Source organism: Arthrobacter sp. StoSoilB22 (genome assembly GCF_019977315.1).
Classification (GTDB): Bacteria; Actinomycetota; Actinomycetes; order Actinomycetales; family Micrococcaceae; genus Arthrobacter.
This window is the reverse complement of record NZ_AP024652.1, coordinates 1,081,071-1,311,756: the sequence shown is the minus strand read 5'-3', so window position 1 is coordinate 1,311,756 and position 230,686 is coordinate 1,081,071. Positions and strand designations below refer to the sequence as shown.

At 62.1% G+C, this 230,686-nt stretch carries 214 protein-coding genes, 3 tRNA genes, 3 pseudogenes and 1 riboswitch (2 of these 221 only partly in view); of the genes and pseudogenes, 95 read left to right on the top strand and 125 right to left on the bottom strand.

Annotation, left to right across the window (positions count from 1 at the left end):
* Together LDN70_RS06375 and LDN70_RS06370 are read right to left on the bottom strand one after the other, a co-directional pair.
* On the bottom strand, positions 1–285 hold the 5' portion of the coding sequence (locus LDN70_RS06375; protein ID WP_142939876.1) for an NUDIX hydrolase. 192 nt of this gene lie to the left of the window's left edge; only the first 285 of its 477 coding nucleotides appear in the window; it begins with the start codon at positions 283–285; the stop codon falls past the left edge of the window.
* A 126-nt stretch (positions 286–411) separates the two neighbouring features.
* Entirely contained in the window at positions 412–963 is a 552-nt protein-coding gene (locus LDN70_RS06370) for a prepilin peptidase (protein WP_166841440.1), read from the bottom strand.
* Positions 964–1,024: 61 nt separating this feature from the next.
* Between LDN70_RS06370 and LDN70_RS06365 the strand changes: the two genes are divergently transcribed.
* Together LDN70_RS06365 and LDN70_RS06360 are read left to right on the top strand one after the other, a co-directional pair.
* Positions 1,025–1,786 carry a hypothetical protein gene (locus tag LDN70_RS06365; RefSeq protein ID WP_166841441.1) on the top strand — a complete coding sequence of 254 codons (762 nt, stop codon included), beginning with the start codon at positions 1,025–1,027 and terminating at the stop codon, positions 1,784–1,786.
* A gap of 32 nt (positions 1,787–1,818) precedes the next feature.
* Complete coding sequence (locus LDN70_RS06360; RefSeq protein ID WP_223942081.1) at positions 1,819–2,463, top strand: GNAT family N-acetyltransferase; 645 nt, start codon at positions 1,819–1,821, stop codon at positions 2,461–2,463.
* A gap of 127 nt (positions 2,464–2,590) precedes the next feature.
* Here LDN70_RS06360 and phoH2 read toward each other — a convergent pair whose 3' ends face one another.
* Together phoH2 and LDN70_RS06350 are read right to left on the bottom strand one after the other, a co-directional pair.
* Positions 2,591–3,985, bottom strand: coding sequence for an RNA 5'-3' helicase PhoH2 (gene phoH2 / locus LDN70_RS06355; protein WP_142939880.1), 1,395 nt, complete (start codon positions 3,983–3,985; stop codon positions 2,591–2,593).
* Positions 3,986–4,222: 237 nt separating this feature from the next.
* The gene (locus LDN70_RS06350) at positions 4,223–4,984 is read right to left on the bottom strand and encodes an isoprenyl transferase (RefSeq protein ID WP_223942606.1); all 762 of its coding nucleotides are present in this window, start codon (positions 4,982–4,984) and stop codon (positions 4,223–4,225) included.
* 150 nt (positions 4,985–5,134) lie between these two features.
* Between LDN70_RS06350 and trhA the strand changes: the two genes are divergently transcribed.
* Positions 5,135–5,776, top strand: coding sequence for a PAQR family membrane homeostasis protein TrhA (trhA, locus tag LDN70_RS06345; protein WP_223942080.1), 642 nt, complete (start codon positions 5,135–5,137; stop codon positions 5,774–5,776).
* A gap of 47 nt (positions 5,777–5,823) precedes the next feature.
* On the opposite strand, the gene LDN70_RS06340 is transcribed toward trhA, so the two are convergent.
* Both LDN70_RS06340 and mca read right to left on the bottom strand, forming a co-directional pair.
* Entirely contained in the window at positions 5,824–6,108 is a 285-nt protein-coding gene (locus LDN70_RS06340) for a hypothetical protein (RefSeq protein WP_166841444.1), read from the bottom strand.
* Positions 6,109–6,214: 106 nt separating this feature from the next.
* A complete protein-coding gene (gene mca, locus LDN70_RS06335; protein ID WP_223942079.1) occupies positions 6,215–7,120 on the bottom strand; it encodes a mycothiol conjugate amidase Mca in 906 nt (301 codons plus the stop codon).
* Between the two features lie 73 nt (positions 7,121–7,193).
* Here mca and LDN70_RS06330 point away from each other — a divergent pair, with 73 nt between their 5' ends.
* Positions 7,194–7,652: a DUF4307 domain-containing protein gene (locus LDN70_RS06330; protein WP_223942078.1), complete on the top strand. Its 459-nt coding sequence runs from the start codon at positions 7,194–7,196 to the stop codon at positions 7,650–7,652.
* 154 nt (positions 7,653–7,806) lie between these two features.
* Positions 7,807–8,301, top strand: coding sequence for a transcription elongation factor GreA (gene greA / locus LDN70_RS06325; protein ID WP_142939885.1), 495 nt, complete (start codon positions 7,807–7,809; stop codon positions 8,299–8,301).
* 153 nt (positions 8,302–8,454) lie between these two features.
* On the opposite strand, the gene LDN70_RS06320 is transcribed toward greA, so the two are convergent.
* From LDN70_RS06320 to LDN70_RS06305, 4 genes are all read right to left on the bottom strand, one after another.
* Positions 8,455–9,072: a rhomboid family intramembrane serine protease gene (locus LDN70_RS06320; RefSeq protein ID WP_142939886.1), complete on the bottom strand. Its 618-nt coding sequence runs from the start codon at positions 9,070–9,072 to the stop codon at positions 8,455–8,457.
* A 14-nt stretch (positions 9,073–9,086) separates the two neighbouring features.
* Positions 9,087–10,325: a threonine ammonia-lyase gene (gene ilvA / locus LDN70_RS06315; RefSeq protein WP_142939887.1), complete on the bottom strand. Its 1,239-nt coding sequence runs from the start codon at positions 10,323–10,325 to the stop codon at positions 9,087–9,089.
* 3 nt (positions 10,326–10,328) lie between these two features.
* Positions 10,329–11,609, bottom strand: coding sequence for an AI-2E family transporter (locus LDN70_RS06310; protein WP_142939888.1), 1,281 nt, complete (start codon positions 11,607–11,609; stop codon positions 10,329–10,331).
* Between the two features lie 105 nt (positions 11,610–11,714).
* On the bottom strand, positions 11,715–12,665 hold the full coding sequence (locus LDN70_RS06305) for an aldose 1-epimerase family protein (RefSeq protein ID WP_223942077.1): 951 nt from the start codon (positions 12,663–12,665) through the stop codon (positions 11,715–11,717).
* Between the two features lie 98 nt (positions 12,666–12,763).
* On the opposite strand from LDN70_RS06305, the gene galT reads away from it, so the two are divergent.
* From galT to LDN70_RS06290, 3 genes are all read left to right on the top strand, one after another.
* The gene (gene galT, locus LDN70_RS06300) at positions 12,764–13,912 is read left to right on the top strand and encodes a galactose-1-phosphate uridylyltransferase (RefSeq protein WP_142939890.1); all 1,149 of its coding nucleotides are present in this window, start codon (positions 12,764–12,766) and stop codon (positions 13,910–13,912) included.
* A complete protein-coding gene (galK, locus tag LDN70_RS06295; protein WP_223942076.1) occupies positions 13,909–15,069 on the top strand; it encodes a galactokinase in 1,161 nt (386 codons plus the stop codon). The genes galT and galK overlap by 4 nt, the downstream gene beginning before the upstream one ends.
* A gap of 63 nt (positions 15,070–15,132) precedes the next feature.
* A complete protein-coding gene (locus tag LDN70_RS06290; protein ID WP_223942075.1) occupies positions 15,133–16,371 on the top strand; it encodes an acetyl-CoA C-acetyltransferase in 1,239 nt (412 codons plus the stop codon).
* Between the two features lie 103 nt (positions 16,372–16,474).
* On the opposite strand, the gene LDN70_RS06285 is transcribed toward LDN70_RS06290, so the two are convergent.
* Entirely contained in the window at positions 16,475–17,386 is a 912-nt protein-coding gene (locus tag LDN70_RS06285; RefSeq protein WP_142939893.1) for a Bax inhibitor-1/YccA family protein, read from the bottom strand.
* A 312-nt stretch (positions 17,387–17,698) separates the two neighbouring features.
* Between LDN70_RS06285 and LDN70_RS06280 the strand changes: the two genes are divergently transcribed.
* Genes LDN70_RS06280 through LDN70_RS06265 form a run of 4 tightly spaced genes read left to right on the top strand, consistent with a single transcriptional unit; the run spans position 17,699 to position 21,824 of the window.
* Positions 17,699–19,096, top strand: coding sequence for a branched-chain amino acid ABC transporter permease (locus tag LDN70_RS06280; RefSeq protein ID WP_142939894.1), 1,398 nt, complete (start codon positions 17,699–17,701; stop codon positions 19,094–19,096).
* Positions 19,097–19,105: 9 nt separating this feature from the next.
* Entirely contained in the window at positions 19,106–20,074 is a 969-nt protein-coding gene (locus LDN70_RS06275; protein WP_142939895.1) for a branched-chain amino acid ABC transporter permease, read from the top strand.
* On the top strand, positions 20,071–21,054 hold the full coding sequence (locus LDN70_RS06270) for an ABC transporter ATP-binding protein (RefSeq protein ID WP_142939896.1): 984 nt from the start codon (positions 20,071–20,073) through the stop codon (positions 21,052–21,054). Before LDN70_RS06275 ends, LDN70_RS06270 begins: the two co-directional genes overlap by 4 nt.
* The gene (locus LDN70_RS06265; protein ID WP_017198706.1) at positions 21,051–21,824 is read left to right on the top strand and encodes an ABC transporter ATP-binding protein; all 774 of its coding nucleotides are present in this window, start codon (positions 21,051–21,053) and stop codon (positions 21,822–21,824) included. The genes LDN70_RS06270 and LDN70_RS06265 overlap by 4 nt, the downstream gene beginning before the upstream one ends.
* A gap of 79 nt (positions 21,825–21,903) precedes the next feature.
* Here the strand turns inward: LDN70_RS06265 and LDN70_RS06260 are convergent, their stop codons facing one another.
* The 25 genes from LDN70_RS06260 to LDN70_RS06140 all read right to left on the bottom strand — a co-directional run bounded on the left by LDN70_RS06260 (position 21,904) and on the right by LDN70_RS06140 (position 47,951).
* Entirely contained in the window at positions 21,904–22,842 is a 939-nt protein-coding gene (locus tag LDN70_RS06260) for a lipid kinase (protein WP_142939897.1), read from the bottom strand.
* Between the two features lie 123 nt (positions 22,843–22,965).
* Entirely contained in the window at positions 22,966–24,321 is a 1,356-nt protein-coding gene (locus tag LDN70_RS06255; RefSeq protein ID WP_142939898.1) for an ABC transporter substrate-binding protein, read from the bottom strand.
* A gap of 223 nt (positions 24,322–24,544) precedes the next feature.
* Positions 24,545–24,618 (bottom strand) — tRNA-Leu (locus LDN70_RS06250).
* 21 nt (positions 24,619–24,639) lie between these two features.
* Positions 24,640–25,560, bottom strand: coding sequence for an N-acetyltransferase (locus LDN70_RS06245; RefSeq protein WP_223942074.1), 921 nt, complete (start codon positions 25,558–25,560; stop codon positions 24,640–24,642).
* Positions 25,561–25,664: 104 nt separating this feature from the next.
* On the bottom strand, positions 25,665–27,119 hold the full coding sequence (locus LDN70_RS06240) for an NAD(P)/FAD-dependent oxidoreductase (protein WP_223942073.1): 1,455 nt from the start codon (positions 27,117–27,119) through the stop codon (positions 25,665–25,667).
* 38 nt (positions 27,120–27,157) lie between these two features.
* Positions 27,158–28,564 (bottom strand): S8 family serine peptidase, encoded by a 1,407-nt coding sequence (locus LDN70_RS06235; RefSeq protein WP_223942072.1) that lies wholly within the window; start codon positions 28,562–28,564, stop codon positions 27,158–27,160.
* Positions 28,561–29,526, bottom strand: a complete 966-nt coding sequence (locus LDN70_RS06230) for a Ppx/GppA phosphatase family protein (protein WP_223942071.1) — start codon at positions 29,524–29,526, stop codon at positions 28,561–28,563. The genes LDN70_RS06235 and LDN70_RS06230 overlap by 4 nt, the downstream gene beginning before the upstream one ends.
* Positions 29,523–30,206 carry a DUF501 domain-containing protein gene (locus LDN70_RS06225; RefSeq protein WP_223942070.1) on the bottom strand — a complete coding sequence of 228 codons (684 nt, stop codon included), beginning with the start codon at positions 30,204–30,206 and terminating at the stop codon, positions 29,523–29,525. The genes LDN70_RS06230 and LDN70_RS06225 overlap by 4 nt, the downstream gene beginning before the upstream one ends.
* Before the next feature lie 69 nt (positions 30,207–30,275).
* Positions 30,276–31,082: an FtsB family cell division protein gene (locus LDN70_RS06220; RefSeq protein WP_166841453.1), complete on the bottom strand. Its 807-nt coding sequence runs from the start codon at positions 31,080–31,082 to the stop codon at positions 30,276–30,278.
* Positions 31,083–31,230: 148 nt separating this feature from the next.
* Positions 31,231–32,511 carry a phosphopyruvate hydratase gene (gene eno / locus LDN70_RS06215; protein WP_142939905.1) on the bottom strand — a complete coding sequence of 427 codons (1,281 nt, stop codon included), beginning with the start codon at positions 32,509–32,511 and terminating at the stop codon, positions 31,231–31,233.
* Positions 32,512–32,627: 116 nt separating this feature from the next.
* Positions 32,628–33,317 (bottom strand): MazG nucleotide pyrophosphohydrolase domain-containing protein, encoded by a 690-nt coding sequence (locus LDN70_RS06210; protein ID WP_142939906.1) that lies wholly within the window; start codon positions 33,315–33,317, stop codon positions 32,628–32,630.
* The gene (locus LDN70_RS06205) at positions 33,295–34,437 is read right to left on the bottom strand and encodes an adenosine deaminase (protein ID WP_223942069.1); all 1,143 of its coding nucleotides are present in this window, start codon (positions 34,435–34,437) and stop codon (positions 33,295–33,297) included. Before LDN70_RS06205 ends, LDN70_RS06210 begins: the two co-directional genes overlap by 23 nt.
* Before the next feature lie 28 nt (positions 34,438–34,465).
* Positions 34,466–35,158: a DedA family protein gene (locus LDN70_RS06200; protein WP_142939973.1), complete on the bottom strand. Its 693-nt coding sequence runs from the start codon at positions 35,156–35,158 to the stop codon at positions 34,466–34,468.
* Between the two features lie 192 nt (positions 35,159–35,350).
* Positions 35,351–36,001, bottom strand: coding sequence for a DedA family protein (locus LDN70_RS06195; protein ID WP_142939908.1), 651 nt, complete (start codon positions 35,999–36,001; stop codon positions 35,351–35,353).
* A gap of 89 nt (positions 36,002–36,090) precedes the next feature.
* Positions 36,091–37,401 (bottom strand): thymidine phosphorylase, encoded by a 1,311-nt coding sequence (locus LDN70_RS06190; RefSeq protein WP_223942068.1) that lies wholly within the window; start codon positions 37,399–37,401, stop codon positions 36,091–36,093.
* Entirely contained in the window at positions 37,398–37,802 is a 405-nt protein-coding gene (locus LDN70_RS06185) for a cytidine deaminase (protein ID WP_142939910.1), read from the bottom strand. The genes LDN70_RS06190 and LDN70_RS06185 overlap by 4 nt, the downstream gene beginning before the upstream one ends.
* Positions 37,803–37,804: 2 nt before the next feature.
* Positions 37,805–39,094 carry an ABC transporter permease gene (locus LDN70_RS06180; RefSeq protein WP_223942067.1) on the bottom strand — a complete coding sequence of 430 codons (1,290 nt, stop codon included), beginning with the start codon at positions 39,092–39,094 and terminating at the stop codon, positions 37,805–37,807.
* Positions 39,091–40,446 carry an ABC transporter permease gene (locus tag LDN70_RS06175; protein WP_223942066.1) on the bottom strand — a complete coding sequence of 452 codons (1,356 nt, stop codon included), beginning with the start codon at positions 40,444–40,446 and terminating at the stop codon, positions 39,091–39,093. Before LDN70_RS06175 ends, LDN70_RS06180 begins: the two co-directional genes overlap by 4 nt.
* Positions 40,439–41,956 carry an ABC transporter ATP-binding protein gene (locus LDN70_RS06170; protein WP_142939913.1) on the bottom strand — a complete coding sequence of 506 codons (1,518 nt, stop codon included), beginning with the start codon at positions 41,954–41,956 and terminating at the stop codon, positions 40,439–40,441. Before LDN70_RS06170 ends, LDN70_RS06175 begins: the two co-directional genes overlap by 8 nt.
* 134 nt (positions 41,957–42,090) lie before the next feature.
* On the bottom strand, positions 42,091–43,197 hold the full coding sequence (locus tag LDN70_RS06165; RefSeq protein WP_502773776.1) for a BMP family lipoprotein: 1,107 nt from the start codon (positions 43,195–43,197) through the stop codon (positions 42,091–42,093).
* Positions 43,198–43,442: 245 nt separating this feature from the next.
* On the bottom strand, positions 43,443–44,462 hold the full coding sequence (locus LDN70_RS06160; protein WP_142939914.1) for an NADP-dependent oxidoreductase: 1,020 nt from the start codon (positions 44,460–44,462) through the stop codon (positions 43,443–43,445).
* The gene (locus LDN70_RS06155) at positions 44,459–44,890 is read right to left on the bottom strand and encodes an organic hydroperoxide resistance protein (protein ID WP_142939915.1); all 432 of its coding nucleotides are present in this window, start codon (positions 44,888–44,890) and stop codon (positions 44,459–44,461) included. Before LDN70_RS06155 ends, LDN70_RS06160 begins: the two co-directional genes overlap by 4 nt.
* Before the next feature lie 54 nt (positions 44,891–44,944).
* Positions 44,945–45,379, bottom strand: a complete 435-nt coding sequence (locus LDN70_RS06150; RefSeq protein WP_223942065.1) for a MarR family winged helix-turn-helix transcriptional regulator — start codon at positions 45,377–45,379, stop codon at positions 44,945–44,947.
* Positions 45,380–45,501: 122 nt separating this feature from the next.
* On the bottom strand, positions 45,502–46,707 hold the full coding sequence (locus tag LDN70_RS06145; RefSeq protein ID WP_166841459.1) for an amidohydrolase: 1,206 nt from the start codon (positions 46,705–46,707) through the stop codon (positions 45,502–45,504).
* A gap of 110 nt (positions 46,708–46,817) precedes the next feature.
* Entirely contained in the window at positions 46,818–47,951 is a 1,134-nt protein-coding gene (locus LDN70_RS06140; RefSeq protein ID WP_142939918.1) for a mannose-1-phosphate guanylyltransferase, read from the bottom strand.
* Between the two features lie 299 nt (positions 47,952–48,250).
* Between LDN70_RS06140 and sdhC the strand changes: the two genes are divergently transcribed.
* From sdhC to LDN70_RS06115, 5 genes are all read left to right on the top strand, one after another.
* Positions 48,251–48,586 (top strand): succinate dehydrogenase, cytochrome b556 subunit, encoded by a 336-nt coding sequence (sdhC, locus tag LDN70_RS06135; RefSeq protein ID WP_014921082.1) that lies wholly within the window; start codon positions 48,251–48,253, stop codon positions 48,584–48,586.
* Between the two features lie 3 nt (positions 48,587–48,589).
* Positions 48,590–49,066, top strand: a complete 477-nt coding sequence (locus LDN70_RS06130; protein ID WP_142939919.1) for a succinate dehydrogenase hydrophobic membrane anchor subunit — start codon at positions 48,590–48,592, stop codon at positions 49,064–49,066.
* A gap of 100 nt (positions 49,067–49,166) precedes the next feature.
* On the top strand, positions 49,167–50,966 hold the full coding sequence (gene sdhA, locus LDN70_RS06125; protein ID WP_142939920.1) for a succinate dehydrogenase flavoprotein subunit: 1,800 nt from the start codon (positions 49,167–49,169) through the stop codon (positions 50,964–50,966).
* A complete protein-coding gene (locus LDN70_RS06120) occupies positions 50,966–51,748 on the top strand; it encodes a succinate dehydrogenase iron-sulfur subunit (protein WP_142939921.1) in 783 nt (260 codons plus the stop codon). Before sdhA ends, LDN70_RS06120 begins: the two co-directional genes overlap by 1 nt.
* Before the next feature lie 147 nt (positions 51,749–51,895).
* The gene (locus LDN70_RS06115) at positions 51,896–52,672 is read left to right on the top strand and encodes an alpha/beta hydrolase family protein (protein ID WP_223942064.1); all 777 of its coding nucleotides are present in this window, start codon (positions 51,896–51,898) and stop codon (positions 52,670–52,672) included.
* Positions 52,673–52,725: 53 nt separating this feature from the next.
* Here LDN70_RS06115 and LDN70_RS06110 read toward each other — a convergent pair whose 3' ends face one another.
* Genes LDN70_RS06110 through LDN70_RS06085 form a run of 6 tightly spaced genes read right to left on the bottom strand, consistent with a single transcriptional unit; the run spans position 52,726 to position 57,141 of the window.
* Entirely contained in the window at positions 52,726–52,878 is a 153-nt protein-coding gene (locus tag LDN70_RS06110) for a glycine zipper domain-containing protein (protein ID WP_223942063.1), read from the bottom strand.
* 13 nt (positions 52,879–52,891) lie between these two features.
* A complete protein-coding gene (locus LDN70_RS06105) occupies positions 52,892–53,977 on the bottom strand; it encodes a YihY/virulence factor BrkB family protein (RefSeq protein WP_223942062.1) in 1,086 nt (361 codons plus the stop codon).
* Positions 53,904–54,581, bottom strand: a complete 678-nt coding sequence (locus LDN70_RS06100) for a 2'-5' RNA ligase family protein (RefSeq protein WP_166841463.1) — start codon at positions 54,579–54,581, stop codon at positions 53,904–53,906. The genes LDN70_RS06105 and LDN70_RS06100 overlap by 74 nt, the downstream gene beginning before the upstream one ends.
* A gap of 4 nt (positions 54,582–54,585) precedes the next feature.
* The gene (gene trpS, locus LDN70_RS06095; RefSeq protein ID WP_223942061.1) at positions 54,586–55,710 is read right to left on the bottom strand and encodes a tryptophan--tRNA ligase; all 1,125 of its coding nucleotides are present in this window, start codon (positions 55,708–55,710) and stop codon (positions 54,586–54,588) included.
* Between the two features lie 20 nt (positions 55,711–55,730).
* On the bottom strand, positions 55,731–56,564 hold the full coding sequence (locus tag LDN70_RS06090; protein ID WP_142939932.1) for an exodeoxyribonuclease III: 834 nt from the start codon (positions 56,562–56,564) through the stop codon (positions 55,731–55,733).
* A gap of 10 nt (positions 56,565–56,574) precedes the next feature.
* Positions 56,575–57,141 carry a hypothetical protein gene (locus tag LDN70_RS06085; protein WP_142939933.1) on the bottom strand — a complete coding sequence of 189 codons (567 nt, stop codon included), beginning with the start codon at positions 57,139–57,141 and terminating at the stop codon, positions 56,575–56,577.
* 130 nt (positions 57,142–57,271) lie between these two features.
* On the opposite strand from LDN70_RS06085, the gene LDN70_RS06080 reads away from it, so the two are divergent.
* Together LDN70_RS06080 and LDN70_RS06075 are read left to right on the top strand one after the other, a co-directional pair.
* The gene (locus LDN70_RS06080) at positions 57,272–57,721 is read left to right on the top strand and encodes a pyridoxamine 5'-phosphate oxidase family protein (RefSeq protein ID WP_142939934.1); all 450 of its coding nucleotides are present in this window, start codon (positions 57,272–57,274) and stop codon (positions 57,719–57,721) included.
* Between the two features lie 52 nt (positions 57,722–57,773).
* Positions 57,774–58,262: a pyridoxamine 5'-phosphate oxidase family protein gene (locus tag LDN70_RS06075; protein WP_223942060.1), complete on the top strand. Its 489-nt coding sequence runs from the start codon at positions 57,774–57,776 to the stop codon at positions 58,260–58,262.
* A 5-nt stretch (positions 58,263–58,267) separates the two neighbouring features.
* Here the strand turns inward: LDN70_RS06075 and LDN70_RS06070 are convergent, their stop codons facing one another.
* The 5 genes from LDN70_RS06070 to glyA all read right to left on the bottom strand — a co-directional run bounded on the left by LDN70_RS06070 (position 58,268) and on the right by glyA (position 63,380).
* Positions 58,268–59,101, bottom strand: a complete 834-nt coding sequence (locus LDN70_RS06070) for an ABC transporter permease (RefSeq protein ID WP_142939936.1) — start codon at positions 59,099–59,101, stop codon at positions 58,268–58,270.
* A complete protein-coding gene (locus LDN70_RS06065) occupies positions 59,098–59,937 on the bottom strand; it encodes an ABC transporter permease (protein WP_187697261.1) in 840 nt (279 codons plus the stop codon). The genes LDN70_RS06070 and LDN70_RS06065 overlap by 4 nt, the downstream gene beginning before the upstream one ends.
* Before the next feature lie 16 nt (positions 59,938–59,953).
* Positions 59,954–60,883 (bottom strand): ABC transporter ATP-binding protein, encoded by a 930-nt coding sequence (locus tag LDN70_RS06060; RefSeq protein WP_223942058.1) that lies wholly within the window; start codon positions 60,881–60,883, stop codon positions 59,954–59,956.
* Between the two features lie 158 nt (positions 60,884–61,041).
* Positions 61,042–61,935: a bifunctional methylenetetrahydrofolate dehydrogenase/methenyltetrahydrofolate cyclohydrolase gene (locus LDN70_RS06055; RefSeq protein ID WP_011773960.1), complete on the bottom strand. Its 894-nt coding sequence runs from the start codon at positions 61,933–61,935 to the stop codon at positions 61,042–61,044.
* Positions 61,936–62,084: 149 nt separating this feature from the next.
* Positions 62,085–63,380 carry a serine hydroxymethyltransferase gene (gene glyA / locus LDN70_RS06050; protein WP_142939938.1) on the bottom strand — a complete coding sequence of 432 codons (1,296 nt, stop codon included), beginning with the start codon at positions 63,378–63,380 and terminating at the stop codon, positions 62,085–62,087.
* A gap of 116 nt (positions 63,381–63,496) precedes the next feature.
* A riboswitch (ZMP/ZTP riboswitch) is annotated at positions 63,497–63,582 on the bottom strand.
* 35 nt (positions 63,583–63,617) lie between these two features.
* Here glyA and purU point away from each other — a divergent pair.
* From purU to LDN70_RS06035, 3 genes are all read left to right on the top strand, one after another.
* The gene (purU, locus tag LDN70_RS06045) at positions 63,618–64,469 is read left to right on the top strand and encodes a formyltetrahydrofolate deformylase (protein WP_223942057.1); all 852 of its coding nucleotides are present in this window, start codon (positions 63,618–63,620) and stop codon (positions 64,467–64,469) included.
* Between the two features lie 21 nt (positions 64,470–64,490).
* Positions 64,491–65,156: a class I SAM-dependent methyltransferase gene (locus LDN70_RS06040; RefSeq protein WP_223942056.1), complete on the top strand. Its 666-nt coding sequence runs from the start codon at positions 64,491–64,493 to the stop codon at positions 65,154–65,156.
* A gap of 82 nt (positions 65,157–65,238) precedes the next feature.
* Positions 65,239–65,757 (top strand): gamma carbonic anhydrase family protein, encoded by a 519-nt coding sequence (locus LDN70_RS06035; RefSeq protein ID WP_089594121.1) that lies wholly within the window; start codon positions 65,239–65,241, stop codon positions 65,755–65,757.
* 75 nt (positions 65,758–65,832) lie between these two features.
* Here LDN70_RS06035 and LDN70_RS06030 read toward each other — a convergent pair whose 3' ends face one another.
* Both LDN70_RS06030 and LDN70_RS06025 read right to left on the bottom strand, forming a co-directional pair.
* Complete coding sequence (locus tag LDN70_RS06030; protein ID WP_223942055.1) at positions 65,833–67,533, bottom strand: flavin monoamine oxidase family protein; 1,701 nt, start codon at positions 67,531–67,533, stop codon at positions 65,833–65,835.
* Positions 67,530–68,960 (bottom strand): amino acid permease, encoded by a 1,431-nt coding sequence (locus LDN70_RS06025; protein WP_223942604.1) that lies wholly within the window; start codon positions 68,958–68,960, stop codon positions 67,530–67,532. The genes LDN70_RS06030 and LDN70_RS06025 overlap by 4 nt, the downstream gene beginning before the upstream one ends.
* A gap of 194 nt (positions 68,961–69,154) precedes the next feature.
* Here LDN70_RS06025 and alr point away from each other — a divergent pair, with 194 nt between their 5' ends.
* Together alr and LDN70_RS06015 are read left to right on the top strand one after the other, a co-directional pair.
* The gene (alr, locus tag LDN70_RS06020; RefSeq protein ID WP_223942054.1) at positions 69,155–70,387 is read left to right on the top strand and encodes an alanine racemase; all 1,233 of its coding nucleotides are present in this window, start codon (positions 69,155–69,157) and stop codon (positions 70,385–70,387) included.
* Positions 70,377–71,993 carry a PucR family transcriptional regulator gene (locus LDN70_RS06015; protein WP_223942053.1) on the top strand — a complete coding sequence of 539 codons (1,617 nt, stop codon included), beginning with the start codon at positions 70,377–70,379 and terminating at the stop codon, positions 71,991–71,993. Before alr ends, LDN70_RS06015 begins: the two co-directional genes overlap by 11 nt.
* Here the strand turns inward: LDN70_RS06015 and LDN70_RS06010 are convergent.
* Entirely contained in the window at positions 71,990–72,829 is an 840-nt protein-coding gene (locus LDN70_RS06010) for a carbon-nitrogen hydrolase family protein (RefSeq protein WP_223942052.1), read from the bottom strand. The genes LDN70_RS06015 and LDN70_RS06010 overlap by 4 nt on opposite strands.
* Before the next feature lie 305 nt (positions 72,830–73,134).
* Between LDN70_RS06010 and LDN70_RS06005 the strand changes: the two genes are divergently transcribed.
* The 7 genes from LDN70_RS06005 (at position 73,135) to LDN70_RS05975 (ending at position 82,160) form a co-directional block, all read left to right on the top strand.
* Positions 73,135–74,325, top strand: a complete 1,191-nt coding sequence (locus LDN70_RS06005; RefSeq protein ID WP_142939947.1) for an ROK family transcriptional regulator — start codon at positions 73,135–73,137, stop codon at positions 74,323–74,325.
* Between the two features lie 129 nt (positions 74,326–74,454).
* Positions 74,455–76,011 (top strand): multiple monosaccharide ABC transporter ATP-binding protein, encoded by a 1,557-nt coding sequence (gene mmsA / locus LDN70_RS06000; protein WP_142939948.1) that lies wholly within the window; start codon positions 74,455–74,457, stop codon positions 76,009–76,011.
* A gap of 44 nt (positions 76,012–76,055) precedes the next feature.
* Positions 76,056–77,327: a multiple monosaccharide ABC transporter permease gene (gene mmsB, locus LDN70_RS05995; RefSeq protein WP_024820035.1), complete on the top strand. Its 1,272-nt coding sequence runs from the start codon at positions 76,056–76,058 to the stop codon at positions 77,325–77,327.
* Positions 77,328–77,380: 53 nt separating this feature from the next.
* A complete protein-coding gene (locus LDN70_RS05990; RefSeq protein ID WP_142939949.1) occupies positions 77,381–78,478 on the top strand; it encodes a substrate-binding domain-containing protein in 1,098 nt (365 codons plus the stop codon).
* Positions 78,479–78,671: 193 nt separating this feature from the next.
* The gene (locus LDN70_RS05985; protein ID WP_223942051.1) at positions 78,672–80,108 is read left to right on the top strand and encodes an ABC transporter permease; all 1,437 of its coding nucleotides are present in this window, start codon (positions 78,672–78,674) and stop codon (positions 80,106–80,108) included.
* A gap of 2 nt (positions 80,109–80,110) precedes the next feature.
* The gene (locus LDN70_RS05980) at positions 80,111–80,803 is read left to right on the top strand and encodes an ABC transporter ATP-binding protein (RefSeq protein ID WP_166841475.1); all 693 of its coding nucleotides are present in this window, start codon (positions 80,111–80,113) and stop codon (positions 80,801–80,803) included.
* Positions 80,804–81,089: 286 nt separating this feature from the next.
* Positions 81,090–82,160: a Gfo/Idh/MocA family protein gene (locus tag LDN70_RS05975; RefSeq protein ID WP_166841476.1), complete on the top strand. Its 1,071-nt coding sequence runs from the start codon at positions 81,090–81,092 to the stop codon at positions 82,158–82,160.
* A gap of 135 nt (positions 82,161–82,295) precedes the next feature.
* Here LDN70_RS05975 and LDN70_RS05970 read toward each other — a convergent pair whose 3' ends face one another.
* Positions 82,296–82,736, bottom strand: a complete 441-nt coding sequence (locus LDN70_RS05970) for a DoxX family protein (protein WP_223942050.1) — start codon at positions 82,734–82,736, stop codon at positions 82,296–82,298.
* A gap of 197 nt (positions 82,737–82,933) precedes the next feature.
* Between LDN70_RS05970 and LDN70_RS05965 the strand changes: the two genes are divergently transcribed.
* Positions 82,934–84,043 carry an FAD-dependent oxidoreductase gene (locus tag LDN70_RS05965; RefSeq protein ID WP_142939954.1) on the top strand — a complete coding sequence of 370 codons (1,110 nt, stop codon included), beginning with the start codon at positions 82,934–82,936 and terminating at the stop codon, positions 84,041–84,043.
* A gap of 103 nt (positions 84,044–84,146) precedes the next feature.
* Here the strand turns inward: LDN70_RS05965 and LDN70_RS05960 are convergent, their stop codons facing one another.
* Positions 84,147–86,366, bottom strand: coding sequence for an NADP-dependent isocitrate dehydrogenase (locus LDN70_RS05960; RefSeq protein WP_223942049.1), 2,220 nt, complete (start codon positions 86,364–86,366; stop codon positions 84,147–84,149).
* A gap of 217 nt (positions 86,367–86,583) precedes the next feature.
* Here LDN70_RS05960 and LDN70_RS05955 point away from each other — a divergent pair, with 217 nt between their 5' ends.
* Positions 86,584–87,693, top strand: a complete 1,110-nt coding sequence (locus tag LDN70_RS05955; RefSeq protein ID WP_223942048.1) for a trypsin-like serine peptidase — start codon at positions 86,584–86,586, stop codon at positions 87,691–87,693.
* A gap of 107 nt (positions 87,694–87,800) precedes the next feature.
* On the opposite strand, the gene purH is transcribed toward LDN70_RS05955, so the two are convergent.
* Positions 87,801–89,471 carry a bifunctional phosphoribosylaminoimidazolecarboxamide formyltransferase/IMP cyclohydrolase gene (gene purH, locus LDN70_RS05950; protein WP_223942047.1) on the bottom strand — a complete coding sequence of 557 codons (1,671 nt, stop codon included), beginning with the start codon at positions 89,469–89,471 and terminating at the stop codon, positions 87,801–87,803.
* A gap of 410 nt (positions 89,472–89,881) precedes the next feature.
* A complete protein-coding gene (locus LDN70_RS05945) occupies positions 89,882–90,421 on the bottom strand; it encodes an endonuclease domain-containing protein (RefSeq protein WP_223942046.1) in 540 nt (179 codons plus the stop codon).
* 700 nt (positions 90,422–91,121) lie between these two features.
* Here LDN70_RS05945 and LDN70_RS05940 point away from each other — a divergent pair.
* From LDN70_RS05940 to LDN70_RS05930, 3 genes are read left to right on the top strand one after another with little or no spacing between them, the layout of a single operon-like run.
* Positions 91,122–92,069, top strand: coding sequence for an N-acetylglucosamine kinase (locus LDN70_RS05940; protein WP_223942045.1), 948 nt, complete (start codon positions 91,122–91,124; stop codon positions 92,067–92,069).
* On the top strand, positions 92,044–92,991 hold the full coding sequence (gene murQ / locus LDN70_RS05935; protein WP_223942044.1) for an N-acetylmuramic acid 6-phosphate etherase: 948 nt from the start codon (positions 92,044–92,046) through the stop codon (positions 92,989–92,991). The genes LDN70_RS05940 and murQ overlap by 26 nt, the downstream gene beginning before the upstream one ends.
* Positions 92,992–93,042: 51 nt before the next feature.
* Positions 93,043–94,395, top strand: coding sequence for an MFS transporter (locus LDN70_RS05930; RefSeq protein WP_142939961.1), 1,353 nt, complete (start codon positions 93,043–93,045; stop codon positions 94,393–94,395).
* A 25-nt stretch (positions 94,396–94,420) separates the two neighbouring features.
* Here LDN70_RS05930 and purN read toward each other — a convergent pair whose 3' ends face one another.
* Positions 94,421–94,987, bottom strand: coding sequence for a phosphoribosylglycinamide formyltransferase (purN, locus tag LDN70_RS05925; protein WP_223942043.1), 567 nt, complete (start codon positions 94,985–94,987; stop codon positions 94,421–94,423).
* 11 nt (positions 94,988–94,998) lie between these two features.
* Between purN and LDN70_RS05920 the strand changes: the two genes are divergently transcribed.
* A complete protein-coding gene (locus tag LDN70_RS05920) occupies positions 94,999–95,448 on the top strand; it encodes a hypothetical protein (RefSeq protein WP_142939963.1) in 450 nt (149 codons plus the stop codon).
* A gap of 28 nt (positions 95,449–95,476) precedes the next feature.
* Here the strand turns inward: LDN70_RS05920 and LDN70_RS05915 are convergent, their stop codons facing one another.
* From LDN70_RS05915 to LDN70_RS05900, 4 genes are all read right to left on the bottom strand, one after another.
* Positions 95,477–96,808 carry a cell division protein PerM gene (locus LDN70_RS05915; RefSeq protein ID WP_223942042.1) on the bottom strand — a complete coding sequence of 444 codons (1,332 nt, stop codon included), beginning with the start codon at positions 96,806–96,808 and terminating at the stop codon, positions 95,477–95,479.
* A 328-nt stretch (positions 96,809–97,136) separates the two neighbouring features.
* Positions 97,137–97,514, bottom strand: coding sequence for a hypothetical protein (locus tag LDN70_RS05910; RefSeq protein ID WP_142939965.1), 378 nt, complete (start codon positions 97,512–97,514; stop codon positions 97,137–97,139).
* A complete protein-coding gene (locus LDN70_RS05905; RefSeq protein WP_166841488.1) occupies positions 97,511–97,900 on the bottom strand; it encodes a J domain-containing protein in 390 nt (129 codons plus the stop codon). The genes LDN70_RS05910 and LDN70_RS05905 overlap by 4 nt, the downstream gene beginning before the upstream one ends.
* A gap of 228 nt (positions 97,901–98,128) precedes the next feature.
* A complete protein-coding gene (locus LDN70_RS05900; RefSeq protein WP_142939967.1) occupies positions 98,129–98,551 on the bottom strand; it encodes an Hsp20/alpha crystallin family protein in 423 nt (140 codons plus the stop codon).
* A 143-nt stretch (positions 98,552–98,694) separates the two neighbouring features.
* Here LDN70_RS05900 and LDN70_RS05895 point away from each other — a divergent pair, with 143 nt between their 5' ends.
* Positions 98,695–99,156, top strand: a complete 462-nt coding sequence (locus tag LDN70_RS05895; RefSeq protein WP_223942041.1) for a MerR family transcriptional regulator — start codon at positions 98,695–98,697, stop codon at positions 99,154–99,156.
* 78 nt (positions 99,157–99,234) lie between these two features.
* Here the strand turns inward: LDN70_RS05895 and LDN70_RS05890 are convergent, their stop codons facing one another.
* Entirely contained in the window at positions 99,235–99,783 is a 549-nt protein-coding gene (locus LDN70_RS05890) for an excalibur calcium-binding domain-containing protein (protein WP_223942040.1), read from the bottom strand.
* Positions 99,784–100,118: 335 nt separating this feature from the next.
* On the opposite strand from LDN70_RS05890, the gene LDN70_RS05885 reads away from it, so the two are divergent.
* Positions 100,119–101,288 (top strand): glycosyltransferase family 4 protein, encoded by a 1,170-nt coding sequence (locus LDN70_RS05885; protein WP_223942603.1) that lies wholly within the window; start codon positions 100,119–100,121, stop codon positions 101,286–101,288.
* A complete protein-coding gene (locus tag LDN70_RS05880; RefSeq protein ID WP_223942039.1) occupies positions 101,285–102,676 on the top strand; it encodes a UDP-glucose dehydrogenase family protein in 1,392 nt (463 codons plus the stop codon). Before LDN70_RS05885 ends, LDN70_RS05880 begins: the two co-directional genes overlap by 4 nt.
* A gap of 2 nt (positions 102,677–102,678) precedes the next feature.
* Here the strand turns inward: LDN70_RS05880 and LDN70_RS05875 are convergent, their stop codons facing one another.
* The gene (locus LDN70_RS05875) at positions 102,679–103,932 is read right to left on the bottom strand and encodes a plasmid pRiA4b ORF-3 family protein (protein ID WP_223942038.1); all 1,254 of its coding nucleotides are present in this window, start codon (positions 103,930–103,932) and stop codon (positions 102,679–102,681) included.
* Positions 103,933–104,038: 106 nt separating this feature from the next.
* Between LDN70_RS05875 and LDN70_RS05870 the strand changes: the two genes are divergently transcribed.
* Positions 104,039–104,452 carry a hypothetical protein gene (locus tag LDN70_RS05870; RefSeq protein ID WP_223942037.1) on the top strand — a complete coding sequence of 138 codons (414 nt, stop codon included), beginning with the start codon at positions 104,039–104,041 and terminating at the stop codon, positions 104,450–104,452.
* A gap of 229 nt (positions 104,453–104,681) precedes the next feature.
* On the opposite strand, the gene LDN70_RS05865 is transcribed toward LDN70_RS05870, so the two are convergent.
* From LDN70_RS05865 to LDN70_RS05850, 4 genes are all read right to left on the bottom strand, one after another.
* Positions 104,682–105,944, bottom strand: a complete 1,263-nt coding sequence (locus LDN70_RS05865; protein WP_223942036.1) for an APC family permease — start codon at positions 105,942–105,944, stop codon at positions 104,682–104,684.
* A 21-nt stretch (positions 105,945–105,965) separates the two neighbouring features.
* Positions 105,966–108,521 (bottom strand): helix-turn-helix transcriptional regulator, encoded by a 2,556-nt coding sequence (locus LDN70_RS05860; protein WP_223942035.1) that lies wholly within the window; start codon positions 108,519–108,521, stop codon positions 105,966–105,968.
* A 389-nt stretch (positions 108,522–108,910) separates the two neighbouring features.
* The gene (gene cspE / locus LDN70_RS05855; RefSeq protein WP_011773907.1) at positions 108,911–109,114 is read right to left on the bottom strand and encodes a transcription antiterminator/RNA stability regulator CspE; all 204 of its coding nucleotides are present in this window, start codon (positions 109,112–109,114) and stop codon (positions 108,911–108,913) included.
* A 301-nt stretch (positions 109,115–109,415) separates the two neighbouring features.
* A complete protein-coding gene (locus LDN70_RS05850; protein ID WP_142939985.1) occupies positions 109,416–109,616 on the bottom strand; it encodes a hypothetical protein in 201 nt (66 codons plus the stop codon).
* A 135-nt stretch (positions 109,617–109,751) separates the two neighbouring features.
* On the opposite strand from LDN70_RS05850, the gene LDN70_RS05845 reads away from it, so the two are divergent.
* Positions 109,752–109,910, top strand: a complete 159-nt coding sequence (locus LDN70_RS05845; protein ID WP_223942034.1) for a hypothetical protein — start codon at positions 109,752–109,754, stop codon at positions 109,908–109,910.
* Positions 109,911–109,964: 54 nt separating this feature from the next.
* A pseudogene (locus tag LDN70_RS05840) lies at positions 109,965–111,210 on the top strand (flavin-containing monooxygenase).
* Between the two features lie 122 nt (positions 111,211–111,332).
* On the opposite strand, the pseudogene LDN70_RS05835 reads toward LDN70_RS05840, so the two are convergent.
* Positions 111,333–112,206: pseudogene (locus LDN70_RS05835) on the bottom strand (IS3 family transposase); the annotation flags it as partial.
* A 257-nt stretch (positions 112,207–112,463) separates the two neighbouring features.
* On the opposite strand from LDN70_RS05835, the gene LDN70_RS05830 reads away from it, so the two are divergent.
* Complete coding sequence (locus LDN70_RS05830) at positions 112,464–113,513, top strand: IS110 family RNA-guided transposase (protein WP_223942033.1); 1,050 nt, start codon at positions 112,464–112,466, stop codon at positions 113,511–113,513.
* Positions 113,514–113,533: 20 nt separating this feature from the next.
* On the opposite strand, the pseudogene LDN70_RS05825 reads toward LDN70_RS05830, so the two are convergent.
* Positions 113,534–113,812 (bottom strand): annotated as a pseudogene (locus tag LDN70_RS05825) (transposase); the annotation flags it as partial.
* Between the two features lie 741 nt (positions 113,813–114,553).
* Between LDN70_RS05825 and LDN70_RS05820 the strand changes: the two are divergent.
* The 6 genes from LDN70_RS05820 to LDN70_RS05790 all read left to right on the top strand — a co-directional run bounded on the left by LDN70_RS05820 (position 114,554) and on the right by LDN70_RS05790 (position 122,051).
* Positions 114,554–114,709: a hypothetical protein gene (locus LDN70_RS05820; RefSeq protein WP_223942032.1), complete on the top strand. Its 156-nt coding sequence runs from the start codon at positions 114,554–114,556 to the stop codon at positions 114,707–114,709.
* A 322-nt stretch (positions 114,710–115,031) separates the two neighbouring features.
* On the top strand, positions 115,032–116,063 hold the full coding sequence (locus LDN70_RS05815) for a DNA adenine methylase (RefSeq protein ID WP_223942031.1): 1,032 nt from the start codon (positions 115,032–115,034) through the stop codon (positions 116,061–116,063).
* Positions 116,064–116,308: 245 nt separating this feature from the next.
* Positions 116,309–117,652, top strand: coding sequence for an McrB family protein (locus LDN70_RS05810; RefSeq protein ID WP_223942030.1), 1,344 nt, complete (start codon positions 116,309–116,311; stop codon positions 117,650–117,652).
* 3 nt (positions 117,653–117,655) lie between these two features.
* Positions 117,656–119,032 (top strand): McrC family protein, encoded by a 1,377-nt coding sequence (locus LDN70_RS21220; protein WP_223942029.1) that lies wholly within the window; start codon positions 117,656–117,658, stop codon positions 119,030–119,032.
* Positions 119,029–121,404, top strand: coding sequence for an Eco57I restriction-modification methylase domain-containing protein (locus LDN70_RS05800; protein ID WP_223942028.1), 2,376 nt, complete (start codon positions 119,029–119,031; stop codon positions 121,402–121,404). Before LDN70_RS21220 ends, LDN70_RS05800 begins: the two co-directional genes overlap by 4 nt.
* A gap of 571 nt (positions 121,405–121,975) precedes the next feature.
* A tRNA-Lys gene (locus tag LDN70_RS05790) sits at positions 121,976–122,051 on the top strand.
* A gap of 1,265 nt (positions 122,052–123,316) precedes the next feature.
* Here the strand turns inward: LDN70_RS05790 and LDN70_RS05785 are convergent.
* Both LDN70_RS05785 and LDN70_RS05780 read right to left on the bottom strand, forming a co-directional pair.
* The gene (locus LDN70_RS05785; protein WP_223942027.1) at positions 123,317–123,847 is read right to left on the bottom strand and encodes a serine hydrolase; all 531 of its coding nucleotides are present in this window, start codon (positions 123,845–123,847) and stop codon (positions 123,317–123,319) included.
* Positions 123,848–124,012: 165 nt separating this feature from the next.
* A complete protein-coding gene (locus LDN70_RS05780; protein ID WP_223942026.1) occupies positions 124,013–125,023 on the bottom strand; it encodes an EamA family transporter in 1,011 nt (336 codons plus the stop codon).
* 84 nt (positions 125,024–125,107) lie between these two features.
* Between LDN70_RS05780 and LDN70_RS05775 the strand changes: the two genes are divergently transcribed.
* The 9 genes from LDN70_RS05775 (at position 125,108) to LDN70_RS05735 (ending at position 132,246) form a co-directional block, all read left to right on the top strand.
* Entirely contained in the window at positions 125,108–125,614 is a 507-nt protein-coding gene (locus LDN70_RS05775) for a MarR family winged helix-turn-helix transcriptional regulator (protein ID WP_223942025.1), read from the top strand.
* 23 nt (positions 125,615–125,637) lie between these two features.
* The gene (locus LDN70_RS05770) at positions 125,638–126,231 is read left to right on the top strand and encodes a hypothetical protein (protein ID WP_223942024.1); all 594 of its coding nucleotides are present in this window, start codon (positions 125,638–125,640) and stop codon (positions 126,229–126,231) included.
* Positions 126,232–127,229: 998 nt separating this feature from the next.
* Positions 127,230–127,568 (top strand): hypothetical protein, encoded by a 339-nt coding sequence (locus LDN70_RS05765; RefSeq protein WP_223942023.1) that lies wholly within the window; start codon positions 127,230–127,232, stop codon positions 127,566–127,568.
* 4 nt (positions 127,569–127,572) lie between these two features.
* Positions 127,573–127,878: a pore-forming ESAT-6 family protein gene (locus LDN70_RS05760; RefSeq protein ID WP_223942022.1), complete on the top strand. Its 306-nt coding sequence runs from the start codon at positions 127,573–127,575 to the stop codon at positions 127,876–127,878.
* Positions 127,879–127,909: 31 nt separating this feature from the next.
* On the top strand, positions 127,910–128,248 hold the full coding sequence (locus LDN70_RS05755; protein WP_223942021.1) for a DUF6507 family protein: 339 nt from the start codon (positions 127,910–127,912) through the stop codon (positions 128,246–128,248).
* A gap of 2 nt (positions 128,249–128,250) precedes the next feature.
* The gene (locus tag LDN70_RS05750; RefSeq protein ID WP_223942020.1) at positions 128,251–130,185 is read left to right on the top strand and encodes a restriction endonuclease fold toxin 5 domain-containing protein; all 1,935 of its coding nucleotides are present in this window, start codon (positions 128,251–128,253) and stop codon (positions 130,183–130,185) included.
* A gap of 26 nt (positions 130,186–130,211) precedes the next feature.
* On the top strand, positions 130,212–130,961 hold the full coding sequence (locus tag LDN70_RS05745) for a hypothetical protein (RefSeq protein ID WP_223942019.1): 750 nt from the start codon (positions 130,212–130,214) through the stop codon (positions 130,959–130,961).
* 44 nt (positions 130,962–131,005) lie between these two features.
* A complete protein-coding gene (locus tag LDN70_RS05740) occupies positions 131,006–131,785 on the top strand; it encodes a hypothetical protein (protein WP_223942018.1) in 780 nt (259 codons plus the stop codon).
* Positions 131,758–132,246, top strand: coding sequence for a hypothetical protein (locus tag LDN70_RS05735; RefSeq protein ID WP_223942017.1), 489 nt, complete (start codon positions 131,758–131,760; stop codon positions 132,244–132,246). Before LDN70_RS05740 ends, LDN70_RS05735 begins: the two co-directional genes overlap by 28 nt.
* Positions 132,247–132,262: 16 nt before the next feature.
* Here LDN70_RS05735 and LDN70_RS05730 read toward each other — a convergent pair whose 3' ends face one another.
* Together LDN70_RS05730 and LDN70_RS05725 are read right to left on the bottom strand one after the other, a co-directional pair.
* A complete protein-coding gene (locus LDN70_RS05730) occupies positions 132,263–132,568 on the bottom strand; it encodes a winged helix-turn-helix domain-containing protein (protein ID WP_142939997.1) in 306 nt (101 codons plus the stop codon).
* Positions 132,565–133,008 carry a hypothetical protein gene (locus LDN70_RS05725; protein WP_142939998.1) on the bottom strand — a complete coding sequence of 148 codons (444 nt, stop codon included), beginning with the start codon at positions 133,006–133,008 and terminating at the stop codon, positions 132,565–132,567. The genes LDN70_RS05730 and LDN70_RS05725 overlap by 4 nt, the downstream gene beginning before the upstream one ends.
* A 181-nt stretch (positions 133,009–133,189) precedes the next feature.
* On the opposite strand from LDN70_RS05725, the gene LDN70_RS05720 reads away from it, so the two are divergent.
* On the top strand, positions 133,190–134,377 hold the full coding sequence (locus tag LDN70_RS05720) for a TerC/Alx family metal homeostasis membrane protein (protein ID WP_142939999.1): 1,188 nt from the start codon (positions 133,190–133,192) through the stop codon (positions 134,375–134,377).
* 31 nt (positions 134,378–134,408) lie between these two features.
* Here LDN70_RS05720 and LDN70_RS05715 read toward each other — a convergent pair whose 3' ends face one another.
* From LDN70_RS05715 to LDN70_RS05705, 3 genes are read right to left on the bottom strand one after another with little or no spacing between them, the layout of a single operon-like run.
* Positions 134,409–135,011 carry a TetR/AcrR family transcriptional regulator gene (locus tag LDN70_RS05715; protein WP_142940000.1) on the bottom strand — a complete coding sequence of 201 codons (603 nt, stop codon included), beginning with the start codon at positions 135,009–135,011 and terminating at the stop codon, positions 134,409–134,411.
* Between the two features lie 28 nt (positions 135,012–135,039).
* Positions 135,040–135,885, bottom strand: a complete 846-nt coding sequence (locus LDN70_RS05710; RefSeq protein ID WP_223942016.1) for an alpha/beta fold hydrolase — start codon at positions 135,883–135,885, stop codon at positions 135,040–135,042.
* Positions 135,886–135,911: 26 nt separating this feature from the next.
* Positions 135,912–136,907, bottom strand: coding sequence for an NADP-dependent oxidoreductase (locus tag LDN70_RS05705; RefSeq protein ID WP_223942015.1), 996 nt, complete (start codon positions 136,905–136,907; stop codon positions 135,912–135,914).
* A gap of 90 nt (positions 136,908–136,997) precedes the next feature.
* Between LDN70_RS05705 and LDN70_RS05700 the strand changes: the two genes are divergently transcribed.
* Positions 136,998–138,200 (top strand): hypothetical protein, encoded by a 1,203-nt coding sequence (locus LDN70_RS05700; RefSeq protein WP_223942014.1) that lies wholly within the window; start codon positions 136,998–137,000, stop codon positions 138,198–138,200.
* Positions 138,201–138,237: 37 nt separating this feature from the next.
* Here LDN70_RS05700 and LDN70_RS05695 read toward each other — a convergent pair whose 3' ends face one another.
* From LDN70_RS05695 to LDN70_RS05685, 3 genes are all read right to left on the bottom strand, one after another.
* Entirely contained in the window at positions 138,238–139,602 is a 1,365-nt protein-coding gene (locus LDN70_RS05695) for an MFS transporter (protein WP_223942013.1), read from the bottom strand.
* Between the two features lie 122 nt (positions 139,603–139,724).
* Positions 139,725–139,985 (bottom strand): SHOCT domain-containing protein, encoded by a 261-nt coding sequence (locus LDN70_RS05690; protein WP_223942012.1) that lies wholly within the window; start codon positions 139,983–139,985, stop codon positions 139,725–139,727.
* A 114-nt stretch (positions 139,986–140,099) separates the two neighbouring features.
* Positions 140,100–140,834: an ANTAR domain-containing response regulator gene (locus LDN70_RS05685; protein ID WP_166841538.1), complete on the bottom strand. Its 735-nt coding sequence runs from the start codon at positions 140,832–140,834 to the stop codon at positions 140,100–140,102.
* Positions 140,835–141,102: 268 nt separating this feature from the next.
* Between LDN70_RS05685 and LDN70_RS05680 the strand changes: the two genes are divergently transcribed.
* Complete coding sequence (locus LDN70_RS05680) at positions 141,103–141,513, top strand: hypothetical protein (RefSeq protein WP_223942011.1); 411 nt, start codon at positions 141,103–141,105, stop codon at positions 141,511–141,513.
* A gap of 140 nt (positions 141,514–141,653) precedes the next feature.
* Entirely contained in the window at positions 141,654–142,154 is a 501-nt protein-coding gene (locus LDN70_RS05675; RefSeq protein WP_223942010.1) for a GNAT family N-acetyltransferase, read from the top strand.
* A gap of 144 nt (positions 142,155–142,298) precedes the next feature.
* Here LDN70_RS05675 and LDN70_RS05670 read toward each other — a convergent pair whose 3' ends face one another.
* Positions 142,299–142,988, bottom strand: a complete 690-nt coding sequence (locus LDN70_RS05670) for an SDR family NAD(P)-dependent oxidoreductase (protein ID WP_223942009.1) — start codon at positions 142,986–142,988, stop codon at positions 142,299–142,301.
* Positions 142,985–143,674 (bottom strand): hypothetical protein, encoded by a 690-nt coding sequence (locus LDN70_RS05665; RefSeq protein WP_223942008.1) that lies wholly within the window; start codon positions 143,672–143,674, stop codon positions 142,985–142,987. The genes LDN70_RS05670 and LDN70_RS05665 overlap by 4 nt, the downstream gene beginning before the upstream one ends.
* Before the next feature lie 81 nt (positions 143,675–143,755).
* Between LDN70_RS05665 and LDN70_RS05660 the strand changes: the two genes are divergently transcribed.
* On the top strand, positions 143,756–144,187 hold the full coding sequence (locus LDN70_RS05660; RefSeq protein ID WP_223942007.1) for a VOC family protein: 432 nt from the start codon (positions 143,756–143,758) through the stop codon (positions 144,185–144,187).
* A complete protein-coding gene (locus LDN70_RS05655; RefSeq protein ID WP_223942006.1) occupies positions 144,184–144,699 on the top strand; it encodes a DinB family protein in 516 nt (171 codons plus the stop codon). The genes LDN70_RS05660 and LDN70_RS05655 overlap by 4 nt, the downstream gene beginning before the upstream one ends.
* 302 nt (positions 144,700–145,001) lie before the next feature.
* On the opposite strand, the gene LDN70_RS05650 is transcribed toward LDN70_RS05655, so the two are convergent.
* The 3 genes from LDN70_RS05650 to LDN70_RS05640 form a co-directional block, all read right to left on the bottom strand.
* Positions 145,002–145,286 (bottom strand): acylphosphatase, encoded by a 285-nt coding sequence (locus tag LDN70_RS05650; protein ID WP_223942005.1) that lies wholly within the window; start codon positions 145,284–145,286, stop codon positions 145,002–145,004.
* 93 nt (positions 145,287–145,379) lie between these two features.
* Positions 145,380–146,291, bottom strand: a complete 912-nt coding sequence (locus LDN70_RS05645) for a pullulanase X25 domain-containing protein (RefSeq protein ID WP_223942004.1) — start codon at positions 146,289–146,291, stop codon at positions 145,380–145,382.
* Between the two features lie 145 nt (positions 146,292–146,436).
* The gene (locus LDN70_RS05640) at positions 146,437–147,468 is read right to left on the bottom strand and encodes an adenosine deaminase (protein ID WP_223942003.1); all 1,032 of its coding nucleotides are present in this window, start codon (positions 147,466–147,468) and stop codon (positions 146,437–146,439) included.
* Between the two features lie 83 nt (positions 147,469–147,551).
* Here LDN70_RS05640 and LDN70_RS05635 point away from each other — a divergent pair, with 83 nt between their 5' ends.
* From LDN70_RS05635 to LDN70_RS05625, 3 genes are all read left to right on the top strand, one after another.
* A complete protein-coding gene (locus LDN70_RS05635; protein WP_223942002.1) occupies positions 147,552–148,472 on the top strand; it encodes an MSMEG_6728 family protein in 921 nt (306 codons plus the stop codon).
* A 136-nt stretch (positions 148,473–148,608) separates the two neighbouring features.
* Positions 148,609–148,971, top strand: a complete 363-nt coding sequence (locus tag LDN70_RS05630; RefSeq protein WP_142940015.1) for a DUF1622 domain-containing protein — start codon at positions 148,609–148,611, stop codon at positions 148,969–148,971.
* A complete protein-coding gene (locus LDN70_RS05625; protein ID WP_223942001.1) occupies positions 148,968–149,999 on the top strand; it encodes an alpha/beta hydrolase in 1,032 nt (343 codons plus the stop codon). Before LDN70_RS05630 ends, LDN70_RS05625 begins: the two co-directional genes overlap by 4 nt.
* 3 nt (positions 150,000–150,002) lie before the next feature.
* On the opposite strand, the gene LDN70_RS05620 is transcribed toward LDN70_RS05625, so the two are convergent.
* The 3 genes from LDN70_RS05620 to LDN70_RS05610 all read right to left on the bottom strand — a co-directional run bounded on the left by LDN70_RS05620 (position 150,003) and on the right by LDN70_RS05610 (position 153,645).
* On the bottom strand, positions 150,003–152,462 hold the full coding sequence (locus LDN70_RS05620; RefSeq protein ID WP_223942000.1) for a Tex family protein: 2,460 nt from the start codon (positions 152,460–152,462) through the stop codon (positions 150,003–150,005).
* Between the two features lie 164 nt (positions 152,463–152,626).
* Positions 152,627–153,061 (bottom strand): CBS domain-containing protein, encoded by a 435-nt coding sequence (locus LDN70_RS05615; RefSeq protein ID WP_223941999.1) that lies wholly within the window; start codon positions 153,059–153,061, stop codon positions 152,627–152,629.
* A gap of 131 nt (positions 153,062–153,192) precedes the next feature.
* Positions 153,193–153,645: a nucleoside deaminase gene (locus tag LDN70_RS05610; RefSeq protein WP_142940019.1), complete on the bottom strand. Its 453-nt coding sequence runs from the start codon at positions 153,643–153,645 to the stop codon at positions 153,193–153,195.
* A 145-nt stretch (positions 153,646–153,790) separates the two neighbouring features.
* Between LDN70_RS05610 and LDN70_RS05605 the strand changes: the two genes are divergently transcribed.
* On the top strand, positions 153,791–157,387 hold the full coding sequence (locus tag LDN70_RS05605) for a TM0106 family RecB-like putative nuclease (RefSeq protein WP_223941998.1): 3,597 nt from the start codon (positions 153,791–153,793) through the stop codon (positions 157,385–157,387).
* On the opposite strand, the gene LDN70_RS05600 is transcribed toward LDN70_RS05605, so the two are convergent.
* The 12 genes from LDN70_RS05600 to LDN70_RS05545 all read right to left on the bottom strand — a co-directional run bounded on the left by LDN70_RS05600 (position 157,384) and on the right by LDN70_RS05545 (position 168,574).
* On the bottom strand, positions 157,384–158,181 hold the full coding sequence (locus LDN70_RS05600; protein WP_223941997.1) for a triose-phosphate isomerase family protein: 798 nt from the start codon (positions 158,179–158,181) through the stop codon (positions 157,384–157,386). The genes LDN70_RS05605 and LDN70_RS05600 overlap by 4 nt on opposite strands.
* Positions 158,182–158,187: 6 nt before the next feature.
* Positions 158,188–159,537, bottom strand: coding sequence for an MFS transporter (locus tag LDN70_RS05595; protein ID WP_166841551.1), 1,350 nt, complete (start codon positions 159,535–159,537; stop codon positions 158,188–158,190).
* A 156-nt stretch (positions 159,538–159,693) separates the two neighbouring features.
* On the bottom strand, positions 159,694–160,458 hold the full coding sequence (locus LDN70_RS05590; RefSeq protein ID WP_017197721.1) for an SDR family NAD(P)-dependent oxidoreductase: 765 nt from the start codon (positions 160,456–160,458) through the stop codon (positions 159,694–159,696).
* Between the two features lie 19 nt (positions 160,459–160,477).
* Positions 160,478–161,467 carry a 3-hydroxyacyl-CoA dehydrogenase family protein gene (locus tag LDN70_RS05585; RefSeq protein WP_142940023.1) on the bottom strand — a complete coding sequence of 330 codons (990 nt, stop codon included), beginning with the start codon at positions 161,465–161,467 and terminating at the stop codon, positions 160,478–160,480.
* A 2-nt stretch (positions 161,468–161,469) separates the two neighbouring features.
* The gene (locus LDN70_RS05580) at positions 161,470–161,952 is read right to left on the bottom strand and encodes a ribose-5-phosphate isomerase (protein ID WP_223941996.1); all 483 of its coding nucleotides are present in this window, start codon (positions 161,950–161,952) and stop codon (positions 161,470–161,472) included.
* Positions 161,949–163,703, bottom strand: a complete 1,755-nt coding sequence (locus LDN70_RS05575) for a dihydroxyacetone kinase family protein (RefSeq protein ID WP_223941995.1) — start codon at positions 163,701–163,703, stop codon at positions 161,949–161,951. The genes LDN70_RS05580 and LDN70_RS05575 overlap by 4 nt, the downstream gene beginning before the upstream one ends.
* A 3-nt stretch (positions 163,704–163,706) precedes the next feature.
* The gene (locus LDN70_RS05570) at positions 163,707–164,708 is read right to left on the bottom strand and encodes a sugar phosphate isomerase/epimerase family protein (RefSeq protein WP_223941994.1); all 1,002 of its coding nucleotides are present in this window, start codon (positions 164,706–164,708) and stop codon (positions 163,707–163,709) included.
* 279 nt (positions 164,709–164,987) lie between these two features.
* Positions 164,988–165,686, bottom strand: coding sequence for a GntR family transcriptional regulator (locus LDN70_RS05565; RefSeq protein WP_142940027.1), 699 nt, complete (start codon positions 165,684–165,686; stop codon positions 164,988–164,990).
* Positions 165,687–165,840: 154 nt separating this feature from the next.
* Entirely contained in the window at positions 165,841–166,911 is a 1,071-nt protein-coding gene (locus LDN70_RS05560; protein WP_166841556.1) for an alkene reductase, read from the bottom strand.
* 108 nt (positions 166,912–167,019) lie between these two features.
* A complete protein-coding gene (locus tag LDN70_RS05555) occupies positions 167,020–167,565 on the bottom strand; it encodes an SIS domain-containing protein (protein ID WP_223941993.1) in 546 nt (181 codons plus the stop codon).
* A 98-nt stretch (positions 167,566–167,663) separates the two neighbouring features.
* Complete coding sequence (locus LDN70_RS05550) at positions 167,664–168,179, bottom strand: hypothetical protein (protein ID WP_223941992.1); 516 nt, start codon at positions 168,177–168,179, stop codon at positions 167,664–167,666.
* Positions 168,180–168,316: 137 nt separating this feature from the next.
* Entirely contained in the window at positions 168,317–168,574 is a 258-nt protein-coding gene (locus tag LDN70_RS05545; RefSeq protein ID WP_446698067.1) for a hypothetical protein, read from the bottom strand.
* A 236-nt stretch (positions 168,575–168,810) separates the two neighbouring features.
* Here LDN70_RS05545 and LDN70_RS05540 point away from each other — a divergent pair, with 236 nt between their 5' ends.
* Entirely contained in the window at positions 168,811–169,986 is a 1,176-nt protein-coding gene (locus tag LDN70_RS05540) for a zinc-dependent alcohol dehydrogenase (RefSeq protein WP_223941991.1), read from the top strand.
* A gap of 113 nt (positions 169,987–170,099) precedes the next feature.
* Positions 170,100–170,285, top strand: coding sequence for a CsbD family protein (locus LDN70_RS05535; RefSeq protein WP_142940032.1), 186 nt, complete (start codon positions 170,100–170,102; stop codon positions 170,283–170,285).
* A gap of 160 nt (positions 170,286–170,445) precedes the next feature.
* Here LDN70_RS05535 and LDN70_RS05530 read toward each other — a convergent pair whose 3' ends face one another.
* Positions 170,446–172,173 (bottom strand): purine-cytosine permease family protein, encoded by a 1,728-nt coding sequence (locus LDN70_RS05530; RefSeq protein ID WP_223941990.1) that lies wholly within the window; start codon positions 172,171–172,173, stop codon positions 170,446–170,448.
* A gap of 195 nt (positions 172,174–172,368) precedes the next feature.
* On the opposite strand from LDN70_RS05530, the gene bioB reads away from it, so the two are divergent.
* Genes bioB through LDN70_RS05520 form a run of 3 tightly spaced genes read left to right on the top strand, consistent with a single transcriptional unit; the run spans position 172,369 to position 174,145 of the window.
* Positions 172,369–173,394: a biotin synthase BioB gene (gene bioB, locus LDN70_RS05525; RefSeq protein ID WP_223941989.1), complete on the top strand. Its 1,026-nt coding sequence runs from the start codon at positions 172,369–172,371 to the stop codon at positions 173,392–173,394.
* Entirely contained in the window at positions 173,391–173,663 is a 273-nt protein-coding gene (gene bsaP / locus LDN70_RS21285) for a biotin synthase auxiliary protein BsaP (protein WP_502773769.1), read from the top strand. The genes bioB and bsaP overlap by 4 nt, the downstream gene beginning before the upstream one ends.
* A 41-nt stretch (positions 173,664–173,704) precedes the next feature.
* Complete coding sequence (locus tag LDN70_RS05520) at positions 173,705–174,145, top strand: very short patch repair endonuclease (protein ID WP_223941988.1); 441 nt, start codon at positions 173,705–173,707, stop codon at positions 174,143–174,145.
* Between the two features lie 69 nt (positions 174,146–174,214).
* On the opposite strand, the gene LDN70_RS05515 is transcribed toward LDN70_RS05520, so the two are convergent.
* Positions 174,215–174,391, bottom strand: coding sequence for a hypothetical protein (locus tag LDN70_RS05515; protein ID WP_165450215.1), 177 nt, complete (start codon positions 174,389–174,391; stop codon positions 174,215–174,217).
* A 188-nt stretch (positions 174,392–174,579) separates the two neighbouring features.
* Between LDN70_RS05515 and LDN70_RS05510 the strand changes: the two genes are divergently transcribed.
* Entirely contained in the window at positions 174,580–174,966 is a 387-nt protein-coding gene (locus LDN70_RS05510) for an Hpt domain-containing protein (RefSeq protein WP_223941987.1), read from the top strand.
* A gap of 67 nt (positions 174,967–175,033) precedes the next feature.
* On the opposite strand, the gene LDN70_RS05505 is transcribed toward LDN70_RS05510, so the two are convergent.
* Entirely contained in the window at positions 175,034–175,777 is a 744-nt protein-coding gene (locus tag LDN70_RS05505; protein ID WP_142940038.1) for a response regulator transcription factor, read from the bottom strand.
* Between the two features lie 99 nt (positions 175,778–175,876).
* Here LDN70_RS05505 and LDN70_RS05500 point away from each other — a divergent pair, with 99 nt between their 5' ends.
* Positions 175,877–177,547, top strand: coding sequence for a sensor histidine kinase (locus LDN70_RS05500; protein WP_223941986.1), 1,671 nt, complete (start codon positions 175,877–175,879; stop codon positions 177,545–177,547).
* 3 nt (positions 177,548–177,550) lie between these two features.
* Here LDN70_RS05500 and LDN70_RS05495 read toward each other — a convergent pair whose 3' ends face one another.
* The 14 genes from LDN70_RS05495 to speB all read right to left on the bottom strand — a co-directional run bounded on the left by LDN70_RS05495 (position 177,551) and on the right by speB (position 198,483).
* The gene (locus tag LDN70_RS05495) at positions 177,551–177,802 is read right to left on the bottom strand and encodes a PLDc N-terminal domain-containing protein (RefSeq protein WP_223941985.1); all 252 of its coding nucleotides are present in this window, start codon (positions 177,800–177,802) and stop codon (positions 177,551–177,553) included.
* Between the two features lie 33 nt (positions 177,803–177,835).
* Positions 177,836–179,044 (bottom strand): 5-methylcytosine restriction system specificity protein McrC, encoded by a 1,209-nt coding sequence (locus tag LDN70_RS05490; RefSeq protein WP_166841564.1) that lies wholly within the window; start codon positions 179,042–179,044, stop codon positions 177,836–177,838.
* A gap of 157 nt (positions 179,045–179,201) precedes the next feature.
* On the bottom strand, positions 179,202–181,436 hold the full coding sequence (locus LDN70_RS05485; protein WP_223941984.1) for an McrB family protein: 2,235 nt from the start codon (positions 181,434–181,436) through the stop codon (positions 179,202–179,204).
* Positions 181,437–181,532: 96 nt separating this feature from the next.
* On the bottom strand, positions 181,533–182,135 hold the full coding sequence (locus tag LDN70_RS05480; protein ID WP_223941983.1) for a DUF1349 domain-containing protein: 603 nt from the start codon (positions 182,133–182,135) through the stop codon (positions 181,533–181,535).
* 87 nt (positions 182,136–182,222) lie between these two features.
* On the bottom strand, positions 182,223–184,160 hold the full coding sequence (locus LDN70_RS05475; protein ID WP_223941982.1) for a DUF5107 domain-containing protein: 1,938 nt from the start codon (positions 184,158–184,160) through the stop codon (positions 182,223–182,225).
* Between the two features lies 1 nt (position 184,161).
* The gene (locus LDN70_RS05470) at positions 184,162–187,275 is read right to left on the bottom strand and encodes a glycoside hydrolase domain-containing protein (protein ID WP_502773768.1); all 3,114 of its coding nucleotides are present in this window, start codon (positions 187,273–187,275) and stop codon (positions 184,162–184,164) included.
* Positions 187,276–187,460: 185 nt separating this feature from the next.
* A complete protein-coding gene (locus LDN70_RS05465; RefSeq protein ID WP_142940045.1) occupies positions 187,461–188,225 on the bottom strand; it encodes a copper homeostasis protein CutC in 765 nt (254 codons plus the stop codon).
* An 80-nt stretch (positions 188,226–188,305) separates the two neighbouring features.
* Positions 188,306–188,722, bottom strand: a complete 417-nt coding sequence (locus LDN70_RS05460) for an acyl-CoA thioesterase (protein ID WP_166841664.1) — start codon at positions 188,720–188,722, stop codon at positions 188,306–188,308.
* Positions 188,723–188,778: 56 nt separating this feature from the next.
* Positions 188,779–190,857, bottom strand: coding sequence for an ABC transporter ATP-binding protein (locus LDN70_RS05455; RefSeq protein ID WP_142940046.1), 2,079 nt, complete (start codon positions 190,855–190,857; stop codon positions 188,779–188,781).
* Positions 190,854–192,587 (bottom strand): ABC transporter ATP-binding protein, encoded by a 1,734-nt coding sequence (locus LDN70_RS05450; RefSeq protein ID WP_142940047.1) that lies wholly within the window; start codon positions 192,585–192,587, stop codon positions 190,854–190,856. The genes LDN70_RS05455 and LDN70_RS05450 overlap by 4 nt, the downstream gene beginning before the upstream one ends.
* Before the next feature lie 311 nt (positions 192,588–192,898).
* On the bottom strand, positions 192,899–195,019 hold the full coding sequence (locus LDN70_RS05445; RefSeq protein WP_223941980.1) for an MDR family MFS transporter: 2,121 nt from the start codon (positions 195,017–195,019) through the stop codon (positions 192,899–192,901).
* An 8-nt stretch (positions 195,020–195,027) separates the two neighbouring features.
* Entirely contained in the window at positions 195,028–195,510 is a 483-nt protein-coding gene (locus tag LDN70_RS05440; protein ID WP_142940049.1) for a MarR family winged helix-turn-helix transcriptional regulator, read from the bottom strand.
* A gap of 202 nt (positions 195,511–195,712) precedes the next feature.
* Positions 195,713–197,416, bottom strand: coding sequence for a thiamine pyrophosphate-binding protein (locus LDN70_RS05435; protein WP_223941979.1), 1,704 nt, complete (start codon positions 197,414–197,416; stop codon positions 195,713–195,715).
* Positions 197,413–198,483, bottom strand: a complete 1,071-nt coding sequence (speB, locus tag LDN70_RS05430; protein ID WP_223941978.1) for an agmatinase — start codon at positions 198,481–198,483, stop codon at positions 197,413–197,415. Before speB ends, LDN70_RS05435 begins: the two co-directional genes overlap by 4 nt.
* 217 nt (positions 198,484–198,700) lie before the next feature.
* On the opposite strand from speB, the gene LDN70_RS05425 reads away from it, so the two are divergent.
* Positions 198,701–200,674, top strand: coding sequence for an APC family permease (locus tag LDN70_RS05425; RefSeq protein WP_223941977.1), 1,974 nt, complete (start codon positions 198,701–198,703; stop codon positions 200,672–200,674).
* 142 nt (positions 200,675–200,816) lie between these two features.
* Positions 200,817–201,632, top strand: coding sequence for a DUF559 domain-containing protein (locus tag LDN70_RS05420; protein WP_223941976.1), 816 nt, complete (start codon positions 200,817–200,819; stop codon positions 201,630–201,632).
* Between the two features lie 83 nt (positions 201,633–201,715).
* Here the strand turns inward: LDN70_RS05420 and LDN70_RS05415 are convergent, their stop codons facing one another.
* Positions 201,716–202,291 carry a helix-turn-helix domain-containing protein gene (locus LDN70_RS05415; protein ID WP_024819844.1) on the bottom strand — a complete coding sequence of 192 codons (576 nt, stop codon included), beginning with the start codon at positions 202,289–202,291 and terminating at the stop codon, positions 201,716–201,718.
* A 266-nt stretch (positions 202,292–202,557) separates the two neighbouring features.
* On the opposite strand from LDN70_RS05415, the gene LDN70_RS05410 reads away from it, so the two are divergent.
* Positions 202,558–204,075: a sodium:solute symporter family protein gene (locus LDN70_RS05410; protein ID WP_187697267.1), complete on the top strand. Its 1,518-nt coding sequence runs from the start codon at positions 202,558–202,560 to the stop codon at positions 204,073–204,075.
* Positions 204,076–204,267: 192 nt separating this feature from the next.
* Positions 204,268–204,498, top strand: a complete 231-nt coding sequence (locus LDN70_RS05405) for a hypothetical protein (protein ID WP_223941975.1) — start codon at positions 204,268–204,270, stop codon at positions 204,496–204,498.
* Here the strand turns inward: LDN70_RS05405 and LDN70_RS05400 are convergent.
* Positions 204,495–204,686: a hypothetical protein gene (locus LDN70_RS05400; protein ID WP_142940054.1), complete on the bottom strand. Its 192-nt coding sequence runs from the start codon at positions 204,684–204,686 to the stop codon at positions 204,495–204,497. The genes LDN70_RS05405 and LDN70_RS05400 overlap by 4 nt on opposite strands.
* Positions 204,687–204,912: 226 nt before the next feature.
* Between LDN70_RS05400 and LDN70_RS05395 the strand changes: the two genes are divergently transcribed.
* From LDN70_RS05395 to LDN70_RS05385, 3 genes are all read left to right on the top strand, one after another.
* Positions 204,913–206,070: a VIT1/CCC1 transporter family protein gene (locus LDN70_RS05395; protein ID WP_223942602.1), complete on the top strand. Its 1,158-nt coding sequence runs from the start codon at positions 204,913–204,915 to the stop codon at positions 206,068–206,070.
* Between the two features lie 143 nt (positions 206,071–206,213).
* The gene (locus LDN70_RS05390) at positions 206,214–207,050 is read left to right on the top strand and encodes a matrixin family metalloprotease (RefSeq protein ID WP_223942601.1); all 837 of its coding nucleotides are present in this window, start codon (positions 206,214–206,216) and stop codon (positions 207,048–207,050) included.
* Positions 207,051–207,116: 66 nt separating this feature from the next.
* The gene (locus tag LDN70_RS05385; RefSeq protein WP_142940055.1) at positions 207,117–208,118 is read left to right on the top strand and encodes a matrixin family metalloprotease; all 1,002 of its coding nucleotides are present in this window, start codon (positions 207,117–207,119) and stop codon (positions 208,116–208,118) included.
* Positions 208,119–208,122: 4 nt separating this feature from the next.
* Here the strand turns inward: LDN70_RS05385 and LDN70_RS05380 are convergent, their stop codons facing one another.
* Positions 208,123–209,256, bottom strand: coding sequence for an LOG family protein (locus LDN70_RS05380; protein WP_223941974.1), 1,134 nt, complete (start codon positions 209,254–209,256; stop codon positions 208,123–208,125).
* Between the two features lie 191 nt (positions 209,257–209,447).
* Between LDN70_RS05380 and LDN70_RS05375 the strand changes: the two genes are divergently transcribed.
* Entirely contained in the window at positions 209,448–212,366 is a 2,919-nt protein-coding gene (locus LDN70_RS05375; protein ID WP_223941973.1) for a chitobiase/beta-hexosaminidase C-terminal domain-containing protein, read from the top strand.
* 138 nt (positions 212,367–212,504) lie between these two features.
* Here LDN70_RS05375 and sucD read toward each other — a convergent pair whose 3' ends face one another.
* The 5 genes from sucD to LDN70_RS05350 form a co-directional block, all read right to left on the bottom strand.
* Positions 212,505–213,407: a succinate--CoA ligase subunit alpha gene (gene sucD, locus LDN70_RS05370; protein ID WP_062070672.1), complete on the bottom strand. Its 903-nt coding sequence runs from the start codon at positions 213,405–213,407 to the stop codon at positions 212,505–212,507.
* A 12-nt stretch (positions 213,408–213,419) separates the two neighbouring features.
* A complete protein-coding gene (gene sucC, locus LDN70_RS05365; protein ID WP_089593935.1) occupies positions 213,420–214,589 on the bottom strand; it encodes an ADP-forming succinate--CoA ligase subunit beta in 1,170 nt (389 codons plus the stop codon).
* 264 nt (positions 214,590–214,853) lie between these two features.
* The gene (locus LDN70_RS05360; RefSeq protein WP_142940057.1) at positions 214,854–215,552 is read right to left on the bottom strand and encodes a hypothetical protein; all 699 of its coding nucleotides are present in this window, start codon (positions 215,550–215,552) and stop codon (positions 214,854–214,856) included.
* Between the two features lie 14 nt (positions 215,553–215,566).
* On the bottom strand, positions 215,567–218,113 hold the full coding sequence (pcrA, locus tag LDN70_RS05355; RefSeq protein ID WP_142940058.1) for a DNA helicase PcrA: 2,547 nt from the start codon (positions 218,111–218,113) through the stop codon (positions 215,567–215,569).
* Positions 218,114–218,191: 78 nt separating this feature from the next.
* A complete protein-coding gene (locus LDN70_RS05350; protein WP_166841577.1) occupies positions 218,192–219,037 on the bottom strand; it encodes an inositol monophosphatase family protein in 846 nt (281 codons plus the stop codon).
* A 33-nt stretch (positions 219,038–219,070) separates the two neighbouring features.
* Here LDN70_RS05350 and LDN70_RS05345 point away from each other — a divergent pair, with 33 nt between their 5' ends.
* Complete coding sequence (locus LDN70_RS05345; RefSeq protein WP_166841578.1) at positions 219,071–219,697, top strand: hypothetical protein; 627 nt, start codon at positions 219,071–219,073, stop codon at positions 219,695–219,697.
* A 61-nt stretch (positions 219,698–219,758) separates the two neighbouring features.
* On the opposite strand, the gene LDN70_RS05340 is transcribed toward LDN70_RS05345, so the two are convergent.
* Entirely contained in the window at positions 219,759–220,556 is a 798-nt protein-coding gene (locus LDN70_RS05340) for a hypothetical protein (RefSeq protein ID WP_223941972.1), read from the bottom strand.
* A gap of 108 nt (positions 220,557–220,664) precedes the next feature.
* On the opposite strand from LDN70_RS05340, the gene LDN70_RS05335 reads away from it, so the two are divergent.
* The 3 genes from LDN70_RS05335 to LDN70_RS05325 all read left to right on the top strand — a co-directional run bounded on the left by LDN70_RS05335 (position 220,665) and on the right by LDN70_RS05325 (position 221,607).
* Positions 220,665–220,737 (top strand) — tRNA-Arg (locus LDN70_RS05335).
* A gap of 1 nt (position 220,738) precedes the next feature.
* Entirely contained in the window at positions 220,739–221,197 is a 459-nt protein-coding gene (locus LDN70_RS05330; RefSeq protein WP_223941971.1) for a DUF6314 family protein, read from the top strand.
* A complete protein-coding gene (locus LDN70_RS05325) occupies positions 221,194–221,607 on the top strand; it encodes an NUDIX hydrolase (protein WP_142940063.1) in 414 nt (137 codons plus the stop codon). Before LDN70_RS05330 ends, LDN70_RS05325 begins: the two co-directional genes overlap by 4 nt.
* A 9-nt stretch (positions 221,608–221,616) precedes the next feature.
* On the opposite strand, the gene LDN70_RS05320 is transcribed toward LDN70_RS05325, so the two are convergent.
* Both LDN70_RS05320 and LDN70_RS05315 read right to left on the bottom strand, forming a co-directional pair.
* On the bottom strand, positions 221,617–223,530 hold the full coding sequence (locus LDN70_RS05320; protein ID WP_223941970.1) for an ABC transporter ATP-binding protein: 1,914 nt from the start codon (positions 223,528–223,530) through the stop codon (positions 221,617–221,619).
* A gap of 3 nt (positions 223,531–223,533) precedes the next feature.
* Positions 223,534–225,195, bottom strand: coding sequence for an ABC-F family ATP-binding cassette domain-containing protein (locus tag LDN70_RS05315; RefSeq protein ID WP_223941969.1), 1,662 nt, complete (start codon positions 225,193–225,195; stop codon positions 223,534–223,536).
* Positions 225,196–225,404: 209 nt separating this feature from the next.
* Between LDN70_RS05315 and LDN70_RS05310 the strand changes: the two genes are divergently transcribed.
* The 7 genes from LDN70_RS05310 to LDN70_RS05280 all read left to right on the top strand — a co-directional run.
* Positions 225,405–226,127 (top strand): hypothetical protein, encoded by a 723-nt coding sequence (locus LDN70_RS05310; protein ID WP_166841584.1) that lies wholly within the window; start codon positions 225,405–225,407, stop codon positions 226,125–226,127.
* Positions 226,124–226,831, top strand: a complete 708-nt coding sequence (locus LDN70_RS05305; protein ID WP_223941968.1) for a hypothetical protein — start codon at positions 226,124–226,126, stop codon at positions 226,829–226,831. The genes LDN70_RS05310 and LDN70_RS05305 overlap by 4 nt, the downstream gene beginning before the upstream one ends.
* 228 nt (positions 226,832–227,059) lie before the next feature.
* Positions 227,060–227,875 (top strand): amino acid ABC transporter substrate-binding protein, encoded by an 816-nt coding sequence (locus tag LDN70_RS05300; RefSeq protein ID WP_223941967.1) that lies wholly within the window; start codon positions 227,060–227,062, stop codon positions 227,873–227,875.
* The gene (locus tag LDN70_RS05295; RefSeq protein WP_142940074.1) at positions 227,876–228,535 is read left to right on the top strand and encodes an amino acid ABC transporter permease; all 660 of its coding nucleotides are present in this window, start codon (positions 227,876–227,878) and stop codon (positions 228,533–228,535) included.
* A complete protein-coding gene (locus LDN70_RS05290; RefSeq protein ID WP_142940075.1) occupies positions 228,522–229,328 on the top strand; it encodes an amino acid ABC transporter ATP-binding protein in 807 nt (268 codons plus the stop codon). The genes LDN70_RS05295 and LDN70_RS05290 overlap by 14 nt, the downstream gene beginning before the upstream one ends.
* Before the next feature lie 66 nt (positions 229,329–229,394).
* A complete protein-coding gene (locus LDN70_RS05285; RefSeq protein WP_223941966.1) occupies positions 229,395–230,291 on the top strand; it encodes a hypothetical protein in 897 nt (298 codons plus the stop codon).
* 2 nt (positions 230,292–230,293) lie between these two features.
* Positions 230,294–230,686 carry the beginning of a hypothetical protein gene (locus LDN70_RS05280; RefSeq protein ID WP_223941965.1) on the top strand. Its footprint extends 615 nt past the window's final position, so only the first 393 of its 1,008 coding nucleotides appear in the window; its start codon is at positions 230,294–230,296; its stop codon lies off the right edge, out of view.

The following is a 230,686-nucleotide window of genomic DNA, read 5'->3' as shown; positions in this document are numbered from 1 at the left end:
GTCGCCGTTGGGGAAGGTCACCGGCCCCACAACTCCGACGCCGATGATGCGCTCAGTCTCGGCCACCACCGCTGTTTCCTCGAAGATTTCCCGCACGAGCCCGGGTGCAGGATGCTCTCCCGGTTCCAGCATTCCGGTGATGAGCGTCCAATGGCCGTTGTCGGCGCGTTGACCCAACAACACCCTGCCATCGTCATCAAACACCACTCCCCGCACGGCCGGCAGCCAGAGGGGGTCGTTACCGATCTTCTCCCGTAATCTGAGCACGAACTCGGGTGCACCCATGGTGTCAGTTTTCCTTCAATTCGATGGTGGCCTTGCCTAAAGCATGACCCAGCACGGTTAACACCGAGAAGACGGGGAGCGTTGCAATTTGGCCGCAGTTAGCCCGGAACGAGCGCTTGCATGGTTTCACGCTGGAAGGATCAGCATTGCGGCAGCCGCGCCTGCCAGCATGAACGGGCCGAACGGGATGGCCGAGCTCAGCGTGCCTCGCCGGGCCACCAGGATACCCAGGCTCCACAGCCCTCCCAACAGGAAGGCCGCGAACGTCCCCGCAAAAATGTGGCTCCATCCCAGGTAGCCCAGATAGAGGCCCAGCACTCCGGCCAGCTTCACGTCGCCGAAGCCCATCCCCGGCGGGTGAACGAGCCGCAGCACGAAGTAGAAGAGCCAGAGCACGGCACCGCCGGCAATCACACCCAGGCCGGGCACACCAAAGAGCACAGCCGCCGATGCGCCCTCCGTGGGTGCATCGGCGAAGTACGCCAGCAGGGCCGCAGCCAGCAAGAGCGTCCCGGCGACCGCATAGGCCGGGAACACGATGCGATCGGGCAACAAGTGGCTCCGGACATCTATCACCGTCAACCGCACTGCCGTGACCACGAAGTACACGCACGCGGCCACCACCAGCCAAAAGCCGAGCGGGCTGTCCGTCCAGAGGTCTGAGAGTCGTCGAATCACCTTCGGATGCTATCCCGCTTTGGCCGTCCGGCCCGCTTGAACGCTTGGGTAAACTGTGGATATGGGGCGCTATAGTGCAGCAGGACCGGATTTTGACTTGTCCTCCACGTTCCGCAATCTTTGCCGTTCTTCGCCGTGGAAGTGGACCAGCCTCCGCTTCGAGTACCTTGAACGGTCCGCGCCCAAGGCCACCTTGGTCCGGGCATGGCTCAGGCGCCCGGGTGCACTGCGCCTCGAAACCCCGGACGGCCAACTTCTGCACAGCACCACCGGCATCAACGACTCCCGGGATGATCTTTACGTCAGTTCCACGCGCCGTTCGTGGCTTCTGCCGGCTCATCTTGTGACGCCCGTTTATGACGACGCCGGCCTCGTCCGCCGGCGTCCCGAGGCCGCCTACGGGGAACCCTCCTTTGGGAATGGCCGCCTCGCCGCCGCGCTGGATCCCGTGGAACTTGCCGGCAAGGCACCGGTCCCCCTGGAATTCCCGGACACCAACCCCGTCTTCCTCGAGCAACCCCGCGAGGTGGACCATGAGGGCCGGCTGGCCCTGGAAACCATCGTCACGCCCAGCCGCACGTACGTCCCCTCGGACCCAACGGAACCCTTGGCACACCCCGGCCGGACCATGATCAGGATCGACACCGCCACCGGCGTTTGCGTCGCCAGTGAAAGCCTGGACGGAGACTCCGCAGGCAAGGGCCACTGGCTCAGGATCCTTGCCGTGGACGAGTACATGCTGGACGACCTTTTCCTGGCGGAATCGATGAACCTCACGGACGTCCGGCGCCACATCTCCTGGGACATAGGCCCCGCCGCCTAAGAGCCACACGCCATCCGCGCTAAGCTACGGCGATGACATCGCTGGCAGAAATATGGCCCCCGTTCGGACTCACCCTCACCACCCCGAGGCTGACCCTCCGTCCCGTTCTGGACGACGACATCCCGGCCGCCGTGGCTGCGGCCCGCTCCGGCGTGCACCGACCCGGCAAGAGCCCATTCAGCGTGCCGTGGGCAGAACTTCCAGAGGACGAGCTCGCCCCGAACATGGCCCAGTGGTACTGGCGCTGCCGGGCGAACTTCACGCCTGAGTCTTGGACCCTCCTCCTAGGAGTCTGGAACGACGATGAGCTCCTGGGCGTCCAAGACATCGGTGCCAAGAACTTCAACACCCTCAAAACAGTCAGCACGGGCTCATGGCTCAAGGAGTCCGCACAGGGCCAGGGCTTCGCCAAGGACATGCGTGCCGCCGTCGTCAGCTACGCCTTCGATTACCTGAATGCGGAAGTAGCCGCCTCCGAGGCAGCCGTCTGGAACCAACAATCTCTGGGCGTCTCCACCGCTTTGGGCTACGAATTCAACGGCATCTTCCGCGATGGCTGGGGCGAAAAAGTGGAAGAAGTCCAAAGGGTCCGCCTCACCCCCACCACCTTCAAACGCCCCACCTGGACCGTCACAGTCCAAGGCCACGAAGCCTTTTCCCAATATATAGCCATCTAGCAACTTCCGGCGGCGCGCCTGACAAGGCGAAGGCCAGGCATCCGGCAGCGTGCGTCAAAAGCGAGGAACGAGCTAGCACGCAGAGGATGTCTGGCCTTCGCCGTAGGTGGGCAAAGCGTCGATGGGGTTAGATTTCAGCCCCTTCGAGCAGTTCCGTGACCAGGGCCGCAATAGGCGACCTCTCGGACCGGGTCAGCGTGATGTGCCCGAACAGCGGGTGGCCCTTGAGCGTCTCCACTACGGCTGCGACGCCGTCATGCCGCCCAACGCGGAGGTTATCGCGCTGGGCGACGTCATGGGTGAGGACAATCTTGGAGTTTTGTCCGATGCGGCTCATGACGGTCAGAAGCACATTCTTCTCCAGTGACTGGGCTTCATCCACGATCACGAAGGCATCGTGCAGGGATCGTCCGCGGATGTGGGTCAGTGGCAGGACTTCGAGCATGCCCCGGTCCATGACTTCTTCCACGACTTCCTGGCTGACCAATGCCCCGAGGGTGTCGAACACGGCCTGCGCCCACGGGTTCATCTTTTCCGATTCGGAGCCGGGGAGGTAGCCGAGTTCCTGGCCGCCTACCGCGTAAAGGGGACGGAACACCACCACTTTGCGGTGTTCCTGGCGTTCCAGGACGGCTTCCAGGCCCGCGCAGAGGGCTAGTGCGGACTTGCCGGTGCCTGCGCGGCCACCGATGGAGACGATGCCCACGGCGGGGTCCATGAGGAGATCGATGGCCAACCGTTGTTCTGCTGAACGTCCGTGGAGTCCGAAGACGTCACGGTCGCCTTTGACGAGCCGGACCTGCTTGTCTGCCCCAACCCGGCCCAGCGCGGAGCCGCGGTTGGAGAGGAGAACGAGTCCTGTGTTGACGGGCAGTTCCGCGGCTGCGGGGATAAAAGCTGGTTCGTGGCCGTAGAGGGTAGTGATTTCTTCCTCGGTGGCGTCCACTTCGGCCATGCCCGTCCAGCCGGAGTCTTTGACGAGTTCGTTGCGGTACTCGTCAGCTTGAAGTCCCATGGCAGAGGCTTTGACGCGCATGGGGAGGTCTTTGGACACGACGGTTACGTTGTGGCCCTCGTTGGCCAGGTTCTTGGCGACAGCCAGGATGCGGCTGTCGTTGTCTCCCCCACGGAATCCTGCGGGCAACACTTCCGGGGAGATGTGGTTCATTTCCACCCTGAGCATTCCGCCGTCTTTGCCGATGGGGATGGAATGGTCCAGTCCGCCGTGTTCGATTCTGAGGTCATCCAGGAGCCTCAGCGCTTTCCGGGCAAAGTAGCCCAGTTCGGGGTCGTGGCGTTTCCCTTCCAGTTCGCTGATGACCACGATGGGGACAATCACCTCGTGTTCGGCGAAGCGCAACAGTGCGTGTGGATCGGATAGCAGGACGGACGTATCGATCACGTAGCTGCGGCCTGTGGCGGATGGTGTGGTCCGCCCTTGTGGTGAGACCCGCTTGGCGCGAGAGGTAGCTGCACTTTCCCCGTCGGAAACCATTGCGGGCAGTTGCTCAGAAATAGCCACATCGACTCCAGCCCCGGGCAGTTCGCCCGGCCTAATGGTGAAGCGGCTCGGCCGGAAGGCCGGGCGTGGCCTCCCATGTAACTGGTGCGATAGTCCGCTCCATATACTGGCCTCCCCGATCAGCGGGCGGTTTTGCCTGCTGATGGGATTAACGTAATCCTCAGCACATTCATTTCCGCAATCCACGCCCGGCAAGTCGCATGTCCGACTCGTTAAATTTTGGTAAACCGGGGTCGCTTACGCGCCGAACCGCCGCTGGCGCCCGGCATAGTCCCTGAGCGCACGGAGAAAATCGACCTTCCGGAAGGCCGGCCAGAGAGCTTCGCAGAAGTAAAACTCGCTGTAGGCGCTTTGCCACATGAGGAAGCCTGAGAGCCGCTGCTCGCCTGAGGTTCGGATCACGAGGTCCGGATCGGGTTGGCCGCGGGTGTAGAGGAACCTGGAGATGTCGTCCACCGAAAGGTCATTTGCGACGTCGGACATGCTGCGTCCTTTGGCGTCGGCGTCGTGCAGGAGTTCGCGTACGGCGTCGACGATTTCGCGGCGGCCGCCGTAGCCCACGGCCACGTTCACGTGGATTTTTTCGTGGACGGGGGTGCGGGCGGTGAGTTTGTTGAGGCGCTCGGCCAGGTAATCCGGGAGGAGTTCCGGTGCGCCCATGGCGTGGACGGAGACGTCTTCGTCTTCGTCAAGGCGGTCCATGGTGTTGGCGATGATGCCCATGAGCAGGTCCAGTTCTTCGCCGGAGCGGCTCATGTTGTCCGTGGAGAGCATGTAGAGGGTGACTACCTTGACGCCGAGTTCCTGGCACCAGCCGAGGAACTCGTGGATCTTGTCGGCCCCAGCCTGGTGTCCTTGGCTGGTGGGCGCATTGAACTGCCGGGCCCACCGACGGTTTCCATCCACCATGACGCCGATATGCCGCGGGATTCTGTCTTGCTTGAGGGAACGCAGTAGCTTGCGCTCGTAGAAGCCATAGAGGAAACCGGGCAGCTCCACCGGACTCACCTGACTTCCTTACTTGTACGACGACGGCGCACATCCAAGGCTACCGTCCCCAGCTGCCGCCCCGGTGCAGTCGCCAGTCAAATTCGGCCCGCTCTTTGTTACCAGTGGGTAACTTACCGAAACGTAAGTTATTCTTGTCCCATGGCTGAGATCCTCGAAACCAAGCCCCTTTGGCGTGGCTGGATCCACGCCGTCGCCGCTCCCTTCGCACTCGCTGCAGGGATAATCCTGGTGACCGTCGCCCCTACCCCGGACCGCAAGATCACGTCAGCCATTTACGCGTTGACGGGCTTTCTGCTGTTTGGCGTCAGCGCCGTTTACCACCGCGGAAACTGGTCACCCAAGGTCCGGATGCTGCTCAAGCGACTGGACCACACCAACATCATGCTGGTGATCGCTGGTAGCTACACGCCTCTAGCGTGGTCCCTCCTGGAACGCTCACAGGCCGTGACCCTGCTGTGGCTGGTGTGGTCCGGAGCCATAGTTGGCGTTCTCTTCCGCATTCTGTGGACGCACGCTCCCCGCTGGCTCTATGTTCCGGTCTATATTGCCTTGGGCTGCGGAGCTTTGTTCTATCTGCCCCAGTTCTTCACTGCCAACGCCCCTGCAGCGATTCTCATTTGCGTGGGCGGCGCGCTGTACATTGCCGGCGCTGTCTTTTACGCCATCAAGAGACCGAACTTCAGTGCCCGGCACTTCGGCTTCCACGAGCTCTTCCATGCCTTCACGGTGCTGGCATTCGCCGCGCACTTCGTGGCGATCATGATGGCAGTGCTGAGCTAGGCCTGCTGCGCGCCCTGGCTCGCTGCTTCAGTCCCCTGGAGCCGGATTCAGCGGCCTCGAGGGCCGCTTTCGCCGCTCTCCTCAGCCGAGCTGCCGGCGTCGTCTCCAGCTTCGGCAGCCAGGCGCGCTTCCTCAACCTGTGCGCGGTAGCGGACCCGCCGAATCCTGCGAACCATGTCCACAATCAAAAACGTGGTCAGAATCACAATGAAGGCCGTGAGGACGAAGCCCCACGTACCGGGCGTCACCTGATCCTCGGACAGGCCAGGCCGCAGCGTGCCCGTGGGATCAGGCGACGGAGTGACGGTCAGGGCAAGAATCAAGTGATGCACTTTCAAACCTTCTATGGGAGCTGATGCGTGCCGACTGGCAGCGCGTGGCCGGTAAGCCGGCTGGTCACACAGTAATTTCTACGAGCGATAGAAACTACCGGCTTTCCTATCTTATCCCCGCGAACAGGTCCTTTTCCGGCAGCTCTGAAGGGACCCGGGACTTGATCAGGGTGTAGTCCTCCCATGGCCACGTCGACCGCTGCAGATCCGGTGACACTGCGAAGAAGAAGCCGAGGGGGTCGATCTGGGTCCTGTGTGCACGGAGAGCGTCATCCCGGGCCTCAAAGAAATCACCGCATTCAACCTGGGTGGTGGTCCGGTGCCCTGCCTCCGGTGCAGTGTGGCCTTCTGCGTCGGTTTCCAGCCACGCAGCCAGCCGCTCGGCGTAGGGAGATTGCAGGCCCGCTGCTTCCAACGCAAAATGCAGCGCACGGAACCGATCCGGGCTGAAGGCGCGGTCGTAGTAGAGCTTGCTGGGCGCCCATGGCTCACCCACGCCGGGATAGCGCCCGGCATCGCCAGCGGCCTCAAAAGCTTCCACGGCAACCTTGTGGGCCATGATGTGGTCCGGGTGCGGGTAACCACCGTTTTCGTCATAGCTGAGGATGACGTGCGGCTTGAAGTTACGCACCAGCCGCACCAAGGGCGCAGTGGCGCGCTCCAGCGGCTGCAAGGCAAAGCAACCGGGCGGCAGCGGCGGGAGGGGGTCACCTTCGGGAAGGCCCGAGTCCACAAAGCCCAGCCAACGCTGCTGGATTCCCAGTACGGCGGCTGCGTTTGCCATCTCGATGCGACGGGCGCCGGCCATGTCCCGCTTGGGGTGGGGGGCCTCTTCCATGGCGGGGTTCTGGATGTCTCCGCGCGAGCCATCCGTGCAGGTGGCAACCATGACGTCCACTCCGGCAGCGGCGTACATCGCCATGGTTGCAGCGCCCTTGCTGGACTCATCGTCCGGGTGGGCGTGGACGGCGAGCAGCCGGAGCTGCTGGTCGGAACTGCTGGACGCTGTCACGTGACGGCTCCTCTTTCATGGATCGAGCTTGGGGGCGGTGATGGGGCGCCGGGATCGGCACTAAACTGGATGGGTGACTTCAGAGGACCTATCGGCCACCCGAGTACCGGCAAGCTCCAGCCTAGCCAATCGTTACGGCGGTCAAAAGCGCGCCATGACGCGCAAGACCAAGCGGAACATCGTCATCGCCGCCTTGGTCCTGGGGATTGGGTTCGCCGCCTACGTGGCAACGGGCTCCGCGCAGGCCCCGGTCACGTTCAAGGACATTGGGTACAGCACGGTGGACGACACCCAGGCAGAGGTTGATTACCAGGTCACAAAGTACCCCGGAGCTACAGCCAAATGTGCCATCAAGGCCTTGGATTCGAAGTTCGCGGTGGTGGGCTGGAAGGTAGTGGAAATCGGGCCCAACGATCCCCAGGATGATCCCGACGGCGGCAGCACCACCGCGCAGCGAACTGTCCTAAGGACCGAGTCCCCGGCCGTCTCGGGAGTGGTGGACAACTGCTGGATCGAGGACAGCGGCAAATAGCATCTCGTGTGAGCCAGGACTCAACCGGTTTGGGTTCGTCCAAAGGATTTACTACAATGGATGAAACCTTCACCCCGTTAAGTTGGTTACTGAGTATCACGAGTGGCCACCTCGGCGGGGTCTTTTTGCATTGTCAGATCTAGAGGAGAAATCCGTGTCTACCACCAACAGCGCCACTGCAGCTTGGCTCACCCAGGAAGCATTCGATCGCTTGACGGCTGAGCTGGACCACCTTTCCGGCGCTGGCCGGGCGGATATTGTCCAGAAGATCGAAGCTGCCCGCCAGGAAGGCGACCTCAAGGAAAACGGCGGCTACCACGCAGCCAAAGAGGAGCAGGGCAAGATCGAGGCACGTATCCGCCAGCTCACCGCCCTTCTGCGCGACGCCCATGTGGGCGAGGCCCCGGCAGATGACGGAATCGTTGAGCCCGGCATGCTGGTTATTGCCCGCATCGCCGGTGACGAAGAGAAGTTCCTTTTGGGTTCGCGTGAAATCGCCGGTGACTCGGACATTGACGTCTTCAGCGAGAAATCGCCCCTGGGCGCAGCGATCATCGGACACAAGGAGGGCGACAAGCTCAGCTACATCGCTCCCAACGGTAAGGAAATTCCGGTGGAGATCGTTTCGGCCAAGCCGTACGCAGGCTAAGCGGCGGCTCACCCGGCCTGAAAACACGACGCCGGCCCACCCCTTTTCGGGGCGGGCCGGCGTTTTTCGTGTGCTCACCCAACTGGTCGTCGTGCGCTCACCCAACTGAGTAGGGGCACACGGGTGGGGGCGGTTGGGTTAGTGGCGGTTGGGTTAGAGTACGGCGGGCTTGGGCTTGGGACGCAGCAGGATAGCAGCAACGACGCCGCCTATTGCCCCGCCGAGGTGCGCCTGCCAGGAGATGTAACCCATGACCGTGGGAAGCACGCCGAAGAGGATGCTGCCGTAGGCCATGAACAGCACCACGGAGAGCAGGATTTGCCACCAGCTGCGGTTGAAGAATCCACGCACCAGCAAGAACGCGAAGAACCCGAACACCAGTCCGGATGCCCCCACGGTCACCCCTCCCCCGCCGATCAGCCACACCGCCAGCCCTGACCCGAGCCAGCTGAATGCCAACGCCGTGATGAACACGCGGATGCCGGACAGGAACACCAGGAAGCCGAAGATGATCAGCGGCAGCGTGTTGGACAACAGGTGGTTAAAGTTGGCGTGCAGCAGCGGAAAGGTCAGGATGTCCAGTACCCCGTCAATGGAGCGGGAGCGCAGACCAAAGGTGGAGTTCAGTCCGTGGCGCATCAAGGTATTGAGGATCTCTATGACGTAGAGCAGGACAACGAAGCCGCCCATAAAGAGCAGGCCGCCTTTCGCCCGCCCGGCCAAAGATTCGCGCGCCTCTTCCTTTGATTCCTCAGGCATTCCAAGCACCATGGGCGCCCCTTCCGTCAGTGCACCACGATCGGCTGGAAGCCCTCGGCCCGCAGTGCACCGAGAACCTGCTCGCCGTGTTCGTGGCCTTTGGTTTCCAGGTTGATAGTGATGGAGACGTCCCCCATGCTGATGGAACCACCCAAACGGGTGTGGTCCAGGCCGGTGACGTTGGCATCGTTTTCAGCGATGATGCGGGCTATGGTGGCCAACGAACCCGGCCGGTCATCGAGCATCATGCGGACCGTCATGAAACGGCCTGCGGCCGAGAGACCGCGCTGGATGACTTTGAGCATGAGCATGGGATCGATGTTGCCGCCGGAAAGCACGACGGCGGTGTTCCCCGGGTTGTCGATCTTGCCGTCCATCAGTGCGGCTACTCCGACCGCCCCGGCTGGCTCCACCACCATCTTGGCGCGCTCGAGGAGGAAGATCAGGGCACGGGCGAGCGAGTCCTCGCTCACGGTGACTACGTCGTCAACAAGCTCGCGGATGATGCTGAAGGGCAGTTGCCCCGGACGTCCTACCGCAATGCCGTCGGCCATGGTGGTGACCTTTTTCAGTGGCACCAGGGCATCGGCGGCAAGTGAGGGCGGGTAGGCGGCGGCGTTTTCTGCTTGTACGCCGATCACCCTGATCTCGCGGCCAAGTTCCTTGGCCCTGGCCTTGATGGCCACAGCTACGCCTGCCAGCAGCCCGCCGCCGCCAACACCCATGAGGATGGTGTCTACGTTGGGGATCTGGTCCAGGATTTCGAGCCCGATGGTGCCCTGTCCGGCAACAACATCCACGTTGTCAAAGGGGTGGACAAACACTGCGCCTGTCTCGTTGGCGTAGCGTTGCGCTTCCGCCAAGGCCTCATCCACGTTGTGGCCGTGCAGGACCACCTCGGCGCCGTGGCTCCTGGTGGCCGCCAGCTTGGGCAGGGCCACACCCAGGGGCATGTAAATGCGGGCATTGATGCCCAGGCTCTTGGCCGCCACTGCTACACCTTGGGCGTGGTTACCGGCTGAGGCCGCCACGACGCCGCGCTTCTTTTCCTCGTCCGTCAGGCGCGCCATGCGCACGTAGGCGCCGCGAACCTTGAAGGAGCCTGCGCGCTGCAGGTTCTCACACTTGAAAAAGACGTTGCCGCCCACGAGGCTGCCCAGCGCACGGGACGACTCCACAGGAGTCTTGGTAATAATGCCCTCGAGGAGCTCCTGCGCCTTGAGGACATCGTCCAGCGTGACGGGCAGGGTTTCGAGGGTATTCACTGACTATTCTCCTTTGTTGGTGTCGGCTTGAGGCTCCTCAACAGAGGCGCTCCCCGAAGCCTTGGTCTTGCCGGTGACGCCTTTGGCGAGGCGCGATTCGGGCCGTGGGAGGTGGACCTCCTTGAAGTTGGCATCACTGTCCGGCCCCGCCGAAGCGGCAGCCGGCTGGAGTTCCACACCGCCCAATCCTTCATCATGTTCCCACGTCCGGCCCGCAATGTAGCGAACTGCCGTGTTTACTACGGCGAGCAACGGAACCGCGAACAGGGCTCCGGGGATACCGGCCAGGTACGATCCGGCGGCAACTGAGAGGATCACTGCCACCGGATGAAGTGCCACGGCCTTGCCCATCACCAGGGGCTGCAGGATGTGGCTTTCAAGCTGCTGCACCACCAGCACGATTGCCAGCATGATCAGTGCGTTGATGGGCCCGTTGGCCACGAGGGCGAGCAGGACCGCGATGGCACCGGTCACCAAGGCACCCACCACCGGAATGAACGAGCCGATGAACACCAGCACCGCCAAGGGCAGGGCCAACGGGACCTGGATGATGGCTGCGCCGACGCCGATGCCCACAGCATCCACGAACGCGACGAACATTTGAATACGCACGTAGCTGACCATGGACGTCCAGCCCCGGCGCCCGGCGCCGTCAGTGGCCCTCCGTGCGCTCCTGGGCAGGAGCCGGACCATGAAGGCCCAGATCCGGGGTCCCTCCAGGAGGAAGAAGATAAGTATGAACAGTGCAAGGACAAGACCGGCCGCGAAGTGACCGGCGGTGCTGCCGAAGGACAACGCACCGCTGAGGATGCTGCTGCTGTTGTTCTGGAGAGCGTCCGCGCCGTCGGAAATGTACTGGTCAATCTGGTCTGCGGTCAGGTGCAGCGGCCCATCGGCCAACCACGTCTGAATCTGCTGGATGCCTGCCAGCGCCTCCTGCCAGAGGGCACCAAAGCCTGTCACCAGTTGCCTGCCAACCAGCGCGAGGGCACCGCCGATCACGCCAATGAAGCCCAGCACTGTGATGGCAACCGCTCCCCCGTTGGGTACCTTGCGGTTGCGCAGCCACTTCACTACCGGGTGCAGCAAGCCGGCCAACAGCGCAGCAACCATCACCGGGATAATGAGGAAGCTAACTTTACCCAGCAGCCAGACAAGGGCGCCGATCATGAGCAGGATCAGACCGGCCCGCCAGGACCAGGCTGCTGCAATGCGCACCCCATACGGGATGTCTTCGGCAATTTGGCGGTCAGAACGTGTTTTGGCGTCCGGTGTTGGCGTCATGAACCCATAATTCCGCAGGGCGCGCCGTAAGGGAAACCGGCTCTCACTTCCGGGACATTTCCAAGCCCGTCGGAGCCATTCCCAGGCTTTTCCGAGTCCAGGGAGCTATAGGGATGCTGCGATTCCCCAACGCATGGTGAATGCCTCGCCGGGTGCCAACCAGCGGAGGCCATCACCGCTGTTGAAGGCGTTGGCCGGCCCGGTCATGGGTTCAAGGGCAACGGCTTTGGAACGGCCCGGGAAGGTGTCGGTGACGAAGACGTGAACATACTGGCAGTTTTCGTCCTGCTCCAGGCTCACACTGCGGCCATCCGGTGCGGTCAGCGTATGGCGCGCCGAGCCGCCGTCGAACGCCAGGTCAGTCAAGGCGACGTCCACCAGCAGGCCGCCTACTCGGGCACCACCGGAGAGGTCGTACTCACCGTCCGCAGGCGCGGTGCTGCGCGGAATGAGGCGCTCGTCCGCCACCAGCCGGGTGGCAGCCCGGACGGTCAGGACCAGGTCCTCGGGGGCTACATCGCCGATCCGCAGGTACGGGTGCGCGCCCAAGACGAAGGGGGCATTGCTTTGGGAATCGTTGATCAGCGTCTGGGAGACGCGGAGATCAAGGTTCTGGTCCAGTTCGTAGCGCACCTTGTGCCGCACCAGGAACGGGTAGCCGTGCTGGGGAAATACTGTGGCTTCCAGCGTCACGAAGAACTCGGATTCGTCCACCAGCACGTACCCGGTGTTGCGCAAGAGTCCGTGGCTGGCGTTGTTGCGTGAGGCCTCGGTGATGTCCAGTTGCTGCTTCTTGCCGTCCAGGTACCAGATCCCGTCCTCTACCCTGTTGGCCCACGGCGCCAGGGTGATACCCGTGGCACCGGGGGCAATGTGGTCGTCGCCGTAGCTTTCAGTCAGCTCGACGCCGCCACGGGAGTAGAGTCGCAGGCCGGCGGCGAGCTCGGTAATGACGGCGAGAGCATCGCCCCGGCGGAGCTCGAACTGTCGGCCCGTGGCGAAGCGGCGGGACTCGGACTGATGGGCGTTATCGGCTGGCGACGGGGAGACAGACATGGCAATACCGTACTGCATTGCCTGACCTTCACGGCGAGATGAATGTTAGCTTTTGTTAGAAACTATGCGTTTTTGGTCACTTGTGAAATACTGAACCTATGAGCCGCATCACCAGCACCCGCCTCGCGGACAGCCGAGAGCTGATCTACTTCGACGACCCCGGAACGCCGGAGCGAACACCGGATTCCCTGGTGGACCACCGCGAGCTTCCTGCCCGTGGCGAGCCAGGCGAGGTGCGCTACGACGCTTTGTCCGGTGACTGGGTGGCGGTAGCTGCCCACCGCCAAACCCGTACGCACCTTCCCCCTGCTGATCAGTGCCCCATCTGCCCCACCACGGCTGCTAACCCTTCGGAAATCCCGGCATCGGACTATGACGTGGTGGTGTTCGAGAACCGCTTCCCTTCATTGGGTCCGGCCGTGGGTGATATCCCCCCGCTTCCTGCACCCGGGCACTCCGGCCACAGCCTCAAGGGCCCGGCGTACGGCCGCTGCGAGGTTGTCGCCTTCACACCTCAGCACACCGGCTCCTTCGCTGAACTGGGCGAAACACGTGCGCGTACGGTCATCGAAGCGTGGGCCCAACGCACTGAAACTCTGAGCGCCCTCCCCGGCATCAAGCAGGTGTTCCCGTTCGAGAACCGCGGCGCGGACATCGGCGTCACCTTGCACCACCCGCACGGCCAAATTTACGCTTACCCCTACGTGACCCCCCGCGCCGCCCAGCTCGGTGCGGTAGCGCGAAAGTACTACGACGACGTCGACGCGAAGGAAACGCTCGGGGCCTCCCTCCTCAAGGCCGAACGTGAGGACGGCAGCCGCATGGTCCTGGAGGCCAAGCACTTCAGCGCCTATGTGCCGTTCGCTGCGCGCTGGCCTTTGGAAGTCCACCTCGTTCCGCACCGCAGCGTCCCGGATCTTGCCGCGTTGACGGGCGAAGAACGCGATGAGCTCTCGCACGTCTACTTGGACCTGTTGAAGCGGCTCGACGCCCTCTACCCCACCCCCATGCCGTACATCTCTGCCTGGCACCAGGCACCCTTGGACCCTGCCCTTCGCCCTGCAGGCCAACTGCACTTGCAGCTCACCTCTCCCCGCCGTGCTGCCGATAAGCTGAAGTACCTGGCCGGTTCCGAGGCCGCCATGGGCGCGTTCATCAACGACACCACCCCCGAGGCAGTGGCGGAACGGCTGCGTAGCGTCGCCGCACAACCTTCGACTATGACTCTGGAAGGCACACGAGCATGACCACCACTACCGAGACCAGCGTCCTCGCCGCCCGCTTCCAGGAAACGTTCGGCGCAGCTGCCGACGGCGTGTGGCAGGCACCGGGACGGGTTAACCTCATCGGCGAACATACGGACTACAACGAGGGCTTTGTGCTGCCCTTCGCTATCGACAAGACAGCAAAGGTGGCCTTGCGCGTCCGAGACGACTCGAAGGTGCGCATGCTGTCCACCTTCGGCGGCCACGGAATCGTGGAAGCCGACCTGGCGGACTCGGAACCCGGGTCAGGTGAAGGGTGGTCACGCTACCCCCTCGGCGTCGCTTGGGCGCTCAAGGAACGTGGCGTCACGGTGCCTGGCTTTGACCTCCTGCTCGACTCCGATGTTCCCTCCGGCGCTGGTTTGTCTTCCTCCCACGCAATCGAGTGCGCCGTCATCTCGGCCCTCAACGAGTTGACTGGCGCCGGTCTGGCTGCCGAAGACCTGGTGCTCGTTACCCAGCGCGCCGAAAATGTGTTCGTAGGCGCGCCTACGGGCATCATGGACCAGTCGGCTTCCCTGCGTGGCGCCAAGGGGCACGCCGTTTTCCTGGACTGCCGCGACCAGCATGTGGAGCTGGTCCGGTTCGACGCAGAAGCGTCCGGCCTGGTCCTGTTGGTCATTGACACCAAGGTGTCGCATTCACACGCCGACGGCGGTTACGCCTCCCGGCGCGCGTCCTGCGAGTTGGGTGCCGAGATCCTTGGCGTCAAGGCACTGCGCGACGTCGGCATGGAGCGTTTGGAGGAAGCCTCCGGGTTGCTGGACGAGACGACCCTCCGGAGAGTCCGCCACGTGGTCACCGAAAATGATCGCGTACTTCAGACAGTGGAAACCCTGGACTCCCAGGGCCCTGCCGCGATTGGTGCACTGCTGGATGCCAGCCATGTCTCCATGCGCGACGATTTTGAGATCTCATGCCCGGAACTCGACCTCGCCGTGGACACATCCCGGGCCAACGGCGCCATCGGTGCACGCATGACCGGCGGCGGCTTTGGCGGATCAGCCATCGCACTGACTCCGGTGGGCCAAGAGCAGCAGGTTCGCGACGCCGTCGTGCGTTCTTTCGCGGAGGCGGGCTTCACCGCACCTGACATCTTCACCGTTACCCCGGCAGAAGGCGCCCTGCGCCTCGCCTGACGCGTTCAGTTCCACCGTGCTAGCGCCCGGCGTCCCAGCGGATGCCGGGCGTAAGCTGGGGCCATGACTGAGGCTGTCATCGTTGCTACTGCCAGAAGCCCTATTGGCCGGGCCTTCAAGGGTTCCCTCAAAGACGAACGTCCGGATGACCTGGCCGCCGCCATGGTGCAGGCCGCCCTCGCAAAGGTTCCGGGCTTCGATCCCGCCGCCGAGGACGGGCAGGGCCTGGACGACATCCTGCTGGGCTGCGCTGAACCCAGCGGTGAGGCCGGATCCAACATGGCACGGGTGGTTGCCGTCCTGGCGGGTTTGGACCGCGTACCCGCAGCAACTATCAACCGCTTCTGTGCCTCCAGCCTGCAAACCCTGCGGATGGGCTTCCATGCCATCAAATCCGGGGAGGCGCACGCGATCGTGTCCGCCGGGGTGGAGAGTGTGTCCAGGTACCAGAACTGGGCAGGGGCCGGCGAAACGGATTCCTCTAACCACAACCCTCTTTTCGAGGCAGCGGCCCAGCGTACTGCGGCGCGCGCGGCCTCCAACATCCCGTGGACCGACCCGCGTCTCGGCGGGCGGCTACCCGATATCTATATCTCCATGGGCCAGACCGCCGAAAACGTGGCCACAAGCTATGGAATCAGCCGGGCCGAGCAGGACGAGTGGGGTGTCCTGAGCCAGAATCGTGCCGAAGCCGCCATTGCCTCAGGGTTTTATGCCCGGGACATCACGCCCTACACGCGCAAGGACGGAATTGTGGTGGAACGGGATGACTCACCCCGGGCCGGGGTCACCTTGGACGCCGTCTCCGCGTTACAGCCTGTGTTCCGTACGGAGGGGACCGTGACTGCAGGTAATGCCTGCCCCCTGAACGACGGTGCCGCGGCTGTGGTGGTCATGAGTGACGCGCGCGCCCGCGAATTGGGCCTGCAACCGCTGGCGCGGGTGGTGTCAACCGGCGTCAGCGCTCTCTCCCCGGAGCTTATGGGCATGGGTCCCGTGGAATCGACCCGGCGGGCCCTTGCCCTGGCAGGACTGACCATGGACGACATCGACCTCGTGGAGCTCAACGAAGCCTTCGCCGTGCAGGTGGTGGCGAGTGCCCGAGAGTTGGGAATTGATCCATCGAAGCTGAACGTCCATGGTGGCGCCATCGCTTTGGGCCATCCCTTCGGCATGACCGGGGCCCGAATGACCAGCACGCTCCTCAATGGGCTCAAAGAACGCGACGGAACCCTGGGCCTGGCCACACTGTGCGTGGGCGGAGGCCAGGGCATGGCCGTGGTTTTTGAGCGCTTGAGCTAGCCGACAGGTCTTCAGGTGGCGAGTGGTTGGATCTGACCCCTCAGCGACACAAAAATGCCCCCGAAGACTCTTCGGGGGCATTTCGCGTTGGAGCTGTTGGTAACTAGTCGTCGCCTCGAAGGATTGCCAGCAGGCGGATGATTTCAACGTAGAGCCACACCAAGGTGACCGTCAGGCCGAATGCCGCAACCCAGGAGTACCGCTCCGGGGCGCCTGCACGGACGCCTTCCTCGATGCTGGTGAAGTCCATGATCAGCGAGAATGCGGCCAGGCCGATGGCCAGGATACCGATGAAAACGCCCAGCGGGATGCCGAAGAACTCAACGCTTGTGCGCAGACCGAAGGGCTCCTGCACAACACCGGTCCACGACATCACCAGGTTGATCAGTGCGAAGACCGCGTAACCGATAGTGGCGATCATGAAGAAGCGCACCATCTTGGGGGTGGCGCGGACCTTGCCGCTCTTGAAGAGCACCAGGGTGACGCCGAAAACTGCCAGCGTACCGATGACAGCCTGAAGGCCGACACCGGGGTACATGCCATCCAGGACTCGGGTAAGTCCGCCCAGGAACAGGCCTTCAAGGCCGGCATAGGCGAGGATCAGGGCCGGTGAAGGCTGCTTCTTGAAGGTGTTGACCAGGGCAAGGACGAAGCCGCCCAGTGCACCAACGATCATCAGCATGGTGGAGAGGCCGGGAGCAACGAAGAGAGTGACGCCGGCACCGATGATCAGCACAACGAGGCAGGCGACGGTCTTCATGATGACGTCGTCATAGGTCATGCGGCCGGTGTCGGCCGGGCCTGCAGCAGGCTGGTTGTACATCTGCTGCAGCTGCTCGTTGGTCATGTTCTGCTGCTGGGCGGACCATGCTGCGTGGCCGTCCATGACCTGGCTCGGTGCACGGCCGGGTGCTTGGTTGAACTGCTGGCCGTACGGGTTCTGCGGTACAGGCGGGGCCTGCTTTGCTCCACGGAAATTCTTTCCGTTGAAGACTGGGTTTCCGCCAAGTGCCATTGCGGGTGTCCTCCTGAAAAAGGGCTAGTGATAATTCACGGTACCAATTACCACGTGCGCGCGGCAGGGAAAGTTCCCTTGTTCACCCAGACGAAACTCAACCGTGACAAGAAAAGGACCAGCGGCTGCTCCCGGAGGTTTGCGAGCATTGGTGCATCACAAGTTGCCTATAGCTTCACAGTTGTTATCTGATCGCGATCTTCCCAGCCCCGAACTGGGCGTTTATTGCCTCCACCGGGCGGTAACATAGGCCACACATGGGTGACTTAGATCACAAACGAGGCAGCTAGGCAAGAACAATTCACAAGCCCCATGACCGTTCGCACCGGCTGCAATGGCGCAGCCGGGACCACCCCCACTGTGGAGGTTTCCATTTTGAGAAGCACACTGCGCGACCCGTCCATGAGACGGTCCAAGGGACTGCAGAGAGTTGTGGGGGCGCTGTTCGCAGCCCTCATCACCGCTCTGTTGATCGCCGCCCCTTCGGCACAGGCAACCACCCCCTCGCCTTCGCCGTCACCGACGTCGTTCCAAAACAACATCAGCGGGTTCCTCCGCGACGATGCCCGGGCCCCCATATCCGGAGTCAAGATCAAAGCCACGGGCAACGGATTCGAAGGTGAAGCCACCTCCGGTGCAAACGGAGCCTGGACCATCGGCGTTCCCGTCCAAGGTACTTACACCATTGAGCTGGATACCTCCACGTTGCCGGAGGGAATCGCACTGGCCGAGGGACAGGACAATCCCCGTGATGTCACCTTCAGCCAAACATCCAACTTGTCGGTGATCTTCGCCTTTGGCGAGGGCATTGTGGTGCAGCAACAGGACTTCGGCCAAAACCTCCTCAATCGCCTCGTTGCGGGTCTTAGCTTTGGCCTCCTCCTTGCACTCGCCTCAGTTGGCCTTTCCCTGATCTTCGGAACCACCGGCCTGACCAACTTCGCCCACGGTGAGATGGTGACGCTGGGCGCGGTACTGGTGTTCATGTTCAATGCCTTCGGGCTTCCCTTCTGGCTGGCGATCCTGCTTGCCCTGGTGGGCGGCGGTCTCTTCGGATACGTCCAGGACGCAGGGCTTTGGCGGCCCTTGAGGAAGCGTGGCTCCGGCCTGGTCCCTATGATGATCGTCAGCATCGGCCTGGCACTGGCAATTCGCTACGTCATTCAGTTCTTCTTCGGCGGCGCAACACAACAGCTGCCCGGCGCGCAGAGTGCTGAGATCCAAATCGGACCTGTTTCCATTTCTCCGAATAATCTGTGGTCCCTGATTATCAGTGCCGTGGTGATCGCCTTGATCGGCATCGTCCTGCTCAAGACCCGCCTCGGCAAGGCGACCCGCGCCGTAGCGGACAACCCCGCACTGGCAGCTGCCTCCGGCATCGACGTTGACTCTGTGATCCGCATTGTCTGGATTGTGGGCGGCGTCCTCGCTTCCCTCGGCGGCATCCTGTGGGCGTACTACCGTCCAGGTGTCACCTTCGACATGGGCTCGCAGATCCTGCTACTCATCTTCGCCGGCGTGACGCTGGGTGGTTTGGGAACCGTCTTCGGCGCCCTGATCGGCTCCATCGTCGTAGGTATCTTCGTGGAACTGACTACCGTGTTCGGCCTGCCCGCCGACCTCAAGTACGTCGGTGCGCTGTTCATCATGATTGTTGTTCTTCTGTTCCGACCGCAGGGTATCCTCGGCCGGCGTGAGCGTGTGGGTTAGGAGCGGGCCATGGACTTCGGATTTATTCTCTCCAGCGCCCTTGGCGAATTGTTCAGCCCAACGACGGCGGCTTACGCACTTGCCGCTCTGGGCCTCGCGGTGCACTTTGGCTACTCAGGGCTGTTGAACTTCGGCCAAGCCGGCTTCATGGCCGTGGGTGCCTACGGTTTCGCCATTTCCACCCTGACGTTCGACGCACCGTTCTTCCTGGCATTGATCATTTCTATTCTCTGCTCGGTCATCTTCGCGTTCATCCTGGGTATACCTACTCTGCGGCTCAGGGCGGACTACCTGGCCATTGTCACCATTGCAGCGGCAGAAATTGTCCGCTACGTAGTCACCACCAATCAGCTCACCAGCGTCACAGGCTCCGCCAACGGCCTGGCAGCGTTCGAGAACACCTTCTATGCCATGAACCCCTTCCCCGAGGGTTCCTATATGGGCATGAACAACCGCGACTTCTTTATCCGCGTGGTGGGTTGGGGACTGGTCATTGTGTGCTGCGTCCTGGTGTGGCTCCTCATGCGCAGCCCATGGGGCCGTGTCCTAAAGGGCATCCGCGAGGACGAGAACGCCGTCCGCTCCCTGGGCAAAAACGTCTACGCCTACAAGATGCAGGCCCTGGTCATTGGTGGCGTGCTGGGCGCCTTGGCGGGCATGATCTTCACGCTCCCCCGCGGTGCCGTCCAACCGTCCAACTACGGCACGGAACTGACATTCTTCCTGTGGACCTGCCTCCTGCTCGGCGGCATGGCCACTGTCCTGGGGCCGGTTATTGGAGCCATGATCTTCTGGGTTGTGCTCTCACTGACGCAGAGCTTGCTCTACGGCCTCATCGAATCAGGAATCATTACCTGGCTGACCACCGTCCAGGCTGGCCAGTTGCGCTACATCCTGGTGGGTGTTGCGCTGATGCTGCTGATGATCTTCCGCCCGCAAGGCGTCTTCGGCAATAAGAAGGAGCTTGCTTTCGCATGAGTGAGACCAACGAAAACAACATTGACTACATGACCGATTCGCGGCCTATCGCCGTCGGGGAAAACACCCCCGGCTGCAAGAAGCGCGATCCCATTGTGGTGGCTGAGGACGTCACCCGTTCCTTCGGCGGCATCAACGCCGTGGACGTTGAATACCTCGAGATCCCGCGCCACAAGATCACCGCTTTGATCGGTCCCAATGGCGCAGGGAAGACCACGCTGTTCAACCTGCTCACTGGCTTTGACACTCCCAATACAGGTAAGTGGCAGTTTGAAGGCAACAGCCTGGCAGGGGTCTCCTCTTACAAGGTGGCCCGCATGGGCATGGTCCGCACCTTCCAGCTGACCAAGGTGATGGGCAAGCTGACCGTTATGGAGAACATGCGGCTCGGCGCGGCGAACCAGCCCGGCGAGCGACTCTCCAAAGCCCTGTTCAAGGGCATGTGGGGTGGACGCGAAAAGGAAATTACGGCCCAAGCCAACCTGCTGCTGGAAAAGTTCAAATTGGACGCCAAGAAGGACGACTACGCAGCATCCCTCTCCGGTGGCCAGCGGAAGCTCCTGGAGATGGCGCGTTCCTTGATGGTCAAGCCCAAACTGGTGATGCTCGATGAGCCCATGGCCGGCGTGAACCCGGCCCTGACGCAGTCGTTGCTGGACCACATCAAGAACCTCAAGGCGGAGGGCATGACCGTTCTGTTCGTCGAGCACGACATGAACATGGTCCGCCACATCGCCGACTGGGTAGTGGTCATGGCCGAAGGCAAGGTTGTTGCCGAAGGACCTCCGGGCGAGGTCATGAAGAACCCCGCTGTCATCGATGCCTACCTTGGTGCGCACCACGATGTGGACCTGGGCGACGCCGAAGGCATCAAGGAACTCGAGGCTGAACTGGAAGCTGACGAAGAGTCCGTGGTGGGAACCGAAGATGCAGGCATCCTGTCCGAAATCGAAGAAACCAAGAAGGAGGACGGGAAATGAGCAGCAGCATCAGCGAAATGCCCGCCTCGGCGGCCGCCCCGGCCGGTGATTCCGTCGTCAAGGTCACTAATCTCGTGGCCGGTTACATTCCCGGCGTCAACATCCTCAACGGTTGCAGCATTGAGGCCCGCAAGGGCGAGCTCATTGGCATCATCGGGCCTAACGGCGCCGGTAAGTCCACGCTCCTGAAAGCCATGTTCGGTTTGGTGAAGGTCCACTCCGGCACAGTGGTGGTCCGGGGCCAGGACCTCACCGGGTTGAAGGCCAACAAGCTGGTTACCCAGGGCGTGGGCTTCGTGCCGCAAACCAACAATGTTTTTGCCACGCTGACCATTGAAGAGAACCTGCAAATGGGCATGTTCCAACGGCCCAAGGACTTCTCCGAACGCTTCGACTTTGTGACCAGCCTCTTCCCTGAACTGGGAAAGCGGCGCGCCCAGCGTGCAGGGTCCTTGTCCGGTGGTGAGCGCCAGATGGTGGCCATGGGCAGGGCACTAATGATGGACCCGGCCGTGCTGCTGCTTGACGAGCCGTCGGCAGGCCTCTCCCCCGTCAAACAGGACGAGACCTTCCTGCGTGTCCACGAGATCAACCGCGCCGGTGTTTCAGTGATCATGGTGGAACAGAATGCCCGCCGTTGTTTGCAGATTTGTGACCGCGGATACGTCCTGGACCAGGGCAAGGACGCGTACACCGGTACGGGGCGCGAGCTCATGAAGGACCCCAAGGTCATCCAGCTTTACTTGGGTACCCTGGCGGACGAGGTCTAGCTGCGTCAGTCCCGAAGGCCTGGTTCCGGTGTCGCTCCGGAGCCGGGCCTTCGGCACGTCCAGGGACGTTCAGGAAAGCTCAGGGGCGTCCCTCAAATGTGGCGCTGGTGCTGTCCTTCGGCACCACCACATGCACCGCGTTGCGTTGAACAGTGAAGTCGGTGGGTGTCCCGGTGGTGATCTCGCCGTCGAGGTTCACCGGCAGTGGCGGGGTGGTCACCAGCCTGACCCTTTGGCTGGTGACATGGTGCACTCGCTCGTTCTCCACAAATTTGCCGTTCTTGAGCGAGCGAGCGATTTTTGCTTGCTCACGCAGGGGAGCCATCAGGATTGCGTAGATGTCCAGGGTGTGGTCATCAATCCCTGCGGTGGGAGAAACTGCATTGCCGCCGCCGTAGTAGCGTCCGTTCCCTACAGCCACCTGCAACAGGTTCTCCAGCTCCACAGGCTGATGGTCCCCCTCCGGGAACTCCAGACGGGCGTGGAATGGCTTGTGCTTGGCATAGGAGCGCACCGTAGCCACTCCGTAGGCCATGGGTCCAATGAGCCGCTTGAGACGCGGACTGAGGGCTTGGGTAACGGCTACGGACAGGCCGGCTGAAGCCACGTTAAGGAAGGGCTGCCCATTAGCCCGGCCGAGGTCTATGTCCACTATTTTTCCCTCGGCGAGGGCTTTGCAGGCCTCACCCAGGTCCTTGGGGATCTCCAGCGTCCGGGCAAGATCGTTGGCGGTACCCAGTGGAAGCACACCCAACGCCACGTCCGTACCCGCCACCAGTCCTGCGGCGGAAGCAACCGTTCCGTCTCCTCCCCCCACCACCACAAGGTCATGCCCTCCAGTGACCGCCCGTTCCAAAGTCCGGTTGAGGTCCCCGGCCTCGTCCACCGTATACATGGCCGAAACCGGAAGCCCTGCCGCGTCCAGGCTCCGGACCACCAGCTCCCGGGCAGCAGAGCCTTTGCGTGAACCGGTATTGATGACCACCGCGATGGAGCGGGCTTCCCGGGTTAGCTTCATGTGGACATGGTAGGTCCACCGCCTGTGTGAAAGCCTTATTGAAGCTTGGGGAGACGCACAACGGGCCCCCTTCCTGATGAGGAAGGGGGCCCGTCGCTAAAAGCGGCCTAGTTGGCGTTCAGCTTAGAGCTTGCCGAACTCTTCGCGGACCGGCTTGTAGGTGTTGTCGTCCTGGTATTCGTAGATACCGATGTATGCCTCGGTGGGGTCACCGGCATCGGAGAAGGTTACCGGACCGGACTGTCCGTCGTAGTCAATATCCTTGCCCTCGCGGAGCAAGGTGACACAGGACGGGAAGTTCGTGCACTTCTCGCCACCTTCAGAGACTTCCTTGAGCTTGGCTGCGATGTCCGTGCCCTTGGTGCTCTTGGCTGCCTCAGAGGCCAGCGCGATCAGGTTCACGGCGTCGTAGGACTCACCTGCGTAGCTGTAATCCTTCAGCGCGGGATCGATTGCGAGGAGCTTCTTCTTGAAGTCGTCCTTGGCGAACGTACCGGGGATGGTTCCCTGTGCGCCCTTCATGGTTCCGGCTTGGAAGTCCTTGCTGTAGTCCGAGGTGTTGCCGTCAACCATGAACAGCTGCGTGGGCTTGACGCCCTTGCCGGTCATCAGCGGGACGATGCTCTTGGCTTGGTCGAAGGTAATCAGTGCGATTGCATCCGGCTTGGCTGCGAGGACCTTGTCCACCTGGCTGCTGAACTGCGAATCGCCCTCGTTGAAGAGCTCTTCAGCAACAACCTTGCCGCCGGCTGCCTCGAAGGCTTCCTTGACGTTCTTCTGCAGGCCGGTTCCGTAAGCGTCGTTGAGAACGATCATGCCAACGGTCTGGGCGCCACAGGTGGCCATGTAGTTGCCCAGGACCTTGCCCTGGAGCACATCGGAGGGTGCGGTGCGCCAGTAGAGGCCCTTGTCATCCCATGTGGTGAAGTCAGGCGAGGTGTTTGCCGGAGAGAAGTGGATGACGCCGGCACCGGTGATCTGGTTGATGACCGTCTTGGAAACGCCTGACGAGGCCGCACCGATCACTGCGCTCACACCTTGGCCCAGCAGGGCCGTGGTGGACTGCGTGGCGATGTCCGTCTTGGTGTCGCCGGAGTCGCGGTGGGTTACTTCCACCGGCGCACCCAGAACGCCACCGGCGTCGTTGACTTCCTTGATACCGAGGTTGACGCCGGCAATTTCGGGCGGGCCAAGGAACGCCAGCGACCCCGTTGTCGGCAGGAGCGATCCAAGCTTAAGCGGCGTAGCCGTCGTTGTGGTCGAGGGAGGTACTGGTCCCGTGTTGGTGGCAGCCTGGCTGTTGCCGGCTCCCGCCCCGCCGCTCGGTGCCGGGCAGGCGATACCTGCCGCGGCGGCGGAAGAAGACCCAGTCTGGGTGGGCGTCGAAGACCCACCACAAGCTGTGGCCAAGAGAGCGACCCCAATGCCAAGCGCTGTTAGCTTGGCGGCTCGGGGCGCCGCTGGGGAAAGATCAAACATGCGTTGTCTCCTCGATCGAAAGGTGCGAACTGCCTTTGATGCGATTACTCAGGTGTTCCTGATTAGGACTCAAACTAGTGCAATTACCCCCGGAACATAAGTGATTCAGGTCACATCCCTATAACACTCGTTGCCTGTGGGGAATCTCCGAGGTGGCTGGGAAAATGCGCTGAGGAGAAGAACGATGCACTGGAAGGGAGAAAGAGCTCTCACCTTGCCGCTGTGCCCCAGGTGGGACTCGAACCCACAACACGCGGATTTTAAGTCCGCTGCCTCTGCCAATTGGGCTACTGGGGCGCCCGGACCATGGTATCTCAGCTAGAGCCTGTTGAATGGCGCGGCGTAGCGGAAGGTGCCGCTGGCGTCGTCGGGCCACCCCGGAAGGGCCAACAACTGGAAGTGGTCTCCCCACGCAGCCTCGGGCGGTTCAACGCCTAACGACGTAGCCGGAACATAGCCGAAACGCGGGTAATAAAGTGGACTGCCAAGCAAAGCGATCCCGGGCTCTCCAAAGGCCGTGGCGCGTGCCGCCGTTTCGCGCATCAACGCAGAACCCACTCCACGCCGCTGGAACGGTGGAAGCACGCCTATAGGGCCCAGTGCAAGGAGCTCCAGCTGGTCCACCCAGCCCCTGGTGCTGATGGCGTGCCCCACTATTTCCCCACCCATCTCAGCTACGATGCTGAGGTCCGGAATGTATTCGCTGCACTCAAAGAGCTCCTTAAGGAGCCCCACCTCAATGGGCGTACCTTCAACAGGTTGGCCGGTCACCGGTGAGACGGAAAAGGCACGCGCAGTGAGTTCCAGGATCTCGGCCCGGTCCTCGGGCTGTTCGGAGCGCAGGACCAGGCCGCGTGCCAGAAGCCTCAGCACATCCATGGCCCTGCCCGCGTCCGCCGATGGCACCAGGAGGTGATCGTGGTGAAACCCGGCAAGGACATTGCAGCTGATGCCCGCGTGCGTCAGCGCCGCGCTGACCGCTGCGGTCAGGCCCACGGCCTCCAGTGCCGAATGGACCTGCAATGTGATCCAGGTGGCCACGAAATCGTAGCTAAGGCCCAACGAATCCGCTTCGTCGCGGTGAAGGACAACAGTCAGGCCCTCAGCCTCCCGAACGGCCGCTTCGATGCCGCCCTCCAAGGGCCGGCCGTGCGGCCACAGGGCGTACACGTACTCGCCGTCACGGGCTACGGGATGAAGGGATTCCAGGAGGATCTTCAGATCGGTTTCACCGGACATGAAGACAGTCTAGGGGCAGCCGTGCAGTGGCACTTCTCAAAACGCAGACGGTTAACGCCGACGGCGGCCGCCCCCTCAAGGGGACGGCCGCCGTCGAGCGTGTACTACTTGGCGTCAGCAGTTACCGGAGTCTTGACTTCCTCGGCAACCGGCTTGGCTTCAACCGGTGCCGGAGCGGCAGCGGGCTTGGGAGCCGGAGTAGCCGCAGCCACGAAGGCACCGCGCGGGTTGTCCAGGTCCATCAGCTGCGTGGTGTCGCGGCCTGCGAAGAAGGCCAGGATCCAACCGAAGATCACACGGAACTTGCGCTCCACCGTGGGCATGGCCATGCCGTGGTAACCACGGTGTGCCAGCCAGGCGAGGCCGCCCTTGAGGCCGATGCGGCCGAGCAGGTTGATGTTGGCAACACCCTTCCACTCGCCGAATCCGGCTACGGCACCGAGGTTCTTGTGCTTGTAGTCGTGCAGCGGCTTGTCCCAGCGGGAAGCCCAGAGGTTCTTTGCGAGCTTCTTTGCCTGACGAAGTGCGTGCTGGGCGTTGGGGACGCAGGTGCCGTCCGGCAGGCCCTTGCCCGTGAGGTCCGGAACGGCGGCGATGTCGCCGGCGGCCCAGGCGTTCTCCACAATGCCTTCATCGCCGGCGATGCGGAGGTCCGGGAGGACGCGAACGCGGCCACGCGGTTCCAGCGGGAAGTCGGTGGAACGGATCATCGGGTTGGCCTGCACACCGGCAGCCCACACCAGGGTGTCTGCTTCAACTTCGCCGGCAGAGGTCTTGTCCGGGAGGTTGATCAGCTTGAGGTTGCCCTCAGCGCTGTCCAGGGAAGTGTTCAGGAGTACTTCGATGCCGCGGCTGCGGAGGTGCTCCACAACCCATTCGGCCTGCGAAGCGGTGACCTCGGGCATGATGCGGCCCATGGCTTCGACCAGGATGAAGCGGACTTCCTCCTGGCGGATGCGCGGGTTGTTCCGCACAGCTGCGCGGGCGAGGTCTTCCATTTCGGTGAGGCATTCGATGCCGGCAAAACCGCCACCGACAACTACGAAGGTCAGTGCCTTGGCGCGTTCTGCGGGGTCAGTCATGGTGGAGGCGGATTCAATACGCTCCAGCACCTTGTTGCGCAGTGCAACGGCTTCTTCGATGGTCTTCAGGCCGATGCCCTTGTCCGCAAGGCCCTTGATGGGGAACGTGCGGGTGATGGCGCCGGCTGCGATCACGACGTCGAAGTACGGGATCTCGAAGTTTTCGCCGCCATCGGAGGGGGCGATCACCGCGGTGCGGTTTGCGTGGTCGATGCTGGTGACGCGGCCCTGGATGAGCTCAGTCTGCTTGAGGTGCTGACGGTGGGAGACGACGGCGTGGCGTGCCTCGATGTTGCCGCCGGCAACTTCCGGAAGGAAGGGCTGGTAGGTCATGTACGGCAGTGGATCAACGACGGTGACGATTCCGCCTGCGTTCGCGATCTTCTTCTGCAGTTTGAGTGCTACGTACAGGCCGACGTAACCGCCGCCGACGACGAGAACCCGGGGACGGTCAATGAGCTCTGGGGTGGTTGCCATGATTCCAGAGTACAGCACTTTGTGAAAATCTTCACTAACTACGTCCGGGTGGGTGGATCCACCTTTACAAGGGCACCCGTTTCGGCCTCTTCGGGCACTGCGGGCGGGTTCTTTGAGACCCTTCGCAACTGGATCGCCGCACCTGAGACCAAGGCAATGAACAGGGCGCCAAAACCAAGCACGACGGCGGCAGGAAGGGCGTCGTCCATGGTGGCCGGCGTCTTCGCTACGGGAACAGTCGGATCGGCCAGCGTGGGTGCGGCACTGGTGGGGCTTGCCACGGGCGCCGGCTCGGGCTCGCTGAAGACACCACGCCGGTGGACGCGGATCCAGTCCCCGATGGAACCCAGCGGGTTAGTGCTGGTGACGGGTACGTCATTCTTCAACGCGGCTTCGGCGTTAAGGATGCCGTAGCCGTAAATTGGGTCCTTGCCGGGAGCGCCGGCGTCCTTGGCAGTGCTGACGATCCTGTTGATGACCTGGGTAGCGCTCATTTCCGGCCACTTGGAACGGATCAGTGCCGCCACACCCGACACGATGGGGGCCGCTCCGGACGTCCCAGCCCACTCGGCATAGGAACCTCCGGGGATGCCGCCCACCAGCTTTTCGGCCGGGGCAGCCACTCCAATGCTGATGCCCTGGGACGAGGAGTCAACGCTGGCGCGGCCCTCGCCATCAAGGCCTGCCACGGTGAGGACACCAGGAATGGTGGCCGGGGCGCCAACTTGAATATTGCCTCCAACGCGGTTTCCGGCGGCGGCAACAATCACCACGTCCTTCTGCTCCGCGTAAAGGAACGCTGCATCCCAGCTCTGCGGCCAATCCGGCGAGGTACTGCCCAGGGAAATGTTGATGACCTTGGCACCGTTGTCCACGGCCCAGCGGACGGCCTCCGGTATCTGCTCCTGGTCTGTCTTGCCGCCGGGGTTGGGTGAACCCAGCCAGGTTGAGATGGCCAGAATCTCCGCTTCGGGCGCAACCCCGGTGATGCCGTCCGGTCCCCCGGCAGGCGGAGTGGTTGGCGGCGGAGGCGGTGGGGCTGGTGACGCCGAAGCGGACGCTGAGGGCGACGGGGGCGGCGTGGGTGTTGTGTGGCCCCGCCCGGCCAGCATGGTGGCCACCAATGTGCCGTGCTCGGTGTTGGCGCCGATGCTTTTTTGTCCGTTCGGAGCCCCGGCATTGGAGACGTCCGTTCCCCCGACCACAACTCCCTTGAGGTCCGGGTGGCTTCCGTCAACGCCGCTATCAATGATGGCTACCTTGACTCCAGCACCCTTGGACACCTGCCAGGCGTTGATGACTCCAGATTCCTTGAGCCAGTACTCCTTGTCCCGCCACGCGTCAGCGTTGGCCGCCGGAGCCGACAACAGCGCACCCGCCAGCGTCGCACCGGCCAGGATGGTGGCAAGCGCAGCTGACAGGGCGCGCCGGTGCCGCTGTGTCATCGGCTGTCCCGGATACTCAGGGCGATGCCGTCCAGGATGTCATGTTCGCTGGAGACGGCCGCTTGGATGGCTCCTTGGCTGACAGTCGCCAAGCGGTCCAGGATCCGGCGCCACACCAACGCTCCGGCGCCGATAACTTCCACGCGGCCCGGATGCATGTAGGGAAGCGCCGCGCGCTCGTCCCGGGTCATTTCCAGCAGGTTGGTGCACGCATCGGTGATGGTTTCGAGGTCCAGCGACGCACCGTGGATCCGGTTGGGCTGGTATTCGTCCAGGCCCAGCGCGTGCGCGGTGATGGTGGTGATGGAACCGGCAACGCCCACCACTGCCGTGGCGCGGGCCAGCGGTACCGTCTGCGCGGCAAGATCAAGCGCGGCATCGACGTCGGCCTCCGCTGCGGCGATTTGCGCAGCGGTGGGCGGATCGCTGCGAAGGTGACGTTCGGTGAGCCGCACGCAGCCGATGTCCACGGAGCGTGCTGCGATGACGCCAGTGGAGTCGCCCAGAACGAACTCAGTGCTGCCGCCACCGAGGTCCACCACCAAGATTGGGTCCGCCCCCGTGGCCGGCAGAACACTGCTGGCCCCGGCGAAGGACAGCGCAGCTTCCTCGTCACCGGAAATGACCTCCGGCTCAACGCCCAGGAGCTCCCGTATGCCGTCCACAAAGACCTGCCGGTTGCGGGCGTCACGGGTGGCGGACGTCGCTGCGAAGCGGATACGCCCTGCACCGTGCTCCGTGATGAGTTCCGCGTAGTCACGTGTCGCAGCGAAGGTGCGTTCCAGGGCCTCAGGGGCCAGTTCACCCGTAGCATCGACGCCTTGGCCCAGCCTGACCACCCGCATTTCACGCACGACGTCCGTCAGGGGACCCGTCGCAGCGTTCTCTGATGCCGCAGAAGCATCAGCAATGAGGAGGCGGATGGAGTTGGTTCCGCAGTCAATGGCAGCAACGCGGCTCATGCAGTACCTTCCTGCTCGCCGTGGGATTCGCTCTTGGATTTCCGCACGGGCGCGGGACGCCCCACGATGTCCGGCAGTCCTTGCGGACCATGGCGGCTCAAGTCCCGCGAAGGGGCCTCGCCGGCTGTGTCCCAGGCGCCATCGCAATAACAGCGGTCCTTGGTCCACCACTCGGTGATCGAGGCCAGTGCCTCGTCCCCCAGCGGGTTGACGCCCGGTCCGGCAGCCAACGAGTGACCCACCAGGACATGGAGGCATTTCACGCGGGTGGGCATGCCGCCCGCGGAAATGCCGTCGATCTCCGGCACCGCTCCGGTGCCGGAGCGGCCGGCGATCTCGTTGCGGGCCTGGAGGTAAGCATCATGGGCGCCACGGTAGGCACCGGCCAGTTCCTGATCCGCGGTCAAGCGCTCATTCATCTCGTTCATCAGCCCACCAGCTTCAAGCCGCGACACCGCGGAAGTAATGACGGGGTGGGTGAGGTAGAACGTTGTGGGGAAAGGTGTTCCGTTGCTGAGCCTGGGAGCCGTAGCCGCCACCAAGGGGTTCCCGCAGACGCACCTGGCCGGGATCTCCACAACGTCGCGGACCGGCCTGCCCAATTGGCGGCTCAGGACCTCGAGATCGTGTGCTGATGGCTGGCGGGATTCATGCGGCACGGCTGCCGTGTTCTGTTCCACTTGCGCTGCCAACCTTCCTGCCCCTTTTTGTCACGTCCCATGCGGACACGACGGCGGCGGGCACCGCGTCTAGTCAGTTGCCGATCGTCTGATTGACTCCCAGAGAGCATCCACCCAGGGCAGATTCTCCGGGTTGGCCGACGATCCGGAGCCGGTGCGGCCACCCGGTGTGCCGGCGGCTTCTTCTCCCCCAAACACCCAGTAACCTGTTTCACCCGGCATAACCATGTTAATGCGGTCCCGGGCCTGTTGTTTCACGTAGTTGGGGTCCTGCCACCGGGATAGCTGTTTGTTCAGCTCAGTTTGCTCAGCCTTCCGCCCGGCAATTTCTGCCTCCAGCGCGGAAATTTCGGCACGTTTCTCCAGGAAAATCTTCACGGTGGGGGCCAGCAGGATAGTGATGGCAATCATCACCACGGCCAGCGCAAGCATCCGGCCGGAGAATGCTTTTGCCGGTACGGGATCGAGGTCGCGGTCTTCCTTGGCAGGGCCCGACTTTCCGGAGCCCTGGTCCTTGCCCGGAGATTTAGTGTCCACACCCTTGGATGTAGTCCCCGTTGGCTTCCTGCCGGCGGAGTTCTTGCCGGCGCCGGGGGCTTTGCTCCCCACCGCGGGAGTCGATGCGTTCGACGGTGCACGCTCGCCGCCAAACTCGGCCTTGATGACCTCCGCGCCCTTGGATCCAGCCTGGGATCCCTTGCCGGAGGCGACGTGGGAGCTTGCGCCTTCCCCGGACGGGCGGGAACCACTGGCGGATGGGCTACCACCGGAAGGTTGGCTACCACCGGGAGCTTGGCTGCCACCGGCGGGGCGGCTGCGGCTGGGCGTGCTGCCAAGGGCGTCGGCCCTGGGTACCTTTGGACGACGGGTGGCCATGACACTCCTGTAATGCCCGGTGCTTGCCTGGCGGGTTGCTGCGCTTGCTGTTGCTGACCTGGCCCGCGTTAAGCAGAACCGGAGTTAAACAGAACCGGCGGCCATGGTCTTTCCACCATAGCCACCGGTTAGCTGTTTTCGCTGAAGGCTAGCCCTTGAAACGCGGGAACGCGCTGCGGCCGGCGTAGCGTGCGGCGTCGTCGAGTTCTTCTTCGATGCGCAGCAGCTGGTTGTACTTGGCCACGCGCTCGGAGCGGGCCGGGGCACCGGTCTTGATCTGGCCCGCGTTGGTGGCAACCGCGATGTCAGCAATGGTGGTGTCCTCGGTTTCGCCGGAGCGGTGCGAGGTGATGGTGGTGTAACCGGAGCGCTGGGCCAGGGACACGGCGTCGAGCGTTTCGGTCAGGGAACCAATCTGGTTGACCTTGACCAGCAGGGAGTTGGCCGTGGCGGCGTCGATGCCCTGCTGCAGGCGGACCGGGTTGGTGACGAAGAGGTCATCGCCCACCAGCTGAACCTTGTCACCGATGGTGTCGGTGAGGGTCTTCCAGCCTTCCCAGTCGTTCTCATCCAGCGGGTCTTCGATGGAAACCAGCGGGTAGTCGGCAACGAGCTCGGCGTAGTAGGCGCTCATCTCGGTGGCGGAAAGTGCCTTGCCTTCGAACTGGTAGGCGCCGTCCTTGTAGAACTCGGAGGATGCAACATCCAGCGCAAGGGCGATGTCCGTGCCCGGGGTGTAGCCGGCATTCTTGATGGCTTCGGTGATCAGGTCCAGTGCAGCGCGGTTGGACGGCAGGTTGGGGGCGAAGCCACCTTCGTCGCCGAGGCCGGTGGAGAGGCCCTTTTCCTGAAGGACAGCCTTGAGGTTGTGGTAAACCTCAACGCCCCAGCGCAGGCCTTCGGAGAAGGTCTCGGCACCGATCGGGGCGATCATGAATTCCTGGATGTCCACATCGGAGTCGGCGTGCGAGCCGCCGTTGAGGATGTTCATCAGCGGAACGGGCAGCACGTGGGCGTTCGGGCCACCCAGGTACTTGTACAGCGGAAGGTCAGCAGAAGCTGCAGCAGCGTTGGCAACGGCCAGGGAGACACCCAGGATGGCGTTGGCGCCGAGCTTGCCCTTGTTGGGGGTGCCGTCCAGGTCGATCATGGCCTGGTCGATGCTGCGCTGGTCGGTGGCGTCGAAACCAATCAGGGCCGGGGAGATCTCGTCGATGACGGCGTCAACAGCCTTCTGGACACCCTTGCCGAGGTAACGGCCTTTGTCGCCATCGCGGAGTTCAACGGCTTCGTGCTCGCCGGTGGAGGCACCGGAAGGAACTGCTGCGCGGCCGATCTGGCCGTCGGAGAGCAGGACCTCAACTTCTACGGTCGGGTTTCCGCGGGAATCAAGGATCTCGCGTGCGTGGATGGCATCGATAAGCGCCATGGATGTGCTCCTTATGGGCAAATTACAGGAATGAGGAGGGAAATTCTCAACGTCCTCGTCGCTACTAGCGTAGTCCAGAGTGGCTTAGGTTACGGCACGGCTTCCAACTGTTCACGTCATGAAGGCCGCGCCTGGGTGTTCTGAAACGATCGAACAGCGGCACGGAGGGCCCGTTCGGCGTCGAGTCCTTGCTCCCGGGCGCCGGCAACGACGGCGAGCAGCAACGCGCCGAGCTCCTCTTCCGAGTCCGGGACGACAGGAAGTACGACGTCGGCCGAGCGGGTTCTGGTGTCAACCGGCAGAACTGCGCGGGCCGCCCGGTCCAGGGACTTCTGCGCCGCTGCCAACGCAGGAAGGTGCGGCGGGATGCCTTCGAAGGGATCTTTCCGCTCCGGCTTCTCGGCGCGTTTGGCGGCGTCCCACTTGATGATGATTTCCTCCACGCTGGCCGGAAAACTGTCCTGCAGGGATCCGTCGGCTTTGAAGACGTGCTGATTTCGCCGGACCATCTTGGCGTTGATTTCCCGGGCTACGTCCTCGAAGTCAAAACTGCCGCGCTCCTCGGCGAGCCGGGCGTGAAGTACTACTTGAAGCAGCACATCGCCCAGCTCGCCGCGGAGCTCGTGGTCCCTGTCGAGGGAGTCGCCGGCCTCAATCGAGTCCACCACTTCATAGGCTTCCTCGATCAAGTACTCAACCAGCGATTCGTGGGTCAGCGCACCCATCCAAGGGCAGTGCTCACGCAGGGCGGCAACGGTCCCCAGCAGCTCCGCCAGGCCGTTGTTAGCCGAGATTGGCGTAGGCATCGTTGATGTACTCAACCAAGGCTTCGCGCTCGTCCAAGGGCAGGAAAGCTGCTTCTGCGGCGTTGAGCGTCAGTTCGAGCAGGTCTTCGAGGTCGTAATCGAAAGTTTCCACCAGGAGCTCAAACTCATCCGTCAGGGTCACACCGCTCATGAGGCGGTTGTCCGTGTTGATGGTGACGTTGAAGCCCAGCTGGAAGAGCATGTCCACCGGGTGGCTTTCAATGCCCTCGCCAAAGCCGGAAATGGCACCGGTCTGGAGGTTGGAGGAAGGGCAAATTTCCAAGGCAATTCCGCGGTCACGGACCCAAGCGGCCACGCTGCCGATAGTCACCATGCCGATGGTGTCCTCGCCGTCGTCGTCGGAGTTGTCCTCGAACTCCACCGAGATGTCCTCGGCGATCCGCACACCGTGGCCCAGGCGCAAGGCGCGCCCATCCACCAGGGCGGACTGGATGCTGTCCAATCCGGCGGCCTCACCGGCGTGGACTGTGGCCGGGAAGTTGTTCTCTGCCAGGTAGGTGAACGCGTCCTTGAAGCGGGAGGGCAGGAAGCCGTCCTCAGCGCCTGCAATGTCGAAGCCGACGGCGCCGTTGGCGCGGTGGCGGACAGCGAGCTCGGCGATTTCCTGACCGCGGTCGGCGTGCCGCATGGCAGTGATGAGCTGCCCTACCTGGATCTGCTGGCCGCGTTCTTCAGCGGATTCCATGCCTGCCTCGAGGCCGGTCTGCACCGCTTCCACAACCTCGTCCAAGGTCAGGCCCTGCTGCAGGTGCTGTTCAGGTGCCCAGCGGACTTCGCCGTACACCACGCCGTCCTCGGCCAGGTCTTCCACGAACTCCTTGGCGACCCGGAACAGGCCTTCCTTGGTCTGCATGACGGCCACGGTGTGGTCGAACGTTTCGAGGTAGCGAACCAGCGAACCGGAGTCGGCGGATTCACGGAACCATTCGCCCAGTGCCACGGGATCGGTGGAGGGCAGGGTGTGGCCGGCGGCTTCGGCCAGCTCGATGATGGTGGCCGGGCGAAGTCCTCCGTCCAGGTGATCGTGGAGGGAAACCTTGGGCAGGGACTTCAAATCGAAATCAAGGGCAGGGGCAGCGTCAAGAATAGGCTCAGTCACGTACTAACTGTAGGGGGACGGCAGATGCTTAGCCAGCGGGTTTGGAGAGGTCGACGCCGGCGGCTGCCTTTTGCGACAAATCCGACGGTTCTGCTGCGGGTACCGCAGCCTCTGCAGCCGCTTCACGGGCGGCATCCTTCTTCTCAAGGTACTTGTGCCACCAACGCAGGGCGTGATCGACCACAATTCCCAGGATCACGGCAAACGCGACGGCGATCCCCACGCCCAGCAATGGATTGTTGTGGACCCATTGACCCGCCAGCAAGCCAATGCCGATGGAATACGCAACCCAGGTGATGCACGCGAAAGCGTCCAGCCAGAAGAAAGTGCGGTGGCGGAAACCGGTTTGTCCGGCAACGTAGTTCACAGCTACGCGACCCCAAGGGATGTACCGGGCCGTGAAGATAAGTACCGCGCCGCGCTTGTCCAACTCGTACTGCGCCCAGGCAAACATCTTCTGGACCTTGGGCCTGCGCATCCACTTCCAGCGGGTGAGGCCGATTTTCCGGCCCAGCATGTAGGCCATATTGTCCCCGGCCATGGCGCCCACCAGGGCGGTGGCTCCCAGAATCCAGAGGTTGGGTTCTCCGCTGTGAAGGGACAGCGCCGAGAGGCCAACAATGGCTGTTTCGCTGGGAAGGATGGTGGCAAATCCGTCAATGAAGAAGAAGACCAGGAGTACCGGGTATATCCAGGGCTGCCCGGCTGCATGCTCGAGCATTTGGTTCAAAAACTCCACGCGACGGTAGCTCCTAGACGAATATGACTTGACGATGTGACCGAAGTCGCTCTAGTGTCCCACGGCCGGGACGTCGTTCGCTACGCCCCAGCCAAGGGATCACACGCTTAACGCTATAGGTGCTGATAAGGTGCCGTCGTCAACCGCCGGGCTGATCTTCCGGGGCAGGAAGCGTCATACCGTGGGTGGAGTCGGGGCGTCTTCCTCCGGGATGTTTTTGCCGTCCAAGGGAACCGATCCCCGGACTTTACTGATGATCCGATCAATGATGATTCCCAGGATCACGGCCACAACGATCGCTATGACGGCGCCCAGCAGATGGTTGTCCTCGAACCAGACACCAAAGAAGTAGCCAAGGATCACCGAATACGTGGCCCAGAGGACGGCGGACATGGCAGTGAGGGCCACGAAGCGTCGGTGGTGGAAATGCGTGGCGCCGGCTGTCAGGTTCACAGCCACCCTGCCAATGGGGATGAAGCGGGCCACCATGATGAGCGAGGCCGACCGCCGTCGAAGTTCCTTGCCTGCCCAACGGAAGGCGCCCTGCATCCGCTGCGTGCGCATCCAACGCCAGCGCTGGATGCCGATGCGTCGGCCGATGATATACGCAATGTTGTCGCCGGAGAACGCTCCCAGGGCTGCCATCAAACCCAGCAGCCACACGTTGGGCGAGCCGCTGCTTCCGGAGACGGCGCTCAGGCCCACCACCACGGATTCGCTGGGGATGGGCGGGAAGAAGCCATCTATCACGCAGCAGGCCAGCACCAGGAACAACACCCATGGCTGCTCGGCTGCTGCGAGGATGAAATCGTTGATGCCCTGCACGGTTTCCTTACGGTAGCCGGCTCCCCCACAGGCGCCGGATGACTGGTGTTCCGGGCTGTTCCGTGGGGAACAGCCCGGAACACTTAAGCCTAGGCGATGCGGTCGATGATGAGCTGATGCGCCGGGCGTGAACCCTCGGGCGCGATCACCACGGCGTCCTGCAGCGCTTCCTTGGCCCGTGCGAACTTCTCCGGGGTGTCCGTCAGGAGCGTCATCAAGGGCTCTCCCGCACGGACCAGCGCACCGGGCTTGGCGTGCATCCGCACTCCCGCGCCGGCCTGCACCTGGTCTTCCTTGCGGGCACGGCCGGCGCCGAGGCGCCAGGCGGCGACACCGACGGAAAGCGCATCCAGTTCCACCAGGACACCGTCTGCGGGTGCGTAAATAACCTCGGATTCCCTGGCCACGGGCAGAGCGGCCCGGGGATCTCCCCCTTGTGCTTCGATCATCCGGTTCCAGACGTCCATGGCACGGCCGTCCTTCAAAGCAGCTGCGGGGTCGGCGTCGTGGATGCCGGCACCGGCCAGCATCTCCTCGGCCAAGCGGACGGTCAGTTCGACGACGTCTTCCGGACCCCCGCCGGCAAGGACCTCCACCGATTCCTCCACTTCGATCGCGTTTCCCGCGGTCAATCCCAACGGCGTGGACATATCCGTCATCAGAGCGACAGTGTGCACACCTGCGTCCTTGCCCAGGGCCACCATGGTCTCGGCAAGTTCCCGGGCACGGGCTTCGTCCTTCATGAACGCTCCCGAACCCACCTTGACGTCCAGCACCAGGGAGCCCGTTCCTTCGGCGATCTTCTTGCTCATGATCGAGGAAGCGATGAGCGGGATGGCTTCAACAGTTCCGGTGACATCACGCAAGGCATAGAGCTTCTTGTCCGCCGGAGCGAGCCCGGAGCCTGCGGCGCAAATGACCGCACCCACGTCCTGGAGCTGGGCCATGATTTCGTCGTTGCTCAGGTTGGCCCGCCACCCGGGAATGGCTTCAAGCTTGTCCAGTGTGCCGCCCGTGTGGCCCAGTCCGCGGCCCGAGAGCTGCGGGACCGCCACGCCAAAAACGGCTACCAGCGGGGCCAGCGGAAGGGTGATCTTATCCCCCACCCCACCGGTGGAGTGTTTGTCGCTGGTAGCCTTCCGGCCGCCGTCGGGCGTTGTCAGCGACGAAAAGTCCATCCGCTCGCCCGAGGCGATCATGGCGGAAGTCCAGCGGGAAATCTCAGCACGGTCCATGCCGTTGAGCAGAATGGCCATGTTCAGTGCCGCCATCTGTTCCTCGGCGATCACCCCGCGGGTGTAAGCGTCTATGGTCCAGTCGATCTGCTCGGGAGTGAGCGTGCCCTTGTCGCGCTTGATGGAAATGATCTGGACGGCGTCGAAGGCTTCGGTGCTGGTCACGTGGTTTCCTCCAGATGTTCAGGACCAAACGCATCAGGCAGCACCTGGTCCATGGATTTGATTCCCTGAGTTGTCATGAGCTGCATTCCGGGTGCCCTGAATTCGTAGAGCAACTGGCGGCAGCGCCCGCACGGCATGAGGATATTTCCTTGGCCGTCCACGCAATAAAACGCGGCGATCCTGCCCCCGCCTGTCATGTGGAGCTGTCCCACCAGCGCGCATTCGGCACAGAGGGTCAGCCCGTAACTGGCATTCTCGACGTTACAGCCGCTCACAATCCGGCCGTCCTCGGTGAGGGCCGCAGCCCCCACCGGGAACTTCGAGTAGGGCGCGTAGGCGTTCTTCATGGCCTGCTGGGCTGCCGCCTCCAGCGTCTGCCAGTCAATATCATTTGCCGGCATCGTCAACCCTTCACGTACGGTATGCCGCTCGCGGCCGGTGGCCGCGACTTACCCACCAAACCCGCGACTGCGAAGATGGTCACCAAGTACGGCAGCATGGCCATGAACTGGCTCGGAACCGGGGTACCAATGATGCCAAGGATCGACTGCAGGTTGTAGGCGAAGCCGAACAACAGCGAGGCCAGGAAGGCGCCGATCGGATTCCAACGGCCAAAGATCAGGGCCGCCAAGGCAATGAAGCCGCGGCCACCGGAGATGTCCTTGGTGAAAGAGTCGATGGTCACCAGGGTGAAAACAGCGCCACCGATACCCGCGATGGCACCACCCAAGGTGACGTTCCAGAAGCGGGTGGCGTTGACGTTGATACCCAGGGTGTCAGCAGCCTGCGGGTGCTCGCCGACGGCGCGGACACGCAGTCCCCAGCGGGTCTTGAACAAACCGAACCACACCACGGCCACGGCAATGTACATGAGGTAACCAGCGATGGACTGCTCGAACAGGATGGGCCCGATAATGGGGATGTCCGAAAGCAGCGGGATCGGCAGGATATCCAGACGTCCCGGGGTGTTGAACTGTTCCTTGTTGGGCACCATCAAGGTCCCATACAGGAAGCCGGTCAGGCCCGAGACCAGCACATTGAGGACCACGCCCACGATGATCTGGTTGACCAGGTACTTGATGCTGAAAACAGCAAGGACCATGGACACGGCAGCACCGGCAGCAGCTGCTGCGATCAGCCCGATGTAAGGGCTTCCCGTCATGGTGGCCACCAGCGCGGCGTTGAAGGCACCACCCAAAAGCTGGCCCTCAATGGCGATGTTCACCACGCCCACGCGCTCACACAACACGCCGGAGAGGGAACCGAAAACCAAAGGCACCGCCAGCGTTACTGAACCGGCAACGAGGCCGGCCAACGAGATGGAGGGTTGGCGTGCGCCTGCCACGATCCAGACGAGCAGTGCAAAGACAAAGACCACGGCGAACGCTATGGGCAGCCACTTGGGTGACCGCTCCCCCTGGGTCCAGAGGTAAATCGAGTAGGCGGCCATGGCCAGGAGCAGAATGCCGAACACGATCCCGCCCACCTGGCCGGGAATCATGAGAGCCGGCACAGCGACGGCGTCCCCGGCGTCGCTGATTTTCATCTCGGCGGTTTGGTCCGAGCCCAGGAAGCCGAAGAAGACCAGGGCTACAAGGGCCAGGATGCCCAAGGACAGGGGGACCTTCATGGAAGGCCTGAAGGCGGGCAAAGTGGTGGATCCCGGCTTCGGAGCGGTGGTTGTCGCGCTCATTTGGCACCTCCGGAGGCGTTGGCGAGGGCAGCCTTGGGAGCCGCTTTGGATGTCTTGGCCTTCTTCTTGGGCTCAAGGCGGAAGATGGACCTGATCAGTGGCGGTGCTGCGATGAAGAGGACAATCAGGGACTGGACCACCAACACGATGTCGATGGGCGTTCCGGTCTGGATCTGCATCTGCACCGCGCCCGCACGGAAGGCACCGAACAGCAGGCCGGCGAAGAACGTGCCCCACGGCGTACTGCGGCCCAGCAACGCAACAGTGATCGCGTCAAAACCGATCTGGGCAGCGACGCCACCGGTCAGCACCTTCTCGGTACCGGCCACCTGGGCGATGCCACCAAACGCGGCAAGCGCACCTGCCATGGCCATGACAAGGATGGTGGCGCGGGATACCTTCACGCCAGCCGTCCGCGCTGCGATGGGGTTCGCCCCCACGGCGCGGAATTCGAAGCCGATGGTGGAGCGGTTCAGCAGCCACCACACGCCAAAGGTCAGTGCAATGGCTATCAGGAAGCCAAGGTGGAGCCGGGATCCCGGAATGAGGACGGGGTAGGTGGCGGACTCGTCCAGGCGGGGCGAGATGGGGCTGTTGTCCCCGGGCCGCCGGAACGCAGCCGTGTTCAGGAGGAAGTCCAGCAGGAACAGGGCCACGTAGTTCAGCATGATGGTCACGATCACCTCGTGCGCACCGGTCCTGGCCTTGAGGATTCCGACGATTGCGCCCCAGAGTGCACCGCCTAGGACGCCCATAATGATGACCACCAGCAGGTGCAGCCCGAACGGCAGGTGCCAGGCGAACCCGACATACGCCGCGAGGGTTGCACTGATGATGATCTGGCCTTGGGCGCCGATGTTGAACAGGCCGGCACGGAAGGCCAGGGCAACACCCAGCCCCGCGCAAATGAGGGGTGTAGCCACCGTCATGGTTTCGAGCAGGGGCTGCAGTCCCTGCCGGGGGTTGAAGACCGAGCCCTGGAAGAGCGCAACGTAGCTCTCGGTCATGGCTGACCACAACGCACTGAGGAAGTCCGTGGGCCTCGCGAACAAGTAGCCCGCGGTCTTGGCGACCTGGGCGTCCGTGCTGGCGATCAGCAGGCCACCCAGGAACAGCGCCACGATGACCGCAAGGACGGAGACGAATCCGTTCCCCATGACGATCCGGCGGACTACGCTGCCCTGGTGCGTACCAGCGTCCCCGCTTTGGGAGGACACCGGCACGATGGAGGGCTCCATCGCGCCCCCTGCGGTATCGAGTGAGACATCTGCGGCCCGGAGATCAGCGGTGGATTGGTCCTCAGCTGGCTGGGCCGGTTTTTGCTCGTTGCTGGACTGGTTGTTCTCAGTCATCGGAGCCTCCTTCAGGGCCGACGCCGGCCATCATCAAGCCAAGGGTGTCGCGGGGCGTTCCACCGGGGACGATGCCCACGAGTTTGCCCTTGTAGAGCACTGCAATCCGGTCGGCGAGTTCAACCACTTCATCAAGCTCAGTGGAGACGATCATGACCGGCGTTCCGACGTCGCGCTCGGCCACGATGCGCTTATGCAGGAATTCGATGGACCCTACGTCCACGCCGCGGGTCGGTTGGCTGGCAATGAACAACCGCAGTGGCCTGGACAGTTCACGGGCCATCACCACTTTCTGCTGGTTGCCACCGGACAACGTTCCCGCAGCAGCCCCGGCAGAGGGAGTGCGGATGTCGAACTCGTCGATTTTTGCCTTGGCGTTTTCCATCACCTTGGCAGGTTTCATGCCAATTCCGCTGGCAAAAGGTGCCTGGTCGTAGAGGTCCAGGATCAGGTTCTCTGCCACCGAGAAAGGACCCACCAGTCCATCGACGGTTCGGTCTTCCGGGACGAAACCCACGCCCGAGCGCAGGACATCCTTGACCGGGAGGCCCAGCAATTGCTTGCCGTCAAGCGTCACTGAACCCGTGACGTGCTCCTGCACGCCAAGGATGGCTTCGGTGAGTTCGGTTTGCCCGTTGCCCTGGACACCGGCGACGGCGAGAATCTCGCCTTGGGCGATGGAGAAACTGATTCCGTCCACCACATTGGTTCCGTTGGCGGCACGGACCGTGAGGTTTTCGACCACAAAGGTGGTTTCCTTCGGCTGTGCCGGGGCCTTGTTCAGGCTCAGGCTCACCGGGCGGCCCACCATCATGGAGGCCAGTTCAGTGGCTGATGCCGTGGGTGGCGCGTCACCCACCACTTTGCCGCGGCGGACCACGGTAATGACGTCGGAGACAGCTTTTACTTCGCGCAGTTTGTGCGAGATGAACACGATCGATGTGCCGCCGGCCTTGAGCTGACGCATGATGTCCAGGAGTTCGTCGGTTTCCTGAGGCGTCAGCACAGCAGTGGGTTCGTCCAGAATCAGGACCTTGGCTTCGCGCACCAGTGCTTTGATGATTTCCACGCGCTGCTGGACGCCCACTGGCAGTTCCTCCACCAGGGCATCGGGATCGACGTCGAACCCGTATTTATCGGAGATCTCCCGGATTTTCTTGCGGGTCTCCTCAATGCTCAGCACACCGCCGAACGTGGTTGGTTCGGCTCCGAGTGCCACATTTTCTGCCACGGTGAAGACGGGAACCAGCATGAAGTGCTGGTGCACCATGCCGATGCCGGCTGCCATGGCGTCGCCGGGTCCACGGAAGGTGACCGGTTGGTCGTCCACCAGGATCTGGCCTGCTGTGGGCTCATACAGCCCGTACAGCACGTTCATGAGGGTTGACTTGCCGGCACCGTTTTCACCGAGGAGGCAATGGATTTGGCCGGATTCGACCACGAGGTCGATGTCTTGGTTGGCGTAGAAGGTCCCGAAGGCTTTCGAGATCCCCTTCAATTCGAGTTTCACAACTCCCACCGTTCTGTGAGTCCGAGGGACAGCCGAACAGCTCCAAAGCCACGAGCTTTGGGTTCAGCCTAGTCAGGGCAAAAACGCGCCGCCAGTACCGGGGCTCGGTACTGGCGGCGCGTCCAGGAATTGAATTACTTCTTGGGGCTCGCTGCCGATTCGACAACCAGCTTGCCGGAGACGATGTCCGCCTTGAGGGCATCAAGCTCGGACTTGGTCTCTGCGGTCACAGCGGAGTCGAAGTCGTGGAACGGAGCGATGGCAACGCCATCGTTCTCCAGGGTGCCCACGTAGGCTGCGTTGTTGAACTTGCCTTCGGTATCGTCCTTGACCACTGCTTCGACGGCTTCGCCCATCTGCTTGACCACGGAGGTCAGCATCAGGTCCTTGTACTCAGGAGCGGTCAGGTAGCCATCGGAGTCAACCCAGATGAGCTTGACGTCCTTGCCGGCAGCCTTGGCTTCCTTCAGCGCAGCACCGGCACCCTTGCCCACCGGTCCGGCCACGGGCATGATGATGTCCGCGCCCTGGTCCAACAGGTTGATGGTGACCTGCTTGCCGGTGTCCTGCTTCTCGAAGTCGCCCGTGAAGGAGCCATCCTGGGTGGTCTTGTCCCAGCCGACTACCTGGACAGTCTTGTTTTTGGCCTTGTTGTAGGCCTGAACACCGTCGTAGAAGCCATCCATGAAGATGGTGACCGTGGGGATCTTAATACCGCCGAAGGTACCTACCTTGCCGGTCTTGGTGGCGGCCGCGGCCGCATATCCTGCGAGGTAGGCCGCCTGTGCCGTGTCATAGACAATCGGCTTGACGTTGGCGATCGGGGTCTCGTACGTGTAGTCCACGATCGCGAAGTGCTTGTCCGTGTTCTTCTCCGCGGCGGCCTTGGTGGCGTCGCCCAGGAGGAAGCCCACCGTCACGGTGAGGTTGCAACCGGCCGAGATCATGCCGTTCAGGTTGGTCTCGAAATCGCTGTTGGCCTTGGATTCGGCCGACTTTACGGTGATGCCGAGGTCGGTTTCTGCCTTCTTGAGGCCCTCGAAGGAGGACTGGTTGAAGGACTGGTCATCGAATCCGCCGGAGTCAGAGACGATGCAACCCACAAAGTCGCTCTTGGTGGCCGCGCCGGATCCGGCGTCGGGAGCCTGGCCACAGCTGGTCAGCAGGAGCGCGGCTGCACCGAGGGTGGCAACACCGGCCATTGAACCGCGCTTCAGGGTGGCACGCAGTGGTTTCTTCAATTTTCCTCCAGGAAGAAAGTGATGGCGCTACGACGGATGGTCAATGAGTGTCCGTTTCCTAATACCTGAGGCAGAAACTCTGTTTTCACTGATGCTCGCAGCTGCGCCGAAGCGCATTGATGAAACCAACACTAGTGGCCTGGAACACACCCAGCTACCACAAATGATCCCTCCAGGTCAGATTGTTGACCTTTTGTTACCAAGCAGTAGCCGGGTGCGCAAGTCACGTGGCGCTGGGCTCTAAATTAGAGCCGGACCAGCATCTTGCCGGTGTTGGCACCGTCCAGAAGGTCCATGAATGCCTGCGGCGCATTCTCCAGACCGTCAACGATCGTCTCGTCATAGCTCACTGAGCCATCGGCCAACCAGCCGGCCATCTTCTGGGCGAACTCGGCAGCGTGCTGACGCTGGCCGCCCACCAGGAATCCGCGCATGGTCAGCTGCTTGCCGATTGCCTGCATGAGGTTGCGGGGAGCTGCGGGAGGCTCGGTGGAGTTGTACTGTGCGATCGCACCGCACATGGCAATGCGCCCGCCCACAGTCAAGGTTGCCAACGCAGCCTCGAGGTGCTCGCCGCCAACGTTGTCGAAGTACACGTCGATCCCGCGCTCCCCTGCTGCTTCACGCAGCTGGTCAAGGACCGGACCATCGTTGTAGTTGAAGGCGGCGTCGAAGCCGAGCTCCAGCAGGCGGGCAACCTTTTCCGGCGATCCGGCACTGCCGATGACCCTGGAAGCGCCCATGGCCTTGGCAATCTGGCCCACCATGGAACCCACGGCACCTGCGGCGCCGGAGACGAACACAACTTCGCCTTCCTTGAACTCCGCCACTTTGAGCAGACCGGAGTAGGCAGTGAGGCCGGTCATGCCCAAGGCGCCAAGGAACGCGGAGGTGGGAGCAAGCCCACTGGGGACCGGGGTGGTGGCTGCGGCATCCACTACTGCGTGCTCGCGCCATCCGAGTGAATGCACGACGACGTCACCCACCTTGTGCGCGTCCGAACGGGACGCGATCACCTCGCCCACCGCACCGCCGTCGAGCGCTGCATCGATCTGGAACGGAGCCGAGTACGACTTGACGTCGTTCATGCGCCCACGCATGTAGGGGTCAACGGACATGAATTGGTTCTTGACCAGGATCTGTCCGTCGCCGAGCTCAGGCAGCTGGGCCTGGGTGAGCCGGAAGTTATCTGCCACCGGGCGGCCCTTGGGGCGGGAAGCCAGCTGAATTTCGCGGGTTTCTACGGGCATGGAAACGGCGCTCATGCTGCGAACTCCACGAGCTTGAGGTCTACGGCCATGTTGCCGCGGGTGGCGTTGGAGTAAGGGCACACCTGGTGCGCTTTGTGCATGAGTTGCTCAGCCGTTTCGCGGTCCAGGGCAGGCAGGGCGATTTCCAGTTCGGCAGCGAGGCCGAAGCCTTCGCTGTCGGTCAGCGGGCCGATGTGGATCCTGGCGGCGACGGCCGAATCGGTCAGGTCAACGCGCTCCTTGCGCCCTACCAACCGCAAGGCGGAGTGGAAGCAGGCTGCGTAACCGGCGGCGAAGAGCTGCTCCGGATTGGTGCCTTCGCCGTTTCCGCCGAGCTCCTTGGGGCTGGCAAGTGCGACATCCAGCTTGCCATCATTGGTGCGGGCGTTGCCGTCGCGGCCTTCGCCGGAGGCCAGTGCCTCAGCAGTGTAGAGAGTCTTCATGGTGTTTCCGTTCTCTTAGGGAAGGGATGTCCCGGGATTTTCCGGGAGGTCTGTTCAGAGTGAGCTGTTCAGCGCTGCCGTGAGCTTGCCGAGCGTGGCGTGCAGCTGCCCGATTTCCTCGGCCGAGAGGCCGGCAGCGTCAGCGAGGCGCTGGGGTACAGCCTGGGCGTTGGCGCTCAACGCGGTGCCTGCGTCGGTCAGGACTACATCCACCCGGCGCTCATCCTCGGCCGAGCGGTGGCGTTCCACCAGTCCCATGACCTCCAGGCGCTTGAGCAGGGGGGACAACGTTCCGGAATCCAAGCCCAGTTCCGAACCAAGGTCACGGACACTCCGTGGCTCCTGCTCCCAGAGGACCAGCATCACCAGGTACTGCGGATAGGTCAGGCCGAGCTCCTCCAGCACGGGGCGGTAGACCGCCGTCGCCGCTTTGGACGCCGAGTACAGCGCAAAGCAGACCTGATGGCGGAGGCGGGGTGCATCACTCATGACTAAAACGATAGTGCACAATTCAATTGTGCACAACTCATCCCATCCACAAGAACCCAACTGAGTCGCAGTTAAGCGCGTTTTGAGGGTCAAAACGCGCTTAACTGCGGACTTAGTTGGGTTTACTGCTCGAGGTCGCGGATGGTGCGGAGGGCGGCGGCGGTCAGGACGCGGATGGCGTATCCGAGGGCGCGCTCGTCAACAATGAAGTCACCGCGGTGGAGGTCGTACTCTTCGCCGCCAGGAGTGTGCGTGCCCAGGCGCATCATGGCACCCGGAATGTCGGCAAGGAACCAGGCGAAGTCCTCGCCACCCATGGACTGCGGCGTGAGGACCACTGCGTTCTCACCCAGCTCAGCGCGGGCAGAGGCTTCAATGAGGGCGGTCTCATGCTCAGAGTTCACCACGGGCGGCACACCGCGGGTGTGTTCCAGGTGCACATCAACGCCGTAGGGCGCGGCAACCTGCCGGACCACGTCGTCCAGCAACTCCCCCGCGCTATGCCAGGCATCACGGTCCAGGCAGCGCATGGTCCCCGCCATATAGCCGGAGCCCGGTATGGCATTCGGCGCGGAACCAGCGGAAATTTGGCCCCACACCACCGACACACCGCTGCGGACATCCACCCGGCGGGAAAGCACTGCCGGCACATTGACCGCAATCTGGGCCAACGCGAACACAAGGTCCTCGGTCAGATGCGGCCGTGATGTGTGGCCGCCGCGGCCGGAAAGCTCAATTTTGATGGTGTCCGAGGCCGAAGTGATGGCACCAATGCGGGTGCCGATCTGCCCCACATTAATCCTCGGATCGCAGTGCAGCGCAAGGATGCGCGGCACGCCCTCAAGCACACCCTGCTCAATGCAGGACAGGGCGCCGCCCGGCATGGTTTCCTCGGCCGGCTGGAAGATGATCCGTACCGTGCCACCCAGCGGGTTGTTCTTGTGCATCCGCTGCAGCGTCAAGGCGATGCCCAGCATGGCGGTGGTGTGGACGTCATGCCCGCACGCATGCGTAACGCCATGGTTCTTCGACGCGAAGGGCAGGCCGGTTTCCTCAATGATCGGCAATGCGTCGATGTCCCCGCGAAGGGCAGTGGCAATGGGGCCCTCACCCACGTCAACCGTCAGTCCGGTCTCATCCAGACGCCGCGGCTTCAGCCCGGCTGCTTCCAGCCGCTCCACGAGCTTGTCCGTGGTGCGGAATTCCTTAAAGGACAACTCCGGGTGCGCGTGGAGGTCCCTCCTGAACTCGATCAGTCCGGGGAGCAGTTCATCAACCCAAGGACTCACAACGGGAGCGGGCTCGGTTTCAGTCGTGTAATTGCGCACGTCACAACTCTAGCCATGCGCGGCACCTGAAGAACGAAAGCCACCTCTTGGTTACGCTGCGTTCAGACGCAGGACAACCAAAGAGGTGGCTCACGGTATAAGCAGAAGTACTACAGCACGTCCGTATCGCCGCTGGCCTTCAAGGCGTCAACAGTGCCCTTGACCAGTTGCGCGTGTTCCTTGGTGGTGACAAGGAGCGCGTCCGGCGTGTCCACAATGACCACGTCCTTGATGCCGATCAAGGCAATAACGCGCTTGGTATCGGAGACCACCACGCCGCTGGCGTTCTCGGCGAACACACGGGCCCCCTCACCCAGCACCGTCACTTCGTCGACGTCGCCTGCGTTGTTAAGGCGGCCGATCGCGGCGAAGTCGCCAACGTCGTCCCATCGGAAAGTACCAGGCACGACGGCGACATCGCCGGCTTCCGCTGCTGGCTCCGCCACAGCGTAATCAATGGCGATTTTCGGCAGTGTTGGCCACACGCGCGAGGTCACTTCGGCGCGCTGCGGCGTATCCCAGGCCTCAGCGATTTCCTGAAGGCCCTTGAACAGTTCAGGCTGATTGGCCTCAAGGTGCCGGAGCATAAGCGCCACGGGGGCAACGAACATGCCCGCGTTCCAGACGTAATCCCCTGCCTCGACGTATTTGTTGGCCACTTCCTGGCTGGGCTTTTCCACGAACTCCGCAACAGCAAGCGCGTTCGGGGCGCCTTCCACGTTCAGGGCCGCACCGGAGCGGATGTAACCGAATCCGGTAGAGGGATGGGTGGGCTTGATGCCGATGGTGACAATCTTGCCAGTGGCCGCGGTAAAGATTGCCTCGCGCACGGTCTCCAGGAAGAGATCGTCCGGGCTGATGACCTGGTCTGCAGCGAACGAACCCATGATGGTGTCAGGATCGCGGCGGTAAAGGATGGCGGCGGCAAGGCCGATTGCAGCGCCGGAGTCCTTGGGCTCGCTCTCCAGCACCAGTTCGTCGTCACCTATTTCGGGGAGTTGGCGGCACACGGCGGCGCGGTGCGCCTCACCGGTAACAACAAGGACCCGTTCACCGGCCAGCGGTTCCAGGCGGTCATAGGTAGCCCTCAACAACGTGCTGCCGGAACCGGTCAGATCGTGGAGGAACTTGGGCGCAGCGGCACGCGAGAGTGGCCATAGCCGGGTCCCCACACCGCCCGCCGGAATAACCGCATGGAAGCGGTTCAATGGCGATTCCGGGTATTTCGCGTCTTCTGTACTCACCGCAACACTTTATCCTGTGCCGGCGGGAAGCCCTGCAGCAGGACACACGTGTGGCGTTCGTCTCAGCCAGTTCCCAAAAATCGCCTGAATATCGGCAGGAAACATGGAATTAACAAGGAGAGAAGCCCGTCCTAAATTGAATATGCTGTTAGCGAAGCCTAGATTTAGGCGTGAGCTACGAGTGCTCTCGCAGCAGGCGTTCCCCCCGCGTGGATCCCATGCCAGCGCCGCTGTGTTGCAGGAAGGTTTAATCAGTGCCGACAAAACCAGCTGGCACCTTGTACCGCGGCCGTGAAGGCATGTGGTCCTGGGTTGGACACCGCATTACAGGTGTAGTGATCTTTTTCTTCTTGTTGGTCCATGTGCTGGACACCTCATTGGTGCGCGTGTCCCCTGAGGCCTACACCGCCGTCATTGGCGCCTACAAGAACCCCCTCATGGCCCTGGGTGAAACGGGCCTGGTCGCCGCGATCATCTTCCACGCCTTCAACGGCCTGCGTGTGATTGCCATCGACTTCTGGAAGAAGGGCGCGAAGTACCAGCGCCAGCTGCTGTGGGTCGTGCTTGCACTGTGGCTTGTCACGTTCGCAGGCTTCGCTATCCGCCACCTTTCCCTCGCGCTGGGAGGCCACTAAGCCATGACAACCATCGAATCCCCACGCAGTGGAAAAATCGGGAGCGGCAAGATCGCACCGAAGTACAACCGCACCGGCACCAGCCGTGGCAACTTCGAAATGATCGCCTGGCTCTTCATGCGCCTCTCCGGCATCGTCCTGGTGGTGCTGATCTTCGGCCACCTGTTCGTGAACCTGCTGGTAGGCGAGGGCATCCATGCGATCGACTTCGGTTTCGTAGCCGGCAAGTGGGCCGATCCTTTCTGGCAGTTCTGGGACCTGGCCATGCTGTGGCTTGCCATGTTGCACGGCACCAACGGTGTCCGCACCATCATCAACGACTACGCCGAGAAGGATTCCACGCGCTTCTGGCTGAAGATGGTCCTCTACGCGGCCACCTTGGTCATCATCATCCTTGGCACGCTGGTGATCTTCACCTTCAACCCGTGCCCCGTCGTCGACGGCGTTCAGTTGCCTGGCGGTTTCTGCCCGGCCCCGTAGCGGCGCCTTCCGGGTTACTCCCCCGAGTGAACCGGTTCGCCTGACGTAGCGGAGCAGCCTCCGCCGACCATCTGAATTTTTGAAAGAGAGAGCATCTGGTATGCAGGTCCATAAGTACGACGTCGTCATTGTCGGTGCAGGTGGCGCCGGCATGCGCGCCGCGATCGAATCCGGTCAGCGAGCACGCACCGCGGTACTGACCAAGCTCTATCCCACCCGCTCGCACACAGGTGCAGCCCAGGGTGGAATGTGCGCAGCACTGGCCAACGTCGAAGAGGACAACTGGGAGTGGCACACCTTTGACACCATCAAGGGTGGCGACTACCTGGTTGACCAGGATGCCGCCGAGGTCATGGCGAAGGAAGCCATTGACGCCGTGTTGGACCTGGAAAAGATGGGCCTTCCGTTCAACCGCACGCCCGAGGGCCGGATTGACCAGCGCCGCTTCGGTGGCCACACCCGTGACCACGGCAAGGCTCCAGTCCGCCGTGCATGTTACGCAGCTGACCGTACCGGTCACATGATCCTTCAGACGCTGTACCAAAACTGCGTCAAGCACAACGTTGAGTTCTACAACGAGTACTACGTCCTTGACCTGCTGATCGTCGAAGAAGACGCAGTGCGCGAAGACGGTACCCCGTACAAGCAGAAGCGTGTTGCCGGCGTTGTCTCCTATGACCTCGCCTCCGGTGAACTGCACGTCTTCCAGGCCAAGTCCGTAGTGTTCGCCTCGGGTGGCGCCGGCAAGGTCTTCAAGACCACGTCCAACGCCCACACCCTCACGGGCGACGGCATGGGCATTGCGTTCCGCCGCGGTATCCCCCTGGAAGACATGGAGTTCTTCCAGTTCCACCCGACCGGCCTTGCCGGCCTGGGCATCCTCCTGACAGAGGGTGCACGTGGTGAAGGTGCCATCCTGCGTAACTCCGAGGGTGAGCGCTTCATGGAGCGCTACGCCCCCACCATCAAGGACCTTGCACCCCGTGACATCGTGGCCCGCGCCATGGCCAACGAAGTGCGTGAAGGCCGCGGTTGTGGTCCTAACAAGGACTACGTCCTCCTGGACCTGACGCACCTTGAGCCTGCCCACATCGAGGCCAAACTTCCGGACATTACGGAGTTCGCCCGCACCTACCTTGGTGTGGAACCGTTCACGGATCCCGTCCCCGTGTTCCCCACCGCGCACTACGCCATGGGCGGCATCCCCACCAACATCACCACTGAGGTGCTCCAGGACAACGACACCATCGTCCCGGGCCTCTACGCAGCCGGTGAAGTTGCTTGTGTCTCCGTACACGGTTCCAACCGCCTCGGCACCAACTCGCTCCTGGACATCAACGTCTTCGGTAAGCGCGCCGGTATCGCCGCTGCGGAGTACTCCAAGACAGCTGACTTTGTTGAGCTCCCCGAGGACCCCGAGGCAATGACCCGTGGCATCCTCAGCGGCTTGCTGGAAGGCAACGGCACCGAGCGTGTGGCGCAGATACGCAAGGAACTGCAGGACACCATGGACGCCAACATGCAGGTGTTCCGCACCAAGGAATCCCTGGAGCAGGTCCTCCGCGACATCGCTTCCTTCGAAGAGCGGTACAAGCACGTCACGGTTCAGGACAAGGGCAAGCGCTTCAACCTGGATCTCCTGGAAGCAGTGGAGCTGGGCTTCCTCCTGGACATGGCCAAGGTCATGACCGTTGGTGCACTGCACCGTGAAGAGTCACGTGGTGGCCACTACCGCGAGGACTTCCCGGACCGCAATGACGAAAAGTTCATGAAGCACTCCATGGCTTACCTGGACACTTCCGTCACCGTCGACTCCTCGGCGGAATCTGTTGCGGGCATCCGTCTTGAGACGAAGCCCGTGATCTTTACCCGTTACGAGCCGATGGAGCGTAAGTACTAATGACCACCGAAATGGCAGAGCCCGCTTCCAAGATCGAGCTCCCGGCAAGCGTTGCCGGCGACGGTGAAATCCCCACATTCCACATCACGCTCCGCGTGCGTCGCTACGATCCCGAAATCTCGGAAGAGGCACGCTGGGATGATTACAAGCTGACCATGTACGGCACGGACCGCGTGTTGGATGCCCTCCACAAGGTCAAGTGGGAGATTGACGGCAGCGTTTCCTTCCGCCGTTCCTGCGCCCACGGCGTGTGTGGCTCGGATGCCATGCGCATCAATGGCCGCAACCGCCTCGCCTGCAAGACGCTGCTGAAGGACCTGGACACCTCCAAGCCCATCACCGTCGAGCCGATCAAGGGCCTCCCCGTGGAGAAGGACCTGATCGTGGACATGGAACCCTTCTTCCAGTCCTTCCGCGAAGTCATGCCGTTCCTGATCAACAAGGGCCACGAGCCCACCAAGGAACGTCTGCAGTCCGTTGAGGACCGTGAGCGCTTTGATGACACCACCAAGTGCATCCTTTGCGCTGCCTGCACCTCGTCCTGCCCGGTCTTCTGGACCGACGGCCAGTACTTTGGTCCGGCCGCGATCGTCAACGCCCACCGCTTCATCTTTGATTCGCGCGATGACGCTGGCGACATGCGCCTTGAGATCCTGAACGACAAAGAAGGCGTGTGGCGTTGCCGCACCACCTTCAACTGCTCGGAAGCATGCCCCCGCGGCATCCAGGTAACCCAGGCAATCGCCGAGGTCAAGCAGGCCATCCTGGCCCGCAAGATCTAGTTCAGCAGTTTCTTTCAAGAACAGCACGACGACGGCGCCGCTCACCACTGATGGTGAGTGGCGCCGTCGTCGTTAATCCAGTGCCGTACCAGTCCACAGACGCCCATCCACCACCGCAACCGGTGCTGGCAAGACAAGGAGACCAGCGTGTCACGCTCTGAGAAGATCAGCTTCACGGGAAGCACCGGCGACACCCTGGCCGGCATCATCGACGTCCCGGAAGGTCCTGTCCGCGGCTGGGGCTTGTACTCGCATGGCCTGACCCTTGGCAAGGACAGCCCTGCAGCATCGCGCATCTGCAAGGGCCTGGCGGACCAGGGAATCGGCATGCTTCGCTTTGACAACCTGGGGCTGGGTGGCTCTGCCGGTGAGTGGTCGGCTGGATCCTTCAGCGTCAAGGTGGCCGACACCATCCTCGCTGCCGGGTTCATGCAGGAGCAGGGCCGGGGCATTTCTTTGCTGGTTGGCCACTCGTTCGGGGGTGCCGCTGTATTGGCCGCAGCGCGCGACATTCCCGGACTCAATGCCGTGGTGACGGTTGCCGCGCCCTACGAACCCAAGCATGTGGAGCACATGTTCGACACCGAGATCGAGGACATCCTCCGGGATGGCAGCGCCGTGGTGGACCTTGGTGGACGCCCCATGGAGGTTCGGCGCCACTTTGTGGAGGACGTGGAACGCGCTGACCTGCGTGACTGCATCCGCACCCTGCACAAGCCCTTGATGGTGATGCACTCCCCCACTGACAACACCGTGGGGATCGATAACGCCAGCGAAATTTTCCAGACTGCCCGCCATCCCCGGAGTTTCATCTCCCTCGAGGGAAGCGAGCACCTCCTGACCGGTAGGGGCCAGGCAGCACGGGTAGCGCGCATCATCGGTGCATGGGCAGACCCCTACATGGAAGTCCGCGACTCCCACTAAAGGCCCGTACCCGTCCAAGTAGGTAGCAGCAGAGCGGGGGCCAAGCACCTCCGCTATCCTCGTCGGGGGCCCACTGCTGCGCCTACCAAGGCACCTAGGCCAACCCCAATGAGGATGCCCAAAAAGGGTGACTTGAACACCAACTGGCCAACGATGAGTCCGGCCGCAGCTCCGAGGAGGCAAGCGATCCACAGTGGGTTGTTCATGGCGGCCTCCAGATCAGGTGCGGGGCGCTACTCGACGCGAGCCGAGGACTTTCTTGTGCGGGGAACCCCCCGACTCCGTGTCAGCCTCGCGGATTGCTGACCATGACGCCGAGACGAGATACACCTGGCTCACAAGGTTGAACCAGATGAGCAGGCCGATGATGATGGCAAACGACGCCAGCACCGGATTGTTTCCGGAACGTGCCAGAAGTTCGGTGCTGAAGAACTGCAGGACCGTGGTGCCGACACCCGCCAGCACCACGCCCTCCAGGAACGCACGGCGCCCCAGCTTCAGGCCACCGGCAATCCTGAACAGTACGGCCGCCGTCGCGCAGTTCAGCAGGAGCGGAACCACAATCTTCACGGTGGCCGCTATAGGCTCGGTGATGCCCTCGTCCAGGTTGAGCAAAGCGATGAACCAGTCGGCCGCCGTACCAAAGACGAGCGAGACGCCTGCGCTGATGACAAGGATGACGCCGAGGAGCAGCAAGGTGCTGGCATCAATGAGTTTTTGAAGGATGGGGTTGCGCACCAAAGGGTCAGCCTCCATGACCCCCCGGAGCCCTTCCCTGATGCTGGCGATCCAGCCAAGGGACACGAAGACCGTCACAACCGCTGCGATGAGGGCTGTCCATCCAAGTCCGGACGGGTTGAGCAAGGATTGTGGATCCACCAGTCCTTCGCCGCCGTCCACCTGCAGGAGTCCGGGGGCAGCCGCTGCAACACTGTCGATGACGGCGTCCTGCAGGGCAGGGTTGCCACCCAACACGATCCCTGCGATGGCGAAGCCGGTGGTGAGCAAACCGGTCACGGAGAAGAACATGTTGAAGCCGATACCGGCCGCCAGGAGTGGCCCGTGCTGGCGCGTGTAGTGCTGAAAGGAGCGCAGGGGACGGATCGTGTTAAGCCTGGCGAGGACGAGCGCAAAGAATGCGCCGGCTTTCTTTGGCAGTCCCCCGCCCGTGCGCTTCGCAGAGCCCCATTCCTGCCTCTTGCGGAGAAGCTGGAGTTTGAGTTTTGCCAGCTCAGTGGGCAGCGGAGGAACGTCCGCCTCTGTGGCTTGGATCCGTTTGCTGTTCCTCGTCAGTATCGCCGCCAAAGTCGAGCTCTTCCCGTAGCTGCCAAATTCCATTGGTGTCGTGCTCGTAAAGTCCCATGCTAACCACAGGGAAGGTCGCGCGGTAATCTCTGAGAACCGTTTCGGCCTCGTCAAGGTTTTCCTGGGCAACATCGTGAGCCACAGTGACGTGCGGGTGGTACGGGAAAGGGAGCATCCGTTCAAGCGGACCGCTTTGAAGTTTCTCGTGCAATTGCACGCACTCTTCGAAGCCTTCTTCCACGTTAACGAACACCACCGGCGAGATGGGACGGAAAGAACCCGTGCCGGAAATGGTGATGTTGAACGGCTCCTGAGTCCGCGCAACTTCCCTGACGTGTTCGCGGGTAGCGGCCCAGTCCTGGGTGGGTGTGGTGGTGATCAGGGTGATGTGCGCAGGAATGACCTCTGCCATCGGATCGCCGAAAGAGGCCCTCCATTCCTGGAGTTCACGGGCGATCTCGGGCGGGAACCCCAGGATGACACCGACACACATGGTGTCACCGGTGCCGCAATCGGTCCCGGTAGCAGCGGGCTGGCGGGAGTCGTCCGGACCGGCACCCTGACGGGTGCCGGTGGTGACATTGAGCTGGCCAGCGGAGCACATGGGCTTAGCGGACTCCCTGGATTCCGTGGGAGGCCTGGCCGCGGTACGGCAGGAATCCGACCTTGGAGTAGACGTCCGCGAGGGTTGCGGCAGCGATTTCACGGGCCTTGTCCGCGCCGAGGGCCAGGAGCCGATCCAGTTCCGCAGGATCAGCCAGGAGTTCGTTGGCACGCTCCCGGATGGGCGCCAGGTGACCGGAGACGAGTTCAGCCAGGTCGACCTTCAGGTGTCCGTACATCTTGCCCTGGTAGTCCGCCACGATCTTTTCCACCTGTGTGCCGCTGATGGCTGAGTAGATGGTCAGCAGATTGGAAACGCCCGGCTTGTTCTCGCGGTCGTACCGGATCTCCGTCTCGGTGTCCGTGACGGCTGACTTGATGCGCTTGGCGACGGTCTTGGGATCGTCCAGGAGGTTGATCAGACCGGCCGGCGACTCCGCAGACTTGGACATCTTGGCGTTGGGATTCTGGAGATCGTAGATCTTGGCCGATTCCTTCTGGATGAAGGCCTCGGGCACTTGGAATGTCTCGCCGAAGCGGCTGTTGAAGCGGTTGGCAAGGTCCCGGCTGAGCTCAACGTGCTGACGCTGGTCCTCGCCCACCGGAACACCGTGCGGCTGGTAGAGGAGGATGTCTGCAGCCTGCAGGATGGGGTAGGTAAACAGGCCAACACTGGCGTGGTCCGAACCCTGCTTCTGGGCCTTGTCCTTGAACTGGGTCATGCGGGCGGCTTCACCCATGCCCGTGATGCAGTTCAGGACCCACGCCAGCTGGGCGTGCTCGGGAACCTGGGACTGGACGAAGAGGGTGCACTTATCCACGTCCACGCCACCGGCGATGTACTGGGCTGCGGTGACCCGGGTGCGCCGGGCGAGTTCTGCAGGGTCCTGCGGCACTGTGATGGCGTGCAGGTCAGGAATGAAGTAGACGGCGTCGTACTCTTCCTGCATCCGGACCCAATTGACCAGGGCGCCGAGGTAGTTGCCAAGGTGCAGGGAGTCGGCGGAAGGCTGCATACCGGACAGGACCCGGTGCTTGGCGCCCACGGGGAGCTTGGTGGACGTTACGGGCTGCGGTTGGGCCGCAGCATCAGCCGATGCGCCGGTTTCAGTCGTGGTGGAACTAGTCATGGAGCAATACCTTAGGAAGCTTAGAGCCGGTAGTCGACTACCAGCGGTGCGTGGTCAGAGAAGCGGGTGTCCCACGAAGGCGCCCGGTCAACCACAGCCGAGAAGGCGGCTGCCGCGAGGTCCGGTGTGGCCAAGTGGTAGTCGATGCGCCAGCCCGTGTCAGTGTCAAAGGCCTTACCGCGCTGGGACCACCAGGTGTAGGGGCCGGCGACATTTCCTGCCAGGCCCCTGTGGACATCCCTCCATCCGATTTCTTCGCCGAGGAAGCGGTCGAAGTAGGCACGCTCCTCCGGGAGGAAGCCGGCACGTTTGACGTTGCCCTTCCAGTTCTTGATATCGAGTTCAGTGTGCCCGACGTTGAGGTCGCCAACAACCAAAGCATGGTCACTGTGTTTGGCGAGCTCAGGCAGTCGAACGGTCATGGCATCCAGGAAACGGAATTTGTCGTCCTGTTTGGGGGTTCCCACTTCACCGGAGTGCACATAGGCGCTGACAACGGAGAGAGTGGTGAACTCACCGGCAGCATTTTGCACGGTGTAGTCGGCTTCAACCCAGCGCCCGGACGTATCGAAGTAGTCGTCGCCAACGCCGATGCGGGTAGCGGTTGGCTCCTCACGGGATGCGATGGCCACGCCGGCACGGCCCTTGGCTTCGGCTTCGGTGTGGAGGATGTGCCACCCTTCACCGATGAGTTTCCTGACGATGTCATCAGGCGCCCGGACTTCCTGCAGGCAGAGAATGTCTACCTCGCGCGGCTCCAGCCATTCCGCCATGCCATTCTTGTAGGCAGCCCGGAGGCCATTGACGTTTACTGATGCGATGCGAAGGAAGTCCTTCTTCAATGCCGTACTCACCCGGTCCACTCTAGTCGATGATGGTGCCGGCCACGGGCTCGTCCGAGCCGCCGGAAGACTTGATCATGTCCCGCGCATTCGTCGCCGTAATGGCAATGGTTTCCAGCGCACGGTTGATGGTGTCCTGGTCCGCCGTTGCGCCTTTGGCCCGTTCCTCATCCACCACGCGGACCTGCACCTGGACAATCTTGAATGAATGGTCCAGTTTGAGGTCCCGCACCTCATCAGCTTTGCTGCGTTCGGCAACAACGCGCGTGCCTCCACTGTCAGCAGCGGACGACGACGGCGCGCGGCCGGCTGCGGCATTGAACGCATTTTGCGCTTCGGTCAACTTAGCGCCGGCCCGCTGCGCGGCCTTGCGAATACTCACCACCACAAACGTTGCCAAAGCCAGCCAGCCGAAAGCGATGACAGCAACAACCCAGCCCACCACGTCATTCTGGTTGGCCGCGAAGATGACGGCCACCAGGAAGGCAATGATGACAACTGTCATCCCCAGGCCACCGATGCGGAAGCCCTTGAAGATGCCTTTGCCGGCAGGAGACGTGGACGGGTGCGGGTCACCGAGAGATTGCATGTACCCATTCTCTCAAATGAGCAACGGTGCCCTGTCCGCTTCCACGGACGGCGAACAAGGGCTCCAAGGGCCACCGAACGCTGCGGGCGCCCCTCTATGGCTATGCCCTTCCTCTGGGTATGCTCGCCTCATGAGCACCGTTGAAGATCGCCCAGATGTACAAATCCTCAAGGTTCACGAGTGCTGGAGGCTGCTGCGTTCCTCGTCGTTGGGGCGCTTGGCTTTGACCACCGGGGACGGCCCCGAGATCTTTCCGGTCAACTATTTTCCGGAGGACGGCACTCTCATCCTCCGTACCGCTCCTGGGACAAAGATGGATGCATTGTTGGGCAATGAGCCTGTGGCTTTGGAAGCGGACGGCTTCAACGCCTATGGAACCATCGCGTGGAGCGTGATAGCCAAGGGGCTTGCGGAAGCGATTCCCGCGGATGACCCCAGCCAGCAAAGTGCGGCCCACGAGCTCACGCCCTGGGAGCCCGGGACCAAGGATCACCTTTTCCGCATCACACCAACAGTGTTGTCAGGGCGGCGTTTTGTCATCAACGATTCACAACGATGGTGGCCTGCCCGGGAACCGTAAGAATGTGCCTCGCGCCAGTCCATACTTCAGCGACCGTACATGAGAGGAAACCATGACAGATTCCACGGAAACCACCGGTTCTCCCCAGCACCAAGGCGACCCGACCTTGGCATTCGATGACTGCTGGGACTTGCTGGCGGCTGCAACCATCGGCCGCATTGGCTTGGTGGTGGATGACCACCCGGAGATCTTCCCTGTAAATTACGTGCTGTTTCAAAGGCATCTCGTATTCCGCAGCAGCCCTGGCAGGAAGCTGTGGGGAGCATTGGCTTCCCGGCCGGGGGTTCTGGAAATCGATGGGTACGATGCCCCCAGCGGGGAAGCATGGAGCGTGGTTGCCCGGGGCGAAACGGAGCTCATGACAGACCCCGACGAGATCGCACAGGTGAACGCATTGGGTCTTGAACCCTGGCAACCCGGAGCCAAGGACAACTACATCCGGCTGGTGCCCCGGGCTTTGACGGGACGAAGGTTCAAAGTCAACGCACCGGATGTGTGGAAGACCAGGACCAACGACCCCCGGCGGGCCTCGTTCGAATAAGGTCCTCACTTGAGGAACAGCTGGCGCAGCCTTCCCGTGGTCAGCATGATGCCGAGGGCGATCATCACCACGTAATACCCCACATGAATGGCCGTGGCCGGGCTGAACGAGCCCACGCTGATCTGCCGCAGCAGCTCCACTCCGTGCCACAGGGGCATGGCCTGAATGAACCACTGGATGACCTGCGGGTACACGCTGAGCGGGTAAAAGGTGGCACTGAAAAGGAACATGGGCAGCAGGAAGAAGTTGATCCAGTCCATCTGCTGGAAGGTCTTCATGAAGCTGGTGATACCCATCCCGAAGCTCGCGAAGCCGAAGGCGATCAACACCGAGGCTGGAATGACCAGGATGGCCCACCAGGTGGTAATCAGTCCCATCACTCCCATGACAGCGGTGAATCCCGTGGCGTACAACAGCCCCCGAAGGAGGGCCAGGAAAATCTCGCCGATCGCCACGTCAAGTGGCCCCAAGGAGGTGTAGAGCATCCCTTGGTACAGCTTGGCGAAGTTCATCTTGAAGAAGACATTCCACGTCGAGTCATAAATGGCCCCATTCATGGCGGAGACGGCCAACAGTGCCGGGGCAATGTAGGCGGCGTAGCTGATTTCCTCACCACCTGGGCCCTGAACCGTTCCCACAATCGAGCCCATGCCCACACCCATGGCAAGCAGGAACAGCACAGGTTCGAAGAATCCGGAGACCATCACCAGCCACGTACTGCTCTTGGCCGCCATGAGCCCACGACCCACAACAGCCTTCGCATTGCGCGAGTACAGCGAACCGAACTTACGTTCGCGGGCAAGGTCGGTGGCGCTGTGGCCACCTGTCAGGACACTCATGAACCCATCCTTTTCACAAACTGGCGGCGCACCAGAACCCAGCCCACCGTTGCCGTCGCCACCAGGTACACCACGTGGGTGATGGTCAACAGCGGGTTCTGGTCCATCCCGTAGGTGAATACCCTGCCCAGCTCAGTTCCATGCCATACCGGTGAAATCCAGCCGATCCAGCGGACCGCTACCGGCAGGGAATCCAGCGGAAAGAATGTCCCCGAGAACAGGAACAGCGGCATCACGATGAAGCGCTGCACCAAAGCGAACTGCCCTTTGTCCTGTTTGATGCTGGCCGCATAAGCCATGAGCGGGAGCCCGAAGGACAACGCCGCCACCGTGGCCACGATGGCTGCCACCCAACCCCATGGGCTGGGTGAAGCCCCAAACAGTGCCACCACCACGAAGTAGACCACCGACTGCAGCAGGAACCTCACCGTGCTGGCCATGATGTGGCCGCTGGCAATCTGCTGCGGAATCAGTGGCGAGGCATGTGGACCGTAGAACACGCGGCGCCATTTAAAGCCATCCATGATGGGGTAGGAAAATTCTCCGGACGCGGTCATCACTGCCGCTGAGACCAATAGGGCCGGAGCCACGAACTCCAGGTAGCTGACGCCACCGAACGCTGCCTCGCTGTTGGCATCCACCAAGCTGGCGAGACCGACTCCCATGGCGAAGAGGTACGCCACCGGCTGGCCCACGCTATACAGGACGACGGACCAGCCGTAGTTCCGCATGACACGGAGGACCTGCTCCGCGTAGAAGAACGAACCCCAGCGTCGCGCCCTGGCAGCCGAAACCTCAGGTGAGTGGGCTCGCAAGGGACGCTCCGCCGTCGTGATCGGTTTGTCGGTGCCGCTAGTCAACAAGGCTCCTCCCCGTCAGCCGCAGGAACACGTCCTCCAGCGACGAGCGGCGCACCAACGATGTCATTGGCCGCAGCCCACGCGCAGTGACCTGCTCCAGCGCGGCCTCGCCGTCATGCGCGTAGATAAGTACGCGGTCAGGCAGCGTCTCCAGCCGCTCACCGATGCCGTGAAGTTCGACGCCGATTGTCGCGTTCCGCTCGGACCCGAACCTAAGCTCCAGTACTTCGCGCGACGAGTGTTCACGGATGAGGTTGGCCGGGGAGCCTTCGGCCATGATGCGGCCTTTGTCCACCACGATCAGGCGGTCGCACAGTTGCTCGGCCTCATCCATGTAATGCGTAGTGAGGATGAGCGTCACACCACTTTCCTTGAGCCGGAACAGCCGGTCCCAGAGGATGTGGCGGGCTTGGGGATCCAGGCCGGTGGTGGGCTCATCCAGCAGGAGGATCCGTGGCTCGTTGATGAGGGAACGGGCGATGGTGAGGCGGCGCTTCATGCCACCGGAGAGGGCGTCCACCTTGGAATTGGCTTTGTCCGTCAGCTGCGCGAATTCCAGGAGCTCGTCCGCTTTGGGCCGCAGGTAGCTCAGTGGCAGGCCGAAGTATCGCCCGTAGACGATCAGGTTTTCGCGGACTTTGAGTTCTTCATCCAGATTGTCCTGCTGCGGTACGACGCCCAAGTGCGCCCTCACTTCAGGGCCGTGGGATTCGGGGTCCAGGCCCATGATGGTGAGCGATCCTGAGGTGCGCTGGGAGACGCCGCCGATCATTTTCATGGTGGTGGACTTGCCCGCGCCGTTGGGGCCCAGCAGCCCGAAGGACTCCCCCGCCGGTACGTCGAAGGAGATGTTGTCCACGGCGGTGAGGTCACCGTAAGCCTTGGTGAGATTCCGCGCGCTGATGACGGTGGGTCGGTTCATGTCGAAGCTGACTTGCGACGATTCTGACGGTGTTGGCGACGGTGTAGGAGAGCGGGTTGCTTCATTGTGCACCCTCAGCAGACTAGTAGCACCCACTGACATGTGAAAGGGCTCTTGCAGATATTTTGCAAGAGCCCTCTCATTTAGAACGTATGAATTTAGGCGATGCCAGCCTGGCGCTCAGCGCTCTCCACAACATTCGCAAGCAGCATGGCACGGGTCATCGGACCCACACCACCCGGGTTCGGGGACAGCCAGGCGGCGACGTCGGCAGCTGCCGGGTCCACATCTCCGGTGACAACAGCCTTACCGTTGCCGTCGTCCACACGGCTGACGCCGACGTCGAGCACTACTGCGCCCGGCTTGAGGTCTTCAGCCTTGATCATGTGCGGCACTCCGGCGGCGGCAATCACGACGTCGGCCTGCTTGAGTTCCGCGGGCAGGTCCACCGTGCCGGTGTGGGCCAGGATCACCGTGGCGTTGACTTCCTTGCGGGTCAGCAGGAGACCGATGGGGCGGCCGATGGTGACGCCGCGGCCAACCACCAGGACGCGCTTGCCCTTGAGTTCAATGTTGTGCCGGCGGAGCAGCTCCACACAGCCCTTGGGCGTGCAGGGCAGCGGAGACTTCATCTCGCCGTTCACATTGGCCACCAGGCGGCCAAGGTTCATGGGGTGCAGTCCGTCGGCGTCCTTATCCGGGTCCATGGCTTCCAGGATGACGTCCTGGTCAATGTGCTTGGGAAGGGGCAACTGGACGATGTAGCCGGTGCATTCCGGGTTGTCGTTGAGCTCACGGACAACCTCCAGGAGGTCCTCCTGGGAGATGTCTTCGGGGAGGTCTCGGCGGATGGACTGGATGCCAACCTCGGCGCAGTCCTTGTGCTTGCCGCCGACGTACCAGGTGCTGCCGGGGTCCGAGCCCACCAGGATGGTGCCCAGGCCGGGCACGATTCCCTTGGCGGCCAGGACGGAAACGCGAGTGGTCAGTTCTGCCTTGATGGCTGCGGCGGTGGCCTTGCCATCGAGGATCTGTGCGGTGGACTGTGTCATTCCATCTGCTCTTTCTGGTGGGTGACCTGCGTGGGGAAGCCTCATAGGTGGCTCATGCCAACGGGACCCGCCGCCGTAGGTGTGGCGGCGGATCCCGTCGGCTCCGGTTCAATGACCGGGTATTGCTTGTTGATCCGCGGGAGCGTGGGTTACCACTGCTCGTGCTGCGGGTACAGCGGGAAGTCAGCGGCCAGTTTGTCGACGCGGGCCTGGAGGCTTTCGACGTCGGCTGAGGAACCTGCCTTGAGCGCCGTAGCGATGATCTCGGCAACCTCGGTGAACTCGGTTGCACCGAATCCGCGGGTAGCCAGGGCAGGGGTGCCGATGCGGAGGCCGGAGGTGACCATCGGCGGGCGGGGGTCGAACGGAACAGCGTTGCGGTTCACGGTGATGCCCACCGAGTGCAGGAGGTCTTCTGCCTGCTGACCGTCCAGCTGCGAGTTGCGCAGGTCCACCAGGACCAGGTGAACGTCGGTACCGCCGGTGAGGACAGAGACGCCGGCCTCGGCAACATCGGACTGGTTCAGGCGGTCAGCGATGATCCTGGCACCTTCGAGGACACGCTCCTGGCGCTCCTTGAACTCTTCGCCGCCGGCGATCTTGAAAGCAACAGCCTTGGCGGCGATCACGTGCATGAGCGGCCCGCCCTGCTGGCCGGGGAAGACGCTGGAGTTGAGCTTCTTGGCCCACTCCTGCTTGCCAAGGATCACACCGGAACGGGGGCCGGCCAGGGTCTTGTGGACCGTGGAGGTGACGACGTCGGAGTACGGCACCGGGTTGGGGTGCAGTCCTGCTGCAACCAGGCCGGCAAAGTGCGCCATGTCCGTCCAGAGGAGCGCGCCGACTTCGTCAGCGATGGAGCGGAAGGCAGCGAAGTCCAGCTGGCGGGGGTATGCGGACCAACCGGCAATGATGACCTGCGGCTTCTCGGCAATGGCCTGCTCGCGCAGCTTGTCCATGTCGATCCGGAAGTTGTCCTCTTCAACCTGGTAGGCAGCTACGTTGTAGAGCTTGCCGGAGAAGTTGAGCTTCATGCCGTGGGTCAGGTGTCCACCGTGTGCAAGGGACAGGCCCAGGATCTTGTCGCCCGGGGTGATCATCGCGGACAGCGCAGCAGCGTTTGCCTGCGCACCGGAGTGCGGCTGGACGTTCGCGTACTCAGCGCCGAAGAGTTCCTTGACGCGGTCGATCGCAAGCTGCTCGGCGACGTCGACGTACTCACAACCGCCGTAGTAGCGGCGGCCCGGGTAGCCCTCGGCGTACTTGTTGGTCAGGACGGAGCCCTGGGCTTCCATGACGGCGCGGGGAGCGAAGTTCTCCGATGCGATCATTTCCAGGGTGCCGCGCTGGCGGCCAAGTTCCTGGTTGAGGACTGCTGCAATCTCGGGATCGAGATCGGCGAGCGACTGGTTGCTGACAGACGCGGAAGTGGTTGTGGTAGTCACGGAAATCTCCTGGCTAGGCAACGGGTGGTGCTACAGGTCAGGCTACCGGCAGCAGCATTCTCGCGTCCCCTTTTTTGACGGAGGCATCGGTCACGTGCGTGCATCGGTAAGACATGACCCTCGGCCCAGGCGTACGATCCGTGGTCTTCATGATTGCCGCTCCCTGGTGGTAGTCCACCCAACGCCAGTTGCGACCCGTTAACAGTACAACAACGCGGCACAGGTAGGCTTGATCGTGTGACTGACTCCACCGCTTTCGTTGTAACACTCTCCTGCCCCGACCGCCCCGGCATCGTCCATGCCGTCGCGGGAGCATTGCTTGAGGCCGGCTGCAATATTGCCGACTCCCAGCAGTACGGAAGCCCCAGCACCGGCAACTTTTTCATGCGCGTGGAGGCAACGACGTCGAACTCCCAGGCGGAACTGACGGCCGCACTGAAGCCGGTGGCCGAATCCTTCGGAATGACCTGGCAGATCAACCCTGTTGGCGAAAAGGTCCGCACCATCATCCTGTGCTCCAAAGACGCACACTGCCTCAACGATCTGTTGTTCCAGCAGCGCACCGGCACCTTGCCTATTGACGTTCCGGCCATCGTGTCCAATCACCGTGACCTTGAGCCGTTGGCAGAGTTCTACGGCATCCCGTTCCACCACATTCCGGTGACCCCCGAAACCAAGCCGCAGGCCGAGGCTCAGCTGCTGAAACTGATCGCCGAACACGATGCTGAACTCACCGTCCTGGCACGCTACATGCAGGTGCTCTCCAACGATCTGTGCACGGAACTGAACGGTAAGGCCATCAATATCCACCACTCGTTCCTCCCCTCATTCAAGGGCGCCAAGCCGTACCACCAAGCCCATGCGCGCGGCGTGAAGATCATCGGTGCGACGGCCCACTATGTGACCGCAGACCTCGACGAGGGTCCGATCATCGAGCAGGAAGTCATCCGCGTTGACCACGCCCGCACGGCCGCCCAGTTCGTCCAGATGGGCCGCGATGTGGAGGGCCGCACGCTGGCTCAGGCGGTCCAGTGGCACGCCGAACACCGGGTTCTCCTGGACGGCACCCGCACCGTGGTGTTCAACTAGCACCGCTCCTATGCTGGGTGTATGCGGGGCATCCATGACGCCGACCACGAGGCTGACCTGGCTGTCTTCTACGATCGGCAGGCGCCCGTCCGGAATACCCGCGCGCTGACCCCTCACAGGGTTGACTCCCGGGAGTGGTTCATTCGTCTCTTGAAGGCCGAGCACCGGCACTCGGTGTTCGAGTTGGGCTGCGGAACCGGTGTAGAGGGTGTGGAGTTTGTCCGCGCCGGGCTGCATTACACCGGAGTTGACCTGTCCCCGGCGAGTATTCGCCTTGCCCGCTCCCACGGTCTTGACGTGTCGGTTGCCAGTGGGCGGGACCTGCCCTTTGCCTCTTCCGTTTTCCCGGCGGCATGGTCCATGAGCACCCTCCTTCATGTGCCCAACACCCGGATACACGACGTCGTCCGTGAACTTGTGCGGGTCACCGCACCTGGTGCGCCGATCGCCGTCGGACTCTGGTCGGGGGAGGATTGCGAGGTCCTGAACCCCGAGGACTTGGAGGAACCGCGGCGTTTCTTCAGCCGCCGTAGCGACGAAACCGTGCAGCGCATTTTTGGCGAACACGGCGCAGTGGAGCACTTCCGGACCTGGCCCGAGGGCGCGGGCGCAGAGTCCGGTCCCGGCGCAGGCAACTGGGTGCAGCACTACCAGTTCCTGGTCCTCCGCACCCCCTCACCCAACTAGCTCGCAGCTGAGCGCGTTGTGAGCCCTCATAACGCGCTCTGCTGCGACTCAGTTGAGTGCGGGGGTGACTTAGGCTGGCTTTATGGCTCCCTCATACACTTTCGCCGGGGACACTCCGGCCATCCATGAATCCGCCTTCGTGGCGCCCACCGCATCCATCATCGGCAAGGCCACGTTGGCCCAGGACTCCAGCGCCTTCTATGGCGTCTCCGTCCGCGCAGATACAGCTGCGATCAGTGTGGGCGCGGGGTCCAACCTGCAGGACAACGTAGTCCTGCATGCCGACCCCGGTTTTCCCTGCACAGTCGGCGAGCGCGTTTCTGTAGGGCACAGCGCGGTGGTCCATGGGTGCACTGTGGAGGACGACTGCCTGATCGGCATGAGTGCAACCATCCTCAACGGCGCGGTGATCGGCACTGGCTCGCTCATTGCTGCCGGCGCCGTGGTGTTGGAGGGCACGGTCATTCCCCCGCGCTCCCTGGTAGCCGGCGTCCCCGCGAAGGTCCGCCGCGAACTCACTGATGAAGAGTTCGAGGGCGTGAAGCACAACGCCGCGCACTACAAGGAGCTCGCTGCTGCGCACCGGGACATGCACGCCTAAAGTCGAAATGCGGGGCCCGCTCTGCGCACTAACCCGGGGGTTTAGTGTGCAGAGCGGGCCCCGCAACGTAAGAGACTAGTCCAGGGAGATGGGGCCGAGCTCGTCCAGCAGGTCTCCCGGTCCGGGGTTGCCGGCAGCGGACGTGCCACCGAGGTGGTTCACCACTCCCCACACGGCGTTAAGGCCAGTGGTCACGGCGCCCTCTGCCCAGCCCGCGGTAAAGGACACGTCGTCGCCAGCGAGGAAGATGCCGCGCTGGTGCTCCGGCAGCTGGTCCTGCTTGAAGTGGGTGAAGAGCCTCTGCTGGTACCGGTAGTGGCCGGGCAGGTTTGCCTTGAAGGCGCCCATGAAGTTGGGGTCGGCTTCCCAAGACACGGTGATCGGCTGCCCCACAATGTGGCTGGCAATGTCCACGCCCGGGTAGATCTGCTCCAGCGAGTGCAGCATGAGCTTCACGCGTTCCTCGGCGCTCAGGGCCAACCACTTCAGGGCGTCATCATTCCATGTGTAGGACAGGAGCATCACGGCGGGCTTGTCCGGGCCGTCGTCGAGCAAATACGTCGCCCGGTTGAGGCGGTCGGTGAGCGTCATGGACAGGACTTCGCGGCCCGTTTCCGGGTCGATGTCCTTCCAGAACGGCCGGTCCACCATGACGAATGTCTTGGAAGACTGCATGTAGTGCGAGCGCTCGATCGCCGTCCACAGTTCTGCAGGGAACAGCGCTTCCTCGGTGTGGATGCGTGTGGACAGCAGCCAGGACTGGCAGGTGGTCACTACGGCCTGGTACGTGGCCTCGCGCCCCCAATTTTCGCGAACCAGGAGGTCTCCGTTATCCGCCCGGCGGATGTTGTCCACGGCTCCGCGCGGCGAACCGGAGTGCAGGGATGCCAGCGAGGTGCCTTCCGGCCAGTATCTAAGGCCCGACGGCGCGTGGTTCCAGAGTGCCTCGGGGAGCCTTTGCGCCCCTCCCGCGATGGAGCGGTGCTGGTCGTCGGCGTCGGTGTACACGACGCGGAGGATTTCGAGGATGGAGTTGGGGAAGTCGGTGTCCCAGCCGCCGGTGCCGAAGCCCACTTGCCCGAAGGCTTCACGGTGCGCGAAGCCGGCTTCCTTGAAGGACTTGCTGGCGGCAATGAAGCCATAGAAGGTCTGCTCATCCAACTCTGGAAGGAGTGCGTTCCACAGTTCCTTGATCCGCTTGGTGTCGCGGGCCTTGATGGCTTCCTGCATTTCGGCGAAGGCCGCGCCATCGTTCACGGCTGCCTTCCAGGCGTCGGCCACTTCGAGGAAGAACTCCGGCAGCTCATCAGCCGTGGTGGCGTAGTGCTTCTTGCCCGCGAGTTCAATCACGGTGGAAGAAGTTGCCGGCGCCATGGGATTAGGGAACTCGTTGGTATCCAGGCCCAGCAGGTCCACGTAGTGGTAGAAAGCCTTGCCGGACACCGGGAAGCGCATGCCGCCAAGGTCGGCCACAACACCGGGAGCAGACGGGAAGCTCGCCGTGCGCAGACGTCCGCCGATCTGGTCTGCCTCGTAGATCACCGGCTTGAGGCCAAGCTTCATGAGTTCGTACGCGGTCACCAGGCCGGACAGTCCGGCGCCGATGATGGCCACCTCGGTGCCGTAGAGCTCCTCTGGGACTGAGCCCAACCCGTCGGGGTGTGCCAGGTAATGGTCGTAGCTGAAAGGGAAGTCCGGGTTCAGCATGGTGATGGGTGCAGCGGCGGCCTCACCCGAAGTGGCTTCAGCGAGAGGGAGTTCTGTGGCAATGGTCATGAGTTGTCTGCTTTCACAGGTTCCGGGCTCACGGCCCTGGTGGTTAGATCACGGTAGTCCTGCTCGCTGAGCGCGGCTACCTTGGAGTTTCGGCGTCCATAGCCGAAGTAGATGGCGATGCCCACGAGCATCCAGACCCCGAAGGTGATCCACGTGTCGGCGCCGAGGTTGAGCATCAGATACGCACACATCAGCGTGCCCAGGATCGGTGTGATCGGGTACAGCGGAACCCGGAAGCTCCGCTCAAGATCGGGGCGGTTGCGGCGCAGGTAGATGACGGCCACATTGACCAGGGCGAAGGCAAAGAGCGTGCCGATGCTGGTGGCGTCCGCCAGCGCACCAAGCGGTACCAGGCCTGCGGTGAGGGCGACGGCGGTACCTATGATAAGCGTGCCGGCCACCGGGGTGCCGGTTCGGCGGGAAACGCGGCCAAAGATTTTGGGCACCATTCCATCGCGGGACATGGAGAGCATGATGCGCGTTTGGCCGTAAAGCACCGTAAGTACGATGCTTGCGATCGCAAGCACAGCGCCGACAGAGAACACCAAGGCGATCCAGGGCTGGCCGGTGATCTCGTGAAGGATCTGTACCAAGGCAGCTTCGGTACCGTCGAACCAGTTCCAGGGGCGGGCGCCGATGGCTGCTACAGCAACCAGGACGTAGATGCTGGTGACGATCACCATGGAGAGCATGATGGCCCGGGGCAGGTCACGCTTGGGGTTCCGGGCTTCCTCACCAGCTGTGGAGGCGGCGTCAAACCCGATGTAGGAGAAGAAGACGCTGGACGCTGCGGCGGAAACACCGGCAGCACCCATGGGCAGCAGCGGCTCGAAGTTGCCTGCGTTGAAAGCGGTGAAGGCGACGGCGCAGAAGAAGATCAGGATGCCCACCTTGATGATGACAATGGCGGTGTTGATCCATGCGCTCTCGCGGGCACCCCGGACCAGCAGAACCATCGCCAGGACTACGATCACCATGGCCGGTACGTTCACCAAGCCCCCGTCTCCTGGCGGCTGGCTCATGGCATCGGGCAGGACCTGACCGAACGCGGCGAGGGTCTCGTTCACGTATTGCCCGGCGCCGACAGCAACGGCCGCCACAGAAACGGCGTATTCCAGCACCAGGCACCAGCCGCAGATCCAGGCCATGCCTTCGCCCATGGTGGCGTAGGAGTAGGAGTAGGACGAGCCTGCCACCGGAACCAGCCCGGCCATTTCGGCGTAGGACACGGCGGAGAGCAGCGCAGCCACACCGGCGATCACGAAGGAAATCCAGATGGCAGGTCCTGCCAGCGGCACGGACTCGCCAAGGATCACCAGAATGCCGGTGCCCAGCGTGGCACCAACGCTGATCATGGTCAGCTGGAGAACTCCGAAGCTGCGGACCAGCGGTGTTCCGCCCTCGCCGCTTCCAGCCTCGCTGACCATCTGTCCGATCGGCTTGCGGCGCAGGAGCTGCGCACCCAGGCTCGGCCTGGCAGTGCTTGCCGCTGCCGGGTTTTTAGTGTTCACAGGCACAGTCACCCTTGACGTCCCTTCAAAGTAGTTTCGATTTCCCCTCCACAAGACTGGCATGTGAGCCACCTCTCACCGTGGTGCAAAATGACCTATAGTGTTCAACCATGAGACGTAATGCACACTATCAAGAGGCGGCTCCGGCGGCTTTGTCCGGACAGGTCAACGTTGACCTGGCCGCCATTTCAGAGAATGTCAGAGCCCTGAAAAAGCGCAGCAAGGCGCCGTATTTCATGGCCGTGGTCAAGGGCAACGCCTACGGCCACGGACTAGTTGAAGTAGCACGAACAGCAATAGACGCAGGCGCGGACTGGCTTGGGACAGCCCAGCTCAGCGAGGCCATAACGCTGAGGCAGGCAGGCATCACAGTGCCTATACTCTCCTGGCTGTATCTGGCATCCCAGACAAGCGCCACCATCCTTGAAGCACTGGAAAACGACATCGATGTCTCCCTCGGAAGCGTCAGCCAACTGGAGGCGCTCGCAGGTATCGCCCAACGCCTGGGCCGCCCCGCCGTCGTTCATCTGGAACTGGACAGCGGACTAAGCCGCGGCGGTGCACGCAAGGAGGATTGGCCTGAACTCGTGGCGCAGGCCAGGCAGGCTGAGCTCGACGGCAACCTTTCCGTACGCGGCCTGTGGACGCACTTGGCCTGGGCCGATGTTCCTGCGCACCCGGGAAATGCCACGGCGGTAGCCGAGTTTGAGGACGCCGTCCGCCAGGCACACGAAGCCGGCCTTAACCCCGAACTCCGGCACGTCTCCAGCTCCGCGAACATCCTGGACCGCCCCGAATTCCACTTCGACATGGTCCGCGCCGGGCTGGCCATCTACGGACTCGCTCCGGCCGACCACCTGAACCCGGCCGATTTCGGCTTGCGTCCGGCACTGAGCGTGACGGCGCCCCTGGTGATGGTCAAGAAGGTCCCCGCCGGCACCGGCGTCAGCTACGAGCACCAAGCGATCACCTACGAACCGCGGTACCTCGGGCTCATTCCGCTCGGTTACGCGGACGGCATCCCCAAGGGCATCAGCGGCCGTTCGGTGGTGAACATTGCGGGCCGACGGGTGCCGGTCATCGGCAAAGTGTGCATGGACCAGTTCATGGTGGATCTTGGCCCGGACGCTTTGGGAATCGGCGTGGGTGACACCGCGGTGTTGTTTGGCGATCCGGCAGACGGGGCGGCGAGCGCCGACGATTGGGGTGCCGCGATCGGCAGCCACGGCGACGAGATCATCAACAGGATCGCGCCCCGGCTCCCCCGCGCTTACGCAACTACCGCTTACCAGTGCCCCGACTACCAGGAGCCGGCCACCGCCGGGCAGGGCAATGTCGCCTGAGCCCGCCACCGCCCGCCTCAGTTTCGTCACGCTCGAACAGTTTCTGGAGCAGCTGCCGCCGGAGTTGACAATGCTTCACGACGGCGGCAGCGGCGCCTCGCTGTTGCGGTGGGTGGAACCGAGTGAGCTCGAAGACCCCACACCGTACCTGCCGGAGGGTGAGTTCCTCCTTACCGCCGGGTTGCCTTTCCTTGGGGAGGGCGGCTCGGCGGCCAAGGTGGATGCCTATGTCCAGCGGCTGGTGGATGCGAAGGTTGCGGCGCTGGGGTTCGGTATCAGGCCGTATTTCGACGCCGTCCCGGACGTCTTGCTCGACGCCTGCCGGAAGCACAACCTCACCCTGTTCGAAGTACCGGAGTCCGTGCCGTTCGCGGCCATCGGCCTGGAATTCTCACAACTCTTGGAGACCGACAACGCCAGGGTTTTCCGGCAGCTGGCAGAGACCAACCGGCAACTCATGCGGGCGGTCCTCTCCCCCAGGCCGGAACACGAACTGCTGGCCGCCTTGGTGCAGAGGGTGCCCGTGTGGGCTGTTCTGGTGGGCGCTGACGGGCGGGTCCGGGCGCGCGGGCATAATGCCGGCGGCAGCAACGGCGTCGAACATTCATTGCTCTCCCCCATGTTGGAGCGGTTGCTGTCCGGCAGCGGTCCGCGGGTGGAGATGGACGGTTTTGAGCAGCCAGGTTCGGCACTGGTGTTCGGGCATCCGCTGCGCAGCACCAAGGACGCCAACCTGGGCGCACTGATTCTCGGCTCGGATGGGCCGCTGACGCCCGCCCAGAACAACGTGGTGCAGTCGGCCGTTGGGCTGTTGGAGCTGCTGTTTCGGCAAAGGACCAGTGGCTCGCTGGCCCCAAGTCAACTGGCTACCGCGGTCCTGCTGCATCCTGACTCGCTGGCCTCCGGCTCAACCAAGCACGTCAACGGTCTCAAGGACCTACTGGCCCAGAGCATATCCTCCACCAGGTCCGGGCAACTGAGGGTGGTCCTGGGCATCAGGGTGGACGGCGCCGCGGACGACGGGCCTGTTCGTGAGCTGCTGCAATGGCGCAGGCTTTTCGACACCAAACTGGTGGAGATCACCGACTACGGTTTCGCTGCGATCACGCGCTTCAAGGTGGACGATTCGCTGGTCTCCGATGTGGAGAAACTCGGCTGGCGGCTGGTGATTGGCGAAGCGACCGAACTTCTAGGGCTTCAAGCAGCCTACAAACGTGCGGATTCCCTGCGCAGCCGTGTGGTGACAACCGGCAAGAGCGCACGTGTGGACGAGGTGACTTGGTCCGTCGCCGGACTTTTGGGGCGCGAAGCCGGGACCCTCCTGGCCGAACGACTCCTGGCGCCCATACTTGCGTTGGAAGCGGATCGGCGGGACCCACTGTTGACGGTGCTGCGGGGTTGGCTCAGTGAAAACGGCAGTTGGGACGGTTCTGCCAAGCTGCTGGGCTTGCACAGGAACAGTGTGCGGCGGCAGATCGGCGTGCTGGGGGAACTTCTGGACATGGACCTCAATCAGGCGCAAGTGCGGGCCGAGCTCTGGTTCGCCCTGCAGTATGTGGACGAGTTGGTGGCGGCGCTTCCTGTTGATGCCGGCAGCACCAACTAGTGCTCCCACTCCTTATACAGTTCCGGCCGGCGTTCGCGCAGGTACGGGACCTCATCGCGAGCTGCCTTGACTGAATCTGTACCCACCTCGGCGAACAGCAGGGCGGCCGACTCCCCCGCCGCCGCCAGCAAGGAACCGTCCGGACCTGCCACCACACTGCCGCCCAGGAAGTTGTACACGTCCTCATGGCCGGAGTGGTTGGCGTAGGCCACGTTCAGCTGGCTTTCCAGCGCACGGGCGCGGATGAGCACTTGCGGAACGTTGTCGAATCCGGCAGAAAGGGCTGTTGGCACCAGGAGGAGTTCGGCGCCGCGGGTGGCCGCCGCGCGGACTGCCTCAGGGAACTCGACGTCGTAGCAGATCAGCATGGAGGTGCGGATCCCGTTGAAATCCACGACGGCGGGAGGTTCTTGGGCGGCCACGAACGCCTTGTGCTCCTCCGGGCCAAAGAGGTGAACCTTTGCGTAGTTGAGGACTTCGTTGCCTGTGGCGTCCAGCAAAGTAGCCGTGATGTTCCAAGCGCCTTCAGCGCGAGGGGGCTGTGCGCCGTCGTCGTGACCTGGTGCATCCTGAGCCGGGGCCGGAAGGCTGTAGACCAAGCCAATGTTGTGCCTGCGGGCGATGCCGGCCAAACGTTCACGTATGCCCGGAAGCGTGGCAGGGTCCAACTCGGCGTGCAGACGCAGAGGGGCATATCCCACGGGGAACAACTCTGGAGTCAGGAGCAACCCGGCCCCCGCGTGGGCGGCGCGCTGCGCGGCGTCGTCGATTGTGCGCAGGTTCGCCTCAACGTCCATGACGGAAGCGTTCGCCTGCAGGACTGAGAGCAGCATCATTACCACCTTGGTTTCGCCTGTTCCCGGATACCTCACGAAGGCCCGGGGTTTCTTCTTCAAGCCTAGGCCGCGCCCGGGTGCCAACGGCCGGGCGTTTGGACCCACAGGTGGCGAAATCGGGACACATTGCCCCCAACCTCCCGTTGTGAGGCCCGCTCTGCGCCCAAAAGCGTGGTATTACCCTGCATAGCGGGCCTCACAACGGGTACATGTCAAGTGTTCTTGCGTTGGAGTATGTCGGCAATGATTGACTCCTTGTGTTCACTTCTTGACTACAAGCTCGCTTGTGGGGCAATCTTCTTGTCATGTCCGCAACGCAGCGCTCAACGAAGAGCCATCCAAGAAAACCCGGCTCGCAGTCCGCACTGCGCCACCTCAATCAGCAACGCATCATCGAATGCCTGCTGAGCGGGCCCTCCACGCAAGCAGAGCTCTCGCGGCAGACCGGGCTATCCACGGCAACGGTTTCCAACATCGTCAAAATCATGCAGGACGCCGGTCTGGTATCAACGGAGCCCACCACAAGCTCCGGCCGCCGGGCAACCAATGTGCGGTTGAACAGCAACGGTGCCGTCGCCGTCGGAATCGACTTCGGACGCCGCCACCTGCGGGTAGTCCTGGCCTCGCTGGGCTATCACGTCATTGCCGAGGATTACATCGAATTACCCCTTGGTCACCAGGCAGAAGAGGGCATTGCTGCTGCAGTCCTGCTGCTGGAAAAACTGCTGCAGGAAAACGGGATCGACCGTACCGCGGTAGTGGGCGCGGGCGCAGGCATCCCGGGCCCCATCGATCGGCGATCCGGCACGGTGGCCCAGGGAGCAATCCTCCCAGAATGGGTGGGCATCGACATCCTCCATCGGCTGGAGGAAGCACTGAACTGCCCCGTGTTTGTTGACAACGACGCGAACCTGGGCGCCCTGTCCGAAGTGACGTGGGGCCCCCACAGCGGAGTCTCAAACCTCATGTTCCTCAAGATCGGCTCGGGCATCGGCGCGGGCCTGATTCTCAATGGATTCCCCTATTACGGCAACGTGGGCATCACCGGGGAAATCGGCCATGCCACCATTCACGAACACGGCCTGGTGTGCCGCTGCGGCAACAGGGGTTGCCTGGAAACGATAGCGTCCACCACCACCATGATCGAGTTATTGGGGCGCGGCCAGGAGGCACTGCTGACGCCGCAGGACATTGTCCGTAATTGCCTCGCCGGCGACTCCGCAACCCAGCGCGTAGTGGACGACGCCGGACTGGCGGTGGGCCGCGCCTTGGGCAACGTCTCCAATCTGATCAACCCGGAAGTCATTGTGGTGGGCGGCCCGCTGGCGGGCCTGGGCGACCTCCTCCTGGACCCTATCCGGAGGGGCCTGGTGCGCCACGCTGTGCCCGTGGTGGGTGAGACGACGCACTTGGCCATGTCCTCCCTCGGGGCACGTGCAGAAGCGCTGGGAGCGGCTGCGTTGGTGTTCCAACACGCAGGCATTACCGGTAGGTAACGAAATCGTTAGCTGGATCATGCGTTCAAGTCTTGACGACAAGACGGGTGATCCAGTTTACTTTTTCATCAGACAGCCTCGCCATTGCGGGGCCGACAACGAAGTCATGCATTGGAGGCGTAAGGGCTGATGACATCCCTCGACACGCAAGGTGATCCCATCCTCTTGGAGATGCGCTCGATCACGAAGGAATTCCCAGGCGTGAAGGCCTTGTCGAATGTGAGCCTGCGCGTGATGGCCGGCGAAATCCACGCCATCTGCGGTGAGAACGGCGCCGGCAAATCCACGCTCATGAAGGTCCTGTCCGGCGTCTACCCCTACGGCAGCTACACAGGCGACATCGTGTACCAGGCCCAGACGCAGCAGTTCAAGGACATCCGCGCAAGCGAAGCCGCGGGCATCGTGATCATCCACCAGGAACTGGCGTTGATCCCGGAATTGTCCATCATGGAGAACATCTTCCTGGGCAACGAACCCACCAAATGGGGCGTCATTGACTGGGCGGAAGCCCGCAAGCGCTCCCTCGAACTCCTGGCCCGCGTTGGCCTTCGTGAGGATCCCGATACCCCCATCAAGGAAATCGGCGTCGGCAAGCAGCAGCTGGTGGAGATCGCCAAGGCACTGAACAAATCCGTGAAGCTCCTGATCCTGGACGAGCCCACGGCGGCACTGAACGAATCCGACTCCCAGCACCTGCTGGACCTGATCCTTGGCCTGAAGGGCAAGGGCATCACCTCGATCATCATTTCCCACAAGCTCAACGAGATTGAACAGATCGCGGACGAGATCACCATCATCCGCGACGGCAAGTCGATCGAAACCCTGAACGTCAAGCGGGATGGTGTGGACGAGGACCGCATCATCAAGGGGATGGTGGGCCGGACGCTCGAGTCCCGCTTCCCGGATCACGAGCCGAAAATCGGTGAAGTCTTCTTTGAGGTCAAGGACTGGACCGTGGGTCACCCACAGATTCAGGACCGCCTGATCTGCAAAGGCTCCAACTTCTACGTCCGCCGCGGCGAAATCGTTGGCTTCGCAGGTCTCATGGGCGCCGGACGCACGGAACTTGCCCGTTCCCTGTTCGGCCACTCCTACGGACGCTTCATCAAGGGGCAGGTGTACAAGGACGGCAAGGCAGTCAACCTCCGCAGCGTCCGTTCAGCGATCGACGCCGGACTCGGTTACGTCACCGAGGACCGCAAGTCCTTGGGCCTGAACCTGCTGGATGACATCAAGACCACCACAGTGTCGGCAGCGCTGGACAAGATCAGCAACTACTCCGTGGTGGACACCCGCAAGGAATTCTCCGTTGCAGAGGAATACCGGAAATCCCTGCGGACAAAGACTCCCTCGGTTGAGGAAGGCGTTGCCAAGCTCTCCGGCGGTAATCAGCAGAAGGTGGTGCTGGCAAAGTGGATGTTCACTGATCCGGACCTCCTGATCCTGGATGAGCCCACCCGCGGTATCGATGTTGGTGCCAAGTACGAGATCTACGGCATCATCCAGAGGCTTGCCAACCAGGGCAAGGGAGTGATTGTCATTTCCTCGGAGCTTCCTGAGCTCCTGGGCCTGTCCGATCGGATCTACACCATTTTTGAAGGCGCCATCACCGGTGTCCTGGAAAAGAACGAAGCAACCCAGGAAAGCCTCATGAAGCTCATGACTTCCGCCCGCAAGACAGCCTGACCGTTGGCCCAGCCTTACCCCTTCCTGACACAAGGACCAAAACAATGAACGCGCTCAAGAAGCTATTTGGTGGCAATACCCGCCAGTTCGGCATGATCTTCGCCCTGGTGGCACTTATCGTCTTCTTCCAGATCTTCACCGGGGGCCGCACGTTGACCCCGGGCAACGTGATCAACCTGTTCAACGGCAACTCCTACATCCTGATCCTGGCTATTGGCATGGTGCTGGTCATCATCGCCGGCCACATCGACCTCTCGGTGGGTTCCGTGGCCGCATTCGTGGGCGTATCGGTTGCCCTCGCCATGCGGGACTGGGGCCTGCCTTGGTGGGCAGGGGTGCTCTTCGGCCTGCTTCTGGGCGCGGTGATCGGCGCCTGGCAGGGACTTTGGACAGCGTATGTGGGCATCCCGGCCTTCATCGTGACCTTGGCCGGCATGCTCCTGTTCCGTGGCTTCAACCAGTTCGTGGGCAAATCCAACACCATCCCGGTGTCCAAGGAATTCCAGTTCATTGGTTCCGGTTACCTGCCCGAGATCGGCCCGAACACCGGATTCAACAACCTCACACTGCTCATTGGCATTGTGGCGGCAGCCTTCGTTGTGATCATGTCCCTGCGTGCCCGTGCAGCAGCAAAGGCCCTTGGCGCCGACGTTCCCGAGCTCTGGGTAGAGGTCACCAAGCTGGTCCTGATCTGCGGTGCCATCCTCTACGCAACGTACCTGTTCGCCACCGGCCGCCCCGGAACGTCCTTCCCCATCCCCGGCCTGATCCTGGCCGTTCTTGTGCTCATCTACGGATTCATCGCTGACAAGACCGTCCTTGGCCGTCACGTCTACGCCGTGGGTGGTAACCGCCACGCAGCCGAGCTGTCCGGCGTTCAGTCCAAGAAGGTCAACTTCATGGTGATGATGAACATGTCCATCCTGGCTGGCCTGGCAGGCATGATCTTCGTTGCCCGCTCCACTGCTTCCGGCCCGTTCGACGGCGTCGGTTGGGAACTGGATGCCATTGCAGCCGTCTTCATCGGTGGCGCCGCCGTTACCGGTGGTGTTGGCACCGTGATCGGCTCGATTGTAGGTGGCCTGGTCATGGCTGTCCTCAACAACGGCCTCCAGCTCTTGGGTGTTGGCGCCGACCTCACCCAGATCATCAAGGGCCTGGTGCTCCTGGCCGCAGTCGCCTTCGATGTCTACAACAAGTCCCAGGGCAAGCGGTCCATCACGGGCATGCTGATCAAGGGATTCCAGCGAAACAACAACGAGATCAAGCCGGACGAAACCACGTCCACCAAAGAGGTCATCTCCAAGGAAGCGTAAACCGCTTCCCCACGACTCGCTCCACCCCACCCACACAGAAAGTGAACCAAGATATGCGAATGTTTGGTAAAGCAGGAAAGGCAGCAGCAGTCGCTGCCATCGCGGCACTGGCGCTGACAGCCTGCGGCCGCACTGACAGCGGCTCAAGCACCAGCACGGCAGGCGGGGAAGCGTTCCCCAAGGACTCGCTGATCGGCGTCGCACTTCCGCAGAAGACCAGTGAAAACTGGGTCCTCGCGGAGAAGCTGTTCAATGATGGCCTCACCGGCGCCGGCTTCAAGGCCGACGTCCAGTTCGCCAACGGCGGCGTATCCGAGCAGCAGAACCAGATCAGCGCCATGGTCACGAAGGGTGCAAAGGTCATCATTGTGGGAGCCATCGACGGCGCCCAGCTGGGTACGCAGCTCCAGCAGGCCAAGGACTCCGGCGCCACAGTGATCGCTTACGACCGCCTGCTTCTCAACACCGAGAACGTGGACTACTACGTGGCGTACGACAACTTCAAGGTTGGTGTCCTTCAGGGCGAGGCCCTGTTGAACGGAATGAAGGCCAAGAAGGCGTCCGGTCCGTACAACATTGAGCTCTTCGCCGGCTCTCCCGATGACGCCAACGCGAAGGTCTTCTTTGACGGCGCCATGAGCGTCCTGAAGCCGAAGATCGACGACGGAACCCTCAAGGTCCTGTCCGGCCAGACCACGTTCGAACAGGCTGTGACCCAGGGCTGGAAGGCTGAGAACGCCCAGCGTCGTGCCGACACGCTGCTCACCGGCAGCTACGGCAGCGCGTCCTTGGACGGCGTTCTCTCCCCGAACGACACCTTGGCCCGCGCAGTGCTGACGTCCGTCAAGGCCGCCGGCAAGCCGCTCCCCATCGTGACCGGCCAGGACTCCGAAGTTGAGTCTGTGAAGTCGATCATCGCCGGCGAGCAGTACTCCACCATCAACAAGGACACCCGCAAGCTCGTTGAGCACGCCATCACCATGGTGAAGGACCTCCAGGCCGGCAAGGAACTGGAGATCAACGACAAGGAATCCTACAACAACGGCGTCAAGACCGTCCCGGCTTACCTTCTCCCGCCGCAGATCGTGACTCTGGAGAACGTCAAGACGGCTTACGTTGACGATCCGGTACTTGGCCCGCTCACCAAGTAACTGATTATCAAGTAACACCTCTTACAAGAAAGCCCCGGTCCGCCAGCAGGCGGGCCGGGGCTTTTGCTTGCCCTCCACCTTTCACAGCCCACGCATAGCTGCGGCAGGCTTGCCGCACAGCAGCACTTACGAGTCTTGGATCTGCAGCCCACGTCCAGTGGGCCCACCAATTGTGCAGGTCAAGAGGAGAAATGTGAGCGTCCTTGCCCGAAGTGTAGGTAATGCCTTCCGCAACAAGATCAGAACGGCGGCGGTTGTTGCCGTCCTGGCCGTAGCCATCGGCCTGGCGTTGGCCATGCTCGTGGCCAACCAGGCCGTGGGTGCCAAGGTTCAGGAGCTCAATGCCTCCGTGGGCACCACCCTGACGGTGAATCCAGCTGGTGGCCAAGGCTTTGAAGGCGGCGGTGAACCACTCACGACGGCGGAGGCTGAGACTGCGGCTTCGGTCGCCAATGTGACATCGGTGGTTGGTACCAAGGCCCTTCGTCTGCAGACGGCGACCACGGCTACCACCGAAACCACGCAGCAGGCCGGCCCGGGCGGTGGCTTCGGTCCCGGCGGGCAGCAGGCGACGGTCAGCACCAACCTGACGGCCGCCGTCGACGCCGGTACGCTCGGCAACCGCAACGGGTCCACCGGAACAACAGGCAGCACCCAGCCAGCGCGCACGCTCCCAATCACCGCAACAGGCATCGGCGCCGAGGTAGACAGCACAGGCAAGGCCCTGGACATCACCAGCGGGACCGGCTTGGGAGACTACGCGGCGTCGGAGGCGAAGGCCCTTGTGGGCACGTCGTTGGCTGAGAAGAACAGCCTGACGGTTGGCTCCACGTTCACCATCCAGGACAAGACGTTCACCGTGGCGGGCATCTTCGACGCCGGGACCACTTTTGGCAACAACGCCGTCTACGTAACCCTCCCGGAGGCCCAAACACTGGCCGAAACCCCGGATGAACTCTCCACCATGATCGTGACGGTCAACAGCATGGAAAACGTGGACAGCACCAAGACCGCTGTCCAGGACGCTCTCGGCACGGACAAGGCCGATGTCACCCAGGGCCAGCGCAACCTCGAAACCGCTGTCAGCTCGCTGGACAGTGTCAAGAACATCTCGCTCATCGCTTTCATCGCGGCACTGGCCACTGCCGGGATCATCATTCTGCTCATCATGGTCATGCTGGTCCGCGAGCGCCGCCGCGAAATCGGTGTCCTGAAAGCCATCGGTGCCCGGAACCGTACCATCGGGTTGCAGTTCGTCCTTGAGTCGTTGGTCCTGGTGGCCCTTGGCAGTGTTGTGGGCGCCGTGATTGCTTCCCTGGCCAGCGGCGGCATCGCCTCCGCGCTCATCAGTTCGAACACCACAACGACGGCGGCCACCACCACCCAGCGTGGCGGCGGGCTCGCAGGTGCCATGCCTAACGGAGGCGTCCCGGGTGGCGGCATGGGCGGTGGCCAGGGCGGGCCGTTCGGTGGAGCCTCACAGTTGCTGACCTCCGTGACAGCGAGCGTCTCCCCCGGGGTCCTCGCGGCAGGTATCGCAGCCGTGTTCGCAGTAGCCATCATCGGCGCGTTGGTCCCGGCATTGCTGACCGCCCGCATCCGTCCCATCGAAGTACTCCGAGGAGAATAGCCGTGATTGTAGTCAAGGATCTGGTCCGTCAGTTCAAGTCCGGTGACCGGACCATCAAACCCGTCAACGGCGTGAATTTTGAGCTTGAAAAGGGCTCGCTGGCATCCATTGTGGGCAAGAGCGGCAGCGGCAAAAGCACACTGTTGTCCCTCCTGGGTGCGCTGGACAAACCCACCTCAGGGGACGTCGTCGTGGATGGCGTCAGCCTGGCCGGTCTGCCGGACGGCAAGCTGACCGAGTATCGCCGCCGGGACATCGGATTTGTTTTCCAGCAGTTCAACCTGATCCCCAACCTCAGCGCAGTGGACAACGTGATGCTGCCCATGGAGTTCGCCGGTGTCCGCAAAGCGGCCAGGCTGCAGCGGGCCAAAGAGCTTTTGGAGCAGGTGCAGTTGGACCCGGAGAAGCACTCACGCCGCACCAACCGATTGTCCGGCGGGGAGCAGCAGCGTGTGGCGATTGCCCGGGCTTTGGCCAACGAGCCCAAGCTGATCCTCGCCGATGAGCCCACCGGAAACCTGGATGAGCAAACCGGTGAGCACATCATTGAACTGTTGAGCTCCCTGAGCCGCGATCACAACACCACCATCCTGGTAGTCACGCACGACCGCAGCCTGGCCCGGAAAACCGAGCGTTGCTTCCGGCTTCAGCAGGGCAGGCTTACCGAGGAGGTCAGAACCGGATCGCGTCAATGACCTTGACACGCACCGCCACGAGCGCACGAATGGCTCCGGAGAGTGCGCCCACAAGGACGGCTGCGCCGAACCCCATCAGCGCGGCCTCGATGGGGAAGGCCGGGCTGTGTCGGACCCCGGCCTGCCCTCTTCTGCGCACCCGTTCCCGCCCGGCGCACCCCACGTTCCCCAGGGCGCACCCTTTTACGCCAGGCGCACCAGAGGTTACGGCAGCGAACGGCGCGAAAGGGTGCGCACCACGTCCCTGTAACCGCTAAGACCTGCCCGAAATGAGAGGATGAACGGCATGACACTTCCTATCGCCGTGCCGTGGCTCTTCACCCAGACCAACCAGGATCCCCGGGCCGCAACCGGTCGGCCGCTGCGGTGGGGAGTGGTGTCCACCGGCAACATTGCCAACAGTGTGTCTCAAGACTTGGCACTGCTTGAAGATGCGGAATTGTATGCAGTGAGCTCCCGCACCCAGGCGGCCGCAGATACGTTCGCCCGCGCGCTTGGCTTCACCAAAGGTTACGGGGACGACGGCGACGTACCCGGCTACCAGCGTCTGTTCGAGGATCCCGCCGTGGACGTGGTCTACGTAGCGACGCCGCATGCCCAACATTTTCAGATTGCCTCGGCCGCTTTGCGGGCAGGGAAGCACGTATTGTGCGAGAAAGCCCTCACCATCAACGCCCGCGAAGCCACCGAGCTGGTTAAGCTCGCCCGGGAGCAGAACGTGTTCTTCATGGAAGCCGTCTGGAGCCGTTTCCTGCCGAGCATGCAGCGTGCTTTTTCCATAGCTGCCTCCGGCGAACTCGGGCAAATCCAGTGGGTCAGCGCCGATCTCGGTTTCCCTGCACCCTACGATCCCGCCGCACGGATTTGGGCTCTGAACGACGGCGGCGGAGCGCTCCTGGACATCACCGTCTACCCGCTGCTGTGGGCGCTGGGTACACTGGGCTTCCCGCAGTCGGTCACCGCAATCGGCACGCTCAACGACGACGGCGTGGACAGCCAGAACGCCCTGACCCTCGGCTATGACACGGGTGCGCAGGCGCAGCTGACGTCCTCGCTGATGGCGCACGGACCCCGGACAGCCACGGTAGCCGGCGGCCTCGGTTTCCTGCAGGCTGTGGGTTCCGTGAACAACCCGCGCGAGCTGCTGATCCGGATTGGTTGGGACGAGCCGCGGCGCGAACAGTTTGACGTTGTAGGTATTGGCTACACGTACGAACTCCGTGAAGTGACCCGGTGCATCCACCAAGGCCTGACAGAAAGCCCGGTGATGCCGCTGGAGGACTCCATCAACGTCATGCGTCTCTTTGACGGCGTGCGGTCACAGCTTGGAATCCGGTACCCCAACGACGCGCGGTGAACTGACCTACGGGTGAATTGAGCACTCGCGGCTGCGTTGCGAGGCCCACTATGCGCCGTAAAACCCAGGGATACCCCGCAGAGGAGGCCTCGCAACGAAAGGCGAGTGCCGCCGTCGTAATTTAACCCAAGTGCGTTAACGGCCCTGGCGAGCTGGTTGCCGTGCCAGCTTGCGGTCAAGGGACAGCGCACCCGGCCCGAGGAAAACGAACGCTATGGAAATAGCGAAGTATACGATCAGGAGCTCGGCCGTGACACCGGACTTGTCAGTGAGCAAGGGTTTGCCCGCTTCGGTCACGAACCAGATCCCCGCGAACATGATCGCCGCCAGGAAACCAGCCACCCGGGTCAGGGCGCCGAGTACCAAGAGCAGGCCAAGGCCCAGTTCCCCGGCGATCACCAGCCACGCCACAACCTCGGGCTTCTGCACACCCATGGCAGCCACGGACGCGGCAAAGGCGGCTTGCCCGGCCAGGAACTTCTGGAAGCCATGGACCATGAGGAGCGCACCGAACACCACCCGCAGGATGGTGACGCCGCGGGAGGAAGACTTGGGAGACGGGTGAAGGAATTTCACGGATTCCAATCTGTCATGCCTTCGTCCCCACCGCCAACCCGTACCCGCCACCAACCCAACTGGGTCGCAGCTGAGCGCGTTTTGACGGCTCAAAACGCGCTCTGCTGCGACCTAGTTGGGTGAGTGGGGGCAGAATGGGAGGTGCCCCTCTTTCGGGGGGCACGTTTTTCAAGAGGGCCATTGTGGATGGAGCAGGCATGCAGGTTGACGTTGTAGTTGTTGGCGGAGGAGCCATGGGATCGGCGGCCGCTTGGCAACTGGCCCGGGCGGGTCGCTCAGTGGTCTTGTTGGAGCAGTTCGAGGCCGGCCACCACATCGGCGCTTCGCACGGCGCCACCCGCAACTTCAACACCGCCTACGCCGAGGCCGACTACCTGGACCTCCTCGCCGAGTCCAAGATCCTGTGGGACGAGCTGGCGGCAGAGCACGGCGCACCGCTTCTGGACATGGTGGGCCTCGTGAACCACGGAAACGTCCCCCGCCTTCAGGAGGTCCGGGAAGCCCACGAGGCACGCGGGATCGAAAGCTACTTCATCTCCCCCGACGAAGCCGCAAACCGGTGGCTGGGCATGAACTTCGCCACCGACGTCCTCTTTGTTCCAGGCTCCGGCCGGATCCGTTCGGCCGACGCCTTGGTGGCGCTACGGAAATCAGCGGAAGCACACGGTGCTGTCTTTAAATACTCGACGCCGGTCCATGACATCCGGATCGACGGCGGCGAATCCGTGGTGGTAGTGACCGAGGAGACCGAATACACCGCCAGCCGCGTGGTGGTCACGGCAGGTGCATGGACCAACAAGCTGGTCAGCAAGCACGTGAAACTGCCCGCCTTGGTGGTGACGCAGGAGCAACCGGCCCACTTCACTCCCAGGGACAACACGCTGGTGTGGCCGAGCTTCAACCACAGCCCGGACCCGGATCCGAACAACGAAGCCTACGAGTACTGGTATAGCCCCGTCTACGGCATGCTCACTCCCGGCGAAGGCGTCAAGGCCGGCTGGCACGGCGTCGGCCCGGTCATGGATCCGGACGAGCGCACGTTCGAGCCCATCCCCCACCAGATGGAAGCGTTGGTGCGGTACGCCGAAGAGTGGCTTCCCGGCGTCGACCCCTCCACCGCGGTTCCCATCAGCTGCACTTACACCACCACGCCCAACGAGGACTTTGTGCTGGACCGTTTCGGTCCGCTGGTGGTGGGCGCAGGCTTCTCGGGTCACGGCTTCAAGTTCACGCCCGCTATCGGCCGGGTGCTGAAGGACATCGTCGACGGCGGCTTGGCACCTGAGCGGTTCCGCGCGGACCGCTAGGAGTTTTTGTACAGATAATGCCCCCAAGACCGCGTCTTGGGGGCATTAGCTGTACAAAAACTCGGAGCTCGGGCGCCCGTGAAAGGCACCCGAGCTCGAGGGACTACTTCAGGGTCGCGAGGACCTTGTTGAACGTAACCGACGGGCGCATGATCTCTGCGGCCTTGGCGGCGTCCGGACGGTAGTAGCCGCCGAGGTCGACGCCGGTACCCTGGACTGCAGCCAGCTCGCCGGCGATTGCCTCTTCGTTGGAGGTCAGGGCGTCCGCGATTGCCGCGAAGTCCTTGGCCAACTCGGCGTCTTCGGTCTGCTTTGCCAGTTCCTGTGCCCAGTACGTGGCCAGGTAGAAGTGGCTTCCACGGTTGTCCAGCTCGCCAACGCTGCGGCGCGGGGACTTGTTCTCCAGCAGGAACGTACCCGTGGCGCGGTCCAGCGTGTCGGCCAGGACCTGTGCGCGGGCGTTGCCGGTGGTGGTGGCAAGGTGCTCGAAGCTGACGGCAAGGGCAAGGAACTCGCCCAGGCTGTCCCAGCGGAGGTGATTTTCCTTGACCAGCTGCTGGACGTGCTTGGGAGCGGAGCCACCGGCGCCGGTCTCGAACAGGCCGCCACCGTTGATCAGCGGAACGATGGAGAGCATCTTGGCGCTGGTGCCGAGCTCGAGGATCGGGAACAGGTCCGTGAGGTAGTCGCGGAGGACGTTACCGGTGACGGAGATGGTGTCCTCGCCCTTGCGGATGCGCTCCAGGGTGAAGGCCGTGGCCTCAACCGGGGAAAGGATTTTAATTTCCAGGCCCTCGGTGTCGTGTTCCTTGAGGTACTCGTTGACCTTGGCGATCAGGTTGGCGTCGTGGGCGCGGGTCTCGTCCAGCCAGAACACGGCCGGGGTCTGGGAAGCGCGGGCACGGGTGACGGCCAGCTTGACCCAGTCGCGGACCGGGACATCCTTGGTCTGGCATGCGCGCCAGATGTCGCCCGGGAAGACCTGGTGTTCGGTCAGGACGTTGCCCTTGCTGTCCACGAGCTGGACGGTGCCGGCTGCCTGGATTTCGAAGGTTTTGTCGTGGCTGCCGTATTCTTCGGCTGCCTGTGCCATGAGGCCCACGTTGGGAACGGTGCCCATGGTGGTGGGGTCGAACGCACCGTTGGCGCGGCAGTCGTCCAGGACAACCTGGTAGATGCCGGCGTAGGAGCTGTCCGGGATGACGGCCAGGGTGTCGGCTTCCTTACCGTCCGGGCCCCACATGTGGCCGGAGGAACGGATCATGGCCGGCATGGAGGCATCAACAATGATGTCCGACGGAACGTGCAGGCTGGTGATGCCCTTGTCCGAGTCCACCATGGCCAGTGCGGGACCGTCTTCGAGGCCCTTGGTGATGGCTGCCTTGACGCCTTCGCGGACGTCCTCCGGCAGGTCTTCCAAGCCGCTGAGGATCGCAGCGAGGCCGTTGTTCGGGCTGATGCCTGCGGCTGCGAGCTGCTTGCCGTAGGTCTCGAACAGCTCGGAGAAGTAAGCCTTGACCACGTGGCCGAAGATGATGGGGTCAGAGACCTTCATCATGGTGGCCTTGAGGTGTGCCGAGAAGAGGACGCCCTCTTCCTTGGCGCGGGCAACCTGTGCCTTGAGGAACTCGTCCAGGGCGTCGGCGCGGAGCACGGTGGCGTCCACAACTTCGCCGGCCAGGACGGGGAAGTCCTTCTTGAGGACCTTGGTGGTGCCGTCTTCACGGACCAGCTGAATGGTCAGGGAATCGTCAGCCTTGAGGACAACGGACTTCTCGTTGGAGCGGAAGTCGTTCTCACCCATGGTGGCAACGTTGGTCTTGGACTCCGGGGTCCAGGCGCCCATGGAGTGCGGGTTCTGGCGGGCGTAGTTCTTCACCGACAGGGGCGCGCGGCGGTCCGAGTTGCCTTCGCGCAGGACCGGGTTCACGGCGGAACCCTTGATCTTGTCGTAACGCGAGCGGATGTCCGTCTCGGTGTCCGAGGAGGGGTTGTCCGGGTAGTCCGGCAGGGCGAAGCCCTGGGCCTGGAGCTCGGCGATGGCAGCCTTGAGCTGCGGCACGGAGGCGCTGATGTTGGGCAGCTTGATGATGTTGGCTTCCGGCTGCTTTGCCAGTTCACCAAGTTCAGCAAGGGCGTTGCCCGTGCGCTGTTCTTCTGTCAGGAAATCACCGAAGACGGCGATGATGCGGCCGGCCAGCGAGATGTCGCGGGTCTCCACCTCTACCCCTGCGGTGGAGGCGTACGCTTCCACGATCGGCAGGAATGAGTACGTTGCCAGCATCGGCGCTTCGTCTGTGTGGGTATAGATAATCTTGGCCATTGGCGGGGTTCTCCCTGAAAGTCTGCAGATTTCAACATCTCCTAACTTACCCGAGTAGACCGTTTTGACGGCTCTTCGTGTCCGGGATCACTCTCCGCATTACCGTCCGGGAAAGCGATTTACGCTCGACGGCGGCCTGACCGTCGCTGCCGCCCGCCGCCGTCGTACGCCCCCCTCCAGCAGCTCAACAAGAAGTGACAGCAAAATATCACAAAATGTGAAACATCTCTTTACAAACTTGTCATACGTTGGGTACCTTCAATCTCGTCAGTCGGCGGTCGCCATCACTGGCCGCCTCACTCCCTCGATAGGTAGGAACAACGTGACAAAAACCAAGACCCTGGCCACAAGCCTGCTGAGTCTGTCCGCTGCCGCAATCCTGGCGCTGGTTGGAACCACCAGCGCCAACGCGGCACCGGTCAACACTACAGACTCCGGCAGCGCTGCGGTCAGCAGCCATGTAGTGTCCGACGCCGGCGCTGCAGACTACTGGACCCCGGAACGCATGAAGAATGCCAAGTCCGGCGAAATCCTTGCCGCGAAAGCCCTCGAACGCGGCAAGCTCCTCAACCTCGGCAAAGCCCGGGTCACCGAAGCCCCGGGCGCCATCAGCAGCATCGCAGGCCAGCATGCCTCTGCTGATTCCAAGGTCATCGACCGCAAAGTCAATCAGAGCGAAACCCCGGTCAAGCACATCGGCAAGATCTTCTTCACCCTGGGCGGCTCCAACTACGTCTGCTCAGGCAACTCCGTCACCGCGGCCAACAAGAGCACCGTCTCCACCGCCGGACACTGCCTCAACGAAGGCCCCGGCGCCTACGCCACCAACTTCGTCTTCGTCCCCGCCTACCTCAACGGTGCAGCACCTTACGGGAAGTGGACGGCAAAGGCGCTGTACGCCCCCACCCAGTGGGCCTCCAACGGCAACATGCAGTACGACACCGCATTCGCCGTCATGAACACCCTCAACGGCCAGCGCCTCGCCGACGTCGTCGGTTCCTCCGGCGTCCAGTTCAACGCCGCCCGCGGCCTGAGCTACAAGGCCTTCGGATACCCGGCCGGCTCGCCCTTCAACGGTGAATCGCTCAAGAGCTGCTCCGGCAAGGCCACCAACGATCCCTACAACCCGCAGTTCAACAGCCAGGGAATCCCCTGCAACATGACCGGTGGATCCTCGGGCGGCCCCTGGTTCATCGGCACCAGCTCCACCGGCTACCAGAACTCCGTGAACAGCTACGGATACGGCAGCAACTCCACCACCATGTACGGACCGTACTGGGGCACCGTGATCCAGTCCACCTACAACACTGCTGCAGCGGCTTCGTAGCGGACTCTCTAATGTAGGCACGTCCCTGTTAACTACGACGGCGGCCGTCCCCTTCCGGGGGCGGCCGCCGTTGCGTTGGGCTTCTTGGGCCCTAGCGGGTTCCTCTTCTAGTGGAAGAAGTGGCGTGCACCGGTGAAGTACATGGTGATGCCGGCAGCGTTGGCTGCGGCGATGACTTCCTCGTCACGAACGGAACCGCCCGGCTGGACCACGGCGCGGACACCGGCGTCGATCAGGATCTGCAGGCCGTCGGCGAACGGGAAGAACGCGTCCGAGGAAGCAACGGCACCGCGCGCACGCTCAGGTGCGTCGCTCGCGTCGGCGTTGGACGCACCGCCAGCACCGTCGACGTCGGACTCCACCGTCACGCCCAGCGTGTTGGCGCGCTCGACGGCCAGGCGGCAGGAGTCCAGGCGGTTGACCTGGCCCATGCCGATGCCCACGGCGGCACCGTGGTTGGCGATCAAGATGGCGTTGGACTTTGCCGCGCGGCAAGCGGTCCAGGCGAAAGCCAGGTCCGCAAGGGTTGCTTCGTCGGCGGCTTCGCCGGCAGCGAGGGTCCAGTTGGCGGGGTTGTCGCCGTCGGCGTCCACCTTGTCGCTCATCTGGACCAGGACGCCGCCGGAGACCTGGCGCATCTCGGACGGGTAGCGGCCGTAGCCCTCGGGCAGTGCGAGGAGGCGGATGTTCTTCTTCTTGGAGAGGATCTCCACGGCTTCCGGCTCGAAGTCCGGGGCGATGACAACCTCGGTGAAGATGTCGGCAACCGTGCGGGCCATGCCTGCGGTGACGGTTCGGTTCGCAGCAATCACGCCACCAAATGCGGAGACGGGGTCGCAGGCGTGGGCCTTGGCGTGGGCGTCCGCGATCGGATCGGCAGCGTCTGCGGAACCGACGGCCACACCGCACGGGTTGGCGTGCTTGATGATCGCGACCGCGGGCTCGGCGAAGTCGAAAGCAGCGCGGAGGGCGGCATCGGCGTCAACGAAGTTGTTGTAGCTCATGGCCTTACCGTGCAGCTGGTCTGCCTGGGCGATGCCTGCCGGGGCGGCCTTGTCCACGTAGAGTGCGGCCTGCTGATGCGGGTTTTCGCCGTAGCGAAGGACCTCGGAGCGTTCCAGGGACAGGCCGGCGTAGGCGGGCCAGTCGATGATGCCGTCGCCGTCTTCGTCCAGGAACTGGCTGGCCGTCCAGGAAGCCACAGCGTTGTCGTAGCTGGCCGTGTGAGCGAACGCCTTGGCGGCCAGGCGGCGACGGGTGTTCAGGTCGAACCCGCCGTGTGCAGCGGCGTCGACTACTGCGCCGTAGAAGTTGGGATCCGTGACGATGGCGACGGCGGCGTGGTTCTTCGCAGCCGAACGCACCATGGCGGGGCCTCCGATGTCGATCTGCTCAACCACGTCATCCTGGGCTGCGCCGGACTTCACGGTCTCCACGAACGGGTAAAGGTTCACCACCACGAGGTCGAAGGTTTCGATCTCCATGCCGGCCAGGGTGTCCATGTGCGCCGGGACGCGACGGTCAGCCAGGATGCCGCCGTGAACACGCGGGTGCAGGGTTTTGACGCGGCCATCCAGCATTTCCGGGGAGCCGGTGACTTCTTCCACTTCCTTGACCGGGATGCCGGCGGCGGCGATCTTCTTGGCGGTGGAGCCGGTGGAAACAATGGCGACGCCGGCTGCGTGCAGGCCCTTCGCGAGCTCCTCCAGTCCCGTCTTGTCGTAAACCGAGATCAGTGCACGGCGGATGGGAACACGGTCAAGCTGCGTCAAGCTCACAAAAGTCTCCGTCTTAGTTCGCGTAGATGTCGCGGGTGGATTCGCGGGTGTGGGGATACGGAGAGTTTATCGTGTTTCGTTGCTGCCCCGGTTTTGCGTCGTTTCTGCCCTGCGTTGCAAGGCCCACCATGCGTGCCACCTCCCGCTCGCGGGAGGCACACCCGGCCCCACAAAAACACCCCCTACATTGCGAGGCCCACTCTGCGTCCCACCAAGGGCGCGAAAGGCGCACACCAGGCCCCACAAAAACACCCCCTACATTGCGAGGCCCACTCTGCGTGCCACCAAGGGCGCGAAAGGCGCACACCAGGCCCCACAAAAACACCCCCTACATTGCGAGGCCCACTCTGCGTGCCACCAAGGGCGCGAAAGGCGCACACCAGGCCCCACAACTCAGGGCAGACAAGACATTACGACGACGGCCCACGCCACCCGCGCGACACCAACGCATCGCGTATCTTACGTTCGGCATGAGCCCACCCGCCCTTCATCTGGACATCGGAGAATTTCAGGACGATCCACCCCAACGCGCGAAGCCTATCGTCACGTTCGATGTCCTTCCCCCACTGCACAGGGTCGGAGCGGTGATGGTCGCCCTCATATTCCATGGCAATTTTGTACTCCTTGTATTGGAGATCGGGCGTCGATATGTATCTCCCGCGCTCGTCGAAGATCGGCGCGGTAACCGCTGGCTCCGGCAGCCCGGCATCGACGATTTTCAGGCGTAGCCTCGACTCCTGCGGAGAATCAACCCCCAACCTCAGCAACGGTAAAATCTCCCGGGCCATTCTGATTCCCTTGACCTTGGGGCGTCTATTGATGACTTCCTGGATCGCCTCAAGCGAGGACAGGGGATTCTCCCGTGCCAACAGAAAATCCCCGGCAGCCACAAGCGACGACCTTCCCATGTGCCTGGCCAGATCCACCCATGTCCATTCCGGCGACGTCAATTGAACTCCGTTCAACATACGAACGTCCCGAGCAAGCAGTGGAGCCCGATGCCCGATTACGCCCCGACGCTTGACCCTCCCGATCTCTTGCCGTCGGGTCACATGGATTAGCCCGCTCCTGCCCTCTTCCTCGAGATAGATGGGGAGCGGCATGGACCACAACAGCGCTGCAGTGACATGGCTGACTGCACAGCGCTGTGTCACAGCGGTATGAAGTCGGCCCAGCAATGCGAGGTCCAATTCGCTTGCTCTTGCCAAGCGAATGCCACGACTCGGCGTCACAAGGTCTTTCGTCTGGAGTCGCCAGCGCGGCACTCCGGCAGCATAGGCATCGGCGACGAGAAAGCCCCTAGTGTCTACATTCGAGGGCAAAGGAGTGAGATTCCGCATGGATTCATGCTTGCCGGAAACGATGGCTCGCATTCGGTTATCCACAGAAATCGCCCTTCGGGGGGCTCTTGACTGTTCCTCCACACCCCTTGTGAGGCCCACTCTGCGGCCCAAACCACCAACCACACACGCAAAGCAGGCCCCGCAACCCAAAGCCCACCCCTTGTGAGGCCCACTCTGCACCCTAAACCCACGCCATACCCTGCAGAACGGGCCTCACAACAGCGAGCCCACCCGTTGCGAGGCCCACTCTGCACGCTAAACCCACGCCATACCCTGCAGAACGTGCCTCACAACATAGGGTTGAGCCATGGAAGCCACCGGGGTTGTTCTTGTTGCCGATGTTGGGAAGAGCCGTTGCCGCGTGGAGTTGCGCAGCGGCAATGAGTTGCTGGGCGCAGCCGACCAGCACGGCTTCCCCGGCGTGCACGTGGACAACGGCCCCACCCTGGCGTTCGACCTCCTCCTCGAAACGATCAGCCAACTCCCACCCGGCCTCCCCATCAGCACGTTGACAGGAATCGGCGCCGCGGTTGCCGGCGTCGAAGCTTCCGCGGAGAAATCCCGGGAACTCGCCACCATGTTGGCCCAAAGATTCAGTGTTCCCGCGGCTGTCCTCTCCGACGCGACGGCCGCCCAACTCGGTGCTTTCCAGGGAGCTCCGGGCACCACCCTGATTGTGGGCACCGGCGCCGTAGCTTTCCGTTTTGACGAATCCGGTGTCCTGCACCGGGCCGATGGCTGGGGGCCCTATCTTGGCGATCGCGGCAGCGGGCGATGGATCGGCCAGCAAGGTCTGCAGGCAGTTCTTGAAGCGCACGACGGCGGCCCCGCCACGTCGTTGACGGCTGCGGCCGGCGCCCTGGTCGAGTCGCCGGACATGCTCCCGGGCTGGCTCGCTGCCACCGAAAACCCTTACCGGGCGATGGCCCGGTTCGCGCCGCTGGTTCTGCACGCAGCGGAGGCCGGTGACGCCGTCGCGCATGACATCATCGGCGAGGCGTGCCGGATCCTGACCCGCACCGTGAAACTCGCATCCGGCGCCGACAACGGCAGCACACCGCGGGTGGCCATGCTGGGCGGAGTGGTGGGCTCGGACTTCTTTGCCGCGCTCTTGCGGAAGTCCCTCGCTTCGGCTGGGATTGAGGTGGTGGCCCCGCTCGGCGAAGGCTTGGACGGTGCTGCCCTCGCTGCGACGCGCCGCGGGCTCATCCAGGAAAGGTACATCCACCGTGACGGAACAAACTGGCCCAACTGACGACAAACTTGCGGGCCTGCGCACGGAACTCGCCGGATTACAGACCGAAGCCACCGCCGAGGGCCTGGAAAACCTGGACATCCTGGGCACCGAAGAACTCGTTTCCGCGATGCTCGCCCACAGTGCAGGAGTACACGGGGCCGTCGAGGCCGCGGGCCCGGCAATCGTTCAAACGGTCGACGCCGTTGCGGAGCGACTCCAGCGCGGCGGTCGCCTTTTGTACGTGGGAGCAGGAACGGCTGGACGGTTGGGTGTGCTCGACGCCAGCGAGTGCCCGCCGACGTTCGGCACCCCGCCGGGACTCGTCGTCGGACTCATCGCCGGCGGTGTGGAGGCGATCCAAAAACCGGTGGAGTACGCCGAGGACAACGCAACTGCCGGCGCGCGGGACTTGCACGATATCAACGTGACTGAAGCTGACGCCGTCGTGGGTATTACGGCCTCGGGCCGGACGCCGTATGTGATCGGGGCGCTGGAAGAAGCACGGAAGCGCGGGGCGTTTACGGCGTCGCTGGCGTGCAACAAGGGCTCGGCCGTGAGTCATCTGGCCGATGCAGCCATTGAGGTTGTGGTGGGTCCGGAGTTCATCGCGGGCTCCACCAGGCTGAACTCCGGCACGGCCCAGAAACTTGTCCTCAACATGATCAGCACCTTGGTGATGGTGAAGCTCGGCAAGACGTACGGGAACCTCATGGTGGACCTGCGTGCCACGAACGAGAAATTGCTGGCCCGCTCCCAGAGGACCGTCCAGCACGCAACCGGCGTTTCTGCTGAGGAGGCGGCTGCTGCTTTGGATTCTGTTGGCGGTTCGGTGAAGGCAGCTATTTTGGTACTTCTGACAGGCATCGACGCTGGTCAGGCCAAGGGTGCATTGGAAGAAGCCGGTGGTTTCCTGCGGAGGGCCATCGAGAACCGGAAGTAACGCGGACGGCGGTGCCCGCCCCAGCGCATAAAGTTGCATGCAGGAGGGCAAATGAATACATACACAGCCGTGCCCAGCGGCGAACAAGTTGTGCAGGAACTGCCGTGGCGGTGGAAAGTCCAAGGGCGGATTTTCCTGATCGGCGGGCTCGGGTTCATGTTCGATGCCTGGGATGTCACGCTCAACGGCATCCTGATCCCTCTGCTGTCCAAGCACTGGTCCTTGCAACCGGCTGACGCCGCGTGGATCGGTACGGCCAACCTGATCGGCATGGCTGTGGGCGCGTTCGCGTGGGGAACCATTGCGGACACCATTGGGCGCAAGAAAGCCTTCACGGCCACCCTCCTGATTTTCAGCATCTTCACGGTTCTGGGTGCTTTCGCCCCGGACATCGTGTGGTTCTGCATCTTCCGCTTCATGGCCGGCTTCGGCTTGGGCGGCTGCATCCCCGTGGATTATGCGCTGGTGGGTGAGTTCACGCCGCGCAAGCAACGGGGCAAGGTGCTCACGGCCATGGACGGCTGGTGGCCTGTTGGCGCAGCGCTGTGCGGTTTCATTTCCGCCGGGCTGGTTGCTGCCTTTGGCGACTGGCGGCTCACCATGCTGATCATGGTGCTGCCCGCGTTGTTGGTCTTCTGGGTTCGCCGATCTGTTCCTGAGTCGCCGCTGTTCCTGATTCGGGCGGGCCGCCGTGCCGAAGCTGCGGCGGTGATCGATGGTCTGGTGGAGGCAACCGGCGCTTCACCGCGGGCGTACAGCTTGCCCGAACCGCAGGCGGCACCCCGGCTCTCCCCCGGCAGCGCTTGGGCCCAGTTGCGCGGGATCTGGCAGTTCAACTGGAAGATCACCACCGCGGCTTGGGCGTTGTTCTTCAGCATCCTGTTGGTCTATTACTTGTCGCTCACGTGGATGCCCCGCATTCTCATTGGCGCCGGATTCGAGGAGTACAAGGCGTTCGTCACGACGGCGAGCATGGCCGCCGTCGGACTTCTGGGCGTGGTGGTAGCGGCGCTCCTGGTGGAACGTGTGGGCCGCAAATGGATCCTGGCCATCACCGGTCCCCTGTCCGCTCTGACGCTGGTGATCGTGGCCTTTGTGGTGGACGTGCCCTCGGCTGCCGTGTTCTGGCTGCTGGTGTTCGGGTTCGTGGTCCAGGTGGCCATTCCGGTGCTTTACGCCTACGTCTCCGAGCTGTACCCGACGGAACTTCGCGGCTCTGGCTTCGGCTGGGCTTCGACGTTCTCCCGCATTGGCGCCGGGTTCGGCCCCTTGGTGTTCGCCTCGTTCTTCTGGCCGGAGTTCGGGTTGGCGCAGTCGTTCGCGATGGCTGGTGGGCTGGTGCTGCTGTCCGTGCTGTGGATGGCGTTCTTCGCCCCCGAGACGAAGCAGCGCGTCCTCGAATAACCCGCTCCCAGCTGGGGGCGGTGCGCTACTTGGCGGCGGCGAGATCTGCGAGGGTCTGGACCAGCAGGCGGCGCTCCACTACCTTGATGCGCTCGTGCAGGGATTCCTCGGAGTCCTCGGGAAGAACAGTGACGGCTTCCTGGGCAATGATGGGGCCGGTGTCCACTCCGGCGTCGGCCCAATGAACTGTGCAGCCGGTGACTTTCACGCCGTACGCGATGGCGTCGCGCACTCCGTGGGCGCCGGGGAATGAGGGCAGCAGCGCGGGGTGTGTGTTGACGTATTTGCCGCCGAAGGCATCGATGAAGTCGGCGCTGACGATCCTCATGAAACCGGAGGAAACCACCACGTCCGGCTTGTAGGACAGGACTTTGTCGCGCAGGGCTGTATCCCATTCGGCGCGGGTTTCGAACGAGTTGAAGTTGACCACAAAGGTCTCAATTCCGGCTTCGTCGGAGCGCTCCACGCCATACGTGTCGGGGCGGTCAGCGCCCACAGCGGCGATCTCGACATCCAGTTCACCCGACTTCACGGCGTCGATGACAGCCTGAAGATTTGAACCGGTACCGGAGACGAGGACAACAATGCGCATTGCACTAGCTTATGGGCGGCTCGCGTAGGCTGGAAAACATGAATCCCGACGTCGGTTCCAAGCCGAACCAACAACCCCGCTCCGAGGCCGAGAAATCTGCCCTTGGCGTGAGCCAGAACCTCTTCCGTGCCTTCCTCTTGGCGGCTTTGGGTGCGTTCTTCGTGTTCTCCCTGAACGTGGATTACGTGTGGTTGAGCGCCATCCTGACGCTTGCGGCGTTGGTGTTGGGCGTTGTGGTGTTGGTGCGGACGCTCAAGCACAAGCATCCGAAACTGATGCTGTTCGGAACAATTTCGGGCCTGGTTGTCACGGCAGTCATGTGCCTGCTGATCCTGACGTCCGCGCTGTTCTTCAACCAAGTCAGCACGTACCAGGACTGCTCACGCAGTGCGCTGACGGAATCCGCCAAGACGCAGTGCCTGACCCAGCTGGAGAACTCGATGCCGGGGCCGTTACGTTAAGAACCCCGGCGCTACTGAGCGGACCCGCTCAGGCGTGTTCGTCGTCGTACGCTGCTTCGTCCAGGTTCGCTTCGCGCTGCTTCTGGCTGCGTTCCAGCCACGGCCCCACTGCGTAGCCAATCACGACGCCGATGCCCACTTCGGCGGCCAGCCAGACTGCCATCCACAACGGGTGGGGTCCGATTTCCGTGAGCCGTCCGACGCCCGCCGAACCGCGGGCGATCCAAGCCAACGCCCCACCCAGGAGCCCCGCGACAGCGCCGACAAAGGCGCCCAGGAAAAGGGTGGAAACGGTGGCGGTGAACCAGCGGGCTTTGATCTTGATGGAGAGCCACTCGTCAAAATGGTTCTCGCCTTCGCGCAGGAACCACCAACCCGCCAAGATCCCGGCCACCACCGGCAGCGCCAGGGCCATGGCTCCGGCGTCGAACTGTCCGGCGGGAAGGGCACCGAGAACCGGGACGGCCGGAAGAGGTCCGACGGCGGTGCCCAGCGGACCCGCTGTTGAACCGACGCCGAGCGAGAAGCCAGCGCCGGTGGACCAGGACAGCGCGAAAATGACGAGATTGGGCAGGTACCCGAGCTGCGCGATGGTGAGCACCGCACCGCCCAAGGCACCGGCTTTCAGACCTTCGTAGACGGCAATGATGTCCGTCCAATGCCACACAAGAGTCACGGCCAAGAGCAGCGCGGCCAAGCAAACAGCGGCCATGGCAGCTACGAAGCCTGCCTTCAATGCCGAACCCACATAGGAGCCCGCCCACCGGGAATGCTGGCTGGTCTTCGCGAGCCAAGCGACGGCGTCGACGCCGATCAGCCGGCTCCACGAGCCTGCCTCGCGCCGGGCGCCCACGATCATGCCCAAGCCAAAGGAGATCAGCGGGATGGTCATGGCGAACCAAAGGTTGATGACAACTTCCGGGGTACGGCACACGAAACCGGTGGCCGTCCCGAAAGACGCGTACACCACGAACGCGCCAAGGAACGCCTGCCACAACTGGTCTGTGTACGAGGCCCGGGCAAGTCGACGGCCTGCACGCCATGCAAGCAGGAACGGAATGAGCGTCAGACCAAGGGGAATGAGGGACAACAGCCCGGAGCCGGGTTGGGCCGCGGTGCCGAGGTTGACGTGCGCCAGCTCCAGCGGAACACCGTGGATCAGCAGCCAGGCTTGGCCCGCCAATCGTGCCAGGGAGTCCACGTTCCGGTCCTGGAACCCGTCGGTGGCCCACACCCCCACCAAGGGAAGGATCACAACAATGGCAGAAATGAACGCCGCCTGAGCCGCTTCCAAACCACCCTGTAGCCAAAGGGGCATCGGGAGGCCACGGTTTCCGGTCTGATCAGCGCGCAGTTTCATCGTGATCTATCGTGCCACGGTACGCCGCGCTCCCCCGGCAGGCTCCCCTGAAATACCGCGAATTCCAGCGCTTTTTCCAGAGGGCGGCCGTAAAATGGGAGGTGTTCTCCCGGGGACGGAGCCCTCAAAGACCACCTCAGCTCTTCCCCGCCCTGCACAGACTTTGAAAGGCCCGGAAACAATCGAAGCCGGGAACTAGGAGCGGCCAATGGATAGGTGTCACAACTCATAACAGAAAGTCGTACTAGCAGCTGGTGCAGCCGCCTTGGATTTCGTTCCCTAGGCTGCACCAGCCTTCTTTTGTTTCTAACCCCTCGCACACACCTGGCTAGAGCTGTGGCCCGTAGATGAACTCCTTGGCGTGGTTGACGGCCTTCTTGAAGGCGTCGTTGCGGAGTGTCACCTGCTCGCGGCTGGCTCCCGCACTGGGTTCCAGGAACGTCGTTGGTCCTGGGCGGAGCATCCAGATATCCCCGGCCGGCGGGAGGTAGAAGACGCCGAACGAGCGGTGCTCGGGATCGTCAGTCCAGATGGGGACCACGGCCACGGCAGCGCCGGTGTCCGGGTTGATCCATTGAGCGCGGGGCATGGGTTGTTCGTGGACTTCGGGGTCCAGGAACGGTGCCGTCCCTCTCCCCCAGCGTTTCTCGAACCGCTCGTAGAACGCGGGAATGATGTGGCCGTCGTAGGGACGCCAAGCGCTCATGGATTACTCCTGGGTGATCTCAGATTGCGGGGTGAAGGATCCCAACGTGACGGTCCGAACGACAGTGGGGACTGCTCGCGTTGGGGAGCCGTGGATCCGGACCGGTGGAAGCGCACTTTTACGGGCGTCCCGCCCGTACCGCCGGGTGTTCTGCGCGCACGATCGTAAGCCGCCCGCTTCCCTGGGTCCGACAAAACGACGTACGCCTGCATGATGGCGTGCAGTTCCTGAAGGTCGGCCGCGGAGGTGGTGTCGCCGTCGTCGACCCTTTGGCGTGTGTCCGGGTGGTGAGTCCGCAGCAGTGCACGGTAGGCGCGGGTGATCTCACGGGCCGTCGCGTCCGGCGACACGTGAAGCGTGGCGTAGTGGTCAGGTTGGGTGCTCACCTGCTGCTCCGATTCCTGCTGCGGACTGGGAGATGGCCCCCGGCGTGGGCCGGGGGCCATCAACTCGGGAGACGACGGGCGGGGGTCGCTTTCATGTGCGCTAAAAAACGCTGTGACGTGGCGCGAAGCCTGCGCCCAACTATTCCGATGCGGCCGCCTCCGTTGTTCCCGGCTGTCGCCCTGCCGGTCGGCTACCCCCGGGTGAGCCTTCCGGCAGGGCGGACGGGTTTAGGCGTTGATTTCCTGCCTCTGCCCATTGGATTGGATCTCGATGCGCCGCGGCTTGGCCTTCTCGGCTACGGGGATGCGGAGTGTGAGCACCCCTGCGTCGTAGCTTGCCTGGACGCCGTCGGTATCCAAGGTGTCACCGAGGATGAGTTGGCGGCTGAAGACGCCTTGGGGGCGTTCGGCGGCGATCATCTCGGTGTTCTCGCCTGCGGGCGACTTGCGTTCGGCCTTGACGGTGAGGACATTGCGCTCGACGTCGAGGTCAACGGTCTGCGGATCCACCCCTGGCAGATCGAAGGCAACAACGAATTGTCCGTCCTCCTGCCATGCGTCCATCGGCATTCCGGCCGGGCGTGCTGTTGTGCCAAAAACCTGTTGGGCGAGCCTGTCGAAATCGCGGAACGGGTCAGTGCGCATCAGCATGTGGTTCTCACTCCTTTGGTCTTGATGCTGATTCTGTTGTTCGTACCAGCCTGTTGGATCTGTATTGGTTGGTATAGATTTTTTATAGCACCAGTGACAAAGTAGATGCAAGCGGTTTTCCGGAAGATTTTTGGAGGTTCTTGATGGCAGCTTCGGATGGTGAGACTGCCGCTGAAGAGTACGACGGCGGTCTGGCGGCTTCCGGTGCGGACGGCACCTCTGGTGGCGGCTCGGACTCGCGCGGCGTCTACGCGATCTCGGTGGCGGCGGAGCTGGTTGGCACCGGGCAGCAGAACATCCGGCAGTACGAGCGCAAAGGCCTGCTCACCCCCGACCGGACCGACGGCGGCACTCGCCGGTACAGCGAAAGCGACCTTGCGACGCTGCGACGGATCGGGGTGTTGCTGGATGAGGGGCTCAACCTGGCCGGGGTGAAACTAGTGCTGGAGCTGGAGGCCGAGAACCGTGGGCTGTCGGAGGACAACCGGGGGTTGGTGGAGCATAACCGTGGGCTGACGGAGCACAACGAGGAGCTGCGGGCGGACAACCGCGGGTTGCGGAAGGATCTGAAGAGGGCGCGGGGGACTACCGGCGTCGACGAGTAACTTGCAGTCTGTTAGGCGCCACGCACAGCAATGGCCACCCCGAAACGGAGTGGCCATTGCTAAACGTGCTGCTGAGCTCTATTTGTCGCAGCCCCAGCCATCACCGTCTTTATCAAGGTGACGTCCATAACCTGGCTGGCTGCTATGAATCGGCGCCGCCCCTGCATTTCGGACGGCTGTGCAGTTCTGGTAGTAGACAGCTGCGGGCGGAGCCTCAACAGGCGGTGCCTCCACAACCGGCGGGGCCACAGGAGCCACGGGAGCCGGTTGCGCCTCAACCACGGGCGGGGCCGGCGGAGCCACCGGCGCCACCACGACTGGCGGCGCCTCCACTACCGGAGCCACTGGCGCAACCAAGGGAACCGGCGCCTGCGTCGGAGTGGGTGTCGGGGTGGGCGTCTCATCAGTGAGATGTTTGACCCCCAGCTTTATGGTCGACCCCTCGGCCACATTGGTCTTACCGACAGGATCTTCGCTGACCACCTGCCAGTTCTTCTTGACGATGATTGATTTGTCATCGTTTACATCTTTGGCTTCGGCCTTGAGTCCAAGAGCCTTGAGCTGATCGGTGGCCTTGTCGAGGGTTAGCCCGACGACGTCCGGCACCTCGACAGTTCGCTCAGCCACGGCAGACGCCGCCGCCGTCGCCGGCGTTTGACTTGAGGCCTGTTTTGTCGCGCAGCCCGTGAGCATAAGACCGGTGAGCACAACTAGTGCGAGTGTTCTTTTCAAAATGTCCCCTTTTTGAAGCGAGTCCGGGCATGCGGGAAGGGCGAACTTGCCAGATACTTCCCGAGGATTCGCTAAGAGTTCAAGATACCAGCGTGGTCGATGCAACTATTGTTCCGCCCAAGTATTACAAGCTTGCGCCGAGCAACCCAACCCACCTGTTAACCAACTCTTCCCCCACAAGCCACCCGTTCGAACCCGCCCCGCCAACCGCCGCGACCACCGTTGGAGGCGTGAGGATCGCAATCGTCGCCGAATCATTCCTGCCACTGATGAATGGGGTAACCCACTCCATACTGCGGGTGCTGGAGCATCTTCAGGAGCGCGGGGATGAGGTGATGGTGATCGCGCCGTCGACGTCGGACACTGATGTTTCGAGCGTCGAGAAGGGTGCGTACGTGCACCGGCTGCCTTCTGTGCCGCTGGCCGGTTACACGAATGTGCGGGTTGCGTTGGGTGGTGTGAATCGGGTCAAGCGAATCCTTGCCGATTTCTCCCCCGACGTCGTTCATCTCGCTTCTCCTTTCGTCCTCGGCTGGCGCGCCGTGCAGGCCGCCCATCAGCTGGGCATCCCCACCGTGGCGATCTACCAAACGGAAGTTCCCAGCTACGCCGCCCGCTATGGCGTGCCGTTCCTGGAGAACTGGGCCTGGAACCGCGTGGATAACATCCACCTCCTGGCAACCCGAACCCTGGTGCCGTCAACGTTCGCGCTGAACCAGTTGCGCGGGCGCGGCATCCTGCGCGTGAACATGTGGCGTCGTGGTGTGGATACCGCGCGCTTCAACCCCAAGAAACGCTCGACGGCGTGGCGCAGCTCAGTAGCGCCCGACGGTCACCGGATCATCGGCTACGTGGGCCGGCTCGCTGTCGAGAAGCAGGTCGAGGACCTCGCAGTGCTCGCGGACCTGCCGAACACGAAACTTGTCATCGTTGGTGACGGTCCCCAGAAAGAAGCACTGCAAGCCGCGCTCCCCGACGCCCACTTCGCAGGTTTCCTCGGCGGAGAGGGACTGGCGCAGGCCGTCGCAGGTTTCGACCTCTTCGTCCACCCCGGCGAGTTCGAAACGTTCTGCCAAACCATCCAGGAAGCCATGGCATCGGGCGTTCCCGTGGTGGCGACTGGCCGTGGCGGCCCCTTGGACCTCGTGGAGAACTCACGCACCGGCTGGCTCTACGAGCCCGGGAACCTCACCCAGCTGCGCGGCTACGTGCAGGACTTGATCGGCGACGACGCCAAGCGCCGCGCATTCGCAACGGCAGCTACCGCTTCGGTTCAAGGCAGGACGTGGCCTGTTCTCAGCGCGGACCTGGTGCGTCACTACGACGAAGTCATTTCCGGTGTGCCCAGCGGAACGTCCGGGCCCAGCGAGTTCACCTCAAGCAAAGGACCCTCCTCATGAAGATCTCCGTGATCGGCTGCGGCTACCTCGGCGCAGTCCACGCTGCGACGCTCGCTTCGATGGGCCACACTGTGGTGGGCATCGACGTCGACTCTTCCAAGGTTGAGCAGCTCAACAAGGCGATTGCCCCGTTCCATGAACCCGGTTTGGACGAGCTCCTCAAGGACGGCCGTACCACGGGCCGCCTCGTGTTCACCACTGATTTCGCTGCAGCCGCAGATTCCCAGGTGCACTTCCTTTGCGTCGGTACCCCGCAGTCCAAGACCTCTGACACCGCGGATCTCTCCTACCTGATGGGCGCTACGAGGAGCCTCCTGCCGCACCTGCCTAAGGGTGCCGCCGTCGTCGGTAAATCAACGGTGCCGGTTGGCACGGTGGAGACGCTCCGCGCGATCCTGGCCCGTCGCTCGGACGTGCTGCTCGGCTGGAACCCGGAGTTCCTTCGGCAGGGCACGGCAGTGAAGGATTCGTTGGTGCCCGATCGTCTGGTTTACGGCGTCCCGGGCGGCAAGGGTGCCGCTGCCGGCGCCCCGGTTACTGCGGTGCTGGATGCGGTCTACGAACCTCTAATCAGCGCCGGCATCCCGCGGTTGGTCTGCAATTTCGCGACGGCGGAACTCATCAAATCGGCGTCGAACGCCTTCTTGGCCACGAAGGTCAGCTTCATCAACGCGATGGCAGAACTGTGCGACGCGTCCGGCGCTGACGTGAGCGAGCTCAGCGAGGCGATGGGCCTGGATCCGCGCATCGGCAACCGCTACCTGCACGCCGGACTCGGGTTCGGCGGCGGCTGCCTGCCCAAGGACATCAGGTCCTTCCGCGCACAGGCGCGCGATCTTTCCGTGCCGTCCGTGGATGCGTGGATGGGCTTGGTTGACTCGGTGAACCTGAACCAGCGCTCCCGCGCCGTTGAGGTGGCACGCGAGATGTGCCGTGGTTTCCTGTCCGGCCGGACGGTGACCATCCTTGGTGCGGCGTTCAAACCCGACACCGACGACATCCGTGACTCCCCCGCCCTGGACGTCGCCCAGCAACTAGCCGATGCCGGCGCGCACGTTACCGTCACCGACCCCAAGGCCATCAACAACGCCTGGATCCGCTACCCTCAAATCCGTTTCGAGGCCTCCACCAAACGTGCCCTGGAAGGCGCCGAGCTGGTGCTGCTGCTCACCGAATGGGACGAATACGTTTCGCTGTCGCCTTCAGTTACGGGGTCACTCGTACGACGCCGAATGGTGCTGGATGCTCGGAACGTACTGGACGCTGAGGCCTGGCGGCGTGCGGGGTGGACGATCCGAGGGCTGGGGACGGGCGCTTCAGTTATTGGTGCGGAGGGCGGCGCTGCCAAGCATGCGGACAGGAAGAAGCACGCCGCGGCTAAGTCATAGCGTTAGTCCTGCAGGCGGCTCTGCACGTCGAGCAGGAACTTGATGCCGGCATCGGATAGTTCCAGCTCACCTGAACCCCACTTGGTGGAGCCCCAAAGCCTCAGGCAGATCAAGCTTTGTTGGACATCTACCCTCAAGCCACGTGCCCAGTCCAGCGGAATATCGGCACCTGTCGTGGTTCGTAAGCCGCGATCGTGGAGCGCGAGCTGCACCACCTCGTCCACCAGTTTCCAAGGCGGTTTGCTTCCCGTAAGCTCCCAGTGCACCGCGAGCTGAGTGGCGAGCTTTACGCCCTCGTGTCCGGGTGATGCTAATCGATCAGCCACATAGTGCCAAAGCATGGTCGGCCTTTTGATGAGCTTTCTGGCTGCCGGTGTTAGGAGCAGTCTGTCCTTATTCTTGCGAAGGAGTTTCCACTCCTGAAGCCGTTCGCGGACGACGCGGACAGGTGCTGCGTGGCTTTCTGTGGAGACGTTCGCATTCCAGGGTTCGATCCACTCGAGTTCCGTCATTGCACGCTTAACGACTGCGGGTTTGAGATAGCCCGCCCCTGTCAGAGGTAATCCATCTGGGCCGGCCTGGTTGAGGAACCAAAGGACGGGGCCCAGGACGAACTCCACCTCTTCATCGGAAACGTTCCCCGGCCACAACCGACGAGCCAATAGTCGCAGTTGATCGTTCGCGTCGTTGATGTCAAAAGCGATCGGATCGAACTTTGCCAGGCTCTCCTGGGTCACGAACTCGAGCCACTCAACAGCTTCCTGGTGCTCAGGGTGCTTGGGGTTGGAAACCACTGCCACCACGTTGGCGTAGCCGTGGACTCCCCCGGAATCCTCCAGGGGTCCCCGCATTGCGCCGCCGGTGCACGTGATCGCATTGCCCTCAAGCACGGCAGGCCCAACCACGTCGATCTCGTGGGTCCAGTTGTCCCCGAAGTCATAGTCGTACTCGAGGTCCGACCGGCCGGGGACCTTCGCGTCAAAGAGCTCAAGTAGCCGCACGCCAGCCGCTACCTCGCTACCCGCGGGGAGATCGCCGTCGTCTACCGCCATGATGATGCGCTTCTTACCTGCGCGGTCATGGCCCGCAATGGCGTAGAGATGCGAATCCTTCCAGCCGAACGCGCACTGGATGGCCCCGTGAAGTTCAGCGACCGTGGCGGTTTCGGGGAGGACGAGCTGCCGCCAGATCAGCGGCTCAGTCTCACTGATGGAAATACGCAGCTCGACGGCCGGGACATTTGTGGATGATTCCATGACCGCCATTCTTCCAGTGCCCGGGACGCGTTTCGCGTCACGTGTCCTTGATTTGGCCTACTACACCTTTGGACGGGGCTAAATCGACGAAGACTAGGACTTCCCAGTGATCACACACTTCTACCCAGCGGTACTTCGCGTCGTCACATGCGTCATAGCTGTGTGTTCTGCTGTGTCCGCCACCCTGCTGGGGGCAGCACCGCCACCGGAAGGTTTGGACATCCTTGACCCCTCAGACATGCGAACCACCACGGTGGTTCTCACAATGGCCTTGGGAGTTGTGGCGCCAGTAGGGATGTTGATTGCCGGCTCCCTCAAGTGCCTTCTTCTAAAAGCTGGGGTCTTCGCAGCGTCGGGTTTCGGCAATGCCATGATGCTGAGCCCGCTTGTGGTGGTTCCTTTTCAGGAAACATCCACCATGCTGGCGGTTATCTGCTCGGTAGCCCTGACTATTGCGAGCATCATTACGTACATGGAATCTGTTGAACGCAGAAACGCTCGACGGCGGGCCAACACCTAGGCGCTCGATTTCAGCACCTATTTTCGGTCCTTTCCACCCCTAATTTGCTCCAAATTGGCACCTATTTGCCTCTTTCGAACACCTAGTGCCGGAAATCGCCCATAGTCTCTTCTTGTGCCTTCGGGGCGGATCCCGATGTCCGGAGGGAGTCCCATCCGCCCTGGCGTAGGAGGCACGACGGCGCGGCTCCACCGACCACCCCCTGGTGGGGCCGTGCCCAGCCGGAGCGTTAGCGGGCTGAACGGCTAAGCCGCAAACGCACCAAGCGATAGACGATCCCAACCGCGAACATCAACACACCCACGCCGGCAGATATCGGCGGCAGCGTGGCAACGAGAACCACGCAGGCAACCGCTCCCGCAACCTGCAGGAACTTCGGATATCGGCGGTCTTCTGCTGGCTGGGTGTAGGCGGCGATGTTGGCCACCAAGTAGTACAGCAGAACTCCGAATGACGAGAAGCCGATGGCCCCGCGAAGATCGGCCACTGCGATGATGATGCAGATCACCGCGGCCAGCGCCATCTCCGCACGATGCGGGACCTTATACCGAGGGTGCACTGCGGAGAGCCAAGGGGGCAGGTCGTGTTCCCGGGCCATGGCCAGGCTCGTCCGTCCGAGGCCTGCGATGAGGGCCAATAGCGCACCCAGCGACGCCACGGCGGCACCGACGCGTACCACGGGTGCAGCCCATGCCAAGGTACCGGCATTCACAGCATCGGCCAACGGCGTTGGCGTGGCAGCCACCCCGTCGGGGCCAAGGGCCGCGAGCAAGGTCACTGCTATGACGGCGTAGATGAGGATGGTGATACCCAAGGCAATGCTGATCGCCCGTGGAATAGTGCGCTTGGGTTCGCGTACTTCTTCGCCCATCGTCGCAATCCGTGCGTACCCGGCAAACGCGAAGAACAGTAGCCCCGCCGATTGCAGAATCCCGTACCAGCCGCTGGCCAACAGTCCGTCGCCCACAAAGCTGCCAAAGTCAGGACCTGAGCCACCCCACACAGCAGCGATTGCAATCGTCAGAGCAGCAAGCACAGCGACCACCAGCACACGCGTCAGCCCGGCGGTGCGGGTCACCCCGTGATAGTTCACCGCAGTTAAAACCACGACGGCGGCAATCGCCACCGGGCACTCCCAACCTTGGGGTGCGGCATAGGCGGCGAAGGTCATGGCCATGGCTGCGGCACTCGCCGTCTTGCCAATGACGAATCCCCATCCGGCCAGGAACCCGGGCCACGGGCCGAGTCGTTCACGACCATAGACGTACGTGCCGCCGGATGTTGGGTAGGCAGCAGCGAGCTGAGCTGACGACGTGGCATTGCAGAAGGCCACGAAGGCAGCCACCACCAAACCGATGAGCAGCCCTGATCCCGCGGCTGCGGCGGCTGGGGTGAACGCCGCGAAAACACCTGCACCGATCATGGACCCCAGCCCAATCAGCGATGCGTCGAACGTGCCTAGTCGGCGCGCCAAAGCCCGAGAGTTGCTCACGATGATCCAGCCTATCCCGGGTCAACGTGGCGGAAGTGAATTACCCACCAGCATGAAGAGGCTATTGCGGGACGTTGCACCGGACTTCCGCAAGGCGTTGGAGATGTGGTTCTCCACTGTCCTGGCGCTGATGCCCAGTTGTTCACCGATCTCCACATTGGTGAGGTGACCGGCCAAGATAGCTACCTCGATCTCCCTTTCGGTCAGCGGTGTTGCCCTGAAGGAATTGAAGGAGAGCTGCTCGTTTGCTGACGGGAACCGGACAGCAAAGACAGAGGAAGCTTGTGCCATGGCGTCAGCTGCGGCCGCGTCTCCTTCGATGACGTGGCGTTTGAGAGCTCCCCGGAGGAGCATCCCCACCTGGTACGTGTCGATGTCAGGTTCATAGTGTTTGAGGAGGAGGCCAAGTAGCTTGTGGTCGCCCTCCACCACTGCGCATGCAATGGCGACGAGCTGGTGGTGAACCGTGAGGCCGCTCTCCTGCAGGATCTTTTGCAATAGATCCAGGACCTGCCGGCCAGGAATCAGGCACGTACAAAGCAACGCTGTCATCAAGGCTTCCAGGACGTAGCCGCTTTTCAACTGCTGCTTGATGAGTTTGGTGGCTTTCCGGTCGAAGGTGGAAGGCTGAGTGCTGTTGTGAGCAATGAGTTCGTAGGCTCCCTTGCCGATGCCGGGAAGGGGGCCAACGTCGGCCACGTCGGTTCGCGCCTGCGCGGCTATGGACAGCGTTGGCAGCAGTGCGGTGGTGGCGTGCCGGAGCCCCGCGAGCCTGAGCATGGCATCGTAGAGGGAATCCACAACGAACCCCGGACGGCCCATAGCGAACACGCTGCTCATGAGGTATTCAGCCTCTTCGAAGTGTCCACGGTATAGGAGGCCATGTGCAGCTACATAGCTGCTGGTGATCACACCGAACTGGTCCAGGTTCTTCCGGGACTCGGCTCGCCAGTCCAACGCCATCACCAGAGACTCCTCCACCCGGCCAGCCGCGAACAGGGCGAAACTGCGGACGAATGGGCGCAGATGCGGGATGGCGTCGTCGTCGCCTGCGCCTTCCACTGCGTCCAAAGCCGCCGCCGGTCTACAGCGGTAGAGCTCCAAGAGTCCTTGAACCAAGCACCCCAATCCTGTCTTGCTGCTCTCAAACGCCGCTGGCAAGTCGCCGGTGTCCAGTCGCCCCCTGCCATGGGAGACATTGATGAATAAGATGGCGTCGCTAACTTCCGTCAGCAACTGCGGATTATCTCCTGCAAACTTTTGGAGGATCTCGACGGCGGCTCTCGGGCCGCGTCGGGTGTGGATCGCAAGCATGGCCTCAGTGACGGCGACAAACAGTAGGTCCTGGGTTTCGGCGTCGAAGTTTGTGGTTTCCGCGCAGATACTGCCGGCACGCTCCACGTCCACGGGCGCTCCCCAGTAGATGCGAAGGACTGCCGCGCCGTTGGCTGCTGACTTATTGGCCTGCCAGCGTTCGAAGCGGATCTGTTCACGGTCCGCGTTGTACTCGTGAATTTGTCTGGAGGTAATGGCGTCGTCGTCAGCCTTCTCAAGCCGGAGGGCTGATAGGGCACGGGAAAGGCAGTCTGCGGTGCGCTTTTCCGGGACCGCGTGAGGCGCGGCCTCAAGGACGCCGGCGATCTTCGTGCGGAGCAGTCTGCTATCGCGCAGCTTCTTGCTGTCGCGGAAGTAATCGGCGATGACTGGTGGGCTGATGGCGGCGATAGAGCCACCTTGATGATCGGCCAGTACGGAAAGGAATCCTCTGCGTTCCAGACCTTCCAGGGCGTCCTGGTGGATGACCTTGAGGAGCACATCCACCCGTGCCGTGCCCAGAATCGCCATGATGTGCAGGGCTGTGAACTCATCAGCACTTAGTTCGGCCAGGAGCGCCTCCAGTGTGCCGCGCAGGTGCTCGTTCCATAGGGTCTCGGCAGACATGGTCCATTGCTTGTCCTCCATAGCCAAGAGGTTGCTCAGGGCTGCGGTCTCTGCGATCCGTACTACCAGCCGCGGGTTGCCGGCGGATTTGGTGAGAATGCGCGCAGTTGTGTCTGCGTCGGCCGGCGCGCCCAGAACCTGTGCGATGAGGAGGTGAACTTGCTCGTAGTGAAGCGGATCCAATTGCAGATGCGCCTCCCGGCCAAGGTTGAGCACGGCCAACTGACCTCTGGAAAACGCCCACGTTTCGGGGGCCGTTGCCACCATAGGGCAATCCGACCTTCGCCTGACAGCCTCCAGTACAGCCAGCGACTCGCTGTCCAGGAGGTGGAGATCATCAACTACCAGCAAGTGCTTGCCGGGCTTGGCCAACTGGCTCGAAAATACGTCGGCGATGTCCAACACACTGCTGCGTCCTGGCCTCACGTCAAGCCCCAGCCCTTTGATGGCCGAATATGGGATGGATCGATGTGTGCGGAGACCACTGACGAAGTGCACGGAGACTCCGGATTTCTCCAAGTTGCTCATGACGTTGCGCAATACTGTCGTTTTGCCGCCGCCCGGTCCGCCGACCACCCTCACTCCGATTCCGCGTGCGACGAAGTCCAGGATTCGTTGCACCTCTGAATCGAACACGTGACCTCGCCTCCTGTTCCTGTGGTTGTCCGACATGCGGCTCACTTCGCAGGCTAGAACGTGAAAACGGGACTAGGTGGCAAAACTGCCTTGCACAGGCAGTTTCGGGGCGGTCTAGGTGGTGATTTGGGCCAAATTAGGTGCTCGCGGGCCTCTTCTAGGTATATGAGGCCTTTGGAGGTTGACTGTTCCATGGGGTACTTCCTCAGCTCGCCGGGTGGATTACGTTCCACGCTACGGAGAACTGGAATCGAATTACATGGGTGTAATTCGGTATGTGGATATGTGTTCTACAACAACTGGAGGCTGTAGAAGATATCTTCTATATGGGGGCAGACAAAAAAGCAGGGCCGGTCAGCGACCGGCCCTGCTCCTTAGTTATCCGAAGACTAGATAGCCTGGATGTTTACTGCCTGGGGACCCTTGGGGCCCTGCTCGACGTCGAAGGAAACCTTCTGGTTCTCTTCGAGGGAGCGGTAGCCCGAGGAGTTGATCGCAGAGTAGTGAGCGAAAACGTCCTGGCTGCCATCTTCAGGAGAGATGAAGCCGAAGCCCTTTTCGGAGTTGAACCATTTCACGGTACCTGTAGCCATTTTTTCAGTCCTTACTGAAGGTGGAGATTGTCCCGACTTTCGGGTCTCCGGGTGTGGGGTGTTCTCCACCGTTACTTCAGAAGGTCACGATCCGGAAGGATCGTGGGGACTGCCTGAACTACCAAATGCCAAACACAACAACACCGTCAAGTCTACATACATCTGAGCAGATAGCTAGTGCTGGGAAATATTTATCCATCGGATGTGTCCCATGGAGGCAGTTCCAGGTCTTTAGCGCCCAGAGATCGTTGCGTCGCCACTGACATTTTTGGCGTCGGGAGACGCTATTTCGCCGTGGGCGCTACTGGGGTTCATCACCCTTGGCTGTGCCTTGGAGCCTGTCCTTGATCACCCAACTGGTGATTGCCGGAGCTGCAGTAGCTATAAGGCACACTGTTGCCCAGAAGTTGTCCAATAGTCCTGTTACCAACAGAACCAGGCTTAGTGCAGCCACCACCGGCGTTGCGATATCGAGCACCCGAAGCAAGGTTGCGGTCTTCATATCCAAATCCCCCCAGATTCTTTTCCCGAAAGCCTACGTCCTTTGAACACACGCAGCATCCGCCGGCCGCACATCCCCGGACGCATGGCCGCGCCCAAATAAGGTGGTCTGAGCCGATCTGAAGGAGGCGCAACCATGGCGGACGACGCCGCGTTTGAACCAATTCCCGAGCTGGACGGGCAGACGTCCATTCACGACTTCCTGCCGCCCACCCCCGCCACGACGCCCGTTGAGATCCGTGAGCCGACGGACAGCGAGCTGGCCGCGTTGTTCTTCGAGGCGCAGAGCCAATAGGAAATCCTTCTTCTCCCATCCCCAAAAGCCACCCTCGAGCGTAAACTCCACCCCATGGGACCGACCTCTGACACGGTCATCATCGGCGCGGGCCAAGCCGGCCTCACGACGAGCTACTGGCTCACGCAATTCGGCGTCGAGCATCAGATCTTGGAACGGCGCGACTCACTTGGCGGCGCATTCCAGGACCGCTGGGACAGCTTCTACATGAACACCCCCAACCTTGCGCTGGACCTCCCCGGGATGCCGTACGACGGCGACGACCGGGACGCCTTTATCTCCCGGGACGCTGTGGTGAACCTCTTCAGGCGGTACGCCGAGCTCATCGCCGCTCCAGTCCACACGGGCGTCGATGTGACCCGGTTGTCCTCGGCGCCGGGCGGCGGATTCAACCTTGAGACATCGCTCGGGAACCTGCGCGCACGCAACGTCGTCCTGGCAACGGGCGCCTACCAAGTTCCCAAGATCCCCGCACTAGCCGCCAAGCTCCCTGGCGGCGTGACCCAACTACATACCCATGATTACCGCAATCCGGAGCAGCTGCCAGACGGTGCCGTACTCATCGTCGGAACGGGTCAGTCAGGGGGCCAGATCGCCGAGGAACTTCACGCCACCGGCCGCGACATCCACCTCTCAGTCTCAATCGTCCCCGAAGCGCCCCGCCGATATCCGAGGCCAAGACCTCATCTATTGGATGCTCGAAACCGGCAAACACGGCCCCGACTACGGCGTCAACGCGCTCACCACCGAGGCGCTCCCCTCCCCTGCTGCGCGCTTCGCCCCCAATCCCCTTCTCTCCGGCACCGACGGCGGCCACGCCATTCACCTCCGCGAACTCGGCCGGCGCGGCATTCACCTGCACGGCCACTTGGAAACGATCGACGACGGCGACATCACCTTCAGCGACGACCTCGCCCAACGCCTTGCGGCAGTTGAGTCGATCTTCGCGCAACGGTCGGGAAAAGCGATTGATGCGTACATTGCGGCGGCTGGGATCGACACACCGGAGCAGCCGCCTGCGCCGTCTGATGGCTGGCTCCCCTTTGAACAAACGGAGCTGAACCTCGCCGGTGCGAACATCAAGTCCGTTTTGTGGTCAACCGGGTTCAAGCTCGACTTCAGCTTCGTTGACCTGCCTCTAGTCGACGAGTGGGGCTACCCTCGACACTCGCGAGGCGTCACGGAAACCCCCGGACTATACGTCGTGGGCCTGCCATGGCTAACCCGACACTACTCAGCGATAGTCGGTGGCGTGGGCTTAGACGCCAGGCATATCGCTGAGCGAATCTCCGGCCTATAAACACCTGTTCTCACTCAGAGGGAGGCGGCGGGCAGCGTCCAAATCCTACACATGGACTGAGGAGGCACCCTAGCTCACAACAACTCCCCGGGGACTGCCCCGGCTTTCGTTGACTCGGGGTCTTAGGCCGCTGTGAGCGCGGCCCGGTTGATTGTTTCATATTCGATGGGCGTGAGTTTTCCCAGCCGTCGCTGCCGACGCCGGCGGTGGTAGGTTCTCTCGATCCAGGTTGTGATGGCCAGTCTGAGGTCTTGCCGGGTGAGCCACCGCTGACGGTCCAGGATGTTCTTTTGCAGCAGTGAGAAGAACGATTCCATCGCGGCGTTGTCCGCGCACGCACCGACCCTGCCCATCGATCCTGTCAGGCCATGGTGCCGGAGCGATTCGACGAACCGGCGGGACCGGAACTGGGACCCACGATCCGAATGCACCACGGTCCCTGCAGGTTTGCGTGCCAGCACCGCGTTCTCCAGTGCCGCCACGGCAAGCGAGGACTTCATCCGCGAATCCATCGAATACCCGACGATCCTGCCGGAATAGACGTCCTTCACCGCGCAAAGGTAGAGCTTGCCCTCGGCCGTGGGATGTTCGGTGATGTCAGTCAGCCACAGCTCGTTGGGAGCCACGGCGGTAAAGTCCCGCTCGACCAGATCGTCATGAACCAGTGGCCCGGGCCGGCGGTTCAGTCCGCGTTTCTTCGAGAACACCGACCAGATTCCGTGGTCCCTGCATAGGCGCTGGACCCTGTTCCCACCCGCCGTGATGCCCTTCCCAGGAAGTTCGTCGGCGATAAACCGGTACCCGAATGCCGGGTCGTCGGCGTGAATGTCCAAGGCGGCGTTGACCAGGTGCGCATCGATCCAGTCCCGTTCCGTTACCGGGCTGACTCTCCAGCGGTAGTAGCCTTGCTTGGCTGTTTCCCAACACCCTGCAGGTCACCGCCACTGGAACACCGTGGGCGGCAAGGTCCGTGACCAGCGGGTAGATCTGTAATGGTCAGTAGCCGGCCAGAGGCTGGCTGACAGGCTGGTCCCGGAGGACGGCGCGTGACTCAGGGTATATCCGACCCGCAATGCACGGTGTCTTGAAAATGACTCGTCCGCGCTATTCTCCGGGCACCGGTCTGCCCGCTGCGGATGACCTGATCAGAAGACTGTCCACCCCTGGGGTGTGACTCGTTACAGATGCGTCTCCGAAGCAACCCAGGCAGGCCCCTGCCACCCGTCCGGTTCAATAGAAGAGGAGAACGCACCATGGCGACCATCGCTGAGGAGTTCGATTTCGTCGTCGGAGTCGACACCCACGCCCGCACCCACACTTTCACCGCTGTTCATGCCCCCACAGGGGCAGTGGTCGACACCGCGGTCTTACCGGCTACCTCCGCGGGAATGGACCGTGCGATCAACTGGATCCGGCGGCGCACCGGCGGGGAGAGGGTCTTCGCCGCTGTTGAGGGCACGTCCTCCTACGGTGCCCGGCTCACCCAGGCCCTGTTGGCCGCCGGCATCGAGGTCGGCGAGGTCAGGCCTCCTACCCGGTCATCGCGGGCACTGACCGGAAAGTCGGATCCGATCGACGCCGAAGCCGCCGCCCATTCAGTCCTGAGGCGACCCCGCGATCAGGTGATGCAGCCGCGTGCTGCAGACACCAGGGCCGCGATCAGGATACTGTTGGCCTCCCGATCCCTGTTGGATCACCAACGCACCGCCAACCGCAACGCTCTTACCGCCCTGCTCCGCGGCACCGACCTCGGGATCGACGCCCGGTCATCCCTGCGGGACGCACAGATCACCGCCATCGCTGCCTGGCGGACCTCAAACAGCACCGACCCCGTGATCCGGATCGCGCGCGCTGAAGCCAAACGCCTGGCACTTGCAGTCAAAGACCTCAACCTCCAGCTCGCCGAAAACCATAAAACCTTGGCGCAGCTCACCGAAGAACTGGCGCCAGGGCTTCAATCCGTCTCCGGGGTCGGACCCGTAACAGGAGCGATCATCACGTGCGCCTACTCCCACCACGGCCGCATCCGTTCAGAAGCAGCCTTCGCCGCACTCGGAGGTGTCGCGCCACGCCCGGCATCCTCCGGCAACACCACCAGACACCGACTCAACCGCTCCGGAGACCGTCAACTCAACCGCGCCTTCGACGTCATCGTCCGCACCCGCATGAGCTTCGACACCGAAACCAAGAACTACGTGGCCCGCAGCCGGGCAACAGGAAAATCAAACCGCGAAATCCGCCGGAACCTCAAACGCTACGTCTGCCGCTCCATCTTCCGCCAACTCCAAACCATCATGGCTTGACAGAACCCATAGAAGAGTCATTTTGGGTTGATGTCCCTGGCCCGATAGGCAGCCGCCCGGCGCAGAATCTCGTTCTCCTGCTCCAACAAGCGGTTACGCTTCTTCAACTCCCGCACCTCGGCCGACTCACTCACTGCCGGTCCGGCTCCGGATTCTCTACGTTCGGCAATGGCAATCCAACGCTTCAATGTCGTGACCGACAGCCCGAAATCCTTCGCAATCTGCGCCAGCGGCGCTTCGCCCTTGCGGGCCACATCAATAACATCCTGGCGGAACTCCGCCCCATAAGCCCTGGGCATGGTCAACACCCTTCCACGAGCCAAGCCCGCTAGGTCAAGGAGTCAACAAAACCGGGGGCAGTCCCTTGGTTTGGGTGTCGGCCTAATTTAGCCCCGGCATACGGCCCGCTGTGTGCAGGGCAGCCTGTGCTGGGGAGAATCTAGGTGCTGCCACTTGGGGATGGGTAATGCCGCACCCCTCCCCCAAAAGTGCAACAGATCTGCCGTGATAATCATGGGAAACAACAAATTCCGACTTCTCCCCAGTAAGCGCAACCACAATGCGCGGTGGTTGGTAGTGATTAGAGCTGACAGCCCAAACACATATCTAGCACCACACTTGCGCCCATCGGTGTAGAACACCGGGACTATCGGCTGTGTGACACTTCGGCTGCACCGCGCCGCCGGCCGCGACGTCCTTCTGGCCATTTCCCGGTCCCGGAAGCCCCACGCCGATACCGCGGCCCAGACCTCATCTACTGGATGCTCGAAACCGGCAAGCACGGCCCCGAGCTCGGCGTCAACGCCCTCACTCGCAAGGTCCTGCCTTCTCCCGCGGTACGCTACGCCCCTAACCCCCTGATCTCCGACACCGACGGCGGGCACCGCACCACGCTTGCGGTCGACATTTTGCAAATCCTCCCCCTAGGTGCTTTCGGATGCCTAAGTGTTTTGAATGCACAGGACCGCGGCTGCGCATCCCCGTAAGTTTGGCGGCGCCTAAATAGAATGGTTTGAGACGATCTGAGGAGGGCTTGACAAGTGGCAGACAACACCGCGTCTGAACCTATTCCCGAATTGGAAGGACAAACGTCCCTTCACGACTTCCTGTATCCGACTCCAGCTACAACGCCCGTCGAAGTCCGTGAGCCGACGGACCTCGAACTGAACGCGTTTTTCGAGGCACAGGGCCAATAGGAACCCGTCTCCGTCCGCACCGTTCCAGACCGCCGGGTAGCTTCTACATGAACTCCCGGAAGCTTGCGCGGGACATCCCAGGATGCCACACGACGAAGTCAGACGATCCGGTGAAGCCTCAGGCGACGTAGAGTCGCTTATTGGACCGGTGTCACACCACACCACCGGTAAGTCCGCCCATGGCTTTAATCACAGACTGAGCCTTTTCGCGCCTGAGACGGCATGAACACGACGACGGCATCGCTACGCGCTCCTCCGTAGATGTTAACCTGAGACGGGAAGGCGCCCCTGCCCGCTCAGCAACATAGACCTTTAGGACAAGATGGACTTCTTGGGAAATAAGCGTTCACTTCTGCCGCTCCTCCTGAACATCTTCCAAGAGCACAGTGGTTCGCAAAGCACTTTCATCGATCTCTTCTCGGGAACCGGGACGGTCTCTGCCGCAGTAGCCGATATCGGCTACAAGGTCCACGCCAATGACCAACTGCCACTCGCCGTCATGTGGTCGATGGCACAATTGAGCGTTAGAACGGAGCCAACCTTTGACGGGCTCCGTAGCGCGGGCATCGAGATCAGCAACGTTCAATCTGCAATTGAACACCTAAACGCACTAAGTGGTGTTCCTGGTTGGGTGACGACAAACTACACACCACTTTCATCTCAAAGCACTCCGTTTGAAAGAAAATATTTCACTGAAGCCAACGGAATGCGCATTGATGCCATTCGCAATGAAATCAACAGCTGGCGCCCTATGCTGAGTGGCAGCGAATGGGCACTTCTCATGACCTCCCTCACGACAGGCGTATCCTCCGTTAGCAACATTGCTGGAACTTACGGCTGTTACCTTAAACAATGGAAACCACGCGCACTGACTTCTATAAAGTTGAAGGCTTTTGGATATAAAATTCGTGCGGGGTCTGAACATTTAGTCTCATCCAGGGACGCACAACTGGTTGCCGAGGAAACCTCAGCGGAAATAGCCTATGCCGATCCGCCATATACTAAACGACAATATGCGGCTTATTATCATTTATTAAATAGCGTAATTCAGAAGTCTGATCCCGTGGTATCCGGCAAAACCGGGCTACCTGCTTGGCGGGTTTGGAGCTCCGATTGGTGCTATTCGCGGAAAGCCCCTAGGGCCTTAGATCAGTTGGCAGCAAAAAATTCATCGAGGAAATTTGTCTTGAGTTACAGCAGTGACGGACACATCTCACATAATGAGATCCTAGAAATACTAGGTCAGTACGGGAAAACGCAGTACTACGAAGCAGAAAAAAAGAGATTCCGGAGCTCCACGCGAGAACATGCTTCACACATAGTTTCCGAACGAGTTTATGTGATGTCGCGGTGAGGCTCCCCGTATCAAGCGTGCTCTATACTCACGTCTCAGCTTCGAGCCTCAATGCTTTGCGAGGCCTCAACAAAGGCCAGTATGATCTTCGCCTCGGTTCCGACCTCGCAATCAGCGAGTTCTTCTCAGATGTGCCAGCAGAGTCGCCAACTCAAATGGGTGGGTGGACGAAGACTGTACAGTTTGCACCATTCGACGGTCCCATGCCAATTCCAACCGAGAAATCCGTACATCGACTCCGGTATATGGGTCCGCAGGCCCAGCGAAAAAATGATCACTACTTTGCCGCGCAGCAGCCAGCGACCCAGTACCCCTTGTGGAGTCCAGGTCGAGCATTCGCTACCGAAGCCTCCAATGCTGATTTGGAAGAAGATCTCGTACTCATAATAAAAGACGCATCAGGTGGCTTTCACGGAAGATGGATCCCTGCGGATGAGATTGTCAATCTGCCTAGTGCTCTGCGCCATGAAGTTAAATCTAAGAATCAAGGTGTGTGGTCAGCGAACATGACTCCTGAAGAACATCCCTCAGACCAAGCTTCCCGAGTGATTGCCGCCCTACGTAGCCACCATAATGTGCTCCTCTATGGCCCGCCCGCCACCGGGAAAACTCGTATCATTAGCGAGGTGCTCGCGGCGTTCGGAGATACCTCCCTAACAGTAGACACAGAGTCCGAGCGTCGGCCGCTCTCTACTAGCCCACGGCTGGCTACTGCATGGGCAACATTTCATCAGAGTTATTCTTACGAAGATTTCCTGATTGGGGTGCGGCCGGAAAATCTAGAAGATGGGAAGTTCACCCTGCAGCCGTCACCCGGCATATTGCTAGAGCTTGCCGAGTGGGCCCGACAGGAGAACAGTGAGTCTTTATTAGTTATTGATGAAATAAATCGGGGTAACGTTTCTAAAATTTTCGGCGAATTTATCACCTTCATGGAACCGGACAAACGGCTTCAACCTGACGGCTCCACAGGCAAGTCGACAATCTCGATACGCCTACCATTTGTAGACCGGGACCAATCCGTGAGTGTCACCATACCAAGCACGGGCAGGAAAACTCAGGTACCCAATCCCTTTACGATGCCTTATGGTGTCTATACTTTAGCAACCATGAACTCGGTGGATAAATCCGTTGCGCCTTTGGATGCTGCGATTCGACGGCGTTTTCATGTAATTGATCTTCGCCCCGATTTCTCAATCTTTGAGAACGAACTTGCCGCCAACGAGGGATTAAGAGTCGGATGTCAACTTCTCTCCAAGATTAATCGACGCGTTTCAATGTACCTCGGTCCTGATCACCAATTTGGGCAGTGGTACCTCGCAGGTCTTGAGGAGTCGAATAACGACTGGAAGGAAAAGCTAGCGCAGATATGGCTCAACAAAGTTTTCCCCCAGCTCGAGGAGTATTTCATCGGTCGAAGTGAACAACTCCTTTCAATCCTCTCGATAGACAGGAGCTTGGGGGCCGTGGAAGTTCACAGTCCAACGCTATCCGAGGAGGATCTCGGCGGTTCACCAGTCATTCAGGCCAAGACCTCAGCATCTCCGGACGAAGTTTTGTTGACTGTAACAAACATAATCGAGCATTAGATTGTGGAGCATCCAATAACTGTCACAGAAGGCAGGTCTATTGCACTTAGGCAAATTCTCCGACAGAGTCTCTCACCTGAAATCGAGCATGACATCCGAAGAGTAATATCACACCTCAATGGAAGACTGAGACTTACACTACGGCTGCGACAAGAACCTATTCTGTTTGAAGAAAATGACGAGCCGCGACTCAAATTTCAAGGCATTGCGGGAACTCTGGTACTCCGCGGTAGAGAAATCGATATAAGCCCCAAGCACGCAGACAACGATGTCGGTGACTGGCGCCAAGGGCTCGTCCTAATGTTGTCTCGCAGTTCTCGGCGCGGAGTTCGCTACAGTCGAAGCCGACGCCTGCAGCTCGCCCACCGAACCTTCCTGGACCAGTTCGCCTACAGTTTTGCTTTGGCTCTGGAAACTGCCACAGGAGGGCCTCCGATACGCCAATACAGGCCCTTTAGACAGGAGACCAAGTTTCTGCAGGGTAGGCTTGTGATTTCCCAGCAGCTGCGCAAGTCGATGACTCGCCCCGATCTCCTCATATGCGATTCTGATTCGTTGGACACCGTCAATCCCCAAAATCATCTACTCCTATGGGTAGGTGACCAGCTCATGGCACGCACAGCAGATGCCCAAGTGAAACGTATATTGTCAGTGCAGCTAGATAAGCTTCCCTCTATGCCGCGCATATCATTGCCACCCTCGAGACTTGGCTCCGTCGTGCCCCGGCAATATGCACACTACGACGGCGCTCTACAGCTGGCCACAGCGTTCGTTCGTGGCCAGTCGACCTTTCCTGGTCTCGCGAATGTGGACGGAGCTGGGTTTCTCGTGGGCACGGAACGGCTCTTCGAATCATTTGTGGAGAAGACACTTGGATTGGTCTGCTCGACGAGGGCAGCAGATAGTTGGAGTGTTCGCGCCCAAACAAGTGAGGTCTTCGCCGAGGGCATCGGACACACTCGCAATTTTTTCAGCAAGCCAGACAACATTGTAGACATAGACTCTGTCCCTCGCCTTGTTGTCGATGCAAAATATAAGCGATTTGCCGATAGTGATGACTTTTCTCTGGGAAGCAAACCGACAAATGGGGATGTATATCAAATGGCTGCAGCTTGCATCGCGCATAACTCTCCCAGAGCGCTTCTTTTATATCCCAGATTGTCTAATTCTACCGAAGAACCGCCCACTTGGCGCGTCAGATGGTGGGGAGTTAGAGGCACCAATGGAACGCCAATCTATGTTGGTGCTGCGTGCGTAGATCTCTCAATGCTCTCAGCTCCGGACAAATTACTTCTCTTCGATGAACGAGTTGAAGCGCTTATACAACAGGCTGCGACTCAGCCTATTCCCGTCAACGCGAATGCATCACAGGTGAAATGAAAAGTAAACCAATTAATCGTTTAACGAGAATATCGGATGATATTCTGGTCGACCAAATCGAGCTTTTACTTGGTTTTGAAGAAGAAATGTCATTCACTGACCGGGAACAGAGTCTATGGCTGAATATCTTCGTTGCATTGTCTGACGAGCGATCATATAGCTCAGCCCGGGTGGATGTGCTGCAGAGATGGTTCAGTGCCGGCTCGGTTGCAGTCGACTCGAAGATTGAGCGCATTCGGGATATCTTAGTATCCGCAGAAATAGGAATCTATGATCTCGGCCGGCTTTTCGAGCGACATTTGGCCCGATTAAGGTCGGGCAATCGCAAGGACCAAGGTGCGTATTACACGCCGCTGCCTCTGGCGAAACGCCTACTCCAAGAAGCTGTTGGCCCTTCTGTCAATAATGCCATGACAGTAGCTCATCTTTTGAATCTCAAGATTTGCGACCCGGCCGCTGGAGCGGGTGCCTTCGCCCTTCCTCTGTTGGACATTTTAGCAGCCCGCCTTGTCGAATTATCTGAAGAACTGGATGTCGCATCAGCACGGTCATTAGCCCTTCAGCATTGCATCTACCTTGTTGATGTAGATCCCCTCGCAGTCTCCATCTTGCGTTCCATCCTATGGCTTCACTCAGGATGTTCTGCTGACCTTCAGCCAATACTCGAGCGGCGGGTTGTATGCGGAGATTCCATTTGCGGGCCGCTTGCGAAGTTGCCTGGATCCCATAGCGGATTTGATTGGTACTCTACGTTTCCTAAGGTTTTCGCTGCAGGTGGATTTGACTCAATTATAGGCAATCCTCCGTGGGGAGGGTTACGACCTGACAGCCTGCGCACGAAGCTCGATGACGGACGAGAATGGGATTCGTACTCAGCTGATCGAAGGGCTTATGCAAAATCACTCCAAAAGTATTCGGGATACGCCTTTCAGGGGAAGGGTGATGCAGATCTGTATCGTTATTTCGTAGAAAGGTCCATGCAGCTTGTTCGATCCGGAGGGACCTTAGGTGTAATCGTTCCAGCGGTATTCCTGAAGGCTGAGGGTGCAAAGCCCCTTCGACAGGAAATGAATCGAAGGGGTGGGTTTCGCTCAATCCTTGAGTATTGGAACTCGCGCCGTCTTTTCGATATTCACTCGATGTTTAGATTCATTTTACTGACGTGGCAGGAGTCTTCGAAGGAAGGAATCGAAGCACTTTCCCTTCGCAATCATGACCCGGTACTTGAACCAAATATCGGCGTCAGGCTGGATAGTTCGTATTTGCGGGAAGTAAGTGGAGACAGGTTGACTGTCCCTGACGTTCGAACGGATGATGAGGCAATTCTACTGTCGCATATCTCCCGTCAACACCCCTTCCTTGGTGAGCGTGATAAGGGCCTATGGAACGTAAGATTTGTACGCGAGGTTGATATGACTGGAGCAGGTAAGAAGTTTATTAACATAGCTGATGCTCTTCACGAAAGGGCAACACCGCGAGCAGATGGAACCTGGAAGCATCCAGAGTTGGGAACGCTGCTTCCTGTCTATGAAGGCCGGATGGTCAATCAACACGATGCCTTTGCAAAAACATTCGTAAGGGGTTCAGGTCGTTCCGCAGAGTGGGCCGTTGCTTTACCCACAGAGAAGTCAGTTTTTCCGCAATTTCTAGTACCCGATAATTCTAGTTACGCAAATGCACTTCCACGGACACCTAGGGCCGGATTCTGCGATATCACGGGCCACGCAAATGAACGGACCGTATTGGCGGCAATCATTCCTGCGTTCTCCGTTGCTGGCAATAAGGTGCCCACACTTCGATTTGACTCAGATGATCAAGATCTTCACTATCTTTGGGTGGCAGTTGCCAACAGTTTTGTCATCGACTGGGTTGCTCGTCGTCGAGTGGGTACTTCCATGAACTTTTTCCAGTGGGATCAGATTCCATTTCCGCGGATAGACCCTAAAAGCGATGTTGGATGTGCTCTTATTGGGCACGCCAAGTCGCTGACGCGTTGGACTGCGCAAACCGATATCGAAGAGCTTGGAAGGCGAGCGGAGATTCGTGCCAGGATAGACGCTCTAGTCGCCGTTCAGTTTGGTCTGACTCTCCGTGACTTATCTATGATTCTTAGTGACTTCCCATTGTTGGATCGAAATTCAGCAGCGCATCCGGGGACTCAAACACGTGACCTTGTCTTACTGGAGCTAGGGTATCTGTTGGGCATTTCGAAACCGACCCTCGCGGATGCCGAAATCCCACCGGACTGTGGCTCGCGTTACTTTGATGAGCGTGTTGCCCACGGAGCTGCTCGAGGTGAGACGGCCTACATTCCGGCCGAAATGCGGCGAGTTTTATTTCCTGTCCGTTATGTTTCCACTAGAGTCAGCTAACACGTTTCGGTATTGAAGCTCATCGGATGAACCGCCTAAGTAGGGTTTCGTCTACGTGTAACTTCCCCTCACATTCCGTGGGCGATCGCACCGATGGCGGTGGGGGAGAGTTCGATCTCCGCCCAGGCAGGTTCTTTACAGCTCTCCGTCGCCCACTCACTCGATGACCCCACGTCGGGTGTGCGCACACACGAGGCAAGGCCTCGTGTGTGCTGGGAAGCGCTCTCCGGACTCCCTGCTTCAGCTTGCACAGCTCGCGGTTCAAGCGGCTGCTGGGCTTGCATCAGCTGGCTACAGTGCGACACGAGTGACGTCAGACCTTAGAAGTGCGAGTTGTTCGAATTGATCGGTTGCGGTGAGGCTACGGGCTATTTTGCGGTCGTTGGAATCTATGTATGAAATGCCGCCTAACATCGACGCCTCCGCGGCCGTAGAAGGAGTTGTCCGTGGATTCTGAAGGGGCAGTTCCTCACCCTGTGTTCTACTAGGCTCAAAGAGTGGTGTATCGTTGTATATCGTTGAGACTTCAGCGAGGAACCTTAAATGCCTCGATTTGAACGACTCGATAGATGCACCTCTAGCTCAATTGGCAGAGCAATTGACTCTTAATCAATGGGTTCCGGGTTCAAGTCCCGGGGGGTGCACCACACGGATCACAGCGAGACCGCTAGCTGAGATTGCTCTGAATACACTACAGTTGCCAGTGCGTTCGACGGAGCTGCCATGCACACGATTCGCCTGATAGGCAGCAGATCGCTAACGGTTTCTGCGGCGTGAATCGATGTGAACAGTGGCCTGGTCCATCGCGTGGCCAACCCTGCGAACTGCCGGTAACTATTCATCAACCTGGCGCCCGAGGGACTGACCCTAGTGGATGAAGTCGTGGAGCACCATGTCGAGAACCAATAGAAGATGCTCGATGCCTGCCCAGAACTGAGTGGACGCAGCTGACGGACCTACTGCGCAAGTTCTTGCTAGCAATCCACGACGGCGACCCCTCCTAAGCGAATCGCAATCACGGATGCGGGGATGAGACGAAACGCTTCCTCTGAGCAGCTTGCGATGGCGATGGGTACCGGAGATGGAACCTCTTAAAACGGCATTACGTCCTGCCATCGGCATGATGACAATGGGATAGCCTGCACGGTTCCTCCGTCCACAGCACCAGGTCGACAGTTGCCCTCCCTCAGGCTACCGACTGCAATCCATCCATCACGGGCTACTTCCCGCTGCCCACGGTACCAAAACCCCCAAGCACGACTTGCCCCATGATGAGTCTGCGCGCAAGCAGCCTCGTAGCTCTCTCGGAAAGCACCCGTTCAGGTACGCCGTTATCCCGACGCGTCTTCCAGCCCCTACCCACACAACCGATCCTGAGCCTCTATAGAGCCGATAGTATCTGGCTGCTCATCACATCACGTTCGTCCAACGTGTCGGCGGGCGCCTGTGTCGACGGATCAGTGGGCGGGGAAAAGAGCCATGGTTGCTTCGTAGCGACCGTCGTCGGAACTGAGCACGATCGTCCGGAAGTCGAGGAAACCGCCCTTTGCGAAGAAACGAGGTGCGCCCGAGCAGTCCCGGGACGACTTTAACAAACCCAGCGCAAAGTGACCGATCACCGTCATCTTCATCTAGGTCAACGCGTTGGCGGAGATGACCCGGCCACCGAAAAGTGCGGCCATTAGGTCATTGATGTCGGACGTGGTCGAGACGGCGCCTGCATAGGGGAACCGAGCTGTTCCAGGGTGGGGCCGCCGGTGACGACGCCCTTGCCTCGGGGGCTGACGTAGCTCCTTAGCACCCCAGGAGCGTTCGGCACCTCCTCGTCGGTAGTCGTCCGGGTGAGCCCAAGGGTTGATGATGTCATCGCGAAGTATTTGCGCGTACGTCTTGCCACGGAAGTTATCCAGAATCAGTCCCAGCGCCAGGTCATTTCGATTCCGAATACTGGAATAGCCCTACGGTTCGCGCTTCCCAAGGCAACGTGCTGGTGAGCCCAAAGGGCTGTGAGGTTCCGGTTGGAAGCAGACACAAAGTCGTCAACGCTCCGGAACATCGCCTCTACGTACGCTGGCATTCTCGGGGTGTGCGAGAGCAATTGCCGCAAAGCGATCGGGACTGGAGGCTTGAGACCAGCCCCAAAGCTCTCCAAAAACCCTTTCACAGTGTAATCCAAAGCGATCAGTCCATCATCGACGAGTTTCAGCACAGAGATCGCAGTCATGGTCTTGGTAACACTGGCAACCGGGACCCGATCCTTTGGCTGGGCCGGCTGCCAGCGCACCTGCGCGAGTACGGCCAAGACGTCCTGGTCCATGAAGGCCTGCATCGCATAGTCCAACGAGGCGATAGCCTCAGCATCACCGAACGACGGCGAAAGTGAAGGAATCCGCGACGGCGACGGGCCGGGTGATGTGCATCCGGCCAGAACCGATGCAACCACCACTACACTCAATCGACTCAGCCAGCCCCGGCGGTTCATCAAAACACCAACCTTGATGGGAGGCCAGGCCTCGGAGCAAGCGCCGGCGCCGGCTCACGGCCAGCTGATAAGCACGGGTTTTTGGATAGGGCTCACGGCCGCCACAGATGAACACCGGATGCGTTCTCAACGATGCCGATACCTTGATCGTCCTCCCACCGTCCCTGCGGGATAAGTATCAGAACAATCGCTCAAATTACCGAAGCGCTTCCGCCTAACTTGCCGCTGCCGACTCGAATCCGGCCCAGCCCGTTGCACCAAACCCACCGACCCCAGCACCAGCACCGCACCCACAATCTGCCATCCCGACAACGACTCCCCCAGGAACACGAACCCCAGCGCCGTAGCAACAAGCGGGCTCAGGAATCCCAGGAACGACACCACCATGGTCGGCAACCTCTGGATCCCCTTGAACCACACGGCATAGGCGACCAGAGCACCGATCACGCTCAAGTAAGCAAAGCCCGTCAGGTTAGGACCAGTAACCGCTCCCGGCAGCCCTTCAACCGCCAACGTCACGGGTAGGAGCATCACTCCACCCATCGCTAACTGCAGACCGGTAAACCCAAGCAGCCCCACGCCGTCGGGCCTTCCCCAGCGTTTGGTGAGCACAATCCCCGCCGCCATGCTCAGCGCTCCGGCCATCCCGGCGAGCACACCAACAAAAGTCAGCGACGCGTCGGACCGCAGGACGAGCAAGCCGACACCCGCTGCTCCCACGGCACAGGCAACCAAGTGCATAAGGCGGATCTTCTCCCCCAGCAGCAGCACCCCAAGGAAGAGCACGAAAAGGGGCTGGATGGACATGACCAGCGCAGCGAGTCCACCCGGTAGTTGGTATGCGGTGAAGAACAAGAGGAAGAAGAACAGCCCGATATTCAGTGCGCCCAGCGCCGCTGCTTTGAACCACCAGCTCCCCCGCGGCCACGTCCGGGTGACCAGCATCAGCACGATGCCCGCCGGCAGGGCCCGCACGGTTGCGGCCAGGAGCGGCCGGTCGGCTGGGAGAAACTCGGTGGTCACCAGGTAGGTGGATCCCCACACCATGGGCGCGAGTGCAGTGATGAAGAGGTCTCGTGGGGAAGCCTTGGTCAGGCCGGAACCGATCGGCTTAGCAGCCGTCGCCAAAGTAGACATTGTTCACTTCCATACATTTTGATGTCAAACTATTTGATGTAAGACAATGTAGGTGATGTACTGTTTGGGGTCAAGCATTGGAGGATGATGGACCGCGACGCAGTAGACATGATTCTTGATCAGTGGAACAACGAGCGCCCCGACCTGGACGTCAGTTCCATGGGTGTTCTGGGCCGGCTGAACAGGGCTAGCCGCCTGGCGTCACTGGACGTCCAGAAGTTCATGAACCAGTTCGGGCTGGAGCCCTGGGAGTTCGACGTCCTGGCAACGCTCCGCCGCTCGGCACCCGAGGCTCCGCTCACTCCGGGACGACTAGCCAGTCTGACCATGATCGGTTCCGCAGCCATGACCAACCGCGTGGACCGACTCGTCAACCGCGGGCTGGTTCACCGTGAGACCAACCCGGACAACCGCAGGCAAGTACTGATCAGCCTCACCCCTGAGGGACTGGCCTTGGTGAATGAGGTGGTGGAGCACCACGTAGAGAACCAACACAAGATGCTCGAAGGACTCTCCAAGACAGAGCGGACACAGCTCGCCAACCTTTTGCGCAAGTTCCTGCTGACAAACAACGACGGCGAACCCTCCTAAGCGGGCACGTGCAAGGATGAGGCGTGGACACTTCCTCTGAGCAGCTGGCGATCGCAATCGGTAAGGCTATGGGCGGCGGGGACGGAACGTCCTACGACGCCATCTCGTACTGCCAGAGCGGAAACCACGTCGAGCGCTACGCCATCTCGGTGGTCCCGAGGGGTTTCATCTGGTCCGCCAAAAAATTGCCGGACGGGAGCTCCCGAAGCTTCGACCCCAAAAGAATGATCATCCAGACCGACGGTGTGGATGATCCCTACGGCCTGTCCATCGACCAAATCCCGTTTTCCTTCCCTGAAGCCGTCAAACTCTGCTTCCCCCTGTCGTTACCAATCTGGGGCCGGCACATGGACCGTTATCACCCGGTCGCTTCCGAAGTACATGGCCCGGACACAACTCTCCTGCTGAGAGACCGCACGGACTCTACGATCTTTGGGTCCTTCACCTTCGAAACCGAAAGCGGGATTGCCAAAACCCTGTTCACACTTTCCACGGTGCTGAAACTGGAGCGCGAAGCCCGGCCGGACAACGGAAAGTACGACTTCGGGTTCGTCGCCGGCTTCGGTGGCCCGGATCTTCAGAATCGACTTCGCCAGTACAAAAACACCCAAGAATAGAGAGATGGCCTGCAGACGTCAGTCCACAGGCCATCATCAACGTCCCCGGTCATTCAGGCTCGCTAGCCTCCTGCTTGGACACGTTGCGCTTGCCCCGCCGCAACACATAAACGCCGTAGCAACCGAACCCCAGCATGAGAACTGCCGCACTGGCACGCCACCACGCAAACGGCTGCCACAACGCAAAATTGACGGCCATAAGGAAAAACGCCACGACTTGAAATGGATGCGGAACCTTACTCACCGATCCTCCTGCCATCGAGGAAAGGTCTTGCTGATGCCCTTCCGAATCATGACTGCCCCTAGCGAAGAACCATCTTGCTTTGACTCGCACAGTCTGCGCCACGAATCCGGGACTAGGTGCCGAAAACCGCCAAACTAGGTGCTGCTTGAACAGAAATAGGTGCCAAAAACCCTAAAAATGAGTGGCCGCCAGCCTCGTCTAGGTGCCGCCCCGTCCTCGACAGCTTCCGAGAAGAACCTCTGACGGCGGACGAACTCACCGGTCGCCTGACGCTAAGGTGTTCCGGCTCGTCAGAAAACACCGGATGGCCCGGCTTCCTCGCCCTTATCGATCAGGTCTTGCTCAGCGTCAGCTAAGCAGTCGGCACCAAAGTCACCCTCCGCCGTCGTAATTCCGGTTAGAGCACGACGGCGGCTGGCCTGCTGGCGTGGGAACTATTGGCTTCGTGGAGGAGTGCCAAATTTGGCACTGCGTCCGCATCGGAGCACCTAGTCGGTCGCCGGGAGCACTCATTTTTGGTGTTTTCAGCACCTAGACAGGCCCGAAACAGCACCTAGATGGGCCCTTCCGGGCCTGTGTGTGCTTTTCGTGGTGCAGTGTGGAGGCCGTGGGCTTCGTTCGGTAACCTTCCCGGTTTGTGACTAAGCCGTCACAAGGCACGCGTTTCTTGTTAGTGCATCGACTGGACATAACACACCGTGTTCACCATGCTGTTAAAGTGCTCCAGCACAACCATCTACCTTTGGGGGAACCAATGGCCATCTTTGACATGGGCGCCGAAACACTCGGGAACCTGAGCAAACAAACCGACGCGTCCCACCAGGACCTCGGCGCCCTCGTACGGCGTTTCGTGGACGCCGTCACCCCGCTCGAAGGAAAATTCAGCGGCGCGGGCAAAGCCGCGTTCGACTCCTTCAAAAACCGGTCCGACCTCGTCGCCTCCGAACTGAACACCGCCCTGGCCGGCATCGTAACCGGCCAATCCGGGATGAACACCGCCTTCACCCAAGGCGACCTGGCAGCCTCGGACAACGCACGCCGCTCCGAAGGGGCCGCGAACTTCGACGCCGCACGATTCCAAGGACGGGCCTAACACCATGACCACCAACCGCATCGCCTACGACACCAACGTCTCCGCCCAGGTCCAATCCGACATCCAAGCCCTCGCCGCGCACCTGGAAACCCTCATCGCCGCCCGCCAAGCCGACGTGAACCAGGCCATGGCCGACTTCCGCGCCGACGGCGTCGACACCGAATACCAGGCAGTCGAAACCCGCTGGACCGCCGCCGCCGACGAAGTCAAAGCCATCATCGCCCTGGTCCGCACCACCCTGGGCACCAACGACGAGACCGCCACCACCGCCGCGACCTCTGCCCGCAACGCCGTGCAGAGCATCGGCTAACCCGCCAGCAACCAGAGACAAGGTGACTGGTATGGCTGTGTGGAGTGTTGATGTTGGCACCGCGCGGGCGGTGATCTCCTCGACCGCGGGCTCGGTGTCGGCGTTGGAGGAACCGTTGACACGGTTGCGGGGCGCGGTGGACGGGATCGCCGCGGCCGTGCCGTCCGCCCAGGTCCAGGAAGCGTTGGGGGCGTTGATCGAGAACGGGGTGGTTCCTGCCACCACGGACGTGCTCGAGCGCAGTACCGCGGCCCTGACCGGGACCTCCCAGGCCGTGGGTTTCTACGCTGACGGTGACCTGGCCATGGCATCAACAGCGGCGTCCAGTGCCTCAACCGTGCACCTGCCCGTTTCGGCGTTAGGGCGGTAAGTATGGACTTCAGTCAGGTGTGTGCCGCTGGTCCGGGCGCGTCCGGGATCAGTGTTGACGGGCTCCCGCCGCTGCCGGACCCCGATGCCCTGGACAGCCACGGCCAGGCCCTCGCAGCCTCCGGGAACGCCGTTCATTCCGGGGTCAACGACGCGGCAAAAACCTGGGCCGGACTCGCGGGGGCGTATGAGGCCCCCGAAGCCGGGCAGGTCCTGACCGCTTTCAACCCCGTGTTCTCCCGCTCCCAAGACCTCGCCAACCTGACAGGTAAGACCGCGACCGTGCTGGCCGCGTACGCGGACCGGGCCAGGGAACTGAAACAACGCATCACCACCCTCCGGGCCGAAGTCCACGCCCTGGACGAGCTCATCGGCGGTAACGATGACTGGCGCTCCAACCTCAAAATCGTGGACCAGCACCGTAACACCATGGACAAAGCCAGCGCCCTGGCCCAAGCCATCCTCGACTCCGACGCCACCTGCGCCACCGCACTGGCCGCCCTGACCGGCGGGCAAAGCTACGCTCCCCCGACCATCCCCAGGGCGAACCTGAACAGCTCCACCGACTTCATCTCCAACGCCTTCACCCACGTCCAGCACTACCTGGGCGCCGACGAGAAACTCCCCGACCTTCCCTGGGGACCACCGAACATCTCCGTCCGGCTGGCCGGGCCCGCCTCGGCCGCCCAAGGATTCACCAGCGCCCTGATCGGCGCCGGGCAAGGCCTGCACACCCTGCTGTTGACCACCGACACAGCCAAACAAGCCCTGGCCTGGCAAGGGATGTTCGCCATCGGCGCCGCAGCGCTCACCACCAAGAACGTCATCGACCGCGGCTTCAAAGACGCCTCACCCGAGGACATCAACGCCGTACTGACCACCGTCAACGTGGCCAAGGAAACCATCCACTACGACGAATGGGGCACCAACCCCGGCTACGCCATCGGCGCCACCACCTTCGACGTCGGCTCGATGTTCATCGGCGGCACCGGACTCGGGATCAAGGGAGCATCCCTCGGCGGCAAACTAGGTGCCGAAACCGCGGCCCTCACCAAAGCCGCCACTTTGTCCAAAGGCACCACCAGTATCACCGGCGCAACCCGCTCTGTGCTCGGCGAAGCCACGGCAGCGGTCGCCGCCAAACTCACCCAAGCACGCACCGCCATCTGGGACCACGGCATCGGCACAGCCCTGAACAAACTCGACACCGGGCTGGCCAAACTCAACCAAACCCTCAACGGACCACAGCCCGCCTACGCCGGCGCACCGCACCAACTCCCCACACCGGTCCCAGAAACCGCATGGCTGGCCAAGGTTGACGAGACTAGCGCAGCAGGCGCTAAGGCCAAGCCAGCCCCTGAACCCTTCCCCCGCATCGTCGATCAAACCCTCGGAGACCCGGCACTCCCAGGACGCCACCCCGACCTGCAACCCGCCATCGGCGACACCGATGGTGGACCGGGGTCCTGGCAAGAACCCGGGGGCCGAAACGACAAAGGCGTCCCTGACCAAATCTTCGGGACCGGTGTCACGGCCACCGGCCCAAAGGGATATCTTCTGGAATACTTCATCGACTACGTCAAAGCGGACGGCTCCGTGGGAAAGGTTGAGTTCGACGGGCACTTGTGGCGCGGGCATCCTCCAGCGGAGGTCTATCAGGAGATCAAGGGAAACTACGACCTTCTTTTCAGGGGAGTTTACGATGGCCGGTATCTCCGCAGCGAAGCTGTTCCAACCGCTATTAGAGAATGGGTTCAGGACAGAGTCGCCAAGCAGATCGAAGCGCTAGAGGCAAAGGCACCAGGCGCCCACCTCGAATGGATATTCACGCAAAATGAGGATCTTGCCAAGATAATGGATAAGGCCGTCACACAATACCTGGCACGCAACCACGTTAGTGTCACAGTGGACGTAAAGTTCGCTCCGATGAAGGGCTAGTTTTGATTCACAATGAGGAGTCCAGCGTGGCAGAAATCTATTCGGCGGATCTCTTCGACTCCGCTCTGGACGATATAGACCTCGACCTACAGTTGGGCGGTCGGGAGGCGGGACCACCAGATATCGCAACTAGGATTTTGGCAACCTTAGAGATTCTTGAGCGACTGGATCCTCGCCCGATGGAGTGGGTCGGGATTCCGCGAAGTGGTGGGGCAACCCTCGAACATGAAAAAGTAGGACGCACCATTGAGGAACTGGGCACTCTTGTTATGGCGGGCGCCCGAAAGGATGATGCGGAGCGCTTTCACCCAAGTTGGGGTTACTTCGTACAACTAATTTCCTTCCTCAAGGGGTCGGATCGAGCTGTGAGCCCCTTCCACGCTGCAGTCAGCGACGGAGCCCACGGCGGATTTTCAAGCGATTCGTTTTCCTTAACTTTTGCAGACGCGCTCGTATCTGGCCGCGAAGCTGTCGTTAGCAGCTTCAGTGCGCTGATAGAAGTGTGGCAGCCCACGCGAGGCGGAGTCTTCGGCTACGAAGTTAGCCGATTACACCGAGGGGAACCCGCATGGTATCCACCCGTTGGAGTTCTGACGTACTTTGCAGAAGACAGCGGATACGTCTTACCCGATAACCCCCTGGTTGAACTGCGACGGTTACGAAGTGGCGTGATGGCAATACTGAACGACTGGACCTTGGATGCCGTCCTCGCGTACGGCGAGGCTTTCAGGGCTGTCAACGATGGCATCCCCCGCAGAGCTGCCGGGACCGGATAGAACTATGTTTCCGGCGGGGAGACTGATCAGAGAAGAGCGACACCGTGAAAGAAGACGGCCACACAATCGTTGATCCAGCTTTGGATACGCTGAATCTCAGGCTCCAATTGGGTGTAAGGGCCGACTCGGCACATGAGATTGCTGCGACAATCCTTGCCAGCGTTTCGGTACTGGAGCGGCTCGATCCAAGGCCTATGGAATGGATCACGGTCACCAGAGCCGCTCCGGCCACCGCGGGAGGCGACTTCCTACCCCGAAACATTGATGAAGCAACGTCACTAGTGGAATCCGGGGCCCGCAAGGATGATGCGGGCAAGTTCTATGTCGGCTCTGGTTACTTCGTTCAGTTAGTCTCTTTTCTAAACGGGACCGACCGCAGTGTGAGCCCCTTTTATGCATCGATTGCTGACGGATCGAGTGACGCCCCTTCCCACAACTCACTCAAGCTCACCTTCAAGCAGGCGATGATTCCGAGTCGAGAAACTTTCGTAGCCTGCTTGGTTGAACTTTTCGATCTATGGCCCCCTGAGATGGGTGGCCTCTTCAGCTCCGCGATAACCAGGAAAAACCGAGACCAGCCCATCTGGTACCCACCAGTTGGGGTTGTCACCTATTTCGCTTACGACAGCGGCTACGTCCTCCCAGAAGACCCACTAGTCGAACTGCGCCAGCTACCGAACGGCACCCTGGCGGTCCTCAAGAACTGGACCTTGGAGGCTGTCCAAAGATACGAAGCCGCATTCCGAGCGGTCAACAATGGCATCCCGAACGAGCGTTCGGCAGTTAGGAACCACATATGCGAAACACAGACTCTGACAACCTAGCCAATCAACACAACGGACTCCTCCAAGAGCAGGAGGCATTCGACAGGTTGGGCGTTCTACTCCACGGCTTGCTTGGGCCGGGCGATGAACGAATAGAACTCACTGCCAGCGTAACCACGTCCACCAACGAGCAGCATTTTTACATCTTCAACCCGAACGGCCGGTTCTCCTCACAGAATGGGCCCTTCAATGATCACGGCGGAACCTCTGAGGTATCGCGGGCCATTAAGGATCTCCGAGAAGCGTCCTACCGGGTCGGTTTAGGCACATGGTTCGGAGTTCACTTCGTTGTCACGGCATCTGGGAACGCCACCGCCAACTACAACTTCGATCACGAGCCAGAATGGGACTTCCCAGTGGCTCCCGCCGTGTATGTCAGGGATCAGCTGAAGTATCCGCGAGATGAGCACAAGCAGCCGGAGTGGCTTAAGCGGAAACCCCACGAGGGCAACTCGAACTGAGCCGGCACCAAAGGACCTAGCCTCCCGCGATCTCCCGCAACGTCTGCAAGTGCGCCGCCCACACGTTCCGTCCGGTACCCGTCAGGCTGGCCGATGTCCTGGGAAACTTCCCGGCGAAGCTTTTTTTGATCTTCACGAACTCGGCCTTCTCCAAAATCGAGAGCTGCTTGCTCAACACCGAATCGCTGACCTGAATGGCGTCCCTCAGGTCCTTGAAGTCCAACGACTCAGCCTTCGCGAGCGCAGCCATGATGGAGAACCGGACCGGTGAGTGGACGAGCTCGTTGAGCTTGTGACGCGGGTGTTCCGCCGGGGCGCTCATGCGCGCAGCTCACGGAAGGCAGCAGCAAGGCCAATGGCTGCCAGGGCAATGGCCGCGGGGATGTAGAACCAGAGGTTGCCGTCCCGGAAGAAGTAGGCGCCAACCACGAGCGCCACGACGTACAGCGCGAAGTACCCCAGAAGAGACGTCAGGAACCGTTTGGTGAAGCCGACCTTGGTGGACCGTTGGAACATTGGCCAGATGCTCGCGGTAATTGCGCCCCAGGCTCCCACAGAACAGGCCAACAATGCCGCGCCGTAGCCGCCGACCAGAACGATGTGCATCCCGATCATCAGCAGCGAACCCATAATCGCGAGGCTGGTGAACATTACAGCCACCGGCCAAGCTGCCGCGTTGATGGAGGAGGCGCCCAGTGAATCGGCCCGTGCAAGGAGTTCCCGTGCTTCGGCTGCTGACATATTGCCGGTGGTCTCGTTCATGGTGTCCCCCAAGTTTGTGCGGATCGATACCCCCACCCTAAGAAAGTACTTTCCAAGTTGTCAACTACTTTCCCATGGCAGTCGAGTTACCAACAACCCCGCCAACCCCGGTAAATTTAAACCCAAGAGTTTGACCCTCGGTGAGCAACACCACTCGCGCGCCTCACGAAAGCAGGATCATATGACCGTCTCTCCCCTCATCTGGGGTATCACCATCGTCGTCATTTTGGCGCTCTTGGCCTTTGACTACTTCTTCCACATCCGCAAGGCCCACGTCCCATCGCTCAAGGAAGCGGCCGTCTGGTCCTCCATTTACGTTGGACTCGCAATAGTTTTCGGCGTCCTGGTCCTGATTTTCGGCGGCGCCCAAATGGGGTCCGAGTACTTCGCCGGCTACATCACGGAGAAGGCCCTCTCGGTAGATAACCTGTTCGTGTTCCTCATCATCATGGCGAGCTTCAGGGTGCCACGTGAGGATCAGCAGAAGGTCCTCCTGTTCGGCATCGTGTTCTCCTTGATCGCCCGTACAGGTTTTATCTTCCTTGGCGCAGCACTCATCAACTCGTTCGCGTGGGTGTTCTACATCTTCGGACTGATCCTGCTCCTCACGGCTGGCAACCTGCTCAAGCCCGGCGACCACGGTGACGGTCAGGCCAACAACTTCATCATCCGGCTCGCCAAAAAGCTCTTCCACACCACGGACAAGTACGACGGCGACAAGCTCTTCACCGTGGTGAACGGCAAGCGCGCCCTGACTCCCATGCTCCTTGTAATGGTGGCCATTGGCGGCACGGACATCCTCTTTGCGCTGGACTCCATCCCGGCAATCTTCGGCCTGACGCAGAACGTGTTCATCGTCTTCACCGCCACCGCGTTCTCACTAATGGGCTTGCGCCAGCTGTACTTCCTGATCGACGGACTGCTGGACCGCCTCATTTACCTCTCCTACGGTTTGGCGGCCATTCTCGCTTTCATCGGCGTCAAGCTGATCCTGCACGCCCTGCATGAGAACAACCTTCCATTCATCAACGACGGCGAGCACGTCAACGTCATTGAAATCACCACGGGCCTCTCGCTCAGCGTCATCATCGGCGTCCTGATCATCACCGTGGTGCTCTCCCTGATCAGCCCTGCGGGCAAGGCCCAGACGGCCATCAACAACGCCCGCCGTCACGCCGTCGATTATCTGGACCTCGACTACACCGCCGACGCCAACGAGCGCGAGCGTATCTACCGTGCCCTCACGGCTGAGGAAGCGCAGATTGTGCAGATGCCACTGAAGTACCGGAACAAGGCCAAGGACGTGGAGACCATCCGCGAGCAAGTGGCCGAGGCACACCGTCAGCACGAGGAATTCCTCAAACGGTAAGTCTCACCAAACGCTAAGGCTCACTACCAAGTCAGGCGCCCAGGAGCACGCTGATCTGATCCCGGATCTCGTCGCCAACCTGGGCGTCTGTCATGTCAATAGTCGCTGAGGACGCCATGCTGACGAACATGATGGCGGAGACGATCCGAGCCAGTTTCGCCGGGTCGCGGGCCAACAACTGACCGTCGCGGCCCAGCACTCCGGCAATGGCCTCTTCCGTACGCATCGTGAGGGACAACGCCTCTGCATGGTGAGGTTCGGCAGGGTCACCGAAGACGATCTCCCGCAGGTAGGTTCGGCCGTTTTCGATCTGAACACGGTTGCACTCAATGATGGGCCGGATGATGGCCATCACCGCGTCCAGCACCGTGATTTCAGCGGCGGCCGCTTCGACTCCCGCGTCGAGCGCTTGGGCGTACTTGGCGTTGTGCACCAACAAAAGCAGCTCCGCCTTCGTCTTGGCATACAGGAACAAGGTTCCCGATCCGACGTCGGCCTTTTCCGCCACCTGCTGGGTGGTGACCTCGTCCACTCCGTACTGGGTGAAAAGTTCGCGTGCGGCCGCGGTGATGCGGTCAAGCTTTTCCTGCTTATTCCGCTCACGTCGGCCAAGTGTCTGGGGCGCAGGCTGCATTTAGCTACCGTATCAGCGGGCCGATGCATCAGCGGCCCAGGAACTCGAGCGCTACCGGGACGAACCTGTCGTGGAACTGGAAGATGCCACCGTGCCCGGAGTCCGGGTAGATGACCAGCTCGCTGCCCGGAATCCGGCGGTGCATGTCGCTGGAAAGCACCGAGGGCACCATGCGGTCGTTATTGCCGTTGGCGATGAGCGTCGGTTGGTTGATAACACCCAGATCGGCCGACGGCGACACTCCCCACCGCCTGATGGCTTTCAGTTGCGTCTGGAACGCCTTGAGCGAGATGGGTGCCTCGCGGTTGGTGGTCCGTTGGTTGAGCCGATTCATGAATGCCCTCGCAGCGGGTTTTCCGGCGGCGTTCCGGTTGAAGAACAGGAACTCCTTGGGGTCCTGTCGGGTGAGGGCGCCCCGAACTACGTCAAAGTACGTGGTTCCCATGATCTTCTGGATGCCCTCACCACCGGCAGGTCCCGTGCCAGCCAGGACGAGCTTGCGGACAAGGCCGGGGTGTTTGACCACCAGCGACTGGGCGATCATGCCGCCGAGCGAGAATCCAAAGAGATCCACTGCCGGATAGCCGAGGGCCTGAATAAAGGCGGCAGCATCATCCGCCATGGCTTCGATGCTGTCCGGAACGGACCCCGTGGTTGCACCGACTCCGCGGTTGCTGAAGGTGATCACGTGGTGTTTCTCAGCAATGGGGTCGATGATGCTCGGATCCCAGTTGTCCATGGTCCCGGCGAGGTGAATCAGGAAAACTACCGGAACCCCACCTTTAGGCCCCATTTCGCGGTATGCGTAGCTGACGCCGTTGGCTGTCAGCGTCTTCGCGGGCACCTGTAAATACGACTGCTGTTCACTGCTCATGATGTTCGTCCTGTCGGTAGGGGTGGTTAGAGATGGCTGACAACGGTCTTACCGCGGACGCCGCCGTTGTCGAGGGCCGCAAGTACATCGGCCGTCTGGTCGAAAGGCACCACACGTCCCACCACTGGCTTGATGTCTCCGGCGTCGATGAGTGCTGCGATTTCCCTCAACTGGCCACCATTAGCGCGCATGAAGAGGAACTCGTACGTGACTCCCAGACGGCGGGCTTTGCGCCGGATCCCCGAGCTGAGCAGGGTCATCAACCCCAGCAGAACCGGGTTTCCGCCCAGCTGTCGGGCGAAACCGGCATCCGGCGGGCCGGCGATGCCAATGGCCCGGCCACCCTTCTTCAGAACCTGCAGAGACCGCTCCAGGTTTTCGCCACCGAGGCTATCCAGGACGAGGTCATAGTCACTCAGAATTTCCGTGAAATCCTCAGTCCGGTAGTCGATCACCACGTCCGCGCCAAGGTCCCGGACGAAGTCCTTGTTTCCGGCGCTGACAGTAGTGGCCACCGTCGCCCCGAGATACGTGGCCAGCTGGATGGCAATGGACCCTACTCCCCCGGCTCCAGCATGGATGAGTACGTTCTGCCCGGGGCCAACATTGCCCCGCTGCACCAGCGCTTGCCAGGCAGTCAACGCCACCAATGGAAGCGAGCCGGCCTCTTCCATGCTGATGGTGGCCGGTTTGATGGCAAGGTCTTCCTCGGCAACGGCCACCCGCTCCGCGAAAGTCCCGATTCGGTCATTTCCCGGGCGTGCGAATACTTCGTCGCCGGGCTCGAAGGACTGAACCTTTGCCCCGACCTTCAGGACCACACCGGCAACGTCGTGGCCCAGTATCTGCGGCAGTTTGTACGGGAGGATCTGCTTGAACACTCCCAACCGAATTTTCTCGTCCAGCTGGTTGAGGCCTGCCGCGTGGACCTCCACCAGCACATCGTGGTCTCCGAGCACGGGCTCGGGGACGTCCTGCTGCTGAAGGGGTTCCTTGTACTGGCTGAGGACGAAGGCTTTCATGGGAGTTCTCCTGGACTGTATAACTGACTTAACTCAATTATGAGTGCACTCAGTAAATTTAGCAAGAGTTCTCCGCTGGATAATGGTCGGATGGGACAGCGGAGCGATGACGGCGTGAACGAACCATGGCGGATCAGCACACGGCTGCCACTCATCCTGGACGCCCTCCTGGGATCCGAAGAAGAGCCAGCCGTGCGTCAGTTGATCGATGCCTTCGGCGGGCCCGCGGCAAGGGTCAAGGACCAGCTGGTGGGCGAACCCGCGTACCGATCGCGACGGCTGCAGTTCGCCTCGGGCGGCGAAATGATCATGCACGACGGCGTCACGGTGGCCGTCGTGCTGCACGCAGCACCTACTGGTTTTGCACCTGGCGGGTTTCACCTGCCCTCATGGATCCCCGGCCTGGATAAGAACGCTACCCTCAGCGACCTCAAGGGAGCCCTCGATGCTGCCCGCGCTCCCGGAGGTATGGGCTTCGTACTGGACGGTGCCTACGTGGAACCCCGCTTCAAGAACAACCGCGGCTGGAACGAGCCCGGCAATCTTCTCAGCCTTAGTTTCAGGGCGGAGGCTCCGCAGCATGCCTGCCGCCCCGAGGATGACGATTGTCCAACATGCAGCGATCTCTTGGTTCGCGGAGCCCGCACCGGCGGGATGGACGTGGAACAAACCATCGCTGCACTCTCCTCAGCCGCAGCGGCGGGCCTGATCACTGAAAGCCCCAGCTGGGTCCCGCTCGCAGACCTCCAACAACTCCATGCGTCACAACTGATGGAACGGGTGGAGAGCCAGCTTAGCTGTTCGGCGTGCCTGCGAATCATCTGCCTGACGCTCTACCGCGAATCATCCCCGACGTTTGAATACACGGTGCTCAACGAAGCCCGGCAACGGCCACTCGAAGCGATTCCGCCGGTTGAGCAGTGGGGAGACCACCTGAGGATAGCCAAGGATCGCGATGCCATGCATTACGTGGACCACCAGCCGGGCTCATGGTTCCTGGTTGAACAGCAAGGATCTCTTTTTCTCGAAGCGAGGTACTGCATCAATACGATGGTGGACTCAACGGCCCTGCTTCGCCTGGACCAGACCGAAACCGATGCCTATAGGACCGGTGGCCACAACTACGTCTCCGACCTCGCCAAGCGAATCGATAAGAGCGGCCCCCACACTGAGGAATCTCCCTATTTTCGGAGAGACCTCTACCGCGGGCCTGACCGCGCCATGTTGTCCAAGAGCTTCGCGGCGGCCATTGTGAACCACACTTGGACTGCCGAGCAGCGACGCCGAAGCTGACGATACCGGGCCTTGTGGCGACGGGGCCACGCCTCCCCTAGACCGCCGGCTTCCGCCACATCGCAGCCAGCACCAGCACCACAGCACTGAGCCCCAGCATCACCAGGACCATGATCCCCCAGTTGGCCTGATTCACGCCGGGGCCATAGAGCACGCCGATCAGGACAGTGGCGGTGATGGCCCCGAGGTAGCGGCATGTCTGGAAAATACCGGCCGCCACTCCCCTCTCTTCGGGCCGGGCCGAAACGTACAGGCCTTGGTTTGAGGCCGTACTCACCACGCCGTACGGAACACCCATCAAAGCGGTGAGCACGAACACCAGTGGCGCCCACAAGCTCAGGGTCAGGAACCCGAGCGTGCCTGCCGCAATGGTCAGGATCAACACCCCGGTGATCAGAACGGGTCGCACGCCGAACCGCTCAATGAACCGCACGGTCAGTGGCGTCACCACAACCGACAACGCCGCAAGGGGCAGCATCAGCAGGCCCACCACACCGGCGTCGTAATTCCCTGCCTCCTGCAGCAACTGCGGAAGGCCGAAGAACGCAAAGTAGTAGACGCCGCTGAACACCACAAACAGCAAGTACACCAATAGCAGCGGCCGGTTCCGGCCCAGCAGGCGGAGGTCCAGGAACGGCGGCTGGAATCGCAGCTCACGCCAGGCGAACAGCGCTCCGATCACCGTGGCCGCACCCAGTAGATACCAGCGGTAGCCGGGCAGCACGTTGAGCAGCGCCATCATAGCGAGCATGAGGGACAGCACGAAGGCGAGGATGCCGGGGATGTCGGAATCGCGGATCAGCTGGCCGAGTTTGCCGGTTTCGCGCCCGGCATCTGCGGGCGCGGTCTGACGAACAACAATCAACGCCAACAAAGCAATGGGAACGTTGATCGCGAACAGTGCCTGCCAGCCCACCAGACTCACCAAAAGCCCGCCCACCACGGGCCCGACAGCGGCGGCAGAAGTGTTGGCCATCTGGATCCGGCCGAGCGGCCGCGTGGACGGCAAGTTGGCCAGCCGGCTGAGCTCGGTGACCATCACGACGGCGGACGGGTACGCCGTCGCGGTCCCTACAGCCATGAGCGCGCGGGCCACGCATACCAGCGCGAAGTTGGGCAGGAACGGCGCGATGGCGCACGTCACCGCCACCAACGCCATACCGAACATAAACAGGCGCCGCGGGCCGAAGCGGTCAGCGAGTCGACCCATCAGCGGTTGACCGGCCGCGGACGCGAGATAGAACGAGGTGATCACCCAGGTGACGGTGGCGACGTCGAGCTCGAAATGCTCCCGCAAGACCACCAACGCTACGGCGATCATGGACGAGTTCAACGGGTTCAGCGCCGTCCCGAGGCTCAGCGCAGCAATCGCAAGGCCGGGGCGTGGTTTGTTGGCGGTCACCCGTCCAAGTCTGCTCCATGGTTGCCTCGGGTCACGAACCCGGGTGACCACACCGGGGTCACAGAGCGGACGCCTCCGCCCAAACTCTGGCCAACCATCCATGCCGGGTAGGGGCCAGGGGCTTAACCGAAGTTGCTCCGCCTCAGAGCATTCAGGCGGGCGTTGTACTCAGTATCGTCGATCTCACCGCGGGCAAACCTTTCCGCGAGAAGCTCCTCCGCTCCGCCCGTACGGTGCGGCCCGCCAGCGTACCTCCGGCTGCCGGCACCCATGGACCGGGTAAGAAAGACGATCGCTGTGATGATCGCTCCCCAAAACAGTATGAAACTCACAGCCATGAGTGCGTATCCCCAGACGCCCATGTTTCCGTCCCAATACATCATGGCTACTCCTTCAGACCAGCGGGCACGTCCGTGCTCCCGGCCTCCACTATCCCCCCGCAAGGAGCGGCGCGTCAGAGTCTTAAGTCCCCCGACGGCGGCAAACGTCGGAGGCGGCTACTCCTCGAAGTGCGTGGTGATCTTCCCGGACGAGACGGCAGAAATGATGGACTTGGCCAGGTGGCGCAGCTTGATGTTGCGGTTGCTGGACGCCGTGCGGAGGATGGTGAAGGCCTCCTCCTGGCTGCAGTGGTTCTGCGCCATGATGGCCCCCACAGCAAGGTCGATCACAGTGCGGGTCTGCATTGCTGCGGCAAGATCATTCCGGGCGTCGCTGAGCTGCGCGATCTTCAGGGCCAGGCGCAACGACTTGGAGGCGTGGGAGGCGAACTCCTCGGCACTCTCTACGTCGTCATCGCTGAACGCGTCCGGCTGCTCGGAGTAGAGGTTCAACGCTGCACGTGTATCGCCTTCAACCAGAAGGGGGACACTCAGGACGGATCGCAGGCCTTGGTGCGAAGCAGCCTGCACGTACTCGGGCCAACGATGTTCCTGGAGAAGATCCGGCACCATCACGGGGGTGAGCTTATCCATGGCAGTGAGGCAGGGACCATCAAAGTCGTTTTGGAGTTCGTCCATTGCTCTGGCGCGATCATCACTGCTGGCAGTGGTGGCCGACTTCTTACGACGCAATACGGTGATGCCACAGAAGACGGGTTCCGGGCGCGAGAGGCTTTCGGCGGAGAAAGCCGCGAGCTCGCCGAGAAAAGCCTCGACGTCTTCGCTGCCAAGGACGAGATCCAAGAAAAAACCGTTCTTGAGAGCTTCCTGCTCGGGGCGGGGGTTGACCATGCACGTTCCTACTGACTGAAATGCGTCCCCAGCAGACAGCAAAGGAGCGAAAATTGCCGCCCTCTGCAAAACGGTCTGGCAATACCTTATCGCCCAACGATCACCGGTACAAAGTGCTGCACGGAACGGCTTGACCTGCGGATACGCGACTCCGGATATGGCATTTTGTCAACTAAGGCAAGGGTTTCACGCGTCCCCAAAAGTAAGTAGGCTTACTAAAAGGATCTGAGATCCGTCATAAGGACTATTCGTACAAAGGAGTCATCAGATGGGCGTTGAAGACAGCATCCGTAAGGCCACCGAAAACGCTATGGAAGACCTGGCCGGGACCTCCAAGCCGGTGAATGATCAGCAGGTTCCAGCGCCCGGCGAGAAGGACGACGATATCCAGGTCCACTCCTCCATAAGCGAAGGCTCAAACGCCATCGACGAAGATCACTCCCCCAACACCAGGGCAAAGGGCCGCCACCGTGCGGATGGAGAACCCGACGGCGGAACCACCTCACCCAGGCCGGGAACCGACGGCGACACTCAGGGCCGCAAACCGCACGATGGCACTGCTGTCGGCTCAAGTGACGCAGCGGGACCGGCCGGCCTGCCCAGTGGAGACCCCGATGACCTGCGCGCAGATCCCTCGGAAAGCGGGGGCGACCCCTCAACGAGCATGGGCCGTGGCTAGGAAGGCTCACCAGCTTGTACCGTCACGACCCACTTTGATTCTTGAAGGGCCAAAATTCAGCCGAAAATGGTTGTTTTTGGGACTTCTTGGGCCGAAAGTAGGTGAGGACGGTACATCTCAAGGGCAGATAGGCTTCGGGAATGCTCCCCAACTCGACCGCCCGGCTGCGCTTCCGGGAGATGACCCTTGCCGATCTCGATCTGATGAGTTCCATGCTGGGTGATCCCGAGGTCATGACGTACTACCCGGCGCCTAAGTCGCGGGATGAATCAGCAGCCTGGATCAAGTGGAACCAGGACAACTACGCTCGCCACGGATACGGGTTGTGGATCGTAGAAACGCGCGACGGCGAGTTCGTCGGCGACTGCGGGCTGACGTCGCAACACGTCAACGGGCGGGCTGAACTTGAGGTGGGCTACCACGTTCGTCGGGACGTGCAGGGGCGCGGATATGCTTCGGAGGCAGCATTGGCGTCCCGGGACTTCGCACGCGATGTCCTGGGGGTCCCCCTCCTTGTTGCGATCATTCACCCGGGCAACGTGGCTTCACGGAGGGTTGCTGAGCGGATGGGAATGCAGCAGCTCGAGGACGACATGGGTGGATCCTTGGTGCGGACCGTGATGGGCATCGATCTGAGGTAGCCGGGGGCTAGTCAGGTGTGCCGCTACCACTGACCTTGGCTGCTGGGAGGCCTAGGATCAGCCAAAACTGGTTGTTTTGCGGGCTTTCCGGGTTCAAAGAAGGTGGTGAAGCGCCAGCCACGGGCTGTGAAGCGCACTGGAGTGCTACCAGCTGAGGTCGGCGGCTCCGAGCGAGACGAAGCGTGGCGAGGTACGGTCCGGCGAATCAACCAGTTCCCTTAGTTCGCGAGCCGCCTGCCGTGGATCTTTTGAAGCATCAGCCTGCCCCATCCCGGTGGCCATTTTCCCTGGGTGAACCGCCCAGCACCTCACCCGGCCTGCGAGGTCCTGAGCGAGGGAGATAGTCAACATGTTTTGTGCGGACTTGGAGATTTTGTATGCGTAGCTCGTGGAGAGATCCGAATAGTCGCCACGCGCTTGCGCCGTCAAAGAGCCCAAGCGGGACGTGATATTGATGATCACCGGATCCGGCGCAGCCAACAATTGAGGCAAGAGTGCCTGCACCAGGCGCAGGGGTCCAGCGACATTAACGTCGACGGCGTTCATGACGCCCTCCGCAGCAATTTCGCCCAGCCAGGCGTGCGGAGCTCCCTGGGCTGCATTGTTGATGATCAGATCGACGGGGCGCCCATCTACGGCTGACATCAGCGCGGTCGATGGCTCGTTCCGGACGTCGTGTGTGGCCACAGTGACGTTCGCCCGATCAGTCGATGCTGTGGGTGAACGTGTGAGGGCAACTACCGCCCAACCGGCCTCGGAAAATTCGTCTACTAACGACCTTCCGAGTCCACGGCCGGCACCCGTAATGACTGCCAGCCTTCCGTTGGGCATCATGCGAATCGGACGTCCGTGTCCGGGTCCTTGCGGCTGTCCAGCATGCTGATGATCTTGCTCTCGAGTGCGGCAACGGTTGCTTCCGGCAGGACGATCAAGCCATCAAGTTCCTTCCGGGCCCGCTTATAGGCCGTTTGACGTTCGGCGGGAGTGGCGGCTGTGTCCTCTGCGATACGCAAGAGCTTCCTCGCAGTCGCCAGTCGTTGGCGCTCCGGGCCGGTGAAGTTGCCGTCCTTGATGCGTCTGGCTTCCCGTTCGGCAACATCAAAAGCGAGTTCGTAGCTGTGGACAGCCGCCCGATACTCAGCCAGCCTGGCCGGCGTCGAAATTTCTTCAGGTGTGGCGGGACGTAAGCTGTCGGCCTCTTTCTTGGCCCGCAGGAACGCGACCGTGAGCGGTTCGCGGACGTCCGTCATGAGCGGGAAATCGATGAGGTTACCTACGTCCAGCTCGTACTCGAGCCACCTGTGGTTCACGGAATCGTGCGCAGCAATGAGCGAGACTACCTCTGCCTGGTTGGCTTCCTCGTGCACCGCCAGCTGGTTCTGCAGCTTCAACAACTCCACCTTGCGCCGGTGCCGCTCTTCGCTGGCTTTGGACCACGACCTCGCCCAGCCACCAGCCATCCCGCCAATAGGGAAAATGAGCCACCAGTAACTGCCAAGGAAGTCGAAGAGGGGTTCCACTGCTCCATCCTCCCACCGGCGCGGACCGGGTCTCAACAAGACTGGCCAAGTCGGGCAACCATATCCCGCTAGGCTTCCCTCATGGACCAGCGACTGCATTTCCTCACGTTCGCCACCAAGGATCTGGACGCCGCGCGCGCCTTCTATAAGGAAGGGCTTGGCTGGGATCCGGCCATGGACGTTCCCGGCGAGATCTTGTTCTTCCAGATCGCGCCGGGGCTGATGCTCGGCCTGTTCGACGCCGAAAAGTTCGATCAGGACCTCGGTGCCACTGCTCCTACACAGGGAGTCAGCGGTGTGACGCTCTCACACAACGTAGGCAGCCCGGCGGAGGTCGCCAGTACCATCGACGCATTGGTCGCGGCCGGGGCCACTGTGCTGAAACCCGCCCAGGCCGGCGCGTTTGGCGGTATTTTCCACGGACACGTCAAGGACCCCAACGGCATCGTCTGGGAGATCGCGCACAATCCCGGCTGGCGCATTGACGACGACGGCACGGTGGTTTTCGGATGAGCGCACTCCCGCCGACGGTCGCCGACGACGTCATCAACCACAGCGGCCGGGTACAGTTCGACACGTTTTTGGACGAGCACCGCAGAGCTCTGAGCGCCAGTTTGGATGGACTCACGGAAGAACAAGCACGACGCCGGCTGGTTCCGTCGCGGACCACGCTGCTGGGCTTGGTGAAGCACGCTACTTTCGTGGAGAAGGTGTGGTTCGACGAAGCCGTCACGCGAAGGTCCCGCGCAGAGATTGGTATCCCGGCGTCACCAGACGAATCGTTCATCCTGGACAGCAACGACACCATCGCCAGCATTCAGACGGCTTATCTGGAAGCTTGCGCGGCCTCCCGGCGCGCGGTTGCGAAGCTGAGCCTTGATGATTTCCTGCTGGGAAACCGCCGTGGCCCTCTGCCCCTCCGTTGGGTGTACCTCCACATGCTGCGGGAACTGGCGCAGCACTGCGGGCACGCGGAGATCCTGCGTGAACAAATCCTTGATGCAGACCGGCCCTGGAAAAGGTGAGCACCGTGATCGCCCAGGGCGCGGTTGTGCGCTCCAACCTGTAGCCCCGGGCAGCCCGCCCAGGTCGCGGGAAGGGTGCGTGATCGCCGGAGAGGGACGGCGAACTCGCAGCATTCCCGCGATTTCGCTGCGTGCGCGGCAGCACTTCCGGGACAGCTGAGAAGTGCGGATGCTATTCACCTAGCAACAGCCATTCGACTGCAAACCGACAGCTTGGTCGCCTACGATCACGGATTACTTCTGGCGGCCACCGAATCAGGGATAACCACCGCATCGCCCGGGGCTTAGCAGCGGCTCAAGCGCTAATCGATAATCCGGAAGTCGTCGAACGCCCCGGTGGCCTCGGAAACCTGGAAGTCAACGTCCGCCACCTGGCCCGGGACGCGCGACGAGTGAAGCCAGTCCGTGAAGTCGCTGACGTTCCCGATTTCCCCTTCGGCCACTAATTGCACTGAGCCGTCGTGGTCGTTTCGGACTGTGCCGGTCAACAGGAGCTCTTCGGCTTTCCGGGCTGTCCAGTAGCGGAATCCCACCCCTTGCACCACGCCGGTGATACGGGCTGTCAGGCGAACGGTTTCGTCAGTCATGGAACCACCTTAAGCAGACCCGCCCTCGTCCGTCCCACTCCCCGTCGAACGGAGAGGCGAGCGAACAAGGGCGGGTTTCGTGCCTCGAACGAACTAGCCGATCACGATGTCCCGCGTGGCGTGGCTGTACGTGATGGTGACGGGGCCGCCGTCGTGGTTCAACTCGTGGTTGGCGCCGTCCCGGGCACCGAACGCACCATAATTCTCGTCCCACGAACGGTTCAGCGCGATCTTGTAGGTGTAGAAACCGGCAGGCAGTTCAGCCGTGAGCGTCCACAGCTGGACGATGGGGTTGAACTCCATCTGGGCTTCGTCGTACTGCGGTGCCCAATCCTCGGGTGCTCCAAGGATCTTGTTGAAGTCGCCCGCGATCGCCACAGCGTCCGGCTGCGGCAGGGTCTCGACGGCGGAGGCCGCCTTCGTCTTGGCCGTCGCCTTACGGGGGGACTTCTTAGCGGCGGGTTCAGCCGCCGCGGAGGAAGCCTTGGCTGTTGCAGCTTTGGCCCTCGGCGCGGAGACCTTGGCCGCAGCGACCTTCGGCTCAGCTACATCGGCCGCTGCCACTTTAGGCGCAGTGAGCTTCTTCGCAGCGGCCCGCTTGGTCGCCGCCGCCTTCTTGGCCTGTGGCTTCACGGGCGGGGCCGTCGGTACGGCGACGTCGGCAGGAACCGGAGTTCCGGCGTCGAGCGCTGCACCAAATGCCTCGGCATCCGCGAAGGCGACCGTGGCACGCAGACCATCTTCCGGAATGGTCCAGCCGGAACGGCCCTTGACCAACCAACCGGCCTTCACCAGTTTGGCCGAAGCCGACGTCAAGGTCTTGTGTCCGCGGGGGATGCCGCCACTGAGAAGCTCAGCCTCGTGGTCATTGAAAGGTACCCGGACGATCGCCTCGGCCAGCACCTCGCCGGCGTTCAGCGTTGCACCGGACCACACGCTTTCAGCGAGGATGTCCAGTACGGCCTTCAGACGAAGGTTGGTGTTTTCGGCGGTATTCGCGCCCATGCTTCTCCTTCAACGGTGGATACTCCATAGAAGTTTGCCAATGAATTGTTAATTCCCGCGACTGCGGAAGGTAAACACCGTGTGTCGTGACTGAGTGTGACATGCCGGACGCCGCAAGTGATGTGCGGGTCTCGGCTGCTGTGCTTTAGGCCGCCGAGACGGACGCCTTGACCCACTCCGTGACCTCGTCCAGCAGCACCGCTTTCCGGGCGTCGCTGGCGAAGGAGGAGCGGATGGAGTTCGCTGCCAAGGTGGCTTGTTCGGGAACTGAGAACTCCAGTACCTTCACCAGTTGCTCGAAGTTCTCGTCCACGTAACCACCAAAGTAAGCGGGGTCGTCAGAATTCACGGAAACGTTTAGGCCGATCGCCAGCATTTCGGGCAAAGGATGGTCGGCCAGCTTATCCACTGCGCGAAGCCTGACGTTGGACAGGGGGCAGACCGTGAGGGGAACCTGTTCAGCGACGAGCCGCTGCACTACGTCGGTGTCTTCCATGCACCGGATGCCGTGATCGATCCGCTCGACGTGAAGGACATCCAAGGCCTCGGTGATGTAGGACGCCGGTCCTTCCTCGCCCGCGTGCGCGATCCGTCGCAAGCCCGCCTCGCCGGCGCGCTGGTACAGTCGCTCAAATTTCGACGGCGGATTGCCCACCTCTGCGGAGTCCAGGCCGATGCCTGCGATCGGTGCGTGCATCGCCTGGAGCTGGTCCAGAACTTCGAGCGCCGAATCCTCGGACATGTCGCGCAGGAATGCCGCGATGAGGAGGGTGGAGATGCCGAAGTCTTCCTCGGAGGTAGCCAGGGCGTTGGCTACGCCGTTGACACAGGTTTCAAGCGCCACACCCCGGGAAGTGTGTGCCTGGGGATCCATCATGATTTCCGCGTGACGCACGCCCCCGGCGGCGGCCCGCTTCAGATAAGCACGAGTCATGTCGGTGAAATCCTGCTCGGTCTGCAGGACGGCCATATTGGCGTAGTAGAGGTCCAGGAAAGATTGCAGGTCAGTGAACTGGTACTTTTCCCGGAGTTCCTCAATGTCTTGGTACGGCAGGTCAATGCCGTTTCGTTCGGCTAGGGCAAAGATCAGCTCTGGCTGGAGAGTCCCTTCAATGTGCAGGTGCAGTTCGGCAACCGGGGGCGCCGTGGGTGTAGTTTTCTCGCCAAAAGTTTCCACCTGACAACTCTAGGCCCCAACACATGCACGTGTCCCGGAGCACTCAACTTGGTTCTCAAGCCCGGCACCCTCAAACTGAAAGGATGCAGACTTTCCTCCCTTTCGCCGATTTCCGTGAGAGTGCCGCGGCGCTCGACACTTCAAGGCTCGGCAAACAGCGCGTCGAAGCCCTCCAGGTTCTCCGCGCGTTGGTGATCCCGGAGTACGGTTGGCAGTCCCACCCCGCCGTGCGCATGTGGATGGGCCACGTCCCGGCGCTCACCATGTACGGCCTGGCCATGGCTGATGAGTGGATTGCGCGTGGGCACCCGGACAACACCCGCACCAACATCACGGAGTTCGCGCCTCAGGCTGCCCACCCGGATTACGCTTCCAGGATCATCATGCCGCCATGGCTTGGACACGAGGACCTGCACCTCAGCCACCGCTCCAAGCTGATCACCAAGGATCCCAAGCACTACTCCCAGCTCTTTCCCGGCACTGAGGAAAAGCTTGAGTATGTGTGGCCGGAACCCAAGCACGAGTTCCACCCGGAAGACCCGGAAGAGGATCGCCTGTTGATCCTGCGCGCCAACGTTGAAGACCTCCGCCCGGAGCAGCTCACCACCGTAGCCATGCCGCCGCATGGCAAAGCACGTGCCGCGGCCCCGGCAGACCCCGACGAGTACCAGTTTGTGTACGCCGAGGAGAAGTCCCGCCGACAAGTGGGTGGACCCAAGAAGCGCCCGGTGGTGCAGAAAGAAAAGAAGCCCACACGCAAGCGACAGGCACAGGAGCAGGCCTTCAACACCCTGCCTGGCAAGACCGAACTCGCTGTGCCTTTTGACGATGGCCAAATCTTCGCTGTTGGTCTGATTCAGGGCCGCCCCATCACTGTTGATGGCCGCTTCGCACGCAACTTCGAGGTCACCAACGTGATCAAGCGCACCGACTTCGACTACCCCGCACTGCTTCAGGATCCCCGGGTCTTCTTCCCGGTCCCGGCGCCTGCGCCTGCGCAGTAGCGGTACTTTTCACCAGCATACGACGGCGGCAGCCGGGTTCTGTATCCACGGAACCTGGCTGCCGCCGTCGTTTGTTTGCTGCATGCGGCGCCCGCTCTGTGAGACGGTAAGGGCACGCACCTAACCGGGGAGGGCCATGGATTTCCAGCACGTCATCGAAGAAGTCGGCCGGTACATGGACGTCGCCGGGGTGGCGGTGATGGTGATAGGTGCCGTGGTGTCCATCCCCATGGCCCTCCGGGGATACCAGCCAAAGCGGGCCCGCGGCCTGGCACCCTTCTCCCCGTACCGCTCCTACCGGCAACTGTTGGGCAGGTCCATCCTGTTGGGGCTCGAGCTCCTGGTGGCCGCCGACATCATCAGAACCGTGGCCGTCACTCCTACTTTTGAGAGCGTCGGGGTGCTGGCCATCATTGTGCTGATCCGGACGTTCCTCAGTTTCTCGCTGGAGCTGGAAATTACGGGCCGCTGGCCGTGGCAGAAGGAAAAAGACGCGTGACCCAGCAGTGGATCCCGGACATTCTTGGCGAAGGCTTTGAGCAGCAAACGTTAGAACTCGACGGCGGTGCTGAAGCCACCCTGGTGAGGTACCTCGGCACAGGCCCCGAGTGGCCGGAGGACTTGGACGGCGTTCCGGACCCCGCAGGAATCGATGCCGACGTCCTGTACGTCCACGGCTGGTCCGACTACTTCTTCCAAAAGCACGTAGCCGAGTTCTGGCACCGAACCGGCGCGCGCTTCCACGCCCTGGACCTTCACAACTACGGGCGCAGCCTGCGTCCCGGGATGGTTCCGGGTTTCGTCACCAACCTGTCCGCTTATGACGCCGACATCGCCGCAGCGCTGACCGCCATGGGCCGCTCCGACGTCCCTGGCCATGACCGACCACTCATCCTGTTGGGCCATTCCACCGGTGGGCTCACCCTCAGTCTGTGGGCTGCCCGTCATCCTGGCGTGGCTTCTGCACTGATCCTCAACAGCCCGTGGCTGGAATTTCAAGCCACCGAGCTCGGTAGACGCGCGATCGCCCCGCTGGTGGGACTGCGCGCCCGGCTCCACCCCCTGACACCGTTGCCCCCAGTGGATCCGGGCATCTACACCCGGGCCGTATCAGCCACCCTTGACGGTGAGTGGGACTACAACCTCCAGTGGCGGCCCGACCGGGGCTTTCCCATCACTCCGGCATTCCTCGACGCCGTGTTCCGCGGCCAGGCCACTGTTGCGGCCGGTTTGGGGATCGACGTTCCGGTACTCGTGCTGCTCTCGGACAAGAGCTACCTCCAGCCAAAATGGTCTGCCGACGCTCTCACGGCTGACGTCGCACTCAACGTGGATGCCGTGGCTCACCGCTCGTTGTCCTTGGCCGACACCGTAACGGTGAGCCGGCTCCCCAACGCGCTCCACGACATCTTCCTCTCACCGGAACCAATCCGGCGAGAGGCCTTCGCGCGGATCGGGCGCTGGCTTCCCACAGCTCTCCAGCCCTCGGATGCAGACGTGTGGGAAGCCAGGACCGCCGGTTTGTAGGGGTTACTTGCCGAGCCCGGCCCTTCGCAGCGCTTCCGCCATGGCTGTGTTGGCAGGAGCCGCCTGCTGATTACTTTGCCGCGCGCCTCCTTGGCGCCGATCGCCCTGACCCTGCCCCTGTCGCGGCGAACCCTGGCCTGATTGACCTGAACGCTGACCCGGCTGACCCGATTGGCCGCCGCCACGCTGACCAGCAGCACCCTGGTTGCCCGGAGCACGCCCGCCTGAAGCACGCCCACCCGAGGTGCGGCCGCCGGCTGTGCCGGGTTCGTCGTCGAGCCTCAACGTCAGGGAGATGCGCTTGCGTTCGGGGTCGGCTTCCAACACTTTGACCCGTACCACTTGGCCGGATTTCACGATCTCGCGCGGATCCGAGACGAACTTGTTGGATAGTGCCGACACGTGGACCAGCCCGTCCTGGTGCACTCCGACGTCAACGAACGCACCAAAAGCGGCAACGTTGGTAACTGTGCCTTCCAGGATCATGCCGGGTTTGAGGTCGGAGATCTTCTCGATGCCCTCGGAGAACGACGCCGCCTTGAACGCAGGACGGGGGTCGCGGCCGGGCTTCTCCAGTTCGGACATGATGTCCTTGACCGTGGGCAGGCCGAACGTGCCGTCAACGAAAGCCTGCGGATCCAACGCCGTGGCCGGACCGCCACCGGCTGCGACCAGGATCTTCCGGGCCACCGAATATGCTTCCGGGTGCACGCTGGAGGCATCCAGTGGCTCCGCTCCCCCGGTGATCCGGAGGAAGCCTGCGCACTGTTCAAACGCCTTGGCACCCAGGCGGGGAACCTTCTTGAGGTCGCTGCGCTTCGCAAACGGCCCATTCTCGTTCCTGTAAGCCACGATGTTCTCACTCAGCAGCGGCCCGACGCCGGCCACACGGGAAAGCAGCGCCGGCGATGCTGTGTTCACGTCCACGCCCACGGCGTTCACGCAGTCCTCCACTACGGCATCCAGTGAGCGGTCGAGCTTCGCGGCAGTGACGTCGTGCTGGTACTGACCTACGCCGATGGACTTGGGCTCGATCTTGACCAGCTCCGCCAAGGGGTCCTGCAGGCGACGCGCGATGGACACAGCGCCACGCAGCGATACATCCATTCCCGGAAGCTCAGAAGCGGCCAGTGCGGACGCGGAGTACACCGACGCTCCAGCCTCGGACACCACCAGCTTCTGGATGCCCTTGGAGCCGGCAGCTTCGAGGGACTTGATGAGTTCGGTGGCGAGCTTGTCCGTTTCGCGGGAGGCCGTTCCGTTTCCGATCGCCACCAGCTCCACGTTGTGCTGCTTGGCGAGGCGTCCGAGGGTGGCCAACGCTTCGTCCCACTTCTTCGCGGGTGCGTGCGGGTAGATGGTGTCCGTGGTGACAACTTTGCCGGTACCGTCCACCACAGCCACCTTCACGCCGGTGCGGAGTCCGGGGTCCAGGCCAAGCGTGGCGCGGTTGCCGGCAGGTGCGGCCAACAGGACATCACGCAGGTTGGCGGCGAAAACTCGAACGGCTTCGTCCTCGGCGTCGGCGAACATGCGTCCGCGAAGGTCCGTGGTCAGCCGATCCAGAATGCGGCCCCGCCAGGCCAGCTGTGCGGTCTGCGTCAGCCAGGCATCGGCGGGCCGTCCCTGGTTGGCGACCCCAAGGCACTTGGCCACAGCGTTTTCGTAGCGGCCGCGAGCGGCGGCCAGGGCGTCGTCGTCGGCCGGGTCTGCTTCGGCGAGATCTAGCTCAAGGACGCCGTCCTTCTCGCCGCGCAGCAAAGCGAGCACGCGGTGCGACGGCATGCCGGACGGCACCTGCGTGAACTCGAAGTAGTCCTTGAACTTCTGGCCCTCCGCCTCCATGCCCTTCTTGACCCGCGACACCATGCGTCCCTGCTTCCACAGGCGTTCGCGGAGATCCTCAGCCAGGTCCGGGTCCTGACCGACGCGCTCCACCAGGATGGCGCGGGCCCCTGCGAGCGCCGTGGCGGCGTCGTCAATGGAGTGCTCGGCGTTCATGTATTTGGCGGCTTCGGTTGCGGGGTCCAGGTGCGGGTTGGCCAGCAGGACGTCGGCCAGCGGCTCCAGCCCGGCTTCGCGGGCGATCTGGGCCTTGGTGCGGCGCTTGGATTTGAAGGGGAGGTAAATGTCCTCCAACCGGGCCTTGGTATCGGCCCCGACGACGGCGGCTTCCAGTTCCGGGGTCAGCTTGCCTTGGGCGGCAATCGCCTCCAGGACCGAGGTGCGTCGTTCTTCGAGCTCACGCAGGTATCTGAGGCGTTCTTCAAGGTCGCGGAGTTGGGTGTCATCGAGCGTCCCGGTGACTTCCTTACGATAGCGGGCGATGAAGGGAACGGTGGATCCGGCGTCGAGCAGTTCCACAGCGGCTTTGACCTGCCAGGTCTTGACGCCGAGTTCTTCGGCGATCTGGGCATGGATGGCAGAGGCAGCTGACTGGTGTTGGAGATTTGAAGTCACCATGACAGTTTGCCTCACGTGGCCGACAATTTCCGGTACACGCATCCTTGGGGACTATCCGGGCGGCTGTGTTAGTGCTGTAGTTGGACCAAGCAGGAACGGGCCGCGAGGCGTTCCTCTCTAGGGATGCCTCGCGGCGGCTGGGTTTGGATGATCGGTGCCATGGGTCAGTGGGACATGTGCTCCTTGGCGGAAATGTGCTCCACCATTTCACCGAGGCGCTGTTCTGCGTAGTGGTTCCGGGCAATATCGCCCTGACTGATGATGCCTACCAACTTGTGATCACTGATGACGGGCAGGCGGCGCACCTGGTGCTCTTCCATCATGCTCACGGCTTCGTCGACGTTGGCGTCAGCGTCCACCCAGTAAGGCTTGCCGGTGGCGAGTTCACCGGCCCGGACTTCCCTGGCGTCCTTGCCTTCAGCCGTACACTTGACCACGATGTCGCGGTCGGTGATGAAGCCGGTGAGTTTGCCGTCATGGCCGCAGATAGGGAGTGAACCGCAGTCCATGTCCCTCATCAGCCTGGCGGCGTCCTGAAGAGTTTTGTCCTCTTCGATGCACTGGGCGTTGGTTGTCATGAATTCACGTACGGCACTCATGGGTCCTCCTTCATCGATTGGGGTTATCGACGCGGGGCCTCTCGGCACCGACGCCGATGATGCCAGCCTACGCTCGGAGGGTACCGGTGGCTAGGCGATTTTGCGCCCGATCAAGTGGCTCTTTATGGTCCCTATTCGGCGATGTCTTCAGCCCACAATTCGGCGTGGTCCTTTTGGAAAGTGCGCATCATGTCCACGCACCGGGGATCGTCCAGCACCACCACCTCCACCCCGCGTGAGCGCAGGAGATCGAATTCACCGGGGAACGTTTCGGCTTCGCCAACCACTACCCGGGGAATTTTGAATTGGATGATGGTTCCCGTGCACATCGCGCAGGGCGCCAAGGTGGTGTAGAGCGTGGTGTCCCGGTATGTCTTCTGGCGGCCGGCAGCCCTGAGCGCTGACATCTCACCGTGGGCGATTGGGTCGCCGTGCTGTACGCGCTCGTTGTGGCCGCTGGCAATGACGTTCCCGCCACGGGCCAGTGCGGCTCCGATGGGGATGCCGCCCTCGCTGAGGCTTTTTTGCGCTGCTTGGTAGGCGGCCTCGAAAGCGGGGTCAAGGGCGGGGGCTGTTTCAGTCATGGGTGCAGTCTAGAGTGGCCGGAAGCTGTTTTGTCAGGAGTTATTTTGTCGAAGCTATTTTGTCGTGGCTCGCTGATAGCTTGGCTGCAAGGGTTTATTCACGGCACTGACTTTATTTACGGCACGGAGAGGTAGGTGGGTTGCGGTGTTCTTCCTCGAGCCCGAGCACGCGGGCGCACCGAAGGACCTGGTGTTCTCAGCCAGCGACCTCGTCATTGCTGCCACCTGTGAGTACCAGGCGCTCCGCAAACTCGACGAAAAACTGGGCCGCACGCCAAAGCCTGACTTTGCCACGGATGCCATGTTGGAGCGCACGGCCAAACTGGGAGACGATCACGAGCATCGGGTCCTTGACGAGTTTGTGGCTGAGTTCGGCCTGTGGGATCCGGCTTCCGGGAAGGGCGTTTACGACGTCGTCCCCGCCACGGCGATGGACCGCGCCACCCTGTCGGCTAAGCATGCGGAATCCATCGACGCCTTGCGGTCAGGCGCGGATGTCGTCTTTCAGGCAGCGTTTTTCGATGGTCAATTCCATGGCCGTTCCGATTTCCTGGTGAAACGCCCCGGCGGCCAGTACGCGGTCTTCGATACCAAGCTCGCACGGCACGCCAAGGTTACGGCCCTCCTGCAGTTGGCCGCCTATGGAGATCAACTCATCCAGGCAGGGATCACACCGCACCCCACCGTCACCTTGGTGCTGGGCAACCGGGTTCACAGCGACCACCCTCTTGCGCAGATCCTTCCCGTCTTCAAGGAGCGTCGGGAGCGCTTCCTTGATATGACCCGGGCACATGGTGAAGCAGCCGGGCCCATTGAGTGGGGCGACCCCCGGTATTCCGCCTGTGGCCGCTGCGATTACTGTGCTGAACAGGTCCAATTACGCCGTGACCTCCTGATGGTGGCCGGTATGCGAATCAGCCGCCGTAAGAAGCTGATAGAGGCCGGCGTCACCACCATTGACCATCTTGCAGACCTCCCCGAATCGGGCGACCCCACGTTGCTGAGGCTCCGGGAGCAGGCACGGTTACAGACCGGGGCAGGCACACCGGACGGCACGGTCAAGTACACGGACAAGTCCGGAGAAGCCAAAGCCATCAGTTACAACGTCTTGCCGGACAACACCTTGGGAAGGTTGCCCGCTCCTGATCCGGGCGACATCTTCTTCGACTTCGAAGGTGATCCTCTCTGGCAGGACCCTGCCACCGGGAAGTGGGGGCTGGAGTATCTGTTCGGGGTGGTCGAGAACCCTGTGGAACCCGGAGCTGACCCGGTGTTCAGGCCATTCTGGGCGCACTCACGGGCCGAGGAAGGACAGGCTTTTGTGGACTTCCTTGAGTACGTGGCCAAGCGCCGCGCCATGTATCCCGGTATGCACATCTACCACTACGCCGCGTACGAGAAAACGGCCCTGCGTAACCTGTCCCTGACACATGTGGTGGGCGAATCCGCCGTCGACGACCTCCTGCGCCAAGGCGTCCTGGTAGATCTCTACGACACCGTCCGGCACAGCATCCGGATCTCTGAGAATTCCTACAGCATCAAGAAACTCGAACCGCTCTACATGGGGCAGCATCTCCGCTCCGGCGACGTAACGGACGCCGGGGCCTCCGTTGTTGCCTACGCGGACTACTGCACGGCCCGGGACAACGGGAACGCTGAGGACGCAGCCGTGATCCTCGAAGGCATCCGTGACTACAACGAGTACGACTGTTTGTCGACGCTGGAACTTCGCAACTGGCTCCTTGCCCGTGCTGCTGAACGCTCCATCCAGCCGGGTGGTGCAGGGGACGATGCGCCGCCACCTGATACCGAACCGGAGAAGTACGAGGCAGCACCAGAAGAAAGAGCGCTGTTCGACTACATTGCCGGGCTGTCCGAGGGAGAAAATGGCACCGCGGATACGCGTGCAATAGGCATCGTGGCCGCTGGCGTGGGATATCACCGCCGCGAGGACAAACAACACTGGTGGGGTCACTTCGACCGCCTGGAAAAACCGACCTCGCAGTGGCCTGACGACCGCGATCTGTTCATTGTTGACCACGCTGAACTGCTGGAGGACTGGGCCAAGCCCACACCCCGGAGCAACCCGGTGCGGACAGTGAAACTCTATGGCCGGTCCGGGGACGGCGCAGGGCTGGAACCCGGCAAGAAGTACTTCCGCATGTACGGCCCACCGCTGCCGGAATCGCTGCAAGGAAAAGAGTCCATCGCGCTGGGCCGTGCAGGCTGGAACGGAACCTTGGTCACCGAAGCGGGCGACTTCGAAGACTTCGAAACAGTCACCATCACGGAAGGCCTTCGCAAAGACTCCACGGCCTTCACCCACTTGCCCATGGCCCTGACACCGGATCCACCCATCGCCACCAAAGGCCAGCGCGCCGCCCTCGCTGCTTTGGCCACAAAGCTCAAGGGTACGCTTCCCGATTGGCCGCAGGATCCCGCCCTGGACCTGGTGCGGAGGAGGCCGCCCAAGCTGCGCAGCCTTGACGCCCTCCCGCCCGTGAAGCCTGGCCCCGACGGGTACATCGACGCCATCACCGCAGCCCTCAATGACCTGGACCACTCCTATCTGGCTGTCCAAGGTCCGCCAGGGAGCGGCAAGACCCACGTGGGCGCCCACGTCCTGGCACGGCTCATCACAGCCGGGTGGAAGGTGGGCGTGGTGGCCCAGTCGCATGCCGTGGTGGAGAACATGCTCTGCGCTGCAGTGGATAAGGCCGGAGTGGATCCGCGACGGGTGGCCAAGGAAGTCAAACACGACGACCCCGTACCGTGGACCCGATGCGGCAAAGGTGACGTGGAAGAACTCTTGTCCAAACCGGGCGGCGCCTTGATTGGCGGCACAGCCTGGACCATGGTGGGTAGTTCGGTTCCGGCCGGATCCCTGGATCTTTTGGTCATCGATGAAGCAGGGCAGTTCTCGCTGGCCAACACCATGGCCGTAAGCCGCGCAGCCAAACGACTTCTGCTTCTGGGCGATCCGCAGCAACTGCCTCAGGTCACACAAGGCAAGCACCCTGAGCCGGTAGATGAATCAGCCTTGGGCTGGTTGTCAGACGGCTACAACACCTTGCCGCCCCATCTGGGCTACTTCCTGGCGTTATCGTGGCGCATGCATCCCGAACTCTGCAGCGCGGTTTCAGAACTCTCCTACGACAACCTGCTCGAGTCCGCATCCGCAGCAAAAGCACGCCATCTGGAGGGCGCCGCACCCGGTATCTCCTGCGTCTACGTTCCGCACACCGGCAACTCGACGAACTCACCCGAGGAAGCAGCGGAGGTGGTGCGGCAGGTCCGGGCCCACCTCGGCCTGGCGTGGCACAACCCGTCCACGTCGGCGGACCACACGTCAGCTCAACCCCAACCCATCGGAAGCCGGCCCCTGCGTGAGGCCGACATTCTGGTGGTTGCCGCTTACAACGCCCAGGTCCAACTGATCAAGCACCATCTCCGGGACGCCGGACTAAGCAAGGTCCGCGTTGGCACAGTGGATAAATTCCAAGGCCAGGAAGCCCCTGTCGTCATTGTTTCCATGGCCGCCTCGGCAGCCGGAGAAGTCCCCCGCGGGATGGAATTCCTGCTGTCCCGGAATCGGATCAATGTGGCGGTGTCGCGCGGTCAGTGGCGTGCCGTCGTCGTACGTTCGCCCGAGCTGACCAACTACCTGCCAACGCATCCCGAGGGCCTTGAGAACCTTGGTGGGTTCGTGGCACTCTGCCAGCGGAGTTTTTTGTACAGCTAACGCCCTTTAGAAGGCGCTTTAAGGGCATCTGCTGTACAAAAACTCAGGGCTTCGTCCAGGACTCTGCCGAAGTTGCTGGCGTCGTGGGCGAAGCGACCGAGGAAAAGCCCGGACACCCCATCCAGCTGAGGCAAAAGTCCAGGCTTCGCCGAGCCGCCATAAATGATCGGGATCCTTGCAAGGCCGTGCTGCCCCAACGATCCCCGCAGCGCAGCCACCACGCGGGAAACATACTCGGCCGCGGCAGGCTCAGGAGCCCCTATCGCCCATACAGGTTCGTACGCAACCACCAGTTGGGAGGCAACGGACCAATCCCCCGATACGGCTGCCTTGATCTGCAGAAACACCGCAGCTGCAGCCGCTTCGGGTTCCAGGACTTCCGACTCCCCCACGCACAACAGCGGCGTCAGCCCGGCGTCGACGGCGGCGCTCACCTTGAGCGCAATCATCGCCTCATCTTCTCCAAAGTGGCGGCGTCGTTCTGCGTGGCCGATCTCCACCCATCCCACGCCCATCTCCGAGAGCATGTTCGGAGAGACCTCCCCCGTCCACGGGCCATGGGACCATCCACAATTCTGGGCGCCCAAAATCAGGGGCGTACCCGCAATCAAGCGCGCCGCCTCGGGCAGCACCGGGAACGACGGGATCACAAACGGGACCACCCGCCCGGCCGCGAGGGCCGGACGGGCGTCCACTTCTGCCACCAACTGCTCCAACCACGCCAAACTCTGCGCGTAGCCCATGTACATCTTGGTGCTGACGCCAATGAACACGCTGTCAGGAGCAGACGGCATCACGCTTTACTTCCCCAACAGTTCGTCAGCCTTGTTGCTGAAGCGCTTGGTGCCGAACATCAGTAGCGCAGCCACGAACGGCAGGACACCCAGCGCGTACACACCCATGGTGCCGGTGTCCGAGGCAGTGACCTGGTTGACCGTGGTGCGTAGGATCGGGGCGACGAACCCGCCCAGGTTTCCCAAGGAGTTGATCAGACCGATGCCGGCAGCCGCGGCAGTTCCGGTGAGGAACGCCGTCGGATATGACCAGCAGATGGGGCCTGTGGAGAGGAAGCTGCACACCGCGAGCGTGATGAAGATAATGCCGATGGCTGGCATCTGGTTGGCACCAGCCCAGGCGGAACCGAAGATACACAGGCCCGTGGAGATGAACAACGCGGTGCCCCAGCGACGGCGGCGCGCCACAGTGTTGGCTGCTTTGCCAATGAAGTAGCAGGCGAAGATGCCGAAGAACCACGGGATGGCTGCCAGGAGCCCGACGGCGATGCCCACCTTTTGGCCGGTCAGCTGCGCCACCTGCTGTGGCAGGTAGAACGTGACGCCGTAGACCGCTACTTGCAGGCAGAAGTAGATGACGGTGAAGTACCAGACCCGGCCGTTGCGCATGGACGCCAGGACACCTCGCGGCCCGGTTTCCTCCTTGACCGTGTCTTCAAGTGCCATAACATCAGAGAGGGCCCGTTTCTCTTCCTTGGTCAGGAATTTGGCCTCCTGGGGGCTGTTGATGAGGAAGAAGTAGGCCGCAATACCTGCCAGGACGGCGAGCATACCCTCAACGAAGAACATGACCTGCCAGCCTGCGACTCCCGGAACCTGGTCGCCGATGTTGATGAGCCAGCCGGACAACGGTGCGCCCATCATCTGGGAGAACGGCTGGGCCAGGTAGAAGATGGCGAACATCTTCACGCGGACCTTGTTGGGGAACCAGGCTGCCAGGAACATGATGACGCCGGGGAAAAGTCCGGCCTCGGTGACGCCCAGCAGGAACCTCAGGATGATGAAGGACGTCTCACCCTGGACGAAAGCGAAACAGGCCGAGACGATGCCCCAGGTGATGGCGATACGGGCCAACCACACTTTGGCGCCGAACTTGGTCAGCAGCAAGTTGCTGGGGATTTCAAACAGTGCGTAGCCGATGAAGAAGATACCGGCACCCAGCGCGTAAGCGCCGGCGGTGATGCCCCTGTCCACTTCCAGCGCAGCTTCGGCGAAGCCCACGTTGGTGCGGTCCAGGAAGGCCACCACGTACAAAATGACGAGCATTGGCATAAGCCGCCGCGACGCTTTGGAGATCGCCGATTTCAAGACCGGCGTATCCAGCAACTCCTTGGTGGAATTGGTGGCAACAGACATTGAAACTCCTCTTTGAGTGACAGGAAATGACTAGTGCAGCGCGATCAGCACGATCAGCGCGGGAAGAAGATGAGCACCATGCCCACTGCGCAGGCGAGGACGCCCACGGCAAGGTAGATCTTGCGTTCTCTCGTCCAGCTCTTCATGGCCAGGCGCCTAGTGCATGTACAGTCCGCCATCCACATTCAGCGTCTGCCCGGAAATGTAGCCGGAGTCCTCGCTGATGAGGAAGGCGATGGCGGCTGCGATGTCCCGGGTGGAGCCCACACGGTTCACTACAAGGTCCTTAGTGAGCTCATCTTTGCGTTCCTGGCTCAGCGTTCCGCCCATGATGTCGGTGTCGATGGGCCCCGGAGAGATGGCGTTGACGGTGATGTCGTACTCGCCAAGTTCGCGTGCCGTAGCGCGGGTCAATCCAATGACGCCTGCCTTTGCTACGGAGTACGGGGTTTTGGAGAACGTTCCGCCGCCGCGCTGGGCCGAAACGGAGGAGATATTCACGATCCGGCCGATGCGGTTCTTGACCATGGATTCGGCCACACGGCGGGTGGCGTAGTGGACTCCGTTGAGGTTGATGTTCAGGACGCGGTCCCACTCAGCGGGTTCGAGTTCCAGGTAGCCAACGGGTGAGCTGACGCCGGCCACATTAGCCAGGGCGACGATCTGCGGGAGTTCAGCTTCCAGTTCATCAATAGCGGCGCGGACCTCGGCTTCGCTGGCCACGTTGGCGCCAACGCCGTGGGCCTGGACACCGTATTCCGCGGCGATTTCCTTGGCTGCTATCTTGCAGGCAGCGTCATCAAGATCAATGATGCCGATGTTCCAGCCCTGTGCGGCCAGGTAGTTGACGGTGGCTCGGCCGATGCCGCGTTCGGAAACGGCGCCGGTGACAATTGCGGTGCGTTCTGCGGGGAAAGTCATGTGTTTTCTCCTGAAGGTCTTAGTTGATGGGAGCCGGGCCGAGCTCTTCAATGAGCTTCTGCATGGCGACGTAGGCCTTGTTGCGGTAGGCGATGAGTTCCGGGGTGCGTTCGGCGGGCACGTTGAGGAAGCCAGAGCCGGTCTTGGTGCCGAGCTTGCCCGCATCCACGAGGTCCGAGAGGATCTTCGGCGTCGCGAAGCGCTCCGGGAAGCCGGTCTGCAGCGACTTGTAGCAGAAGTTGTACACGTCCAAACCGGCCATATCCGCGATGGCAAACGGACCAAAGAACGGCAAGCGGAAGCCGAACGTCGTACGCACCAGGGTGTCGACGTCGTCCGCTGTTGCGATTCCCTGCTCCACCAGCTGCGCTGCCTCGTGGAACAGCGCATACTGCAGGCGGTTCAGCACGAAACCGGTAACGTCCTTGACGACGGCGGTCTGCTTGCCGGCAGCGTGCACCAGCTCGCGCGACGCTGCCACCGTCGCGGCAGAAGTCTCAGCGTGAGGGATGATCTCCACGCCGGGAATGAACGGCGACGGGTTGGAGAAGTGCACGCCGAGGAAGCGCTCCGGATGGGTGACGGCCTCGGCGAGGGCGGCGATGGAGATGGTGGACGTGTTGGAACCGATCACGGCGTCCGGGCGGGCTGCAGCGCTGATGCGGGCCAGGGACTGGTGCTTGATGTCCAGTACCTCGGGAACGCATTCCTCAATGAAGTCCGCATCCGAGACAGCTTCCTCAATGTCCTTGGCAGCCCACAGGTTCTGCTTCAGGATCTCGGTGGCACCTTCAGGGAAAAGCCCATCCGCGATGAACTGGTCCGACTCCACCAGCAGGCGGTCGTAGTTCTTCTGCGCCACCTCAGCGGACACGTCGGCCAGCGCAACGCGCGCTCCGCCGAGCGCCAGCACCTGGGCGATGCCACCGCCCATGTAGCCGGAGCCGACGACGGCGATCTTCCGGGCTGCGTTGGTGGCGTTGCCCTCGGTTGCTTCAGAAATGGTCATGTTCAGACTGCCTTCGTGTAGTCGGGCTCGTACGAGCAGATGGCGTCCACCTTGGCGGCGGAGGACGAGGTTTGGTCGAAGTGGTGGTCCAGCCACTCCCCTACGAGCTTTTTGGCCAGTTCCAAGCCAATCACCCGCTGGCCGAGCGTCAGTACCTGGGCGTTATTGCTGAGGACGGACCGTTCAACGGAGTAGCTGTCGTGGGCTGTGACGGCGCGGATTCCGGGAACCTTGTTGGCGGCAATGGCGACACCCAGTCCCGTACCGCAGATCAACAATGCCCGGTCAGCTTCGCCATCGGCCACCTTGCGCGCGGCATCGACGGCGACGTGTGGGTAGGCGGTGGAATCGTTGAAGCCAACACCGACGTCCGTGACGGACGCAACGCGAGGGTCCGCTTCAAGCAAGGCAAGGAGCGCCTGCTTGTACTCGACACCGGCTTCATCATTGCCGACGACGATGCGCCAGCCTTGGTTGTTGCTCATGCTCGTGCTCCGTTTCCGGCCGCTGCCGCTGAAGACGAGGTGGCCAGTTGTGAATCAATAAATTGCGAAATCCTGGCGGCGATCAGGCCAAAGGACACAGCACCCGGGTCAGGGTGACCCAGGCTCTTCTCCGCCAGCGGACGCGCCCGGCCCTTGAGCGGCCGGAGTTCAGCCGTCTTGGTTGCCGCGATTTCGGCTGCCCCAGCGGCAACCGCCAGGGCCCGGTCAACGGGAGTCCCGCCGTCGAGCTCTGTGAGGAAGGTGTCCCGGAACGGCAGGAGTGCGTCCACCATGGTTTTATCCCCGGGGTCGGCTTTGCCGAGTTCGGTGATGGCGCGGACGAAGGCGCTTACGGCGGCGGCCGCGTCCTCCGAGGTGTAGCTTTCGCGGTTTCCGAGCGACTGCCCGGCCGCGATGACTGCCGAACCCCACAGCGCTCCCGACGTTCCGCCGGCCCGCTCGCTCCAGGCTTCCCCCGCTGCTGTCAGGATGCTCGCCACCGAAGAACCGTTCGCAGCCTCGCCGGCGGCTGCGGCAGCATCGACGCCGCGACGCATGCCGATGCCGTGGTCACCGTCGCCGGCAATGGCGTCCAGCTTGCCGAGTTCCTCAACATGTTCGACCACGACGTCGCGCACCTGGGCGAGGATGGCCACGGCCTGCCGACCGAGTTCAGCCGCTGCCGGGGTGGGCTGTTCGACGTCGGCGGTTTCGGCGTCGTCGATTGCTGCCTCGGCGCGTAGTGAGCGGGGCGCCATGCTGCCCTTGCGGAACGCCGGGGTGTCAGCTGGCGCAGCCCAGTACTGCTCGAGTTCCTCGTCCAGCCACAGGAGCGTCAGCGAGAGCCCGGACATGTCCAGGCTGGTCACCAGCTCGCCGCACTCGGGTTCAACAACGGTGAGGCCTGCAGCCGTGAGGAGCTTCTCGATCTTGCCGAACAGCAGGAAAAGTTCGTCGTACTTCACCGTGCCAAGGCCGTTGACGATGGCGACGACGCGGTCCCCGGCGTCCTCCGGCTTGTCGTTGAGCAGCTTCGTGACCAGCAGATCCGCCAACTCGGACGCGGTGGGCATGGGGTGCTCGGAAATTCCTGGCTCGCCGTGGATCCCGAGACCGAGCGACATCTGCCCGTTCGGCACATGGAACAGTGGTTCCTTGGCGCCCGGGAGCGTGCAACCATCAAAGGCCACACCCAGCGAGCGCGTCCGGTAGTTGGTCTTGATGGCCAGACGCTCGACGTCGTCAAGGTTCAGTCCCGCTTCGGCTGCGGCACCGGCAATCTTGAAAACGGTGAGGTCCCCCGCAATGCCGCGGCGCTTCTCGAGTTGCTCGATCGGAGCGCTGGCGATGTCGTCCGTGACGGTGACAGTGCGCGTTTCGATGCCCTCAGCGTTGAGCCGGAGCTGCGCCTGGCCGAAGTGCAACACGTCGCCGGCGTAGTTGCCGTAACTGAGCAGCACTCCACCGCCGGCGTTGGCCGCCTTGGCTACACGGTAAACCTGGCCGGCCGCCGGGGAGGCGAACATGTTGCCGCAGGCGGAGCCGGTTGCCAGGCCTGGGCCAACCAGTCCGGCAAAGGCTGGGTAGTGTCCCGAGCCACCGCCCACCACCAGGGCAACCTGGCCGGAGGGGACCTCGGTGGACCGGACCACGCCGCCGTCAACTCGGGCGACGTAGCCACGGTTGGCAGCTACGAAGCCGTCCAGTGCGTCATCGGCAAAATCGGCTGGGTTGTCGAAAATCTGTGTCATTTTCTAGACTCCTGCGAGCTGCGTTGCCGGTACTTGGCGCCCCTGGGCTACCTGGCTCTTGCCGAGCTCATAGCCCTCGGTCTTGGGCAGGACGTGCCTGCGGAGGTAGTCCTGGTTGCTTGCCGTAACGCTGAGTCCGTCGCCGCCGTAGTGCTCGGTGCAGAGGATGCCTTGGAAGCCCACGGACAGTGCGAATTTGAATGCCTCGCGGTAGTTGATGAGACCGCTTTCCATCGGAGCCGGCATGGTGATGTAGCTGTCACGGGCCACGTCTTCGTCCCGGATGTAGTTCTTCATGTGCCAGTAGTTGGAGTACGGGAGGGTCTTTGCCACCATCTCGCGCCAGTCCTCGATGGGGCGGTGCAGGCGGATCAGGTTACCCAGGTCCGGGTTGAGGCCCACGTTGTCCAAGCCGATGTCCTGGACCAGCTGGACGGAGGAGTCGGCGGTGCCAAGGTAGGTGTCCTCGTACATTTCCAAGGAGATGAGGACACCTGCGTCTGCGGCGTGCTTTCCAAGCTCCCGGATGCGGGAGACGGCGTTCCCCCACGCCTCCTTGTCCCCCACGGGGTCCTTGTACCCCTCCACGGTCCAGAACCACAGCTGCTTCTGCTGCTCAGGAGTGATGGCTTGGTGAAGTCCGAAGGACACCACTTCGCAGTCCAGCTCCGCAGCAGCGTCGATGGTGCGGTGGCTGTAGGCGAGGTTGTCCGCCCAGTCCGTTTGGTGAATGACGCTGCGTCGAATGGCGGAGATCACCGGCACGCCAATGCCCACTTCGTTAGCCGTCTGCTTGAACTCGGCAAGGCGCTCTTTGCTGAGATCACCCGGACGGACCCAGCTGTCGGTGAGGTCAGCGTTGGCGAAACCTGCGTCCTTCACTTCCTGGAGGACATCCGCCCAAACGGAAGCATCGGCGTCGTTAATGTGTTGACCCGCAGCATCGGTGCCGGGGAACTGCAGGAGGGCCGCGGTGATGGGCCAATTCTCGGCGGTGTAGGCCATGATGATCACTCCTTCGTGGAATCCTGTTTCCTATAGGATTTACGAACCGAGCAAAGCTGTCAACCCTTTTCGCGAAACTTCCTGGCTGCGGCCGCGCGCACCACTACCCGCCGATCGCCCCCGCAACCTCTGGCGCATCCGGCGCGAAAGGCTGCGACACCAACCACCAACAGGTGCGCACGGCGGAAACGGGCGCGAGGCACGGACGGGTGGGAGCCGCCAACAGGTGCGCACGGCGGAAACGGGGCGGCGTGCGCGGCCCCGGCGAAAGGGTGGGCCTTAGTCCTCCGGCGCGTCCGCCATGGCGCGGCCGCGGACCTTCTCCACGTGATCCACCATCATCGCGGCTGCCTTCTCAGGGTCGCCGCTGGTCATGGCGTCCAGCACCGCTTGGTGCTCTGCGATCGCTTGCTCAGCGTCGGTGATGCCCACTCCCCCAAACAATCGGAAGCGTTGAATCTGGCCGCCTAGCGTGTTGTAGGCCGCCAGCAGAAATTGGTTGTTGGCCTGCGCAGCAATGAGTTGGTGGAATCGTTCGTCTGCTTCAAGGTAACTGCGATATTCGGCGAACGACCCACCCCTGGGAGCAGTTTTCAGGTCCTCCACGGCCTGTTTCAGCGCATCCAGACCGTCGGGCGTCATTCGCGAACAGGCCAATCGAGCGTTGACCGGCTCAATGGAAAGGCGGGCCTCCATGAGTTCAGCGAAGTCTTCCCTCGTGAAAACCGGAGCCACCCGGTACCCCTTTAGTGCCACGCGCCGCACCATGCCCGTATGTTCTAAACGGGCCAACGCTTCACGCACCGGGGTGGGCGATACGTCGAGTTCCCGGGCCATCCCGTCGATACTCACCGCTGCACCTGGCTCCAGCCGACCATCCATCAGCCACTCAAGGAGTGCCTCGTAGACGTGGTCCGCCAGCACTTGGCGACTGACGGGGAAGCCAGCGCGGGCAGCGGACGGTGAAGGATCAGCCATGCCACAAATCCTATAGGAACGCCGGCAGCTGGCCGGGCAGCGCCCCTGTCACAATCCGGGTGACCACACGTTAAACCACGACGTCGGCACCCGGGCGTGGGTGCCGACGTCGTGGTCTTGCTGAAGTACTTTGCGCTAAAAGTGCGCGGGGTTCTTAGTTGGCGTAGAACGGGTAATCGGTGTAACCCTCGGCACCGTCGGCGTAGAAGGTGGAAGCGTCCGGCTCATTGAGCGGCAGGCTTTCGCGCCAGCGACGGGCGAGATCGGGATTGGCTATGGCGGGGCGTCCCACCACCACTGCGTCGGCGAGTCCGTCTTCGATGATTGCATAGGCTTCATCGCGGGTGGTGATCTCGCTGAAGCCTGTGTTTACCAGGAACGTGCCGTTGAAGCGCTCGCGGAGGTCCTGCACCAAGGAGCTCTTAGGGTCATGGTGGAGGATGCTCAAGTACGCCAGGTTCAGCGGAGCGATGGTGTCAACCAGCACTTCGTATGTGGCCCGGACGTCGTCGGCGTCGATTTCGGCGATTCCCTGCACATTGTGCTCTGGGGAAATACGGATGCCCACCCGGTTGGCACCGAGAGCCTCGACCACGGCGTTGACGGTCTCGATCACGAAACGGGCCCGGTTCTCCGGGGAGCCGCCATAGCTGTCCGTGCGAACGTTCGAGTTCGGCGCAAGGAATTCGTGCAGCAGGTAACCGTTGGCGGAGTGGAGTTCAACGCCGTCGAATCCTGCCTCGATAGCGTTCTTGGACGCGGTAACAATTTCCTGAATAACCGCCGGAAGCTCGTCTGTGCGAAGTTCGCGCGGCACCGGGTAGGGCTGCTTGCCGTTGGGCGTGCGAACTTCGCCCTCGATGGCCACCGCACTGGGGCCCACGATCTCGTGGCCGTTGGTGATGTCGGCGTGTGAAACGCGGCCGCCATGCATGACCTGGGCAAAGATGCGGCCACCTTCGGCGTGGACTGCGTCGGTGACGTTCTTCCAGCCCGCAATTTGCTCCTCCGTGACAAGCCCTGGCTGCCCCGGGTACGACTGGCCTGCGAACGTCGGGTAGGTGCCTTCGCTGACGATCAGCCCAAGGGAAGCCCGCTGCCGGTAATGCTCAGCGATCAATGAACCCGGCACACCGTTCTGACCTGCGCGTAGACGCGTCAAGGGTGCCATCACCAGACGGTTGGAAAGTTCAAGCTCGCCGAGGGCCAGGGGGGTAAACAGCATGCGCAGTTCCTTTCAGAGTGAATCAGGTTCACCTTGGGCAACTGCATGGCGTCTGCAACTATTCCGAAGGAGTCGGACATCACACCGACTGTGATGGAAAATCAGGACTCACTCCGGTTCGACGCTTTTCAAGGCATCTTCGAAGCACTCGCACAGGGCCAGTACCGCCACAAGGTGAGCTTCTTCTGCATGAGGAGGATCCGTGTCGATGCATATTGACTCGTTGACCGACTGGGCGAGGTCCTTGGACTCCTTGCCCGTGAGCGCCCAGACCCGTGCACCTCTTGATTTCGCCGCGGCTGCAGCTTCACGGAGCTCCTCGGTGATCCCCCTGGCAGCGAGAAGGACCACTATGTCACCCGCTCGCACCTGGGTGGATATCTGAGCTCCCATGCTTCCGCTGCCGTTAGAGCCGGCAGCGCTTTTGGTGATGGAGATGGCTTTGAAACCGGACCCCTCCACAGGATCGTGCGCGTTCAGCTCTGAGGTGAACCTCTGCGCCTCGTGCGAAGATCCGTCGCTGCCTGCGGCGAAGACGCACCCCCCGCGCAACCTGACACGCGCCAACTCCTCGCCCCATTCGGCGAGCCGCGAAGACTCGCGACGGAGGGCCGCCACAGCGGGGCCGATCTCACCCAGGTGTCCTAAGACCACGTCTACCGCATGCCGGTTCGGTTTCGACCCGGTAGAGCGTTCCGCCTGACCTGTTCGCCTCACCACAATGCTCACGCCCCTACCTCCGTCCCTTGAAGCTACAGGTTCCTGCCGCCCTCGCGCGTTGGACTGTCATTCGCCGAACCATCCCGGCCGCCGCGGTCCCGTGTAAGCCGCTCGCCCTCAGTTAGGTTGGACCGATCGTGGTCAGCCTCGCGGGAGTGGTCAGCGCCCTGCGTACGGTCAGCGTCACGGGAAAGGTCAGCGTCATGTGACCTCCCCGTGTTCGAAGCCGGATCCAGTTTGTCGGCGCGACGGAGATGTTCCTCGACGCGTTCGTGAGCTTCTCCGGCTTTGTGCGCTCGTTCTTCCGCTTCCTTCCGGAGCCGGTTGGCTTCGACTTCCGCCTGAAGCGCGGCGGCCTCTGCCTGCGCTGATTCGGCTTTTGCCTGGTGCGCACCGATGGCTTCCTCGGCCGCCTTCTCGCGCAGCTCCTCAGCACGGCGGCGATTGACCTCGGCCTTTTTGCGTCGCCCGATGACAACCGCGGCGATCACAACGGCAATGACGACGACGGCCAGCACGATGATCAGTACCAGTGTTCCTGTATCCATGTGCGTTACCTCCCTGATGAGCGGCTTCTGTGGGCGCCGCTCGTGGCCCGTGCTGGCTTAGTACGTGAAATGCTTGATGCCCGGGATGCGTACCTGGGGCGTGCCCCAGGTACAGATCTCGAAACGATTCCGGGTTCTCAGACGGGCAGCTCCATCCGGAAGCCGCACCTGCAATGGATGACACGGGTCGTGAAGTACACATCCAGCAGGCCATCGTCCACGTCTTCGGTGGTCATGGGCGCGTAGACGCTACGGGCGGAGGATTCGGCAAATGCCATGGGCTCGCCGCAGTGGAAATAGTGACCACCGGATTGGAGCAGACCGGATACGTTTCCGCTGCGGTTGGGGATTGCGGCAGCGTCTCCGGAAACTAGCGGGTTCTTCATGATGGACAACGCGATCACTCCTCGGTCGGCTCTGCCCGAAACTCTCTCCTTCGCACCATCTTAACACTAACAATCAGGATGCTTATTACTTTTGGGTTTCAGTGGCTTTCGATGTGTTCCCTGAGCGCTGATCTTCCGGCGATGTCGAGGCAAGGCGGCCTTGTGCGCTGATGCCATCTCTGCTTCGCTGGGAAGGTCTCCAGCAGCGAGGGACCTACCCAGCCTTAACGCAGGGAGCATCGATCGTGAAAGCAGTGACATGGCAAGGCCGGCGCTCAGTCAGCGTCGAAGACGTCCCCGATCCCTCCATCCAGGAGCCCACGGACGCGATTGTCCGGATCACGTCCACAGCCATTTGCGGCTCCGACCTTCACCTTTACGAAGTTCTGGGCCCGTACATGCATAAGGGCGATGTAATTGGTCACGAGCCCATGGGAATCGTGGAAGAAGTGGGCTCCGAAGTCCACCGACTCAAAAAGGGTGACCGCGTGGTGGTGCCCTTCAATATCTCCTGCGGTCATTGCTATATGTGCAACCAAGGCCTTCAGTCGCAATGTGAAACCACGCAGGTGACAGCCAAGGGGTCAGGGGCCGCACTTTTCGGCTACTCCGAACTTTATGGCTCAGTCCCCGGCGGACAGGCTCAATACCTGCGCGTTCCCTTCGCAGATTACGGCCCTGTCAAAATTGATTCCGATGCCCCGGATGAGCGCTATCTCTTCCTCTCAGACATCCTGCCCACAGCGTGGCAGGCAGTTGAGTATGCGAACGTGCCGGACGGTGGCACGCTGGCTGTACTCGGGCTCGGCCCCGTGGGCCAGTTCGCTGCAAGGATAGGCGTCCACAAAGGCTTCCGCGTGATTGGCGTCGATCCGGTCCCCGAACGCCGCGCGATGGCGGAGGCACATGGCGTAGAGACCATGGATTACAGCTCCCACGTGGCGGAGCAGATTCGTGAAGAGACGCTCGGGCGCGGGCCCGACTCCGTGGTGGATGCGGTGGGTATGGAGGCTCATGGATCCCCCGTGGCATCCTTCCTCCACCGGGCCGTCTCGTTACTCCCGGACAAGCCCGCGCAGGTGGCCATGGAAACCATGAGCGTTGACCGGTTAGCCGCGCTCCATACAGCCGTGGATCTGGTCCGCCGTGGCGGAACCCTTTCGCTGAGCGGCGTCTATGGCGGTCAAGCAGATCCCATGCCCCTGATGACCATGTTCGACAAGCAAATCCAGCTCCGCATGGGGCAGTGCAATGTTCGCAGCTGGACTGACGCGCTGCTCCCCCTGGTAGAGGACGACGCCGATCCGCTGGGAGTCATGCATCTGGTCACCCACACCGGAGGGCTGGATGAGGCGCCCGCCCTCTATGAGAAGTTCCAGAAGAAGCAGGACGGCTGCATCAAGGTGGTGCTCAAGCCCTAGGCGGCGCTTCACAGTCGCGTGGTACCAATGCCATAGCGATGTGTTCAGGAAGTACCCAGAATTGCTCGTTAGCCTAGCGATTGTCAGCGTTGGATTACATCGAAGGAGGGCCCATGGGACTCGGAGACAAGATCAGCAACAAGGCACAGGAAGTCACCGGTAAGGCAAAGGAAGCCTTGGGTGACGCAACGAACAATGAGAAACTGCAGGCCGAGGGCGTCGCTGATCAAGCGGCTGCCAAGACCAAGCAGGCCGGCGAGAACGTCAAGGACACCGCGAAGGACGTCTTCGACAAGTAAGCCCCCACAGCAACAACCACAACTAAATAATTCACACAGCATAACGCCCCGGCGCTCGAAAGAAGGCCGGGGCGTTTGCGTGCACCCAAGTAAGTAGCATTCAAGCGCGTTTTGAGGGCTCTAAACGCGCTTAACTGCGACTCAGTTGGGTCGGCGGGGGTTACTTTTGGGCCGGGAGTACCAGCGCGCCCGTCTTGTCCGTGGACAACGCCAGGGACGAGATGTACTGGGGTTCGCCGTCGGGCCCGTCCTGAGCGGAGCGGAGCATGTCCGGACGTTCGAACTCGATGCCTGTCACGTGGCACATCAGCTTGGCATCGCTGGGGTTGCCGTCGGCGTCAAACATCGGCAGGTCGATGCCGTCGTCGATCCGGCGGAGGTAGTAGCGCCCCTTGGTGGCCAGAGCCAACAGGGGCGGCAGCACCAAGGCCAGGCCCACTGCGAAGATCGGCGAGAACGGCTGTACTGCGGAACCGAAGGCGCCAAAGAAGACGGCGATGGAAACCCCTGCGGAGACCAGCATGGACACGAAACCCACGGGATTGACGGCGTAGAGCATCCCGCGGCGGAACTCCGGAACCTTGGGCGAGATCTTCAGCAGGTACTTGTTGATGGCTATGTCCGAGGCCACCGTGACCACCCAGGCCATGGCGCAGTTGGCGTAGAAGCCCAGGATCGTGTTGAGGAACTCGAACATGTTCGATTCCATAAGCACCAGCGCAATCACCAGGTTCACCACAACAAACACCATGCGGCCCGGGTAGGTCTTGGTGATGCGCGTGAAGGAGTTGGTCCAGGCCAGCGAGCCGGAGTAGGCGTTGGTGACGTTGATCTTGATCTGCGAGATGACCACCAGCACCACGGCCAAAGTCATGGCGAGCCAGGCCGGCATCATCTCTTCGTAGACGCCCAGAAACTGGTGAACGGGCTCATTTGCATGCACCGCAGCCGCAGGATCCAGCTTGGCGATCAGGTAGATCGCGATGAACAGGCCGATGATCTGCTTGATGGCACCGAAGATGACCCAGCCCGGTCCGGCCAGGATCACTGCACGCCACCAAGCACCCTTGTTCTCAGCAGTCTTGGGCGGCATAAAGCGCAGGTAGTCGATTTGTTCAGCGATCTGTGCCATGAGTGACAGGCACACACCGGCCGCCAACATCACCGATGCCAGGTTAGGTCCACCCTGCCCGGAAGCGCCGGTGAAAGCGAAGAAGGCGTCGATGCTCTCGGGGTGGGACAGCAGCAGGTAGCCCACGGGAACCACCATGAGCAGCAGCCACAGTGGCGTGGTCCACACCTGCAAAGTAGCGAGCGTCTTCATTCCGTAGATCACCAGCGGAATGATGATGATGGTGGACACCGCATAGCCGATCCACTGCGGAATACCGAGGCCCAGCTGCAGCCCTTGGGCCATGATGGAGCCCTCAAGCGCGAAGAAGATGAACGTGAACGTGGCGAAGATGATGTTGGTGACCACTGAGCCGTAGTAGCCGAACCCCGAGCCGCGGGTGATCAGGTCCAAATCGATGTTGTAGCGTGCTGCGTAATAGGCCAAGGGGAAGCCGGTGGCGAAGATGATCACCGCGGCCACGATGATGCCGAAGATCGCGTTCACTGTTCCATAGGCGATACCGATGTTCGCGCCGATGGAGAAGTCGGCCAGGTAGGCGATGCCGCCCAACGCACTGGTGGCCACCACACCGGCGCTCCATTTCCGGTAGGACCGCGGCGCAAAGCGGAGGGTGTAATCCTCCAGGCTTTCCTTCGCAGCACTCATCGCGTCGGCGTTGCCTTGCGCTATTGGAACAGAGCCGGCGGTTCCGACGGCGGTTCCAGCCGCCGTCGTCGGCTCCAATGTTGCGGTACTCGTCTTATCGTCACTCATTCGGGGTCGCTTTCGTCCGGGGAGGGTGCTTCGCCCACGACGCTAGTCACGCAGCGCGTCAATTCAGTCACGTCCATGTTTCACAGCTGTAACTTCTGCATCAGCCGCCCCGAGCGGCCAGCACCAAAATCCAGCTCCACGGTTTGTGCGCACCCCACAAAATCGCCCTCCACCTGCACCGATACCGTCAAGGACATGAGCACCCAAGCACCCCTTGAGACCACCACCTACGCCATTCTGAACACCGCCCGCGAGCAGGCCCTTGAACGGGGCGAAGGCCTGAACGAATCCCAACTCATCCAGATCCTGGAGCTCCCCGACCACGCCATCCCCGAAGCCCTGCAACTCGCGCATGAGGTTCGCCTCAAGCACTGTGGTGAGGATGTTGAGGTGGAAGGCATCATCTCCATCAAGACCGGTGGCTGCCCGGAAGACTGCCATTTCTGCAGCCAGTCGGGCCTGTTCGGCTCCCCGGTCCGTGGCGTTTGGCTGGACATCCCGGAGCTGGTTAAGGCAGCCAAGGAAACCGCAGCCACCGGTGCCACCGAGTTCTGCATCGTGGCGGCTGTCCGGGGCCCGGACATCAAGCTCATGAACCAGATCAAGTTCGCGATCGACCGCATCAATGAAGAAGTGGACATCAACATCGCCTGCTCGCTGGGCATGCTCACGCAACGCCAAGTGGACCAGCTGGCCGAGTGGGGCGTCCACCGCTACAACCACAACCTTGAGACAGCGCGCAGCTACTTCCCCGAGGTCGTTACTACTCACAGCTATGAGGAACGTCTCGAGACGTGCGCCATGGTGAAGGCCGCCGGAATGGAACTATGCTGCGGTGCGCTGATCGGCATGGGTGAATCATTGGCCCAGCGGGCCGAACTCGCTGCCCAGCTTGCCGCCCTTGAACCGCACGAAGTCCCACTGAACTTCCTTAATCCCCGCCCCGGCACACCTTTGGAAAACCAGGGAATCATGGACGGCAAGGATGCCCTCCGTGCTATCGCCGCGTTCCGGCTGGCGATGCCGCGGACCGTTCTCCGATACGCCGGCGGCCGTGAACTGACCCTTGGCGACCTCGGCACCCGCGACGGTCTCCTGGGTGGTATCAACGCCGTCATTGTGGGGAACTACCTCACCACCCTGGGCCGGCCGGCAAATACGGACCTCAACCTCCTGGTGGAGCTGAACATGCCCATCAAGGAATTCCAAAAGTCGCTATGAAGGCTGCAGAGTCACAGAAATTCTGCGGCCACTGCGGCGGCGGCACTTTCAGCACCGACGGCGGCACGATCGGAACCGATGGTGACGCTCCGACGTCGGACGCCCACCACAGCTGCCAACAGCGCTTGGCGATGGAGCCGCCGCGCTTTTGCCCGGAGTGCCGCCGCCGCATGAAAGTACAAGTCATGCCGTTGGGGTGGACCGCGGAGTGTTCACGCCACGGCCTGATGAGTTTTTGTACAGATACCGCCCCTAACAGCACCTCATAAGGGCGGTATCTGTACAAAAACTCCCTGGGTAGGCTGGATGAATGACCGGGAGCCGGGACCTTCTGACGCGGGAGCAACGCAGCCGCAACATGTCGAAAATCCGCGGGAAGAACACCAAACCAGAGCTGCTGGTTCGTAAACTCCTGCACGCGAAAGGCTACCGGTACCGGTTGCACGGGCAGTCCGGAGCAGTGAAGCTGCCGGGCCGCCCGGATTTGGTGTTTGCGGGCAGGCGCAAGGTCATTTTCGTCAATGGCTGTTTCTGGCATGTCCATGATTGCAAAGCGGGACAGCATGCTCCGGCGGCAAATGCCGAGTTCTGGGAAGTCAAGAGAAGACGAACCCGCGAAAGGGACGCCCTGCAGCGGGAACAGTTGACAGCTGCCGGCTGGCAGGTGCTCACGGTCTGGGAGTGCCAACTTAAGAATATGTCCGTGCTCGAGGATCGGCTCACGGCATTCCTGGAGTCCGCTGAGGGTTAGGCCGGCTACGCACTACGCCCGCAAATTAACTCCGCACTATGCCAGCGATGAGGCTCCGCAAGTCAGCGGCTATCTAGGCGCGGTTGTGGTGGTTGGCGCGGAATTGACCGTGTTGTCCGTGACATTGGGCTGGGAACTCTGCTGCCAAAGCGAGAAGGCGGCCGAACCTCCAATGCCCAGCAGTACCGTCATGCAGACCACGATGATGAGCAGGAGGCCCGGTGACGGGCGAGCACCACTGTCCATGTTCTTCCCCGTTCCTGGTCCAGCCTGGAGACATCCAGATCTGCTTTCACTACTTTGTGGGGGCGAGATCAAGAGCGCCTCTGAGTCCGCTCAAGATTGGATCAATCTTTGGATATTTGGCGTTGCGCAACTTCCACGGGTCCTACTGTTGAATGGTGAATCTATTGTTTGGAGGCGGGAGGGGTTTGGTGTCTGAGTACGACGAGTGCACCGACGCCCTGGTGGATCGCACCGTTCTCACCGAACTCCAAGCAGAGTTGGGCGGCGACCACAGCATCATCAGCAGCTTCGTGCGCAACTATGTGGAGCTTCTGCCCTGGCGGGTGGGTCGGCTACACCGCGCACTGGAAAGGCAGGACATTGAGGACGCCATGGACGCGGTCCTCAGCCTCAAAACCTCCAGCCACATGGTGGGCGCCATCTGCATGAACCGCTTGGCGACCGAGCTGGAGATCAGCATCCGACTCCTGCCGAACGGAGTCCACTTGGACCGCTTGGCCGCGCAGGTCCACGAAATCGAGAATTTTGTCTCCGGCACCATCCAAGAACTGGAAACGCCCCTGCAGCCTAACTAGCCGCTTCAGCCCAACTAGGCGCTGCAGTCCAACTAGCCCCTGCAGCCCAGTTCATGGACGGCGGGGCTTAGTTGTTTGAGGCGGGCGCGAGCCGGTAACCGACGCCGCGTACCGTCTCAAGCCAGCGGGGCGCCTGAATGCTGTCGCCGAGCTTCTTGCGCAGATTTCCCATGTGTACCTCAACGGCGCGCTCGTCCGCGTCGCTGACGTAACTGCCGACGTCGTAGGGTTCGTTGCGGAGGCGACGGGCGAGGTCTGCCTTGGTCCGCACAATCCGCCCGGTCTCCAACAGGGCGAGCAGGAGGTCGAACTCGGTGCGGGTCAGCTTGAGTTCGGTGCCGTTCAGGACCGCTGTGCGCGACCCGGCGGAAACGGCCAGACCGTTGTGGCTAACCTCGGGGTCCACCACTTCTTCCGGAGCGCTCTTGGATTCGGACGACGCCCGCGGACGCCGCATCATCGCTTCGACGCGCGCGCGCAGTTCCCGGGGACGGAAGGGCTTGGTGAGGTAGTCGTCGCCGCCGGCTTCCAGACCCATGAGGGTGTCCAGCTCTTCGGCGCGGGCGGTCAACATGATGATGTAGGCGTCCGAGGATTTCCGGATCTGGCGGGCAACCTCAAAACCGTCGATATCGGGAAGGCCCAAGTCCAGCGTAATGACATCCGGATTCAGCTCGCGGGCCGACGTCACACCTGCGGATCCGGTGGACGCGACGTGCACATCAAACCCCGCCTGGGATAGAACTACGCGTACCAATTCGCGGATATCCTGATCATCTTCAATGACCAGCCCCACACGTGCTTCACTCATCGCTGCCCCTCAGCCCCTTCGATAACCTCAGAAGTATATCCATTATGGTTAGGCTGATCTCATGAACCGACTTTCTTCCGCATTTTTGGTGGATGTGCCATGACCCCGCCGTCAACGTGGGACATTGGTGAAAAGAAGCAATTGTTGGTTTTTCGGCGCTCTTTCCACGAACATACCCTGCGTATGCGAGTAGTGCTCAGCCAATTGCCGTTATCCGTGTGTGTCTGTATTTCGGCCATCCTGGTTTGGCTGTATTTTCCTGCCACGCTCGAAAATCCGCTGTTCCTCATTTTCCTGCTGAGTCAGGCGCTCCTCCTGGCACTGTGCATCATTGTGCCCTGGCACCGGCTCCCGTTCGCCACCTTCCTCAGCATCCCCATCCTGGACATGGTCTCCATCGGCTTCGCCCGTGAAGGTGCGGTGGAGTCCATCACCGGCCTCAGCGTCCTGGTGGTGTTGCCCGTCATCTGGCTGTGTGCTTCAGGGTTGTACCCGAAACTGGCCATTGTCCTGTCCTTCCTGGGACCGTTAGGGATCGTCTGGGTTCCCTTGTTCGTGAGAGGGACCCTCAGCGAACAGGACCTCACCAAGCCACTGCTGTTCCCCATCCTCATGTTGGGCATCGGTGTTTCCGTGAGTGTTCTGACCCTGAGCATGGTGCGTCAGCAGCGTGCGTTGGAGCAGAAGGACGAGGCCCTTAAGGAAGCACTGAGCGTCAGCACCAAACAGGAACGGCTCCTGAACACCGTCATGGAAGCCCTTCCCCTGGGCGTGGTGGCCGTCGACGGCGATGGCCATGACATCCTCATGAACCGTCGCCAGCGCCAAACACACGCACTGGCAACTCCCCCGGACAATGACGATCCCAACGAATCACAGTTGCTCATCTTCGACACGGACCGGACCACGCCCCTGGATGCCGACCGCAGGCCGGTGCGCCGTGCAGTCCTGGGCGAAAGGTTCACCGACCAGTTGGTGTGGTTGGGTTCTGGGAGCGATCAACGTGCCTTCACCGCGAGCGCACGCCCCATGGTGGACGACTCCGGCAAGTTCGCCGGGTCCGTAGTGGTGTTCAGCGACGTCACGGACTTGGTGAACGCCCTCGCCGCCAAAGACGACTTTGTTGCCAACGTATCCCACGAGTTCCGTACGCCTCTAACGTCCATCCTTGGGTACGTTGAGCTGATCCTGGATGAGCCGGACACCCTCGACGCCAAGGCACGCAAACAGCTGGACATCGTCAGGCGGAACGCGGAGAGGCTCCTGACCCTCGTCTCGGACTTGCTGGCCATACGTTCGGGCCAGATCGTCATTCAACCTCACACAGTGGACGTTGCCGAGTTGGTGCGCGGGAGCGTCAACTCCGCAGAGCCCCGTGCCGCCAAGGCCGGCATCAGGCTCTCCGTGGATCTCCCCGACGCCTTGGAAGCCCGCATCGACTCCTCAAGGATCGCGCAGGTACTGGACAACTTGGTATCGAATGCCATCAAGTACTCCCCCGACGGCGGGGACGTTGAAGTGGCCGCTTGGGAGGATCAGGACTTCATCTTCTGCCGGGTCACCGATACCGGGATGGGGATGAACGAAGAGGAACAGGCCGAGGCTTTCACCAAGTTCTTCCGGGCCGGCGGCGTACGCAAAAGCGCCATTCCCGGCGTCGGGCTTGGACTGCCCATCAGCAAAGCCATTGTTGAGGCGCACGGCGGAACCATCACGTTGGAAAGCGAACCAGGCCGGGGCACCACGTTCACGGTGAAGATGCCCTCGTGAGCATCAGCGCTTAGGGGCGCCTGCACCCATCTCAGCGTCCCGACGGCGGCCGAACAGGAAGTAGCTGACCGGGCCGAAGAAGTTGATGAAGGAGACAGCGCGCCAGACCGCCTTCTTGCCTCTGATCTGATCGTCAGGAGTCTTGCCGATGCTCCGCTGCGCCGCGCCCAGCAAGGCCATGTTGATGGCGCCGCTGACCAACAGCATGATCCGTTGGCCTTTGGTCATATCGCGCCATGATTTCTTGCGGCCCATAGTGCCTCCTCCAGTGAAGATTTACTTATCAGGCTAGTCCGACGCCGGGCGGCCCGCCACAGCCTGGCGGACTACCTCGCCCCAGGATTGTTCCGCCAGGTCAGCCACTGCGGACAGGATTTCCGACGGCGGCAAGGACAGGTCCAGCGGGTACTCCACTATGTCGATGTCCGTGTTGAGGATCCTACGCAGCTTCATTTCCCCCGAACCCGCGTAGACGAGCCATGCGGTGGGTACCCTGAGGGCTGTGCAGTATGCCAGCAACTGGTAGTGGTCCGCGCTTAGGGACGCGCCGGCGTCGGAGGCTGCCTGGTATTTGGAGTCGTAGACCACCACGGGACGCCCACCCAGGAAATGCACGGCGTCCGGACGAACGGTAATGCGATCGGAGTCCCGGACTGCCTCATTGAGGAGCGCGCCGTACTGGAGGCGCATCTCTCCCGGGTGGGCACTCATGGCGCTGCGCAACGCGGTCCCCACGAATTCCTCGAACACCTGGCCCATGTCCACCACGAAGGACGCAGTTTGCTGCTTACCCTCACCGGCCTCGGCGGAAGCGTTGCGGAGGATCACCTCGGCCAGGCGCAGCACGGGGTGGTACCTGAGGTTCATCCGGCTGGCCCGCCACGGCGGCAGGGGCGCTCCGGACTGGAGCCGTGTGACGGCGTCGAGCTTTCCCTTGAGCTGCCGCAAACGGCTCAGGACAGTGGGCCGGACGCCGGGAACCTGACCCATGCGCTCCAAGGCAGCACGGAGGATACGGTTCTCCGCGATGTCCTCTGTGAATTCGTCGTAGGAGACTTCCAATGGCACCATCATCCCGGGACGTCGTGAAATCTGGTCCGAGATCCGGATGCGCCCTTTGACGGTGCGCAAGGACTCCTCCACGGTGAGGTAGCCCTGCAGGACGCCACGGCTCAGGGCTTTGTCCGCCAACTGAGCTAGTGATTCGGCCAGTGCGCTCCACAGGTCCGGGTGCTCCACGGCCTCCACTGAGTGATCACGGAAGCCCTGCTCTCCGGCGTAGCTGAGCAGGAAGAGGAGCCTGCTCAGGCCAAGCCGGTCCTTGGGACGGACTTCGAGCTGCACCGTGGTGGTCCGTACTGAGCCCACCTTGCCAACGGGTTCAATCCGGTAGAGGCCCATGCCCATGGGAGAGGCCTTGGCCAGCCCGCTGGTGTTGATGAACGCCGCCGATTGGGGATCGAGTTTTTCCACCACCCCGCGGGAGAGCTCGTCCATGACGATATGCCGGGGGCCGGAGTTGACCCGCCCCGCGCTGGCGGGCGCACTCCCCGCGCTGGCGGGCGCACCCCCCGCGCCGGCGGGCGCACCCCCCGCGCCGGCGGGCGCACCCCCCGCGCTGGCGGGCGCACGGCCGGGCCTTGGCGGGATGCCTTTAGCGGGCTGCAAGACGTCCCAGCAGCTGGTCCAGGCCGAAGCGTTCCTCCAGCTGCGCCCGGTTCAGCTGCCCGTGATAGTGCTCCTCCAGCAACGGCATGAGCTCGTACTTCCAGATGCGACGCAGACCTGTGGGGTTCTGGGCCGCGTTCTTCATGAAGTAGGACGGCCCGATCATCAGGTCCCGGTCCCAGTCGTCGATCGCGTCATTGAGCGCATCCAGCAGGTCCGCGTTGAGGGTGTCCAGACCGCGGGCTTCCAGGAAGCGACGCAGCGTGCCACGGATCGGCTCCTCTTTGGGGTGGAGCTCGATGAACGCAAACCGCCGGCGAATGGCGGCGTCCATCATGGCGATGGAACGGTCCGCGGTGTTCATGGTTCCGATGATGTAAAGGTTGTCCGGCAAGCTGAAGGGCTCATTGGGGCTGTACTGGAGGTAGATGCGGTCGTCCCGGTATTCCAGGAGGAAGTAGAGCTCGCCGAAGACCTTGGCCAGGTTGGCGCGGTTCATTTCATCGATGATCAGGAAGTACGGCTTGTGCGCATTCTCGGGTTTCGCGGCCTCCTCGGCGAGACGCCGCAGTGGACCGGCCACAAGCTTGAAGGACACTTGGCCATCATCAGTTTTGTCCGGCCGGTAGCCCTCGAAGAAATCCTCGTAGGCATACGAGGGATGGAACTGGACCAGCTTCACCCGTTCGTCGGTGTGGTCACCGGCCAACTCGGCGGCTAGATGCTTTGCAAGGTAGGTTTTGCCGGTTCCCGGCGGACCATAAAGAACCAGTTGGCGGTTTTCCTCGAGAAGTTCAGCGATCTCCCTGAGTGGTTCAACGTCCATGTGCAGGGACGCTGCAAACTCTTCGGTCAGCGGCCGGAACCCTTGCTGGACAACCTCGACGACGGTAGTGGGCGGGGCTTCGTCCTCGCCATCGGTTTCGGCTTCCACGGGGAGCAGCTCCTGCAGGGCCTGAATCACCCTGGTGACGTCCACGATGATGCCCGGGGTGGAAAGTTGACGCTGGGCGTGACGGGGAAGCTCGGGGATAGCGTAACTGTCATCGAACCAGCGGACCTTGCGGCGGATCCGCCGATTGTCTTCATGGTGTTCGGGTTCTCCGAGGACCACCCCAACCCTTACCCGGCCGGCGTGCTGGTACAGCGTGAGGTCACCTGGCTTCATGACTGTCAGGAAAGCGAAAACAGCTGTTTTGGTGTCTTCGCGCTCCACGTAGCCCAGGTGCTTGTAATCCTCATCCACGGCATGCTGGACCACGCCTGCCGTGACGCCTGCGTTGAGGGCGCGCAGATGTTCCACATCCAAGGTGGCCTTCTCTTCGGCAACCCAGGCGGCCAGCAGGTCCGCATTGTCGTGATGGGTACGCAGGAGCCAGGAACGGCGCCCCGGATCTCCCACCTTGCGCCATTGGCTTACCAGTTGGCGTCCGTACCAGTCGATGCGCTGCCCGGCTTGCTCGTCCAGGTGCAGGCGGATGCGGTGGATGTCGGCGGTAATGTCCTCGTCTGTATCGCCCCCGGCCCCGCCGACGAGAGAAGCAAAGGCGTCCCGGATTTCCTGGCGTTCAACGTCTGCCACTACGGGCTCAAAGTAGCTCGGCCACACCAAGTACTCGATGCTGCGGCGCAGGGCAGGCTGATCCTCGGGCGTTGCGGCGGCCAGTTCATGGAACTTCAGCGGGTCCGCGAGTGCCTCGTTGATGGTGGCTGTGCTTTGGCTGTCCACGTGGGCCACGAAGCGGCACAGCCATTTCAGGTGGTCCCAGATGGTCCAGTTGAACTCGGCGGTGCGGTCACGGATGACGCCGTGGTCCGTCATGCCCTCATATAGCTCTTCCGGCAGCTCGATGGGCGGCTCAACCCATGATGCGGCCTCGGTGACGCGGGCACGCTTGACCCGGAGGGACTTGACCTCGTGCGCGAGCGGCAGTGATTGCAGGAATAGCAGTTCCACGGCCAGCAGCTTGGCTTCCCGGGACGCGCCATGAAGGTTCTGCCGCAGGTTGGTCATCATGGGGGCTTTGGAGTCCTCCACCCCGCGTTCAAGCCTTTCCAGGAGCTCAGCGGCAGCATCTGCGGTCCACGTCAACGTCCTGCCGTCCAGCGCCGAGGGTCTCCCGTGGAGCGCCGGACCCAGCACATACCAAGCTGCGTCCTCGATCTCCTTGGAGACTCCGGGGGCGCGGTCAATGGCAGTTTTTACGGAGGGAATCACCATGCCAACTTACCTTGTTTGGTTTATCCAAGCATCTGGATATCCACAGGCTTGCTGCCCATCCCGGCGAAGCTGCGTTCAAACCCCGATTGACCAGCGCTAACTTCCGTCGCGGAGGTCAGCCGGAGGTTCGTCCTTCACTTCGATGGCGTCGAAACGTGCCTCACAGCTCTCGCCCGTGGGCGCTTGCGACATGAACCCGACGTGCACTGCTTTCTCCGTATCCAGCCTGAACAGCCGCACGAAGGACCATTTCCGGCCGTCCGATGACCAGTGGAAAGCCCACGCTGGCCCTAGCCGGCTCACGCGCAGGTAAACCCACGGGGCGTCCACCACGGGGCCGTTGGAATCGTCGGAGTAGTTGTTGGTCACCACGCTGACCACCATGGCTTCCCCTTGCGGAGAATACTCGAAGCAGAGCTTGGCCCAGTGCTCGCTGTCCGCCCACAAAGTCAGCACACCGGCGTCGAACGTTGTCCGTGGTGAGGCCACCAACACCCGGGCTGAGAGCGAGAACGCGGCAGGTGCCCTGAAGCCCAACGCTGTGGCGCGGTGCTGCGGCTCGCCGCCCAGGGAATCGTTGGTCCAGTCGACGCCGGGGGCTGCCGTGAGCGTCAGCGTCCCCTCCGCCTGGTCATAGCTGGCATGGCCGTCTGACGAGGACCATTCCAAAGCTGGCAGTCCCGGTATCTCGGGGGGCATTACGTGCTCCGTTCGTTGCGTCTGCATGTTCCAGAACACGCTTTCAGAGATTACTCCCGATGTGCGGGAGGCCACACCGCGCGCCCGTCAGTGCATCCCGAACTGATAGGCCGCAGGGACGGGTTCGTCCGGGCATACTTCTTCCCACAATGCCGCAATGGCGTCCTCGCCCTCGCGGAGGTCCGGAATCTCGACACCCTCACGCAGGATCGCGGCTGCTTCGGCGGCTTTCCCGGTTCGCGCGAGCGCCAGCGCCTTGAGGAACCTCAAACGTCCGACGCCGGCGCCCTCCTTGGGTGCCGACTCCACCAGTCCCAGTGCCATGGCGGGGTCCCCGTGCCGGATGCTGAGCGTGACGGCTTCCGTCAGCAAGGCTGTGGTGGAGGGGTCAGCGTCAACGCCCCTCCGGAGCTCTGTAAGTCCATCAGCCTCCTGACCTGCGGCGAGCAGGGCCAAGCCCAAGCCGCGGTGCGCGAGCGCCCTGATGCCGGGAGCGGCCCCTCCGTCGGAAAGCACCCCGCGGTACCCCGCCTTCGCACCGTCCAGGTCCTGACGGGCGTGCTTCATGGTGGCCAGGTGAAACCTCGATTCGGGGCTGGCCTGCCCACCAAGCAACTCTTCCCAGTCCGCCCCGGCGACGAAACCGGGCCCGCCGTCGAACGTTTTTCCCTCCAACAGACCGAGCCACGGTTCCTGCTCGGCCGTGACGCTCTCCACCCCGAAAGGTGTACCGCTCTCATCCACCCAGCCCTTCCCGGATTTCCGGCGCCGGGCGCGTTCAAGAACGCCCCAACCACTGCCGCGCAGCAGCATGGTGGACGGCGGGATGTCGGCGTCGTTGAGGGCTGCGGGGAGCATGGCCTCGAGTTCGTCATGGTGCAGGAGTTGCTCCAAACGCTGGCTGGCGTTGGCCACCGCAGCGTCCCAGTCGGCGCCGTGTGAGGTTTCCGGATCGAGATGTCCGTTACCGTAGGCCTCTACCCATGCCCACTCCGCGTCGGCTGGCATGACAAGGTGTTCAAACTGCGTCTGCGCCAAACCCGCCTGGATTTCGGCATACGGTCCAGCTCCGGGGCTCAGCCATTCCTGCCACCGCTTGCCGCCCTGCCCCTGGCCCCATACGAAGAGCTTCTTGCCGCGGAGAAGTCCCGTGGAGAGCATCGCCAGCCCGTCGCCGTCGTCGTCGGCTGCAACAACCCAACGCCGTTCGGAAGGGTCGATGTCGAAGAAGAAATCCACCGCGTGGGGGCTGTTGACCGGCCAGGTGCCGTCATATCCTTCGTGGTCGGTGGGCCGGACGCGAGTGATGTCCATGGTGTAGTCGCTGCCGAAGGCCTCATCCGCCGGGGCGATCACGCGGGTCCGCTCCGTCTCAGGGATGGCTGCGTTGCTCCACCAGTACATGGGGACCTCGTGGTCGCTTGGGTTGCGGATCCGCACCGCCGCGAAGACCACAGGCGAGTCGCCGGGCAGCCAGATGTCCACTTGAAAAACCACTTCCCGCAGCCGCTCGTATTCCCACATTCGCAGGATGTGCTTGCCGTCCGGGGTGCGGACAATCGCGGTGTGCAAAGGATCGCAGCTGGTGGGCGAATGGCCTCGGGTGCCGATGTTCCATTCCAGCCCACCGGCGAACCAGGCCTTGCGCAGCGCGATGTTGGCCAGTTGCGGGGCATCGTGGGTGTGGAGGAGCTGCTTGCCCGTCTTTTTGTCGAACAGTTCCCAGATGCGGCCTCCCAGCGACGGGAGGACCGTCACCTTGAGTTTGCTGTTTTCAAGCACGACGGCGGGCACTTCCTTGGGTGCCGCGTCCCGGCTGTAGCCGTCCTGCATGAGGTACGGGTAAACGTTGGGCACCACACCGAACCGCGCCGAGGCCTGGAGATCCTCCGGCACCCCCTCTCCCACGGTGTAGGGCTGGTCCAGCTCAGCCGCCACCACGGGCAAGGGGTTGAGCGGGCCGAGCTCGGCCATGGTCAGGGAAACGGTGGTGACTGTGAGGGTGGAGGTTGCTGTGTCTGCCACGTCAGTATCCGATCGTGAGAAGGAGGCCGCGCTGCGGCTCGATGGCTATGGCTTGGCCGGGCACGTAGCTCGCGGCAGATTGGAAGCCGGCGATGGTGGGGGCCTTGATGATTCTGGTGGCGGCAGCATCGTCGTCGAAAATCAGCGTCACTTGTTCAGTGTCCGCGGCCCAGGAGGCCAGCGCTACAACCATTCCTTGCTCCGTGAGCCACGTGGTGGCCAGAACGTCCGGGTGACTTGTCTTTACGGGGGCCTGCGGGTCCCAAAACCCTTGCATATGCCCGTGCTCCAACCCGGTTTGGGCCCAGAACTCCCAGAGCGGGCGGTTGTCCACGGCAGGTGCCCGGCCTGTCATCCCGAACACCATGCCACGCCATGGGTTGCCACCGCCTTCCAGCATCTCGCCCATGAGGCCGAAGGGAATGCCGGAGAGCTCCACCAGCCAATAGTCGGGATCGGTGGTGTTGCAGTCGAAGTACTCCCCCAGCCATAGCCTGTCCACATACGGCAAGTGCTCCATGTACAGATTGGCGGAGGACGCGTAACCGTCGTGCGCAGTGAACTGGTTTGCTGAATGGAGGTCAATCTCAGGGCCGTCTTCACCACGGGTTATGCAGGCCCGCTCCAGGACCTTGCGGACCCGCTGCATGGCGTGGCGGTCATAGGCGATGTCATCCAGGTAGATGCCGTCAATCCCGTCCTTCCCGCCGGCCAGTTCCTGAAGGCTCCGCACGTAGAAGTTCTCCCACCGCGATTCGCCGGTTGTCACCACGGCGATGTCCTCTACATTGGGTGCAAACCACGCTGAAACGTAGCCGCTGCCGGCATGTTCCTGCAGCCACATGTGGCCTGCCCCTGGTCCGTCGCTGAAGACTTCGTGGTCCAGGTGCAGCAACGGCAGCAGCTCAGGGCTATGGAACGTGAGCTCGCGGACCGTGTTGTAAACCTTGGCTTTGAGCCCGTGCTGATGGCACTGGGCCACGTACTTCCGCAGCGAGTCCTGGGTCAGCAAGGGATCATTGATATAGGGCGCCGGCGCCGTGGCGTGATGAACGTTGACCACGGTGGCACCAGCGGCCTTAGTGTCCGCAGGGTTTTCAGGAGCGTGGAAGTACCGTTTTCCAAGGTGTTTGCCGGGATCGATCGGCTTGAACGGTGTCAGCAGCAGGCGGAAATCGAAGTCCAATGGCTCATCCGCCCTTAGGGTCCGGGCACCACTGAAGGCACGCAGCGTGGCTGTGTCCTCCGATGTCCGCAACGCGACACCGCCCCGGACTCCGCAATCACCGCCGGCCTGCTGGCGGTTGGCCCACGATCCCGGTTCCACCAACGGCTTCTCCCGGTAGAAGTTGGTGTTGAGCGGCCGTTCATAGCTGCCATCACGTAAGGAAAGCTGGACGCCTACATTAACACTCCCCAGCCACAACGCATCCTGGTTCTTCGTCGCCACGTCCCAAGTCCAGTCGATGGTGTCCGGCCGTCTTCCACCCGGGATGCCCAACCCCATGGCCAGCGGAACCGAAGCCTCATGGAGCGCCAGCTGCAGGCCGACGTCGTTCACCTCCAAGGTCCCCACCGGGCTGAGCCGCAGCGAGTACGAAACTGCCCCATCGGCGTCGAGAACGCCGTTCAGCTCCAGCGTCAGCGCCGCCTTGCCGTCCTTGCGACCTGTCCAGGCGCAGCGCCACGACATCCGCGCCGGGCCGTCCTCAGTGAAAACTAGCTGACCGTGCGTCCAATCAATTCCCTCAACGTCCAGCCGCATGGGAGCACTGAAAAGCTCGACGACGGGACCATCCGTTGCGGTCACCGCGGTGGTAAACGTTGACGTCACCTGCGCCGGAAGTCCGGACTCCGTCAGCTGCAAGGACCTGCCCAGAATCCCCAACGTCCTGCTCGTTTCGTCCAAAGTGATGGCCGTATATGGCCTAACGAGCTCCGCGTCCTGAGCCACTCGCGAATCCAGCCAGGCCAGGCGCCGAAGGGAACGTGCATCTCCGAAACCGCCCGCAAGGAGTGCCGGATCTGTTTCCGCGGCCACATCAAGCCTGACCACGACCTCCCGTGGTGGCTCCCCCGCTACATGAATAGTCACCATCGCGGAGTGCGTGGTTCCCGCAGCTTCCTCAGGGATGGGAAGGACCACCAGCAAAGCCCGTACGGTGCCGGCAGCAACGTTGAGGGCTCTGTGCCATGGCTTGCCCAGCCTGTCCACGCCATCGGTGTTGATGCAGCGCCCGCGGGTACCTTCTCCTCCCGTTGAGTCTCCTCCCGTTGGCTCTTCCCCGGCTGATGGGGTGAGCTGAACTGTCACGCCGTTGAGATCCTTCTGCGCATACAGCCCCAACTGGACCACATAGTCCTCGCCAGCCTGTGCAGTGCCGTGGAAAGCTTCCGAGGGCCCGTTGATCACCCAGTGCGCCGGTAGGTCATGCCGCATGGAGATGGGATTCAGGCGGTCCTCGGGAAACACCAGAAGGGCTTCTCCCGCGTGGAGTGCCCGGAACCGCTCCAGTTCGTCTGCGCGGGCGGTGAAGTTCATGGGTGCGAACGAGTCCCGTTCGCTTGCCGCCTCATATCGGAGGACTTTGGCGGTGGGCAGCGCAGCTTGCGCCCCGCTTGCCCAGGCGGAACGTCCGACGGCGGCGGCCCAGGCCGGATCTGCGGCAGGACGACGCGGGAGGTACTGCGCCTGGGGATAGTGGGCTTTCCCCAGCATGGCGTACGGCAGGTAGAAGACGAAGTAGATGCCAGGGCCCTCTGTGGCTTCGAAGACAACCGTTCCGGACTCGCGGGTGGCCTCTTCCACCATCACGTTCCGGACCCTGATGCCGGTCTTCTCCGAGACGACCATGACATCAACCGTTGCGGGGTCCTTGTCCTGCCGCCGCCACGGGATGACAGCCCTGTGGGCCGCACCAACCCCGCCGCCCCTTCCGCTGAGCCCCGCTTCAGCCACATCCAGGACTTCCACAACGAATCGGTGATTGCCGTAGAGCAGTTTGTCCCACGCGCCGATGCCACAATCCACCTCCGGGTGGGCTGTCACTGAACCGATTCTGCTGGGATTTGGCGGGGTGATGAGGGCCGGTGAAACCGGCGCGGGCAGCGGCATCGCTGAGACTCCTGAAGGTAGCTTCCGGGGTTTTTCACCTGTTTGGTGAATCCTTACATCATCCCGGCGTTCCGTGGAGTCGTAAAGGGTTATTGCGATGCGCGATCACTGCAATTCCCGCCCCCGAATACTGGCCATGACGCTGCCAGGGCATTATGACGGTGCTACTTGGAGGCGGCCAGGTGCTACTTGGAGGCGGCCAGGTTCAGTGCGTTGACTTTCGCCCTCGCCGCCCGGACGACGTCGCGGTTGGTAACTGTGTAAGCCGTGGGATCGCTGCCGTCCTGCGCACCGAGGGAGACCGCCCCATCGGCGAGAGTGGAGACCGTCTTCTTGGCCGAAAGGTGGACCGCAGCAAGGCCTGCCCTGTGCATCGCAGGGATGTCGTCAAGGGTTAGTCCTCCCCCGGCCATGATCTGCAGTGCACTCCCGGCACGTTCTGCCATGGTGGTCAACGTGGACAGCCCGGCCCCCGCGGTGGCTTCGTGGCCCGAGGTCAGGATCCGCGTGAAGCCAAGTTCCATCAGCTGTTCAAGAGCGGCCACGGGGTCTCGTGACTGGTCTATGGCCCTGTGAAAGGTCAACTCTGCTTCCGGGTTGGCTTCCTTGGCGGAATCCACGAGGCGCTGGATCGCGTGAACGTCTACGTCTCCGGACGCGGTGAGCGCCCCGACCACCACCCCGTGGGCCCCCTGAGCCAGCAGATGGCGGATCTCGTGGACCATGGTGTCTACGTCGGACGCAGAGTACCGGAAGTCGCCGGGCCTGGAGCGGATCAGTGGATGGATCGCCAGACGGCCGTCAACGTGCTCCATGCTGGCTTCCATGAGTCCTTGGCTTGGCGTGACGCCACCAAGTTCCAGGCTGCTGCACAGTTCGATGCGGTCGGCTCCCTCGGCGGCTGCCGTGCCTGCACCCGCGGCACTCACCACGGCAATTTCAAGTTTCATGGTGAAACTCTACGTGGAATTTTTGTACAGCTGATGCCCCTAAGACGGCCATTTGAGGGCATCAGCTGTACAAAAACTCGTCAGCCCTGGTACTTCTGCAGCTTTTCCTTTTGCTCCGGCGTGAGCCTTAGGACCCGTCCTGTGGCCTCGGCGACGAAAGCCAGGTGAGTAGTTGCTTTCACGCAGTCTTCCCGCGTGACGGGATCTTTGATGACGTAATGGAGATCGAAGCTGGCGCCTTTGATGGCCCCCACCCAGATCTCCACCACAGCCGGGATGTTGCGGTAATCCAAAGTCCGGACGTACCGGACTTTGTGCTCCACAACCAGGGTCATGGTGCCTTCCTCGACGTCATTGAACAGGGCCGCCGGGGGCTCTACGCCCGGAAGGCCCGCTCCGCGAGGGGGCCCGAAGGCTGCGATACGGGCTTCCTCCAGCATCCGCACAATCTGGACGTTGTTGATGTGGCCGTAGGCGTCCATGTCACCCCAGCGCATGGGTACGAGGACCTCTATGCGGCGGGGTGCCATGGACTCCTTCAGTGTTTCCGCGCTCAGCTGTGCACCGCCGTCGAGTCGTCCACAGCGGTCTCTTCCTCACCAGCGAACTGGGACATGTACAACCGGTAGTAGGCCCCCTGCAGTGTGAGCAGGTGGGCATGGTTGCCCTGCTCCACGATCTTGCCGTTCTCCATCACCAAAATGGTGTCGGCGTCGCGGATAGTGGACAGGCGGTGGGCGATCACGAAGCTCGTCCGGTCCGTCCGAAGGGCAGCCATGGCCTTTTGCAGCAACAGCTCCGTACGGGTGTCCACGGAGCTTGTAGCTTCGTCCAGGATCAGCAGCGACGGATCTGAAACGAAGGCACGGGCGATGGTGATGAGCTGCTTTTCACCGGCGCTGACGTTGTTGCCTTCTTCGTCGATGATCGTCTGGTAACCGTCCGGGAGGGCACGCACAAAGCGGTCCACGTAGGTTGCCTTGGCCGCTTCCATGATCTGGTCCTCGGTGGCGTCCAGCTTGCCGTACTTGATGTTGTCGTAGATGGTCCCGCCAAACAGCCAGGCATCCTGCAACACCATGCCCACCTTGGACCGCAGTTCTGCGCGGCTAAGGTCCTTGATGTCCACGCCATCCAAGGTGATCCGGCCTGCGTTGAGCTCGTAGAAACGCATCACCAGGTTCACCAGCGTGGTCTTCCCGGCCCCGGTGGGGCCCACAATCGCCACGGTATGGCCAGGTTCGGCAGCAAAGGACAGGTCCTCAATGAGCGGTTTGTCTTCTACATAGCTGAACGAGACGTGCTCGAACTCAACATGGCCGTCGGTCTTGGCGGGCAGATTGCGGGTCCCGGTCTCTTCAACTTCTTCCTCGGCATCAAGGAACTCGAAGACGCGCTCTGCCGAGGCAACACCGGACTGCAGCATGTTGGCCATGCCGGCAATCTGGCCCAGCGGCTGGGTGAATTCACGCGAGTACTGAATGAAGGCGGTGGCATCGCCCAGGCTCATGGAGCCCGAGGCAACGCGCAAGCCACCCACCACTGCAATGCCGACGTAGGACAGGTAGGACACGAAGTTCATGGCCGGGAAGATCACGCCGGACACGAACTGCGCACCGAAGGAGGCCTTGTAGAGTTCCTCGTTCTTCTCGTCGAAACGCTTCAGCATGTCGGCATCGCGACCGAAGACCTTCACGAGGTCGTGTCCGGAGAAGGACTCCTCGATCTGGCCGTTCAGTGCGCCGGTGTTCTTCCACTGTGCTGCGAAGAGCTTCTGGCTGCGCGCACCAATGACGCCCGCCACAATGCCGGACAACGGCAGGGCGATCAGGGCAATGAGCGCCAATTCCCAGGAGACGATGAACATCATCACCGTGATGCCCAGGACTGTGAGCACTGAGCTGACCAGTTGGGAGAACGCCTGCTGGAGGCCCTGCTGGACGTTGTCGACGTCGTTGGTCACGCGGGACAGGATGTCGCCGCGCTGGCGGGTGTCGAAGTAGTTCAGCGGGAGCCGGTTGAGCTTTGCCTGAACGTCGTTGCGCAGCTTCTTAATGACCCGCATGACGATCCTGTTGAGCAACCAACCCTGGGCCCACAGGAAGATGTTGGCCACAAAGTACATCAGGAGCACGATCGAAATCAGGAACGTCAGCTTGGGGAAGTCAATCCCGTTGGTGAGCTCCATCTTGGAGACCATGTCCGCAAAGTTGCCTTGGCCTTGCTGGCGCATGAGCTCAACGAACTGCTCCTGCGAGACCCCCTCCGGGATCTGCCGGCCCACAACGCCACCGAAGATGACGTCCATGGCACTACCCAGGACCTTCGGAGCAATCACATTGAGGACTACCGAGACAATGACGAGCCCGATCACGATGTACACGCCAACGGCCTCGGGCTTCAGCAGGCCCATGAGTCGCTTGGCGGACGGCCAGAACTCTTTGGCCTTCTTTGCCGGGACGTCGCCGAACATACCGCCATCAGCTTCGGAGGGGACGTATTCTTCTTCAACAAAGTCGTCGTCATCGAGCACTTCGGTGGCTACCTCAGCTTCGGCTGTTGCCTTGGCATCCTTGGCGGCTTGAGCCTTGGCAGCCCAGCCACGCTTCTTCTGCTGGTCCTGCTCGGTCATGCCACTTCCTCCACGCTCAGCTGGGATTCAACGATTTCCTGGTAGGTGGGTGAGGTCTCCAGCAGTTCGTCGTGCGTTCCGCGGTCAACAATCCTTCCGTTATCCAGCACAAGGATCTCGTCCGCGTCCGCGATGGTAGAGACGCGCTGGGCCACGATAATGACTGTGGAATCCCGGGTCTTGGCCTTCAAGGCTTTGCGCAGACGGGCGTCGGTAGCAACATCGAGCGCGGAGAACGAATCATCAAACAGGTACACATTCGGTTTGGTAACCAACGCCCTGGCAATGGATAGCCTCTGGCGCTGGCCACCGGAGACGTTGGTACCGCCTTGGGCGATGCGCCGGTTCAAACCGGATGACTTTTCTTCCACGAAGCCCTTGGCCTGGGCCGTTTCCAACGCTTCCCACAGCTCTTCGTCCGTGGCGTCAGGCTTGCCGAAACGAAGGTTGTGCTCGATTGTTCCTGAGAACAAGTACGGCTTCTGCGGCACCGCAGATACGCGGCTAGTGATCTCCGATGCGTCCATCTTCGTGACGGGCACACCGTCCAGCAGGACGTCACCGGATGCGACGTCGTAAAGCCGCGGCAGCAGCGAGACCAAGGTGGTTTTGCCGGCACCCGTGGAGCCGATGATGGCCAGGGTCTTGCCCGGCTCAGCAGTGAAGGAAATGTTGCTCAGCACCGGAGCCTCGGCACCGGGGTACTTGAAGGTGACGTCCCGGAACTCCACACGTCCCTTCTTCTCAGCAGGCACTACCGGCGAGCTGGGGTTGTGGATGGAAGGCTCGACGTCCAGTACCTCACCTATGCGGTCTGCACAGACGGATGCGCGGGGAATCATCATGGCCATGAACGTGCCCATCATGACAGCCATCAGGATCTGCAGCAGGTACTGGAGGAAGGCCGTGAGCGCACCCACCTGCATCTCCCCGGAATCCACCCGCTGGCCGCCAAACCACAGCACGGCGGCCGTGGACAGGTGCAGGATCATGCCGATGGCCGGGAACATCAGGACGAACAGGTTGCCGATCTTTACCGACACTGCAGTGAGGTCATCATTGGCGTCCCCGAAGCGCCTGGCCTCGTGGGGCTCGCGAACAAAGGCCCGGACCACGCGAATACCGATGATCTGTTCGCGCAGTACGCCATTGATGGCGTCGATCTTGGTCTGCATGGAACGGAACAGCGGCATGAGACGGACTACAAGGTAGCCCACCACGGCCACCAGGACAGGAACGGAGACCCAGACCAACCAGGAAAGGCTAAGGTCCTCACGGAGCGCCATGATGATGCCGCCCACACACATGATGGGGGTTGAGACCATGAAGTTCAGGCCCATGAGCACCAGCATCTGTACCTGCTGGACATCGTTGGTACCGCGGGTAATCAGCGTGGGAGCACCGAAAGTGTTGACGTCCTGGGCTGAGAAGCTACTGACCTGCCGGAAGACGCTGCGGCGCAGGTCCCTGCCAATGGCCATTGCAACGCGGGACCCGAAGTACACAGCGATGATGGCAGTGACCACTTGTCCCAGGGCGACAGCGAGCATGAGGGCACCGGTCTGCCAGATGAAGTCGGTGTCTCCGCGGGAAACTCCCTCATCAATAATTCTGGCGTTGAGGCTGGGGAGGTACAGCGTAGCGATGGTGGATGCGAGCTGAAAAATCAGCACGGCCACGATCTGCGGCAAATACGGCTTGGAGTAGCGCCGTATAAGGGTGACAAGCATGCCCACGGGTCCTTAGAAAGAGTGCGTGAAAGAGGTAAGAGAAGTGTGGCAGCCGGGGCTGACAGTATTAGCCTCCCTACTCTACGAAATCCGTTGCCCCGGCGAAACATCTTTCGGAAAAGATCATCCCAGCGGAGTATCTGCCGGGTGACGGATGCTCCCGCTGCCGCAAGACCGGCAGTCGGGGCAAACAAGAAAGCGCCGGCTGGTTTCCCAGCCGGCGCTCCCAATCCCGCCCTCGTTGGCCGTTTCCCCGCACTCCATCAGGAGCCCCGGCCTGGATCCCCGGACAGGGCCGGGACCCCAGTGAGTTAGCCTGCGTGCTTGCCGTGGTCCGAACGGGCTTCGACGCCTTGGAGGAGCAGCAACGCCATGCGCTCCTGCTGCCTGCGCTCACGCTTGAGTTCTTTGCGGATCGCTGCAAGCTCTTCCGCGGTGTGGGCTTGCTGCTCGGCAATGGTCTGCTGCTCCCGCAACCGGGCCTGCAGCTCCACGTTGGCACGGCTCAGCTGAAGCTGCTGTTCCGCCAGAACGTACTGGGTACGGGACAACTGCTCCTGGACTTCCTTCACATCAGCGGTGCCGTGAGGCCGTTCCTGCGTGAGGATCCGAGCGAACTCGAGGTCAAGATCGGATCCTGACTCCGGGTTTGGAACCTGACGGTCCCCTACCGGAGCCTGACGGTCCCCTACCGGAACCTGACGGTCCGCCCCTACCTGACGTCCGCCCACCGAAACCGCAGGATGGGCACTTGGGCGGCGGGCGCCGTCGTCGGACGCTTTCACTGCGTCCATGGACGCCGTGTCCAGTGACATTCCGGCGTCCCCTGAAGCCGTGGCAACCAGTTCTTTCTCAGGAGCTGCATCCACGGTGCGTCGCAGTGGACGCTCCTTGATGAACAGCACGGCGAGGAGGGCAACGACGCTGATGATCGCGGAGATCAGGAAGATTTGAGCAGTCGCGTCACCGTAGGCAGCGCGCATGATGTCCGCGATGGGGGCAGGCATGTCAGCCAGGTCCATGCTCGCTCCGGACGCGCCACCCTGGGCAGGGATCCCTGCGGCAGTCATGCCCTCAACAGCGAGTTCCTTCACGTGGTTGGACATGATGGCACCGAGAACGGATACGCCGATTGCGCCACCAACCGAGCGGAAGAACGCCACGGAGGCACTCGCGGTTCCGATGTCCTTGGCCTGGACGGTGTTCTGAACAGCGAGGACCAGGTTCTGCATCAGCATGCCCAGGCCGAGCCCGAACACACCGGTGTAGATCGCCACTATCCACAGTTCAGTGGTGTGGTCCATGGTTCCGGCGAATGCGAGACCGCCAATGAGGAGGACGGAGCCTGCAATCAGGAACCTCTTCCACTTACCGAAGCGGCTGATCAGGATGCCCGAAGCGACCGAACCAATAAGGTTTCCGGCGATCATGGGCAGCGTCAGCAGCCCTGCCTCGGTGGGTGTGGCGCCGCGGGCAACCTGGAAGTACTGACCCAGGAAGGTGGACGAACCGAACATGGCGATGCCCACCGCAACGGAGGCAACAATGGCCAGGGCCGTGGTGCGCTCGGAGATGATCTTGAGGGGGATGATGGGCTGGGCCACCTTGGTTTCCACGAACACGAGCACAGCCAGAAGAGCTACGCCGCCACCCACCATGAGGGCGGACTGCCAGGAGAACCAGTCGTAGTAGTCGGGGTTGCCGGCGAAGGAAACCCAGATCAGCAACAGGCTGACGCCGGAGGTCAGCAGGATGGAACCGAGCCAGTCGATCTTGGCGGGACGCTTGATGTGCTCGATTTTCAGCGTCACCTGCAGCAGTATGAGCGCGACGACGGCCAGCGGCACGCAGACGAAGAACGTCCAGCGCCAGCCCAACGGGCTGTCAACGATGAAGCCGCCCAACAGCGGTCCGCCAGCAGTGCCAACGGCCATGACGGCACCCATGTAACCGGAGTATTTACCGCGGTCGCGCGGCGGAATCATGGAGCCGATGATTGCCTGGGCCAAGGCTGTGAGGCCACCCATGGCCACGCCTTGGATGACGCGGGCGGTGAGCAGCAGCGGAATGGTTTCGGACAGTCCAGCCATGACTGAGCCGGCCACAAAGATGATGATGCTCAGCTGGACCAGGAGCTTCTTGTCGAAAAGGTCGGCGAGCTTGCCCCAGATGGGTGTGGTTGCAGCGTTGGCCAGCAACGCTGCCGTGATGACCCAGGCGAAGTCGGTTTGGGTGCCCTTGAGCTCGGACATGATGGTGGGCAATGCGTTGGCAACAATAGTGCTGCTGAGGATTGCGGTGAAGAAGGCGGCGAGGAGGCCGGTGAGGGCTTCCATGATCTGCCGGTGCGTCATGGGCGCTGCGGCTTTGCTGGCCGCGGGGCTGGCTGAGGCGTCCACCGCCTTGGTGTTCTGAACTGCTGGTGTGGCCATGGTGGCTCCTAAGCTGTCTGGTTGGTTGTGATGGAGCCGGCCGCCGTTGCCCGGATTGAGTCCTTGAGTGACTCGGTGAGTTTGTTGATGACCTGGGAGGCCTCGAGGGCGTCAGCCTCGCTCCAATCCGCCAGGTAATCGCGCAGTCTCACGCTGCGTTGTTCTTCGAATTCGCGCAGTTTCGCGGAGCCTTCCTCCGTCAGGGCAAGCAGTTGGGCCCTGCCGTCCGCGGGATCGGGCCGCCTGACCACGAAGCCCAGTTCCTCGAGTTCGGTGACGTGCCGGCTCAGGACCGGTGCGCTGACACCGAGCCGCGTGGCCAGATGCGTAGCGCGGGTCTCCCCCTCGCCAATGAATCGCATCACCCCTTGAACAGCCATTCCGACGTCGGGAACGCGGGCCATATGGGCGGTCACCACACAGCGCAGTGTGCGCTGGAGGTCGAAGATTTGATGCACAAGATCGGTTGCTGTGGCGGAACCGACGGACATGGAAAACACCCCTCTTTTGCTTGCCTAAAGCAACTATAACTCAGATTGATTGCTTTGGGAAACTAAAGATGCGTTTCAGTTCCGTTGCGGGGCCCGCTCTGCACCTTATTTCGTGGAAATTGGGTGCAGAGTGGGCCTCGCAACGCAGAAAACCCCCGCACGAGGTTCCGTGCGGGGGCTTTCTGCGTCTACCAGGGTCTGCTTAGTCGTCCAAATGCGTGGGGCCGAACATCTTCAGCAGGGTCTCAACCACGACGACGTTGGGTCCGTCCGCTGCGAAGGACGCCTTGAGCGCGTCCCCCACTTCCTCCGGGGAAACCCGGCGCGCCGGGACGCCGAAGGACTCGGCAAGCTTCACGAAGTCCGGGCGGGCGAGCTCGGTGGCGGTGGCTTGGCCAAAGGCGCCCACCATGTACTCGCGCAGGATGCCGTAGCCGCCGTCGTCCACAATCAGCCAGGTGACCGGGACGTTGTGCTGCTTGGCGGTGGCGAGCTCGGAGATGGAGTACATGGAGGATCCGTCACCGGAAACGGCCAGCACCCTGCTCGGCTTGCCGGTGGTCTCCAGTCCCACGGCACCGCCGATTGCCGCAGGGAAGCCGTAGCCCAAGCCGCCGGCGCCTTGGGCGGAGTGGAACTGGCCCTGCCGGGCGTCCCAGCAGCTCCAGCCCCAGTACGCAGAGATGGTCATGTCCCAGAACGTCTGCATGTCAGCCGGAACAGCCTCGCGGATGTCGGCCATGAACTTCAGTTCCTTGGCCAGGTCCTGTGATTCCAGGCGGGCCTTGACCTTGGCCAGGGATTCCTTGACCACGTCCTCCGGGCTGGTGCCGTGCCAGTCACGCTTCACGGAGTCCGCGGCACCGGCAGCTGCGAGGGCTTCGTCCAGGGCCGCTAGGGCCTGGCCGGCGTCGGCACGGATGCCCAAACCGGGCCGGTTGGATTCCAGGACGCGGGGTTCGGCGTCGATCTGGATGATCCGGCCGCGTGGTTCGAACGTGAAGTAGTTCGAGGTCACTTCACCCAGGGAGGAGCCGATCACGATCAGCACATCGGCGTCTTCCAGGACGTCGGTCATATACCGGTCCTCGATCCACGACTGTAAGGACAGCTCGTGGGTCCACGGGAACGCGCCGTTGCCGCCCGGGGTGCAAATGACCGGAGCCCGTAATTGCTCGGCGATCGAGAGCAACGACTTCTCGGCCCGGCCACGACGGGTACCGCCGCCGGCGATGATGGCCGGACGTTCCGCCGTCGAAAGCCACTTCACGGCCTCGCGGATCAGCTCGACGCGCGGCGGGTTGTCGAGTGCTTCGGCGAGGGCGTCCTCCACCGGGGGAACCATGATCGGGTCCAGCAGGACGTTTTGCGGGATTTCGATCCACACAGGGCCCTGCGGTGAGGAGATCGCTTCGGTCCACGCGTCCTGGATGGCCGAGGGGATGCCCGAGGCGTGCTGGATCAGTCGCTGGCTCTTGGTGACGTTCGCGGCCGAGGCCTTCTGGTCGTCGAGCTGGTGCAACATGCCCTTGCGGCGGGCACCCAGGCCATCGAGCGGAATCTGGCTGGCCACAACCACCATGGGAACACCTGTGGCATAGGCCTCCTGCAAACCGGCCAGGGACGTCAGCGCACCGGGCCCGGTGGACAGGAACAGCACACCCACCTCGCCGGTGGCACGTGAATACCCGTCGGCTGCGAAGGCCGAGTTGTTCTCCACACGGGAGGAAACGAAGTGCAAGTTGCCGCGACCCATGGCGTCGAAGAGACCCAGGGCGTGCTGGCCCGGGATACCGAAGACTGTCTTCGCGCCCAGCGCTTCAAGGGTCTCGACGACGAGGTCCCCACCGTTTCGCTGGTTGGTGCCCTTGGTGGGGGCTGCTGTGCCCGGATCGAAATCGATCATCGCTGGTCTCCGGTTGCTCCGGTTACCTGCGCGAGTTCCGCGATGCGGGCGCCGAGGGCCTGCTGCGCGTAGCCGTTGGGGGCACCTTGGCGGTCACCTTCCACTGCGTTGTCCGCCATGAGGGTCACGAGCTCGTAGGCTACGTGGCTGCCTGCAACACCGGTAATTTCCGCGTGGTCGTAGGCCGGAGCAACTTCAACGATGTCCGCACCAACGAGGTTCATGCCCCGGAAACCACGGATGATTTCCAGGAGCTCGCGGCTGGTGATGCCGCCGGCTTCAGGAGTGCCGGTGCCGGGCGCGTGCGCCGGATCAAGAACGTCAATGTCCACGGAGATGTACAGCGGACGGTTGCCGATGCGGTCGCGGATCTTGGCCACGGTCTCAAGGACGCCCTGGTAGTAGACGTCTGCGGAGGTGACGATTCCGAAGCCGAAGCGGTGGTCGTCGTCGAGGTCCTTCTTGCCATACAGCGGACCGCGGGTACCGACGTGGCTGATGGCCTCGGTGTCAAGGATGCCCTCTTCCACGGCCCGTCGGAACGGGGTGCCGTGCGTGTACTCGGCGCCAAAGTAGGTATCCCAGGTGTCCAGGTGTGCGTCGAAGTGGAGCATCGCGATGGGCTCACCGGCACGCTCAGCGGCTGCCCTCAACAGAGGCAGGGCGATGGTGTGGTCGCCACCGAGAGTGACCAGTTTGCTGCCGTTGGCCGTGAGATCCAAGGCGTTTTGCTGGATGGTCTCGATGGCCTCGTTGATGTTGAACGGGTTCACGGCCATGTCGCCGGCGTCGGCAACCTGGATGTTCTCGAACGGGCTGACGTCCCATGCCGGGTTGTAGGGACGGAGCAGGCGGCTGGCTTCACGCACATGGTTGGCACCGAAGCGCGCGCCAGGGCGGTAGGAAACGCCGGAGTCGAAGGGGACGCCAACAACGGTGACGTCAGCCTTGGAGACCTGGTCCAGGCGGGGCAGGCGGGAATAGGTAGCGGCACCGGCGTATCGCGGGATGCGGGATGAATCGATGGGGCCGAGGTTCCCGTTGGCCTCAATGCGGAGCTCTTCCAAAATGCCTCTCCTTCGAGATAAGTCAGCGTCTGTGACACCCATCATACACTCAAAGTTGTCTAATAAGCATCACATGTTTACAAATTGGCTTTCCGGGCGTGCGTCATGAGATGCCCGTCACAGCGGGCGTTAAGATTCCATAAAAACCGGGGTCCCGGCGTCGAACGCGGCCATACGCTCCTAGCGGAAGCAGCACACTGCTGCACGAAAGGACACCGTGACCACCCTGTCGAGGCCTCCGGCCGATCCGGCCAACCGGCCAAAGAACTCCTTCAAGCTCAAGCCATGGCTACTGGAGGGAATGCCGGATACCTCAGGGAAGCGGCAGGGACCCCACGGACGCCCTGCGGACTCGCACAAGCCCCAAGCCTGGTGGAAAGTCATGTGCCTCACGGGCCTGGACTACTTCTCCACCCTCGGCTACCAGCCAGCCATCGCCGCCCTGGCCGCCGGGCTGTTGTCCCCGCTGGCCACCCTGCTCCTGGTGCTCGCAACCCTGGCCGGCGCCCTCCCCGTATACCGGCGCGTTGCGAAGGAAAGCCCCCGCGGCGAAGGATCCATCGCCATGCTGGAGCGCCTGCTACCGCGATGGGGAGGCAAGCTGTTCGTCCTGGCCCTCCTTGGTTTTGCTGCGACCGACTTCATGATCACCATCACGCTGTCCGCCGCCGACGCCACAGCCCACCTCATCGAGAACCCTTTCGCGCCGCATTTCCTCGAAGGCCAGCAAGTAGTCATCACCTTGGCTTTGATCGCCGGCCTGGGCGTCGTCTTCCTCCGCGGATTCAAAGAAGCCATCAACGTGGCCGTGGTGCTGGTGGCAGCATTCCTCGCGCTGAACCTTGTGGTGATCGTGGTGTCCATGACTCATCTCTTTACCGAAGCCGGCGTCATCACCGACTGGTGGAGTGCGCTCACCACGTCCCATGGCGACCCCATCATGATGATCGCCCTGGCACTTCTGGTCTTCCCCCGCCTGGCACTTGGGCTCTCCGGCTTCGAAACCGGAGTTGCCGTCATGCCTCAGATCAAGGGCCACGCAACAGACACCGATGCCAAGCCCACTGGCCGGATCAAGGGTGCGCACAAGCTCCTCACCACCGCGGCCATCATCATGAGCTCATTCCTCATCACCTCCAGCTTCACCACCGTCATGCTGATCCCCGCCGCCGAATTCCAGGACGGCGGTAAAGCCGAAGGCCGCGCTCTAGCGTATCTGGCGCACAAATTCCTAGGAGACGGATTCGGAACCGTCTATGACGTGAGCACCATCGCCATCCTCTGGTTCGCAGGCGCGTCAGCCATGGCCGGGCTCTTGAACCTCGTCCCCCGTTACCTGCCCCGCTATGGCATGGCGCCGGCATGGGCACGCGCCCTCCGCCCGCTGGTCCTGGTGTTCACCGTCATCGCCTTCTTTGTCACCATCATCTTCAAGGCGGACGTCAACGCCCAAGGTGGCGCCTACGCCACTGGTGTGCTGGTCCTGATAACCTCGGCCTCCATTGCCGTCACACTGTCTGCACGGCGGAAGAAGCAGCGGGCACAGGTCATCGGCTTTGGTCTGATCTCCCTCGTCTTCGTCTACACCACCGTAGTCAACTCGATCGAGCGCCCCGACGGCCTGAAGATCGCCGCCCTCTTCATTCTGGGCATCATGGTAGTTAGCTTCATATCCCGCATGCGGCGCGCGTTCGAACTTCGGGCCACTCACATCAAGATGGACGAGAAAGCCCTCGAATTCACGGCCAACGCCGCCGAAGGTCCCGTCCGCATCATCGCCCACGAACCCAAACACCTCAGCGCAAGCCGATACAGGGAGAAGCTCCAGCACGCCCAGCAGGCAAGTCACCTGCCCGTTGACTGCGACGCCGTCTTCATTGAGGTCATTGTGGACGACAGCTCCGACTTTGAGCAGGAGCTCCAAGTGGTGGGCAAGGTCCGGCACGGGTTCAAGATCCTGGAGGTGCACAGCAACAACGTGCCCAACACCGTGGCCGCAGTACTCCTCCACATCCGCGACGTCACAGGATTCATGCCCCATATCTACTTCCGCTGGACCGAGGGCAATCCGATCTCCAACCTCAGCAAGTTCCTGTTCTTCGGCGAAGGAGAGATCGCCCCGGTAACCCGCGAGGTACTTCGGGAGGCCGAGCCTGACATCACCCGACGCCCGTGGGTGCACGTGGGCTAGCCCCGGTTCCGCGCGTTCCTCCCCGGTTGGTCCCCTCGCAGGCCGCGCTCCTCCCCGGTTGGTCCCCTCGCAGGCCGCGCTCCTCCCCGGTTGGTCCCCTCGCAGGCTGCGCTCCTCCCCGGTTGGTCCCCTCGCAGGCGGCGTGGCTCGGACCGGCCAGCTCCTGGCAGCCGGCTATTCCCGCAAGGACATCGCGCGCCTCCCGGGCCAGGGGGCGAAACAACCACGGCGTGGCATCTCCATGCTTGCGGAGCACAGACCCGAGTTGGCAACTGCCCTCCGCTACAACTCCTATGTCTCCTGCGCCAGCGCTGCACAACACTACGGATTGTGGATACGCAAAGCACCTGACCTCCACCATCTGGCATGCAATCACGGTCACGGCACCGGGTTCGTCAGGCACAGAACCATGAGATTCGAACCCCATCCCAGCCTCCCGATTGCCGCAGTGGAGGATGTGGTCCTTCACGCCATGGCTTGCCTGGAGCCGCCCGCTTCAACGGCAATGGCCGTCTCGGCAATTCGTTTGCACGGTGTACCGCTGGACCTACTGAAGGAACAACTTCGTGGGGACAGGTCGCGGCCCGTCCTCAACGCGCTCAAGGATTTCAACCTGCGCGCAGAGTCCATTGTTGAGGTCGATGCCCAGCACTTGCTCCGCACACACGGAATTGCCTTCGACGCCCAGGTGGCAATACCTGGCGTCGGGCGCGTCGACCTCGTTATCGAAGAATTCCTCATCATTGAAGTGGACGGCTTCGCGTTTCACTCCGACAGAAAGGCCCTTCGCAACGATCTGGCACGGAACAACGCCTCCACCATCAACGGGTATTTGGTCCTGAGGTACCCGCCGGAAGTCATCTGGTTCGAGCCGGAGCGGGTTATTGCGGAGATCCGGGCGGTTCTCACGCTGCGTCGGGATGCTCCTGCCCAGTTGGTAGGCAGCCTCCTACTCTGAGCGCCGGGATTACGGGGTTCAGCCCACTCCCCCGGCGCCAAAACTGGAGCTAACTGGGAGGGAGCGCAGCACGGAGAGTGAAGCTAGCGGCTCGCCGCCGGCACCAGGACCCACAGCACCTCAACGGTCTCGTCCGTGGGGTTGATCCAAGTGTGGGGTTCCCGGCCCGGGAAGGAGAGAGTGTCCCCTTCTTCGAGGTCGTACTCCTCGTTGGTGAGGATGAGCTTGATCCGTCCCTTGACCACGTGCAGGACATCGACGTCGCAGTCCACGGCGTAGAGCTCGTTTTCGCCGCGGCCACGTGGCTCGATGGTTGCCTGCAGGATCTGTAAGCGACGCTCGGAGCGGGCGGTCAATAAACGCTCCACGATGCCCTGGCCGCCCAGGGAAATGCGGGGGCCGTCGTCGCGCTTGGTCAGGTGTGTCTCCGGAGCTGCGAAGAGGTCGCCCACGGAGACGGACAGCACTTGGCACAGAGTGACCAGCGAGGCAACCGACGGCGATGTCAGGTCCCGCTCCACCCGGCTGAGGAAGCCCTTGGTCAGACCGGTAGCGTCCGCCACTTGCTCGATGGTGAGGCGCTGCGCTTGCCGGGCTGCGCGGATTCTGGAACCGATGGCAACGGGAACATTGCTCGGTTCAACGGGTAGAGCCTTCATTCACGAACCTTTCAGGCCTGTCATGTGGCCCTGTCATTGGAGCAATAGTAGCCGGGAGACAGGCCAAGAACGCCAGAATACGCGGAAGCATGACCAAAGGATCTTGACTGTTACTCCCATCACAACATATCCTCAGAGGCAACAAGTGTTGCCTGTGAGGCACACAACACCTCCCCAATCTCCAATCATCAGCACAGAGACTTCGACTCTTCGCAGGAGTATCGTCGAAAACCCCAACCTCAGTGCATCAGCTCCAAGGACCGTTCATGGAATCATCGGCTATAAACATCGCAATCGTGGTGGTGTACCTGCTCGCCATGCTGGCATTCGGCTGGTGGGGCAAGTCCCGCACCAAGAACAACAGCGACTTCCTGGTGGCAGGCCGCCGCCTGGGCCCCTTCCTTTACACCGGCACCATGGCCGCAGTGGTCCTCGGTGGCGCATCCACCGTGGGCGGCGTCGGCCTGGGCTACAAGTTCGGCATCTCCGGCATGTGGCTTGTTGTGGCCATCGGCTCGGGTGTGCTGCTGCTCAGCCTCCTGTTCGCCGGGACCATCCAGAAACTCAAGATCTACACGGTCTCCCAGATGCTGACCCTCCGTTACGGCAGCACCGCAACCCAGACCTCGGGCATCGTCATGCTGGCCTACACACTGATGCTGTGTGCCACGTCCACCGGCGCCTACGCCACCATTTTCGTGGTCCTCTTCGGCTGGGAGCGTTGGCTGGCCATCGCCATCGGCGGCGCAATTGTCCTGGTCTACTCCACCATCGGCGGCATGTGGTCCATCACTTTGGCAGACCAGGTCCAGTTCGTCATCAAGACGGTGGGCATCTTCTTCCTGATGCTCCCCTTCGCCCTGAACGCTGCTGGCGGCCTGGACGGCATCCGCGCCCGCGTCGATGAGAGCTTCTTCGATATCGGCGGCATCGGCCTCCAAACGATCATCACCTACTTCGTCGTTTACACACTGGGCCTGCTGATCGGCCAGGACATCTGGCAGCGCGTCTTTACGGCCAAGACCCCCACGGTTGCCCGCTGGGGTGGGGCCACCGCCGGCATCTACTGCATCCTTTACGGCTTTGCCGGTGCCCTGATCGGCATGGCTGCCAGCGTTGCCCTCTCCGGTGTGGAGATCGCCGCCAAGGATGACGTCTACGCTGAAGTTGCCACCCGCCTGCTGCCCATCGGCATTGGTGGCTTGGTGCTCGCTGCAGCTGTCGCAGCCATGATGTCCACGGCTTCCGGCGCGCTGATCGCTGCCGCCACCGTTGCCCGCGCAGACGTCATGCCTTTTGTTGCCAGCTGGTTCGGCAAGAAGGTGGACACCTCCGATTCCGACAACCCTGAGCACGACGTCAAGGCCAACCGCTACTGGGTCCTCGGACTGGGAATCGTGGCCATCATCATCGCCATCTCCACCAAGGACGTAGTGGCCGCTCTGACCATCGCCTACGACATCCTTGTGGGCGGCCTGCTGGTAGCCATCATCGGTGGCCTGGTGTGGAAGCGCGGAACGGGCATCGCTGCAGCATGGTCCATGGCGGCCGGTTCAGTGGTAACCCTGGGCACCATGATCATCCTCGAGATCAACGCCGAAGTTCCCCTGGACGGCATCTACGCCAACGAGCCCATCTACTATGGCCTGATCGCCTCGGCACTGGTCTATGTGGTGGTTTCGCTCGCCAGCAAGCCCACCGATCCGGCAGTCATGAAGGCTTGGACCGACCGCGTTGCGGGCACACGCGTGGCAGAGGAAGAGGTCACCACGCCCGCCTCGTAGGCAGGTACAAAGAAACAAGCAAAGTTCGACGGCGGCGCCTCCCCTTTCCGGGGCGGCGTCGCCGTTGTTGCGTCCCGGAGGAGGCGTTGCGTGGCCCGCTCTGCACGATAAGGCGCGAACAAAGGGCGCAGAACGGGCCGCGCAACGAAGACACCAGAAACCCCGGCGAAAACGGCCACACCCACGGTCCCGGTGATTCCCGCCGTCGACCTCTTCACAGGCATGGTGACCATCACGACACGGGACCGGACCGGGCGCTTCAGGCATCCCCAGCCGCAGTTGATCGCGCAGGCGTTGGCCCAAGCCATCCGCCCAACGCGCTGGTGTGAGGCGTCAAGGACGGTGACGGTGACTGTTGCCGCCGTCGGGAAGCGGGCAGGCCTCCAACGTCACTTCACGCTGAGCTGCGACCACCCGGCCTAGAGTTCCTCGTCCTCCTCGCGGAATTCTTCGGTTTCGTCGATGGGGACCACGCGTTCGTCGTCCTCGGGGGCGTCTACTTCCTCAACCCAGGGCTGGTCCACTTCCTGGTCTTCGGCGTAGTCGTAGGCCGGGTCGGACTCGATGGTTGCCCGTTCCGGGTGGTTGGCGTGTGATTCGGTGGTGTTCATGGTGCAACCTCCGTCTCGTGGGCCGGTTGGCCGGTGTCCTTCCATCTGAGCACCGGCGCAAACAAGGGTCAAGGAGCGGAAGGAAATTACGGTGCACCGAACATTCCAGTTAAGGAATACCGGCCAAAAATCCGCGCGGATAAGCGGTAGTGTGGGGCGTGCAAAGGGGCGCAACTACCCCACCCAGCACAGGAGACAAGTGCCAAGCACAGGAGACGTAGTGCAGATGCACCAGGAATCCCACAGTTCGTCGAGCCCCGCTCCGGACCCCACCCCCGACTCAGCAGCCCCCGAATCAGCAGCCGCGCTTCCGTCGAACGCGGACATCCGCCGGTGGCGCCAGTACCTGGCCGATGAGCGTGCCGAAGCCGCCGTGTACCGCGAACTTGCCCAGCGGCGTGACGGCGAGGAGCGCCAAATCCTGCTCGCCCTGGCCGAAGCTGAAGGCCGCCACGAAGCCCACTGGCTCAAGCTCCTTGGCGAGCACGCCGGAATGCCCAAGGCAGCGTCCGCCCGGAGCCAGTTCCTGGGATTCCTTGCCCGCAATTTCGGCTCGGTCTTTGTGCTGGCGTTGGCCCAACGCGCCGAGGGCCGTTCCCCCTACGGCACCGAGCCTGCAGCAACGCCTGCCATGGTTGCCGATGAACAAATCCACGAGGAAGTTGTCCGGGGCCTGGCCACGCGCGGACGCAACAGGCTCTCCGGAACCTTCCGCGCCGCAGTCTTTGGCGCCAATGACGGACTGGTCAGCAACCTCTCGTTGGTGATGGGCATGGCAGCAACCGGTGTACCCAGCCCTGTAGTCCTGATGAGTGGCGTGGCAGGCTTGTTGGCCGGTGCGCTGTCCATGGGCGCGGGCGAATACGTCTCGGTCCGCTCGCAGCGCGAACTCCTTAACGCCACGCTTCCCACGCAGGCAACGCTGACTGCCGCGCCTTCGTTGGATATTGAGCACAACGAACTGGTCCTGGTGTACCTTGCCAGGGGCATGACCCGTGAAGCTGCGGAGCACCGAGCGGCCGAACGTATGGGTTTGTTCAGCTGCGACTGCGATCCGAGCCTGTCCTTGCAACCGGAAAAACCGCCGGCGGACGAGCACGAGTCCGTAGGCTCCGCATGGGGCGCGGCATTGTCCAGCTTCTGCTTCTTCGCCTCAGGTGCAATAGTGCCCATCCTGCCCTTCATCTTCGGCATGACGGGCCTTGCAGCCTTGATGGTGGCCGGGGTCCTGGTGGGCATCGCGCTCCTGGCCACGGGCGCCGTCGTCGGCTTGCTGTCCGGAACCTCGCCGCTGAGCCGCGGGCTGCGTCAGCTGGCCATCGGCCTGGGAGCCGCAGCTGCAACCTATGGGCTGGGCCTGGTGTTCGGGGCAACCATCATCTAAGTTTGGACGGCTCGGCCCGCAGAACGTAATGTTGGTTCGTCCTCCGCGCTGCCCCGCGTGATCCAGGGCATCATGAACGGAGAACCGTGGACCCGGAGCGGGAAGCAACACGTGCGCCAAAACACCGACGCAGTTCAACAGCTGTGCGGGTTCTCCACGGTGTCCTCATGGCCGGAATCGCCGCAATCGTCGCTGTTCTGGTGAGTGGATATCTGCAGGGTGATCCCCGCATCACCGCACTGTTCCCGGGTGTCAGCGTTCCGGGTGCCCCACAAAAGGGACCGGGCGTTGCAGAACCGGGGCGTGCCCCTGACGCGCCACCGCCGGGGCTTGAGGAGGCGGATGCCCCGCTGGCCTCCCCGTCGGCCCCCGGCACCACCAACGACTCGTACAAGTTCCTGGCCACCAACGACGACGGCACACCCGTAGGTTATTCGCCGTGCCGCCCGCTTCATTACGTTGTGAACAACGCCACCGCGCCTGTTGGCTCCGATGCCCTGCTGGCCACTGCCCTGGCCAATATTTCTGCGGCGTCGGGCATTCAGTTCATTGACGACGGCACCACGGATGAGTTGCCCGTGGACCGGCGCGAGCCCTACCAGCCGTCCAAATACGGTGACCGGTGGGCTCCCTTGCTGATCTCGTGGACCACCCCGGTGGAGGCCCCGGCGCTGGCGGATAACGTCATCGGGACCGGAGGCAGCACCATGTACTCCCTCAATAAGGGCCCCAAAAGTTACATCACGGGGAGCTTGGAGCTGGACACACCGCAGGTCACGGAACTGCTTGCCAGCCCCGGCGGGGCCGACTACGTCCTGGCAGTCATGCAGCACGAACTGGGCCACGTGATGGGCCTGGATCACGTGGATGATCCCATCCAACTCATGTATCCGGAGATCGGGGCTCCCGACGGACTCGCGGCGGGAGACCTGAACGGCCTGCATCTTCTTGCCTCGGCGCCTTGCCGCAAGGACATCTGAGCGGCTTCGCGCTTCAAGCATTCGCGGCGTTGACTCCCGCCATGGACTCCCGGCGGAGTGGGACTTATGCTGGCCACTACGGTCGACGGCGGCGCCCCACCTCCCGTCGCGGCCTCCACGTCAGGGGGTTCCATGGAACCTTACGGGTCGCCCCAGTGGCCGGACCCCGATCCCCCTCGCCCGAAATACCTCCCGCACTCCCAGCGCCCGCCGGACCCTCCGCAGATCAGGCCGCCCATCAAGCACAGCAGCATCGCGGCCATCATGTTCCTCATCAGCGTCCTGGCGCTGGTGTGCGCGGGAGCCTACTTCAGCGGCGAACTCCGTCAGTTCCTGTATGGCCCGTCCGCAACGCAAAGCCAGGCTCCCCGGCCCGGATTGGTTCCTTTTGGCCAACGCCAGGACCCCGTCCCGGGACTCGAAGAAGCGGACGCGCCGCTGGGGACACCAGCCCCGCTCAACCGCACCAGTTCCTCATATAAGTTCCTGGCCGTCAAAGAAGACGGAACCCCGCTGGCCTATTCGCCGTGCAGGCCTATCCACTACGTGGTCAACTCGGACCTCGCGCCGGCCTCGTGGCAGCCTTTGGTGGTGGAGGCAGTGGAACAGGCCAGTTCAGCTACGGGACTGAGGTTCGTCTATGACGGCCCCAGTTCCGAAGTTCCCTCCCCCACCAGGTCCGGATACCAGCCGGAAAGGTACGGCGACCGCTGGGCACCGGTACTCATTGCGTGGACCACCCCGGAGCAGGTGCCACGCCTGACCGGGCAGACTGTGGGGCTTGGCGGAAGTTCTTCCATTGGCCTCAGCGATGGCTACAAGGCGTATGTCACCGGGACGGTGTCCTTGGATGCTCCCCAGTTCGCTGAGATCGTGAACGCTCCCAACGGAGAGGAGATCGGCGTCGCTGTGATCATGCACGAGCTCGGTCATCTCCTGGGCCTGGACCACGTGGACGATCCCCGGCAGCTCATGTTCGATCAAGCTTCCTGGGTGCGCGGGTACGCTGCCGGCGACCTCACCGGCTTGGCCCAGCTGGGCAGGGGACCTTGCAGCAAGGATTTCTGAGGTCCTACGGGGCAAGCACCGCCAAGGCCTCCTCCACCGTGTCCACCAGGAAGATCTTCTCCGCCATCGGTTTCCCGGCCGCGAGGCTCTGCACCATGGGCCAGGCGGGAAATGTCCGTTCCCAGTGTTCGCGTCCCACCAGCACCATGGGCGTGATGGTCTCAGGGGCTCCATAGTAGTTCTCGCACGCGTCCTGGAAGATCTCCTGTACCGTTCCGGCCGCGCCCGGCAGGAACACAATGCCGCCGTCGCAGAGCTCCAACAGGATGGCCTCGCGGATAGCGTTGGCGAAGTACTTGGCGATGTGGGTGGAGAAAAGATTGGGCGGCTCGTGGCCGTAGAACCATGTGGGAATACCGAGCGTTGGTGTACCGTCCGGATAGCGTTCGACGACGGCGGCTGCTTGCCGCGCCCAAGCCGTCACCGAGGGCCTGAATCCCGGCACCGCAGCGAGGGCCTCAAGCGCGGCGGTGAAGTCGGCGTCGGAGACTCTGCTCAAGTAAGCCCCAAGGTTGGCCGCTTCCATGGCGCCGGGGCCACCGCCCGTAGCTACGGTAAAGCCGGCTTGGGCCAGCAACCGTCCCAGGTGCGCGGCGTCGGCGAATTCCTTGGTCCCCCGCTGTGCCGCGTGACCGCCCATGACGCCCACCACCCTGGTGCCGGAGAGCGCGCCGTGCTCCAGCAACTCGTCCAAGGCATCGCCGATTGCGTGATCGTGCAGGGCTGCGGCGAGGGTGGCGTCCAGGCTGCCTCGTCGCCCGGGCAGGATGCTCCATTGGTAAATGCGGGCGTCCAGGGTGGACTCGTATTCCGTGGAGGAAATGTCCGCGTACAGTTCCCCGGCTGTGTAGACCCCGCTTCGGTAAGGGTTGAACGGCACATTGTGAAGCTTGGGAAAAATGAGCGCTCCCCGCCGTCGGAGGCTTTCCTCCACCCCGTCATCAAAGGTGCAGCCCAGGAAGATCGCACCTTCAGGGTCCAAGGCTTTGAGGTCCCGTGCGTGGCCTCGCAGGTCCAGCGACTGAGCGTGCCAGCCGTGCATGGACCCGGCTCCTGCACTGACCAGGTGGCTGAAGTGGGCCACACTTTCGACGTCCAGTGTGCGGGGACTCGGGTTCAAGGATCCGGAGCGATTCATGGTTTCAGCGTAGTGCTGGCATGGAAGTTTGCCGGAACCCTACCCACGGCCCATCAGCGGGAGTACAGTAGCGCTCACTGCATCGTTTTCACGCGGGGAACCCGTGGGGCGGTGAATAACTCAATCCGACATGGCGTCCTGGGGGCGTCGTAAGTTTGCCGGCTGGGGGGCCCAACATCTGCTCAAGGAGCATGGTTGTGGACCGTCCAAAATACGTTCGTCGTCATACTCGACTACCACTCGTCAGCACCCGTACCTTTGCCCGGCGAATCCTTGGATTCCTGCTGGGCCTTTCTGTTGCCCTTTCCTCCCTGGTGTTCGGACTGGCTATGCCCGCCTCGGCGGCAGTACCGCCCTGTCCGGGTACAGGCGGTGCCCACATGATCGTGGCGCACACCGACGATGACCTGATCTTCATCAGCCCGGACTTCATGCGGGACATCCAAGCCAAACGCTGCGTCCAGACCGTCTACATCACAGCGGGGGAAGCCGGTGAAGGGCAGTCCTATTGGGGTGGCCTGGAGGACGGCATCCGGTCGAGTTATGCCCTGATGGCCGGGGTAGCCAACGCCTGGACGGCTTCTGACGCCGGTGTTCCTGAGCGGCCACTGACCGTTCACACGCTCAATGCCGCCCCGAATATTTCAGTGGTTTTCCTGCGGCTTCCGGATGGCTTCCCCAATGGCAATGGCAGCAGCCGTTACAACGGCCAGAGCATCCTCAAACTGTGGGACGGCCGCATCTCCACCATCCGCCCCGTTGATGGATCTGCCACGTACACAAAAGCCCAACTCCAGAGCGTGTTGAACCGGCTCGTGGCCAACTACAAGCCCACCACGTTTCGGACCCAGGACTGGACCGGCAACTTCACCACCCCGTATGACCACAGCGACCATTGGGCTGCGGCCAAGTTCGGTCAGCTGGCCACCCGCGCCTACACGGGACCACATACTTCCTCCGCCTACGACGCGTACGTGATTGACGAGTACGCACAGAACGTCACAGGGGCCGAATTGACCAGCAAGGTCAACACTTTCAGGCGCTTCGCTGAGTTTGATGAGTACCTCTGCGGTGCCGTTTGCCCGGACACCCCTTACAGCGACTGGCTCAAGCGGCAGTACATCACGTCGATCGAGTGGACCGGAAACGCAGCAAAATCGGCGGGAACCACGGTGTCAGCGTCCTCCCAAAAGGCCTCCGCACAAAGTCCGGAGAAGGCGCGGGATGGATATGCCTGGGGCACTCCCATGGATGCCAACCGCGAGTGGGTCACCAACGGGGGCAAGGCTGGTAGCTGGATCCAGTACAACTTCTCCCCTGCCCGGACCATCAACGCAGTGACACTCTTTGACCGTCCATTGCCCAGCGACCACGTCACCGGCGGCAATCTCACATTTTCTGACGGCACCACCGTCCCGGTTGCGGCCCTGCCCAACAACGGCTCAGGATTGACTACCAACTTTCCTGCCAGGACCGTCAGCTCCGTACGCTTCAACATCAGCTCCGTCAGCGGTACCACCACCAACGTGGGCCTGGCCGAATTCGAAGCGCATATCACCGCCGATGTTGTTGCCCCCGTGGTCACAGCCACACCGGCAGGCGGCACGTACGACGTCGGACAGAAGGTCACGCTTGCCGTGAACGAGCCGGCCACCATCTACTACACCGTGGACGGGTCCACACCCACCACGGCCAGCAGCAGATACGCCACCCCCCTCACGGTGAACGGGCCGCTGACCCTGAAGTACTTCGCTGTAGACACCGCGAACAACCCATCCGCAGTGGTCACCCAGGTCTATTCCACAGGCCCTGACGTCACCAAGCCCGTGGTCACGGCCAACCCTGCCGGCGGCGCGTACGCTCCCGGCACCACCATCACCCTCACGGTCAATGAAGCGAATTCGGTCATCAAATACACCAAAGACGGTACCGACCCCTTGGTCGCCGGCGTGGTGTACTCGGCACCGATCACCTTCGACGGCCCGGGCCCGATGACACTGAAGTACTCCGCCACGGATCCTGCCGGAAACGTCTCCGACGTCGTCACCCAGACGTACACGGTGCCGCCGGACACCACAGCCCCCGTGGTCACAGCCAACCCCACCAGCCGGGCACTGGCCAGCGGGGCAACCATCACCCTGACCGCAAATGAGCCGGGGGCTGCCATCTACTACACCACCGATGGCAGCACACCCACTGCGGTGGAATCGGCAACGAACATCAAATACTCGGCCCCGATTCTCATGGGCACCTCAACCCTGAACCTGAAGTACATCGGGGTGGACACTGCCGGTAACGCCTCAGCCGTGGGCAACCAGACGTACACCGTGCCCGCAGCCGGACCGCCGTCGGCCCATGACTTCAACGGTGACGGCAAAGCCGATGTCCTAGCCTCCGATACCGCTGGAAATCTGTACTTGTACCCCGGTGACGGTGCGGGCGGGCTATCGGGACGCCAGGCGGCCCTGGCGGCACCGGCGTGGTCCACCGTCAACGAAACCATCACCCCCGGCGACTTCAACAGGGACGGCAAGAATGACCTCCTGGCCCGCGCCGGAGACGTCGTGTGGTTCTACCCGGGCAACGGTGCCGGCAGTTTCGGAGCCCGGGTACAGGTCAGCACCGGCTGGAGCACCATGAGCCAGCTGTTCTCTCCCGGCGACTTCAGCGGCGACGGTATTCCGGACTTCATTGGGCGGCTGAGCTCCGGGGAGCTGCGGCTCTACGAAGGCAACGGAACCGGCGGCCAGCGGACTCCCACCACCATTGGATCCGGGTGGAATGTGATGAATGCAATTCTGAGCACGGGGGACTTTAATGGAGATGGAAAGGCAGATGTGCTGGCGCGCCGTTCGGACACGGGTGCACTCTGGCTCTACCCCGGAAACGGAACCCGCGGATGGCTCCAGTGGAAGCAAATCTCAACGGGTTGGGACAACCGAACATCGATAGCCGGGCCCCGCGACCTCAACGGCGATGGCAGCAATGACGTCGTAGGCCGCATCGGCGACACCCTGTGGCTGTACCCGGGCACAGGCAGTGGAGCGTTCAGCACTGTGCCGCCCATCAGCCTCGGCACCGGTTGGCAGGCCATGAAGATCATCGCCTAGCCAGCCCCCACGGACCTGGCGCGGGTCGGAGTTTTCCCCCAGACTCTTCGGCTCGCGTCAGCTACTTAGAGCACGACGACGTCCCGTCACCTTCCGTAGGGAAGGCGCCGGGCCGTCGTCGTGAGTTAGCTGTAGAACCTAGAGCGTTGCGTAAACTTCGCGCAGCAGCGTGGCGGTTTCGGACGGCGTCTTGCCGACCTTCACGCCTGCAGCTTCGAGAGCTTCCTTCTTGGCCTGTGCCGTTCCTGCAGAGCCGGAGACGATGGCGCCTGCGTGGCCCATGGTCTTGCCCTCCGGAGCGGTGAAGCCTGCAACGTAGCCAACAACCGGCTTGGTGACGTTGGCCTTGATGAAGTCGGCTGCGCGCTCTTCAGCGTCGCCACCGATTTCGCCGATCATGACGATTGCCTTGGTCTCCGGATCAGCCTCGAACGCAGCCAGGGCGTCGATGTGCGTGGTGCCGATGATGGGGTCGCCACCGATGCCGATCGCGGTGGAGAAGCCGAGGTCGCGGAGTTCGTACATCATCTGGTAGGTCAAGGTACCGGACTTGGACACCAGGCCGATGGGGCCCTTGCCCGTGATGTTCGCCGGGGTGATACCAACCAGTGCTTCGCCGGGGGTGATGATGCCGGGGCAGTTCGGTCCGATGATGCGGGTGATCTGCTTGCCGTCAGCGTCAACCTTGGACTGGGCGAGAGCCCAGAATTCGGCGGAGTCCTGAACAGGAACGCCTTCGGTGATGACAACTACCAGGCCGATGCCGGCTTCGATGGCTTCAACTACGGCGTCCTTGGTGAATGCCGGGGGTACGAAGACGATGGAGACGTCAGCGCCGGTTTCAGCGATGGCTTCCTTGACGGTGCCGAAGACGTTGATTTCCTTATCGCCGTGCAGGACCGTGGTGCCGGCCTTGCGGGCGTTGACGCCACCAACAATGTTGGTGCCGGCCTTGAGCATGAGGGCGGTGTGCTTGGTGCCCTCGCCGCCGGTGATGCCCTGAACGATGACTTTGGAGTCCTTGTTGAGGTAGATAGACATTGTCGCGTCCCTTTACTTAGCTGCGTTGGCGAGCTCGGCGGCCTTGTCGGCGCCCTCGTCCATGGTGGCGGCCAGGGTAACCAGCGGGTGGTTGGCCTCGGTCAGGATGCGGCGGCCTTCCTCAACGTTGTTGCCGTCGAGGCGAACTACCAGCGGCTTGTTCGCGGAGGAACCCAGCTCAGCCAGTGCGCCGACGATGCCCTTGGCAACGGCGTCACAGGCGGTGATGCCACCGAAGACGTTCACGAACACGCTCTTGACCTGGGAGTCGCCCAGGATGACGTCGAGGCCGTTGGCCATGACCTCGGCGGAAGCTCCACCGCCGATGTCCAGGAAGTTGGCGGGCTTGACGTTGCCGTGGTTCTCGCCGGCGTATGCAACGACGTCGAGGGTGGACATCACAAGACCGGCGCCGTTGCCGATGATGCCTACTTCGCCGTCCAGCTTGACGTAGTTGAGGTCCTGGGCCTTGGCCTTGGCCTCCAGCGGGTCAGCTGCATCCTTGTCTTCCAACGTGGCGTGGTGCACGTGGCGGAAGTCAGCGTTCTCATCCAGGGAGACCTTGCCGTCGAGGGCAACGATCTCGCCGGCGCCGGTGCGGACCAGCGGGTTGACCTCAACCAGGGTTGCGTCTTCCTTCTTGAAGACGTCCCAGAGCTTCAGAATGACGTCGGCCACTTTGCCGCGCAGTTCTTCAGCGAAACCTGCAGCGGCGACGATCTCGTCAGCCTTGGCCTGGTCGATGCCCACTGCGGGGTCGATGGCGATCTTGGCCAGGGCCTCGGGACGCTCCACGGCAAGCTGCTCGATCTCCATGCCGCCCTCAACCGAGCACATGGCCAGGTAGTTGCGGTTGGCGCGGTCCAGGAGGACCGAGAAGTAGAACTCTTCGGCGATGTCAGCACCCTGGGCGATCATCACCTTGTTGACGGTGTGGCCCTTGATGTCCATGCCCAGGATGTTGGTGGAGTGCTCAAGTGCCTCTTCGGCAGTCTTGGCAACCTTGACGCCGCCAGCCTTGCCGCGGCCACCAACCTTAACCTGTGCCTTGACGACAGTTACGCCGCCGATCTTCTCGGCAGCTGCCTTTGCTTCTTCAGGAGTGTGCGCCACGATGCCGGCGAGCACGGGTACACCGTGCGCTTCGAACATATCGCGCGCCTGATATTCAAACAGGTCCACGGTTTAGTGTCCTTCTACGTCGAAGTAGTTTTCTGTTCAGCCGGGAACCGCGATGACCGCGATAGCCAGCTGCGGAAAGTACGCGGTAACAACCAGGATTGAAGCCGGTCACATTGCGTAAGGTCCTCTCGGAACTTTAGCCCTTTGAGGAGTCCCGCCAGCTACACACTACCTGTTAAGTGAGTAACCTTACACTTCTATCGGCTGTAGAAAACCCGCAGAATGACGCGGTTTTTGGGCCGCCCGCCCACTATCCAAGAGCAGTCACGACGCAAGTTTCAGGTTTCCCGAGACCTTTTTCCCGCCGTCGGAAATCAACTGGTAGCCCTCGCGATTGACGAAGAACGCCACGCCCCCGGAGATATTTCCGCAAGCAACGCCGCCGTTGTATGCCGAACACCGCAGACCGTTGCGCTCAATGTTCTGCCCCTCCCCCAGCTCCCGGAGCTTGGAGATGGGACCTTCCCGGCTGCCCTTCGGACCGAACTCCGACTCCATTTGTGTTACGCCGGAACGACATGAGCCGTACACCGCCTTCTCCGGAGTCAGGAGCACCGTCCCGCCCAGGTATCCGAGGCCGATTCCCGCACAATCGTCAGCGACGTCGTCGGGCTCCGGTGCGGCATACTTGGCCAGTTCACAGTGGACCACGGGAACAACGGCGAACTTGTTGTTGGCAGCATCCGAGTAAGAGTTGGCCTCATACGGGAGATTGAGGTGCCCACCCCGTGAGGACGTCATGGCGCAGACAATGTTCTTGTCAGCCGTGACAAAAGCAGTGACATCCTCGCCCGCGGACAAGGTGGTCTGCTCAGTGACGGGAACCTGCTGGAGCTGTTCAAGCGGCGGCAACGGGGCCGGCGGCACATAGTCAGGATCTTTGGTGGCGAAAGAGCATCCCGCCGCCAGCACCATGATCAAGGCGGCCAGGATCGGCCCAACAGTCCGTCGCATGCCCCTCATTATGCCGTGCGATTTCACGCATCCAACTTGGTCAGGGGCGCATACCGCAAGAGAAGTCGCTTTTCGCCGACGTCGAACTTCACCTTCGCCACCGTCTTGTCCCCCGAACCCTCGATGCCCAAGACCACTCCGTTGCCGAAGCTTGTGTGGTTGACCTTGTCCCCCGCCACCACGGAAATAACTTCCTTTTGCGGCTGGACCCTGTTGCGTACGACGGCGGCCGGGACGTCGGCGTCGAACCCTGCGGTTGGGCTGGCGGCAGCACCGCGGGATGTGCCCGCACCCCAGAACGAACCACCGTAGCGGTTGGACCCGATGGGGGCGCTCCCCCAGCCACCTGCGGCCTGGCGACTCATTCCTTCGCGCTTCCACTCCACAAGTTCGGAGGGAATCTCTTCCAGGAACTGGCTGGCGGGGTTGTACTGGCTCTGGCCCCACATGCTGCGAACCTCAGAGCGCGTGACATAAAGGCGCTTGCGGGCACGGGTCAGGCCCACGTAGGCCAGGCGGCGTTCCTCCGCTAGCTCCTTGGGGTCCGTTGCCGAGCGCTGATGCGGGAAGATACCGTGCTCCATGCCGGTGAGGAAGACCACCGGGAACTCCAGGCCCTTGGCTGTGTGCAGGGTCATGAGCGTGACAACGCCCATCCTCTTGGCCTCAGCCACCGCGGCATCAATGTCCGCACCAGGGGCATCGGGGATCTGGTCGGCGTCTGCCACCAAGGAGACCTGCTCCAGGAACTCGCCGAGGGACCCGTCCGGATTATCGCGCTCGTACTCCCGGACCACGGCCACCAGTTCGGCAAGGTTCTCCACGCGGGATTCGTCCTGGGGGTCGTTGCTGGCGCGCAGGCCCGCCAGGTAACCGGTCTGTTCAAGGACGGCTTCGAGGGCAGCAGCGGCGCCGGAGCCGGACGCCACCTCGGCGAGGTCATCCAGCAGCTTCACGAAGCCCAGGACGGCGTTGACCGAGCGGGTTGCCATTCCGGGAGCTTGGTCGGCGCGACGTGCAGCGGCCATGAATGACGTGCGTTCCCGCTCCGCCAAAGCGGCAACTGCACCCTCGGCGCGATCACCGATCCCGCGCTTGGGTTCGTTCAATACGCGGCGGAGGTTGACGTCGTCGTCCGGGTTCACCAGGACGCGCAAGTACGCCAGGGCATCCTTGATTTCCTTGCGCTCATAGAAGCGCGTACCGCCCACCACTTTGTAGGGCAAGCCCACCCGGACCAGCACATCCTCAATGGAGCGTGACTGCGCGTTGGTGCGGTAGAAGATGGCGACGTCGCCGGGACGCAAGCCGTCCTCGTCCTGCAGGCGGTCGATTTCCTTGGCAATGAACTGGGCTTCGTCGTGTTCGTTCTCCCCCACGTAGCCAACGATTTTCTCGCCGTCGCCCTCCGCTGTCCACAAACGCTTTTCCTGGCGGTTCGGGTTACGGGAAATCACCGAGTTGGCGGCGCTGAGGATGTTCTGTGTGGAGCGGTAATTCTGCTCAAGTTTGATGGTGCGGGCGTTCGGATAGTCGGCCTCGAACTCCACGATGTTGCGGATGTCCGCGCCGCGGAAGGCATAAATGGACTGATCGGAATCGCCCACCACAGTCAGTTCGCTGGGCGCAACGTCCGTATCCGTTCCCAAACCCACGATTTCCCTGACCAGTGCGTACTGGGCGTGGTTGGTGTCCTGGTACTCGTCAACCAACACGTGCCGGAAACGGCGCCGGTAGGATTCCGCGAGCGCCGGGAAGGCCCTGAACATGTACACGGTTTCGGCGATGAGGTCATCGAAGTCCATGGCGTTGGCTTGCCGGAGACGCTGCGTGTAGCCCTTGAAGACCTCTGCAACGGCGCTTTCAAAGGGGTCGTTATGGTTTGCCGAGGACACGTAGGAGTCGGCATCGATGAGCTCGTTCTTGAGCGCGGAAATCTTGTGTTGGATGGCCTTTGGAGCAAACTTCTTGGGATCGAGGTCCAGGTTCTTGGCCACCAGGGTGATCAGGCGCAATGAATCAGCGGAGTCGTAAATGGAGAAGTTGGAATTCAGGCCCACGTTGGCCGCTTCCCGGCGCAGGATACGTACGCAGGACGAGTGGAAGGTGGAGATCCACATGCCCTTGGCCCGGGGTCCCACCAGGGCTTCGATGCGTTCCCGCATTTCGGCCGCCGCTTTGTTAGTGAAGGTGATGGCCAGGATTTCGCCGTGATGGGCACGCTTGGTGGCAATGAGGTAGGCGATCCTGTTACTGAGCACACGGGTCTTGCCGGAGCCCGCGCCTGCAACGATCAGCAGGGGGCTTCCGGCGTGTTTCACAGCTTCTTCCTGCTGTGGATTCAGTCCCTGGAGCAGGGCATCGGCAGTGGGTAAGCCGTGGGTTCCGTGGTGGTCCCACCCTCCCGGTGCACCCTGGCCCGGAAGGTCTTTTGACTCGCCGGCGCCTTCCTGAAGGCGGGGCCCGGAGGAGCCACCGCCGGAGGGGGAAAGCTCCGGGGCAGCCTTGAGTGCGGCTTTGGTGCCTGCTTTGAAGGGTCCGTCTGCGTAGGGGTCAAACAACATATCCATGGTGCCTACCAGTCTAGGCGGTGCCTCTGACACTCTACGTCGCGCCAGATCCGGTGTGCTGGTGCCCTCCGAAACGCCCTACGCAAATTGGGGAACAGAGGTGAGGGCAGCGCTCAACTCACGGACCGCCGTCGGGCCTCCTGCCACGAACCAGTTCAGTCCGTTGACCTGCACGACGGCGGTGTCCCCGCCGGCCGCGCGGACGATCGCTTTGCCGGGAAGCCAGTCCCATTCCGGGCAACTGTGCTGGAACCAGCAACCGAGCTCCCCGTCAGCAACCCTGCCGAGGTCGCAGGAACCTGAGCCGAACATGCGCAGTGATGCCGCGGAAACTGCAGCCGCGTGCCACGGCATTGCTGCGCGGGGGTCCGCCAGCCAGGTGGGATGGATGTAGGTGGCGGCGGAGATTTGGCTCACGGGGAGGTCACCGAAACCGGAAATCGGCTCGTCGTTCAGCGTGGAAGGGCGATCCGGGCCGCCAAGCCAGAGCTTGTCCAGTTCGGGCTGATAGATGGCCCCCAGCAGCACCTCGGGATCGGCAACCGGGTGACCGCCGTGGTCTGCATCATCGCGCTTAAGGGCGATGGCCGAGCACCAGTACGTGGAGCCGTGCAGGAAATTGTAGGTGCCGTCCACGGGGTCGATCACCCAGGTCCGGCCGCTCGTGCCGGCAACGGAGGCCCCCTCCTCGCCCAGAATGCCATCCTGGGGACGGCAGCGCCGCAACTGTTCCAGGACGTAAGCCTCAGCTGCGTGATCGGCCGCAGTTACGACGTCGGACACTGAGGTCTTGCGTTCACCCTGTAGCCCGCCCATCCGCATGAGCAGCGCCAGCTGGCCTGCTTCGCGAACCAGGGCGCTGGCCAGTTGGTAGTCATCCAGTGATGGATCGAGTTCAGTTGCTGTGTGCCTGCCAGTGGTCATGGATCCAGCTTATGTGGCGGGATAATGAATGACATGGCCAAGACACCCGCCCAGCGCATCAAGAAGCACGGAGCAAAGGCAGTGGTCCCCGACCACTCGCTGCCTCCCGTGATCAACAACACCACGCAGCGCACCCCGCAAAAGGCGCAGAGCAACTCCAAGCTCATTGTGATCGCGGGCGTGGTGGCCAGCCTGTTCCTGTTCTGGTACCTGCACCTGCTCACCTTGAACCAGATGACGCAGCTCTCCGGCGGCCTGGCCATGCCTGATTCGCTGATCGGTGGATTCTCGCAGGACTACATCGTCCAGCTCCGGGAGGCCATGGACGAGTCAGCCCGAGGCCAGCTCAACTACGTCCACAAGACCGCCGGCACTCTGTTTCCGCTGATCTTCGGCTTCAGCTGGCTCCTGTTGATTGGCACCAATGTGGCGCGAAAGTCATGGCGTTGGGCCCTGTGGGCTGCTCCCCTGCTGTTCGCGGTGGCTCACCTGTGGTCCAACGTGGCCATCGACTCGGTGCTCGCTGCCGAAGCGCCCGACGCCGGTTCGGTGGCGTTGGCGTCAGCAGTCACGGTTGCGTCCTGGGTACTGTTCCTTCTCAGCCTGGTGTGCGGCGTGGTAGCCGTGTTCCTTGGACGAAAGAGTGCGAAGCCCGCCTGACCACTCGTCCGCGGCGGCGCACCCGTTTCCGCCCGGAGCACCAGGCCCCAGCCAACAAACCTCAGTGCGCACCCGCCCCTGCCCGCGCCAGTTTCCGTTCCGTGTGCGTACGCTGGGCAATTACCAGGCCCGCAGCTGCCAGGCCAATGGTCACCGGGTAGCCCATGAACCTCTCCAGCAATCCCGGCTGCGGCACGTCCATTCCCGTGATTGCGCCGATCACGAGTGCCCCAATGCACGTCAGCCCGCACGCAGCGAGGAACCAACTGATCGGGGTTTGCCGGAACCACAGGACTCCCAACAGCAGGAGGGCAAAGCCGCCGGCGATGAAGTACATCAAAGCGCCGGCGAAATGCCAGGGAGAGCCCAAGTCCTCCGGAACCAGACCCACAATTACCGTTCCTACCCCCGCAACAGCGGTGAGAATCCGGATAGCAACGGCCAAGATCCAGGGCACGGTCAGGACGCGTGCAGGAAGGGAACCCTCCGAAACAGCCCGGAATCGCCGGGCTTGCACGCCGGGCCGCGCAGCCACGCTCAAGAGCCCGGCTGTCAGGAACAGCGAGCCAAGGACCAACGCCAAGCCCTGAACCACGAACGAGGCATTCATCAGCAGATGCAGCGGCGAGCACACGGCCCTGTCCTCATAAATGCCGCAAGAGACTGCCCCGAGGTCGCTGATGAATCCCGTGGCCCTGCTGTACGGCTCCGGGCCCGCCCAGGCATCGATCACAGCGGCTTCAGCCACGAAGTACTGGACCACACTCAATTGCGCCCACCCTCCGATGTTCGCCCTGATGCTGCGGGTATTCGGACGGAAGGATCCAGCTGTTGCCGGTGCAGTGACGTGCCCTTTCATGAACGTCAGCCTAGCGGTGTTCGGGCAGCGCCCCGGCAGCTTGTATGCTTGTAGTCGTGTCCGGGCCCTTGAGCTCCAGCAGTGGGATTCAGAGTCATGGACGCACAGGCCCTCGTAGCTCAGTGGATAGAGCACGGCTCTCCTAAAGCCGGTGTCGTTGGTTCGATTCCAATCGAGGGCACTTGAATCACCAGCAGCCCGCCCCGGACTTGCAGGCCTACCTGGCCGGCAGCTGGCGCGTGGAGCGGACCCTCCTGGACCGGACGTCCGGCACCAACGGAACCTTTTCCGGCGTCGTGCGCTACGTGAAGAACCCCGACGGCGGCCTGGACTACCGCGAAGACGGAACCATGCACTGGCCTACCCATTCAGGCCCGGCATTCCGTGAGTATCTCCTGAAACCCGGAGCCAGCCCGGATTCGATGGACGTGTTCTTCCCCGACGGCCGCCCGTTCCATGTGATGAGCTTCGCCGAAGAAGGCAACCAGGATAAGCACTGGTGCGACCCCGACGATTACTGTGTTAATTACGTCCGTGAGGGCCCGGACTCGTTCAGTTTCACGTGGGATGTCCGCGGGCCAGCCAAGGATCTGTTGCTTGAATCGCACTTGGTCCGGATCGACGCCGGGAGGCAACCATGAGTGGAACCGGCACGGACCTGATCGTTGTGAGCGCGGTGTGCGTTTACAACCAGGAAGGCCATTTGTTGACCGTCCGCAAGCGTGGCACGGACAAGTTCATGCATCCCGGAGGCAAACCCGAGCCAGGGGAAACCGCTGCTGAGGCTGCCTCCCGGGAGCTCTTGGAGGAAGTCGGCATCGAGGTTCCGCCGGGCGTCCTCGAGCCGCTCGGGGTGTGGTTGGCGGAGGCAGCCAACGAGGCCGCGACCAATATCGAGGCAACGGTCTTCACGGCCCCCGGAACGTGGGACGCGCATCCTTCAGCGGAAATCGCGGAGATCCGCTGGCTGGACCTGGACGCGCCGCTGCCCACCGACCTGGCACCGCTGCTGACGGACCACGTCATCCCGCTGCTGACCCCGCCCACGTAGGGGCAGCGTTTACAGCTCCGGGACCGCTTCCTGCGCCACAGCGGTGGCCTCAGCGAACTGGGTTTGGTAGAGCTCCGCGTAGCGTCCATCCGCAGCAAGCAGCTCAGTGTGCGTGCCACGCTCCACGATCCTGCCGTCCTCAACCACCAGGATGGCGTCCGCGGCACGGATGGTGGACAAGCGGTGCGCAATCACGACGGCGGTGCGCCCCTCGAGTGCCTCGCCCAAGGCCGCCTGGACGGCGGCTTCATTGGTGGAGTCCAAGGCTGCCGTGGCTTCGTCGAGGATCACAACACGGGGCTGCTTGATGAGCAACCGTGCAATGGTGAGCCGTTGGCGTTCACCACCGGAGAGACGGTAGCCGCGCTCCCCCACCACTGTTTCCAAGCCATCGGGCAGAGACCGGATCATGGGCTCCAGGCGTGCCCGCCGGAGCACATCCCACATGTCGTCCTCGGTGGCATCCGGCCGGGCGAGGCGCAGGTTGGAGGCGATGGTTTCGTGGAAGAGGTGGCCGTCCTGGGTGACCATGCCCATGGTGTCGCGCAGGGAGTCGAAACTGAGGTCGCGAATGTCCACGCCTGTTCCAGGTGCCTGCCCCCCGAGGCGCACGGCGCCGGAATCGACGTCGTACAGGCGCGAGAGCAGCTGCGCCACCGTGGACTTGCCGGCACCTGAGGAACCCACCAAGGCAACAGTCTGGCCAGGTTCAACCCTGAAACTGACCCCGTGCAAGACTTCCTCCCCGCCCCGGGTATCCAAGGTGGTCACGTCCTCAAGGGAAGCCAGCGACACCTTTTCGGCCGAGGGGTAGGAGAAACGGACGTCATCGAATTCCACGGCAACGGGGCCTGCGGGCACGGAAACAGCGTCCGGTTTCTGGGTGATCAGCGGCTTTAGGTCCAGAATTTCGAACACCCGCTCGAAGCTGACCAAAGCACTCATGATTTCCACGCGGGCGTTGGAGAGCGCCGTCAGCGGAGCGTAGAGCCTTGTCAGAAGAAGCGCTAGCACTACAACATCGCCGGGTGCGAGCTGCCCGCCGATTGCCAGCCAACCGCCCAAACCGTAGACCAAGGCGAGCGCCAGGGCAGAGACCAGCGTCAGGGCCGTCACGAAGGTGAACTGCAGCATGGCAGTCCGGACGCCAATATCCCGGACCCTGCCGGCACGCTCGGCGAACTCCCGGGATTCTTCATCCGGGCGGCCGAACAGCTTCACCAGGGTGGCTCCCGGGGCGGAGAACCGCTCCGTCATCTGGGTTCCCATGGCGGCGTTGTGCGCGGCAGCTTCGCGGCGGAGGTCCGCCAGTTTGGAACCCATTCGCCTTGCTGGGATCAGGAAGATCGGCAGCAGCACCATGGCCAGCACAGTCACCAGCCAGGAGGTGTTCAGCATGACCACCAGCGTGAGGACCAGGGCCACCACATTGCTGACCACACCTGACAAGGTGCCGGCGAAGGCGGACTGCGCCCCGATGACGTCGTTGTTCAAGCGGCTGACCAAGGCGCCGGTTCGGGTTCGGGTGAAGAACGCGATGGGCATGCGCTGCACGTGATCGAACACGCGCGTGCGGAGGTCCACAATGACGCCCTCGCCGATGATCGATGACAACCACCGGGTCACCAGGCCCACACCGGCCTCGCCCACCGCAACGATCGCAATGAGGACGGCCAACCAGATCACCGTTCCAACGCCTGCGTTGGCAATGATGGAATCAACCACCTGACCGGCCAGCACAGGAGTGGCCACAGCGAGGAAAGCACCCGCGATCGAAGCGATCACAAAGGCAATGAGCTTGCCTTTATGCGGCGCAGCAAAAGCCATGACCCGTTTCAGGGTTTCCTTGGAGAACGGCTTGGAACCGCTCTTGGCAGTGGTGATGTTGTACAGCGAGCTCCAGGCCACGCGGTCCATGCTCATGGGTTACTTCTCCTGGCTTGGGGTGTGATGAAGCTCTTGCACTTGGCCGTTTTCCAGGTGCCAGCGCGAATCGAGCCGAACGTTTTCCAATAAACGGCGATCATGGGTGACCAACAGGAGTGCGCCCTCGTAGCTTTCCAGGGCCTCCTCCAATTGCTCAATGGCCGGAAGATCCAAATGGTTGGTGGGCTCGTCCAGCACCAGCAGGTTCACGCCGCGGGCCTGCAGCAACGCAAGCGCAGCACGGGTTCGCTCCCCCGGGGACAATGAATCCACGGTCCGGGACGTGTGGTCGGCTTTGAGGCCGAATTTGGCCAACAGGGTGCGGACATCTGCACTGTTCCAGTCCACCAGCACAGCTTCAACGGCGTCGCCAAGGTGCCGCCCGCCGTCGAGCAGTCCGCGCGCCTGGTCGATTTCGCCAATGGCCACGGAGGCACCCATGGAGGCCTCGCCGTCGTCCGGTTCCTGGGTCCCCAGCAGCAGGCGCAACAGCGTTGACTTGCCGGCACCGTTCGGTCCGGTGATGCCGATCCGCTCGCCGCCGTTGAGTTGCAGGTTCACCGGACCCAGCGTGAAGTCGCCTTGGCGCGCGACGACGTTGCGCAAGGTGGCGACGACGGCACTTGAGCGGGGTGCCTGGCCGATGCTGAACTGCAGCTGCCACTCTTTGCGAGGTTCTTCCACCTCGGTGAGCCGGGCGATGCGGGACTCCATCTGGCGGACTTTCTGTGCCTGTTTCTCGGACGATTCACCGCTCGCTGCGCGCCGGATCTTGTCATTGTCCGGGTTCTTCTTCATCGCGTTCCGGACGCCTTGGGAGCTCCACTCGCGCTGGGTGCGTGCCCGGGAGACGAGGTCGGCCTTGGTGTTGGCGAACTCTTCGTACCGTTCCCGGGCGTGGCGCTTGGCCACGGCGCGTTCTTCGAGGAACGCTTCATAACCGCCGTCGTAGACGGCTACGGAGTTCTGGGCGAGGTCCAGCTCCACCACGGTGGTGACGCAGCGGGCCAGGAATTCGCGGTCGTGGGACACCAGGATGACACCACCCCGAAGGCCTTGGACGAAGGCTTCCAGCCGGGCGAGTCCGTCAAGGTCAAGATCGTTGGTGGGTTCGTCCAAAAGGACGACGTCGAAGCGGCTAAGCAGCAGAGCGGCCAAAGCCACGCGTGCAGCCTGCCCGCCGGAAAGCCCCGTCATCAGGGCATCGGCGCCGAGGTCCAGGCCGAGGTCCGCCAGCACGGCCGGGATCCGGTCCTCCAGGTCGGCAGCACCGGAAGCCATCCACCGATCGAAGGCCAACGAGTACGCGTCGTCAGCTCCGGGAGCTCCCGAGCCAAGGGCTTCGGCTGTGGATTCCATCTCGGTTGTCGCCTGGGCACAGCCGGTTCGCCTGGCAATGTAGGCGGCGATTGTTTCGCCGCCGGTGCGCTCATGTTCCTGCGGCAACCAGCCCACAAAAGCATCCGAGGGCGCAAGGCTGACGGTCCCAGCCTGCGGCTGGTCCACTCCTGCCAGGATGCGAAGCAGCGTGGATTTACCAGCACCGTTAGCTCCCACCACGCCCACAACATCGCCCGGCGCAACGGTCAGGGAGAGGTCCGCGAAAAGCGTGCGGTGGCCATGACCACCGGCAAGATCCTTGGCCACCAAAGTTGCAGTCATTGTCTATCCTCCAGCAAGGGAACGCAGAAATTCAGGCCGCGATTCCCGCGGGCATGGAAAAACCCGCTGGTCCGGACTTGGGGGGTGTACGGACCAGCGGGTTCAATCATCAAGCATAATTCAATGTGGCGTCGGCGTAAAATCGTTTCGTACTCCCACTTAGGTCTCATCGTGTCTTTGCCTTCGCGGCCCATCCAGGAAAGTTCTCCATGCCCTTACAGTCCAAGGCGTTCCAGCGCTGGCTTCATGGTGTTGCACCCGATGCCAGCACCGCTGACGTCTGCAGGATCGCGGGCATCAAGCGGACAACGTTGGCCCAACAGCTGGTCCGCGGCAAAGTTGCCGAATCCACCTTGGTGAGTATCAGCCGCGGCTTCAACATCAATCCGGTACAGGCCCTGTCCACTTTTGACCTTTACGCCGATCTTCGGGGCGATCCCATTCCCCCCACGCCCTGCGAGCTCGTCAGCCAGGTGGCCACTATCGACCTGCTGCGAGCAGTAGTGGACCGCAGCGAACCCGGCTCCGCCCCCGCCCCGCGCCTTTCGGAACCACCTCACCCCACCTCCGTGCGGAACTGGGTGGACGCGATCGACGACGGCGAGTTGCGGCACCGGGTCAGCGACACCACCGGGATTGCGCCGCAGAACTTCTCCGCCCACCTGACCGCCAACAGGCTCCCGCCCGAATTGGCGATCGCCACCTCACGCGCCGCCGGGGTGGGACCTGCGGGCGGACTGGTGGCTGGTGGGCTGATTACGGAGGCCGAAGCCGGATGGCCGCCCAATTCCCGGCAGGAGGCGCTGGATAAGTTGTCACAGGGCAGACTGGTGACGTTGGCCGGCGAACGTCTTTTGGCGCTCGGCAAAACACTGCGCCGGCAGGAACAAGACCAGGAACGAACTGAACGAATTTGGGAGAACCTCGGATGACGGCTGTCCTGCCCTGGGTCACGCTGGTGGTGTGCCTGGCGATAACCCTGGCCCGGGTTCCCAGCGCGTTACGGGGTGAAAACCGCGAGGTTTTCTACATTTTTGCACTGATCTCTTTGAGTATCTTCATCAGCATCGAGGCCCCCTACCTGGTCATTGACGGGTGGTTGGGCGGGATGAACATCTGCAATCTTGTCCTCCGTTTCCTGCTGTATGGAACCTTCTACTTCATGGGCATCAAGATCGCCACGGCTTTCGGCTCACCCGCTGCCGTGAAAGCAATCCGAGGACCCCTCGGCATCACCGCCGCCATCCTTGTGGGTGTTTTGACCATCTACTTCTTCCTCATCACGGATACAGCGGGATCATCGGCCGGTATGAGCGGCCTGCGCTGGGGGCCCTCATTGGAGGCTTACGCCTTCATGGGACGCCTCTACCCCGGCTTCGTTGCCGCATGCCTGGTCCCCGCCATCTGGCGCACCGTAGTGAGCACAGCCCCAGTCCTGCTGCGGATCGCCTCGGCGGTGCTGCTGCTCGGCCTGTCGCTTCTCCTGCTGTCCCAGCTGTTCCCCCTGATCCCGTTCTCCGAGGCGTGGTTGCGGGTTCTTATCAACTACTCAGCGGCCACTTTCACGGCTACTGGGCTTGCCGGTATTTGGGTCTCCAAGGCATTCGCCCGCCGGAAGACGCGACTTTCGGCGTAAGACTTTCACAAAACCATTAGATCGTGGCACAATCATGAATGTGTGAACGCGGCTTGCAGCCTGACACCGGAATCAGAGAACGGGTTTCCGGTGGATGTGGCGCCCACGTGATCACAATTGGGGGGATGAGTGGTGGCGGGCTGTTGGGGACCGCCCCCACTCAGCCTTTTTAACGCGCTTTTGCACGCCGCCGCCACCCCCGCCCCGGGCGGTGACTAAGATGGCTCCATGAACAGCCTTCGTACCCGCCGCTCTGTCCTCGCAGCAACCGTGGCCGCGGCCGCCCTTGCACTTTCCGCGTGCGGCGGAGGGTCCGCGCCCGCCGAGTCCGGTGGCGATACCTCCCTTTCCGACGTCAAATCCAAGGGCGAACTCGTGATCGCCACCGAAGGTACGTACCGTCCCTTCAGCTTCCACGCTGACGGCGCAGGCGAGCTCACAGGTTTTGATGTGGAGATCGCCCAGGCGGTGGCCGGGAAACTCGGGGTGAAGGCCACCTTCCAGGAGACCCAGTTTGACGGCATCTTTGCAGGTTTGGAGTCAAAGCGCTTTGACACCATCGCCAACCAGATCTCCATCAATGACGAACGCAAGGCCAAGTACGATTTCTCCACCCCGTACACCATCTCCACCGGTGTTGTGGTCACGAAGTCGGACAACAACAGCATCAACAGCTTTGCGGACCTCAAGGGCAAGACCACCGCGCAGTCACTGACCAGCAACTTCTACAAAATGGCCGTTGAAGCCGGTGCCAACGTCCAGGCAGTGGAAGGCTGGGCACAGTCCGCCACGCTGGTGCAGCAGGGACGCGTGGATGCCACTGTGAACGACAAGCTCACCTACTTGGACTACGCCAAGAACACGCCCGACTCCGGCCTGAAGGTGGCGGCAGAGGCCCCGGAGAAGACCGAGAGCGCCATGGTGTTCCGCAAGGGCTCCACGGAGCTCACTGCAGCTGTGGACAAGGCACTGGCCGATCTCCAGGCTGATGGCACGCTGGCTAAGATCTCGGAGAAGTACTTCGGCGCGGACGTCACCAAATAGATGAACTGGGACCTCATCTGGAGTTCCTTCGGTCCGCTGATTACCGGCGCGGTCACGGGGACCATTCCCCTCACGTTGGCCTCCTTTGCCATCGGCCTCGTCCTCGCACTGGTGGTTGCCCTGCTCCGGTTGAGCCCCAACATTATCCTGTCGGGCATCGGCCGTTTCTACGTCTCGGTCATCCGCGGCACCCCGTTGCTGGTGCAGCTCTTTGTGATTTTCTACGGGCTCCCCAGCATCGGAGTGAAGCTTGACCCCTGGCCCAGCGCCATCATCGCTTTCTCACTGAATGTGGGCGGGTACGCCGCGGAGATCATCCGTGCGGCCATCCTGTCAGTCCCGAAGGGCCAGTGGGAAGCCGGCCACACCATTGGCATGTCCCGGCCGCAGGCACTGGTGCGGATCATCCTTCCCCAAGCGGCACGGGTGTCCGTTCCACCGTTGTCCAACACCTTCATTTCACTGGTGAAGGACACCTCCCTCGCCTCACTCATCCTGGTCACCGAACTGTTCCGCAACGCCCAGCAAATCGCTGCGTTCAGCCAGGAGTTCATGGCCCTTTACCTCCAGGCTGCCCTGGTTTACTGGGTCATTTGCCTGGTCCTTTCCACGGCCCAATCCGCGGTGGAAAAGAGATTGGACCGCTATGTCGCCCACTAACGAATCCCTACAGCAGCCGCCCGTCGCCTCAGTCCTGAAGGCGCGGAGCCTGGCCAAGGCCTTCGGAAGCAACGTCGTTTTGCGAGACATCGACATCGACATCCGGCGCGGTCAGGTGGTGGCATTGATCGGGCCATCGGGCTCGGGCAAGACCACGGTCCTGCGTTCCCTCAACGGCCTGGAAATTCCCGACGCCGGAACGGTCACCTTTGGAAGCGGCGATGCCTCAGCAGAGCTCGCCATAGACTTCGGCGCCAAGGTCGGGAAGAAAGAGGTGGCTGCCCTCCGGGACCGCAGTGCCATGGTCTTCCAGCATTACAACCTGTTCCCTCACATGACCGTGCTGAAGAACATCATTGAAGGCCCCGTCCAGGTACAAAAACGGCCGCGCGCTGAGGCCATTGCCGACGCCGAACGCCTTCTGGAGCGCGTTGGCCTGGCCGATAAACGCGACGCCTACCCCTTTGAGCTCTCCGGCGGTCAGCAGCAGCGCGTGGGGATCGTCCGGGCGTTGGCCCTCAAGCCCCAACTGCTCCTCTTCGATGAGCCCACCTCGGCGCTGGACCCCGAGCTCGTAGGGGATGTGCTGGGCGTCATCAAAGAACTCGCCGAAGAGGGCTGGACCATGGTGATCGTTACCCATGAGTTGGCCTTTGCCCAGCATGTGGCGGATGAGGTAATTTTCATGGACGGCGGCGTCGTGGTGGAACGCGGGCCGGCAGCTGAGGTGTTGCGGGAACCGCGGCAGGAGCGGACCAAGCTCTTCGTGAAGCGGCTCCAGCACGACGTCTAGGTTGTTAGCCAGGATTTGTCAGGTTTCGCAGGATCCAAGCAGTTCGCAAATATGGGGGATAAATCCTTGGAAGAGACAGCCAGCGCGCCCGGCAGGGGTAGCTCCAAACGCACGGCAATCATTGCTGTTCTCCTCGTCGCGGCGTTGGTGGCCGTCGGGATTGGCACGTGGTTTGCCCTTTCCCGTCCGGCCGGAACAGACCGCGCAGACGTGCTCCGTTTGGACAAGCACCGCGTCATTGTGGACAACTCCATGAATCTGTACGATCCCCTCGTCCAACAGTTCTCCGGACGGTACTCGAACGCCATCTCCGAAAAAGCAGGACAGCCTGAAGAGGAGAAAGTCCTCAGCCTGGACCGTGAACGGATAGTACGCGAGTCCGCGGCAAACCGTGACCGGCTGGAGCAAATGTCAGAATCGCCGGCCCTGAAGGATCAAGAAGTCGCCGAATCCTTCAACCGCTTCAAGGATCAGTACACTGCGGTGATCGCGTACAACGATCAATTGCTGATCAACACTGCCAACATTTACCGGTCTGTAGGCGGTCCCTGCGCGGCCCTGCATTCATCGCTGAACGTGGCCAGCGAGTCCTACTCCGAGGACTATGTCAAGAGTGCAGATGAGTGCCTGGCAGCCCTTGGCACAGCCAAGGACGGCGCCGACGCCGAGACTACTACCCTGCTCACGGAGGTGGAGTCCGTCATCCGTGGACAGCGGGACAAGCAACAGGAAGTGCTCAACAGCAAGGACCCCTTGGAGCGCCTCGCCAAGAGCACCGTTGCCGCCGTTGCACTATTGGATATCAATGAGGCATTCGGCAAGGCGCAGGCAACTTATGAAACTGCCAGCAAAGACAAATACACAAAAATCATTGAAAATGCCAACAGCTCAAACACCGAATTGGAAGGCGTCCTTAAGAAGAGCCTTGAGCAATTCGATGCCGCGTCCGGTGAGGGGAAATAGCCATGACCATTGAGCCTGTTCGCAAGAAGCGCCACCCGGTCCTGATTGCCCTCACCCTCGCCGTCGTGCTGGCCTTGATTGCCTCGGCTGTGGTGATTTCCGTGAGCACCATGACCGCTCAGCAGCGCAGGGAAAGCCTGGTCCTCCTCAAGGATGAGCGCCTGACGGCACTCGATGAGGCCAGAGGCAAGATCCAGCCCGCCGTGAACACCTACCTGGCCGCGTACAAGAAGGCCCGCAATGCCCCCGCGTCACGTGAGGAAGCTGAGAAAGGCTCCGCCAAGGAACGGGACGACTTCCAGCAGGCCATCAACTCCGCCCGCACGGCCTTGAACGAAGTGCAGACCAGCGACACCGCCGGCGCAGAAGACAAAACGGTCTCCGGCGCAGTAGCT

Coding starts and splice junctions, on each gene's coding strand:
- LDN70_RS06365 (WP_166841441.1), top strand. CDS start 1,025: ATGGGGCGCTATAGTGCAGCAGGACCGGATTTTGACTTGTCCTCCACG.
- LDN70_RS06360 (WP_223942081.1), top strand. CDS start 1,819: ATGACATCGCTGGCAGAAATATGGCCCCCGTTCGGACTCACCCTCACC.
- trhA (WP_223942080.1), top strand. CDS start 5,135: ATGGCTGAGATCCTCGAAACCAAGCCCCTTTGGCGTGGCTGGATCCAC.
- LDN70_RS06320 (WP_142939886.1), bottom strand. CDS start 9,072: ATGGTGCTTGGAATGCCTGAGGAATCAAAGGAAGAGGCGCGCGAATCT.
- LDN70_RS06310 (WP_142939888.1), bottom strand. CDS start 11,609: ATGACGCCAACACCGGACGCCAAAACACGTTCTGACCGCCAAATTGCC.
- LDN70_RS06305 (WP_223942077.1), bottom strand. CDS start 12,665: ATGTCTGTCTCCCCGTCGCCAGCCGATAACGCCCATCAGTCCGAGTCC.
- galT (WP_142939890.1), top strand. CDS start 12,764: ATGAGCCGCATCACCAGCACCCGCCTCGCGGACAGCCGAGAGCTGATC.
- galK (WP_223942076.1), top strand. CDS start 13,909: ATGACCACCACTACCGAGACCAGCGTCCTCGCCGCCCGCTTCCAGGAA.
- LDN70_RS06290 (WP_223942075.1), top strand. CDS start 15,133: ATGACTGAGGCTGTCATCGTTGCTACTGCCAGAAGCCCTATTGGCCGG.
- LDN70_RS06285 (WP_142939893.1), bottom strand. CDS start 17,386: ATGGCACTTGGCGGAAACCCAGTCTTCAACGGAAAGAATTTCCGTGGA.
- LDN70_RS06280 (WP_142939894.1), top strand. CDS start 17,699: ATGACCGTTCGCACCGGCTGCAATGGCGCAGCCGGGACCACCCCCACT.
- LDN70_RS06275 (WP_142939895.1), top strand. CDS start 19,106: ATGGACTTCGGATTTATTCTCTCCAGCGCCCTTGGCGAATTGTTCAGC.
- LDN70_RS06270 (WP_142939896.1), top strand. CDS start 20,071: ATGAGTGAGACCAACGAAAACAACATTGACTACATGACCGATTCGCGG.
- LDN70_RS06265 (WP_017198706.1), top strand. CDS start 21,051: ATGAGCAGCAGCATCAGCGAAATGCCCGCCTCGGCGGCCGCCCCGGCC.
- LDN70_RS06260 (WP_142939897.1), bottom strand. CDS start 22,842: ATGAAGCTAACCCGGGAAGCCCGCTCCATCGCGGTGGTCATCAATACC.
- LDN70_RS06255 (WP_142939898.1), bottom strand. CDS start 24,321: ATGTTTGATCTTTCCCCAGCGGCGCCCCGAGCCGCCAAGCTAACAGCG.
- LDN70_RS06245 (WP_223942074.1), bottom strand. CDS start 25,560: ATGTCCGGTGAAACCGATCTGAAGATCCTCCTGGAATCCCTTCATCCC.
- LDN70_RS06240 (WP_223942073.1), bottom strand. CDS start 27,119: ATGGCAACCACCCCAGAGCTCATTGACCGTCCCCGGGTTCTCGTCGTC.
- LDN70_RS06235 (WP_223942072.1), bottom strand. CDS start 28,564: ATGACACAGCGGCACCGGCGCGCCCTGTCAGCTGCGCTTGCCACCATC.
- LDN70_RS06230 (WP_223942071.1), bottom strand. CDS start 29,526: ATGAGCCGCGTTGCTGCCATTGACTGCGGAACCAACTCCATCCGCCTC.
- LDN70_RS06220 (WP_166841453.1), bottom strand. CDS start 31,082: ATGGCCACCCGTCGTCCAAAGGTACCCAGGGCCGACGCCCTTGGCAGC.
- eno (WP_142939905.1), bottom strand. CDS start 32,511: ATGGCGCTTATCGATGCCATCCACGCACGCGAGATCCTTGATTCCCGC.
- LDN70_RS06210 (WP_142939906.1), bottom strand. CDS start 33,317: ATGCCTACGCCAATCTCGGCTAACAACGGCCTGGCGGAGCTGCTGGGG.
- LDN70_RS06200 (WP_142939973.1), bottom strand. CDS start 35,158: ATGCTCGAGCATGCAGCCGGGCAGCCCTGGATATACCCGGTACTCCTG.
- LDN70_RS06185 (WP_142939910.1), bottom strand. CDS start 37,802: ATGCCGGCAAATGATATTGACTGGCAGACGCTGGAGGCGGCAGCCCAG.
- LDN70_RS06180 (WP_223942067.1), bottom strand. CDS start 39,094: ATGAGCGCGACAACCACCGCTCCGAAGCCGGGATCCACCACTTTGCCC.
- LDN70_RS06175 (WP_223942066.1), bottom strand. CDS start 40,446: ATGACTGAGAACAACCAGTCCAGCAACGAGCAAAAACCGGCCCAGCCA.
- LDN70_RS06160 (WP_142939914.1), bottom strand. CDS start 44,462: ATGAGCGCCGTTTCCATGCCCGTAGAAACCCGCGAAATTCAGCTGGCT.
- LDN70_RS06155 (WP_142939915.1), bottom strand. CDS start 44,890: ATGAAGACTCTCTACACTGCTGAGGCACTGGCCTCCGGCGAAGGCCGC.
- LDN70_RS06150 (WP_223942065.1), bottom strand. CDS start 45,379: ATGAGTGATGCACCCCGCCTCCGCCATCAGGTCTGCTTTGCGCTGTAC.
- sdhC (WP_014921082.1), top strand. CDS start 48,251: ATGTGGTCCTGGGTTGGACACCGCATTACAGGTGTAGTGATCTTTTTC.
- LDN70_RS06130 (WP_142939919.1), top strand. CDS start 48,590: ATGACAACCATCGAATCCCCACGCAGTGGAAAAATCGGGAGCGGCAAG.
- sdhA (WP_142939920.1), top strand. CDS start 49,167: ATGCAGGTCCATAAGTACGACGTCGTCATTGTCGGTGCAGGTGGCGCC.
- LDN70_RS06120 (WP_142939921.1), top strand. CDS start 50,966: ATGACCACCGAAATGGCAGAGCCCGCTTCCAAGATCGAGCTCCCGGCA.
- LDN70_RS06110 (WP_223942063.1), bottom strand. CDS start 52,878: ATGAACAACCCACTGTGGATCGCTTGCCTCCTCGGAGCTGCGGCCGGA.
- LDN70_RS06100 (WP_166841463.1), bottom strand. CDS start 54,581: ATGTGCTCCGCTGGCCAGCTCAATGTCACCACCGGCACCCGTCAGGGT.
- trpS (WP_223942061.1), bottom strand. CDS start 55,710: ATGACTAGTTCCACCACGACTGAAACCGGCGCATCGGCTGATGCTGCG.
- LDN70_RS06085 (WP_142939933.1), bottom strand. CDS start 57,141: ATGCAATCTCTCGGTGACCCGCACCCGTCCACGTCTCCTGCCGGCAAA.
- LDN70_RS06080 (WP_142939934.1), top strand. CDS start 57,272: ATGAGCACCGTTGAAGATCGCCCAGATGTACAAATCCTCAAGGTTCAC.
- LDN70_RS06075 (WP_223942060.1), top strand. CDS start 57,774: ATGACAGATTCCACGGAAACCACCGGTTCTCCCCAGCACCAAGGCGAC.
- LDN70_RS06070 (WP_142939936.1), bottom strand. CDS start 59,101: ATGAGTGTCCTGACAGGTGGCCACAGCGCCACCGACCTTGCCCGCGAA.
- LDN70_RS06060 (WP_223942058.1), bottom strand. CDS start 60,883: ATGAACCGACCCACCGTCATCAGCGCGCGGAATCTCACCAAGGCTTAC.
- LDN70_RS06055 (WP_011773960.1), bottom strand. CDS start 61,935: ATGACACAGTCCACCGCACAGATCCTCGATGGCAAGGCCACCGCCGCA.
- LDN70_RS06040 (WP_223942056.1), top strand. CDS start 64,491: ATGCGGGGCATCCATGACGCCGACCACGAGGCTGACCTGGCTGTCTTC.
- LDN70_RS06035 (WP_089594121.1), top strand. CDS start 65,239: ATGGCTCCCTCATACACTTTCGCCGGGGACACTCCGGCCATCCATGAA.
- LDN70_RS06030 (WP_223942055.1), bottom strand. CDS start 67,533: ATGACCATTGCCACAGAACTCCCTCTCGCTGAAGCCACTTCGGGTGAG.
- LDN70_RS06025 (WP_223942604.1), bottom strand. CDS start 68,960: ATGGTCAGCGAGGCTGGAAGCGGCGAGGGCGGAACACCGCTGGTCCGC.
- alr (WP_223942054.1), top strand. CDS start 69,155: ATGAGACGTAATGCACACTATCAAGAGGCGGCTCCGGCGGCTTTGTCC.
- LDN70_RS06015 (WP_223942053.1), top strand. CDS start 70,377: ATGTCGCCTGAGCCCGCCACCGCCCGCCTCAGTTTCGTCACGCTCGAA.
- LDN70_RS06010 (WP_223942052.1), bottom strand. CDS start 72,829: ATGATGCTGCTCTCAGTCCTGCAGGCGAACGCTTCCGTCATGGACGTT.
- LDN70_RS06005 (WP_142939947.1), top strand. CDS start 73,135: ATGTCCGCAACGCAGCGCTCAACGAAGAGCCATCCAAGAAAACCCGGC.
- mmsA (WP_142939948.1), top strand. CDS start 74,455: ATGACATCCCTCGACACGCAAGGTGATCCCATCCTCTTGGAGATGCGC.
- mmsB (WP_024820035.1), top strand. CDS start 76,056: ATGAACGCGCTCAAGAAGCTATTTGGTGGCAATACCCGCCAGTTCGGC.
- LDN70_RS05990 (WP_142939949.1), top strand. CDS start 77,381: ATGCGAATGTTTGGTAAAGCAGGAAAGGCAGCAGCAGTCGCTGCCATC.
- LDN70_RS05975 (WP_166841476.1), top strand. CDS start 81,090: ATGACACTTCCTATCGCCGTGCCGTGGCTCTTCACCCAGACCAACCAG.
- LDN70_RS05965 (WP_142939954.1), top strand. CDS start 82,934: ATGCAGGTTGACGTTGTAGTTGTTGGCGGAGGAGCCATGGGATCGGCG.
- LDN70_RS05960 (WP_223942049.1), bottom strand. CDS start 86,366: ATGGCCAAGATTATCTATACCCACACAGACGAAGCGCCGATGCTGGCA.
- LDN70_RS05940 (WP_223942045.1), top strand. CDS start 91,122: ATGGAAGCCACCGGGGTTGTTCTTGTTGCCGATGTTGGGAAGAGCCGT.
- LDN70_RS05930 (WP_142939961.1), top strand. CDS start 93,043: ATGAATACATACACAGCCGTGCCCAGCGGCGAACAAGTTGTGCAGGAA.
- purN (WP_223942043.1), bottom strand. CDS start 94,987: ATGCGCATTGTTGTCCTCGTCTCCGGTACCGGTTCAAATCTTCAGGCT.
- LDN70_RS05920 (WP_142939963.1), top strand. CDS start 94,999: ATGGGCGGCTCGCGTAGGCTGGAAAACATGAATCCCGACGTCGGTTCC.
- LDN70_RS05915 (WP_223942042.1), bottom strand. CDS start 96,808: ATGAAACTGCGCGCTGATCAGACCGGAAACCGTGGCCTCCCGATGCCC.
- LDN70_RS05910 (WP_142939965.1), bottom strand. CDS start 97,514: ATGAGCGCTTGGCGTCCCTACGACGGCCACATCATTCCCGCGTTCTAC.
- LDN70_RS05900 (WP_142939967.1), bottom strand. CDS start 98,551: ATGCTGATGCGCACTGACCCGTTCCGCGATTTCGACAGGCTCGCCCAA.
- LDN70_RS05895 (WP_223942041.1), top strand. CDS start 98,695: ATGGCAGCTTCGGATGGTGAGACTGCCGCTGAAGAGTACGACGGCGGT.
- LDN70_RS05880 (WP_223942039.1), top strand. CDS start 101,285: ATGAAGATCTCCGTGATCGGCTGCGGCTACCTCGGCGCAGTCCACGCT.
- LDN70_RS05875 (WP_223942038.1), bottom strand. CDS start 103,932: ATGGAATCATCCACAAATGTCCCGGCCGTCGAGCTGCGTATTTCCATC.
- cspE (WP_011773907.1), bottom strand. CDS start 109,114: ATGGCTACAGGTACCGTGAAATGGTTCAACTCCGAAAAGGGCTTCGGC.
- LDN70_RS05850 (WP_142939985.1), bottom strand. CDS start 109,616: ATGAAGACCGCAACCTTGCTTCGGGTGCTCGATATCGCAACGCCGGTG.
- LDN70_RS05845 (WP_223942034.1), top strand. CDS start 109,752: ATGGCGGACGACGCCGCGTTTGAACCAATTCCCGAGCTGGACGGGCAG.
- LDN70_RS05830 (WP_223942033.1), top strand. CDS start 112,464: ATGGCGACCATCGCTGAGGAGTTCGATTTCGTCGTCGGAGTCGACACC.
- LDN70_RS05815 (WP_223942031.1), top strand. CDS start 115,032: ATGGACTTCTTGGGAAATAAGCGTTCACTTCTGCCGCTCCTCCTGAAC.
- LDN70_RS05810 (WP_223942030.1), top strand. CDS start 116,309: ATGGGTCCGCAGGCCCAGCGAAAAAATGATCACTACTTTGCCGCGCAG.
- LDN70_RS05800 (WP_223942028.1), top strand. CDS start 119,029: ATGAAAAGTAAACCAATTAATCGTTTAACGAGAATATCGGATGATATT.
- LDN70_RS05780 (WP_223942026.1), bottom strand. CDS start 125,023: ATGTCTACTTTGGCGACGGCTGCTAAGCCGATCGGTTCCGGCCTGACC.
- LDN70_RS05775 (WP_223942025.1), top strand. CDS start 125,108: ATGATGGACCGCGACGCAGTAGACATGATTCTTGATCAGTGGAACAAC.
- LDN70_RS05765 (WP_223942023.1), top strand. CDS start 127,230: ATGGCCATCTTTGACATGGGCGCCGAAACACTCGGGAACCTGAGCAAA.
- LDN70_RS05760 (WP_223942022.1), top strand. CDS start 127,573: ATGACCACCAACCGCATCGCCTACGACACCAACGTCTCCGCCCAGGTC.
- LDN70_RS05755 (WP_223942021.1), top strand. CDS start 127,910: ATGGCTGTGTGGAGTGTTGATGTTGGCACCGCGCGGGCGGTGATCTCC.
- LDN70_RS05750 (WP_223942020.1), top strand. CDS start 128,251: ATGGACTTCAGTCAGGTGTGTGCCGCTGGTCCGGGCGCGTCCGGGATC.
- LDN70_RS05735 (WP_223942017.1), top strand. CDS start 131,758: ATGCGAAACACAGACTCTGACAACCTAGCCAATCAACACAACGGACTC.
- LDN70_RS05730 (WP_142939997.1), bottom strand. CDS start 132,568: ATGAGCGCCCCGGCGGAACACCCGCGTCACAAGCTCAACGAGCTCGTC.
- LDN70_RS05725 (WP_142939998.1), bottom strand. CDS start 133,008: ATGAACGAGACCACCGGCAATATGTCAGCAGCCGAAGCACGGGAACTC.
- LDN70_RS05720 (WP_142939999.1), top strand. CDS start 133,190: ATGACCGTCTCTCCCCTCATCTGGGGTATCACCATCGTCGTCATTTTG.
- LDN70_RS05715 (WP_142940000.1), bottom strand. CDS start 135,011: ATGCAGCCTGCGCCCCAGACACTTGGCCGACGTGAGCGGAATAAGCAG.
- LDN70_RS05710 (WP_223942016.1), bottom strand. CDS start 135,885: ATGAGCAGTGAACAGCAGTCGTATTTACAGGTGCCCGCGAAGACGCTG.
- LDN70_RS05705 (WP_223942015.1), bottom strand. CDS start 136,907: ATGAAAGCCTTCGTCCTCAGCCAGTACAAGGAACCCCTTCAGCAGCAG.
- LDN70_RS05700 (WP_223942014.1), top strand. CDS start 136,998: ATGGGACAGCGGAGCGATGACGGCGTGAACGAACCATGGCGGATCAGC.
- LDN70_RS05690 (WP_223942012.1), bottom strand. CDS start 139,985: ATGATGTATTGGGACGGAAACATGGGCGTCTGGGGATACGCACTCATG.
- LDN70_RS05685 (WP_166841538.1), bottom strand. CDS start 140,834: ATGGTCAACCCCCGCCCCGAGCAGGAAGCTCTCAAGAACGGTTTTTTC.
- LDN70_RS05680 (WP_223942011.1), top strand. CDS start 141,103: ATGGGCGTTGAAGACAGCATCCGTAAGGCCACCGAAAACGCTATGGAA.
- LDN70_RS05675 (WP_223942010.1), top strand. CDS start 141,654: ATGCTCCCCAACTCGACCGCCCGGCTGCGCTTCCGGGAGATGACCCTT.
- LDN70_RS05670 (WP_223942009.1), bottom strand. CDS start 142,988: ATGATGCCCAACGGAAGGCTGGCAGTCATTACGGGTGCCGGCCGTGGA.
- LDN70_RS05660 (WP_223942007.1), top strand. CDS start 143,756: ATGGACCAGCGACTGCATTTCCTCACGTTCGCCACCAAGGATCTGGAC.
- LDN70_RS05655 (WP_223942006.1), top strand. CDS start 144,184: ATGAGCGCACTCCCGCCGACGGTCGCCGACGACGTCATCAACCACAGC.
- LDN70_RS05650 (WP_223942005.1), bottom strand. CDS start 145,286: ATGACTGACGAAACCGTTCGCCTGACAGCCCGTATCACCGGCGTGGTG.
- LDN70_RS05645 (WP_223942004.1), bottom strand. CDS start 146,291: ATGGGCGCGAATACCGCCGAAAACACCAACCTTCGTCTGAAGGCCGTA.
- LDN70_RS05635 (WP_223942002.1), top strand. CDS start 147,552: ATGCAGACTTTCCTCCCTTTCGCCGATTTCCGTGAGAGTGCCGCGGCG.
- LDN70_RS05630 (WP_142940015.1), top strand. CDS start 148,609: ATGGATTTCCAGCACGTCATCGAAGAAGTCGGCCGGTACATGGACGTC.
- LDN70_RS05620 (WP_223942000.1), bottom strand. CDS start 152,462: ATGGTGACTTCAAATCTCCAACACCAGTCAGCTGCCTCTGCCATCCAT.
- LDN70_RS05615 (WP_223941999.1), bottom strand. CDS start 153,061: ATGAGTGCCGTACGTGAATTCATGACAACCAACGCCCAGTGCATCGAA.
- LDN70_RS05610 (WP_142940019.1), bottom strand. CDS start 153,645: ATGACTGAAACAGCCCCCGCCCTTGACCCCGCTTTCGAGGCCGCCTAC.
- LDN70_RS05600 (WP_223941997.1), bottom strand. CDS start 158,181: ATGCCGTCTGCTCCTGACAGCGTGTTCATTGGCGTCAGCACCAAGATG.
- LDN70_RS05595 (WP_166841551.1), bottom strand. CDS start 159,537: ATGTCTGTTGCCACCAATTCCACCAAGGAGTTGCTGGATACGCCGGTC.
- LDN70_RS05590 (WP_017197721.1), bottom strand. CDS start 160,458: ATGACTTTCCCCGCAGAACGCACCGCAATTGTCACCGGCGCCGTTTCC.
- LDN70_RS05585 (WP_142940023.1), bottom strand. CDS start 161,467: ATGACCATTTCTGAAGCAACCGAGGGCAACGCCACCAACGCAGCCCGG.
- LDN70_RS05580 (WP_223941996.1), bottom strand. CDS start 161,952: ATGAGCAACAACCAAGGCTGGCGCATCGTCGTCGGCAATGATGAAGCC.
- LDN70_RS05575 (WP_223941995.1), bottom strand. CDS start 163,703: ATGACACAGATTTTCGACAACCCAGCCGATTTTGCCGATGACGCACTG.
- LDN70_RS05570 (WP_223941994.1), bottom strand. CDS start 164,708: ATGGCCTACACCGCCGAGAATTGGCCCATCACCGCGGCCCTCCTGCAG.
- LDN70_RS05565 (WP_142940027.1), bottom strand. CDS start 165,686: ATGGCTGATCCTTCACCGTCCGCTGCCCGCGCTGGCTTCCCCGTCAGT.
- LDN70_RS05560 (WP_166841556.1), bottom strand. CDS start 166,911: ATGCTGTTTACCCCCCTGGCCCTCGGCGAGCTTGAACTTTCCAACCGT.
- LDN70_RS05550 (WP_223941992.1), bottom strand. CDS start 168,179: ATGGATACAGGAACACTGGTACTGATCATCGTGCTGGCCGTCGTCGTC.
- LDN70_RS05535 (WP_142940032.1), top strand. CDS start 170,100: ATGGGACTCGGAGACAAGATCAGCAACAAGGCACAGGAAGTCACCGGT.
- LDN70_RS05530 (WP_223941990.1), bottom strand. CDS start 172,173: ATGAGTGACGATAAGACGAGTACCGCAACATTGGAGCCGACGACGGCG.
- bioB (WP_223941989.1), top strand. CDS start 172,369: ATGAGCACCCAAGCACCCCTTGAGACCACCACCTACGCCATTCTGAAC.
- bsaP (WP_502773769.1), top strand. CDS start 173,391: ATGAAGGCTGCAGAGTCACAGAAATTCTGCGGCCACTGCGGCGGCGGC.
- LDN70_RS05520 (WP_223941988.1), top strand. CDS start 173,705: ATGACCGGGAGCCGGGACCTTCTGACGCGGGAGCAACGCAGCCGCAAC.
- LDN70_RS05515 (WP_165450215.1), bottom strand. CDS start 174,391: ATGGACAGTGGTGCTCGCCCGTCACCGGGCCTCCTGCTCATCATCGTG.
- LDN70_RS05505 (WP_142940038.1), bottom strand. CDS start 175,777: ATGAGTGAAGCACGTGTGGGGCTGGTCATTGAAGATGATCAGGATATC.
- LDN70_RS05500 (WP_223941986.1), top strand. CDS start 175,877: ATGACCCCGCCGTCAACGTGGGACATTGGTGAAAAGAAGCAATTGTTG.
- LDN70_RS05495 (WP_223941985.1), bottom strand. CDS start 177,802: ATGGGCCGCAAGAAATCATGGCGCGATATGACCAAAGGCCAACGGATC.
- LDN70_RS05490 (WP_166841564.1), bottom strand. CDS start 179,044: ATGGACGAGCTCTCCCGCGGGGTGGTGGAAAAACTCGATCCCCAATCG.
- LDN70_RS05485 (WP_223941984.1), bottom strand. CDS start 181,436: ATGGTGATTCCCTCCGTAAAAACTGCCATTGACCGCGCCCCCGGAGTC.
- LDN70_RS05480 (WP_223941983.1), bottom strand. CDS start 182,135: ATGCCCCCCGAGATACCGGGACTGCCAGCTTTGGAATGGTCCTCGTCA.
- LDN70_RS05470 (WP_502773768.1), bottom strand. CDS start 187,275: ATGCCGCTGCCCGCGCCGGTTTCACCGGCCCTCATCACCCCGCCAAAT.
- LDN70_RS05465 (WP_142940045.1), bottom strand. CDS start 188,225: ATGAAACTTGAAATTGCCGTGGTGAGTGCCGCGGGTGCAGGCACGGCA.
- LDN70_RS05460 (WP_166841664.1), bottom strand. CDS start 188,722: ATGCGCTGGGGTGACATGGACGCCTACGGCCACATCAACAACGTCCAG.
- LDN70_RS05455 (WP_142940046.1), bottom strand. CDS start 190,857: ATGACCGAGCAGGACCAGCAGAAGAAGCGTGGCTGGGCTGCCAAGGCT.
- LDN70_RS05450 (WP_142940047.1), bottom strand. CDS start 192,587: ATGCTTGTCACCCTTATACGGCGCTACTCCAAGCCGTATTTGCCGCAG.
- LDN70_RS05445 (WP_223941980.1), bottom strand. CDS start 195,019: ATGGCCACACCAGCAGTTCAGAACACCAAGGCGGTGGACGCCTCAGCC.
- LDN70_RS05440 (WP_142940049.1), bottom strand. CDS start 195,510: ATGTCCGTCGGTTCCGCCACAGCAACCGATCTTGTGCATCAAATCTTC.
- LDN70_RS05435 (WP_223941979.1), bottom strand. CDS start 197,416: ATGATCGATTTCGATCCGGGCACAGCAGCCCCCACCAAGGGCACCAAC.
- LDN70_RS05415 (WP_024819844.1), bottom strand. CDS start 202,291: ATGAAGGCTCTACCCGTTGAACCGAGCAATGTTCCCGTTGCCATCGGT.
- LDN70_RS05410 (WP_187697267.1), top strand. CDS start 202,558: ATGGAATCATCGGCTATAAACATCGCAATCGTGGTGGTGTACCTGCTC.
- LDN70_RS05400 (WP_142940054.1), bottom strand. CDS start 204,686: ATGAACACCACCGAATCACACGCCAACCACCCGGAACGGGCAACCATC.
- LDN70_RS05395 (WP_223942602.1), top strand. CDS start 204,913: ATGCACCAGGAATCCCACAGTTCGTCGAGCCCCGCTCCGGACCCCACC.
- LDN70_RS05385 (WP_142940055.1), top strand. CDS start 207,117: ATGCTGGCCACTACGGTCGACGGCGGCGCCCCACCTCCCGTCGCGGCC.
- LDN70_RS05380 (WP_223941974.1), bottom strand. CDS start 209,256: ATGAATCGCTCCGGATCCTTGAACCCGAGTCCCCGCACACTGGACGTC.
- LDN70_RS05375 (WP_223941973.1), top strand. CDS start 209,448: ATGGTTGTGGACCGTCCAAAATACGTTCGTCGTCATACTCGACTACCA.
- sucD (WP_062070672.1), bottom strand. CDS start 213,407: ATGTCTATCTACCTCAACAAGGACTCCAAAGTCATCGTTCAGGGCATC.
- LDN70_RS05360 (WP_142940057.1), bottom strand. CDS start 215,552: ATGAGGGGCATGCGACGGACTGTTGGGCCGATCCTGGCCGCCTTGATC.
- pcrA (WP_142940058.1), bottom strand. CDS start 218,113: ATGGATATGTTGTTTGACCCCTACGCAGACGGACCCTTCAAAGCAGGC.
- LDN70_RS05350 (WP_166841577.1), bottom strand. CDS start 219,037: ATGACCACTGGCAGGCACACAGCAACTGAACTCGATCCATCACTGGAT.
- LDN70_RS05345 (WP_166841578.1), top strand. CDS start 219,071: ATGGCCAAGACACCCGCCCAGCGCATCAAGAAGCACGGAGCAAAGGCA.
- LDN70_RS05340 (WP_223941972.1), bottom strand. CDS start 220,556: ATGAAAGGGCACGTCACTGCACCGGCAACAGCTGGATCCTTCCGTCCG.
- LDN70_RS05325 (WP_142940063.1), top strand. CDS start 221,194: ATGAGTGGAACCGGCACGGACCTGATCGTTGTGAGCGCGGTGTGCGTT.
- LDN70_RS05320 (WP_223941970.1), bottom strand. CDS start 223,530: ATGAGCATGGACCGCGTGGCCTGGAGCTCGCTGTACAACATCACCACT.
- LDN70_RS05315 (WP_223941969.1), bottom strand. CDS start 225,195: ATGACTGCAACTTTGGTGGCCAAGGATCTTGCCGGTGGTCATGGCCAC.
- LDN70_RS05310 (WP_166841584.1), top strand. CDS start 225,405: ATGCCCTTACAGTCCAAGGCGTTCCAGCGCTGGCTTCATGGTGTTGCA.
- LDN70_RS05305 (WP_223941968.1), top strand. CDS start 226,124: ATGACGGCTGTCCTGCCCTGGGTCACGCTGGTGGTGTGCCTGGCGATA.
- LDN70_RS05300 (WP_223941967.1), top strand. CDS start 227,060: ATGAACAGCCTTCGTACCCGCCGCTCTGTCCTCGCAGCAACCGTGGCC.
- LDN70_RS05295 (WP_142940074.1), top strand. CDS start 227,876: ATGAACTGGGACCTCATCTGGAGTTCCTTCGGTCCGCTGATTACCGGC.
- LDN70_RS05290 (WP_142940075.1), top strand. CDS start 228,522: ATGTCGCCCACTAACGAATCCCTACAGCAGCCGCCCGTCGCCTCAGTC.